General features: G+C 33.9%; 189 protein-coding genes and 5 tRNA genes (1 of these 194 cut by a window edge). 75 read left to right on the top strand and 119 right to left on the bottom strand.

All coding sequences use genetic code 11. The features are described 5' to 3' along the window. The 7 genes from AAYQ05_RS00970 to AAYQ05_RS00940 form a co-directional block, all read left to right on the top strand. Positions 1-393 carry the 3' portion of a DUF4136 domain-containing protein gene (locus AAYQ05_RS00970; RefSeq protein ID WP_111422276.1) on the top strand. 186 nt of this gene lie to the left of the window's left edge, so only the last 393 of its 579 coding nucleotides appear in the window; its start codon lies off the left edge, out of view; it ends in the stop codon at positions 391-393. Positions 394-523: 130 nt separating this feature from the next. Beyond that, a complete protein-coding gene (locus AAYQ05_RS00965) occupies positions 524-1,699 on the top strand; it encodes a helix-turn-helix domain-containing protein (RefSeq protein ID WP_343540565.1) in 1,176 nt (391 codons plus the stop codon). A 45-nt stretch (positions 1,700-1,744) separates the two neighbouring features. Next, entirely contained in the window at positions 1,745-2,713 is a 969-nt protein-coding gene (locus tag AAYQ05_RS00960; RefSeq protein ID WP_343540564.1) for a SphA family protein, read from the top strand. Between the two features lie 79 nt (positions 2,714-2,792). Further along, the gene (locus tag AAYQ05_RS00955; RefSeq protein WP_343540562.1) at positions 2,793-3,953 is read left to right on the top strand and encodes a BamA/TamA family outer membrane protein; all 1,161 of its coding nucleotides are present in this window, start codon (positions 2,793-2,795) and stop codon (positions 3,951-3,953) included. A gap of 221 nt (positions 3,954-4,174) precedes the next feature. Then, positions 4,175-5,371 (top strand): C1 family peptidase, encoded by a 1,197-nt coding sequence (locus tag AAYQ05_RS00950; protein ID WP_343540561.1) that lies wholly within the window; start codon positions 4,175-4,177, stop codon positions 5,369-5,371. A 317-nt stretch (positions 5,372-5,688) separates the two neighbouring features. Next, the gene (locus tag AAYQ05_RS00945; RefSeq protein ID WP_343540559.1) at positions 5,689-6,231 is read left to right on the top strand and encodes a type II toxin-antitoxin system antitoxin SocA domain-containing protein; all 543 of its coding nucleotides are present in this window, start codon (positions 5,689-5,691) and stop codon (positions 6,229-6,231) included. A 9-nt stretch (positions 6,232-6,240) separates the two neighbouring features. Further along, on the top strand, positions 6,241-8,226 hold the full coding sequence (locus AAYQ05_RS00940; RefSeq protein ID WP_343540558.1) for a hypothetical protein: 1,986 nt from the start codon (positions 6,241-6,243) through the stop codon (positions 8,224-8,226). Between the two features lie 54 nt (positions 8,227-8,280). On the opposite strand, the gene AAYQ05_RS00935 is transcribed toward AAYQ05_RS00940, so the two are convergent. Next, entirely contained in the window at positions 8,281-8,679 is a 399-nt protein-coding gene (locus AAYQ05_RS00935; protein WP_343540557.1) for a helix-turn-helix domain-containing protein, read from the bottom strand. A 175-nt stretch (positions 8,680-8,854) separates the two neighbouring features. Here AAYQ05_RS00935 and AAYQ05_RS00930 point away from each other — a divergent pair, with 175 nt between their 5' ends. Continuing rightward, positions 8,855-9,133, top strand: coding sequence for a hypothetical protein (locus AAYQ05_RS00930; protein ID WP_343540556.1), 279 nt, complete (start codon positions 8,855-8,857; stop codon positions 9,131-9,133). 119 nt (positions 9,134-9,252) lie between these two features. Then, complete coding sequence (locus tag AAYQ05_RS00925) at positions 9,253-9,933, top strand: hypothetical protein (RefSeq protein WP_343540555.1); 681 nt, start codon at positions 9,253-9,255, stop codon at positions 9,931-9,933. 684 nt (positions 9,934-10,617) lie between these two features. On the opposite strand, the gene AAYQ05_RS00920 is transcribed toward AAYQ05_RS00925, so the two are convergent. From AAYQ05_RS00920 to rseP, 4 genes are all read right to left on the bottom strand, one after another. Further along, on the bottom strand, positions 10,618-10,902 hold the full coding sequence (locus AAYQ05_RS00920; protein ID WP_343540554.1) for a GIY-YIG nuclease family protein: 285 nt from the start codon (positions 10,900-10,902) through the stop codon (positions 10,618-10,620). A gap of 52 nt (positions 10,903-10,954) precedes the next feature. Next, positions 10,955-11,028: transfer RNA gene (locus tag AAYQ05_RS00915), tRNA-Asn, on the bottom strand. A gap of 39 nt (positions 11,029-11,067) precedes the next feature. Then, positions 11,068-11,141: transfer RNA gene (locus AAYQ05_RS00910), tRNA-Asn, on the bottom strand. 83 nt (positions 11,142-11,224) lie between these two features. Beyond that, positions 11,225-12,568, bottom strand: coding sequence for an RIP metalloprotease RseP (rseP, locus tag AAYQ05_RS00905; protein WP_343540552.1), 1,344 nt, complete (start codon positions 12,566-12,568; stop codon positions 11,225-11,227). 735 nt (positions 12,569-13,303) lie between these two features. Between rseP and AAYQ05_RS00900 the strand changes: the two genes are divergently transcribed. From AAYQ05_RS00900 to hflX, 7 genes are all read left to right on the top strand, one after another. Next, a complete protein-coding gene (locus tag AAYQ05_RS00900; protein ID WP_343540550.1) occupies positions 13,304-14,374 on the top strand; it encodes an NADH:flavin oxidoreductase/NADH oxidase in 1,071 nt (356 codons plus the stop codon). Between the two features lie 128 nt (positions 14,375-14,502). After that, positions 14,503-15,546 (top strand): Gfo/Idh/MocA family oxidoreductase, encoded by a 1,044-nt coding sequence (locus tag AAYQ05_RS00895; protein WP_281634472.1) that lies wholly within the window; start codon positions 14,503-14,505, stop codon positions 15,544-15,546. Positions 15,547-16,157: 611 nt separating this feature from the next. After that, positions 16,158-17,378, top strand: coding sequence for an MFS transporter (locus AAYQ05_RS00890; RefSeq protein WP_177211378.1), 1,221 nt, complete (start codon positions 16,158-16,160; stop codon positions 17,376-17,378). Positions 17,379-17,594: 216 nt separating this feature from the next. Then, the gene (locus tag AAYQ05_RS00885; RefSeq protein WP_343540548.1) at positions 17,595-20,414 is read left to right on the top strand and encodes a carboxypeptidase-like regulatory domain-containing protein; all 2,820 of its coding nucleotides are present in this window, start codon (positions 17,595-17,597) and stop codon (positions 20,412-20,414) included. 17 nt (positions 20,415-20,431) lie between these two features. Further along, positions 20,432-21,766 (top strand): DUF5689 domain-containing protein, encoded by a 1,335-nt coding sequence (locus AAYQ05_RS00880; protein ID WP_343540547.1) that lies wholly within the window; start codon positions 20,432-20,434, stop codon positions 21,764-21,766. Between the two features lie 137 nt (positions 21,767-21,903). After that, on the top strand, positions 21,904-22,761 hold the full coding sequence (locus AAYQ05_RS00875; RefSeq protein ID WP_343540546.1) for a hypothetical protein: 858 nt from the start codon (positions 21,904-21,906) through the stop codon (positions 22,759-22,761). Positions 22,762-22,926: 165 nt separating this feature from the next. Next, positions 22,927-24,159 carry a GTPase HflX gene (gene hflX, locus AAYQ05_RS00870; protein ID WP_343540544.1) on the top strand — a complete coding sequence of 411 codons (1,233 nt, stop codon included), beginning with the start codon at positions 22,927-22,929 and terminating at the stop codon, positions 24,157-24,159. Between the two features lie 142 nt (positions 24,160-24,301). Here hflX and AAYQ05_RS00865 read toward each other — a convergent pair whose 3' ends face one another. From AAYQ05_RS00865 to AAYQ05_RS00835, 7 genes are all read right to left on the bottom strand, one after another. Next, positions 24,302-25,252, bottom strand: coding sequence for a DUF3078 domain-containing protein (locus AAYQ05_RS00865; RefSeq protein ID WP_281634476.1), 951 nt, complete (start codon positions 25,250-25,252; stop codon positions 24,302-24,304). A 78-nt stretch (positions 25,253-25,330) separates the two neighbouring features. Next, on the bottom strand, positions 25,331-25,840 hold the full coding sequence (locus AAYQ05_RS00860; RefSeq protein WP_343540542.1) for a DUF2480 family protein: 510 nt from the start codon (positions 25,838-25,840) through the stop codon (positions 25,331-25,333). Between the two features lie 79 nt (positions 25,841-25,919). Continuing rightward, complete coding sequence (locus AAYQ05_RS00855) at positions 25,920-26,243, bottom strand: SUF system Fe-S cluster assembly protein (protein WP_017494560.1); 324 nt, start codon at positions 26,241-26,243, stop codon at positions 25,920-25,922. A gap of 83 nt (positions 26,244-26,326) precedes the next feature. Continuing rightward, complete coding sequence (locus AAYQ05_RS00850; RefSeq protein ID WP_343540540.1) at positions 26,327-26,737, bottom strand: GxxExxY protein; 411 nt, start codon at positions 26,735-26,737, stop codon at positions 26,327-26,329. 181 nt (positions 26,738-26,918) lie between these two features. After that, complete coding sequence (locus AAYQ05_RS00845; protein ID WP_281634477.1) at positions 26,919-27,344, bottom strand: SufE family protein; 426 nt, start codon at positions 27,342-27,344, stop codon at positions 26,919-26,921. Positions 27,345-27,346: 2 nt separating this feature from the next. Beyond that, positions 27,347-27,772, bottom strand: a complete 426-nt coding sequence (locus AAYQ05_RS00840) for a hypothetical protein (RefSeq protein ID WP_343540539.1) — start codon at positions 27,770-27,772, stop codon at positions 27,347-27,349. 12 nt (positions 27,773-27,784) lie between these two features. Further along, a complete protein-coding gene (locus AAYQ05_RS00835; protein WP_343540538.1) occupies positions 27,785-28,999 on the bottom strand; it encodes an aminotransferase class V-fold PLP-dependent enzyme in 1,215 nt (404 codons plus the stop codon). A 220-nt stretch (positions 29,000-29,219) separates the two neighbouring features. On the opposite strand from AAYQ05_RS00835, the gene AAYQ05_RS00830 reads away from it, so the two are divergent. After that, entirely contained in the window at positions 29,220-30,569 is a 1,350-nt protein-coding gene (locus AAYQ05_RS00830; RefSeq protein WP_343540537.1) for a serine hydrolase domain-containing protein, read from the top strand. A gap of 289 nt (positions 30,570-30,858) precedes the next feature. Here the strand turns inward: AAYQ05_RS00830 and sufD are convergent, their stop codons facing one another. The 5 genes from sufD to AAYQ05_RS00805 form a co-directional block, all read right to left on the bottom strand. Then, on the bottom strand, positions 30,859-32,175 hold the full coding sequence (gene sufD, locus AAYQ05_RS00825) for a Fe-S cluster assembly protein SufD (RefSeq protein ID WP_111368792.1): 1,317 nt from the start codon (positions 32,173-32,175) through the stop codon (positions 30,859-30,861). A gap of 47 nt (positions 32,176-32,222) precedes the next feature. Next, complete coding sequence (locus AAYQ05_RS00820; RefSeq protein WP_343540534.1) at positions 32,223-32,612, bottom strand: four helix bundle protein; 390 nt, start codon at positions 32,610-32,612, stop codon at positions 32,223-32,225. An 83-nt stretch (positions 32,613-32,695) separates the two neighbouring features. Beyond that, complete coding sequence (gene sufC, locus AAYQ05_RS00815) at positions 32,696-33,442, bottom strand: Fe-S cluster assembly ATPase SufC (RefSeq protein ID WP_008466070.1); 747 nt, start codon at positions 33,440-33,442, stop codon at positions 32,696-32,698. A gap of 158 nt (positions 33,443-33,600) precedes the next feature. After that, positions 33,601-35,049: a Fe-S cluster assembly protein SufB gene (gene sufB / locus AAYQ05_RS00810; protein ID WP_177211367.1), complete on the bottom strand. Its 1,449-nt coding sequence runs from the start codon at positions 35,047-35,049 to the stop codon at positions 33,601-33,603. An 85-nt stretch (positions 35,050-35,134) separates the two neighbouring features. Next, on the bottom strand, positions 35,135-35,464 hold the full coding sequence (locus AAYQ05_RS00805) for a HesB/IscA family protein (protein WP_012023267.1): 330 nt from the start codon (positions 35,462-35,464) through the stop codon (positions 35,135-35,137). Positions 35,465-35,784: 320 nt separating this feature from the next. Between AAYQ05_RS00805 and AAYQ05_RS00800 the strand changes: the two genes are divergently transcribed. Continuing rightward, on the top strand, positions 35,785-36,705 hold the full coding sequence (locus AAYQ05_RS00800; protein WP_343540533.1) for a DUF8428 domain-containing protein: 921 nt from the start codon (positions 35,785-35,787) through the stop codon (positions 36,703-36,705). 81 nt (positions 36,706-36,786) lie between these two features. Then, complete coding sequence (locus AAYQ05_RS00795; RefSeq protein ID WP_343540532.1) at positions 36,787-37,644, top strand: MBL fold metallo-hydrolase; 858 nt, start codon at positions 36,787-36,789, stop codon at positions 37,642-37,644. Positions 37,645-37,728: 84 nt separating this feature from the next. Here AAYQ05_RS00795 and AAYQ05_RS00790 read toward each other — a convergent pair whose 3' ends face one another. Both AAYQ05_RS00790 and AAYQ05_RS00785 read right to left on the bottom strand, forming a co-directional pair. Continuing rightward, positions 37,729-38,430: a fibronectin type III domain-containing protein gene (locus tag AAYQ05_RS00790; RefSeq protein WP_343540531.1), complete on the bottom strand. Its 702-nt coding sequence runs from the start codon at positions 38,428-38,430 to the stop codon at positions 37,729-37,731. Between the two features lie 3 nt (positions 38,431-38,433). Further along, positions 38,434-42,966 (bottom strand): T9SS type A sorting domain-containing protein, encoded by a 4,533-nt coding sequence (locus AAYQ05_RS00785; RefSeq protein ID WP_343540529.1) that lies wholly within the window; start codon positions 42,964-42,966, stop codon positions 38,434-38,436. Positions 42,967-43,260: 294 nt separating this feature from the next. Between AAYQ05_RS00785 and AAYQ05_RS00780 the strand changes: the two genes are divergently transcribed. The 4 genes from AAYQ05_RS00780 (at position 43,261) to AAYQ05_RS00765 (ending at position 48,712) form a co-directional block, all read left to right on the top strand. Beyond that, positions 43,261-44,895 (top strand): S8 family peptidase, encoded by a 1,635-nt coding sequence (locus tag AAYQ05_RS00780; RefSeq protein ID WP_343540528.1) that lies wholly within the window; start codon positions 43,261-43,263, stop codon positions 44,893-44,895. 64 nt (positions 44,896-44,959) lie between these two features. After that, the gene (locus AAYQ05_RS00775; RefSeq protein ID WP_343540527.1) at positions 44,960-46,840 is read left to right on the top strand and encodes a M1 family metallopeptidase; all 1,881 of its coding nucleotides are present in this window, start codon (positions 44,960-44,962) and stop codon (positions 46,838-46,840) included. A 134-nt stretch (positions 46,841-46,974) separates the two neighbouring features. Continuing rightward, on the top strand, positions 46,975-47,559 hold the full coding sequence (locus AAYQ05_RS00770) for a Crp/Fnr family transcriptional regulator (RefSeq protein WP_343540526.1): 585 nt from the start codon (positions 46,975-46,977) through the stop codon (positions 47,557-47,559). Between the two features lie 94 nt (positions 47,560-47,653). Next, positions 47,654-48,712 (top strand): SDR family oxidoreductase, encoded by a 1,059-nt coding sequence (locus tag AAYQ05_RS00765; RefSeq protein ID WP_343540525.1) that lies wholly within the window; start codon positions 47,654-47,656, stop codon positions 48,710-48,712. A gap of 266 nt (positions 48,713-48,978) precedes the next feature. Here AAYQ05_RS00765 and AAYQ05_RS00760 read toward each other — a convergent pair whose 3' ends face one another. Further along, the gene (locus AAYQ05_RS00760) at positions 48,979-49,917 is read right to left on the bottom strand and encodes an L-threonine 3-dehydrogenase (RefSeq protein ID WP_343540524.1); all 939 of its coding nucleotides are present in this window, start codon (positions 49,915-49,917) and stop codon (positions 48,979-48,981) included. 323 nt (positions 49,918-50,240) lie between these two features. Here AAYQ05_RS00760 and AAYQ05_RS00755 point away from each other — a divergent pair, with 323 nt between their 5' ends. Then, entirely contained in the window at positions 50,241-50,849 is a 609-nt protein-coding gene (locus AAYQ05_RS00755) for a hypothetical protein (RefSeq protein WP_281634491.1), read from the top strand. After that, complete coding sequence (gene mfd / locus AAYQ05_RS00750; protein WP_343540523.1) at positions 50,842-54,207, top strand: transcription-repair coupling factor; 3,366 nt, start codon at positions 50,842-50,844, stop codon at positions 54,205-54,207. Before AAYQ05_RS00755 ends, mfd begins: the two co-directional genes overlap by 8 nt. 158 nt (positions 54,208-54,365) lie before the next feature. Here the strand turns inward: mfd and AAYQ05_RS00745 are convergent, their stop codons facing one another. Together AAYQ05_RS00745 and AAYQ05_RS00740 are read right to left on the bottom strand one after the other, a co-directional pair. Continuing rightward, a complete protein-coding gene (locus AAYQ05_RS00745) occupies positions 54,366-54,872 on the bottom strand; it encodes a DUF6169 family protein (protein WP_343540522.1) in 507 nt (168 codons plus the stop codon). Beyond that, on the bottom strand, positions 54,856-55,005 hold the full coding sequence (locus AAYQ05_RS00740) for a hypothetical protein (protein ID WP_343540521.1): 150 nt from the start codon (positions 55,003-55,005) through the stop codon (positions 54,856-54,858). The genes AAYQ05_RS00745 and AAYQ05_RS00740 overlap by 17 nt, the downstream gene beginning before the upstream one ends. Before the next feature lie 181 nt (positions 55,006-55,186). Between AAYQ05_RS00740 and AAYQ05_RS00735 the strand changes: the two genes are divergently transcribed. Beyond that, complete coding sequence (locus AAYQ05_RS00735) at positions 55,187-55,741, top strand: DUF5683 domain-containing protein (protein ID WP_343540520.1); 555 nt, start codon at positions 55,187-55,189, stop codon at positions 55,739-55,741. 215 nt (positions 55,742-55,956) lie between these two features. Here the strand turns inward: AAYQ05_RS00735 and AAYQ05_RS00730 are convergent, their stop codons facing one another. From AAYQ05_RS00730 to AAYQ05_RS00675, 12 genes are all read right to left on the bottom strand, one after another. Beyond that, a complete protein-coding gene (locus AAYQ05_RS00730) occupies positions 55,957-59,073 on the bottom strand; it encodes an Ig-like domain-containing protein (RefSeq protein ID WP_343540519.1) in 3,117 nt (1,038 codons plus the stop codon). A gap of 279 nt (positions 59,074-59,352) precedes the next feature. Further along, the gene (locus AAYQ05_RS00725) at positions 59,353-61,533 is read right to left on the bottom strand and encodes a glycoside hydrolase family 97 protein (protein WP_343540518.1); all 2,181 of its coding nucleotides are present in this window, start codon (positions 61,531-61,533) and stop codon (positions 59,353-59,355) included. A gap of 39 nt (positions 61,534-61,572) precedes the next feature. After that, positions 61,573-62,970 (bottom strand): alpha-amylase family glycosyl hydrolase, encoded by a 1,398-nt coding sequence (locus AAYQ05_RS00720; protein ID WP_343540517.1) that lies wholly within the window; start codon positions 62,968-62,970, stop codon positions 61,573-61,575. 119 nt (positions 62,971-63,089) lie between these two features. Next, positions 63,090-64,169 (bottom strand): SusE domain-containing protein, encoded by a 1,080-nt coding sequence (locus tag AAYQ05_RS00715; RefSeq protein WP_343540516.1) that lies wholly within the window; start codon positions 64,167-64,169, stop codon positions 63,090-63,092. Positions 64,170-64,268: 99 nt separating this feature from the next. Beyond that, positions 64,269-65,762: a RagB/SusD family nutrient uptake outer membrane protein gene (locus tag AAYQ05_RS00710; RefSeq protein ID WP_343540515.1), complete on the bottom strand. Its 1,494-nt coding sequence runs from the start codon at positions 65,760-65,762 to the stop codon at positions 64,269-64,271. A gap of 8 nt (positions 65,763-65,770) precedes the next feature. Next, positions 65,771-68,992 carry a TonB-dependent receptor gene (locus AAYQ05_RS00705; RefSeq protein WP_343540514.1) on the bottom strand — a complete coding sequence of 1,074 codons (3,222 nt, stop codon included), beginning with the start codon at positions 68,990-68,992 and terminating at the stop codon, positions 65,771-65,773. A 190-nt stretch (positions 68,993-69,182) separates the two neighbouring features. Further along, the gene (locus AAYQ05_RS00700) at positions 69,183-70,361 is read right to left on the bottom strand and encodes a FecR family protein (RefSeq protein WP_343540512.1); all 1,179 of its coding nucleotides are present in this window, start codon (positions 70,359-70,361) and stop codon (positions 69,183-69,185) included. Between the two features lie 427 nt (positions 70,362-70,788). After that, positions 70,789-71,352, bottom strand: a complete 564-nt coding sequence (locus AAYQ05_RS00695) for an RNA polymerase sigma factor (protein ID WP_343540511.1) — start codon at positions 71,350-71,352, stop codon at positions 70,789-70,791. A 378-nt stretch (positions 71,353-71,730) separates the two neighbouring features. Then, the gene (locus AAYQ05_RS00690; RefSeq protein ID WP_008466087.1) at positions 71,731-72,387 is read right to left on the bottom strand and encodes a hypothetical protein; all 657 of its coding nucleotides are present in this window, start codon (positions 72,385-72,387) and stop codon (positions 71,731-71,733) included. Between the two features lie 121 nt (positions 72,388-72,508). Next, complete coding sequence (locus AAYQ05_RS00685; protein WP_278019855.1) at positions 72,509-72,880, bottom strand: YraN family protein; 372 nt, start codon at positions 72,878-72,880, stop codon at positions 72,509-72,511. A gap of 182 nt (positions 72,881-73,062) precedes the next feature. Beyond that, on the bottom strand, positions 73,063-73,962 hold the full coding sequence (locus AAYQ05_RS00680) for a S66 peptidase family protein (RefSeq protein ID WP_343540510.1): 900 nt from the start codon (positions 73,960-73,962) through the stop codon (positions 73,063-73,065). Between the two features lie 154 nt (positions 73,963-74,116). Next, entirely contained in the window at positions 74,117-75,190 is a 1,074-nt protein-coding gene (locus AAYQ05_RS00675) for a serine hydrolase domain-containing protein (protein ID WP_343540509.1), read from the bottom strand. Between the two features lie 129 nt (positions 75,191-75,319). Here AAYQ05_RS00675 and AAYQ05_RS00670 point away from each other — a divergent pair, with 129 nt between their 5' ends. Both AAYQ05_RS00670 and AAYQ05_RS00665 read left to right on the top strand, forming a co-directional pair. After that, positions 75,320-76,420: an endonuclease/exonuclease/phosphatase family protein gene (locus AAYQ05_RS00670; RefSeq protein WP_343540507.1), complete on the top strand. Its 1,101-nt coding sequence runs from the start codon at positions 75,320-75,322 to the stop codon at positions 76,418-76,420. A 114-nt stretch (positions 76,421-76,534) separates the two neighbouring features. Then, the gene (locus AAYQ05_RS00665; protein ID WP_286971470.1) at positions 76,535-77,074 is read left to right on the top strand and encodes a 3-hydroxyanthranilate 3,4-dioxygenase; all 540 of its coding nucleotides are present in this window, start codon (positions 76,535-76,537) and stop codon (positions 77,072-77,074) included. Positions 77,075-77,205: 131 nt separating this feature from the next. On the opposite strand, the gene AAYQ05_RS00660 is transcribed toward AAYQ05_RS00665, so the two are convergent. After that, complete coding sequence (locus AAYQ05_RS00660) at positions 77,206-78,162, bottom strand: MBL fold metallo-hydrolase (RefSeq protein WP_343540506.1); 957 nt, start codon at positions 78,160-78,162, stop codon at positions 77,206-77,208. Between the two features lie 180 nt (positions 78,163-78,342). On the opposite strand from AAYQ05_RS00660, the gene amaB reads away from it, so the two are divergent. Next, positions 78,343-79,896 carry an L-piperidine-6-carboxylate dehydrogenase gene (gene amaB / locus AAYQ05_RS00655; RefSeq protein ID WP_343540505.1) on the top strand — a complete coding sequence of 518 codons (1,554 nt, stop codon included), beginning with the start codon at positions 78,343-78,345 and terminating at the stop codon, positions 79,894-79,896. Between the two features lie 64 nt (positions 79,897-79,960). On the opposite strand, the gene AAYQ05_RS00650 is transcribed toward amaB, so the two are convergent. From AAYQ05_RS00650 to aspS, 18 genes are all read right to left on the bottom strand, one after another. Continuing rightward, entirely contained in the window at positions 79,961-82,813 is a 2,853-nt protein-coding gene (locus tag AAYQ05_RS00650; protein WP_343540504.1) for a pectate lyase family protein, read from the bottom strand. A gap of 478 nt (positions 82,814-83,291) precedes the next feature. Further along, positions 83,292-84,062, bottom strand: a complete 771-nt coding sequence (locus AAYQ05_RS00645) for a Bax inhibitor-1/YccA family protein (RefSeq protein ID WP_343540503.1) — start codon at positions 84,060-84,062, stop codon at positions 83,292-83,294. 161 nt (positions 84,063-84,223) lie between these two features. Continuing rightward, a complete protein-coding gene (locus tag AAYQ05_RS00640) occupies positions 84,224-85,615 on the bottom strand; it encodes an NADH-quinone oxidoreductase subunit N (protein WP_343540502.1) in 1,392 nt (463 codons plus the stop codon). A 66-nt stretch (positions 85,616-85,681) separates the two neighbouring features. Further along, entirely contained in the window at positions 85,682-87,121 is a 1,440-nt protein-coding gene (locus AAYQ05_RS00635) for a complex I subunit 4 family protein (RefSeq protein ID WP_281634510.1), read from the bottom strand. Positions 87,122-87,131: 10 nt separating this feature from the next. After that, positions 87,132-89,015 carry an NADH-quinone oxidoreductase subunit L gene (nuoL, locus tag AAYQ05_RS00630; protein WP_343540501.1) on the bottom strand — a complete coding sequence of 628 codons (1,884 nt, stop codon included), beginning with the start codon at positions 89,013-89,015 and terminating at the stop codon, positions 87,132-87,134. A gap of 6 nt (positions 89,016-89,021) precedes the next feature. Continuing rightward, a complete protein-coding gene (nuoK, locus tag AAYQ05_RS00625; protein ID WP_008466103.1) occupies positions 89,022-89,342 on the bottom strand; it encodes an NADH-quinone oxidoreductase subunit NuoK in 321 nt (106 codons plus the stop codon). Further along, complete coding sequence (locus AAYQ05_RS00620; protein ID WP_177211333.1) at positions 89,342-89,881, bottom strand: NADH-quinone oxidoreductase subunit J family protein; 540 nt, start codon at positions 89,879-89,881, stop codon at positions 89,342-89,344. The genes nuoK and AAYQ05_RS00620 overlap by 1 nt, the downstream gene beginning before the upstream one ends. Next, positions 89,882-90,427, bottom strand: a complete 546-nt coding sequence (locus AAYQ05_RS00615; protein WP_177211332.1) for a NuoI/complex I 23 kDa subunit family protein — start codon at positions 90,425-90,427, stop codon at positions 89,882-89,884. It abuts the gene before it with no gap. Between the two features lie 87 nt (positions 90,428-90,514). Further along, positions 90,515-91,567, bottom strand: coding sequence for an NADH-quinone oxidoreductase subunit NuoH (nuoH, locus tag AAYQ05_RS00610; protein WP_343540500.1), 1,053 nt, complete (start codon positions 91,565-91,567; stop codon positions 90,515-90,517). Positions 91,568-91,570: 3 nt separating this feature from the next. Further along, positions 91,571-92,602: an NADH-quinone oxidoreductase subunit G gene (locus AAYQ05_RS00605; protein WP_111378915.1), complete on the bottom strand. Its 1,032-nt coding sequence runs from the start codon at positions 92,600-92,602 to the stop codon at positions 91,571-91,573. Positions 92,603-92,695: 93 nt separating this feature from the next. Continuing rightward, positions 92,696-94,066 carry an NADH-quinone oxidoreductase subunit NuoF gene (nuoF, locus tag AAYQ05_RS00600; protein WP_343540499.1) on the bottom strand — a complete coding sequence of 457 codons (1,371 nt, stop codon included), beginning with the start codon at positions 94,064-94,066 and terminating at the stop codon, positions 92,696-92,698. Between the two features lies 1 nt (position 94,067). Next, complete coding sequence (locus AAYQ05_RS00595) at positions 94,068-94,598, bottom strand: complex I 24 kDa subunit family protein (RefSeq protein WP_057115709.1); 531 nt, start codon at positions 94,596-94,598, stop codon at positions 94,068-94,070. A gap of 56 nt (positions 94,599-94,654) precedes the next feature. Beyond that, positions 94,655-95,893 (bottom strand): NADH-quinone oxidoreductase subunit D, encoded by a 1,239-nt coding sequence (locus AAYQ05_RS00590; RefSeq protein ID WP_343540498.1) that lies wholly within the window; start codon positions 95,891-95,893, stop codon positions 94,655-94,657. Positions 95,894-95,914: 21 nt separating this feature from the next. Next, the gene (locus tag AAYQ05_RS00585; RefSeq protein ID WP_177211328.1) at positions 95,915-96,436 is read right to left on the bottom strand and encodes an NADH-quinone oxidoreductase subunit C; all 522 of its coding nucleotides are present in this window, start codon (positions 96,434-96,436) and stop codon (positions 95,915-95,917) included. 1 nt (position 96,437) lies between these two features. Then, positions 96,438-96,986 carry an NADH-quinone oxidoreductase subunit B gene (locus AAYQ05_RS00580; RefSeq protein ID WP_129745954.1) on the bottom strand — a complete coding sequence of 183 codons (549 nt, stop codon included), beginning with the start codon at positions 96,984-96,986 and terminating at the stop codon, positions 96,438-96,440. 158 nt (positions 96,987-97,144) lie between these two features. Further along, positions 97,145-97,510, bottom strand: coding sequence for an NADH-quinone oxidoreductase subunit A (locus AAYQ05_RS00575; RefSeq protein ID WP_008466117.1), 366 nt, complete (start codon positions 97,508-97,510; stop codon positions 97,145-97,147). A gap of 243 nt (positions 97,511-97,753) precedes the next feature. After that, on the bottom strand, positions 97,754-97,948 hold the full coding sequence (locus AAYQ05_RS00570; protein WP_007137066.1) for a cold-shock protein: 195 nt from the start codon (positions 97,946-97,948) through the stop codon (positions 97,754-97,756). A gap of 309 nt (positions 97,949-98,257) precedes the next feature. Continuing rightward, entirely contained in the window at positions 98,258-100,009 is a 1,752-nt protein-coding gene (gene aspS, locus AAYQ05_RS00565) for an aspartate--tRNA ligase (RefSeq protein WP_343540495.1), read from the bottom strand. Between the two features lie 158 nt (positions 100,010-100,167). On the opposite strand from aspS, the gene AAYQ05_RS00560 reads away from it, so the two are divergent. Beyond that, a complete protein-coding gene (locus AAYQ05_RS00560; RefSeq protein WP_343540494.1) occupies positions 100,168-101,160 on the top strand; it encodes a TlpA family protein disulfide reductase in 993 nt (330 codons plus the stop codon). A gap of 211 nt (positions 101,161-101,371) precedes the next feature. Then, complete coding sequence (locus AAYQ05_RS00555) at positions 101,372-101,719, top strand: toxin-antitoxin system YwqK family antitoxin (protein WP_281634514.1); 348 nt, start codon at positions 101,372-101,374, stop codon at positions 101,717-101,719. Positions 101,720-101,775: 56 nt separating this feature from the next. On the opposite strand, the gene AAYQ05_RS00550 is transcribed toward AAYQ05_RS00555, so the two are convergent. From AAYQ05_RS00550 to AAYQ05_RS00515, 8 genes are all read right to left on the bottom strand, one after another. Then, positions 101,776-102,888 (bottom strand): PepSY-associated TM helix domain-containing protein, encoded by a 1,113-nt coding sequence (locus AAYQ05_RS00550; RefSeq protein WP_343540493.1) that lies wholly within the window; start codon positions 102,886-102,888, stop codon positions 101,776-101,778. A 14-nt stretch (positions 102,889-102,902) separates the two neighbouring features. Continuing rightward, on the bottom strand, positions 102,903-105,356 hold the full coding sequence (locus AAYQ05_RS00545; RefSeq protein ID WP_343540492.1) for a TonB-dependent siderophore receptor: 2,454 nt from the start codon (positions 105,354-105,356) through the stop codon (positions 102,903-102,905). A 112-nt stretch (positions 105,357-105,468) separates the two neighbouring features. Continuing rightward, positions 105,469-107,016, bottom strand: coding sequence for a PepSY-associated TM helix domain-containing protein (locus AAYQ05_RS00540; protein WP_343540491.1), 1,548 nt, complete (start codon positions 107,014-107,016; stop codon positions 105,469-105,471). 5 nt (positions 107,017-107,021) lie between these two features. After that, entirely contained in the window at positions 107,022-107,324 is a 303-nt protein-coding gene (locus tag AAYQ05_RS00535) for a hypothetical protein (RefSeq protein WP_177211321.1), read from the bottom strand. 19 nt (positions 107,325-107,343) lie between these two features. Next, positions 107,344-107,676: a hypothetical protein gene (locus tag AAYQ05_RS00530; protein ID WP_281634519.1), complete on the bottom strand. Its 333-nt coding sequence runs from the start codon at positions 107,674-107,676 to the stop codon at positions 107,344-107,346. A 56-nt stretch (positions 107,677-107,732) separates the two neighbouring features. Then, on the bottom strand, positions 107,733-110,228 hold the full coding sequence (locus AAYQ05_RS00525) for a TonB-dependent siderophore receptor (protein WP_343540490.1): 2,496 nt from the start codon (positions 110,226-110,228) through the stop codon (positions 107,733-107,735). Between the two features lie 217 nt (positions 110,229-110,445). Further along, entirely contained in the window at positions 110,446-111,690 is a 1,245-nt protein-coding gene (gene odhB, locus AAYQ05_RS00520; protein ID WP_281634521.1) for a 2-oxoglutarate dehydrogenase complex dihydrolipoyllysine-residue succinyltransferase, read from the bottom strand. Positions 111,691-111,780: 90 nt separating this feature from the next. Further along, positions 111,781-114,555, bottom strand: a complete 2,775-nt coding sequence (locus tag AAYQ05_RS00515) for a 2-oxoglutarate dehydrogenase E1 component (protein ID WP_177211317.1) — start codon at positions 114,553-114,555, stop codon at positions 111,781-111,783. A 117-nt stretch (positions 114,556-114,672) separates the two neighbouring features. On the opposite strand from AAYQ05_RS00515, the gene AAYQ05_RS00510 reads away from it, so the two are divergent. Both AAYQ05_RS00510 and AAYQ05_RS00505 read left to right on the top strand, forming a co-directional pair. Continuing rightward, the gene (locus tag AAYQ05_RS00510; protein ID WP_343540489.1) at positions 114,673-115,239 is read left to right on the top strand and encodes a hypothetical protein; all 567 of its coding nucleotides are present in this window, start codon (positions 114,673-114,675) and stop codon (positions 115,237-115,239) included. A gap of 59 nt (positions 115,240-115,298) precedes the next feature. Next, entirely contained in the window at positions 115,299-115,970 is a 672-nt protein-coding gene (locus tag AAYQ05_RS00505; protein WP_343540488.1) for a hypothetical protein, read from the top strand. A gap of 342 nt (positions 115,971-116,312) precedes the next feature. Here AAYQ05_RS00505 and AAYQ05_RS00500 read toward each other — a convergent pair whose 3' ends face one another. From AAYQ05_RS00500 to AAYQ05_RS00490, 3 genes are all read right to left on the bottom strand, one after another. Next, positions 116,313-117,944, bottom strand: a complete 1,632-nt coding sequence (locus AAYQ05_RS00500) for a phosphoethanolamine transferase (RefSeq protein WP_343540487.1) — start codon at positions 117,942-117,944, stop codon at positions 116,313-116,315. Between the two features lie 344 nt (positions 117,945-118,288). Beyond that, on the bottom strand, positions 118,289-118,642 hold the full coding sequence (locus AAYQ05_RS00495; RefSeq protein WP_343540486.1) for a hypothetical protein: 354 nt from the start codon (positions 118,640-118,642) through the stop codon (positions 118,289-118,291). 54 nt (positions 118,643-118,696) lie between these two features. Beyond that, positions 118,697-119,671 (bottom strand): polyprenyl synthetase family protein, encoded by a 975-nt coding sequence (locus tag AAYQ05_RS00490; protein ID WP_343540485.1) that lies wholly within the window; start codon positions 119,669-119,671, stop codon positions 118,697-118,699. A 266-nt stretch (positions 119,672-119,937) separates the two neighbouring features. On the opposite strand from AAYQ05_RS00490, the gene AAYQ05_RS00485 reads away from it, so the two are divergent. The 6 genes from AAYQ05_RS00485 (at position 119,938) to AAYQ05_RS00460 (ending at position 128,474) form a co-directional block, all read left to right on the top strand. Further along, a complete protein-coding gene (locus AAYQ05_RS00485) occupies positions 119,938-120,459 on the top strand; it encodes a YceI family protein (RefSeq protein WP_281634525.1) in 522 nt (173 codons plus the stop codon). A gap of 107 nt (positions 120,460-120,566) precedes the next feature. Further along, a complete protein-coding gene (locus AAYQ05_RS00480) occupies positions 120,567-121,166 on the top strand; it encodes a TetR/AcrR family transcriptional regulator (protein WP_281634526.1) in 600 nt (199 codons plus the stop codon). 93 nt (positions 121,167-121,259) lie between these two features. Further along, positions 121,260-122,591 (top strand): TolC family protein, encoded by a 1,332-nt coding sequence (locus AAYQ05_RS00475; RefSeq protein ID WP_343540484.1) that lies wholly within the window; start codon positions 121,260-121,262, stop codon positions 122,589-122,591. Positions 122,592-122,603: 12 nt separating this feature from the next. Beyond that, positions 122,604-123,671 carry an efflux RND transporter periplasmic adaptor subunit gene (locus tag AAYQ05_RS00470; RefSeq protein ID WP_281634528.1) on the top strand — a complete coding sequence of 356 codons (1,068 nt, stop codon included), beginning with the start codon at positions 122,604-122,606 and terminating at the stop codon, positions 123,669-123,671. A gap of 92 nt (positions 123,672-123,763) precedes the next feature. Then, on the top strand, positions 123,764-126,940 hold the full coding sequence (locus AAYQ05_RS00465; protein WP_343540482.1) for an efflux RND transporter permease subunit: 3,177 nt from the start codon (positions 123,764-123,766) through the stop codon (positions 126,938-126,940). A gap of 274 nt (positions 126,941-127,214) precedes the next feature. After that, entirely contained in the window at positions 127,215-128,474 is a 1,260-nt protein-coding gene (locus AAYQ05_RS00460; protein ID WP_343540481.1) for a TCR/Tet family MFS transporter, read from the top strand. A gap of 70 nt (positions 128,475-128,544) precedes the next feature. Here the strand turns inward: AAYQ05_RS00460 and AAYQ05_RS00455 are convergent, their stop codons facing one another. From AAYQ05_RS00455 to AAYQ05_RS00430, 6 genes are all read right to left on the bottom strand, one after another. Beyond that, entirely contained in the window at positions 128,545-130,527 is a 1,983-nt protein-coding gene (locus tag AAYQ05_RS00455; protein WP_343540480.1) for a T9SS type A sorting domain-containing protein, read from the bottom strand. A gap of 53 nt (positions 130,528-130,580) precedes the next feature. Continuing rightward, positions 130,581-131,018, bottom strand: a complete 438-nt coding sequence (locus AAYQ05_RS00450) for a retropepsin-like aspartic protease (protein ID WP_343540479.1) — start codon at positions 131,016-131,018, stop codon at positions 130,581-130,583. After that, positions 130,978-133,605, bottom strand: coding sequence for a CHAT domain-containing protein (locus AAYQ05_RS00445; RefSeq protein ID WP_343540478.1), 2,628 nt, complete (start codon positions 133,603-133,605; stop codon positions 130,978-130,980). The genes AAYQ05_RS00450 and AAYQ05_RS00445 overlap by 41 nt, the downstream gene beginning before the upstream one ends. Positions 133,606-133,698: 93 nt before the next feature. After that, a complete protein-coding gene (locus AAYQ05_RS00440; RefSeq protein WP_343540477.1) occupies positions 133,699-135,651 on the bottom strand; it encodes a PKD domain-containing protein in 1,953 nt (650 codons plus the stop codon). Between the two features lie 112 nt (positions 135,652-135,763). Continuing rightward, complete coding sequence (locus tag AAYQ05_RS00435; protein WP_343540476.1) at positions 135,764-136,747, bottom strand: hypothetical protein; 984 nt, start codon at positions 136,745-136,747, stop codon at positions 135,764-135,766. 185 nt (positions 136,748-136,932) lie between these two features. Beyond that, a complete protein-coding gene (locus AAYQ05_RS00430) occupies positions 136,933-137,232 on the bottom strand; it encodes a hypothetical protein (protein WP_343540475.1) in 300 nt (99 codons plus the stop codon). Between the two features lie 130 nt (positions 137,233-137,362). On the opposite strand from AAYQ05_RS00430, the gene AAYQ05_RS00425 reads away from it, so the two are divergent. From AAYQ05_RS00425 to AAYQ05_RS00400, 6 genes are all read left to right on the top strand, one after another. Continuing rightward, a complete protein-coding gene (locus AAYQ05_RS00425) occupies positions 137,363-137,947 on the top strand; it encodes an RNA polymerase sigma factor (protein WP_177211300.1) in 585 nt (194 codons plus the stop codon). 2 nt (positions 137,948-137,949) lie between these two features. Continuing rightward, positions 137,950-138,675: a CDC27 family protein gene (locus AAYQ05_RS00420; RefSeq protein ID WP_343540473.1), complete on the top strand. Its 726-nt coding sequence runs from the start codon at positions 137,950-137,952 to the stop codon at positions 138,673-138,675. Positions 138,676-138,804: 129 nt separating this feature from the next. After that, positions 138,805-140,457, top strand: a complete 1,653-nt coding sequence (locus tag AAYQ05_RS00415; protein WP_343540471.1) for a S41 family peptidase — start codon at positions 138,805-138,807, stop codon at positions 140,455-140,457. A 303-nt stretch (positions 140,458-140,760) separates the two neighbouring features. Beyond that, a complete protein-coding gene (locus tag AAYQ05_RS00410; RefSeq protein ID WP_343540469.1) occupies positions 140,761-141,540 on the top strand; it encodes a TatD family hydrolase in 780 nt (259 codons plus the stop codon). A 63-nt stretch (positions 141,541-141,603) separates the two neighbouring features. Beyond that, positions 141,604-142,740 carry a 1-acyl-sn-glycerol-3-phosphate acyltransferase gene (locus tag AAYQ05_RS00405; RefSeq protein WP_343540468.1) on the top strand — a complete coding sequence of 379 codons (1,137 nt, stop codon included), beginning with the start codon at positions 141,604-141,606 and terminating at the stop codon, positions 142,738-142,740. After that, on the top strand, positions 142,730-143,761 hold the full coding sequence (locus AAYQ05_RS00400; RefSeq protein ID WP_343540467.1) for an asparaginase: 1,032 nt from the start codon (positions 142,730-142,732) through the stop codon (positions 143,759-143,761). Before AAYQ05_RS00405 ends, AAYQ05_RS00400 begins: the two co-directional genes overlap by 11 nt. 235 nt (positions 143,762-143,996) lie before the next feature. Here the strand turns inward: AAYQ05_RS00400 and AAYQ05_RS00395 are convergent, their stop codons facing one another. After that, the gene (locus AAYQ05_RS00395; RefSeq protein WP_343540466.1) at positions 143,997-145,241 is read right to left on the bottom strand and encodes an MFS transporter; all 1,245 of its coding nucleotides are present in this window, start codon (positions 145,239-145,241) and stop codon (positions 143,997-143,999) included. Positions 145,242-145,331: 90 nt separating this feature from the next. Here AAYQ05_RS00395 and AAYQ05_RS00390 point away from each other — a divergent pair, with 90 nt between their 5' ends. The 3 genes from AAYQ05_RS00390 (at position 145,332) to AAYQ05_RS00380 (ending at position 147,171) form a co-directional block, all read left to right on the top strand. Further along, the gene (locus AAYQ05_RS00390) at positions 145,332-146,213 is read left to right on the top strand and encodes a LysR substrate-binding domain-containing protein (protein ID WP_343540464.1); all 882 of its coding nucleotides are present in this window, start codon (positions 145,332-145,334) and stop codon (positions 146,211-146,213) included. Between the two features lie 48 nt (positions 146,214-146,261). After that, positions 146,262-146,348, top strand: a tRNA-Ser gene (locus tag AAYQ05_RS00385). A gap of 139 nt (positions 146,349-146,487) precedes the next feature. Further along, positions 146,488-147,171, top strand: a complete 684-nt coding sequence (locus AAYQ05_RS00380; protein ID WP_445709707.1) for a KilA-N domain-containing protein — start codon at positions 146,488-146,490, stop codon at positions 147,169-147,171. A gap of 152 nt (positions 147,172-147,323) precedes the next feature. Here the strand turns inward: AAYQ05_RS00380 and AAYQ05_RS00375 are convergent, their stop codons facing one another. The 8 genes from AAYQ05_RS00375 to AAYQ05_RS00340 form a co-directional block, all read right to left on the bottom strand. Next, positions 147,324-147,707 (bottom strand): helix-turn-helix domain-containing protein, encoded by a 384-nt coding sequence (locus AAYQ05_RS00375; protein WP_343540463.1) that lies wholly within the window; start codon positions 147,705-147,707, stop codon positions 147,324-147,326. Between the two features lie 122 nt (positions 147,708-147,829). Continuing rightward, positions 147,830-148,336 carry a GNAT family N-acetyltransferase gene (locus tag AAYQ05_RS00370; RefSeq protein ID WP_343540461.1) on the bottom strand — a complete coding sequence of 169 codons (507 nt, stop codon included), beginning with the start codon at positions 148,334-148,336 and terminating at the stop codon, positions 147,830-147,832. Between the two features lie 73 nt (positions 148,337-148,409). Further along, positions 148,410-149,375, bottom strand: a complete 966-nt coding sequence (locus tag AAYQ05_RS00365; protein ID WP_343540459.1) for a nitrilase family protein — start codon at positions 149,373-149,375, stop codon at positions 148,410-148,412. Positions 149,376-149,446: 71 nt separating this feature from the next. Beyond that, the gene (locus AAYQ05_RS00360) at positions 149,447-150,271 is read right to left on the bottom strand and encodes a DUF6597 domain-containing transcriptional factor (RefSeq protein ID WP_343540458.1); all 825 of its coding nucleotides are present in this window, start codon (positions 150,269-150,271) and stop codon (positions 149,447-149,449) included. Positions 150,272-150,348: 77 nt separating this feature from the next. Further along, positions 150,349-150,777 (bottom strand): hypothetical protein, encoded by a 429-nt coding sequence (locus tag AAYQ05_RS00355; RefSeq protein ID WP_343540456.1) that lies wholly within the window; start codon positions 150,775-150,777, stop codon positions 150,349-150,351. Positions 150,778-150,844: 67 nt separating this feature from the next. Continuing rightward, positions 150,845-151,618 (bottom strand): AraC family transcriptional regulator, encoded by a 774-nt coding sequence (locus AAYQ05_RS00350; RefSeq protein ID WP_343540454.1) that lies wholly within the window; start codon positions 151,616-151,618, stop codon positions 150,845-150,847. 111 nt (positions 151,619-151,729) lie between these two features. Continuing rightward, on the bottom strand, positions 151,730-152,512 hold the full coding sequence (locus tag AAYQ05_RS00345; protein WP_343540452.1) for a DUF3050 domain-containing protein: 783 nt from the start codon (positions 152,510-152,512) through the stop codon (positions 151,730-151,732). A gap of 91 nt (positions 152,513-152,603) precedes the next feature. Continuing rightward, on the bottom strand, positions 152,604-153,782 hold the full coding sequence (locus AAYQ05_RS00340) for an acyl-CoA dehydrogenase family protein (protein WP_281634545.1): 1,179 nt from the start codon (positions 153,780-153,782) through the stop codon (positions 152,604-152,606). Between the two features lie 286 nt (positions 153,783-154,068). Here AAYQ05_RS00340 and AAYQ05_RS00335 point away from each other — a divergent pair, with 286 nt between their 5' ends. After that, positions 154,069-155,733 carry a helix-turn-helix domain-containing protein gene (locus tag AAYQ05_RS00335; RefSeq protein WP_343540449.1) on the top strand — a complete coding sequence of 555 codons (1,665 nt, stop codon included), beginning with the start codon at positions 154,069-154,071 and terminating at the stop codon, positions 155,731-155,733. A 10-nt stretch (positions 155,734-155,743) separates the two neighbouring features. Here AAYQ05_RS00335 and AAYQ05_RS00330 read toward each other — a convergent pair whose 3' ends face one another. The 5 genes from AAYQ05_RS00330 to AAYQ05_RS00310 are packed head-to-tail and all read right to left on the bottom strand — an operon-like array spanning position 155,744 to position 156,694. After that, on the bottom strand, positions 155,744-155,893 hold the full coding sequence (locus tag AAYQ05_RS00330) for a hypothetical protein (protein WP_343540447.1): 150 nt from the start codon (positions 155,891-155,893) through the stop codon (positions 155,744-155,746). 49 nt (positions 155,894-155,942) lie between these two features. Continuing rightward, positions 155,943-156,092 (bottom strand): hypothetical protein, encoded by a 150-nt coding sequence (locus tag AAYQ05_RS00325; RefSeq protein ID WP_343540446.1) that lies wholly within the window; start codon positions 156,090-156,092, stop codon positions 155,943-155,945. Between the two features lie 47 nt (positions 156,093-156,139). Next, positions 156,140-156,289 (bottom strand): hypothetical protein, encoded by a 150-nt coding sequence (locus AAYQ05_RS00320; protein WP_343540445.1) that lies wholly within the window; start codon positions 156,287-156,289, stop codon positions 156,140-156,142. 47 nt (positions 156,290-156,336) lie between these two features. Further along, the gene (locus AAYQ05_RS00315) at positions 156,337-156,486 is read right to left on the bottom strand and encodes a hypothetical protein (protein ID WP_343540444.1); all 150 of its coding nucleotides are present in this window, start codon (positions 156,484-156,486) and stop codon (positions 156,337-156,339) included. Between the two features lie 58 nt (positions 156,487-156,544). Then, positions 156,545-156,694: a hypothetical protein gene (locus AAYQ05_RS00310; RefSeq protein ID WP_343540443.1), complete on the bottom strand. Its 150-nt coding sequence runs from the start codon at positions 156,692-156,694 to the stop codon at positions 156,545-156,547. 576 nt (positions 156,695-157,270) lie between these two features. Between AAYQ05_RS00310 and AAYQ05_RS00305 the strand changes: the two genes are divergently transcribed. The 7 genes from AAYQ05_RS00305 (at position 157,271) to AAYQ05_RS00275 (ending at position 165,789) form a co-directional block, all read left to right on the top strand. Continuing rightward, the gene (locus tag AAYQ05_RS00305; RefSeq protein ID WP_343540442.1) at positions 157,271-158,827 is read left to right on the top strand and encodes a vitamin K epoxide reductase family protein; all 1,557 of its coding nucleotides are present in this window, start codon (positions 157,271-157,273) and stop codon (positions 158,825-158,827) included. Between the two features lie 63 nt (positions 158,828-158,890). After that, a complete protein-coding gene (locus tag AAYQ05_RS00300) occupies positions 158,891-159,073 on the top strand; it encodes a hypothetical protein (protein WP_281634549.1) in 183 nt (60 codons plus the stop codon). Positions 159,074-159,887: 814 nt separating this feature from the next. After that, positions 159,888-160,052, top strand: coding sequence for a hypothetical protein (locus AAYQ05_RS00295; RefSeq protein WP_343540441.1), 165 nt, complete (start codon positions 159,888-159,890; stop codon positions 160,050-160,052). Between the two features lie 140 nt (positions 160,053-160,192). Then, the gene (locus AAYQ05_RS00290) at positions 160,193-162,385 is read left to right on the top strand and encodes a peptidase domain-containing ABC transporter (protein WP_343540439.1); all 2,193 of its coding nucleotides are present in this window, start codon (positions 160,193-160,195) and stop codon (positions 162,383-162,385) included. Between the two features lie 2 nt (positions 162,386-162,387). Beyond that, positions 162,388-163,683, top strand: a complete 1,296-nt coding sequence (locus AAYQ05_RS00285) for an HlyD family secretion protein (RefSeq protein WP_343540438.1) — start codon at positions 162,388-162,390, stop codon at positions 163,681-163,683. Positions 163,684-163,721: 38 nt separating this feature from the next. Continuing rightward, positions 163,722-165,365 carry a S41 family peptidase gene (locus tag AAYQ05_RS00280; RefSeq protein WP_343540437.1) on the top strand — a complete coding sequence of 548 codons (1,644 nt, stop codon included), beginning with the start codon at positions 163,722-163,724 and terminating at the stop codon, positions 165,363-165,365. A gap of 40 nt (positions 165,366-165,405) precedes the next feature. After that, positions 165,406-165,789 carry a hypothetical protein gene (locus tag AAYQ05_RS00275; RefSeq protein WP_343540435.1) on the top strand — a complete coding sequence of 128 codons (384 nt, stop codon included), beginning with the start codon at positions 165,406-165,408 and terminating at the stop codon, positions 165,787-165,789. 18 nt (positions 165,790-165,807) lie between these two features. On the opposite strand, the gene AAYQ05_RS00270 is transcribed toward AAYQ05_RS00275, so the two are convergent. From AAYQ05_RS00270 to AAYQ05_RS00260, 3 genes are all read right to left on the bottom strand, one after another. Beyond that, positions 165,808-166,515 (bottom strand): tRNA1(Val) (adenine(37)-N6)-methyltransferase, encoded by a 708-nt coding sequence (locus AAYQ05_RS00270; RefSeq protein WP_343540433.1) that lies wholly within the window; start codon positions 166,513-166,515, stop codon positions 165,808-165,810. A gap of 78 nt (positions 166,516-166,593) precedes the next feature. Continuing rightward, the gene (rimM, locus tag AAYQ05_RS00265; protein WP_281634556.1) at positions 166,594-167,118 is read right to left on the bottom strand and encodes a ribosome maturation factor RimM; all 525 of its coding nucleotides are present in this window, start codon (positions 167,116-167,118) and stop codon (positions 166,594-166,596) included. A 16-nt stretch (positions 167,119-167,134) separates the two neighbouring features. Beyond that, positions 167,135-167,698, bottom strand: coding sequence for a 30S ribosomal protein S16 (locus AAYQ05_RS00260; RefSeq protein WP_281634557.1), 564 nt, complete (start codon positions 167,696-167,698; stop codon positions 167,135-167,137). 190 nt (positions 167,699-167,888) lie between these two features. Between AAYQ05_RS00260 and AAYQ05_RS00255 the strand changes: the two genes are divergently transcribed. Then, the gene (locus AAYQ05_RS00255) at positions 167,889-168,386 is read left to right on the top strand and encodes a DUF6252 domain-containing protein (RefSeq protein WP_343540431.1); all 498 of its coding nucleotides are present in this window, start codon (positions 167,889-167,891) and stop codon (positions 168,384-168,386) included. Between the two features lie 113 nt (positions 168,387-168,499). After that, on the top strand, positions 168,500-168,847 hold the full coding sequence (gene rbp, locus AAYQ05_RS00250) for an RNA-binding regulator (protein ID WP_177211265.1): 348 nt from the start codon (positions 168,500-168,502) through the stop codon (positions 168,845-168,847). A 142-nt stretch (positions 168,848-168,989) separates the two neighbouring features. Here the strand turns inward: rbp and leuB are convergent, their stop codons facing one another. From leuB to AAYQ05_RS00220, 6 genes are all read right to left on the bottom strand, one after another. Then, the gene (gene leuB, locus AAYQ05_RS00245; protein ID WP_343540429.1) at positions 168,990-170,045 is read right to left on the bottom strand and encodes a 3-isopropylmalate dehydrogenase; all 1,056 of its coding nucleotides are present in this window, start codon (positions 170,043-170,045) and stop codon (positions 168,990-168,992) included. 153 nt (positions 170,046-170,198) lie between these two features. Beyond that, the gene (locus AAYQ05_RS00240) at positions 170,199-171,719 is read right to left on the bottom strand and encodes a hydroxymethylglutaryl-CoA lyase-like TIM-barrel protein (protein ID WP_343540427.1); all 1,521 of its coding nucleotides are present in this window, start codon (positions 171,717-171,719) and stop codon (positions 170,199-170,201) included. 42 nt (positions 171,720-171,761) lie between these two features. Continuing rightward, positions 171,762-172,334, bottom strand: a complete 573-nt coding sequence (locus tag AAYQ05_RS00235) for an O-methyltransferase (RefSeq protein ID WP_343540425.1) — start codon at positions 172,332-172,334, stop codon at positions 171,762-171,764. Positions 172,335-172,419: 85 nt separating this feature from the next. Continuing rightward, positions 172,420-173,016: a 3-isopropylmalate dehydratase small subunit gene (gene leuD, locus AAYQ05_RS00230; RefSeq protein WP_012023386.1), complete on the bottom strand. Its 597-nt coding sequence runs from the start codon at positions 173,014-173,016 to the stop codon at positions 172,420-172,422. A 152-nt stretch (positions 173,017-173,168) separates the two neighbouring features. Next, positions 173,169-174,563, bottom strand: coding sequence for a 3-isopropylmalate dehydratase large subunit (leuC, locus tag AAYQ05_RS00225; RefSeq protein WP_121362563.1), 1,395 nt, complete (start codon positions 174,561-174,563; stop codon positions 173,169-173,171). Positions 174,564-175,103: 540 nt separating this feature from the next. Continuing rightward, on the bottom strand, positions 175,104-178,334 hold the full coding sequence (locus tag AAYQ05_RS00220) for a T9SS type B sorting domain-containing protein (protein WP_343540421.1): 3,231 nt from the start codon (positions 178,332-178,334) through the stop codon (positions 175,104-175,106). 267 nt (positions 178,335-178,601) lie between these two features. Here AAYQ05_RS00220 and dnaE point away from each other — a divergent pair, with 267 nt between their 5' ends. After that, positions 178,602-183,134 (top strand): DNA polymerase III subunit alpha, encoded by a 4,533-nt coding sequence (gene dnaE, locus AAYQ05_RS00215; RefSeq protein WP_343540419.1) that lies wholly within the window; start codon positions 178,602-178,604, stop codon positions 183,132-183,134. Positions 183,135-183,311: 177 nt separating this feature from the next. After that, positions 183,312-184,280, top strand: a complete 969-nt coding sequence (locus tag AAYQ05_RS00210) for an outer membrane beta-barrel protein (RefSeq protein WP_343540418.1) — start codon at positions 183,312-183,314, stop codon at positions 184,278-184,280. An 85-nt stretch (positions 184,281-184,365) separates the two neighbouring features. Here AAYQ05_RS00210 and AAYQ05_RS00205 read toward each other — a convergent pair whose 3' ends face one another. The 4 genes from AAYQ05_RS00205 to AAYQ05_RS00190 form a co-directional block, all read right to left on the bottom strand. Beyond that, complete coding sequence (locus tag AAYQ05_RS00205; protein ID WP_343540417.1) at positions 184,366-185,361, bottom strand: Gfo/Idh/MocA family protein; 996 nt, start codon at positions 185,359-185,361, stop codon at positions 184,366-184,368. A 298-nt stretch (positions 185,362-185,659) separates the two neighbouring features. Next, entirely contained in the window at positions 185,660-187,768 is a 2,109-nt protein-coding gene (locus AAYQ05_RS00200; RefSeq protein ID WP_343540416.1) for a prolyl oligopeptidase family serine peptidase, read from the bottom strand. 140 nt (positions 187,769-187,908) lie between these two features. After that, positions 187,909-190,116 (bottom strand): TonB-dependent receptor, encoded by a 2,208-nt coding sequence (locus AAYQ05_RS00195; RefSeq protein ID WP_343540415.1) that lies wholly within the window; start codon positions 190,114-190,116, stop codon positions 187,909-187,911. Positions 190,117-190,278: 162 nt separating this feature from the next. Further along, on the bottom strand, positions 190,279-190,632 hold the full coding sequence (locus tag AAYQ05_RS00190) for a hypothetical protein (RefSeq protein ID WP_343540414.1): 354 nt from the start codon (positions 190,630-190,632) through the stop codon (positions 190,279-190,281). Positions 190,633-190,857: 225 nt separating this feature from the next. Here AAYQ05_RS00190 and AAYQ05_RS00185 point away from each other — a divergent pair, with 225 nt between their 5' ends. Next, positions 190,858-191,562, top strand: coding sequence for a porin family protein (locus tag AAYQ05_RS00185; protein WP_343540413.1), 705 nt, complete (start codon positions 190,858-190,860; stop codon positions 191,560-191,562). Here AAYQ05_RS00185 and AAYQ05_RS00180 read toward each other — a convergent pair. After that, on the bottom strand, positions 191,557-192,162 hold the full coding sequence (locus AAYQ05_RS00180; RefSeq protein WP_343540412.1) for a hypothetical protein: 606 nt from the start codon (positions 192,160-192,162) through the stop codon (positions 191,557-191,559). The two genes, AAYQ05_RS00185 and AAYQ05_RS00180, sit on opposite strands and share 6 nt — an antisense overlap. 470 nt (positions 192,163-192,632) lie before the next feature. On the opposite strand from AAYQ05_RS00180, the gene AAYQ05_RS00175 reads away from it, so the two are divergent. The 4 genes from AAYQ05_RS00175 (at position 192,633) to AAYQ05_RS00160 (ending at position 197,344) form a co-directional block, all read left to right on the top strand. Further along, positions 192,633-195,104 (top strand): bifunctional UDP-N-acetylmuramoyl-tripeptide:D-alanyl-D-alanine ligase/alanine racemase, encoded by a 2,472-nt coding sequence (locus AAYQ05_RS00175; RefSeq protein WP_343540411.1) that lies wholly within the window; start codon positions 192,633-192,635, stop codon positions 195,102-195,104. A gap of 68 nt (positions 195,105-195,172) precedes the next feature. Beyond that, a complete protein-coding gene (gene mscL, locus AAYQ05_RS00170) occupies positions 195,173-195,550 on the top strand; it encodes a large conductance mechanosensitive channel protein MscL (RefSeq protein WP_111376040.1) in 378 nt (125 codons plus the stop codon). 175 nt (positions 195,551-195,725) lie between these two features. Next, positions 195,726-196,715: an aspartate-semialdehyde dehydrogenase gene (locus AAYQ05_RS00165; RefSeq protein ID WP_177211250.1), complete on the top strand. Its 990-nt coding sequence runs from the start codon at positions 195,726-195,728 to the stop codon at positions 196,713-196,715. 119 nt (positions 196,716-196,834) lie between these two features. After that, on the top strand, positions 196,835-197,344 hold the full coding sequence (locus tag AAYQ05_RS00160; RefSeq protein ID WP_343540408.1) for an SMI1/KNR4 family protein: 510 nt from the start codon (positions 196,835-196,837) through the stop codon (positions 197,342-197,344). Positions 197,345-197,416: 72 nt separating this feature from the next. Here the strand turns inward: AAYQ05_RS00160 and AAYQ05_RS00155 are convergent, their stop codons facing one another. The 4 genes from AAYQ05_RS00155 to AAYQ05_RS00140 all read right to left on the bottom strand — a co-directional run bounded on the left by AAYQ05_RS00155 (position 197,417) and on the right by AAYQ05_RS00140 (position 199,969). Beyond that, on the bottom strand, positions 197,417-197,734 hold the full coding sequence (locus AAYQ05_RS00155; protein WP_095929730.1) for a 2Fe-2S iron-sulfur cluster-binding family protein: 318 nt from the start codon (positions 197,732-197,734) through the stop codon (positions 197,417-197,419). A 58-nt stretch (positions 197,735-197,792) separates the two neighbouring features. After that, positions 197,793-198,272: a hypothetical protein gene (locus AAYQ05_RS00150; protein WP_177211246.1), complete on the bottom strand. Its 480-nt coding sequence runs from the start codon at positions 198,270-198,272 to the stop codon at positions 197,793-197,795. Between the two features lie 215 nt (positions 198,273-198,487). Next, the gene (locus AAYQ05_RS00145) at positions 198,488-198,727 is read right to left on the bottom strand and encodes a NifU family protein (RefSeq protein ID WP_095929732.1); all 240 of its coding nucleotides are present in this window, start codon (positions 198,725-198,727) and stop codon (positions 198,488-198,490) included. Between the two features lie 114 nt (positions 198,728-198,841). Next, positions 198,842-199,969, bottom strand: coding sequence for an Mrp/NBP35 family ATP-binding protein (locus AAYQ05_RS00140; protein ID WP_281634574.1), 1,128 nt, complete (start codon positions 199,967-199,969; stop codon positions 198,842-198,844). Positions 199,970-200,385: 416 nt separating this feature from the next. On the opposite strand from AAYQ05_RS00140, the gene AAYQ05_RS00135 reads away from it, so the two are divergent. Continuing rightward, positions 200,386-201,987 carry a L,D-transpeptidase family protein gene (locus AAYQ05_RS00135; RefSeq protein WP_343540406.1) on the top strand — a complete coding sequence of 534 codons (1,602 nt, stop codon included), beginning with the start codon at positions 200,386-200,388 and terminating at the stop codon, positions 201,985-201,987. Between the two features lie 65 nt (positions 201,988-202,052). Here AAYQ05_RS00135 and AAYQ05_RS00130 read toward each other — a convergent pair whose 3' ends face one another. The 3 genes from AAYQ05_RS00130 to AAYQ05_RS00120 form a co-directional block, all read right to left on the bottom strand. Continuing rightward, complete coding sequence (locus AAYQ05_RS00130; protein WP_343540405.1) at positions 202,053-204,482, bottom strand: ABC transporter permease; 2,430 nt, start codon at positions 204,480-204,482, stop codon at positions 202,053-202,055. A 133-nt stretch (positions 204,483-204,615) separates the two neighbouring features. Then, complete coding sequence (locus AAYQ05_RS00125; RefSeq protein ID WP_111376033.1) at positions 204,616-205,323, bottom strand: ABC transporter ATP-binding protein; 708 nt, start codon at positions 205,321-205,323, stop codon at positions 204,616-204,618. A 106-nt stretch (positions 205,324-205,429) separates the two neighbouring features. Then, entirely contained in the window at positions 205,430-206,680 is a 1,251-nt protein-coding gene (locus AAYQ05_RS00120) for an efflux RND transporter periplasmic adaptor subunit (RefSeq protein ID WP_343540403.1), read from the bottom strand. A 160-nt stretch (positions 206,681-206,840) separates the two neighbouring features. On the opposite strand from AAYQ05_RS00120, the gene AAYQ05_RS00115 reads away from it, so the two are divergent. Together AAYQ05_RS00115 and AAYQ05_RS00110 are read left to right on the top strand one after the other, a co-directional pair. Further along, positions 206,841-208,193 carry a sigma-54-dependent transcriptional regulator gene (locus AAYQ05_RS00115; RefSeq protein WP_343540402.1) on the top strand — a complete coding sequence of 451 codons (1,353 nt, stop codon included), beginning with the start codon at positions 206,841-206,843 and terminating at the stop codon, positions 208,191-208,193. 146 nt (positions 208,194-208,339) lie between these two features. Further along, positions 208,340-209,665 carry a sensor histidine kinase gene (locus tag AAYQ05_RS00110; protein WP_343540400.1) on the top strand — a complete coding sequence of 442 codons (1,326 nt, stop codon included), beginning with the start codon at positions 208,340-208,342 and terminating at the stop codon, positions 209,663-209,665. 181 nt (positions 209,666-209,846) lie between these two features. Here AAYQ05_RS00110 and AAYQ05_RS00105 read toward each other — a convergent pair whose 3' ends face one another. The 5 genes from AAYQ05_RS00105 to AAYQ05_RS00085 all read right to left on the bottom strand — a co-directional run bounded on the left by AAYQ05_RS00105 (position 209,847) and on the right by AAYQ05_RS00085 (position 213,884). Continuing rightward, complete coding sequence (locus tag AAYQ05_RS00105; protein ID WP_111286436.1) at positions 209,847-210,173, bottom strand: MGMT family protein; 327 nt, start codon at positions 210,171-210,173, stop codon at positions 209,847-209,849. Positions 210,174-210,256: 83 nt separating this feature from the next. After that, positions 210,257-210,895 (bottom strand): LysE family transporter, encoded by a 639-nt coding sequence (locus tag AAYQ05_RS00100; RefSeq protein ID WP_111286085.1) that lies wholly within the window; start codon positions 210,893-210,895, stop codon positions 210,257-210,259. Between the two features lie 42 nt (positions 210,896-210,937). Continuing rightward, a complete protein-coding gene (trmB, locus tag AAYQ05_RS00095) occupies positions 210,938-211,615 on the bottom strand; it encodes a tRNA (guanosine(46)-N7)-methyltransferase TrmB (protein ID WP_073408106.1) in 678 nt (225 codons plus the stop codon). Between the two features lie 134 nt (positions 211,616-211,749). Continuing rightward, positions 211,750-213,132: an ammonium transporter gene (locus tag AAYQ05_RS00090; RefSeq protein WP_343540397.1), complete on the bottom strand. Its 1,383-nt coding sequence runs from the start codon at positions 213,130-213,132 to the stop codon at positions 211,750-211,752. A gap of 263 nt (positions 213,133-213,395) precedes the next feature. Continuing rightward, positions 213,396-213,884, bottom strand: a complete 489-nt coding sequence (locus tag AAYQ05_RS00085; RefSeq protein WP_343540395.1) for a nuclear transport factor 2 family protein — start codon at positions 213,882-213,884, stop codon at positions 213,396-213,398. A 234-nt stretch (positions 213,885-214,118) separates the two neighbouring features. On the opposite strand from AAYQ05_RS00085, the gene AAYQ05_RS00080 reads away from it, so the two are divergent. Continuing rightward, positions 214,119-214,778: a hypothetical protein gene (locus AAYQ05_RS00080; RefSeq protein ID WP_343540394.1), complete on the top strand. Its 660-nt coding sequence runs from the start codon at positions 214,119-214,121 to the stop codon at positions 214,776-214,778. Between the two features lie 153 nt (positions 214,779-214,931). On the opposite strand, the gene AAYQ05_RS00075 is transcribed toward AAYQ05_RS00080, so the two are convergent. Continuing rightward, a complete protein-coding gene (locus tag AAYQ05_RS00075) occupies positions 214,932-215,246 on the bottom strand; it encodes an HPF/RaiA family ribosome-associated protein (RefSeq protein WP_111425972.1) in 315 nt (104 codons plus the stop codon). 345 nt (positions 215,247-215,591) lie between these two features. Here AAYQ05_RS00075 and AAYQ05_RS00070 point away from each other — a divergent pair, with 345 nt between their 5' ends. Then, positions 215,592-215,825: a hypothetical protein gene (locus AAYQ05_RS00070; RefSeq protein ID WP_111367542.1), complete on the top strand. Its 234-nt coding sequence runs from the start codon at positions 215,592-215,594 to the stop codon at positions 215,823-215,825. 50 nt (positions 215,826-215,875) lie between these two features. Here AAYQ05_RS00070 and AAYQ05_RS00065 read toward each other — a convergent pair whose 3' ends face one another. The 3 genes from AAYQ05_RS00065 to AAYQ05_RS00055 form a co-directional block, all read right to left on the bottom strand. Next, complete coding sequence (locus AAYQ05_RS00065; protein ID WP_343540390.1) at positions 215,876-216,649, bottom strand: HNH endonuclease; 774 nt, start codon at positions 216,647-216,649, stop codon at positions 215,876-215,878. A 189-nt stretch (positions 216,650-216,838) separates the two neighbouring features. Continuing rightward, a complete protein-coding gene (locus tag AAYQ05_RS00060; protein WP_343540388.1) occupies positions 216,839-217,306 on the bottom strand; it encodes a hypothetical protein in 468 nt (155 codons plus the stop codon). Between the two features lie 98 nt (positions 217,307-217,404). Then, on the bottom strand, positions 217,405-219,876 hold the full coding sequence (locus AAYQ05_RS00055) for an AsmA family protein (protein ID WP_343540387.1): 2,472 nt from the start codon (positions 219,874-219,876) through the stop codon (positions 217,405-217,407). A 230-nt stretch (positions 219,877-220,106) separates the two neighbouring features. Between AAYQ05_RS00055 and trxA the strand changes: the two genes are divergently transcribed. Then, a complete protein-coding gene (gene trxA, locus AAYQ05_RS00050) occupies positions 220,107-220,424 on the top strand; it encodes a thioredoxin (protein WP_068844792.1) in 318 nt (105 codons plus the stop codon). Positions 220,425-220,658: 234 nt separating this feature from the next. Here the strand turns inward: trxA and AAYQ05_RS00045 are convergent, their stop codons facing one another. The 5 genes from AAYQ05_RS00045 to AAYQ05_RS00025 all read right to left on the bottom strand — a co-directional run bounded on the left by AAYQ05_RS00045 (position 220,659) and on the right by AAYQ05_RS00025 (position 225,897). Beyond that, positions 220,659-221,882, bottom strand: a complete 1,224-nt coding sequence (locus AAYQ05_RS00045; RefSeq protein WP_343540382.1) for a hypothetical protein — start codon at positions 221,880-221,882, stop codon at positions 220,659-220,661. 50 nt (positions 221,883-221,932) lie between these two features. Further along, positions 221,933-224,140, bottom strand: coding sequence for a TonB-dependent receptor (locus AAYQ05_RS00040; RefSeq protein ID WP_343540380.1), 2,208 nt, complete (start codon positions 224,138-224,140; stop codon positions 221,933-221,935). Between the two features lie 10 nt (positions 224,141-224,150). Further along, the gene (locus tag AAYQ05_RS00035; protein WP_343540378.1) at positions 224,151-224,621 is read right to left on the bottom strand and encodes a DUF4625 domain-containing protein; all 471 of its coding nucleotides are present in this window, start codon (positions 224,619-224,621) and stop codon (positions 224,151-224,153) included. Between the two features lie 4 nt (positions 224,622-224,625). Continuing rightward, positions 224,626-225,048 carry a DUF4625 domain-containing protein gene (locus tag AAYQ05_RS00030; protein WP_343540376.1) on the bottom strand — a complete coding sequence of 141 codons (423 nt, stop codon included), beginning with the start codon at positions 225,046-225,048 and terminating at the stop codon, positions 224,626-224,628. Between the two features lie 498 nt (positions 225,049-225,546). Next, positions 225,547-225,897 carry a hypothetical protein gene (locus tag AAYQ05_RS00025; RefSeq protein WP_343540374.1) on the bottom strand — a complete coding sequence of 117 codons (351 nt, stop codon included), beginning with the start codon at positions 225,895-225,897 and terminating at the stop codon, positions 225,547-225,549. A 157-nt stretch (positions 225,898-226,054) separates the two neighbouring features. Here AAYQ05_RS00025 and AAYQ05_RS00020 point away from each other — a divergent pair, with 157 nt between their 5' ends. From AAYQ05_RS00020 to AAYQ05_RS00005, 4 genes are all read left to right on the top strand, one after another. Continuing rightward, complete coding sequence (locus AAYQ05_RS00020) at positions 226,055-228,622, top strand: M1 family aminopeptidase (protein ID WP_343540372.1); 2,568 nt, start codon at positions 226,055-226,057, stop codon at positions 228,620-228,622. After that, on the top strand, positions 228,619-229,545 hold the full coding sequence (locus AAYQ05_RS00015; protein WP_343540370.1) for a DUF58 domain-containing protein: 927 nt from the start codon (positions 228,619-228,621) through the stop codon (positions 229,543-229,545). Before AAYQ05_RS00020 ends, AAYQ05_RS00015 begins: the two co-directional genes overlap by 4 nt. Before the next feature lie 86 nt (positions 229,546-229,631). Next, positions 229,632-229,705: transfer RNA gene (locus tag AAYQ05_RS00010), tRNA-Asp, on the top strand. Positions 229,706-230,486: 781 nt separating this feature from the next. After that, a tRNA-Asp gene (locus tag AAYQ05_RS00005) sits at positions 230,487-230,560 on the top strand. Positions 230,561-230,686 lie beyond the last annotated feature (126 nt).

The raw sequence follows: 230,686 nt of genomic DNA, 5'->3' as shown, positions 1-230,686 counted from the left end.
CGTGTTGCAAAAGCAATTCGAAACGAAATGCTGGCAAAAGGATTTACAGAATCTAGTAATCCTGACTTAAAAGTGAATGCCGTTTCTATCCTAAAAAACAAAACATCGGTTAGTGCTAACACAGACTTTTACGGTTATGGCGGAATGTATCGTCCATACGGATATTGGGGAGGCGGCGCTATGATGGGCGGTGCCAATACAACATTTAATACTTACGATTATGTTGATGGTTCCTTGGTTATAGATATCGTATCTACAAAAACAGACAAGCTGGTTTGGCAAGGAATCGGAAATGCCGAGATTGACAGCAGACCAGATAATCCCGAACAATTTATAAACGACGCAATCAAAAAAATATTAACTGGTTTCCCTCCAGGAGCAGTTAAGAAATAATTGCAATAAAACATTTGTACTTGCCATACTTTGGCAAGTACAGTGTTTCTCTTCCTACATACGCCCCCATCGTATTCTATTTTTAAGATTTTAAGAAAAATAATTATTTACTCAAATTAAGCTTAAAAAAATGATCGATATTTTACTTTCCCTTTTCTTTTTTATAGCCACAATTGCTGGCCTTGCTACTGCAATTATGGTTTTATTTTCCAAAAAAAATTACTCAAAAAGTTTCTTTTTAGGAATGTTTCTGCTGAGTCTGGCGGTAGTGAGTATCTACAATTTTTATTTATCGGCCAATATCTTCAAAGAATTTCCAGATTTATTTATTATTACAAAATCCTTTATTTTTCTGGCAGCACCTTGTTCTTTTTTATATGTTCGAAATATTTTAACGTTAGACAAAAGTTTCAGAAAATACGACTGGATGCATTTTATTCCTTTTACAGTATACTTCACCTTAACGCTTTTTGTATACATTGGAAGTTTTACTAATCTAAAAATCGTCGATTTTATAGCAGCAAAAATCAGAAATCCGTTTTCTATTTTAACCTTGACCATTTGGCTTTCCTATGTCTTTTTTCAAACCATGTTGATTTTAAACTATGATCTGAAAAAATTTAAAGGCAACCAATTTCATCGAGCCAAAGTAATCAACTGGATTAGGGTTTATAACCTTATGATTTTGTTTCTTTTCTCGGCACTTTTTGTGCATCATTTTTTATCAAGAAAAGTTGGAGTTGTAGACCTTTCTTGTTATTTCTTGATTTCATCGGTATTGTTTTTTACTGTTGGATGGCTTTATTTCAGACCTCAGATTTTTCACGACGAAGAAGAAACATTCGATTTTGTGGTAGACAATACTGTAGTGGTAAAAACAAAAGAGACCAAAAATACACTTCCAATAACAAACGAATTAACGTTAGAAAAACGAGAAGAATACCTTTTAAAACTGGATTATGTTTTAAACTCTAAAAATCTGTTTTTAAAGAAAGATTTTGTAATCAGAGATTTGGCAGACGAAACAGGAATATCGGTACACCATTTATCCAATTTGATTAATTCTGAATTCGGACTTCATTTTCAGGATTATGTAAACCTTAAAAGGATTGAATATTTTAAAGATAAAATAAACGATCCAGAATGGAAAGATTTATCTTTAGAAGGCATGGCTTGGGGTTCTGGTTTTAAATCCCGAACAACTTGTTTTAGAGCATTTATAAAGCATACTGGGAAATCTCCTTCCGAATATTTTAAAACCATCAGAATAAATCCGGATCGTACAGGATCATATTACTTCAAGTAAAATTAGTAAAGGCTATTGCATCATCTTAATTTAAAATATTCTGCCATGAAATTAGAAATTGATAATTCGGGAAGAAAAGTGCAGTCAGTTTTTGCGGTAATAATGGTATTGATTTCTGTTTATTGTAATGCACAATTAAAAGGAGGACATATTCTTGGTGCTATGGGATTGCAATCGGGAACTCAGGCTCCAGAGAAAACCTTGAGCGTCTATATTCCAGGTTATATTTATGCCGCATCTTCTTTGCGAAATGGCAACGGAGACAATATTGGAAATCCCGATCTTACTATGTTCATAACAGGTGTTGGAGCTAATTATGTAACCGATTTTAAAATTTTGGGCGCCAATTACGGAGCCACAATTTTGCTGGCGGGTGCGTCTAACACTATTCAAGGAAGTTATGTTGATTCTAAAAGCGATTTTGCTTTTACAGATATGTACATACAGCCCGTTCAGTTAGGCTGGCACAATAAAAGAGCCGACTTTGTTTTCGGTTATCAATTGTATCTTCCAACAGGAAAATATGAATTGGGAGCTAGTAATAATAGTGGTTTAGGAATGTTTATGAATGAATTTTCGGCAGGAACAACTTTATATTTTAATGACAAGAAAACATTCCATTTTTCAGCTTTGGCTGCTTATGAAATCAACGGAAGAAAGAAAGATACCGATATTAAAACAGGAGATATCTTAAGCATTGAAGGCGGTTTAGGAAAAACATTTTATTGCATGAATGCCGAAAAAACCGCGCCAAAAGGCATATTCAATGCGGGTTTGATTTATTACCTGCAATATAAAGTGTCAAACGACAGAATTCCTGTAGGAAGTATTTTGGTTATTGAACCAGACAAAGATAAAGTGGGCGGACTGGGAGCTGAGGTTAATTATTTGCACATAGGCAGTATGACTTCGGCTGGTTTTAGATGGATTGGAGAAGTAAATGCAGTAAACAGATTTCAGGGAAATACCTTTTTTATAACGTTGGCACACGTTTTCAACTTTAATAAAAAATAATTTCTGAATTGTATTTCAGTAGATTTCAAGATTTTTTTGCGATGAAATAAAAATTTAAATCTAAAACGATAAATAGTCTATGAAAAACAAAAAAACAACAAATAAAAGCGTTCTGTTTTTGCTTTGCATGATTGTATCGTTTAATTTTTTAAATGCACAAAAGCATCAAACTGTTTTAAAAGATTCTTTAGACGGAGCTTTCGATTTAAGTGATTTTCTTATTTATGCCAACGGATTCATAGTCGTGCCAACCATTATTACAGAACCAGCCGTAGGAGGATTTGGAGGTGCAGTTGCCCCAATTTTTCTAAAAAAACGCGCTCCCGTAATCGAAGCAGACGGAAGAAAACGATTTGTAAATCCTGATATAACAGGAGGAATCGGAATGTATACGGCCAACAAAAGCTGGCTTGCAGGAGCTTTTCGTTCTGCAACACTTGTAAAACCTAAAATTCTCTATCGTGCTTTTGCGGCTTATGGCGATATGAATTTATCCTTTTATGCCAATAATCTGCCCAACCAGAAAGACGAAGAATTTAAGCTCAATTTTAAATCGACTATTTTTTATACGCAATGGCTCAAACAATTTAATAATGCCAAATGGAGCGCAGGACCGCAGTATTTATTTTTAAATTCTAAAATAAACCTGCCCGATTTAGATCTTCCGCCACCATTTGTAAATCCTAAAGATATTAAAAGTACCATAAGTCAGCTTGGAGCCGCGGTTCAGTTTGACGGACGTGACAATATATTTACGCCAGATAAAGGAATAAGGCTTCAGACCGATTTTTTCTGGTCAGACAAGGCGCTGGGAAGCGATTATCAGGCATGGCGTATCAATTTATCGGCAATTGGATATTATCCGTTGGCGAAAACTCTAATTGGCGGACTAAGGATTGAAGGAGAGCAGGCGTTGGGGAGTCCGCCTTTTTATTTACAGCCTGGAATTAACATGCGAGGAATTCCTGCTGCCCGTTATATGGGAAAAACAAGCATTGTATCTGAACTCGAATTTAGATGGGATTTGTACCGAAGATGGAGCCTCATGGGATTTGGAGGTCTCGCAAGCGCCTTTAACGATTGGGATCAAGCCTTTGCAAAACCCGTTGTTTACAGCTACGGAACTGGTTTTAGATACCTCATTGCCAGAAAATTCAAACTTCGTATGGGAGTCGATGTGGCCAAAGGAAATGAAGAATGGGCGTACTATATCGTTTTTGGAAGTAACTGGATGCGATAGCCAGAAAAGCAAAAAACTTGTAAGAAGTTAATTTATAAATAATAAACCTAAAAAGCCTTAATAACGTGTTATTGAGGCTTTTTTGTGTTAAATACCTTAATAATTTATGCCGTTAAGAAAATATTAACAATTAAACATTACACAAATTGTATAATATTTAATTGTTTTGTAACAAATTGGAAACATTGGAGACTAATTTTGTTAAATCTTAAACATAACTTATGAATACATTTTCATTCAAATCAGTGTTTGCCGCTTCAATCTTTTTGGCTGGAACTGCAGGCTGTTTTGCGCAAGACGTCTTAGTAAATTCACTTAAACTAAATGCAAGCGACAAAAGTAAAGAGAACTTCAAATTTACAGAAGTAATCAACCTAGGAACAACATCGGTAAAATCTCAAGGATCATCTGGAACTTGCTGGAGCTACTCAACAAACTCATTCTTAGAGTCAGAAATGATTCGTTTAGGAAAACAGCCTGTTGAGCTATCTCAAATTTATTCTGCAAGAAACGTGTATGTAGAAAAAGGGATCAACTATGTTCGTATGCACGGAGCAATTACACTTGGAGACGGAGGAGCTTTACACGATGTAATTAACATGTACAAAAAATACGGAACTGTGCCTAGAGAAGTTTACACAGGATTAAACTACGGAACAGACAAAAACAAATTTGCTGAAATGGGCGCTCTTATAGAAGGTGTTCTTGCCGCAGTGGTTAAAAACCCGAACGGAGAATTGACTCCAAACTGGCAAAAAGCATATTCAGCTGTTATTGATTCTTATTTAGGAAAAGTGCCAGATAACTTTACATACAAAGGAAAAAACTATACTCCACAATCTTTTGCTAAAGAAGTAGTAGGAATTAACCCAGACGAGTATGTAGAAATGTCATCTTTTACAAATGCTCCATACTACCAGAAAACAACTATGATGGTGCCAGACAACTGGTCATTGGATCAAGTTTACAACGTAAAATTGAACGATATGACAGACGTTATCGACAATGCACTTAAAAAAGGATATACTGTAGCTTGGGCAACAGATGTTAGCGAGAAAAGCTTTAGCTGGAAAAACGGTGTAGCTTATGTAGCGTCTAAAAAATTCGACGACATGACGGCTGAAGAAAAAGCAGACATGTTTAACGGACCAAAAGCAGAGCCAGAAATTACTCCAGAAATGCGTCAGGCTGCGTTTGATAACTACACTACAACAGACGACCACGGAATGCACATTATTGGTCTTGCAAAAGATCAAACTGGAAAAGAATATTATATTGTAAAAAATTCTTGGGGAGAAACAAACGACTACAAAGGTTTCTTGTTTGTAACTAAGAACTTCGTAAAATATAAAACTACTGCATTACTAGTAAACAAAGGAGGAATTCCTGCTGAAATTGCTAAGAAATTAGGGGTTTAATTGACCTGAGAGTTTTTAAAGAAAATAGAAAAGCGCCGTAATCTTTAGATTGCGGCGCTTTTTTAATATGTAAATTGATTGAAAACGATTATACTTTAAAATAGCATTTGACAATTTTAAGGCAAGAGTGAAACATGTGTTATTTTTCGTATATTTATAAAAATAATTTAAGTTGAATTACAAAACCTATATTAATTGTTTTTAACTGAATCTGCTGAAGATTACTGTGTTGAGTTTTTTAGGATAAGTGAAAAATAGTTATATTTACTCAACTTAAATTTTCTACATTTGCACACCTTTAAAAATATTAAAAAATAATGGCACAAGCTGAAGTTAAAAGACAGGCTTTTGAATATTTACTATACAAGTTAGTTGAATGGTATAAAAGCGCTTATGCTATATCTAATGATGATAATGATATTAGTGTGCTAAAAGCTTTGAAGCTTCTTTTTTTTGTTTCTGCAGTTAATGCTACGAAGGATTCTAATGACACTTTATTAGATGACGTTTTTCAAAATTTTGTAGCCATGCCTTATGGTCATGTAGAAAGTGAAGTGTATTCTATTATTAAAAAAGGAGATCTTCAAAACATTATCATCAATAACTATAGGACAGAAATAAGAGATTTCGATCCAGAAACTGTCGATGCTAAATTAAGACAAAGAATAGATGATTCAGTAACTAAATTAAAAAATACTAATTTTAATTTGATAAAATATTCTTCGTTCAATTTGGTTGATCTTAGCCATAGTTGGTATTCATGGCAATATTTTTACAATAAAGCTTTAAAATCATTCAATAAAAGTTTTCCAATAGATAAAGAGTGTATTAAATCTGAAGAAAAAATTTATAGTTTATAACTGTCTTTATTGGAAAATCATAGAATTAATAAAATACTGCAGGCATTAACTGAAAAGTTTCCAGAGAATTGGGCGGATACATATATCAGTGAAGTTGAAAATACTTTGCCCGAGACTATTGTTCCTGAAGGAGAAGGTGTTATTGGGAATGTTGTTCAACAAGTGGATAAGGATCGTTTAAAAGAAGCTGTTAATGATTCGATAGACTTCTTTTTTGATTCACTTATAATTTCCGTATTAAGTGGTGAATATATTTCAAATAATGAATTTGGTTCTGAGCTTCAGAAATTAGATGATTTCATAAATAGAAATTTCAGTTATTTTGGAGATGAAACAATTCAAGCCGTTTTCGATTCTGAAATTAAAAATAATTTAGTTGGCTCAACTAAAATAGCAATTAATCTTTATAAAACATTTTATAAACTTTTAGAAACTCTTTCTAAATATCCCAATATTGATATTATATCAGTTTCAAATCCTACAGTATCTAAGCTAATCAATGATACAAATCTAGAAATAACAATAAAGGAGAAGCTTGAATTTTTTAATTTGACTATTGGTTTAACAAGATACGATCATTTTTTGAGGGATGATATTGGTTTTTATCAAGATTTGATTGAAATCGAACTTCATATCAAAAATGCAACTCTACCTCCATCAACTCCAAATCAATTTTCAGTAGTACTTAGAGAAAAGGTGCAGTATTTGAAATATAAATGGGAGATTAGACAAAGAACATTGTATGGTAAAAAAAACCATATATATATGAAAAGCTATTTAACTGATGGGGAATTAACTTTTATTGATAAAAATGCAATAAATAGAAGTCAAGAAACTACACTGTCAAAATGGCAAGAATATCTGGAATCACATTATGAACTAGGAGAGTGGAAATCTAAAATAGAAACAGATATAAATAATATAAATAGAGTTAACCTTTCTGAGGTTTCTATTCTTGATATTCATAAGCTGATTAAATATTATAAAGATGTAAATCCTAATTACGTAAATCTTTCAGAAATTGTAAGTGAGGTAGAAAAGCGTATGTTAACTGTGACATTGGAGACGCATACCTACAATAAAATTTATGCTTATGCATTAAACAATCAATTTTCATCACTCTTAATTCAAGATGATGTTGATGAAAATGATATAATTAATTTGAAAAAGAAAATTGATTCGTTTCAGAGTAAAACAAAAATAGATAATTTTTTTGTAGAATATAAATACATTGATTTTCTACTTCGTAAGATTGAATTGAGCTATAATACTAGAGAAGGTTTAGATAGTATTACTTCAACGAATTTATTAATTGAGAAAGTTGAAACGGTAATTCAGGCATATAGCAAAAATTTAAATTGGTCAAAAAATCATTATCATTGTGTGTTTCAATTGCCCTATACTGAAAGCTTGGTAGATTGCATAATACCTGAGTTGCCAAAGGTTTACTATTCTTCGTCTTTTGTTTTGCCTTTGTCAAGAGTGGAAAGCCAAGATAACTTTGATGATTTAATTATGAAATACAATAAGTTGTCAACCTCAATTAAGGTTATTACATCTTTAACAAAAGAGTTCTCAATAATTAAAACAACGACAGATTCATTAAAAGATAATGATTTTAAATCTATAGAGGTAATAGGTGTTTTCTCTGCTATAATAACCTTTATTATGGCATCAATTCCTGCACTTGCATTTATTGATAATATATGGAAAGCATTGCTCTTTTTTATATCGATTGCAGGCTCGTTAGGTATGTTTTTGTTGATTATTTTTTCAATTAGAAAAGGAGTAAGTGAGTTTAGGAAAAATACTATTTATATTTTTTCTTTTTTTGCTTTACTTTTAATTATACTGTCTTGTATATACGCTATTAATAGTCAAAAAACAAGCAAAACCGAAACTGTAAAAAACGATAAAAGTAAATCTGTAAATAATAAGGATAATCAAATTACTCATCCTAAAAAAAATGAGAAAGCTTTGTTTCCAAAAAAATGAATAGATTATGGGATGATAATTTTTAAGTTTTATACCGTTGATAAGATTTATGAATCATTTCCCTTTCATCAACCTCTCCAAATACTCCACTTTATCCTTTTCAGCTTGAACCAAACGCTCATAAAGTTCCACAATTTTATCAATCGGGTTGAAAGTGCATTCTAGGGCATTTGCATTAACAATACTATCAGTGATATCGTTGTCATATACATTATTAAAATAATTAACGACACCTTCATCTGAGAAGCTTTTTATTGAATCAACGGAAACTCCTAAAGCTTCTGCAATGACATTTAGTTTTTCGTCGTCTATTGTTTCGCTTCCTTCAATATTAGAAATCGTCTGTTGGCTCATGCCAATAGCAATGGCAAGTGCTTCTTGTTTCATTCCTCTAAGCTCACGAATGCGGCTTATGTTTCTCCCGATATGTTTTGGTTTTGTTGCTGTGCTCATACTTCAAAGATATTAAAAATCCTTAAAAATTAGGATATTGGTGAAAGACTATCTTTTTTGGTGAATTACCAAATCAGATGTTTTGTTAGAATGTATTCTATCGTTTATTTAGCCGAAACAAAAATACAATTTTTCGTACAATAATTATTTGTAACCAAAACCATAAATAAACGCCATGAAAACAGAAAGCGAAAGTAATGCAAACCAAAAGAGAGTGATAAGATCAGTATCTAAATTGGTATCAGATATTTGTTTCGACGGAGAATTTAGAAAACATCCAGAATACTTAACCGAAATTTTCGAATACCTTCTAGAAACAGAACAAGGAAACGATCTCTCGTTAAGAATAAAGATGTTAAGTTGTATTAGAATAAGTGTTATGCTGGCAAAAGCTTTGCATCCATTTTCAGACGAAGAAATACAAAAAGCCTGCGTTAAAATGATAAATGGATAAAAAGAAGTATTTTATCGGTTTTCTACGTAATTCATGGTTAGAACAAAAGCTAACTAAAAGAAAAACAGTAACTTTAGGCTGAGTTTTTTAATTGGGGCATCTAATTTTATTTAAAAATCATGAAAAAGTATGAAGCAATTTTATGTACACTTGCGTTCGTATTTTCTCTCGGCTGTTTTGCTCAGCGCACCAACCATGCCTCCGCTTCTCCAGCAACAGGAAAAACGACACTATTGACGGATAGTCTTTCTACGGGTGATTATGTCATACAATCTTATTATGTCGAAGAAAGAATAAATAAGCTTTTTGGAGGTAGAATTATTACCTACCAAGTTTCAAAGCTGGACATGGTCGATACTTACGATCTTGGGCCAAATAATACAAGAACGGTAATTCCGAATTACGTAAAAAGAAAACCTAAAGTAGCTCCAAATAAAATTGAAGCCAAAGCGCTTGTTGCAAGTTCGTCTGCTTCTCTAGAACCAGTTAAGGTAGAAGTTACGGCTCCTTCAACTATATCCTCAAAATTTGTAAGCGTTAATGTAGTTGACACCTACGAAAAAGTGATTGATAAAGGGTATAAATCTATCGATATGCTTAAAAAAGTGGCAGACCGCTTTTATTTTGAAGGCAATCTTAGTGCTGCAGCGGGCTATTACACGCAATTATTTGACGAAGCCAAAGATTTAGAGGTTATTTACTATTATAGATATGCTCAGTCCTTAAAAGCAATAAATGAAAATGAAAAAGCAAATACTTTAATGAAAAGGTTCAAGAGCGAAACTTTGACAATGAAATAAGGTTTTTTCTGTGTGTGTTTTTTTTAACCGCAAAGAGCGCAAAGATTTAACGCAAAGTTCGCTAAGATTATTTTTTGAGTTAAATCTAAAGATTAAGTTCGCAAAGCTTTGTGTTTATAAAGTTTTGCGAATTTTTTTTGTTTTGCCTACAGTTTGTCTTTCTTTATTATGTGAAGTTTTTTTACCGCAGAGAGCGCTAAGGTTTTATGGAAAGTTTTTCTAACCGCAATCCCGATAGCTATCGGGCGCTAAGGTTTACGCAAAGAACGCTAAGATTATTTTGAGGTAAATCTAAAGATTAAGTTCGCAAACTTTTATGTGTATAAAGTTTTGCGAATTTTTTTGTTTTACCTACAGTTTGTCATCCTGAGGAACGAAGGATCACACTCGCGTATCGACAAAGATTGGCAGACTTTGCGATCTCTTTTATAGATTCCTATTAAGTCTCGGATAAAAAACTCTTAGAGCCCTCTGCGTTAAATCTTTGCTCCCGATAGCTATCGGGATTGCGTAAACCTTAGCGCTCTTTGCGGTTAAATAAACACTCCTATTATTGGAATTTGGAATTTTTAAACTTTGGAATTTGAACAAAAAAAAGACGATCAAATTTGATCGTCTTTTTTTTAAGCTCCCCTTCTTGGGCTCGAACCAACCCCGATGGCTATCGGGGCTCTGATTAACAGGTTATTTGTATTTTTCTTTCAGTTTTAAAATAATATCGGGATACTTGATTAAGTTTTCAATATAAGTTTTGCTCTTCATTTTTTTGATATGCTTTTCTATTGAAAGTGCTTGGGTTTTGTTGGTACAGTTAAAACTAAGAAACAAAGTCCAGTCATTTGCATTTGCTGTAAATTTGTTGGAAGGTGAATTTTTGTGAAATTCTAATCTTAAGTCAAAATTAGTTGTATAGCCAATATAATAGCGATTAAGCTTTAGGGAGTGTAGAATATATACAATATGATTCATGGTATAGGGATAAAAAAAATACCACTTACATTTGTAAGTGGTATTTCTTAAGCTCCCCCTCTTGGGCTCGAACCAAGGACCCTCTGATTAACAGTCAGATGCTCTAACCAACTGAGCTAAGGAGGAATCACCTTAAAAGGTTAATATGTTTGCTAAAAAAAGTTGCTCCCCCTCTTGGGCTCGAACCAAGGACCCTCTGATTAACAGTCAGATGCTCTAACCAACTGAGCTAAGGAGGAAAGTGTTGCTCTTTTTAGCGAGTGCAAATATAAAACTATTTTTAGTTTCTCAAAAACATTTTCACTCTTTTTTTGACTTTTTTTTACTTGCCTACAATGGCTTTGTAAATGTCGTTACCATTAGCAAATAGTAGTAGTGAAATAAGTAAAACAAAACCAACCATTTGCGCATTCTCTAGGAATTTATCGCTCGGTTTTTTGCCACTTACAATTTCATACAATAAAAACATTACGTGACCACCATCAAGTGCCGGAATTGGCAATAAATTCATAACTCCAAGCATAATTGACAATAAAGCTGTGATTGACCAAAATACTTCCCAGCTCCAAGAACTTGGAAAAATGTTATAAATCGCCGCAAAACCACCCACTTGTTTGTAAGCTTTTGTTTCTGGATTAAAAATCATTTTCAATTGTTTTCCGTAACCTACCAATTGATCTTTTCCTTTTTGAAGACCAACCGGAATAGATTCGAAGAAACCGTATTCTTTTGTGCTTATTTTATAGTATCCTAGTTTTTCTAAAGATTTCATGTCTAAACCGCCTGCAAAAACACCAAGAGTTCCTTCTGGAGATACTTTTACAGTAAGAGGCATTTCTTTCAAATCACGTAAAACAACTGCAGGAATTTCTTTTCCTTTATTAGCAGCTAAGATTGCTTTTGCCTCGTCAAAGTATTTAACTTTTTGCCCGTTAAGAGAAAGAATCAAATCTTTTGCTTTTAAATTTTGGTTAGCAGATTCCTCGCCAACTTTTCCAATTGCAAAAGGTCTGCGGATATCAATAAGCATTCCTTTTTCTGTTTTAGAAAGCTGATCAACAAAATCTGTCGGCATAGTAATCGTTTGCTGTTGCCCGTTTCTTTCAATCAAAACGTGTTTTGCCATGATTACATTCATGTTCATATCGCTGTCAAAATTTTCTACAGCTTTACCATCAATAGAAATAATTTTATCTCCAGTTTTAAAACCCGCTTTAAGCATTGCAGGATTTTCAATTGCAACACCATCTTTTAAATCAGCATTAGCAATATAAGTATCTCCGTAAGCAAACGCCATTCCGATATAGATAATAAAAGCCAAGATAAAGTTTACAGTAACACCACCAAGCATAATAATTAAACGCTGCCAAGCTGGTTTAGTACGAAATTCCCAAGGCTGAGGCGGAAGCGCCATTTGCTCTTTGTCCATACTTTCGTCAATCATTCCAGAAATTTTCACATAACCACCAAGAGGAAGCCATCCGATACCGTATTCTGTTTCTCCGATTTTCTTTTTGAAAAGTGAATATTTAACATCAAAAAATAAATAAAATTTTTCGACTCTAGTTTTAAACAATTTAGCAGGGATAAAATGCCCTAATTCATGAAGAATAATAAGTAAAGATAAACTCAATAGAAATTGAGAGAGTTTGATAACTATATCCATTTTTTGTTTTTAATTCGTATTTAACGCACAAAAGTAGCGTTTTCTATTTTAATATAAGAGTGCAAGATAGTGTTTAAGGTTTTAAATGTTTGTTAATAATTAAGGTAAGTTTTTACAAATCAATTAAACGTTATTTTATTAGTAGCCTATTTGAAGATTATGTTACAAACATAATGCCCTACTATATAATAGTGTTGATTTTACAAAAAAAAATGGAATTTTAAATTAATGTTTCAAAATTAAATTTGTAAGATATTTTCTTATATTTGATTTACAAACAATAAAAAAAATGATTATGGAAGATATTTTTGAAAAAACGCCAACAGCATTAAAGGTTATGTATACTGCTTTTATTTTGATAGCTGCAGCCTATTTTGCGGGTTACATTTTTGGAAAATTCTTTTCTGCTTAAAATAGATAGAACCTTTGATGAGGTTAATAAAAATCATGAATTTTAAAAAATTATAATATGAAGTTTTTCAAAAGCAACTCGTTTTATGTTTTGGTCTTAGCCTTTATAGTTATGGTATTAATGGCTTATGCATTTGATAAAGGAGAAATTCTTGGCATTGCAATGGCTAAATAATTTCATTGATTAAAATGAATGAGATGTGATTTAAATGTTTGTTAATTAATAAACATTTCGATTTCTCGTTTTAACAAGATGCCGTAACTTTACTTTTCGAACACTGCCTTACTCATTGGCAGTATAAACTCATTAAAAGTTACAAGTATATGGCAACGAAATTATTTTCTCCGCTTACTATAAAAAATATCACTTTAAAAAATAGAATTGCAATCTCGCCCATGTGCCAGTATTCTGCAGTTGACGGATTTGCAAACGATTGGCATTTGGTTCATTTAGGAAGCCGTGCCAGCGGTGGCGCCGGACTTATTATTCAGGAAGCAACAGCAGTTTCTCCAGAAGCCAGAATTTCTCCTGCCGATTTAGGAATTTGGAAAGACGAACACATGGAAAAATTACAGCAGATTAATGCTTTTATAGTTTCTCAGAATTCGATTCCAGGAATTCAATTAGCACATGCAGGAAGAAAAGCGAGTGTTTCGGCTCCGTGGTTTGGAAATAAAAAATTAGATTTCGCTCAAGGCGGATGGCAAACCGTGGCGCCAAGTGCGATTCCGTATCATGACAACGAACCATTTCTTCCAGAGGCTTTAGACAGAAACGGAATCCAGAAAGTGATCTCGGATTTTAAAACAGCAACCAAAAGAGTAGTCGAAGCAGGGTATCAGGTTGTAGAAATCCATGCGGCTCATGGCTATTTATTGCATCAGTTTTTATCGCCTTTAACAAACGTAAGAACAGATGAATATGGCGGAAGTTTTGAGAACAGAATCCGTTTTACGTTGGAAGTTGTAGAAGCGGTTCAGTCAGAATGGCCATCAGATTTGCCTTTGTTTGTTAGAATTTCGGCAACTGATTGGGCAGAAAACGGATGGAACCCAGAAGAATCTGTACAGCTTTCTAAAATATTAAAAGAAAAAGGAGTAGATTTAATCGATGTTTCGTCTGGCGGATTAGTTTCACATCAGAAAATTACATTAGGTCCAGGTTATCAAGTTCCTTTTGCAGAAAAAGTGAAAAAAGAAGCGGAAATTTCAACAGGTGCAGTTGGTTTAATTACAGAAGCCAAACAAGCTGAAGAAATTTTAAATAACGGTCAAGCCGATTTAATTTTGTTCGCAAGAGAATCTTTAAGAAACCCAAATCTTCCTTTGGATTTTACCGCTGCATTAAACGACGATATTCAATGGCCAAAACAATACGAGAGAGCTAAACTTTAAAATTTTATAGCCACAGATTGCACAGATTAAAATGATTTTTTTAAATATTTTTTGCTATCGCTCGGGTCGTGGCAACTAAAAAAAATCTGTGAGAATCAATTTAATCTGTGGCAAAAAAACATAACAATATGCAGAAAATAAAAACAGCACTATTATCATACGGAATGTCGGGAAAAGTTTTCCATGCTCCGTTTTTAGATATTCATGAAGGATTTGAATTATTAGGTTCTTGGGAAAGAAGCAAAAAGTTAATTCAAGAAGATTATCCATACGTAAAAAGTTACGCATCTCTTGACGAACTTTTAGCCGACGATGTAGATTTAGTAATCGTAAATACACCAGTTGGAACACATTACGAATATGCTAAAAAAGTGCTTTTGGCAGGAAAACATGCCGTTGTAGAAAAAGCATTTACAACAACTGCAGCCGAAGCAAAAGAATTGGCAAAAATTGCAAAAGAAAAAGGTTTGAAATTGGCTGTTTTCCAAAACAGAAGATGGGACAGTGATTTTAAAACCGTTAAAAAAGTAATTGATGATGGCGTTTTAGGAGATTTGGTAGAAGCCGAATTTCATTTTGACCGATACAATCCGTTATTGAGCCCAAAAGCACATAAAGAAACCGCCAATGATGGTGCAGGAGTTCTAAAAGATTTAGGCCCGCATATCATAGATCAGGCAGTAAGTTTGTTTGGTTGCCCAAAAGCAGTTTTTGGAGATATTCGAGTAACTAGAGAAAATTCAGTGGTAGACGACTGGATCGATTTAACTTTGTTTTATTCTAATTTCAGAGTTCGTCTAAAAGCAGGATTTTTTGTGAGAGAAGCCAATCCGGCATATACTCTTCACGGAAAAAAAGGCTCTTTCTTAAAGCCTCGAGGAGATGTTCAGGAAGATGAATTGAAAGTTGGTAAAAAGCCAAATCTAGATTCTTGGGGAACAGAAGATGAAAGCTTGCAAGGACTTTTGCACACCGAAATAAACGGTAAAATTGTACGAGAAAAAATCCCGACGCTTCAAGGTAATTATTTTAGTTTCTTCGATGGTGTTTACGACTCGATTGCAAACGATAAAAAAGAACCTGTTACTGCAGATGAGGGTGTAAAAGTAATGCAGGTTATAGAAGCTGCAATTGCGAGTAATGCACAGCAAAAAGTAATAGGTATATCATAACACATTCCGTAGGAATGTCTCGTCGGTAGTAACGCAGGTTATAGAAGCCGCAATTGCGAGTAATGCGCAGCAAAAAGTAATAGGCATATCATAACACATTCCATAGGAATGTCTCGTCGGTAGTAATGCAGGTTATAGAAGCCGCAATTGCGAGTAATGCACAGCAAAAAGTAATAGGCATATCATAACACATTCCGTAGGAATGTCTCATTGGTAGAAAATAATAATATTCATCCGCATTTACGTTCCGTAGGAACGTTTGATTTTGCGCATTATTTTTTAATAATCTAATGTCTCAAACGTTCCTACGGAACGTAAAATATTGACAACGATATTTTTTTTCTACCGATGAAATGTTCCTACGGAACAATGAAATATAAATAAAAAGGGATTATCTCAAAAATTGAGATAATCCCTTTTTATTTTCTTAAAAAAATCAAACAAATTATAATTCTAGTAAACCCGAAAAATCGTAATTTTAATAAGCCAAATTCAATTAAAAACCTTTGAATTTATAAACAATAACGTTGTATATTGTGGATAACCTTAGGCTTTATGCACTTTGACGAGCGTTTTTAGTATTTTTGACAACATTCCAATAAAAATTCAATATGCTGATAAACATTAATCCATTATCGCTTTTTCAGACCAAAGCCAAAATCAAAAAAGTATTTAGAGAAGCCAAAGCGTCTTATTTAAATCGAATTCGTTTTGCTGTCGGAATGTTCTATTTCGGAATGGGTTTAAGTTTTGCCACTTGGGCAAGCAGAATTCCAGATATTAAAACCGCTTTGCATTTAACTGAAGGCGATTTGGGTTCAATACTTTTTGCGCTTCCGGTAGGGCAATTGATTATTATGCCTTTTTCGGGTAAAATGGTTACCAAATTTGGAAGCCATCGTATTCTAATTTTTTCTTTAATAATGTATGTTTTGTGCTTAATCAATTTAGGATTGGCGACAACATCTTTACAATTATCATTAGGATTATTTTTGTTTGGTGTGTTCGGAAATCTTGCCAATATTGCCGTAAACACACAAGGCGTTTATACCGAAGTTTTGTTTAAAAAAACAATTATGTCCTCTTTTCACGGAATGTGGAGTTTTGCAGGATTTACCGGTGCGCTGGTAGGTTTAGGAATGCTGGCTTTAAAATTAAGTCCGTTGCATCACTTTATTATTGTAGCCGGAATTGTTTTATTGATGGTCGCTTTTAATTTCAAATTTTTGGTTAGAGCCAAAGAAAAAAAGAAACCGAAAGAAGAAGGCAAAAAACTATTTGTAAAACCTGATACAGCTTTGCTTTGGCTTGGGGTTATCGGATTCTGTAGCATGGCCAGCGAAGGCGTTATGTTTGACTGGAGCGGGGTTTATTTTAAAGATATTGTAAAAGCACCTGGACCTTTGGTAGTTCTAGGTTATACTTCTTTTATGATTATGATGGCAAGCGGAAGATTTCTAGGCGACGGATTAATCAATAAATTTGGACGCGAACGCGTTATGCAGATTAGCGGTGTTATGATTTCGGCTGGACTTTTTACAGCTGTTTTTCTTCCTTATATTATTCCATGTACCATAGCCTTTATGTTTGTAGGTTTGGGCGTTGCCACAATTGTACCAACTGTTTATAGTATTGCAGGTAAAAACCCGACCGTTCCTGCGGGAGAAGCTTTAACTATTGTTTCGAGTGTAAGCTTCCTTGGTTTCTTAATGGGGCCTCCAGTAATTGGGCACATTGCACAAAGTTTCGGGCTTCAGTTTTCTTTTGCCTTTATCGGAATTTTTGGTGTTCTAATCGCTTTTATGGTTTCTAAAATTAGAACAGAACAATAATAATTGACCTTTGTAAAAATGCCTTATTTTGACCATTCTTTCATTATATCAAAATAAATTTGAAAGAATTTACTTATAATTAAATATTTTATTTATTTTTGAATTTCAAACTCCAAGCACTGAGATTTGAAATTTTCTTTTTTCCAAAAACCAATTTTATCTTTTGAATTAAGGATTCTAATCCTAGAATATATTCAAAGTTAATAATAGGTTTTAATGATAAAAAATTACGCTGTCTTCTTTATTTTATGGTTCTTTAATTTTGCTTTTTCGCAGAAAGAAATAACAGTAACAGGAATTGTTATTGATGCCCGAACACAGAATCCATTGGAAAGTGTAGTGGTGACAATACAGAATACGGCTGTAATGCAGCTTACGTCAAAAACAGGGAAATTTGAACTTCATATATTTCCCAAAAAAGAGCAGCTGCTTTTGCTCAGAAGTCAGGGATACAAAGATTTTCTTTTAAAAGTACAGTCTAATTTAGAGCAGAATATCAATCTAGGCATTTTACAATTAGAAGATACTTATTCAGATGAAGTGCCAGCAGCATTGATTACACTCTCGGATAATGATTTTTCAGATGATAACAGTTCGTCAGAAATGACATCCGGACTGTTGCAATCGTCAAGAGATGCTTTTATGCAGGCATCGGCATTCAATTGGGGGCAGGCTCGGTTTCGTATGCGTGGTTTAGACAGCGAAAATGCAATTACGATGCTTAACGGAATGCCAATGAATAAAATCTACGATGGCAGGCCACAATGGGGAAATTGGGGAGGTTTAAACAATGTGCTTCGAAATCAGGAATTCTCAGTCGGAACAGCAGCTTCCAATTATACATTTGGCGGAATTTTAGGCACACAACAGATTTTTACTCGAGCTTCTTTGTATAGAAAAGGAACATCACTAACGTTTTCTGGAAGTAATACCACTTATTTATGGCGGGCAATTGGAACATATGCTTCGGGAATGAGTGCTTCTGGTTGGGCTTTTGTGGTTTCGGCAGGAAAACGCTGGGCAGATGAAGGCTATTTTGAAGGTACAAATTTTGACGCAGCGTCATTTTTTCTTAGTGTCGAAAAGAAACTAAACAGCAGAAATTCAATCAATTTTACAGGGTTTTATACGCCTAATTTTCGAGGGAAGAATTCTTCTAATACAGCTGAGGTTACCGATTTAATGGGCGAAAAATACAATTCGTACTGGGGATTTCAGAATGGTGAAAAGAGAAATGCAAGAGTGAAAAATGTAGAAGAGCCACTCTTTATCCTGAATCACTATTTTAAAATTGATGATAAAACCAATCTGAATTCTGCAATTATGTATCAATTTGGAAAAGTCGGAAACAGCAATATTGATTACCAAAATGCAGACAGTCCAGATCCTGTTTATTACAGGAAAATGCCAAGTTATTTTAGTTCGCTTTATGCTAAAGATCGTGGAGAATTTTCAGGTGAATTTACTCCAGATTATGAAAATGTAGAAAAAAACAAAATAGCTTTTTTGGAACATCCACAAATCAATTGGGACGAAATGTATTTTGCTAATCAAAAAATAGAACAGAATGGTTATGAGCCGGCTAAAAGTCATTATGTGCTTTATGAAGACAGAACAGATGATCAGACATTAGCCGTAAACTCAAATCTGAATACACAGATAACTCCTAATATTTCTTTTGATGGCGGATTTACTTTTAAGAAATTAAAATCGCATAATTTTCAGTATTTATTAGATCTTCTTGGCGGAGCATACTTCGAAGATATCGATTCGTTTTACAAAGGAAGCCTATCTCAATCTGACTTACAGCATCCAGATCGTCAAGTTGTAAAAGGAGATATTTACGGATATAACTATAATTTACTGGCCAATACTTTAGATGTTTTTGCACAATTTAAATTTAGTTATAACAAAACAGAATTCTTCTTGGCACAATCGTATTCTATGTCAGATTATCAAAGAGAAGGATTATATCAAAACGGATTATATCCAACAAATTCGTTAGGTAAAAGTGAGAAAGTAAATTTTGAGAATTTTGGTTTCAAAGGAGGTTTCACCTATAAAATATCAGGAAGACAATTGTTGTTTTTTAATGCGGCACATTTTACTAGAGCACCTTCGCTTCGAAATACATTTTCAAATTCACGTTTAAATAATACTGTCGTTGACGGAATCGAAAGTGAAAATATTAGCAGCGCTGAGGTTAATTACGTATACCGATTGGCGAAGCTTAAATTGCGTTTAACTGCTTATTATGCTGCCATTAAAAATACTTCGAAAACTTCATATTTCTATGCCGAAGGAATTTTTGATAACGGTTCTGGTTATGATGCTACAAATGCATTTGTAAGTCAGACCCTAACCAATTTGGATAAGAAAAATGCTGGAGCAGAATTGAGTTTTGAGTATCAGGTTTGGCCAACTTTAAAAACAATTTTATCTGCAGCATTTGGAAATTACATTTATAATAGTAATCCGAATGTGATGATTACAAACGATGCCAATAGAGAAAAGGATGGGGTGCAAACCACTTTTGATTTTGGATCTGCTTATTTAAAGAACTACAAACAGCCAGGAACTCCACAGCAAGCCTATTCATTTGGATTAGAATATCGCAATCCGAAGTTTTGGTGGATTGGGGGGAATATTAATTATTTGGCAGAAAGTTATATAGATGTTTCTCCAATTTCGAGAACATCTCAATTTTACATCAATCCAATCAATGGTTTTCCTTTTCCTGAAGCAACTTCAGAAAGAGGGAATGAACTATTAAAACAAGAAAAATTTAAGCCTATTACATTGCTGAATTTAAGTGGAGGTAAATCTTGGCGTATGCATAAAATGTATGTGGGACTTTTTGCCAGTGTAAATAATGTCTTGGATTTAATATATAAAACAGGTGGTTTCGAACAGGCAAGAAATGCCAATTTTAGAGCGTTAAATCAAGATGCTTCAAGTGGAACACCATCTTTTGGTCCGAGATATTATTATGGCTATGGCCGAACTTATTTTCTAAATCTCACAATCGGTTTATAAACTGAAAGCTATTTCTCATGAAAAAATTAATTTTATTTTTTGCATTATCCTTAATCAGTTGCAGTAAAGATGTTGAAACTCCAGAATTAACCTGCACTCAACCAAACCTTACTGTAAATAAAAGCGTAGAAAAAGTCTATGAGCTTTCGGGTACAACAGCGAAGCAATATTTGTACGATGATATTATAGAAGCTTATATAGTTTCAAGTGATGAGGGAGGCAATTTTTTTAAAACGATTTCATTGCAGACAAGAGAAACTGATGGAATCCCTGCGATTGGTTTTAGTGTTCCAGTTGATGCAACAAATACTTACATTGATTATCGTTTGGGAAATAAAGTGTTTGTAAAACTTAAAAACCAATTTACAGATTTATATTATGGAGGATTAAGGATAGGAAGTTTGTATGTAAGCAATGCCGGTGATCCAACAATTGGAAGAATTTCGCAAAATGACTACAAAAATGTATTAAACGCTTCATGTACAAATATTGATGAGAATCAGTTGGTTAAATCACTTTCTGTAGAAGAGGCGCTTTCAGATTCTAAGTTAAATACTTTGATAGAGTTAAATGATGTAGAGTTTACTGAAGCAGCATTAGGACGCCATTATTTTGAAGAATCCAATAATGTTGGTGGTTCGACGAACTGGTATTTGAGAGATAAAACAGGAAATCAGATTATTTTTAGAACCAGTAGTTATGCAAAATTTGCAGATCATGCTGTGCCAGAAGGAAGCGGAAAAGTCAAAGGAATTCTAACAAAATTTGGGACGGATTATCAATTTATGGTTCGTTACGAAAGTGATATTATAATGAACGGAAAAAGAAATACCCCATTTTTTGCAGAAGATTTTCAATCGGTTAAAAACAATGTCAATTTTGTGCTTCCAGGTTGGAGTAATATTGTTGAGAAAGCAACAAAGCTATGGAAAAGCATCGTCTATGGAGGAAATGGATATGCCGAATTTAATACTACAAGTACAACCGCAGCCGAGAATGTGGCTTGGCTTGTTTCTCCTAAAATAAATCTAACAGGGTATAAAAACGCAGTGCTTTCTTTTAGAAGCGCGCAACACGATTTAAAAATCGATTCTCCGCTAAATAGACTCGAAGTTTACATTTCAACCAATTTTGATGGTGCAAGCGTGACCAAAGCGAAATGGACAAAATTGCAAGCAAAAGTTCCAACGCTTTCAACACCTTCTCGTGAGTTTATCAGTTCTGGAGGAATTGATCTTTCTTCCTATTCTGGAAATATAAATATTGCTTTTAAATACATCGGTTCGGGAAAAGACAAAACATTAAATGGTGCTTTTATGGTAGATGACATTAAGATTTTTGGAGAGAAATAAAAAATAATTTAAAAGAACGAGAATAAACTATTGATTTTTAATGTGTTATTGAAAAGTTTGTAGTTTTTGTATTTCAAATTGTTAAAATCTAATTGAATTTCGTACTTTGGTCATCCCAAATCAAATACAAATACCACATGAAAACCTACTTTATTGCCATCTTAATGATGGTGTTTCCTTTCTTGATGCACAGTCAAGACAACGTTAGACTAAAGCAGATTAACATTGTAAAAACAAATTACCAAAACTCTAAAGACGGCGAAATTGTTAACAAAACAATGGCCTTTAAAGATGGTAAACTTCAAACGATTACCACTTCAGATGTTGTACAGCATTTCTACTATAACAAAAATGGCTTGCTGGATATGTCTGTAAAAGATAAAGTGGGAAGCGACTGGAAAGAAGTAATAAATTATACTTATGACGCTGATAACAACATTACCAAATTTGTAAAAAAATATCAGGAAGGGCCTAATTATATTACAAAAGTAGTATCATTTGTATACGAAGGAGCGAGGGTAAAAGTAACAACGAAAAAGAGCACTAATCATCAGAATTTAGTAGATGATATTGAATATCTTGTTGAAAACGGAATTATTGTAAGACGTACTTCTCGTGATAGAAACAAGGCAATTATTGGAAAATTAGAATATGTTTATGTAAACGATAACGTGTCAAGACACAAAGGTTTGGTTGGAGACAAAATCTCAAAATCATATACTTACGATGATAAAAAATCGGTTGATCAGTTAATCGTTCAAAATCTTTTTGGAGATAATTACAAAGTAATTGTTCCGATGATTTCGTATCATGAAGAAGAATTTGAGTTTGAATCGATTTCTTATAATAATGAAATGAATTTTAGTCCATCCTCAACAGCTTTAGTTGCGGTGAGCAGAAAATACAAATACAATAAATTAAATTACCCAATTTCTTGCTCTCAAATAGAAGAAAACGGAATTGTGAAAACGGAAAAAACTTTTATTTACGAATAAAAGTTTTAAACTTAGACCATTTATTGATTAAGTGGAACCTTGTTGAGTTTATCTTGACAGGTTCCATTTTTTTTTGGAGTCTATTCTCTTAATATAAATGTAAAAACAAAATTGTATAATTGATTGTAGCAGACAAATGATTAAATTTGCACCTTATTCAAGACTATGTTAGAAAAAGAAGTTATAAATTTTGAGAGAACAGTAATTGTAGGTATCGTTACTCAGAATCAAAGTGAAGAAAAGCTAAATGAATATTTAGACGAATTGGAGTTTTTAACTTTTACCGCAGGAGGTGAAGTTATAAAACGCTTTTCGCAGAAAATGGAACGTCCTAACCCTAAGACTTTCGTAGGGACGGGAAAAATTGATGACATCAATCTTTTTGTAAAAGAAAACAAAATATCGACTGTAATTTTTGATGATGAACTAACGCCATCACAGCAAAAAAATATCTCAAGAATTATTGACTGCAAAATTCTAGACAGAACCAACTTAATTCTAGACATTTTTGCGCAGAGAGCCGAAACTTCATACGCTAGAACGCAGGTAGAATTGGCGCAATGCCAATATTTGCTTCCGAGACTTTCTGGTTTATGGACACACCTTGAGCGTCAAAAAGGAGGTATTGGTATGCGTGGACCTGGAGAAACAGAGATTGAAACCGATAGACGTATTGTGCGTGACCGAATTTCATTATTGAAAGATAAAATCAAAACGATCGACAAGCAAATGAGCATTCAACGAAGCAATCGAGGTGCAATGGTTCGAGTTGCTTTGGTTGGATATACCAATGTTGGGAAATCGACTTTGATGAATGCAATTGGTAAAAGCGATGTTTTTGTAGAGAATAAATTGTTTGCAACTTTAGATACTACAGTTAGAAAAGTGGTGATTAAAAACCTTCCTTTTTTACTTTCTGATACGGTTGGATTTATTCGAAAACTGCCAACACAATTGGTAGATTCGTTTAAAAGTACCTTAGATGAGGTTCGTGAAGCCGATTTATTGCTGCATGTAGTAGATATTTCGCATCCGGATTTTGAAGATCATATTGAATCTGTAAACAAGACTTTACAGGAAATAAAAAGCAACGACAAACCAACAATTATGGTTTTTAATAAAATCGATGCTTACAAACATCTTACTATCGATGAAGATGATTTGATTACTGAAAGAACGAGAAGGCACTGGACGCTTGATGAATGGAAACAAACTTGGATGAGCAACGTTGGTCAAGATAAAGCATTGTTTATTTCGGCTAGAAACAAAGAAAATTTCGAAGAATTCAGAGAAACAGTTTATGAAGCTGTTCGCCAGATTCATATAACACGTTTTCCTTATAATAATTTCTTGTATCCTGACTATAAGGATGCAATTGAAAAAGATGACGAAGAATAAAATGAAGAAAAGCTTTTGATAAATTCAAAAGCTTTTTTGTTTTGCCACAGATTAAGGGATTATTTAGATTGAAAAATCCTTTTAAATCTTTTAATCTGTGGCATTAATAATTTTATATGCCGGAATCTAGTACGATGGATAATTAAAATCCAAAATTAACTCCTAAGCCAAATACTTCTCTTGTTTGAAGTCCTGCAAATGCATTATCATCATAAATAGCCTGAAACGATAAATTAGCAGATAAAAATTTGTTGATTTTCATTATAATATTTAGCGAATAATTGATATCGACATTTTGAGGATCTTCCAAATAATTTGAATAAAGATTAAGCGTGTTTTCGGCAGTCACGTTTGTCATGATTGCTAATTTGTAATAAACAGAAGCATAAAAACCAAGCTCGTAACGGATACTTTTGCCTTCGTCAACACCAAAATAACTGCCATCTACATATGGTAGTCCAGTAAATCTATCAATTCCAGTTGTATAAGCACTGTCTACAAAAGTAAATTTTGAAGTTAGCGGTGCAAAATTTATTTTAAGATTGTCATCTTTTGTCCAGTAAATACCAGGACCTGTGGTAAGATATCCAGGAGACATAAATTTGGTTTGTTCAGTCCTGATTTGCTTTCCATTGTCATCTTGACCATAAATATAACCGGTTGAAAATTGTGTTCTAAAATTTAGGAAGTAGGAGTAGTACCATTCTCCAAAAGCTTTTTTTCCAACTATGGAATTGAACTCTAAGCGGTCATCTGTTTTTTTTGTGAAGTCATCGTTTTTAGTTTGAAGAAGACCGTACGATGCTAAAATTTTGTTGTCCCAAGTTAAGCCATCTTTTTTGTAATTGAAATCGTAATTGATTCCTAATGTTCCAGAAAAGCTATCTTCACCTCCTGCAATCCAATTATTAAAACTCGATTGATTCAGTAAAAGCGAAACAGTTCCTTTTGTTTTCCAGCCTTCGCCTTCGATAGTATCGTTAATTTTTTTTACTGCCTTTTCAGTATTCTGAATTAACTCTTTTTCTGAATTTTGGGCTTGTACAAACGTGAAGTTTACTAAAATGAAAAGTAATAGAGTTAGCTTTCTCATGGTTTTTAGTTTAGAGTGTATAATCAAATATACTAAAAACCAATGGAAAGTTAAAGATTACTATACTGTTAATGCAGGTTATTTCTTAGATTCTTTGTATAATGGCACTGCAGAACATGCTTCGCCGTACATAATACTGCGGGCAAATGGCTGTAAATAGTTTGTAGCTAAAATATACGCACGCATAGGAACGGGTTTTCTAGAACAGCCTTTTACAATTACGGGTTTGTTTTGGTAAACAGAATAATCAATTTTGCTTAAAATTTCTTCATAAAGGCTTGCGTCAAGATCTTCAATAGTTCCGTTGACTACTTTTTTTGCAAAAGGCGCTAAATGAACGCTAACCAAAATTAATGCCCAAACGGGAATTATAGCATCTGTACTGCAGTGTACAGCAACATATTGATCCTGATATTGTGACCAATCGTGATTTTTAAGATGCTCTCTAAAGTCTTTTTCTTTCAATAAAAATCCTTCCAAAAGCCATTGCGAAATGTCAATTTGCACACGCATTCCTTTTGGATAATAATCCTCAAGATCAAAAACTTCTAAAGCACTATTGGCAACTTTATTGATGATTTCTTCCATATGAAAAATGGTTTCAAGTTTAAAGTTTCAGGTTCCACGTTATGCAAAACTTGAAACTTTAAACCTGAAACAAATATTTTTAAAGCATTCCTAATTCTAATTTCGCTTCTTCGCTCATTAAATCTTTGCTCCAAGGCGGGTCAAAAGTAATTTCAACATCAACATCTTTGATGTTTTCGATTGTTTTTACTTTCTCTTCTACTTCTCTTGGCAAGCTTTCCGCAACTGGGCAGTTTGGAGATGTAAGTGTCATCAGGATTTTTACTTCGTAATCTGTGTTTACCATTACATCGTAAATTAATCCTAACTCATAAATATCAACTGGAATCTCAGGGTCGTAAATTCCTTTTAAAACTTTTACGATTGATTCTCCTAATTCGTTTGTGTCTATTTCTTGTTCCATTTTGTTATTTTTTCCACCATATAAGTTATATAAGTTCATTTAAAACTAAACTTAAAAATTAATGATGATGTTTGTTTTTATGTTTAATCTTCTAGCCAACGATATAACTCGTTAATATATGTTTTTTGTCCTTCGTGATAGATATTTGTCACATTGAAGTTTATCATTAAACCTATTGGTGACTTTAAAAGTTTCATATAAGACATCAGTTTTGCAACATGAACAGGTACAATTTGATCAACAGATTTTAATTCAAGAACTAAACAATTTTTGATGAATAGATCACATCTTAGATTTGACTCTAGTTCTAAACCTTTATATTCAATAGGAATTACCAATTCGGATTTAAAATTGATTCCTCTTAATGATAATTCTTTGATCATGCATTGATGATAAATACTTTCTAAAAGTCCTGCTCCAATACTTTTATGAACTTCAATTGCGGCTCCATTAACCTGATAAATTAAATCAGTCAAATATTTCTTTGTAATCATTGCTTTTTTAGCAATTATAAGAAATAAAAAAGAAAGATAAAACTTACTTTATTTGTTTTTTGCTATATAAGAAATGCAAGTTCATTCAAATGTTTTACATAAATTTCTTACATTTTACTGTATGAATAATTTAAGCTCAAAACTTAAATTTTCTTATATCACTTATATGGTTAATTAAAATTTAATTTTTGTTTTTAGCATCAAAAGCCAAAGCGTACATTTTGATGTTTTTAATCATCGAAACCAAACCGTTGGCGCGTGTTGCGGATAAATGTTCTTTTAAGCCAATTTCGTCTATAAAATCAGTATCAGCTTCTAAGATATCTTTTGCTTTTTGATTGGAGAAAGCACGAATTAAAATCGCAATAATTCCCTTAGTCAAAATAGCATCACTATCTGCCGTAAAAACAATTTTATCATCTTGCTGTTCACCTTGCAGCCAAACTTTAGACTGACAGCCTTTGATTAAATTATCATCGGTTTTGTATTCTTCTTTAATTAACGGAAGACTTTTTCCTAGTTCGATGATGTACTCATAACGCTGCATCCAATCATCAAACATTGAAAATTCGTCTATTATTTCGTTTTGTATTTCTTTTATCGTCATAATTATTCTTTAGAAAAATCAACTAATAAATTAACTAGTTTTTCGATTTCTTTTGGCGGAAAGCCATTGTCAAAACCTGCTGTTTCGTAGGTTTTTCCGTCTTTAGTTATTTTTAAATTTCCGATAGCGGCGCCATCATAAGTGCGTTTGTCTGTCGGTGCTTTTAAGGTAGAAAGATTGTCTAAATTAACTTTTGAATATGCTGAAACAATCTCGTTCCATTTTGCATCATTAATATTGCTTTTAATAGCTTCAGTATTACGTTCCTTAACAACCGATACCGTTTTGTTTTCAACGGTGATCACTTTATAATAACCTCTAGAAAGCGCAGAATATTCAATTTGAGTCGATTTCATGTTGGCTTTTTTTTGACTGCAGCATCCCGTAGTAATAAAAAGTGTCAAGAGCAATAATGATACTATTCGCATATAATTTGTTTTTTAGCTTAACATGGTCTGTGCTTTCTTAACAGCATCAACCATGGCATCAATTTCTTCTTTTGTATTGTAAAATGAGAAAGAAGCACGAATCGTTCCCGGAATACAGAAGAAATTCATAATTGGTTGGGCACAGTGATGTCCTGTTCTAACCGCAATTCCCAATTTATCTATAATAGAACCAACATCATACGGATGAATTCCGTCAATATTAAACGAAATTACAGATGCTTTATTTTTGGTGTTTCCGTAAATTCGGATACCTTCAATTTCGTTAAGACGTTTTGTAGCGTGTTCTAACAATTCATTTTCATATTCATGAATTTTATCAAAACCGATCTCGTTTAAATAATCAATAGCAGTTCCTAAAACAATTCCGCCCGCGATGTTCGGAGTTCCGGCTTCAAATTTATGAGGAAGATCGGCGTAAGTTGTTTTTTCGAAAGTCACTTCTTTGATCATTTCACCTCCGCCTTGATAAGGAGGAAGTTTGTTTAACCAAGCTTCTTTTCCATAAAGAATTCCAGTTCCGGTTGGACCGCACATTTTATGACCCGAAAAAGCATAAAAATCACAATCTAATTCTTGAACATCTGGTTTTAAATGCGGAACTGCTTGAGCACCGTCAATTAAAACTGCAGCGCCAACTGAATGTGCTTTATCAATAATATATTTGATTGGATTGATCACACCCAATGCGTTTGAAATATGATTTACAGTAACGATTTTCGTTTTATCTGAAAGCAGTTTATCAAATTCCTCAATGATTAATTCTCCATTGTCATTGATTGGAATAACTTTTAAAACAGCACCTGTTTTTTCGCATAACATTTGCCAAGGCACAATGTTACTGTGATGTTCTAATGAAGAAACAACTACTTCGTCACCAGGTTTTAAAATTGAAGCAAATCCGTTTGCAACTAAATTAATTCCGTGCGTTGTTCCCGAAGTAAAAAGCACTTCGTGCGCATGTTTGGCATTGATGTGATCTTTTACTTTTCCACGAGAAATCTCGTAAGCATCAGTTGCTAACTGGCTTAAAGTGTGAACGCCACGGTGAATATTGGCGTTGATTTCCTGATAATATTTTACTTCAGCATCAATTACAACTTGTGGTTTTTGCGAAGTAGCTCCGTTGTCGAAATATACTAATGGCTTTCCGTTTACAGTTTGAGAAAGTATCGGGAAATCAGCTCTTATTTTTTGAATATCTAGCATGTCTTATTTAGAAAAAATCTATTTACAAAAGTACTAAAACTAAATTTGTTTATACATTAATTCTATAATTTCCTTTTATGGCGCCATTGCTACAAGGTGCAAATGCTGATTCTTTAAAAATCAATTCGATTTCCTGCATTATTCCAATCAGATTTGTTATTTGAGTTCTAAAATCGTGAACATAAATTATTTATATTGCAATAAAAATAACTAACATATCATGAAAAAATTTCTCAAAGTACTTTTGCTTGTTGTAGTTCTTGCCTTTTTGTATTTCGGATTTACAACTTATCCGAAACTTGATTTGATTTCCGGTTTTTCTGCCAAAAGTGTCGCTTCTGGACATTTTATAGATAATCGCCCTTTGGATTTAATTCAGAAAACCGACAATGATATCGATATGATTGATTTGGCGAAAAACTCCATTGATGATGCGGGAAAATATGCCATTTCATCTGTTTATGGCTTGAAAGAAAGAAAAGCGATTTATAGAGAAGGTTTAGGTGCTTTATTAATTAATGATGATTATGATGTTTCAAAGCCGTATTTGCTTCCAAAAAGAACAAAATTGGTTAATAACCTTCCTTTTCCATACGGGAATAACGAGCCAAAAGATACCGCTTTCGCGAATGTGGATTACGCGAAATTGAAAAAGGCAATTGACGATTCATTCGATAAAAATGGCGGAAAAACAAAACGCACGCGTGCCGTTGTAGTTTTATACAAAGATAAATTAATTGGAGAAAAATACGATACTGGTTTTAATAAAGACAGTAAAATTTTAGGCTGGTCGATGACAAAAAGTATCACAAGTTCGGCTTTTGGAGTTTTGGCTAAGCAAGGAAAAATTGACATTAATAAACCAGCGCCTATCAAAGAATGGCAAAATGACGAACGTAAAAATATTACGATTAACGATTTGCTTCACATGAATTCTGGTTTAGAATGGGAAGAAAATTACAGTACAATTTGCGATGCAACACAAATGCTTTTTCAGTCTGCAGATATGGGGAAAGTACAAATGGACAAACCTGCGAAATATAAACCAAACACGCATTGGTATTATTCATCAGGAACGACAAACTTATTATCGAGAATTTTAAGAAGCCAATTTAAAACACAACAAGAATATCTTGATTTTTGGTACAGTGCCGTAATTGACAAAATCGGAATGAACTCGATGATTGTGGAACAAGATATGTCAGGAACTTTTGTAGGTTCATCTTACGGATGGGCAACACCAAGAGACTGGTCAAAATTCGGATTGTTATATCTTCATAAAGGAAACTGGAACGGCGAACAAATCCTTGACGAAAGCTGGGTAAAATACACAGCAACTCCAACGAATACTTCTGAAGGGAAATACGGAGCACAATTTTGGTTAAATGCAGGAGGGAAATTCCCGGATGTTCCTCGTGATATGTTTTATTGCAGTGGTTATCAAGGTCAAATGGTAGCGATTATTCCGTCTTTAGATATGGTAATTGTTAGAATGGGAGTGAAGGAAGAAGAACCTGGATTTGATTTTAATGGGTTTTTGAAGGAGGTTATTTCTTCTGTGAAAAAGTAATTTAGGGCAGTTATGAAAGTAAAATTAAATGAAGAACTTAGATTTTTGTATTGTTTAGTTAGTACAATAATTTTTATTGGGAGTCTTGGGTTTTTAATATATAGTATATGGATTAATGAAATTACTGCTATTGTTTTTTGCAGTATTTTTTCATTGTTTGTATTCTTTTTTAAGAGAAGATTTAAAAAAGTAGAAGAATAAAATTGTTTTAAAAACGCAAAGTTCGCAAAGTTTTGTAATAAACTTTGCGAACTTTGCGTAACCTTTGTGTCTTTGCGGTAAAACCTGACTACAGATCAAATCCTAAATTCACACCTAATTTCGTAGCAATGATTTTAGTAATTCTTTGTTTTAATTCTGGTATTTTGATGCTTTCGATAACAGCATTTGAGAATGCGTACATCAATAAAGCTTTTGCTTCTTTTTTCGGGATTCCGCGTGACTGCATGTAGAACATGGCTGTCTCATCAAGCTGTCCAACAGTACAACCGTGAGAACATTTTACGTCATCTGCAAAAATCTCTAATTGTGGTTTTGCATTGATTGTAGCTTTGTCACTCAATAAAATATTGTTGCTTTTTTGAAAAGCATTTGTTTTTTGAGCTTCTTTTTCTACCAAAACTTTTCCGTTGAAAACTCCTGTTGAGCGATCAGAGAAAATTCCTTTATAATCCTGGAAACTCTCGCAGTTAGGTTGTGCGTGGTTTACCAAAGTATAATGGTCAACGTGTTGTTTGTCGTTTAAGATCGAAATTCCGTTAAGCGTACTTGTCAATCTTTCGCCAAAATGGTAAAAGTTTAAGTTGTTACGAGTTAAATTTCCACCAAAAGAGAAAGTATGCACATAAGCGTGGCTTTCTTGTTGTTGAGAAACATAAGTGTTGTCAATTAAATTCGCTTCGCTATTATCGTTTTGAATTTTATAATAATCAACAATCGCACGTTTTTGAGCAAAAATCTCAGTAACAGAGTTTGTTAAAACTGGATTTTCGTTCAAACTTTGGTGACGCTCAATAATTTGAACATGTGAATTTTCACCCACAATAACCAAATTTCTTGGCTGTACCATTAAGGCCGCTTCGTTTCCAGTTGAGAAATACATGATCTCAATTGGTTTATCGGCTACTTTTTTCTTTGGGATATTGATAAAAGCACCTTCAATTGCAAAAGCCGTATTCAATGAAGTCAAGCTGTCATCTTTACTTGCAATTTGATTAAAGTACGTATCAATAACCATTTTATATTTTGGTTTGGTCAATGCCGATGACATCAAGCAAACATCGATTCCGTCATGCGTTGTTGAAGACAAATGCGAACTGAAAACGCCATCAATAAATACTAATTTGTACGTATCAATTTCGTGTAAAAAGTATTTTTTTACTTGGTTGAATTCGATTGCATTTTCTTGCTTTGGAAAAACCGTAAAGTCATTTTTTAAGATGGCATTTAGCGATGTATATTTCCAAGCTTCTTCTTTTTTGGTTGGGAAACCTTTATTTTCGAAGTTTTTTAAAGCATTTGTGCGTATGTCATGTAAATCTGAATGTACATCGACACGCTCTTCAAAAGCCATAAAAGACGATACTAATTTTTCTTTTAAATCCATTGTTCTTTTGTTTCCTTCGGTGTTTCAGGTTTCAAGTTTCATGTTGCCTATTGAAACTTATTCCCCTTGAAATCTTTTTTATTTAGGTAAATGATAAAGTTTTTTATTTTACCACTTAAATTTTCATAATCTTTTTTTAAAGCTTCGAATTTTTCTTCTGAAATATATTCAAAATCAAAAACCCGATATAACTGAGATCTTGTTTCTCCGGCTGAACCTTTTGCGATAGATAAAAATTGTCGAAATTCTAAATTTCCATCCCTTTCAAAACCTTCAGCAATGTTATCCATAACCGAACCCGAAGAACTTTTTATTTGATTTTTAAATCTGAGGTCAGATCTTAACTCTGTTTCAACTGAAATAAAATGTATTTCTTTTGCTAACCGTCTCGCCTCTTTCCAGATTTCTAAATCTTCAAACCTCGTAATTGTTGCCATTTCTATTTTAATAAATTTAAGTTTAAACTTACAAAATGTAATTCAACTTGAAACTAAAAAAACATGAAACTTGAAACAAAAATTTAGTTCTCTGCTTTGATCCAGTCGTATCCTTTTTCTTCTAATTCGTAAGCCAATTCTTTTCCGCCAGATTTTACGATTCTTCCGTTGTAAAGAACGTGAACGAAATCAGGAACGATATAATCTAATAATCGTTGGTAGTGCGTGATTACGATAATAGCGTTTTTGTCGCTTTTCAATTTGTTCACCCCGTTTGCAACGATTCTTAAAGCATCGATATCAAGACCAGAATCGGTTTCGTCAAGGATAGCTAATTTTGGCTCTAACATTGCCATTTGGAAGATTTCGTTTCTTTTTTTCTCTCCTCCAGAAAACCCTTCATTAAGAGAACGAGAAAGAAATTTACGATCGATTTCTAACAATTCAGATTTCTCACGAATTACTTTCAGCATTTCGTTTGCTGGCATTTCTTCCTGACCGTTTGCTTTACGAGTTTCGTTGATAGCAGTTTTCATGAAGTTAGTAACGCTAACTCCAGGAATTTCTACCGGATATTGAAAAGAAAGGAAAACACCTTTATGTGCTCTTTCTTCTGGAGCTAAATCAGCAAGATCTTCTCCGTCAAGAATTACTTCTCCATCTGTAACTTCGTAGTTTTCGTTTCCTGCGATAACGGCAGAAAGTGTACTTTTTCCAGAACCGTTTGGTCCCATGATAGCGTGAACTTCTCCAGCTTTAACTTCTATATTAATTCCTTTAAGGATTTCTTTATCACCAATTGCGGCGTGAAGGTTTTTTATTGATAACATCTTTTTTTTGTTTAAAGTTTCAAGTTTCAAGTTCTCAGTTGTGCTGAAAAGCGAAACTTTGAAAAATCTTTTATTTTAATATGATATAAAATTCTTTTTTAATGGTTGCAAAAGTAAGTTTCGGATCAAAAACTTGAAACCTGAAACATGGAACTTTTTTAACCTACAGATCCTTCTAAAGAAATCTCTAATAATTTTTGAGCTTCAACAGCAAATTCCATTGGAAGTTTATTCAACACATCTTTACTGAAACCGTTTACAATTAAGGCAATCGCTTTTTCAGTCGGAATTCCTCTTTGGTTACAGTAGAAAACTTGATCTTCTCCAATTTTACTTGTAGTTGCTTCGTGCTCGATTTTTGCTGTTGGATTTTTACTTTCGATATAAGGGAAAGTATGTGCACCACAATTATTACCCATTAACAATGAATCACATTGTGAAAAGTTTCTTGCGTTCTCAGCTCTTGGCGAGATTTGCACTAAACCACGGTAGCTATTTTGTGATTTTCCAGCCGAGATACCTTTAGAAATAATAGTCGATTTAGTATTTTTTCCTAAATGGATCATTTTAGTTCCGGTATCAGCTTGTTGGAAATTATTAGTAACAGCAATAGAATAAAATTCTCCTACCGAATTATCTCCTTTTAATACACAAGAAGGATATTTCCAAGTTACAGCAGAACCAGTTTCAACCTGCGTCCAAGAAATTTTAGCGTTTGTTTCGCATAAACCTCTTTTAGTTACGAAGTTGTAAACTCCACCTTTTCCTTCTTTGTTTCCTGGGAACCAGTTTTGAACTGTAGAATATTTAATTTCAGCATCATCCAAAGCGATTAATTCAACCACAGCAGCGTGTAATTGGTTTTCGTCACGGCTTGGAGCAGTACATCCTTCAAGGTAAGAAACGTAGCTTCCTTCATCAGCAATAACTAAAGTTCTTTCGAATTGCCCAGTTCCTGCTTGATTGATTCTGAAATACGTTGAAAGTTCCATTGGACATTTTACGCCTTTTGGAATATAACAGAAACTTCCATCAGAGAAAACTGCTGAGTTTAATGCTGCATAGAAGTTGTCTTTTTGAGGTACAACAGTTCCTAAATATTTTTTTACTAATTCAGGGTGTTCTTTAATTGCTTCAGAAATCGGACAGAAAATGATTCCTTTTTCTGCCAAAGTTTTCTTGAAAGTCGTAGCTACCGAAACAGAATCGACCACAATATCCATCGCGACATTGTTCATCTTTTTTTGCTCGTCGATAGAAATTCCTAACTTTTTGTACATCTCTAATAATTCTGGATCAACATCGTCCAGCGTTTTGTTAGGATCTACTTGTTTTGGAGCTGAATAATATGAAATAGCCTGAAAATCTGGTTTTTCGTAATGTACGTTTGCCCATTCTGGCTCGATCATTTCTTTCCAAGCACGGAAAGCCTCGATGCGCCATTCGGTCATCCACTCAGGTTCTTCTTTTTTAAGAGAAATAGCTCTTACAATTTCTTCGTTTAAGCCAATAGGGAAAGTCTCAGATTCTATATCGGTATAAAATCCGTACTCATATTCTTTAGTTTCCAGTTCGATCTTTAAATCGTCTTCGGTGTATTTGCTCATTATTTTTGTTATTGTCTAAAGTTTTGGAGTCTAAAGTTCGAAAGTCAATTGAAGTCTTTATGACTTTACAACTTTCAGCTTTTGACTAAAGAGAGAATGATTCTCCGCATCCGCAAGTTCTACTTGCATTTGGGTTATTGAAAACAAATCCTTTTCCGTTTAATCCGCCAGAGAACTCTAAAATTGTTCCGGCTAGGTATAAGAATGATTTTTTTTCTACAGCAATTTGTATGTCGTTGTCAACGAATATTTTGTCGTCTTCTCCTTTGGTTTTGTCAAATTTTAAATCATAAGACAAACCAGAGCATCCACCGCTTTTTACACCTACTCTAACGTAGTCGCTTGCGGCGTCAAAACCATCATCAGTCATCAGGTCGATGATTTTCTTTTTGGCAGTATCTGAAACTTTTATCATTGTTCTTAGATGTTTGTTTTTAAAGAGCATTTTTTCTCTGTAATGAATTTAGTACAGATTTAAAACGCTAATTTTCAATGTTAAATAGAAATTATCGGCAAAGATACGACTTAAAAACCTTTTTCCATAACGGTTCACATTATTATAACAAATGTAAAAATAGATATTACTTATTTTGATAAAATTGGTCTTGAAATGGCCAAATGGATCTCTATTTTAGAAATAGCTGCAAATATCGCTCCTAAATGTTAAAAAACAAGTATTTCTACTGATAATAGCCATTTTTTATTCAATATTTTTGCAGAAAATTAGGAGTAATTATGAAAAAACAAAATGAAATAAAGTGGTTTAAACCTTTGTTTGCTATAATTTTTGTTTTAGGATTAGGTGCTGTAGTCTTGGTTTTTAGCAGTGAACCTGATAAGAATAATAGTGAAGCTAAAAAGGAAAGCATTACCAATATAATGCCATTTGAAAGTAAAGAAGCAAGTGAGCAAAAGAATATTTTGGATTCTTTAAATACATTAAAAAACGCATATGATCAGGCTATTTTAGAAAAAACAGCTTTGTCTAAAGAATTAGAGTTAGAGCGTAAAAATGTTGAGAATTTAGTGGCTATTATTAAAGCTTCTAATAATCCATCAGCGGAGCAAATTAGAATTTATCGAAATCAGCTTTCAGATTTGAATTCGTCATTAGTAGGAAGAATTCAGGAAATTAGAAAACTGAAATCTCAGAATAAAAATTTATTGACAGAAATAGAAAGCCAGAATGTTGTCATGTACAATCAAAAAGTAGAAAATGACACTTTGGTTTCTAAACAGAAAAAATTAGAATCGACTTTAAAAGATGCTTCAAAATTGTATTTAAGCAATTTTAAAGCTATTGCACTTCGTGAAAAAAATTCTGGTGCTGAATTGGAAACGACAAAAGCAAAGAATACAAAAAAACTTAAAATTAGTTTTACGGTTAACGGAAATGCTGTTGCAAAAACAGGAAAGCGAGTTTTTTATGTTCAGGTTTTAGATCAGAAAAATACGGTTCTGGGAGATAATAAACTGATTGAATTTGGTAATGATAAAGCGCTTGTTTATAGTTTTATAGTAAGTACAGATTTTCAAGGCAAGTCGGTAAATGTTTATGGAATTTTGAATGCTGACCAGTTTAAGAAAGGCACTTATTTTGTGAATTATTTTGATAAGCAGGAAATAATGGGAAGCACTTCGATTACATTAGAATAATCAGAAAATTTGTTTTTAGCTTTAAATTTTAGCAAAAGGGATTTGAATTTTCTAGCTTTGTTCTTTTAGAAAATTATTCTCATGAAACTTTACCCAATAGAATCCGGAAATTTTAAATTAGACGGAGGCGCAATGTTTGGCGTTGTTCCCAAGACAATCTGGAACAAGACAAATCCTGCGGATGCTAATAACTTAATTGATATTGCTGCTCGATGTTTATTGATCGAAGACGGAAATCGTCTTATTTTAATTGATACCGGAATGGGCGATAAGCAATCAGAAAAGTTTTTTGGATATTATTCGCTTTGGGGATCACATTCTTTAGATAATTCTCTAGCGAAATATGGTTTTAATCGAGACGATATTACAGATGTTTTTATGACACATCTTCATTTTGACCATTGCGGAGGAAGCGTTCGATGGAATGCCGACAAAACGGGTTATGAGCCAGCTTTTAAAAATGCCAAATTTTGGACAAACGAAAACCATTGGGAATGGGCAACAAAACCCAATGCTCGAGAAAAAGCTTCTTTCTTGTCTGAAAATATCCTGCCAATGCAAGAAAGCGGTCAGCTGAATTTTATTGAAAGACCAGAATCTGATTTTGGATTTGCAAAAGAACTTGGTTTTGATATTTATTATGTTGACGGGCATACCGAAAAACAGATGATTCCGTATATAAAATACCAAGATAAAACGATTGTTTTTTGTGCCGATTTATTAGCAACAGCGGGGCATATTCCGCTTCCGTATGTGATGGGTTATGACACAAGACCTTTGTTGACAATGCCGGAGAAATCAAAATTTTTGAATTTGGCAGCAGATAATAATCATTATTTGTTTTTAGAACACGATGCACACAATCAAATTATTACTGTTGAGCATACCGAAAAAGGTGTTCGATTGAAAGATGTTTTTACTTGCGAAGAGATTCTTTAAACAGAATAAATTAGACATAAAAAAACCGTTTTCACAATTGTGAAAACGGTTTTTTTTAATTTAACTAATTGTAATTTTCTAAGCTTAGTTTGTCTTAAATTTCCAAACCTGGCCTACGGTCTCACCACCTTTATTGTCTTTAGCAACAATTCTCCAGTAATACTGTGTTGTTGGCTGAAGCGTAACCTCAAATGATTTTGAACCTGTATTTTCGCTTACTTTCGCAGTTGGAGGATTTGCTGTTCCAAAATAAACATCATAGGTAAGAATATCAGAAGTGTCAACATCAGAAGCATTCCACGTTAAAGTTGCAGATGAAGTGCTAAGAGCTGCATTTATTGCAGGAGCAATCAATTCTGGAGCAAACGGTAAATGATTCACTACAGCTGTCCCTGCAGTATAAAACTTAAATGTTGAAGAATAAGCGCTAGCTAGACCTTTGCTATCAGTTGCTTTAACTCTCCAATAGTAAGCTGTATTTTTCTCTAGTGCTAATGCACTTGTAGAAAGAGATGAATTGTCAAGGGTATTCACGATTTGAGTAAAACCGTTATCTTTTGCAATTTGAATCTGATAAACGATTGCATCTTTTTGTTCATCAGTTGAAGCATTCCATTGAAAAGAAACATTGTTGTCTAAACATAATTTATTGTCTGCAGGTATACTCAACACAGGTACAGTTGGAGCTGTGTTTGCTGCTGGTGGAGTAACGGGATCATCTCCGCCCCCGCTTCCGCAGGCTGCAAATACTAAACAGATTATTGATAAATATATAGAATTCTTCATTTCTTAATTTTTTATGATTTTAATGTATTCTGGAGTTTCTAAATTGATTTTAGCAGCATAAATTCCTGAAGGCAATTTTTCAAGATTTAAAAGCGCTCTTCCGCTTTCAGTGTTATAAGTTCCATGAGAAACTAACTGACCGCTAAAATTGTATAAATCAATAACAATTTCAGTTTTTGAGCTAGGAATTTCGATTTCAATACTGCCAGAAGTAGGATTTGGATAAGCCGAAAGCATTGTTCCTAATTCATAAGAAGTAACTTTTTTGGCAAAAACACCTTCGCAAGCTTTTGCGGTTGCGACTTCAATTAATCCGGCTTTATCTAGAGAAACTGTAAAATTATTGTCTGTTGTCTGGAATTGCTCTGCACCATTAACAAATACGGTGAAAGGAGCGGTTCCTTCAGTAATTTCAACATTTACTGTTTTAGCGCTTACATCAGATCTTCCTGTCGTAGTTGCAGCTTTTTGAATAGTAAAATTGAAATTTTGTTCAAAGTTTTCTTCAGCAATGGTAACAGAAACGGTATAAGTGCCAGGAGCTAAATTTGCTATTTTCACGCTGTTGTTGGAGAATGAATATGCTTTTCCAGCTATAGTTGCTACATAGGCATAAGATCCTTTTGCAGTAATGCTAATTTCTCCATTGTTTTCACCTTGGCAAGATTCTCCTTTTGTTTCAACGGTAAAGTTGTCACTTGGCAATACAAGAGCAGTCCCACAATTAGTATTATAAGAAGCTGTTGCATCTTTTTTGTTTGCCATTTTTGTATTAGCAACAGTTACATCGTCAACCTGAATACAAGTTAAATTAGGATTGTTCGTAAAGTTTAGGTAAAAATCACTTTCATAGTATTGGCTGAAAGCTGCATTATTACCATTCTTAATATTTAAGGAAACTAAATTATTTGAACTACAATTTACCGCTGCAAGTTTTTTGTTTTTTGAAAGATTTAAAGTCGTCAATTTATTCTCAGGACAATATAATGTCCATAAATTGGTGTTATTAGATAAATCTAAAGCAGTTAGTTGATTTTTACTACATGTAAACTGTGATAAGTTTGTGTTTGCAGACAGATTTAGAGTTGTCAATAGATTGTTGTCGCATCCAAACTGTATTACAGAAGTCACTTTAGAAATATCTAAAGTCTTTAATCGGTTATTAGCAAGGAAAAGATAATTGATATACTTGTTGTTTGACAAATCTATGCTTTCCAATGAATTGTTGACACAATTTAGATAATTTAAATTTGGATTTGCTGTTAGATTTACACTGGTAAGTTTATTGCTATCAGCATATAAATAATTAAATTTTGGGTTTTTAGAAAAATCTAAAGAAGTCAATCTGTTGCCTTGACAGTTGACAGTTGTAAGCTCAGGATTTTTAGAAAAATCGATTTGAGCCAATACATCATTGTATCCGCAATCAAATTTTGATAATAAAGCATTTTTAGAAATATCAATTGAACGCAGACGGTTTCCTCCACAATTTACCTCTGTCAAAGCGGTATTTTTAGAAAGATCTAATACCGTTAAATAATTATATCCAACAGATAGTTTTTCAAGTGCTTTAAAGTCTTGTATTCCTGTTAAATCTTGTATTGGAGTAGTTTGTACATTTGTAGACTCATTAAGATTTAATTCTTTTACAGAAGAAATACTAGATGTTAAAACAGCTCCGTTAACACCATCTTTATCTATACCAAGTGCAATTAATTTAGTTTCAAAATTAGCATCAGGTAACATTGTAAAATTATTTGCATCACAAACTGTTGAGTAAGAAGTGGCGATCTCTTTTGCATTTGCCCAATTAGAGTCAGCAAAAGCTTTGTCGTCAACCTGAATACAAGATAGATTAGGATTGCTTTTAAAGTTTCCTGCAGTAACATTTTGCATTTTTGAATTGTTTCCATTCTTCAGGTTTAAGCTGAACAAATTATTTGAAGAACAATCCACTTCTGTTAATGCCGTATTTTTTGAAAGATCTAAATTTAATAATTGATTTGATTTAGCATTTAATGCTGTAATTGCAATATTTTTTGTTAAATCGATCGTTTTTAAATTATTAGAAGAAATGTTCAACTGTTTTAAAGCAACAAATCCTTCAATTCCGGCAAGATTTGAGATCGAACTTCCAGATACGTCTAAAGTTGAAATTGAAGAAACGCTAGAAGTTAATACTTTTCCGTTTTTTCCATCAGTATCAATTCCTAATGCAATTAACTTATTTTCGAAATTAGAATCTGGAATTGCAACAAAAGAGTTACAAAGCGTATTATAGTTTGCTGTAGCATCTTTTAAAGCAACCCAGTTTGTGTTGGCATAATTTTCATCATCTACTTGAATACACTTTAAAGAAGTATTGTTTAAAAATGAAGAAGTCGTTTTGTTAAGCAATGTATTTTTGCCATTTTTCAAATCTAAACTTACGAGCTTATTGTTTGAAGCATTTACAGAAGTTAAAGAAACGTTTTTAGATAAGTCTAAGAATAATAATTGGTTGTCTTGGCAATTTAATGTTTCTAAACTGCCAAAATCCTGAATTCCGGTTAAGTCAGAAATACTGCTTCCAGAAACATCAAGAGTTTTTATTTGAGCAATACTTGAAGTTAAAACCTGTCCATTTTTACCATCAATATCAATTTTTAAGGCAATTAACTTATCTTCAAAATTTGAATCAGGAATAGAGGTGTATGGTCTGCAGTCTTCAGAGAATTTGGCCCAACTGTCTTTTTTTGTGCCCCATTTTAGATCAGCATTAGCTTTGTTGTCAATTAAAATACAAGTTAGACTTAGATTTTTTAATAAGGAAACATCCAAAGCTGCATTGTTGCCATTTTTAAGATTAAGATCATAAAGCAACTTGTTAGACGTAATGCTCGCGTATGTCAATTTTGTATTTTTAGATAAATCTAAGCTCTCAATCTTACTTTCTCCAAAGTACAAAGAAGTTAAGGCAGTATTTTTAGAAAGATCAAGGCTCTTTAGCGGAACATTTCTAGAAACAAATAATTGAAGCTTTGGGTTATTGCTAAGATCAATTTCTGTTATTTGATTAGAGTCAATCGTTAACTGTTCAAGCAATAAATTTTTAGTTACATCCAGTTTGGTTAAACTATTATAATGAACCTCCAATCTGGTTAATTTTGCGTTTTGCGTTACATCTATAGCAGTAATTTTATTCAAAAGACAATCTATAGCAACAAGTTCTTTATTGTTGGAAAGATTTAGTTCTTTTAATTCATTTCTAGAACAAGATATGCCAGTTAGTAAAGTGTTTTTTGATAAATCTAAACTAGTTAATTTATTTTCATAACATTCTAGCGTTTTTAAATTTGGCTGATTGGTAACGTCTAAAGTCGTTAAACTATTAGTGTATACTCTAATAAGTTCCAATAAAGTATTTTTAGAAATATTTAATTCTGTCAGTTTAGAACCTTGACCGCTTAAATTCTTTAAAAGCGTATTTTTAGATAAATCTATTGATGTAATTGTGTTGTATGCGAAGTTTAGATCTGTAAGAAGAGGGTTTTGAGATAAATCTAAACTGGTAATTTTATTGCCGTAACAATTAAAATCAACAAGCTCTTTGTTATTTGAAACAGAAATAGAGGTTAGCTGATTAGATTCAAATTTTAATGTTTTTAGTTTAGTGTTTTTAGCAACATCTATTGCTGTTAACTTATTGCTTCCAAAATTTAAACTCTCCAACTCAAGATTATTAGAAACATCTAAAGCTGTTAATAGATTTGAACTAACATCTAAATTTTTAAGCTTTAAGTTTTTAGAAACATTCAAGGTAGAAATTTTACCAGCATTTCCTTTAAAAACTAAACTTTCAAGAGCGGCAAAATCTTCAATTCCAGTTAAATCTTTGATGTTCCATGTTTTGAATGAAACATCCAAAGTTTTTATTGATGAAATGTTGCTTGTAACTACTTTTCCGTTTATTCCATCTTTGTCAGCTCCAATATAACTCAAATAACTTTCGAACTCTGGATCAGGAATTTTAGTGTATTGCTGCTCATTAATATCAACCATAGAAACATTATCAACCAAAATTTCAGAGTTGAGACTTCCATAAGTCCAAATATCAACTTCGACATTTTCAGAAACAGTTGGAGTATATTCAAATTCTATTTTTCTCCACTCAGTAGCAGAAAAAGTAACATCCGATTTTTTAATAATTTCCTCCTTAAAAGTACCAGGTTTATGTTGCAAACTAAAATCTATAGAAGAAAACGTTCCTTTTGCAAGTTTGTGATATAATGTAACTCTATACGTTTTACCAGCAATTACCGGAAAATAGTCCGTGTTAATGAAGTTAAATGTTCCGCTGGCAACCATCATGTTAATACTTGATGAACCATTTTGAGCGACAGTACTTTTCGAGATATAACCGCTAAAATATTGAAACCAGTTATCGGGTTTTGAAGATACAGACCAAGTTTCGAAATTTCCATTCGGAACTAAGTTGGTTTGCGCATAATTAGAAAAACTTGCCAGTAACAGCAATAAGAGTAGTTTTGTCTTCATAGAATAAATTTAGGATTAGGTCGCGCAAGTATACTCGATTTAAATGGCCAAACCTTACGGAATGACGTAAAGGCTATATTATTTGTTGATTTTTTACCATTCAAAGTCATTATAAGTATATTTTTGAATGAATAGAATTACATTTATAATGATTTGAATGATAAATATTTGAGAGTATTATAGTTTTGATTATTTTTCGTCAAAATTTCATAACACATTGTTAACAGTTAGTTTTTTGTAACAAAAAAGCATAATTTAGACCCATCTTTTAACTTTACTTATATTTATACATACATGAGTCATATAAAACCTCTTAAATTATCTGCTTTTGCATTGCTTGTTTTAGCAGGTTGCAGCGCTACAGTTCAGGCGCAGGTTTCCACTTCAAAAGAGTTTATTAAAGCACCAGCGGCAGTTGTAAAAAAAGCACCTCTTAACGAAAATGAATTAAAAAGATGGAGCCATCTTGATTTAATAAAAGACTCAATTCCAGGAATGAGTGTTGATAGAGCTTATGCTGAATTACTGCAAGGTAAAAAAGGGCAGAAAGTAATTGTAGGAATTGTAGATTCTGGTGTCGATATCGAGCACGAAGATCTACAGGGAATGATCTGGACAAATAAAAAAGAAATTCCAGGAAACGGAATCGACGATGACAAAAACGGATTTATAGACGATGTTCACGGATGGAATTTCCTTGGAGATGCTGTTCACGAAAATCTAGAATTGACACGTATCGTTAAAAAAGCCGATGATGGTTCTGCAGAATACAAAGCAGCTTTGGCAGAATATACTAAAAAGTATGAAGAGGCTCTTCAAGATAAACAGCAAGCAGATTTTTTACTTGATGTTCATAACACAATTAAAAAAGAACTTAATAAATCAGACTATAAACTCGAAGATTTAAGCGCAATTACTTCAACAGATCCAAAAGTGGCAAGAAGTAAAGCAATTATGAATCAGATTTTTACCAATGCCGGGCCAACTTTTAATCCAGAATCTGAATTGACAGAGTATAGTGAGCAAGTTGAAGATCAGTTAAAATACAATTTAAACAAAGAATACGACGGAAGAAAAATCGTAGGAGATAATCCAGAAGATATTAAAAACAGCCATTATGGTAATAATGTTGTTTTTGGTCCAGACAAAGAAAAAGCACTTCACGGAACTCACGTTGCGGGAATTATTGCCCAAGTTAGAGGAAATAATTTAGGAGGAGACGGTGTAGCAAATAACGTTGAAATTTTGACAGTTAGAGCTGTGCCTGACGGAGATGAGTACGATAAAGATATTGCTTTGGCAATTCGTTATGCGGTAGACAATGGAGCAAAAGTAATCAATGGAAGTTTTGGAAAAAGCTTCTCTCCACACAAACAATGGGTTTATGATGCCATTGCTTATGCAGCTAAAAAAGACGTTTTAATTGTTCATGCGGCTGGTAACGATGGTTACAATATCGATGAAATAAAAAACATCAATTATCCAAACGATTCTAAAGACAACGTAAAAGAATTTGCAGATAATTTAATTACAATTGGAGCTATTAATAAATCATACGGAGAAAATGTTGTGGCTTCATTTTCAAACTTTGGGAAAATAAACGTAGACGTTTTTGCCCCAGGTGAAGAAATTTATGCAACGGTTCCAAACAATAAATACAAGTATTTGCAAGGAACATCAATGGCATCTCCAAATGCAGCTGGTGTTGCGGCTTTAATTCGTTCGTACTATCCAAAATTAAAGGCGGCTCAAGTTAAAAAGATTTTGATGGACTCTGGAGTAGCGCTTCCTTCAATGGTTGTTTTAGGAAAAGGTGAAAATCCTGGAGAAAAACCAGCAGCTGTTTCTTCTGCAGAATCATCAAAAACAGCTAAGATGGTAAATGCTTACAACGCTTTATTAATGGCAGAAAAAATGTCTAAAAAATAAACTATAGTACACTATTAATCCAATGGAAGGGCGAGAGCCCTTCCATTTTCTATTACATATTAACATGCGAAAAATTATTTTACTTTCTTTCCTAAGCTTAGGTTTTAACTCGGCTTTTGCACAAAGCGCCCCATATTGGCAGCAGCACGCTGACTATAAAATGGAGGTTTCGATGGATGTAAAAAACTATCAGTACAAAGGAAAACAAGAATTGGTTTATACCAACAACTCTTCTGATACTCTTAAAAAAGTATTCTATCATTTATATCCAAACGCTTTTCAGCCAGGAAGCGAAATGGATGCACGTCTCCATTTTATTAAAGACCCAGACGGAAGAATGGTAAACAAAGTAAAACAAGCTGACGGAAAAGAAATAAAACAAAGCCGTATTGAAACTTTAAAGCCAAACGAAGTTGGGTACTTAAAAATCGCAAACTTCAAACAAGATGGCGTTACGGCTCAAACAAGAGTTTCAGGAACGATCTTAGAAGTGACTTTGGCAAAACCAATCCTTCCAAATTCGAAAACAACTTTCACTTTAGATTTTGACGGACAGGTGCCAGTTCAGATTCGTCGTTCAGGAAGAAACAATTCTGAAGGAGTTGAGCTTTCGATGTCGCAATGGTATCCAAAATTAGCCGAATTTGATTTTGAAGGATGGCATGCAGATCCTTACATCGCGAGAGAATTTCATGGTGTTTGGGGTAATTTTGATGTAAAAATTACAATTGACAAAGATTACACAATTGGTGGTTCTGGATATTTACAAGATAAAAATTCAATCGGTCACGGTTACCAAGATGCAGGTGTAACAGTTACATATCCTAAAAAAGCTAAAACGTTGACTTGGCATTTTATTGCGCCAAATGTTCACGATTTTACATGGGCTGCCGATAAAGAATATACACACGATATTGTAAAAGGACCAAACGATGTTGATTTGCATTTCTTCTACAAAAACAACGAAAAAACAACCGCAAACTGGAAACAGTTAGAGCCGTTAATGGTTAAAGTAATGGATTATTACAACCAGAGAGTAGGAGCTTATCCATACAAACAATATTCATTTATTCAAGGTGGAGACGGCGGAATGGAGTATGCAATGTGTACTTTAATGTTAGGTAACGGAACTCTAGAAGGAATTCTTGGAACAGCAACGCACGAATTAGGGCACTCTTGGTTCCAGCATATTTTAGCTTCAAACGAATCAAAACACCCTTGGATGGACGAAGGTTTTACAACGTATATCGAAGACAGTGCTTTGAATGAATTAAAAGGAGATAAAAAAGAAGCAAACCCTTTTGCTGGGAATTATAAGGCATATTACAGTTTAGTAAATTCTGGTAAAGAACAGCCTCAGACAACTCATGGAGATCGTTACGATGAGAACCGTCCATACAGTATTTCTTCTTATGTTAAAGGAAGTCTTTTCCTTTCTCAGTTAGAATACGTAATCGGAAAAGAGAATGTTGATGCAACTTTAAAAAGATATTTTAACGATTTTAAATTCAAACACCCAACTCCGAACGATATTAAAAGAACAGCTGAAAGAGTTTCTGGAGCTGAGTTAGATTGGTATTTGGTTGATTGGACACAAACTACAAATACGATCGATTACGGAATTAAAGACGTAGCAGATAATGCAGGAAAAACAACCGTTTCTTTAGAAAGAATTGGAAGAATGCCAATGCCAATCGATTTAAAAGTAGATTACACTGACGGAACAGCTGAAACATTCTATATTCCGTTAAGAATGATGAACTTCATTAAACCAAATCCAAACCCGAACGAAAAAAGAACAGTATTAGAAGATTGGGCTTGGGCACAGCAAAACTATAGTTTTACAATTGATAAAAACAAAACGTCAATCAAAAAAATCACGATCGATCCAAGCGGATTAATGGCTGATGTAAAACAAACTAATAATGTTTTTGAAGTGAAGTAAGATTCAAAAATGTTAAATAAAAAAATCCAAAGCTAGTTTCTGGCTTTGGATTTTTTTTTGCTTAATAAATTTAAAAGAATTGTAATTTTGATACAATAGTAATCTTGTAGATTGAAATTTTAAATCCAAAAAGAATGGCACAATACGAATCTTTAATAAAACATTTGCAAGACCGGATAGAGCTTTCTGAGGAAGAAACGAATCAATTTGTTTCTAATTTTAAAATAAAAAAGATAAAGAAACGCCAGTTTATAGTGCAGCCAGATTTTGTGGCTAATCATAGAAACTATGTAGTAGAAGGTGCTTTAAGAGCGTATGTTGTAAATGATGAAGGTCAGGAACACACGATTGCCTTTGCTATTGAAGATTGGTGGATTTCTGACTATAATAGCTATATTTATCAGCAGCCAGCCACGATGTTTGTTATGGCTTTAGAAGATGCAGTTTTGCTGCAAATAGATTTCGAAACGGAAGCGAAATTAAAACTGGCTAATCCAAAATTTGAAACTTTTTTTCGTATTACAGCAGAACGTACCGCAGCATTTTTTCAACGAAGAATTATTACAAATCTCACCTCTTCGGCAGAAGAACGTTATGATAAATTTACAAACCAATTTCCTTTAATCGCAAATCGAGTACCTCAATATGCATTGGCTTCTTATTTAGGGATGACAACAGAATTTCTTTCGAAAATAAAAAACAATAAATTGAAAAAATAAACTTGAACTAGTTCAACCTTATTTCATAATCCACTTCATTTTATAGCTCTTCAGCTTGTCTGAACTTTGTAAAACAATTTTAAATACAAAGAAAATGACAGCAAATAAAAACACAGCACTGGTTGTTGGCGCAAATGGCGTTATTGGTGCAAATCTTATAGAATATCTTTTGTCTACTAATAACTGGAATATTATCGGATTATCCAGAAAAGGAGGTACAAATGCTCCTAATCTGAAATACATTTCAGTTGATTTATTGGATACTGAAAACAGTAAAAAGCAGTTATCTGATCTCACAAATACTACGCATATATTTTACACCGCTTATCAAGATCGTCCATCATGGTCTGAGCTTGTTGAGCCGAATCTTAATATGCTCAAGAATGTAGTTGAGATAATTGAACCGATAGCTAAAGACTTACAGCATATTGGTCTGATGCAGGGATACAAAGTTTATGGAGCTCATTTAGGACCTTTTAAAACTCCAGCTAAAGAAACAGATGCGGGTCATATGCCTCCAGAATTTAACATTGACCAGCAGCAATATTTAGAAAAAAAGAAAGAAGGAAAAAAGTGGAATTGGAGTGCTATTAGACCTTCTGTTGTAGGTGGTACTGCTATAGGAAACCCAATGAATCTGGCACTTTTGATAGCTGTTTATGCATCAATTTCTAAAGAATTAAATCTACCGCTTCGATTTCCGGGAAAAGCAGGAGCTTACGATAAACTTATGGAAATGACCGATGCAGGACTCTTGGCTAAAGCAACTGTTTGGGCAGCAACAAATCCGCAATGCGCAAATCAGGCTTTTAATATTACAAATGGAGATCTGTTTCGATGGACAGAACTTTGGCCTAAAATAGCTTCTTATTTTGATATTCCTGTTGCGCCTCCACTTCAAATGGAATTAAAAACAGTAATGGCCGACAAAAAGGTTTTATGGGAAAATATTCAGGAAAAATACAATTTAGAAAAACATGATTATGAAAAATTGGCCAGTTGGAACTTTGGAGATTTTGTTTTTTCTTGGGATTATGATTTTTTTGCTGATGGAACCAAAGCAAGACGTTTAGGTTTTTATGAGTTTATAGATACAGAAGAAATGTTTTTTAGTCTTTTTGATCAATTGCGCCAAGAAAGAATTATACCATAAATAAGAATGGTTTTTTGAAATAAATAGGAAAGAAAAAGCACTATATAAGTTGATAAACGGGACTTTTTCTTTTAAAGCGTAACGTTTTTTTGAATAGCCTTCAGCTTTAGCAGGAGGAACAAAAATGAGAATAAAAAAGGCTTTAGCCAAACCATAAAAGTCTGGCTAAAGCCTTTTATTTTTATAACAAAAAACCTCCAACTTTAGTTGGAGGCAATTGATTATTTGCCTTTTAATGATAGTAAACAAATTGTGCTGAGAAGAATTTAACTCAAATGCTCAATCATATCTTTTGTCATAGTTTCAAGATCAAATTTATGATTCCATCCCCAGTCTTTTCTAGCAGAAGAATCGTCTATGCTAGCTGGCCAGCTGTCTGCAATTTTCTGACGGAAATCTGGATTATAAGTAATCTCAAATTCAGGAATATGCTTTTTAATTTCTGCAGCAATTTCAGTTGGAGTAAAACTCATCGCAGCCAAATTGTATGAAGAATGTATTTTGATTTCTTCAACTGGCGCCTTCATGATATTAATTGTCGCGTCAATCGCATCATCCATATACATCATTGGCATTTTGGTTTCAGAAGATAAAAAGCATTCGTATTTTTTATCGGCAATAGCTTTATAGAAAATATCAACTGCATAATCTGTAGTTCCGCCGCCTGGAGGAGTAGACCAACTGATTAAGCCTGGATAACGAATACTGCGAACATCAACACCATAAATATTATGATAATATTCGCACCATCTTTCGCCCGCTTGTTTACTGATTCCGTAAACAGTTGAAGGCTCCATTACCGTATATTGTGGCGTGTTTTCTTTTGGAGTTGTTGGGCCGAAAACTGCAATACTCGAAGGCCAGAAAATCTTTTGAATCTTTTTTGCTTTTGCTAAATTCAAAACATGAAAAAGAGAATTCATATTCAAATCCCAAGCAAAAGCTGGATTTTTTTCAGCAGTTGCAGATAAAAGTGCTGCCATCAGATATATATCGGTAATCTTATGCACTTCGACCAAATGTTCGATCTGATTAAAATCTAAAGCATTGACCACTTCAAAAGGTCCCGAATTAACAACATCAGTATTTAATTTTCTAATATCAGAAGCGATAACATTCTCGGTTCCGTATAATTTACGCAGTTTTTGAGTCAGCTCTGTTCCAATCTGACCGCATGCGCCAATGATCAATATTTTAGGGTTCATTTCTTGATGATTTTTAGAGAATACAAATATAACGTTTTCGCAATTACTTGCGCTTTTTTGGATGGTAAATTATAAATTCAATAATTAAAAAGTTTGTTTGTTATATTATTCTCTTTTAAAAGTGTGTCTTTGTGCCTTTTTTGAAAACCGATGAAAAAGCGCCATTTTATTGCTATACTAATCAAATAAAAATTGTTATAATTGATTCTCTGATAGTAATAAAAAGACAAAAAAATAACCTTGATTTATAGAATCTTTAGCAAAAAACAGAATTCATAATTGTAAATTTACTTCGTAACTTTGCAGCCTAACTGTTTTAATCAATGAAATACCAAATATCTCTTTTTCTGCTTTTGACAACTGTATTATTTTCTTGCCAAAATGAAAATGAAAAACGCCTTGCAGAAAATGCAAAAGAAGCGAAAAAGAAAGAAGCTATTTTTAACAATATAAATAAAGGCTGGACTTTTCTAGACGAACCCATTAATGAGATTTCAGAATCACAATTGAATTCTTGGACAGAATGGCGTGAATTTATAAAAGAAATAGGGGAAAAGCCTAGAAAGACCATTGGTGCGTTTCAGAAAAAATCTGCAGCTATTTCCAAAAAAGCGATGGCTCTTAATAATAATATACCTGCTCAGTTTAATCAGCCTCAGATCAAGAGCCGTATTTCTATTTTGATTACTAAAATTAAAATGCTGGATTTGTTTATTCATTTGAGCAACATTCCAGATGATAAAGTGGTTTTTTTAATTCAGGAAATCAATAAGGAACTGATTTCTTTGGAAAGACAAATGGATAAAATTGTCGAAAAAGCCAAGATTCCTAAAGAACAAGGAGAAGAAGATTTCCTTAGAATGTTAGATACAACACGTGCGATTCCGAGTTCGGCACCGCCATTAGATAAAAATATACCAAGAGTTGAGTAAAAACGCCTTATATACTACATACGATAATCTGCCAAAAGCCGAGCAGATTGCTAAAAGTTTACTGGAAGGAAATCAGGTAAAAATGAACATCAGCGGATTGTTGGGATCTGCTGTTTCTTTTATAATACGTTCTGTTTTCAGGAAAACCGAACTGCCTTTTCTGATTGTTTTAGATAACAAAGAAGAAGCGGCATACTATCTAAACGATTTAGAACAAATGATTGGAGAACAAGATGTATTGTTTTATCCAGCTTCATTTCGCCGTCCGTACCAGATTGATGAAACTGACAACGCCAATGTTCTGCTTCGCGCGGAGGTTTTAAACCGAATTAATTCGAGAAAAAAACCAGCTGTAATTGTTACCTATCCTGAAGCACTTTTTGAAAAAGTAGTAACAAGAAGAGAACTAGATAAAAATACGCTAAAAGTGGCGCTGAACGATAAAATTTCGATTGATTTTATCAACGAAGTTTTGTTCGAATACGAATTTAAAAGAGTAGATTTTATTACAGAACCTGGAGAATTTTCGGTTCGTGGTGGAATTGTCGATGTTTTCTCTTTTTCGAACGATCATCCGTACCGAATTGAGTTTTTCGGAAATGAAGTCGATAGCATCAGAACTTTTGATGTTGAAACACAGCTTTCAGTAGAAACGCATAAAAAAATCACGATTATCCCGAATGTCGAAAACAAACTTTTTCAGGAAAATCGTGAAAGCTTCTTAGATTATATTGCAGAAAAAACAGTTCTTATCATTCAGAATACTGAAGGACTTTTTAGTCAGTTAGACAAACAATTTGCAAGAGCAGAAGAAGCTTTTGAGAAATTGTCGAAAGAAATAAAACATGCTACGCCAGAACAATTGTTTTTAAATCAGGCGTCATTTATAAAAAGATCTTTAGATTTTTCGGTTGTAGAATTGGCCTCAAGACCAGTTTATAAAACCACTAAAAAGTTCGAATTTCATATTCAGCCGCAGCCATCTTTCAATAAACAATTTGATTTATTGCTGAATAATCTAAGCGAAAATCATTTTAACGGATATGTGAATTATCTGTTTTGTTCGAATGATACACAAGCAAAACGTTTTCATGATATTTTTGAATCTTTAGATGAAGCTAATTCAGAGAATATCCGTAAACATTATAATACTATTGTATTGCCTTTATATCAAGGTTTTATTGATGAAGAAAATCAGATAACGGCTTATACTGATCATCAGATTTTTGAGCGTTATCATAAATTCAACATTAAAAACGGATATTCGAAAAAGCAGAATATCACGTTAAAAGAATTAACAGCACTTTCGGTTGGCGATTATGTAACGCACATCGATCACGGAATTGGTAAGTTTGGCGGACTACAGAAAATTCAGGTTGAGGGTAAAACACAAGAAGCCATAAAATTGGTTTATGCCGATAATGATATCGTGTATGTTAGTATTCACTCGCTTCATAAAATCTCCAAATACAACGGAAAAGACGGAACGCCTCCGAAAATCTATAAACTTGGTTCGAATGCTTGGAAGGTTTTAAAACAAAAAACCAAAGCACGTGTCAAACATATTGCGTTCAATTTGATTCAGCTTTATGCAAAACGTCGTTTAGAAAAAGGGTTTCAGTTTGCGCCTGACAGTTATCTTCAGAACGAATTGGAAAGTTCGTTTATTTACGAAGATACGCCAGACCAAATGAAATCGACGGCAGAAGTAAAAGCCGATATGGAAAGTGATCGCCCAATGGATCGTTTGGTTTGTGGTGATGTTGGTTTTGGAAAAACGGAAGTTGCGATTCGTGCAGCTTTTAAAGCGGTTGATAATAGCAAACAAGTAGCCGTTTTAGTTCCGACAACAATTTTGGCTTACCAACATTACAGAACTTTTTCGGAACGTTTGAAAGATATGCCTGTTACAATTGGCTACTTAAACCGATTTAGAACGGCAAAACAAAAAACACAGACTTTAAAAGATTTAGCCGAAGGAAAGCTAGATATTGTTATTGGAACACATCAATTGGTAAATAAAAATGTGGTTTTTAAAGACTTAGGTTTATTGATTGTTGATGAGGAGCAAAAGTTTGGAGTAAACGTAAAAGATAAATTGAAAACTATTGCGGCAAATGTCGATACGCTGACTTTGACTGCAACGCCAATTCCGAGAACGCTTCAGTTTTCGTTGATGGCAGCTCGAGATTTATCGGTAATTACAACGCCACCACCAAACAGATATCCGATTGAAACGAATGTTGTTGGTTTTAATGAAGAAATTATTCGGGATGCAATTTCGTATGAAATTCAGCGAAACGGACAGGTTTTCTTTATCAATAACCGAATTGAAAATATAAAAGAAGTGGCAGGAATGATTCAACGTTTGGTTCCAAATGCAAGAGTCGGAATTGGTCACGGACAAATGGATGGTGCCAAACTTGAAGAATTGATGTTAGGTTTCATGAACGGAGATTTTGATGTTTTGGTGGCAACCACAATTATAGAAAGTGGTTTGGACGTTCCAAATGCCAATACGATTTTCATCAACAATGCTAACAATTTCGGATTATCAGATTTGCACCAAATGCGCGGGCGCGTCGGTCGAAGCAATAAAAAAGCATTCTGTTATTTCATCTGTCCGCCATATTCGTCGATGACCGAAGATGCGAGAAAACGTATTCAGGCGTTGGAACAATTCAGCGAACTCGGAAGCGGTTTCAACATTGCGATGAAAGATCTTGAGATTCGTGGAGCAGGAGATTTATTAGGTGGTGAACAAAGCGGTTTCATTAACGAAATTGGTTTTGATACGTATCAAAAAATCATGAACGAAGCGATTGAAGAATTGAAGGAAAACGAATTCAAAGATTTGTATCCAGAAGAAAATGACATCGATACGAAGGAATATGTAAAAGATATTCAGATCGATGCCGATTTTGAGCTTTTATTTCCAGATGAATACATCAATAATGTTTCAGAACGTTTGGTTTTATATAACGAATTAGGTGCAATAAAAGACGAAGCCGGATTACAGGAATTTGAGAAAAAACTAATTGACCGTTTCGGGCCATTGCCAAAACCTGCTGTTTCTTTATTAAACAGTATCAGAATTAAATGGATTGCAACTAAAGTAGGAATCGAAAAATTAGTTCTGAAGCAAGGAAAAATGATTGGTTATTTCGTATCCGATCAGCAATCAGATTATTATCAATCTGTGAAGTTCAGAAACGTTTTAAACTTTGTTCAAAAGCATAGTAATCTTTGCAAAATGAAAGAAAAACAAACCGTAAACGGATTACGTTTATTGTTGACTTTTGAAAATGTGAAGTCGATAAAACGTGCGCTGGAGTTGATGGAATTGTTTGAGGAGTAAAATAAAGTTTGATATGAATTGCACGAATTCACACGATTTTTTTTGCCACAGATTAAAAAGATTATGAAGATTAAAAAAATCATTTAAATCCTTTTAATCTGTGGCAAAATGAAATAGAAATGGCGTATGAAAACCTCATGCGCCATTTCTATTTTAAATTATGGTTTTTCTCCATTTAAAGTATTACTGATATTATTAAATGCATCTTCAATATTTTTAATATTGACATTTTTTTTATGAAACATTAAAGAGGTATAAAGTTTTATGGTTTCATTATCAGAATTAAATTCGATGATATTATTAAGTTTTTTGATATAATCAGTCATAGAACTTTTAGTATACCATCTGTCAAAAGCAGAAAATCTTTGAAAGGCTTTTTTGTCATTATCATCGCAAACATAAATCAGTGCATCTTGAATACTTTCAAAAAAAGCGATTATAATGTTCTTGATTGTTTCTGAAACCAATACGTCAAATGGTGCAGGCTGACTGCTAATTTTATCTATAGTGATTTGATAAACATTTCCCAATTCTGTATCTTCATTAATGCAAGATGCTAAAGTGAAATCTTCATAAAAAGCAACTCTGTATTCAATTTGCCTTTTAGTGAAAAAACTGTAATACCCAGAATCAGAATTAAAAGTATAATTATATTGTTTTAACAAGTTTGATACCTTTAGAAGTTAAGGTTTCGGCAGAAGTTTTTCCTTGTAAAAAAGAGCGTACAGCAACCTTATCTTCTCTCATTTTGATAATTGCTTTTTTAATAACCTCTTTATTTACTGATGTAATTTTCATATTGCAAAGTAACAGATTTAAGTTGAATATTGCAATTTTTGTAGTATTATTTTTATTTTATAAGTGTATCGTGTTGAGTGTTAGTATGGTTTGAAAAATTAAGTTTTCTTTATCTTTTAATTAAGAAAAATCTTAGAATTAAAAAGTTTTCTTTGAGTCAAATTTTCAAAGATAACTTTATATGCAGAACCAATTTATTCTTCTTTTTCTATTCTTAGGATTAACTACAATCTTCGCTCAGGGAAAAAATAAAAATATTTTACAAGATTCTCTAAAATCGGAAACCATTGACCCGCTTCGTCCTGCAAAGGCTGCATTTTATTCGGCTGTTTTGCCTGGTTTAGGTCAGATCTACAATAAAAAATATTGGAAACTTCCTTTATTTTATGGCGGAATTGGTACAAGTGCATATTTGTATATTGATAATCAGAAAAACTATAATTTGTACAGAGATGAATATAAAAGCAGATTGGAAGGAAAAAAAAGTGATTCGGAATTTTTGGCTGGTTTAAGCGAAAGCCAATTAATTACGGCTCAAAAAGGCTATCAGAGAAACAGAGATTTATCTGCTTTATTTATGGTGGGTTTTTATATTTTAAATATAATCGATGCCAATGTTGATGCTGCTTTGTCTCAATTTAATGTAGATGAAAGATTAGCGTTTAAACCTGCAATCATAAAAAATGATATCAATTTAAAGAATGATTTTGGAGTTGCTCTGAATTATTCGTTTTAAAAAAAGATTCGCCACGAATTCCACAAATTTTCACGAATTCTTTTTTTGCCAAAGATTTAAATGATTTGAAGATTAAAAAATCATTTAAATCCTTTTAATCTGTGGCAATATAGTTTTAAATAAATTCGTGCCAATTCTTGCAATTTGTGGCAAAATAAAATAAAAAAAGGCGTATGAAATTTTCATACGCCTTTGATTTTTCAGATAAAATCAGCTTATTTAACAATCAGTTTTTTGGTCACATTAAAATCTTTAGAAATAATATTTACAATATAAACTCCAGAAGATAAATGATGATTTACTTGCCCTGAAGAAGAAAGTCTTTCAGTTAGTAGAGTTCTTCCGTTTAAATCAGAAACGAAAATTTCTGCAGTATCTCCACTTGCTAATTCTGGCATTAAAATATTAAATACATTGTTTGTCGCTGGATTTGGGTAAATACCAATTAACGGTTCTGTTGTAGAAACTTCTTCAACATTTAAAGCCATTTTTGATGTTCCAACTGTTGTTGGCTCCAATTGCCATTGCGCGCTGTACCAGCCGTCTTGTGAATTTCCGTATTGTGCAGCTCCTGTTTGGTTTTCTATATGAATAATATTTCCTGTCTGCCATCTGTTTCTTAAACGAACCCAAGTTCCATCAATGTAATCGCTAGACCATTGTGCGCTCCAGAAAGTAGTATCGGTAATATTACATTGAACCGTTCCAGTTTGGCCTTCAATATTCATCAATTCGCCAGTTGCTACATTTTTAAGAACGAAATAAGTGGCATCAATTGCTATTTTTTGCCATTTATAGTTGTTGCCAGAAACGGTTGTTCCGTAACCTGTATTTGTTCCTGCGTCAGATAAATAAGTGCCAGTCCATCTATTTTTGATCGTGTAATAATTTCCTCCTCCAGAAGCGGTTGTAACCGATACCAGACATGTACTAGTTTTGTTTCCGTCGACAGTTGCAACAGTAATTGTCGCTGTTCCATTCGCTACAGCGGTAATTAAACCAGAAGCATTTACAGTTGCTACAGCCGTATTGTTTGAACTATAAGTTACCGATTTATTAGTTGCATTTGCAGGAAGAATTGTTGGGGTTAATTGCTGTGTTCCGCCAACATTTAATGAGGCTGTGTTTGGACTTAAACTAACACTAGTAACCGCAACACCAGTTCCTGGATTAGAATCGTACCAAGCGCTGTTCATGTACCATCCGTTTTTATCTCTGCTTAAATCGGCTGTTTGGTTTGTTCCATCATTGAAAATTAAATTGGTCGAAGTTACATTGGTAAAAGTATAGCTGTACCAGCCATTTCCAGCATCGGTCATGTTTACTCCTGGCCAGTTTACAGTTGCCAATACTCCTGTTGGTAAAGCATTCCAATAGTAGATTTTAATTCCAGTTCCCCAATTTGATGGTTTGTAGAAATAAACAGTAAAATTGGTATTCGGATTAACCGTAATTGTAGCCGAAGCTGTTTTGTTTCCGTCTTGTGTCGTTGCCGTAATCGTTGCAGTTCCTGCAGAAACTGCTGTTACAAGTCCGCTTGAATTTACCGTTGCAATTGCGGTATTGCTTGAACTCCACGTTACATTTTTGTTTGTTGCATTTGCAGGCGAGATTGTCGCTGTAAGCTGTTGTGTATTTCCTGCATACAAACTTGCTGAGGTAGGAGATACTGCTACAGAAGAAACTGGAATTGCAGCAACAGTTATAGCCGAAGTTGCTGTTTTATTTCCGTCAACTGTTTTAACTGTAATCGTTGCTGTTCCCGCTGTAACTGCGGTCACTAAACCGGAAGCGTTTACGGTTGCAACAGCTGTATTGCTAGAGGTCCAAGTTACATTTTGGTTTGTTGCGTTTGCTGGAGCAATCGTTGCATTTAGCTGCTGTGTTGATCCTAAACCAACTGTTACTGTTGTCGGACTAACAGAAACTCCCGTTACCGCAACAACAGGTGCATTTGTATTGGTTAAAACTAAATATTCGTAGGCAGCAAAATTACGCGTAGAACCTGCGGTTAAAGTTACAGAAGCATTATTGTTATAAGGATTAACATAAGTTCCTGCCAAAGCTGCTGGAATAACATACGACTTTGCAGCATTTCTCAAATTCGACATTACGATTACTTTTTCTGAACCTAATGTTTTTGTAAAAATACTAATGTCATCATTTGCATAAGTTGTTAAATCACCTCGTCTGATTGCTGCACTTGTAGTTCTAAAGTTTAAGATTTTGGCAAAATCTGCAGCAGCCGTTGGATTTTGTGACCAGTTGAATTTAAAGTTTGTCCACGGCCAGTCGGTTTTTGGTTCGTAATCTATTTCCTGTCCGCTCATTAAAAAAGGAACTCCTCTCATATAAGCTGAAACTAAGAAATTGGCAACAATTCCGTTGTGATTTTTAAATACAACAAACGGTCTTCTTACGCCATCATCATTGGTGTAAGTATCATGGTTACCAGTGTATCTCACGATTTGCTGATTTCCGGTCGCTTTAGCATATTCATAAGTAGTCTGATCTTGGATTCTTTGAGAAACAGGACCTCCATTAGCAATATCATATAAACCACTATGAAACCATCTGTCTCCATAATTCATATCGAAACCAACCTGAAAGTTCTCTTGACGGTCACCTTCTGCTAACATCAATAAATTGTGAGAAGTTATGCTTCGAAGATTTGAATTCACTTCTGACCAGAAATCTAAAGGCGGATTGTTGGCATAATCGCAACGGTAACCATCAATATTGGCGGCAAAAATCCAGTAACGCATGGCATCTTTGATAGCTGCTCGTGTAGCAGAGCTATTAAGATCAAGCGCCGCAATATCGGAGAAGTTTCCTAATTGCTGAATTGTTGTGCCAGTTCTCTTGTAATATTCAGGATGTGAAGCAATCCAGACATTGTCCCAAGAAGTTCCATTGATGGCAATATCTAGAATTACAGCCATTCCGCGGCTGTGAGCGCCATCAACCAAAGTCCTTAAATCGGCTAAAGATCCATATTCTGATCCAACGGCTTTAAAATCTTTGATACAATAAGGTGAAGCCGAACTTCGGGAATCGGTGCCATGTGGGAAAATCGGCATTAGATAAATAACATTAGTGCCCAGTGCTTTTATATTGTCTAATCGGGCGGTTACTCCGGCTAAATCTCCGTTGGCACTAAACGGACGAATATGCACTTGATACATGTTGATATCTCTCGTGTCAGGAACACCAGCGAAAGGTGTCCCGTATTGTGCAGGATCTTGTGCATAAACTGAACCTGCAAATAATAGTAGAAAGCAAACTAATGCTTTGGTAATATGAAATAATCTAGGGGTATTGTTTATTTTCATAATAATAGTTTTTGCATGCTTGTCGGCATTTCTTAACTAAAATTCATTTTCACTCGCATTGTTTTTAAATTCGACAAACATTTGTGGTTAATAGTTTTCAAAATAGTAAGTTTTTTTTTTTGCTCAAAAATGAGCATAGTTTTTCTGCCACGAATTGCACTAATTTTCACTAATTTTTTAAATAGTATTAATTCGTGTAATTGCTTCGCCTGTTCGCTATCGCTCGAGTCGTAGCAAAAAGCTTAGAAACTTAGTGGCTCAGAACCTTAGAATCTTAAGTTATAATTTTTTCAATCCTTTTAATTCTGCAGCAGTTCCTTCTTTAATGCTTATGGCAACACCTCCGCCTGGAGCTAAATACTGTTTTAATTTTGTTTTTGAGTTTACGATAAATTTAGTAACCCTATATTTTTGTGGATTCTGATTCCAATTGGCCTCTTTAGCATCGGCATAAATAGTGGCAACGAAATTTTTTCCTGCAGGTAAATAATCAAATGAAATGTTTGCTGTTCTTGCATTTTCATCTGTAATTCCGCCAATAAACCATTCATTTTTGCCTTTTGCTTTTCGGGCAATTGTGATATAATCTCCCGGTTCAGCTTCCAGAATATAACTGTTGTCCCAATCAACAGCAACGTCTTTAATAAACTGAAATGCATCTGGAAAACGTTCGTAATTCCCCGGAATATCAGCCGCCATTTGCAATGGACTGTACATCGTTACGTAATAAGCCAACTGTTTTACCAAAGTTGTATTTACGCGTTGTGTACTTCCTGTTCCATAATACGAAAGATCGGTCTGAAAAATTCCCGGAGTGTAATCCATCGGTCCACCCATTAATCTTGTAAAAGGTAAAATGGTTGTGTGATCTGGAGCCAATCCTCCCATAGATTCAAATTCCGTTCCTCGTGCCGATTCCTGAGCAATCCAGTTTGGATAAGTTCTGTTTAATCCTGTAGGGCGAACGGCTTCGTGGCTGTCAATCATGATTTTATAATCGGCGGCACGTTTGGCAACATTGATGTAATGATTCACCATCCATTGTCCGTCGTGATGTTCTCCACGCGGAATAATTTTTCCAACATAACCCGTTTTAACAGCATCATAACCATTATCATTCATAAACTGAAAAGCACGATCCAAACGACGTTCGTAATTGGTTGCCGATCCAGAAGTTTCGTGATGCATGATAATTTTTACGCCTTTTGAAGCTGCATATTCATGAACTGCTTTTACATCAAAATCAGGATAAGCTGTTACAAAATCAAAAACTTCTTCTTTCCAGTTGTTAATCCAGTCTTCCCAGCCAATATTCCATCCTTCGATAAGAATTGCATCGAAACCATTTTTAGCCGCAAAATCAATGTATTCTTTTGCACGTTCTGTTGTGGCTCCATGTTTTCCGTTTGGAGTAAGTTTGGTAAAATCATCGGTTAATTTTACATTGGTTTCTTTTCCAAAAGCCCAAGTACTTCTTCCTGCAACAAAATATTCCCACCAAATTCCGATAAACTTTACAGGTTTAATCCATGAAACGTCTTTGTAATTTGTTGGTTCGTTTAAATTCAAGATTAATTTTGAAGCTAAAATATCTGTTGCTTTATCACTTACCACAATAGTTCTCCAAGGCGATTGTGCGTCGGTTTGCATATAACCTTTTGCACCAACAGCATCTGGCGCCAAATGACTAATCATTTTATTGTTTACAGGATCAACTTCAAGATACATTGCTGGATAATTAATCAATGCGGCTTCGTGAATGTTGATGTACAAACCATCATCAGACTTCATCATTGACGGCGTTTGTACCGATAATGCTGCAATTGGCCACTGCGAATTGATTTCGATTGTGGCTTTTTTCATCAGCGAAGGAATCTCTGAAATCTTTGAAGTAGTATAAGCATATTCGTTAGTATCATAATCCCCTGGGATCCAGAAAATTTTATGATTTCCAGCTAAGTTAAATTGCGAACGTTCTTCTTTAATTACAAAATAGCTCAGGTCATTTTGTTTTGGGAATTCGTATCTAAATCCTAATCCATCATTGAATAAACGGAAACGAATTCTAATAAATCTGTTATTGTTTTTTGCTTGCGCTAAAGTGACAACCAATTCGTTATAATGATTTCGAATTGTTTTTTCTTCACCTAAAACCGGATTCCAACTTTCATCAACAGAAGATTGTGCTGTATTTGTAACGGTAAAACCATCCAAAAACGAAGGCATATTTTGAAGTTCTAAACCTAAAGAACTAGGTTTAATAACCGGTTTTTGTTTGTATGATAATTGATAAGACGGAATTCCACCTTCTTTCAATTCAAATTTTAAGGAAAGATTTTTGTCTGGCGAAGTTATTTCTTGTGCGTTAACCGCTAAAGAGCAGAGGCAGAGGAAAAATAAAAGCGCAGTTTTCCTGTCCAAACGAATTTGGAACAGTATTTTTTGGGATTGAAAATTCATGTTTTTTTAGTTTTTACAAATCTATTTGTATCAGAAGCGTTATTGTTTTTTAAGGATTAAATATTGATAAGCTTCTAAATTGATTTCTGTTCCAATTGCTATTTGATTTCCAGTCAATGCATCTGTCCAATTGGTGTTGGCCAAAGCAGTAGGAGCAGTATATTTTACATTTTTATTTTTGATATTAGCAACAATTAAAACCTTATCAGCTGTAGTTTCCATGGTAAAAGCACTCACATCATTACTGCTGTAACCAGTCAGTTTTCCTTTTCGAAGCGCTTCACTTGAATTTCTAAAAGCAATTATTTTTTGATATTCCAAAAGCATGTCATTATCTGCAGTAGACCAATCGATTGGCACATTGTCGAAATAATCAATACGTTTGTTGTATCCAATTTCTTGACCGTTATAAATCATAGGAACAGATTTCATACTCGATGCAATTACAAAAGCTGCAAGAGATCCTTTCTTGCCTCCAAAAAGTTCAAGCGGAGTTCCGTCAGAAAGATTAACATCGTGGTTTGTAGTATAGCGCACAATTCGTTTTGAAGCATCTAACTGCCCATATTCTTTAGAACTTTCTGTTTGAAGATAACTTGCTGGCTGTGCTTCTGAGAATACTTTTTCTAAAGCGCCGAAATAAGCAAAACCAAAAGTATAATCGAATCCAGCATCATAATGATTGGCTCTTGAGCCTTCGGCCATTAAAATCAGTCTTTGGTTTTTGATTTTACGAATTTTAGTTATTGCTTCTGACCAGAAAGTTACAGGAACAAAATCGGCAGCATCACATCTAAAACCATCAATATTGGCATTGTAAACCCAATATGACATGGCATCGATCATGGCTTTTTTCATTTCAACATTGGTATAATTTAACTGTGCAACATCTTGCCAGTTTGTTCCTGGCGGAATGATAATGTTGCCGCTACCGTCTTTCTGATACCAGTCTGGATGAGCTGTTATCCATTGATTATCCCAAGAAGTATGATTGGCAACCCAGTCTAAAATCACCGCCATATTTTTGCTATGTGCTTCTGTTACTAAAGCTCGAAGATCTTCTAATGTTCCGTAATCGGTATTAACGGCTTTGTAGTCTTTAATAGAATACGGTGAACCTAATTTTCCAGCCATTTTTACTTTTCCAACAGGATAAATCGGCATGAGATAAATGACATTTGCACCTAGTTTCTGAATATCTCCAAGTCGTTTCTGAACACCTTTTAAGTTTCCTTCCGGACTGAAAGAGCGCACATTTACCTGATAAATTACGGCATCTTCATTGGCTGCAACTTTATCAAATGGTGATCCATACTGCTGATATTCGTTTCCAGGCTGTGGATTTGGCTCGGGTTTCGGATTTTCTTCAGAAGAACTGCACGATACAAAAGCTATTGAAAGCAGTAAAGCAAGAAAAATGTTGGAGTTAGACTTCATAATTTTAAAAATTAAATTAAATAGGTTTTGAGCAGGAGTTTTATTTTTAGATAACCTGCCTTTTGCTCAGAAAGGCAGGTATCACTCAAAACTAATCTAACAAGTATGAATGTGCTAGATTATTTTTTAACTATACTGCAAGTTGCTGTTGCAGGATAGCCATTTGTATTTGGATCTGTTTCTTCAATAGTGAACGTAACTTCATAAGTTCCCGCTTCAGTAATGGTATAAGAACCTTGATCGTCACGATTGATAGTATTTGTTGTAGCATCTTTTGGTCCGTAATTAACGTCCCACTTGTTGTTCAATCTGAATTTCAATGCTCCAGGAACTAAATCTGCTGTTACTTTCCACGTTTTAGTCTGATGATTGTAACTCATAGGAGTACTATTGTCCCATCCTCCGGTTTGAGCTGTTCCAACAATTCCCCATGCATAAGGAGTTGCAGACCATTTTAGCGTGTTCAAATTTACTTTAATTTGGTATGAACCTGCACTTGGAAGAAATAAATTATCATCATCCATTCTAACTAGATCTTCATTAGTAGCACCTGCACCATAAAATTCGGCCCATGTTCTGGCAGTATTTAATTTGAATGCTAATGCAGTACCTTCAGCAGTCATGTATCCTTGGTAGATACCTTTTTCTATTGCTGTTAAAGCAGAAGCAGTTTCAACTGCCCAACCTTGATAATCTCCAGGCATAAAAATCTCACCAAAAACAACTGCTTTTTCGTAAGGAGTAACCGTTAACTCAACATTTTTAGAAAACACTTTTCTGTCCATTAAAGCTTCAACTCGTACAATAAGTTTGTTGGCTTTATCTACTGGAAGACCTAAATCTGTTGCAATTTTATTGAAATCTCTTACTGTAAAAGTTTTCGTTAAAACATCTTGTCCTACTTCTATACGTGTGGCATGCAGCCAAGCATTTGAACCTGTAATATCTGAGGGAACATCAAACTGCACTGCATAAGTTACAGGCGCTTCAACAGGAAAAGTAACTTTATCCCAAGAAATGGTAATAGCATCTGTATCTGCATTGTCTTCCAGAAGCACAAAAGTTGTACTTGGAGCAATTTTTATATCTGATGGAAACTGAACATCTTTTAGATAGGTCAATTCGGCATCATTTTCACAAGCAGCTCCAACAATAAGCAAGGCTGTAAGTGCAAATAATCTATTTATATATTTTTTCATATGTAGTTATTATTTGTTTTTAAAGTACCATGATACTGCCGTACTTCATGTATTAAACTTGTTTTTGAAGAACGGCGATTTCACATAAAATACTTTTAATTAGTAACCTGGATTTTGTTTAAGACCTGGATTTGCGTTTAAAGCCGAAGTTGGAATAGGATAGATTTTTCTATATTCTTCTGAACTGTCCATGAATTGTTTTGCTGCTAAGAAAGTTCCAAAACGGATCATATCTTGTCTTCTGTGACCTTCCCAGTTTAGCTCAAGACCTCTTTCGTTATAAATATCTGTTAGAGTCGGAACATTATCCAAAGCGCCTAAACCAGCACGCTGTTTAACAGCATCGATAAATGGTTTTGCTGCAGCAGGATTATTTAGACGAACATTACATTCAGCCATCATTAAAAGAACGTCTGCATATCTGTAAATAGGGAAGTCGTTTGATGCACCTCCGCCATTTCTAGGAGTTACAGGATAGAATTTAACGTTACGAACTCCTTCTTGTGCACCAGCTCCAGGATTGTCTAATGAACTGATATCAAGTGTGTAATTTGTTCCGCCTGGCTGTTCTCCAATTAAAAACTGTTTTTTACGAATGTCACTATCAGTATATTTTTGATAGAAATCTTTTGGAACAATTGTACCATTCCATCCGCTGTACCCAAAAAGAGCTTGGCAATGTGGTCCGTATAAACTTCTTACACTAAGAATGTTTCTAGAAACAACATCTACAGTAGTATAAATTGAAAGAATAGTTTCATCAGCTGGAAGTACATCTCCGAACAACTCATAATAAGTGTTTCCAAGCGGACTTGCAGCATTGTTTGAAGCTGGGTGAAGACTAAAATTTCCTTCAGAAACTTTCTGGCAAGCAGCAAGACATTCTGCCCATTTCGCTTGGCCTATGTATACTTCTGCATTCAAATATACTTTTGCTAATAATGTATAACCAGCCCATTTATTGAATCTTCCATAATAATTTCCTCCTTTTTCTCCAGAAAGCAATTCAACATTTTCAGTCAATTCTTTTATCACAAAATCATAAACTTGCTGACGGCTTGCTTGTGGAATTTTATCAACGGTAATGTTATTGTCTGTATAGAATGGAATATTTCCGTAATCATCCATTAATAAATAATAGAAAAACGCACGTAATACTTTTGCTTCTGCAATTTTAGACTTTTCTGCATTGGCAGTTTCTAACTGAGAAACGGCTAAATTGGCACTAAAAATTGATTTGTAAAGCCAGTTCCAAGTATTGTTTACCATCAAATCTGTTGGAAGCCATTTGTGTGTGTAAACACGAGCAAAGTCCAACTGCCAGTCGCCAGTATTTCTGTGCGGAATTACTTGTTCGTCTGCAGCCATACTGTTCAAATCGTACCAGCCATTATCTGCACCAGCGTATCCTACACCATCCCAGTTTCCGCCTACTTGTGCATATACACTAGCAAGGGCAACATCTGCACCAGCTGGAGTTCCGTAGAAATCTTCGGCAGGATATTTATCATAAATATTTTCATCTACATTGGTACAGCCAACAAGAGATAGGAAACATACACTTCCTAATACTAATATATTTTTAAGTTTCATTTCTTTTACTATTTAAATTTTACATTCAAACCGATAGCGATACTTCTGGTACGAGGATAAATTCCTCTATCTGAACCAAAGTTGTCTTCAGGTTTTCCACTTCCGCTCAAAGTTACTTCAGGGTCTATACCAGAGTAATTTGTGATAAGTAAAAGGTTGTTTCCTGTAAGTGAGATTCTAACAGATTCGATGTATTTAACATCAGTGAAACGAAAATTATATCCAGCAGTAACATTTTCTAGACGCAAAAATGAACCATCTTCTAAGTACATATCAGATGCGTAAGGAGAAGTATAAATGCCTTCATCTACAGCACTTGCCAGAATGTTAGATTTACCAATATTTTCCAGTTTGCTTATGTTAGCACGTACTTGGTTGTAGATTTTGTTTCCTCCTGAACCTCTCCATAACATTGATGCGTCAAAGTTTTTGTGCGTAAAGGTTGGGTTGAAAGCATAAGTATATTTTGGTAAAGCAGATCCTCTAATAACTCTGTCTGCACTTCTGTCACCTTGATCAATAGTGCCATTTCCGTCACGATCTTCTACTGTTTCAACTCCGGCGGCATCTACACCTGTATGATGTAAAATATTGTACGTGCCAATTGGCTGTCCTTTTATTAAGTAAGAACTTGAACCTGCACCTCCCCAAGCAACATAATCTGTATTTAAAGGAACTCCATTAATACTGCCACTTAAGTTAAGCACTTCGTTTTTCATTAAAGAAACATTTCCAGCAAGTGTAAAAGTGGTGTTTTCGTTTCTGATTACGTCATATCCAAGAGAAATCTCAAGACCTTTGTTTGAAATGCTACCTACGTTTGCCTTAATTTTATTGAAAGGATATGGAGGCTGAGGTACGGTATAATCAAATAATAAGTTATCTGTTGTTGAAGTATAAACATCAATTGTTCCTCTTAATCTGTTGTCTAGCATAGCAAAATCAAGACCTATATTGGTTTGTTTTTTAGTTTCCCATTTTAAATCAGGATTTGCATTTTGAGCAATATTGAAATTATTAATTTGAGAACCACCAAAATAAGTACTTCCACTACTACCAACTAAAAGCTGTGTTTTATTAGGCTCTAATCCTTGCTGATTACCAGTTTCACCATAACCAATTCTTAATTTTAAGTCATTAACCAAAGTTTGTTTAGACATAAAATTTTCTTTTGAAATATTCCACGCAACAGATGCAGATGGAAAATAGCCCCATTTATTGTTAGCGCCAAATACAGATGCACCATCTTTTCTAATACTACCTGTAAATAAATAACGATCTAAATAAGAGTAGTTAATACGATTTAAGAAAGAAACAACTGTTCTGTCATTTTTGTACGATTTCATATCTCCAGGAAGTACTTTCGAAATGTCTCCCAATTCTAGATTATTGTACGTTGTCATATCATCAACAAAACCTCTTATTTGAGCATAATTTCCTTGATACAATTGATTTTGCCACTCATACAATGCCAAAACATTAATGCTGTGTGCTCCAAAAGTCTTTTTATAATTAAGACTGATGTCCATTAATCTTTCGTTTTGTCTGTCATTTTTAATGTTAGCAAAACCTTTCTGATCGATTGCATGAGAATCTGTAGATGATGAGGGATTATAAAAACCAATCGTTTTGTTTGTTTTTCTCCAGCTTCCGAACCAGCTAGCTGTTAATCCGTCAAATAAATCCAAATCAGCTTTTAAACTTCCAAACAAATTATCAGCTTGAGATTCATTTGTAATTTCCTGCTGTGCAGCGTAAGGATTTAAGTATTGAAAAACGTTTGGATCTGTAAAATACGTTCCGTCTGTATTGAAAACAGGATCAGTCGGACGCATTAAATAAGCATTTGTAATTAAGTTAGAAACATAATTTACACGTCCGATAGATTGAATACTTGAGGTGGTATAATCTGTTCCGTTGTTTAAATTATAAGTCAGTCTCAATTTTCCGTCCAAAGCTGTTTGCGATGCCTGAACACGTGCAATATATTTTTTATTGTTTGAATTGATTACAACTCCATCTTGCAAAATTGCACTGATCGAAGCTCTATAGTTGAATTTTTCTGCTCCTCCTCCAAAAGATAATGTATGGTTTTGTGTAACTCCAGTTTTAGTCAAAATTCCGTACCAGTCTGTATCAGAACCGTGGTTTGCAGATGCAGGAACGCCAACATTTTGAGCCGCTGTCCACCATTCATCAGCACTTAGCATATCTAATTTTTTTGGAATAAAATCTACAGATGCAGAGCCAATATATTCAATTGTAGTTTTTCCTGCTTTATTCTTTTTTGTAGTAACAATGATAACTCCAGGCGCACCGCGAGAACCATAAATAGCTGTCGCCGATGCATCTTTTAAGATGTCAATATTCTCGATTTCTGTTGGTGGAATCTGATTTAATAAATCTAAGTTTCCCTGAATTCCATCTACCACAACCAACGGATCGTTTCCACCGATAAGAGAAGAAATACCTCTAATACGCACACTTGGAGCACCTCCTGGTTCGCTACCAATCTGGTTGATATTAACACCAGCCGCTTTTCCAGAAATCAATTGCAACGGATTTACAAGTGCTCCTTGATTCATGTCTTTTGCATTGATTGTAGATACAGCTCCAGTAACGTCTTTTTTAGACAAAGAACCGTAACCCACCAAAACAACTTCTTGCAAGTTGGTAGCATCTGGCTCCAATTGAATATTTAAAACGCCATTTCCAGCAGGAACTTTTTTTGTTTTATAACCCACAAAACTTACCACAATTATAGAAGAACTGCTTTCGACAGTAAATTTAAATTTACCATCAAAATCGGTTACAACACTGTTTTTTGTGCCTTCTTCGATAATAGAAGCTCCAGGAAGCGGAGCACCATTTTCGTCGGTAACAATTCCAGAAATTGTTTCTTTTTCGTCGCCAATATTTTGCGTTTTTAAATCAGGTTTTTTTAGGATAATCTGTGTGTCGCGAATTTTAAATTCGGTCGGAGTTCCTTTAAAAATTCTGTCCAAAACCACATATATCGATTGTTCTTTTACAGAAATGGAAACCGTTCGATCTAAATCGACGTCATTCATTTTGTAGATAAATCTGAAATCTGTTTTTTGTTCAATGGTCTCAATAACCTTTTCGATTGTTGAATTGTTTAATTCAAGGGTAACTTTTGTCTTTTGCGCATAAGTACTCGCTTTGATATTAAACATGGCGACCAAAATAAGTAGAGTAGTTAATTTCAATTTTAGGTCATTTTGGAACAATGAGTATAGAAACCCATTATTCTTAGATTTTTTTTTCATAATTTTGTTAATTGATTGTAGTTAATTCGTTATATTCAATCACTTAGTTAATCGGAAATTGTTCGCAGCTCTTTCCGATTTTTTTATTCCCGTAATGTTATCTCATCATATATTGTATTGGTTTTAGTGGTTATTTAATTAGTATTTGATTGTTTTTTATAGTGTAATTAATGCCATGAATATCGTTAAAATAGCTCATCACATTCTCTATTGATTCTTCTTTAAAGCTGGCATTGAATTTCTCGTTAGCCAGTTTTTCATTTTTATTAATAATGGTTACGTTGTAGCGTCTTTCCAGTTTGGTAATGATGTTTTTGAAAGTCATGTTTCTAAAAGTCAGTCCGCCATCAATCCAAGAAGTATAGATTTCTGTAATTACAGGCTTTGTAAAAATCGAAGCATTTTCTTTGTTGAAACTTCCTTTATAACCCGGTTTTAAAATGGTATTTTTAGAAGCGTCAAATTCTTCGTTTGAACGATACATTCCAACAGAACCTTCAACCAAAACTACATCGGTAACGGCATCTTCAGGATAATTAGAAACATTAAAATGAGTTCCTAAAACGCGTACATTCAGTGCATCTGCATTTACAATAAAAGGATGTTTTTTATCTTTTGCCACATCAAAAAAAGCTTCTCCGTCTAGATAAACCTGACGATTTTCTCCAGCGATAAATTTTACAGGATATTTTAAAGTAGTTCCAGAGTTTAAATGAACCATCGTTCCATCAGACAATTGCAGACGGAATTTTTTGCCAAATGGAATTTTAAGGGTGTTATATGCTAATTTATCAGAATCAGCTTGATTTTCGTAAACTAATTTATCTCCATCTTGATTTCCAACAACATTCCCTTTTTCATCATGAACCTGAACTTTTCCATTTTCAGAAATAACCTGAACACTTCTATCTTCCATTTGCAAGACAATGTCAGAACTTTTAAAATCGAATGGAACTTCTGTACTTTTAGTAAAGAAACCTTGTTTGTAAGCAAAACCAACTCCCAAAAGAACCAAGACAGAAGCTGCAATAGAAATGTATTTTCTATAATTTGATTTTCTTGGCTGTAATTCTATAACCGTTTCTTGCTCTTTTGCTGCAGCTAGAATATTGTCGAAAATAGAATCAGCTTTTTGCTCATCCATTTTCGGCATTTCATCCAAAAGATTTTTCACTTCTTCAACCGTTGGAAAATCATCGGTAAGAGTATTATTGCGGCAATAGGCAATAACCTGTTCTGTTTCTTCGGCAGTACATTGATTTAAAATAAATTTCTCTAAAAGCGTTTTTATTTCAGAATTTGAATTCATTAAGAATGTTTTTAGGTTCTGTGTTTCTATAATACAGTTGAGATGCAATTGAGTACTACTCAAACGTTATAAATTTTTAAATTTTAACACTTTTAATTATTTAACGTGTTGATTTTTAATGAAATAATAAAGTTCGTTTTTTGAAGAAATAATGATTAAATGCATTTTGTAATCCTTTGCTGTCTTGTTTTTTTTCAATTGCCTCCAGTTTTAACTGGAGGTTATAAAATTCAGTCTCAAATTAGGCTTTAGCCAAAATTATTTAGAGGCAATTGATTTTTTTAGCCACAGATTAATAGATTAAAAAGATTTCAATCTGTTGGTTTTAAAAAAAAAATCTGTAAAATCCTTTAAATCTGTGGCTAGAAAAAAATCAAAAAAAAATCACTCCGAAGAGTGATTTTAAGGGCAATATTTGTGGTTTTGGTTAGATAATTTCATCGTGAAGTTGAAAAAAACCGCGCATCGATTCGAGCGCTTTACTCATTTGGTTCCGGACTGTGTTTATCGAGATTCCGAGTTCCTCGCTTATTTCTTCGTAGCTCATTCCTTTTTTCCGCGACATTTTAAAAATCTGCCGTCGTTTGGGTGGGAGCTGTTTTATAGCTTGTTTTCGAAGTTTTTTGCAATCGGCTTCCCGAATAGCATAATCTCCGTATTCATGTGATTTCTGACTTTCGTAGAAAACGGCTTCTTTTAATAAAATTTCATTCGCAGCCTTATTCAAAACATTAAAAGCCTGATTTCTTGCAATGGTAAAAATGTAGGCTTTAAAAGATTGATCTACATTTAAACTTTCGCGATTGAGCCAGACTTTCATAAAAACATCCTGAACATTTTCCTCAGCAGCTTCTTTTGATTTTAGAAGACTAATGCTATATCCATAAATATCTTGGCGGTATAAATCAAAAAGCTGGCGAAAGGCTTTTTCGTTTCCTTTTTTGAGTTCACTTACCAATAACTTTTCACTATGGTTGGCAGCTTCTAACAATTTAAATTGCGTTTATTTAATTCCAGTGGTATTAAACTATCAAAATGCGAGGTCTGATGTCTGACTTCTTCGCAAATATATAAAAATATTATTCGCAACAAATTATATATAAAAAAACTTAATTCGGATTTTTTGTTAGTTTTTTAAAGAAAGAAATAAAAACTCTTGTTAAGTCGCAGTCGCACTAGTAAGTGTTATTTTGACGCTATTGATAAATAAAATTTAATTGTGAATTTGGCTTTTGAGAATATTCTTATTTAAGAAATATAGAATTGAGGGGCTTATTTCGATTTATTTCAAAAGAAAAATCCTTTCATCTTAAGAAAAGACGAAAGGATTTTGTTATTTATAAACTTTAATTTGAATCTATTTTCTAAATTAGTTTTTCAAGTCTTTAATTACTTTAAAGGCAACGTCTACTTGATCTTCTCCAACTAAAATAGTAAATTCATTTGATGTCGAAATTACCTCGTTGATGATGATTCCTTCCCAAGCCAAACGCTGGAAGATGAAGTAATAAATACCAGGAACAACAATATTTTCTTTTGGTAATTTTACAGTAATAGAAGCCAAATTATCCAATTTCTGGATTAATTTTTCTCTCATGAAATGTTTCTCAACTAAGTGATTTACACTACTGCTGACAACGATATTAGTTTCGTTTACACCACGAGATGAGGTATAAAAAATATCAGACAAAGCATTAATATCAGAGATCAAATCTGCTTGTTTGTTTAAAACAGTTTCAGATGCTGCAAAAGTGTAATCTGTAAGTTCAGAGCGAACCGTGATTTCACCAATGTTTTTAATTACTTTATTGATTTTGTGATTTAGTTTAAAATCTAGTTCTTCCGTCAGTCGTTTTAAAGACATTACAACAGCGCCTTGTTTTACTTCTTTGCCAAACTCACTTTCTAATTCGGTCATAATATTTCGCGAAAGTGAAGTTAGGTTGATAATTCCGAGTGACAGGGCATTTAATAAAAATGGTTTTGTTTTAATGTAGTTTTCTACAATAGAAGAAACAGTTTTCATAATTCTTTTTTTTTTTTGGTAACAGTTGAGTTGGTAGTTAATTTAACATTGCGATGTTATAATTCTTTGCAAATATAAAGAAAAAAACAAATTGTTACAATTATAACAATAAAAAATTATGTTAAAAGTGATAAAAAGCGTCAGTAAGATGTTCAATTGCAAATGATTCCCCATTTTTATGGATGGCAACGATGTCAAAACGGATTTCTAAATCTTCCTGAAAATCCTTTTCCCTATCGTTTATGTAGGCATTTACTGCTTTTATGAGTAATTGAATCTTTTTTTGCTTCACAAAATCTTGCGGAGAACCAAAATCTAAACTCGAACGAGTTTTAACTTCAACAATTGCCAAAACATTATCTTTTTGTGCAATTATATCTATTTCTGCTTTTTGGATAACAAAGTTTCGTTCTAGAATTGAATATCCATTTTCTTCCAAATAATCCGTTGCGAGATCTTCACCTAATTTTCCTAAATCGTTATGTTCTGCCATTATTGTAGTATTCAGTCTCAGCCACAGTTTTCACTGTGAATCTTTGAGTTTATTTTTACTAAATGAAATTATTGCACGAAAAAACGCAAAATCACAAAGCATTTTAAAACTTGGCGATCTTGCGTCTTTGCGAGATTTTATGTGGTATTGTTGGACTTGCTTATATCATAAGCAATGCGATATTACTTTTTGAAAGTAACCGTACTTCCAGAAGCAGTAACTTCTATAGAAACGGTATTTCCCATAATTAAGGCTCTATTATCTCTAATATGGCCGGCTGGGAAATTAAAAATTACTGGAATATTGTATTTTTTGGTTACGTCATCTATAATTTCTAAAGCATTTTTCCCCCAAGGCACTTCATTGTCTTTCATACTTGTCATTCCGCCAATGATAATTCCTTTTAAATTTTCGATGCATCCGTTACGTCTTAGATTCATCATCATACGGTCGATGTGATACAGATATTCATCCAAATCTTCGATAAATAAAATTTTATCCTTGCAGTCAATTGCAGACGGAGATCCTAATAAACTATATAAAATAGATAAGTTACCTCCAACCAATTCTCCTGTTGCACTTCCCAAACGATTCATCGGACTTGGGCTGATAGAATAGGAAATAGGTTCGTTAAATAAAGCTGCTTTTAATGAACTTACTGCATCTGGCGTCGCTCTAGGGACTGTTACTGGCATAATACCATGAATAGATTTATAGCCCATCGTATTCAAATGATTATGAAGAACCGTTACATCACTAAAACCGATAACCCATTTTGGATGCTGTTTAAATTTCGTAAAATCTAGTAAATCTAACATTCTAACAGTACCATATCCGCCGCGAACGCACCAGATCGCTTTAATATTTGGATTGTCCATTTGTTTCTGAAAATCGGAAGCTCTCTGTTCATCTGTTCCAGCCAATTGATTATAATCTAAACCAATTGTTGACCCGATTACGGCTTCTAAACCCCAACTGTGCAACAAATCTATTGTTGGTTTTAAATTGTCGTCGATGTTTTTTCTTGCTGTTGCCAAAAGTGCCACAGTATCTCCTTTTTGTAAATAAGGCGGTGTTATCATGTTTTGTTGAGATTGACAGTTGAATGATTGTAAAGCAAAAATAAGAAATGCGAGTTTACAAAAGACAAAGTGTCTCTTTATATAGTGAAAGCAGTTTTTATTCATTTTTTTCTTTTGCTTAAAATTATAAAATTAATTTTTAAGGTTTAATAATTTAACCTCCATATTGTTTTTGCAATTCGGCAAGAAGCAACATTAAACCTTTGTCAGCTTCTTCAGATTGCACATTTGCAAATAGTATAAAAGCCTTATCGATATCTTTGCAAATATACACTTTGGTTAAAAATGTTCCTGGATTTCCGTAGTGAAAAGAATATTTTAGACCTGATTTTTCATTTATTTCAGAATACCATCCAAAAGAAAATTCTGGGAAACCAAAATGCATTTTATTAAATTCTTCTTCAGACAATACTTTTGATTTTCCTAACAAACCTTGTAATTGCATCTGCGTAAATTTGCAAAAATCAGGAAGATTTACATTGACATTTCCTGCTGACGAAAGCCAATTTAATTTATAATTTACAAATGGTTTTTCAGGCTCTAAATTTTCATCATGTCCCCAAGGTTGGTTCATATCAGTAACGTTTGGCTGTCCAAAACCGAAGTTAATGCTTAACTTTTTACCCAATTCTTGTACTAAAGTTTCATAACTTTTTCCAGTTGCTTTTTCTAGCATTAAACCTGCCGCAACAAAACTTGGATTTGAGAAATAGATTTCTTGTTTTTCAGGAATTGTATTTTGCTGAAAAAACCAAGCAATAAATTGATAACGTTGTTCTTGGCTATTTCCTTGTATTTCTTTCTGCGTTGGAGTTTCATTTCCATAAGACCAAGTTGGAATTGGGGCTCGAAATGCCAAGAAATCTTGCAAAGTTACATTGTAAATTTCCGGATTACTTGCTGCTTTTAACTCAGGATATAAATCAAAAAATTTAGTATTCCATTCTATTTTTCCTTCTTTAACTAACGTCGCTGCTATATAGCTTGTGATCGTTTTTGTGATAGATCCTAAACGAAATATATCATTAATTTTTGCTTTATGAGAAGATTTGTAACGTTGAAATCCTAAAGCCTCAATTTTAAGTATAGAATCTGATGAAACTACGGCATAAGCCAATTCTGGAATTTTATATTGTTTTCTGATTTCTTCTGCTCTGAAACTGTTTTTTTGCCCATAAAATGTATTTAGAAAGCTTAAGAAAAAAGCAAAAAACAGTATTTTTTTCATGTTATAAATTATCAGAGTTTTTGTGCAAGGTACAAGACTTTTATTAGAAACGAAATGTAATATTTTTAAATTTTATTCAGGCAAAAATCTTACAAAATAATTAAATTTGACTTTTTAAAAATCTTCTATATGCCATTGAAATCTAAATTCTGTTTGATTTTTCTTTTTTCGTTGACTATTCTGTTTAGCCAACCCAAAAAATACAAAATACACACCGTAGCCTTTTACAATTTCGAAAATCTTTACGACACTGTAGATGATGAATTTACAAATGATGATGAATGGACGCCAAATGGAGCGCAGCATTGGACAATAGAGAAATACCAGCAGAAATTAAAAAATTTGGCTAGAGTGATAGCTGAAATTGGTACACCCGAAAATTCAAACGCTCCAACTTTAATTGGAGGAGCTGAAATCGAAAATCGTAACGTTTTAGAAGATTTAATCAAAGAACCAGCATTGCAAGCTTTGGATTTTGGAATCATTCATTTTGATTCACCAGACAAACGAGGTATCGATGTCGCTTTGCTTTATCAGAAAAAATATTTCAGACCAACTTCTTTTTCTAATATTCCATTAATCATTTATAAAAAAGAAATTGCAAAAAAAGAGGAACAATTAGAAGTTTTAGATGATGAAGTTGAAATTAAAAAAGAAAATAAAAACCGGGTTTTTACCAGAGATCAGCTTTTGGTTTCAGGATTTTTAGAGAATGAAGAAATACATATTATTGTAAATCATTGGCCTTCGAGATCTGGTGGAGAAAAAGCAACAACAATGTTTCGCGAAGCTGCAGGAAAATTAAACCGAAAAATTATCGATTCATTACAGCAAATAAATCCACAAGCAAAAGTATTGACAATGGGAGATTTTAACGATGGACCATTTAATAAAAGCATAAAAGAAGGATTAGGAGCAAAGGGTGCAAAAGCTGAAGTTGTTGAATTTGATGTTTTTAATCCGTTTGAAGAGCTTGCCAGTAAAGGTTTAGGAACCATTGCTTATCGTGATTCTTGGAACATATTTGATCAAATTATCATGACAGCTTCTCTAGTTAAATCGGATTTTTCGACTTTTAATTTTTGGAAATCAGGTATTTTCAACAGACCATATCTTATTCAAAATTCTGGAGCTTATAAAGGCTATCCGTTGCGAAACACACTTAACGAAGCAGGTTTTAGTGATCATCTTCCAGTTTATGTTTATTTGATAAAAGAGGTTTTAAGGTAGAGACGCACTGCAGTGCGTCTAACGTTTTTCAGAAATTAAAATACAAACCCATAGACGCACTGCGGTGCGTCTCTACAATTTCACTACCTTAGCTTTTCATAAATTTTGAATAAAATGGCTATAGCAAAACCTTTTAACTTGACGCAATGGATTGACGAAAACCGTCATTTACTTAAACCGCCTGTTGGAAATAAAAACTTATATGTTGATTCTGGAGATTATATTGTAATGATTGTTGCGGGACCAAATGCACGAAAAGATTACCATTATAACGAAACAGAAGAACTTTTTTATCAATTAGAAGGAAGCATTAAGGTTGTCATTCAAGAAGATGGACAGCGTAAAGAAATGGAATTAAATGCGGGCGATATGTATCTGCATCCTGCAAAAGTGCCTCATTCTCCTGTTCGTTCAGAAGGTTCTATCGGACTTGTAATAGAACGTAAACGTGCTGGGCAAGGTTTTACAGATGGTTTGCTTTGGCATTGTGATAATTGCAATCATAAATTGTATGAAGTGTATTTTGAACTTCATAATATCGAAAAAGATTTTCTTCCTCATTTTGAACACTTCTACAATTCAGAAGAATTAAGAACTTGTGATAATTGCGGAACTGTAATGGAAACTGATCCGAGGTTTACGGCTAAGAAATAATATTTATAGAAATAGAAAACCCGACAGGCTTTTAAAAACCTGTCGGGTTTAATTATGTTTTGTATTTAGAAATTAAAATAAATCCTTTTAATCCTTTTATCCCGATAGCTATCGGGAGTGGCAAAATAAAACTACAATTCAAACTTTTTCCCCTGTTCAGGATAAATAATCTTCAATCCTAAATCGTTTTGAGTTTTTAATTGCTCTTTAATTTTTGCAATATTCTTTGCAGGCGGTTTCAAATGTGTGATGATAATTTTAAAGTTTTCAAGAGAACCTTTTCCAGCTAAATCCTCTAGAATATGAAGTTCTTTCATTAAATAATTTGGAGTTAAGTGACCAAACAAAAATTTATCTGGCTGTTCATTTGGAAACGAAACTTCAATAAAGATTCCTTTTAATTGTTTGGCTTTAACCAATGGAGCAATTGCGGTCCATAAATCGCGAAGATTGTTGCTTTTTTCTACTTCATCTGGTCCTGTATCTCCTAAATATAACGCATAATTATTGTCGTTTTTAATTAAGAAAGCGGTACTTTCAAACGGATTAACATGACTAAGAGAAAAAGCTTTAACTGTCATTTTGGTATTCGTCAAAGAAATTTCTTCTCCCAAATTTAAAGTCTGAAAATGGTATTTTTTTAGAGGAAACCCCGGCCCTGCGTCTCCAAAATTAGCCCAAGTTTGATCGTTGAAATAATGGTTTTCCATCATTTCCATGCATTTATTTGTAGCATAAACTGTTTTAGAAGAATCGGCAGGAGAATTAATAATCAAACCCGAAACATGATCTAAATGCGCGTGTGAAATCAAATATCCTTTGATGTATTTTCGTAAAACTTCACTTGTAGAAACTTTAAAAGTTTTCTTCTCAATAGCTTTTTCGATTCCTGCGTTTACAGTTCCAGCGTCAAGGCAGATATAATCAGTTGTGTTGGCCGGAGCGATTAAATAAGCCGAAAGATTTTTTTCGTCAATACCACCCATTACGCCTAAAGGAACAACAGAAAAAGAACCTTTTTCTTTTTGAGAAAATATATTTGTTGAGACTAAAAGAAAACAAAGCAGAAGCCTACAATAATGTATCATATTTTTAATTTTAAGTACTGCAAATTTCATTAAATAAATTCAATATTGAGGTTTCGTTTCTGTTAATACTATAAAATAAGCTTAAATTTACGTTCATTTATGAATTAACTTCAATCAAAGATTAATTCTAAAACAATATCTTTACATAAAAATATAACAATTTTAACCAAAAAAGTTACAATGACAACAATAGCATCGCAATTTGGAATGAAGGAAGCTCTTGATAAATTGGGCATCAAGACAATAAATGAAGGAACATCGACAGGAATTAATAATTTTTCTTCTGGAGAAATTTTAGAAAGTTATTCACCAGTTGATGGAAAATTAATTGCTTCGGTAAAAATGTCAACGGCAGCAGATTACGAAAAAGCAATTCAAACCGCAGTAGAAGCTTTTAAAACCTTTAGATTAATTCCTGCGCCACAGCGTGGTGAAATTGTGCGTCAGTTTGGAGAAAAATTGAGACAAAATAAGGAGGCTCTAGGTAAGTTGGTTTCTTATGAAATGGGGAAATCATTGCAAGAAGGATATGGTGAAGTTCAGGAAATGATAGATATCTGTGATTTTGCAGTTGGTTTATCACGCCAACTTCACGGATTAACAATGCATTCTGAAAGACCAGGGCATAGAATGTACGAACAATATCATCCGTTAGGAATTGTTGGGATTATTTCGGCATTTAATTTTCCAGTTGCGGTTTGGTCTTGGAACACAGCTTTAGCGTGGATTTCTGGTGATGTCTGTGTTTGGAAGCCTTCTGAGAAAACACCTCTTTGCGGTATTGCTTGCCAAAATATAATTGCTCAAGTTATAAAAGAAAACAATCTTCCAGAAGGAATTTCGTGTTTAATAAACGGAGATTATAAAATAGGAGAGTTGTTGACTGCAGATACTCGTATTCCGCTTATTTCGGCAACAGGATCAACTAGAATGGGAAAAATTGTAGCGCAAACTGTTGCTGGAAGATTAGGGAAATCATTGTTAGAGTTAGGAGGAAATAATGCCATTATTGTTACTCCAGATGCAGATATTAAAATGACTGTTATTGGTGCTGTTTTTGGTGCTGTCGGAACTGCTGGACAACGTTGTACTTCTACTAGAAGACTAATTATTCACGAAAGTATTTATGATAAAGTAAAAGATGCCTTGGTTGCGGCTTACAAACAATTAAGAATCGGAAATCCGCTTGACGAAAAGAATCATGTTGGACCGCTAATTGATACTCATGCTGTAGAAATGTACGCGACAGCATTAAATAAAGTAGTTGCCGAAGGTGGAAAAATCCTTGTGGAAGGAGGAGTATTGTCTGGTGAAGGTTATGAAAGCGGCTGTTATGTTAAACCAGCAATTGCCGAAGCTGAAAATTCATTTGAAATTGTACAGCATGAAACTTTTGCTCCAGTTTTATATTTAATTAAATATTCTGGTGATGTAGAAAATGCGATAGAAATTCAAAATGGTGTTGCACAAGGATTATCTTCTGCAATTATGACGAATAACTTACGTGAAGCCGAAAGATTTTTATCTGCAACAGGTTCTGATTGTGGAATTGCAAACGTAAATATTGGAACTTCTGGAGCTGAAATTGGAGGTGCTTTTGGAGGTGAAAAAGAAACCGGAGGAGGGCGTGAGTCAGGATCTGATGCCTGGAAAATATATATGCGACGTCAAACGAATACAATCAACTATACAACAAATCTTCCGTTGGCACAGGGGATTAAATTTGATTTGTAATTCATAATATTTGAAATTAAAAAAGGCTTCCAATTTTGGAAGCCTTTTTAAGTTAAGTTAGTTTTTATTTTTTAATTAGTGTTTGGTTAAATGATCCATCGACAGTATAAATTTTGGCTAGGTAAGTGCCAGGAATTAAGCTGCTTGTATCAATGCTTTGAGAATTTCCAGAATTAATCACAAGATTTCCAGATATATTATAGATAAGTACTTTTTGCACTTTTTGTTCAGGATCTGATAAGTATAAAGTGTTTGAAACAGGATTAGGGTATAAAACTATTTTTGTTGATTCAGTAGTTATTGCTGAATCTGCAACTGCAGCCGTTTTTAGTGTGCCTCCACCATAAACTGTGCTTATATAGAATAGATTGGCAACAGAATTTTTAGTGATAGAGTGAGAACCTGCGGCAACAGAAACTGTTACAATACCAGCAGATGCAGTATAAGAAACATTGTCTACTTTAATGCTTCCTGTAAAAGTAGAATCAAAAACCAAAGTCAAAGTTGATGCACTTGCTGTTGTATACGTTATGGATGTGCTTGATTCGATTTTTAGACGCTCAGTAAGTGTTAGTCCATTGTAGGTTACAGAACCTGGAGTTGAATTCATATTTCCTGTAATAGAGTAGAATGTACTTGTTTTACCCGATGTAGTAAAATTATGTAATTCAGATCCGCCATCTGAACCTGTAGTAACTGTTATCGTTCCTGATGCAGATACTGGTGTTCCAGCTGTTCCTGAAGTGGTTACAGTATAAGAAACATTTGCAGTTGGAGTTCCGGTGATAGTTATAGTTTTTGCAGTTGTATTTTTTACAAAAGACAATCCAGAAGCTGGTAATCCAGTTACAGATGCATCTGTAGCATTTCCGCCCCAAGTAAATACAATCGAAGCAATAGCAGTTCCAGAAGCAACAGTTTGGCTGTTATTGCCAGATGAAGTTAATGTTTGCGTTCCAGCTGGAGTTACTGTTACAGTTCCAGAACCAGTAGCTGGGGAACCACTAGTTCCAGAAGTTGCAATGGAGTACGAAACTGTTGCAGTTGGCGTACCTGAAATAGTTATTGTTTTAGCTGTAGTATTTTTTACAAAAGTTAATCCAGAAGCAGGCAATCCAGTTACAGTTGCATCAGTTGCATCTCCTCCCCATGTAAATACAATTGAAGAAATTGCTGTTCCGCTTACAACCGTTTGATTGTTGTTTGAAGCAGAAGTTAAAGTTAAAGTCTGTGTTCCAGCAGGCGGATTCCCTTCTCCTTGTACGGCAACTAAAGTTCCAGTATAATTTGTAAGTGCTGTTTTTAATGCTGTAATAACTAAAGAAGAAGTATCATCTGTTGCATTATTAAACGTCCATTTTAAATCTCCTCCAGAAACACGTCCTGCATATTGAGTCGTTTTTGTTTTTGCCGCTGCCGGAGTATCGATTGTTAAATTTTTTACATACAAATTTGCATCTGTATCGAAGTTGTTATAGACATTAGCACCAGATTTAGATTTTACAGAACTGCTTACCACTTCTCCTCTTGTTGCTGCAACATAAGCATCAAAATCGGTTGTAGAGCTTATTTTTCCAGAGATATTATACAACGGATTTGGATCATTATAGGCTACAAAACGCATATTGTTTGTTCCGTTTGAGGCATCAAAAGTATTATTGAATGCTTTAATGCTTCCTCCAGCTTCACCAGAGAAAGTTCCCATAGTTCCCGCGTTATTCACTTGGTTGGCTTCGTCCCAAATATCAGAACCTTGAAGAGATGTTAACATAGGATGTTTACTATTTCTATAATAGTTTCCTTCAACAAAAAGTGAAGATCCCATAGTTGAACCTGCTCCATATTTTGAAACTCCGTCATAGTAGTTGTTGTAAATGTGAGCTGAATAATAGCGCACACGAGGATGACGAGAATCTGAGTGATCGAACCAGTTATGATGATAAGTTACATATAAACCTGAAGTTGTCCCTTCGCTTAATCCAAGAAGACTCGCTTTTCCATTATCCCAAAAGTGGTTGTAAGACATCGTAATGTAAGTCGAAGTTTTATTGTCTAATGCTCCGTCACCTTTTATTTGATCAGCATCACTTCCTGCATTTCCGTAGAACAAGTCGCAGTTGTGAACCCAAACGTGGTCATTATCCTGTTGCATTCCTACGTTATCGCCTGCCGTACTATCGCAGTTCATAAATCCAAGATTGCTGACTTCGATGTTTGAAGCCGATTTTAATCGAACTCCCCATCCATTTGCAACAGCGTCGTCTCCAACACCTTCAATGGTAACATAACTCGAAGCATTATTTGAATTTTCAATAACAACATCACCACCTTCCATAACGGTCATATCCGTAATATTTCCAATTAAACGAATAATAAACGGACGCGTATCTTTCCCTTTCTTGATAGCATAAAGAATATTTTGTAGGCCAATACAAGGATTTGCACTTGCACCTGTAATATTCATTGAAATGGTGTTTTTCGTGTTTTGGGTAATGTACAGAATTACGGCATTGTCTTTCGGAGTTCCGTCTGCTTTGTATCCTCCAGGAACACGACCGCCTTCAAAAGCAAATCCATTTCTGTCTTGTGCGCTTACGGTTAGAGTGCCAGTTGTGGCTCCCGTTCCTTCTGTGCCATTCACTACAGGTTTTACCTTTACGGTGTATGTTCCGGCTTTAAGGCCAGGAATGTCGGCGCGATAGTAAGATCCGTAACTTCTAATAAGCTGGTCGTCTATTTTTTTGTCTGTAAATCCATTACCAGTATAATAGACATTGTACGTTTGGGCACCGCTGACAGGCTGCCATTTTACAAAAGCGGATTCCAGCCAGCCAGAAGCTTCGTTAATTTGGATAGTTTGGGCCCATAATTGAACTGTCATGAGGAAGACAGCCATGAAAAGTAGGTTTTTTTTCATAAGGTTTGTTTAAGATAGTTAATAAAAAAAGTAAGTGGTTTTACTTTCGATTCCAAGTGGTTTAATTGTAATCGATTACACAAAATTATATATTAATTTTTAATACTATAATTTTTTTGCTAAAAAAAAGAATATACTTAAAATATTTTGCTTTTAAAATAATAAAAATGTAATAAATTGCATTAATTGTAATTTATTGCACATCGCATGTCGAGTACGGAAAGCCGTATTTTTCTTGCTTTTTTAAATTTTAAAGCGTTAAACAAAAAGAATAAAAAGGGACTGTAATTTTTTTTTATTACATAAATTACATTTTACTTTTTTGTAGGAAATAGACTATTTTTGTGTTTTGATTAACAGATTATTCTTAGAAGATTTAATTAGAATATCGATTTGGTATTCAAAATTTAATCTACAGCAATAAAAAAGCCCTTTTGATTTTACTCAAAAGGGCTCTTATGTTATTTAAAAAAACGTGTTAGTCTCTACTAGAAATTTTTGTTAAAAGTCTTAGAAATTCGATATACAACCAAACTAATGTAATCATTAATCCCATTGCTCCATACCATTCCATAAATTTTGGCATTTTTTCTCTCGCTCCTTTTTCAATTAAATCAAAATCTAAGAAAAGGTTAAGCGCAGCAATAATAATAACAAAAACGCTGATACCAATACTCATCATAGAATTTCCGTAATGAACAGGTGTCCAGCTTGAAAACATTGACACAACCCAAGAAATTAAATAATAAGTCGCAATTGCCAATGTTGCAGCCACTACAACAGATTTGAACTGTTCAGTAACTTTAACAATTTTAAATTTATATAAACCAAGGCAGACTAAGAAAGTAACAAGAGTTGCTCCAACTGCGTTAATTACGATTCCAGGAAATTTTAATTCAAATATTGCAGAAATACCTCCTATAAATAATCCTTCAAATAAAGCATATCCTGGTGCTAGATAAGGTGATAACTGTGGTTTGAATGAAGAAACTAATACTAAAATGAAACCAACAATTGCTCCCCCAATTGTAGGCAGCATAGGGTTTATTCCGTTAAAAGTCATCCACCATGTCACCATAGCAGCACCGCATAAAATAAGAAATAAGATTGCTGTTTTGTTGATTGTTCCAGACACCGTCATTTCTTGATTGTAATCAATAATCTGGGCGTGGTGTACTTCTGTTCTTGGCTCAGCATTTGATGAAAAACGCTTACTGTTTAAAAATGGATTTTTTGAATTAAAGTTCATATTTTAATACATTTAATTGAACTCAAATATATGGAGATTTTTTGAAGTGCAATTATTGGATGGAATTTTTTAACATGAATTTCTGTTCTTAATTTAGAGCATAAAAAAAATCCATCAAATATGTTTTTTGATGGATTTTGTATTTTAGGTAAAGGATTATATTATTTCAATAAATCTAAAACTAATGATGGGAATAAACCTAATGCAATGTTTAGAACAATTGATATTACAGCCGTTGCATAAATAAGGAATGGTCTGCCTGTTCTTTCCTCGTTTGGTTCTTTTGAATACATAGCGATGATTAGTTTGAAATAATATCCAACACTAATAATAGAGTTAATCACGGCAACAATTACTAAACCGATATATCCTGCTTGAATAGTTTGATTGAATAAGAATAACTTAGCGAAGAATCCAGAGAAAATAGGAATTCCGGCCATTGATAATAATGAAGCGGTAAGGATTGCTGCCAATAACGGATTTGTTTTTCCTAAACCTTGGAAATTTGTAATGTCTTCGTTATCGCGATCTCTGCAAACGTATAAAATAACACTGAAAGCTGCGATTCCAGCTAATGCATAAGCAGTAGTGTAATATAATAAAACTCCAGCTGAAGCAGAAACAGTTAATAACGTCATTAGCATGAAACCTGCGTGAGAAATTCCAGAGAAAGCAAGCATACGTTTTACGTTTACTTGTCTTAACGCCATAATATTACCAACAGACATTGAAGCAATTGAAATTATAACAACGATCACTTCAAAAGTATGCAATAGGTCTTGATTATCTAGTGAAGAAATGAAATTCATACCAGCAATCAGTTTAAATAAAGTTGCAATTGCTACAACTTTTGCCAATGTGCTCATTAAAGCAGTTGTTAAAGCTGGAGAACCTTCGTATACATCTGGAGCCCAGAAATGAAAAGGTACTGCCGCTACTTTAAATAGCATTCCAATAACCATTAAAATCATTCCGATTGGAAACCAGATTGGCAATTCTGCAGATAAAGCACTTTCGTGAATTTCATTAATGTCAAAACTTCCCATTGCACCGTAAATCAAACAGATTCCGAATAGGATAATTCCTGAAGCAAATGATCCCATTAAGAAGTATTTCATACCAGCTTCGTTACTTTTGATATTCAAACGATCACTAGCAGCAAGTACATATAAAGCAATAGATAAAATTTCAATTCCTAAAAAGAACATCGCTAAGTTTCCAAAAGAAACCATTGCAACAGCTCCAGCTAGTAAAAATATTTTAATCGCAACGTAATCTGAAATTTTTGCTTGATGATTTTGATAGAAATTATGACTTAATGCTACAAGGAAAATCGTCAAAACGATAAACAATGATGAAAAAGCTGTAGAAAACTTGCTTACTGCTATCATATTGTTGTAATAACTTTGTTCTGTTCCAAATTCGCAATAATTAAGTGCCAATACACCTAATAAACCTAAAATGGTAATAGGAATAATGGCCTTTCTTAAATTAAGAATTTCAAACAATAGGCAGAAAATACCCAATCCTGTTATAGCTATTAATGTATTCATTTTTATCTTTTTGATTTAGGATTTCAATTTTTAAATGCAATCCTAATTTATTTTTTGTTTAAAATATTAGTTCTTATTGATAACTTGTAAAATGTTTTCCAAGCTTGGTGTAATCAAATCTGTAATTGGTTTTGGATAGAAACCAAAGAATAATAAAACAGCGATAATTACAGCAAATGAAATTCCTTCGTTAAGTGTAACATCAGCAAAAGTTTTTGCATTTGTTTCTCCTAACATTACATGCTGGAACATTCTTAACATATAGTAAGCTCCTAAAATGATTGTTGTTCCACCAAGGATCGCGAACCAGATATTGATTTGAGACAAACTGTATAATACTGTAAACTCTCCAACAAAGTTAAATGTACTTGGTAAAGCAACAGAAGCCAATACTAAGATTAAAAACATTGAAGTGAATTTTGGAGACTGTGTACGGATACCGCCCATTTCTGAAATTTCTCTAGTTTCGAATCTTCTGAAAATTACTTCAGCAGCAAAGAATAATCCCACTACAACAAAACCGTGAGCAATCATTTGCATAACAGCACCTCTAAAACCATCTAGAGTCAAAGTGTATGATCCTGCCGCGATTAATCCAACGTGGGCAAGAGAAGAATAAGCTAATAATTTCTTTAAATCTTTTTGTCTCAATGCAACGATTGAACCATAGATTACACCTGCAATTCCTAAACCAATAAAGATATACATGTATTCTTTAGCGGCGATTGGTGCAAGTGGCAATTGCCAACGAAGAACACTGTACAATCCCATTTTTAACATGATACCAGATAAAAGCATTGTTCCAACAGTTGGTGCTTTTTGGTACACATTTGCCTGCCAAGTGTGGAAAGGAATAATTGGAATTTTGATTGCATAAGCTAAGAAGAAAGCCAAGAAAATCCAGAATTGCTCGCAAGCAGATAAGTTTACTTTGTATAAATCTTCGATTAAGAAAGAACCTGCTTTTTGGTATAAATAAATAAACGCAGTTAACATAAATAACGAACCTGCCAGTGTATAAATAAAGAATTTAACCACCGCTTTTCTTCGCTCTTCAGCATCACCATTACCCCAGATCAAAGCAATAAAGTAGATTGGAATAAGTGCTAACTCCCAGAAAATATAATATAAAAGACCATCAGCAGCTAAGAAAGTTCCGGTCATAGCAAAAGCCATAAACAAGATTAGAGCATAGAAGCCTTTTGCATTTTTATATTCATTTCCGAAAGAAGAAAATATGATTATCGGAGTTAAAGCTGCGGTCAATAAAACCATTGCAAGTCCAAGTCCATCACCGTTTAAAGCGAATGAAATTTTTGGTTGATTAATCCAGCTGTTGATTACGCTGATATTTTCACCTGCATTATAATTATTCAATAATACAATTGAACATCCTAAAGCGGCTAAACTGAAAAGTAAAGCAACTTTTGAAGCTAGTTTGTCACCAGAAAAATAAGTGGCAAATGCACCAATTAAAAGTATAATTAATATAGTAGAAACGTTCATAGTAATAATATTATTGAGCTAAAAATATATAGGAAACAATTGCACAAAGTCCTAAAACAAATACAAATAGATATAATCCTATACTTCCGGTTTGTAATTTTTTTCCTTGGAAAGCAATCTCGTTTGCTATTTTACCTAATCCGAAAACAAGAGCAGACAATCCTGTCTCGATATAATCTCTAAAGAATTTAGATAAACTATTAACTGGTGCTACAAATACAGCGTCGTAAACTTCGTCTACATAGTATTTGTTGTATAACACTTTGCTGAATCCAGTAATATTTTCGTCAGATTCTGGAACATTATCCTGTTTAAAGTATTTTACGTAAGCAATTAAAATTCCTAATAATCCACCTAGAACGGCAACACCCATTAAAGTATATTCAGTTGTGCCTAAATGATGTTCTTCTCCAGCCACTTTTGTGAAAAGAGGAGCAAGGTAACCATTTAACCAGCTGTTCCCAGGTAAGCTAATTAATCCACCAAAAGTTGCTAAAATAGCTAAGATGATAAGCGGAATAGTAATTAATGAACCACTTTCGTGTAAATGGTGTTTTTGCTCTTCAGTTCCTCTAAATTCTTTGAAGAAAGTTAAGAACATTAAACGGAACATATAGAAAGCTGTCATGATAGAAGCAATCGATCCAACAACGTATAATGGAATGCTGTGGTGAAAAGCAGTCAATAAAATTTCGTCTTTCGAGAAGAATCCAGAGAAGAATGGAACTCCAGAAATTGCTAATGAAGAAATTAACATTGTCCAGAATGTGATTGGCATTGCTTTACGCAAACCTCCCATATTACGCATATCTTGCTCTCCGTGTAATCCGTGAATTACAGATCCAGATCCTAAGAATAAACAAGCTTTAAAGAAAGCGTGAGTGATTACGTGGAAAACCGCTACTTCATAAGCTCCAAATCCTAATGCCAAGAACATTAAACCTAATTGAGAAACTGTAGAGTAGGCTAATACTTTTTTGATATCGTTTTGAACTAATCCAATTGTAGCCGCAACTAATGAAGTGATTGCTCCAATAATTGCAATTACAGATTGAACGTCTGTTGCAAGGTCAAAAACAAAGTTCAATCTTGTTACCATAAAAATACCAGCAGTAACCATTGTAGCCGCGTGGATTAAAGCAGAAACTGGAGTTGGTCCAGCCATCGCATCAGGTAACCAAGTGTATAATGGAATTTGAGCAGATTTACCACAAGCTCCAATAAATAAGCATAAAGCAGCTAAAGAAAGTAAAGGTAAATTTAAGTTTGAAGCTCCAGCAATTGCTGTTTTCAAAGTTGCATAATCTAATGTAGAAAACATTGATCCAATGATGAACATTCCGATTAATAAACCTAAATCTCCAATTCTGTTCATGATGAAAGCTTTTTTTGCAGCATCATTGTAATCTTGGTTTTTATGCCAGAATCCAATTAATAGGTAAGAACAAAGTCCAACACCTTCCCATCCGATGAAAAGAACTAATAAGTTACTTCCAATTACAAGTGTAATCATAAAGAATACGAATAGATTTAAATAAGCAAAAAACTTATGCATATTCTCATCATCATGCATGTAACTGATAGAGTATAAGTGAATCAAAGAACCAATTCCCGTTACGAAAAGTAACCAAAGAACAGATAATTGATCTAATAAAAATCCAAGATTGATTTTTAAGTTGCTAATTTGAATCCAATCAAATAAAGTAACTTCGATTCCTTTTCCGGTTGAAGTTATTTGATTAAAAAGTAAAAGAGAAACAACAAAAGAAATTGCTACGGCAATAGTTCCGATTGCACCAGAAACTGTTTTGCCTAAGCTTTTTCCAAAAAAGACATTTACTAGAAAACCTAGTAAAGGAGTTAAAACTAAAATTAAAGCTAAATTGGTATCCATTTCTGATTATCCTTTTAAATTTTTTAAATTATCGATACTGATTGATCCGATATTTCTAAAGATAGAAACTAAAATGGCCAATCCTACCGCAACTTCGGCTGCAGCAACCGCCATCGAGAAGAACACAAAAACTTGTCCTTGTGCATCTTGATGATAAGTTGAAAAAGCAACAAATAAAAGGTTTACCGCATTCAACATAATTTCGATAGACATGAAAACGATAATAGCATTTCGTCTGTACAATACACCAAAAATTCCAATACAGAAAAGTACAACACTCAAAAAGATGTAATTTTCAATACCTATTTGATTTAATATATTACCCATTATTTATTTAATTTTTCTTTTTTAGACAATAGAACTGTTCCAATCATAGCAACCAAAAGTAAGATTGAAGCAAATTCGAACGGAACCATATATTCGTTCAATAATATTTTACCTAAAACTTTAATTGATTGGAAATCTTCTCCAGTAGAATCGTATTCACCCACAATTGGTTTTGAGTTGATAAAGATTGTAATTAAAACAATCAATATTAAACAGAAAGAAACAATAGCACCTAAACGTGTAATTCTAGGACGGTGAACTTCTCGCTGTTCGTTCAGGTTCATCAACATGATGGTAAACAGGAACAGAATCATAATAGCTCCGGAGTAGACTATTACATGTACAACAGCTAAGAACTGAGAATTTAATAGTAAATAATGACCAGCAATAGAAAAGAAACAAATTACCAAATAGATGGCACTATGAATCGGGTTTCTGCTGAAAATAGTCAAGAAAGCAGTAATAACGGTAATGAACGCTAAAAAGCAAAAGATAACTTGAATAGTTGTTGCGTGTGCAAAATCTGGAATATGTATCATTTAGTTAGCGTTTTTAAGTTGAGCATTTTTCATAGCCATTTCTAAAGGCATCACTAATTTATCTTTCCCAAAAATGAAATCTTCTCTATTGTAATTAGCAGGAACCAATACTTTAGATTCTGTTAAATAAATAGCATCTTTTGGACAAGCTTCTTCACATAAACCGCAGAAAATACAACGAAGCATATTGATTTCATAGATTTCAGCGTATTTCTCTTCTCTATATAAATGTTTTTCATCAGGCTTACGTTCTGCAGCTTTCATAGTGATTGCTTCAGCTGGGCATGATAAAGCACATAATCCACAAGCAGTACAGTTTTCTCTACCTTGTTCGTCGCGTTTTAGCATATGCTGACCACGATAAACTGGGCTCATTTCACGAACTTGCTCAGGATAATGAATCGTAACTTTTTTTCTAAAAAGGTGTTTTACAGTAATAACTAGACCTTTTATAATCGCCACAAGATACAATCGTTCAACAAAAGACATGTCCTTATTTGACACCACCTTTTTTCTACCCGATAATGATATAGTTTCTATTGACATTTTTACTATTATAGTTTATGATTTATAATTTGAAATGAATCAAACTCAAAATCTATTTTGTTTTTTATTTGAAGCTTGATGTGATTCTTAGAATCCTAAAGTTGCTAAGATTTCGTGTCTTAAAATAACAACACCCGTAATCATGATATTAATGATCGAAAGCGGAATTAAAATTCTCCAGCCTAAATGCATTAATTGGTCATATCTAAATCTTGGAATCGTCCAACGCACCCACATGTAAAAGAATATGAAAAAACATATTTTTACAAATAATACCGCAATTCCTAATAAGTTAGCTGTATTTACACCTACATTTTCTACCATCCATTGCATTCCTGGGTAGTTGTAGCCACCAAAGAACAATACAGAAATAATGGTAGACGATATAAACATACTTGCATATTCAGCAAATAGATAAAATCCCATTTTCATTGATGAATATTCTGTGTGGTAACCTCCAATTAACTCGTTTTCACATTCTGCTAAATCGAAAGGAGTTCTATTTGTTTCTGCAAATGAACAGATTAAGAAAATTAAGAATGATAATGGTTGATAGAAAACATTCCAATTCATTCCAGCTTGCTGTTCAGAAATTACTTTTAAACTCATTGTTCCAGTCATCATCAATAAAGCGATTATTGATAATCCCATTGCAACCTCGTAAGAAACCATTTGAGAAGCAGCACGGATAGCTCCCATCAAAGAGAATTTATTGTTAGAAGCCCATCCACCAATCATGATGCCGTAAACTCCAACAGAAAGAACTCCAAAAATGTATAATATAGCTATGTTAACATCTGTAGCTTGAAGAATGATGTCTCTTCCAAAAAGGTGTAAACGATCTCCCCAAGGAATAACAGCACTTGTCATCAAAGCGGTACTCATTGCAATCGCTGGACCTACGAAGAATAAAAATCTATTAGGAGTGTTAGGTTCGAATTCTTCTTTCGAGAATAATTTCATACCATCTGCAAGAGGCTGTAATAAACCTCCCCATCCTGCACGGTTTGGTCCAACACGGTCTTGCAAGAAAGCAGCAACTTTACGTTCTGCCCAAGTAGAATACATTGCCATGATCATTGTTACCGCAAAAACGACAACAATTACAACACTCTTTTCTATAATAAATGCACTTTCCATTTCTTAAACTTTTTTATCATTATCAGTTAATGGAATCGCTGCCATACTAATTTTTTTACGGTCAATATCTCTACCTAAAAGGATATTTTTCTCAGTATCGATTTCAACTTTCTCTAATTTCTGAGTGTAGTTGTTTTGATTGATAACAGAATCTTTTTCAAATTCTCTTGGTCCTTCAATTACCCAGTCATTTACGTTTTTATGATCAAAACGACAGCTGTTGCAGATGAATTCTTCTACTTCATGGTATTCATCTTTACGACCAGTTACACGCTGGATTTCTCCACCAAACATCCAAACTGTAGTTTTACCGCAACATCCCGGAGTTGTACATTCTCTGTGTGCGTTATAGGGTTTATTAAACCAAACTCTTGATTTAAAACGGAAAGTTTTATCAGTTAAAGCTCCAACCGGACAAACGTCAATCATATTTCCAGAGAACTCATTGTCGATTGCTTTAGAAATACCAGTAGAAATATTAGCGTGATCACCACGATCTAATACTCCATGAACTCTATTGTCTGTCAATTGATCTGCAACTTGTACGCATCTTTGACATAAAATACAACGGTTCATATGAAGTTGAATATTTGGACCAATATCTTCTGGTTCAAATGTTCTTTTCTCTTCAATGTAACGTGATTTTGGATTTCCGTGCTCGAAACTTAAATTTTGTAAATCACATTCACCAGCTTGATCACAAATAGGACAATCTAAAGGGTGATTGATTAATAAAAATTCTGTTACAGATTTACGGGCTTCAGTTACTCTTGCAGACGATTTACTGTTTACTTCCATACCATCCATACATCCTGTTACACAAGATGCCATTAATTTTGGCATTGGTCGTGGGTCAGCTTCACTTCCTTTAGAAACTTCAACTAAACAACAACGACATTTACCGCCGCTGCCTTTTAATTTTGAGTAATAGCACATGGCTGGCGGTACTAAATCCCCTCCAATCATACGTGCAGCCTGCAGGATTGTTGTTCCTGGTTCTACGTCTATACTTTGACCGTCTATGGTTACTTTCATCTCTTTATGATTTGAATGTTGAAAGTCGAAATATTGAAAAGAATTGCTGTCCTTTTTAACATTATGAACTTTATAACTTTCTGCTTTTTATATTTATACGATTACTTTACCGCCAACTAAATGCTTAACTTGTGAGAAAGGCTCGGCAACAAAGTGATCTCTATTTTTGATTTTTTCTGGGAAACGAACGTGATACTCAAATTCATCTCTAAAGTGACGAATTGCTGCAGCTACTGGCCAAGAAGCAGCGTCACCAAGCGGACAGATTGTGTTTCCTTCAATTTTACTTTGAATGCTCCACAATAATTCGATATCTTCTTCACGGCCTTGACCGTTTTCGATTCTCCATAAGATTTTTTCTAACCATCCTGTTCCTTCACGGCAAGGTGTACATTGTCCGCAAGATTCGTGGTGATAGAAACGAGCAAAGTTCCAAGTGTTTCTAACCACACAAGCAGTGTCGTTATAAACAATAAATCCTCCAGAACCTAACATTGATCCAGTAGCAAAACCACCATCACTTAAAGATTCGTAAGTCATTAAACGATCTTCGCCATTTGCTGTTTTGAAAATCAAGTCAGCAGGTAGGATTGGCACAGAAGAACCTCCTGGGACAAATGCTTTTAATGGACGATCAGAAGACATTCCTCCTAAATATTCGTCAGAATTCATGAATTCGTCAACACTTAAGCCTAATTCAATTTCGTAAACCCCAGGATTTTTGATGTGTCCTGAAGCAGAAATTAATTTAGTTCCAGTAGAACGTCCAATTCCAATTTTTGCATAATCATCACCAGAATTGTTTACAATCCACGGCACAGTCGCAATTGTTTCAACATTATTTACCACAGTTGGATTTGCCCAAAGACCAGAAACCGCTGGGAAAGGTGGTTTAATACGAGGATTTCCTCTTTTACCTTCCAATGACTCGATTAATGCTGTTTCTTCTCCACAGATATAAGCTCCAGCTCCACAGTGAACGTGAAGTTCAAGATCAAAGCCTGTACCTAATATATTTTTTCCTAACCATCCAGCAGCTTTTGCTTCGGCGATTGCTCTTTCTAAAATTTTGAAAACCCACATATATTCTCCACGAATGTAGATATAAGACAGGTTAGCGCCCAAAGCGTAGCTTGAAGTAATCATTCCTTCAATCAATAAGTGAGGAATATACTCCATCAAGAATCGATCTTTGAATGTTCCAGGCTCAGATTCGTCGGCATTACAAACTAAGTGTCTTGGTCTTCCTGATTTTTTGTCAATAAAGCTCCATTTCATTCCTGCAGGGAAACCTGCACCACCACGACCACGTAATCCTGATTTTTTTACTTCTTCAGTAACTTCGTCTGGAGTAAGTGTTTTTAAAGCTTTTTCTACAGAAGCATAACCACCATTTTGGCGATATACTTCGTAGGTTTTAATTCCAGGAATATTGATTTTATCTAATAATATTTTTTGTGACATCTTATTTATCGTGTAATATTATTTTATCATCTCTACAATCAGCAATGATCTGATCGATTTTTTCTTCTGTCAGTTTTTCTTTGTAGAAATCTCCCAACTGCATCATCGGAGCGTATCCGCAAGCGCCTAAACATTCTACACCAGCAATGGTAAACATTCCGTCTGGAGTTGTTTCTCCCATTTTAATGCCTAGTTTTTCAGAAGTATAATCCATTAAATCTTCGGCACCTCTTAAGCAGCAACAAGAAGTCTGGCAGAATTCAAACATGTACTTTCCAATCGGCTTTTGGTTGAACATCGTATAGAAAGTAACCACTTCATAAACCTCAATTGGTTTGATCTGAAGAATTTCGGCAACTTTATCTTGCAATTCAATACTAAGCCAGTTGTTGTGTGCATCCTGAACTTCATGCAAAACAGGCAATAAAGCCGATTTTTGTTTGCCTTCAGGATAATGACTGATTAATTCATTGATGCGATTCATCAATGCCTCAGTCATATTTATTTCTTGTTTGTAATGTTTTCTTTCCATTTTATTCTTGTTTTGCCACAAGGGCACAAAGGCACAATTTTTTTAATCTAAATTGTTTAGGCGTCTAATTCTCCTGCAATTACGTTCAAACTTGAAAGAATGATAATTGCATCAGAAAGCATAGCGCCTTTAATCATTTCTGGGAATGCTTGATAATAAATAAAGCATGGTCTTCTGAAATGTAATCTATATGGAGTTCTACTTCCGTCAGTCACTAAATAAAAACCGATTTCTCCGTTTCCTCCTTCGACAGGGTGATATATCTCTGCAACTGGTACAGGAACTTCTCCCATTACAATCTTAAAGTGATAGATTAAAGATTCCATAGAAGTGTAAACATCTTCTTTTGGAGGAAGGTAGTAATCTGGAACTTCAGCGTGATATTCGTTTCCTGGAGGCATTTTTTCTAATGCCTGACGAATAATGCTTAAACTTTCCCAAACTTCGGCATTACGAACACAGAAACGATCGTAAGTATCTCCTGATTTTCCAACAGGAACAATAAAATCGAAATCTTCGTAAGAGGAGTATGGTTGTGCTACACGTACATCGTAATCAACTCCGGCAGCACGTAAGTTTGGACCTGTAAATCCGTAAGCCATTGCTTTTTCGGCAGTGATACCACCAACGTTTACAGTTCTATCAAGGAAAATTCTATTTCTTTCGAATAAGTTTTGGAATTCCTGCCAAACTGGAGGAAATTCCTCTAGGAATTTATCTAGTTTTTTGAAAACTTCTGGAGACCAGTCTCTTTCAAAACCACCAATTCTTCCCATATTTGTAGTCAAACGAGCTCCACAAATTTCTTCATAGATTTCGTAGATTTTTTCTCTAAATTGAAATACGTATAAGAAACCAGTATACGCACCAGTATCTACACCTAAAATTCCGTTACAGATAATGTGGTCTGTAATACGAGCCAATTCCATCACGATAACTCTTAAATATTGAGCTCTTTTTGGAACTTCAATACCCAATAGTTTTTCTACTGTCATCCACCATCCCATATTGTTAATAGGAGAGGAGCAATAGTTCATACGGTCTGTAAGAGGTGTAATTTGATAAAAAGGACGATTTTCGGCAATTTTTTCGAATGCTCTATGGATGTAACCAATAGTTGGCTCAGCCTCAAGAATTTTTTCACCATCCATCAATAAGATATTTTGGAAAATACCGTGTGTTGCAGGGTGAGTCGGACCTAAATTCAGTACAGAAAGTTCGCTTCCGTCGTCGTTTAGTCTCTCCTTAATTATTTTAGCATAGCGATGCTCTGGTGGTAATAATAGTTCTGACATTTTATAATGTTGAATTATTTTTTAGCAATTTGTTGTTGTTCTTCCAAAGAACCTGTCATCCTTATCAGTTCTTCCGCTATCTTCCAATGGGAATTCTTTTCTCATTGGGTGAGATTGCATTTCGTCCATATTTAAAATACGTTTCAATTGAGGATGTCCTATAAAGTTAACTCCAAAGAAATCGTAAGTTTCTCTTTCCATCCAATTGGAAGACAAGAAAATATTTGAAACCGATTTAATTTCTGGTTTTTCTCCGTTTAAGAAAACTTTGATTTTTAATCTTTTGTTTTCGTACCAATTATGCAAATGATACACAATTGCAAACTGACGTTCTGTTTCGTTATCTGGATAGTGAATGCCGCACAAATCTGTTAAGAAATGAAAACGTAATTCTGGATCGTTTTTAAGGAATAGAATCAGCGGTGTAATTTTATCAGCCGAAGCTTCCAAAGAAAAAATATCTCTTTCTTGCTGAAAGTTAAAAACATCGTTGTTAAATGTTTCTACAAGTTTGTCTTGAATCAGGGTATTTTCTAAGGCCATCTTATGAGATATTATATGAAGCTAATAATTCTTGGTATTCTGGTGAGCTTCTGCGTCTCACAGATTCGCTTTTCACCAATTCCTGAAGTCTCATAACTCCATCAACAATTTGTTCTGGTCTTGGTGGGCATCCTGGTACATAAACATCAACAGGAATTACTTTGTCAATTCCTTGAAGAACTGAATAGGTGTCAAATACTCCTCCTGACGAAGCACATGCTCCAACAGCAATTACCCAGCGAGGCTCGGCCATTTGTTCGTACACTTGTCTTAAGATTGGAGCCATTTTTTTAGAAATAGTTCCCATTACAAGCAACATGTCTGCTTGACGAGGAGAGAAACTCACACGCTCAGAACCAAATCGAGCTAAATCGTAGTGAGATGCCATTGTTGCCATGAATTCGATACCACAGCATGAAGTCGCGAAAGGAAGTGGCCATAATGAGTTGGCTCTTGCTAAACCAACAACATCACTAAGTTTTGTAGCGAAGAAACCTTCACCAGTAACTCCTTCTGGCGGTGCAACCATATTTACTTTTGAATCGCTCATTTTATTTTAGATTTCTGATTTTAGATTTTAGATTCATTGAAATCGTAAAAAGTAAAATCAATTTTTTAAATCAATTTTTTATTTGAGGATTAAATTTTAAATCTTAATTCTAAATCGGTTAATCTAAAATCAGAAATCTAAAATCTAAAATCTCTAAATTATTCCCACTCTAATGCTTTCTTTTTGATGATATAAAAGAAACCAACCAAAAGCAAAGACATGAAAACTAACATTTTTAACATTCCTTCAATTCCTAAATCTTTGAAGTTTACTGCCCATGGATAAAGGAAGATAACCTCTACGTCGAACAATACAAACAAAATGGCAACTAAGAAGTATTTTACAGAAAAAGGAATACGGGCGTTACCAACAGATTCGATACCGCATTCGAAGTTTTGATCTTTAACTTCAGAGGATCTTTTTGGTCCTAATTTCCCAGAAATGATGATTGTTCCTACCACAAAACCAACAGCTAAAATAAACTGCATTAAAATAGGAATGTAACTGTATTGATCAGATTGCATAAACTTAGGTTTTATACTTAAAAAATGAGCCACAAAGATAACTTGGAAGTCTGTAAAACACAAGTTAAAAAAGGATTTAAGTAGGGAGAGAAACCGTGTTTGTGTCTAATTTTTATTCATTATAAATAACATTGCGTTATTTTAATATTTTTTTAAGAAAAGGTCAAAAAAAAACGTCCCGAATACTTCGGGACATCTTCTTAGACCATTCAGAGGCAAAAAAAATAAATTGCTATATTTTTCTTAGATTACTGCTACTTTAGCAGCAACTTTCCCTTTTCTTCCTTCTTCTTCTTCATAGCTTACACGGTCACCTTCGCGTAATTCTTCCGCGTTAATTCCTGAAGCGTGAACGAAGATGTCTTTTCCTGTTTCTTCGTCTGTAATGAATCCATAACCTTTAGATTCATTGAAAAATTTTACTGTACCTGTACGCATTGTAATTGTAATAATAATTTATAATAAAACAAATGTAATATATAAAATCATACAAAAGACAAATACGTGTTAATTTTTTGTAAAAATTATTGATTTACAGTCTTTTTACGTGCTTTATTGCATCAATTTGCTTATGGAATACCTTAATTTGCGAATCATTAATTGTAGGAATATGAAAATGTTTCAATTGTAAGAATATGATAATTCAAAAAAAATACCACTTAAGATTTTTCTTAACAATTCATTAAAATAGAAAAGCCGCTGAATTTTCAACGGCTTTTCTGTTTTTTTATGACTAATTTACTGCAATTATGCTATATCGACTTTAATTCGAAGTTCTTTTAATTGCGCATCATCAATTGCAGCTGGCGCATCGATCATAACATCGCGTCCTGAATTGTTTTTTGGGAAGGCGATAAAATCTCTAATCGTTTCCTGACCTCCCAAGATAGCGACTAATCTGTCAAGACCAAAAGCTAATCCTCCGTGTGGTGGTGCTCCAAATTGGAAAGCATCCATCAAGAAGCCGAATTGTGCTTTTGCTTCTTCTTCAGTAAATCCTAAATATTTGAACATTAATTGTTGCGTAGCTTTATCGTGAATACGAATTGAGCCACCGCCAATTTCGTTTCCGTTTAAAACCATATCGTATGCATTTGCGCGAACTTTTCCTGGTTCTGTTTCCAATAAAGCCATGTCTTCTGGTTTTGGAGAAGTAAAAGGATGGTGCATTGCATGATAACGTCCGCTTTCTTCGTCAAGTTCCAATAATGGGAAATCTACAACCCATAATGGGGCAAATTCTTCAGGATTACGTAATCCTAAACGATTTGCCAATTCCATACGAAGTGCAGACAATTGCGCACGAGTTTTATTAGCAGGACCAGAAAGTACAAAAATCATATCTCCAGGATTTGCTTCTGTTGCTTTTGCCCAGTTTGCTAAATCATCATTATCGTAGAATTTATCTACAGATGATTTGTATGTTCCGTCTTCGTTACATTTTACGTAAACCATTCCAGATGCGCCAACTTGCGGACGTTTTACCCAGTCAATTAATCCGTCGATTTCTTTACGAGTGTAATTTCCTGCGCCAGGAACTGCGATTCCGACAACTAACTCTGCAGCATTAAATACAGGGAATTCTTTGTGTTGTGCAAATTCATTTAACTCACCAAATTTCATCCCAAAACGAATATCTGGTTTGTCATTTCCATATGTTTTCATAGCATAATCGTAAGTAATTCTTGGGAATTTCTCTACTTCAATGCCTTTAATTTCTTTTAATAAATGTCTTGTCAAACCTTCAAAAACATTCAAAATATCTTCTTGTTCAACAAATGCCATTTCGCAGTCAATCTGAGTAAATTCAGGCTGACGGTCTGCACGCAAATCTTCGTCACGGAAACATTTCACGATTTGGAAATATTTATCCATTCCGCCCACCATCAATAATTGTTTGAAAGTTTGTGGAGATTGTGGCAATGCATAAAACTGCCCTTCGTTCATACGGCTTGGTACAACGAAATCTCTTGCTCCTTCTGGAGTTGACTTGATTAAGTAAGGCGTTTCAACTTCGCAGAAATCTAAATCAGATAGATATTTACGAACTTCCATTGCTACTTTATGACGGAATAATAAACTATTTTTTACAGGGTTTCTTCTGATATCCAAATAACGATATTTCATTCTAATGTCTTCTCCACCGTCAGTTTCATCTTCAATTGTAAATGGAGGAGTTAATGCAGAATTTAAAATCGTTAATTCAGAAACTAAAATTTCGATTTCACCAGTTGGAATGTTTTTGTTTTTGGCTTCACGCTCAATAACAGTTCCTTTAACCTGAATTACAAATTCGCGTCCAAGAGTTTTGGCCAATTCAAAAACGGTTTTATCAGTACGACTTTCGTCGAAAATAAGTTGTGTAATTCCATAACGGTCGCGTAAATCGACCCAATTCATAAATCCTTTATCACGTGATTTTTGAACCCAGCCCGCAAGTGTAACTTCGGTATTAATATTTGAAGCGTTTAATTCGCCACAATTATGACTTCTATACATAATCAAAATTTTAGATTGCAAAAGTAAATACAAAATTCAAGATAATATAGTAAAGTGATAAGTTGATTCAGAATAATTTCAAATAAATTGTTAATTGTGAAAATCAGAAGCTTAAATTTCTTTAGTTTTGATTCTCTAAAAAACTAATCATAATACCTATGAAAAAACTTTTTGTTGCAGGTTTAGTGCTTTTTAATGCTTTAAATGTCATTGGTCAAAGCAAAAATTCAGTAAAGTTTACAGCTAAAATCGCCAATAGAAATAGCGATACTTTGGTTATTAAAGGAAGAGATAATTTCAGGCAAGTAATTCCAATTGATAAAAAAGAAATTTTTGCTGCAACTTTTGATGCGCCTCAGGGATTTTATGTGTTTTCTGACGGGACAGAGTCTTCTAATCTATATTTAAAACCAAATTCTGAAGTTAATCTAACATTGGATGCAAAAGAATTTGATGAAACTATTGTATACAAAGGAAAAGGTGTTGATGAAAGTAATTTTATGGCGCAACAATCTTTAAGAAATGAAAAACTTGAAGAAGCTTTTTCTAAAGAACCAGCGGAGTTCGCTAAAATATTGGAAGCTAAAGAAAAAGCAGACAATGAAAGTTTGAGTAAAGGAACTTTTGATCCGCAATTTGTAACCGCAATGCAAAGTAATTTTAAAAATTTTCATGAATTTTCGCTTAGAGATTATGAAAGCGCCTATAAGGCAAGTAAAATGGTTGGGAAAGCTTCTCCAGATTTTGACTATGAGAATTTTAAAGGAGGAAAAACAAAACTGGTAGATTTAAAAGGGAAATATGTTTATATTGATCTTTGGGCAACATGGTGCGCACCTTGTAGAGCTGAGATTCCTTATCTGCAAAAGATCGAAGAAAAATATCACGGAAAAAATATTGAATTTGTGAGTATTTCTATTGATAGAGCAAAAGACAATGAAAAATGGAAAAAGTTTGTAACGGATAAAAAATTAGGAGGTGTTCAATTATTTGCAGATAAAGACTGGGAATCTGAGTTTGTTGTTAACTATGGTGTAACAGGAATTCCGAGATTTATCCTTCTAGACCCAAAGGGTAATATTGTAAAATCGGATGCACCTAGACCTTCTGATCCTGAGTTGGATAAACAGTTAAGCGCATTATTGAACTAATTTCTTTACGAAATTTACATCGTTATCGTAAAATTCTAATTTTTCAAAAATACCAGTAAAACCAGTGCTTGAGCGCTGGTTTTTTTGTTTTATCTACTTTTCTAATGTTAAGTTTTCACTCAATGTTACCAAATTGTTAAGCAAAAGTTTTTTTAATGTAAACTATTAGCTATATTTGATAAAGATTTCTTAACATTAAATACCTAAAGATATGAAAAAGAGTGTAATTTTAGCTGCAATATTGTTCTCCGGAATTGTAGTTGCACAAGAAGGAAAGCCTGAATTAGAAGCTGCTGGAAACAAGGTAAAAGCAACCTATTACTATGAAAATGGTAAAGTGCAGCAAGAAGGCTTTTTTAAAGACGGTAAATTAGACGGTGTTTGGGTATCTTATGACGAAAAAGGAAATAAAAAAGCCGTTGGAGAATACGCAGACGGAGTTAAAACTGGAAATTGGATTTTCTTTAATGAAAACAGTTTAAGCGAAGTTGCTTATGTAGATAACAAAGTAAGCTCGGTTAAAAATTTACAGAAAAACGCTTTAGCAAACAGAAATTAATTATAATTTCAAAACTAACTATAAAAAAACCGTTCCGATACTTCGGGACGGTTTTTTTATGCTTTTGCTTTTTTTGATTTTCGGTTTCTTCCAAACCAAATTATAAATCCGCTTACAGGAAGTGCGGCGGCAATTAGACTTACTATAAAAGCTATAATTTTCCCTGGAAGGTCTAAAACTTGTCCTGTATGTATTCCGTAATTCATTTCGACAACTTGCAGTCCTAGGCTTTTTTTATCAAAAGGCTGGCTCTGGAGTAATTTTCCGCTTGACGGATGAAAATAATAATTACTTTGCTGATCGTACCGCAATGCATGCGGATAAGCTCCCGCACTAACAATAGTGCCTTTTTGCTGCGGAATCATTACAAAGAACATTTCTGCTTTTGGCTGTAATTTAAGAGTTTGAGCAAACGCTTTGTCAATTGCTGAAATCGAATTTATTTTGAATGCGGTGGTATCAATCACAGGTGTTTTTGTCTCGGCTGCTTTGTCTCCGCCCAAATTGAAAGATTTATAGATTCCGTCACCAACCCATTCATATGTAAAAGTAAGTCCGGTTATGGCTAGAATTAAAGCTATTATAGAAATGTAAAAACCGGTTGTGTTATGCCAGTCGTAATTGACACGGCGCCATTTCGCATTCCATTTAATGGTGAAACTCCTTTTGATATCGCTTTTTCGTTTTGGCCACCATTGTATAATTCCAGAAATCAGTAAAAGAATAAAAATTATGGTTGCTCCGCCAATAATGTGTTTTCCGATATAATCGGGCAGAAGAAGATATAAATGGATATATTCAACAATAATGAAAAAATCAGTTTTTGGATTTTCTGATTTTAAATATTGGCCTGTGTATGGATTAAAATAGAGATATAAATTTTCGGTATCGGAATACGTATAAACAATTGCGGATCTATTTTTTCCATAATAAGCAACCATACTGGCCTTGTTTTCTGGAACAGCTTCTTTTGCTTTTTCCTGCAATTGAGATGGTAATAGAAAAGGTTTATTTTGAGGTTCTACAAAACGCCATTCTTTTCTTGTTATGTCTTTTATTTCATCATGAAAACAGAAAATACATCCCGTAATACAGACAATAAAAACAATAAGCCCAGAAATTAATCCGAGCCATTTATGCAGAAAACGTATTTTCGTTTTGAATCCCATTTTTATAGTGAAACTTAAAATTTGTAAGTTATACTTCCCATAAAAGTTCTTGGCGCTTGCACATTTACAGTGGTGTAACCATTAAAATAAAGTTCGTCTGTAAGGTTGTCTACTTTTAAAGAGAGTCTGTATTTTGGCTGATCATAATATAATGTAGCGTTTACGATAGAATATGATGGTAAGACAAAAGTTTCAACATCGGCAGGATTTCCTGAACGGGTTGGGTTTCTATTGTAAACAAAAGTTTCGCTACCGTAATTTCCTCCAATACCAAAACCTAATCCTCTTAATTTAGAAGTCTGAAGGCTGTAGCTAACCCAGTAGTTAATTAGATTTTCGGGACCAGCCGTTTCAGGTCTTAAACCATTGACATCTGCATTTGCATTGTTTAGCTTGCTATCGTTGTTAGCATATCCAAAAATAAAGTTTAAACCAGAAAATGGGTTTGCAGTAACTTCAACTTCAAAACCTTTGCTTGTCTGGTTTCCGTCTTGAACATTTGTGTTAACCACTTGTCCAGCACGAACAATATTTTTTACGTCAATATTGTAATAACTTAAATTGGCACTTAATTTATCTTGTATGATATTTAATTTCAAACCAGCTTCAAACTGATTTGCTTTTTCAGGATCAAATTGCTTTAATTCTGGATTTCCGTTTACGTTTGCAAATAAGTAGCCAATGTTTTTAAAGCTATTCTGGTAGTTTCCAAAAACAGAAACTTTATCTTTTATAATTTGGTAAACAAGTCCCAATTTTGGTGAAAAGGCATTTTGCGAAAACGCACCCGAATTAATATTGGTTGAAGGATCGTAAGTTCCGTTATTCTTATAATGATCGAAACGCAAAGCAGCCGATAGAATTAACTGGTCTGTAATATTGATAACATCTGCAGCATATAAGCTGTACGTTGTCAAAGAAGTAATGGTTCTGTATTGATAACCGTTTACAAATAATGGCTCAATATTGTTTGGGTTGAAATTGTAATAATTAGAATTTGCTGCAGAATAATCTACAATATCATAATCTGTTTTGAACGGATTATTTGGGTCTCCGCCAAGATATCCAAGACTGCTGTTGGTTTCAGATCTCAAAATATCGCCACCAAAAAGCAATTGATGTTTCATTCCAAAAAGCTCAGTTTGGCCATTAAAGTTTTGTTGAAATTCAACAATATTGTCTTTTCCAACCATATTCCAGGCATTTCTTGACATTTTGTTGTTTCCTAATAAATAAAACCAAGCTTGAGGTCCGTCTGATTGATTGGCGCTTGAACTGAAAATAGTTTGAGATTTCCAGTTTTCATTGATTTGATAATGCGCTTGCGCAAAAACATTCGCAGTTTTAGTATTCATCATGAATTCGCCACCAGTAAAAGATCTTTTCCAGTCTCTGGCAATGTCTTTGGCATTGTATAAATTGATGCTTTTTGGAGTTTGTCCGTACGGAATATAAGTAAATGCTGGTGACGATGAATTAACTGTTGACAATTCTGCATCAATAGAAATATTCAGTTTGTCATTTATTTTATATAAAAAAGAAGGAGCAAAAAAGTAGCTTCTGTTTTTTCCGTAGTCTTGAAAAGTATTTGCATCGTTGTAAGCTGCATTTATTCGTAGTAGCGCCGTTTTGTCATCATTTAATGGAGTATTAAAATCTGCCGATAATCGGTTTAGTCCATAACTTCCAGATTGATAGCTAATATCACCTCTAAAAGTTTCTGTAGGTTTTTTGGTAACTCGATTAATTAATCCACCATAAGAAGTTAAGATGCTTCCAAAAAGTGTTGCTGAAGGTCCTTTTATGCTTTCAATTCTTTCTAGATTGGCAGCATCAACACTGTTTGTGATTTTTCCGGCGATTCCGTCTCTTAGCAAACTTTGAGTTACAAATCCGCGCGACGCAAAATATGAACCTCCGTCGCCAACTTTTCCTGTTGCAGCCCAAAGCTGATATAATCCCGGTACATTTTTTAAAGCATCGTCTTGGTTAATCACCAATTGATCCCTCATTAAACTTTTTGGAACAACACTATAAACCTGTGAGTTTTCGAGATTTTTAATCTGCATTTTTGAGACAAAAGGACTCTCAGATTTGTTGTATTTATTGATGTTTCCTTTTATGAAAACCTCTTCAAGCTCTTCAGTATTAGTAGAGATAGTAAAGTTTTCTATAATTTCGGGTTCACTGCTAACAATAATTTTCTTTTCTTTTGAGGTATGGCCAAGTGCCGAAATGCGCAGCGTGTAGCTTCCTTCGCTAATATTTTTTATTTCGTATAAACCTTGACTATCTGTAAGAGCGCCAATTTTAGTTCCTCTTAATTGTACTGAAACATTTTCTAAAGGCTCATTATTTACAGATGTAATAGTTCCTTTAATAACTGTTTTTTGTTGCGCTAAAACCGATGTTTGTGCAAATAATATAAAGCAAAGACCAATTAATGCTATTGCAAATTTCCCTCTCATTTTATTTAGAATAAATATTGATTGGGCAAAAGTAAGACTTATAGTTTATATGACCAATTGCAATATGTATTACTAGAAAGAAATTTATAATAGCCAATAAAGTGCTTATGTGCTAATTTATTTTCTTAGGTTTTAAATGATAAGCGGTATATAATGAAATTGCTGCCAGGAAAATCCAGAAAACATCGATAAAGAAAATCTGAAATTTATTTTGCATAAACGAGTTCCAAAACCAATCTCCAGAAACGATTCCGTTGGTAACTGGAATTAAGAATCCTAAAATACTTCCCGAAATCAAAGAGAATTTGTTGGTAAACGAATCGTTCTTTTTAATGATAAAGAATATGGTAAGTACCAGCCATCCTCCAAAATAAAGCGCATACAAATTAGACTGACTTAAAGGGTAGAAAATTTTGCTTCCGATAAAAGCCATTGCTGTAATTGGATACATGCTTAAGCAAATCGCTAGATAAATGCGAACAACAGCATTATTGAAGCGTCTTTTCTTTTCTGGCATATTGTTTTTTTGTCGGGCAACAAGCCAAATCATAACTCCAGAAATAATGACAAAACAAGTTATAATTCCTAAAATGAAACTTACAATTTTCAATGCATATCCGCCATAATCGCCAAAATGTATTCGGTACAAAACATTTTTTACAATATCTAGATAACTGGTATGTAAAACAGGATCTTTTTTCGCAATTTCTTTTCCGTCAGCAATTCGGTAAACTATTTTTCCTATTCCAGTAAATTTTTTATGACTCAAAAGCTCACCTTCTACCAAAATATGCATATTGGCATCTCCATAATTTTGGATAAAAACACGAGTGATTTCAAAATCAGCCCAGTTTTTTTTGGTTTTAGCGACTAGTTCATTAATATTAAATGGATTTGCCAGTTTTTTATTTTCAAATTTATAATCTGGATCAGTATATTCTAGTTCCTTATATAATTTATCTTGATCTCCATTGTACAAAGCCATTACAGCTGGTGCTACAATTAAAAGCTTAATCATAAAAAATGCTCCTGTAACCGCATATACAAATTGGAAAGGCAAACCAATCATTCCTAAAGCAGTGTGTGCATCTGTCCAAAGCGTTTTTAATTTTTCTTTTGGACGGAACATGTAAAAGTTAGAAACGATTTTGTTCCAATGCAATAAAACTCCTGTCACGATTGCAAACAGAAAAAACAAAGCTGTAAATCCTGCCAAATAATATCCTGCAGGATAAGGAATCTGCGCCAAGAAATGTAAACGATATAAAAGCTCACCTAACGAATAGGATTCTTCATAAGTATAGGCTTTATAGTTTTTATTGTCTAAATAAAAAAACTCTCCCGCCTGTTGTTTTTTTGGAGCCAATGTGTCTTTGGTTCCTTCCATATAAACAGCAACTCGATTTTCTACTGAAGGTTTAGAAATGGTAATATTTCTTCCGTGCAAAACGTATTTTTTGTCCAAATACTGTAGTGCGTTATTATAATCTAATTGAATTTCTCTTGTGATTGCTGTAGATTCACTTCTTTCCCAATTGATGATTTCATCTCTAAAAAAAGAAAAAGACCCAGCAAAGAAAATTACAAAAAGAACTACACTGATAACGATGCCGCTGACAGTATGTGTATGAAAATAGATATTGTAATGACGGTTATTCATAAATATTATTGTGCCGTATGGTTATAGGTTTGACCCAAATAAATGAAAAGACAAAAAAGTAATGACAATAGAATATAAACTCCCCAAATTTTCCAGCCACTTTTGGCTAAGAAAGCAATAATCATTAAGGCTACCCATAGAATAAAACCAGTGAAAGCCATTGTGATTAATACATCTTTACGGCTAAACCAAGCGGCTAAAGCCAAATGAAAAGTAACAGAAACAAAGTATCCGCCTAAAATTGCAGCAGTAATTTTGGAAAAACGAGGCCAAAAAGAAGGATTTAGATATTTTGAATTTGCTGGCATGGTATAGTTAAAGTAGATTTTAGTTATAATAAAATTCAGTTACGGCAATAAAAATTAATAGAGCCAAAAGTAACTTACTGTTTATTTTTTTTAAAGGCGTAAGAATAATGATTAAGCTTCCAACGGTCATGAGCTGTATAAAAAACATCAAAGTTCCGCAACCCAATGATTGTGTAAAAAGCCACATTGCATAAGCAGTAAGCAAGAGCATTAATCCGATGATTTTAGTTTGCTTTGGATTTTTCTGCATCCATTTTTCAAAGCCTAAATCGTACGATAACACTGCTCTTTTCGAAGTATAATACAGTGTGTAAAAAGCTAAGAAAACGATAAGGCTGGCAATTGTAATCATAATCAATTAGAATTTAAAAAACACCTTCCGGTGAAGGAAGGTGTTTTTGTTATTTATTAGAATCTATATGAAAAGTTTGCAGATAAGCTTCTCATATTTTTTGGATGAATTGTTGACCAACCATCGTAAGTGTCAACATTAGCAATATTGTCTAATTTTAATGTCAATGTAAATTTCTCTGTTCCGTAGAAAATAGAAGAATTTAAAACAGTGTAAGATGGAATTGTAAACTGTCCAACAACATTCCTGTTCATGATTAAGTTCTTGTCAGCATAGTTTCCACCAAAGCCTAAACCAAATCCTTGTAAATCTCCTTCAGAGAATTTGTAACTTGCCCAAAAGTTTGCTGTATTTCTTGGCCCTGAACTCTCAGGTCTGTTTCCTACGAACGAAGGATCTCCAGCATTTAAGATAGCGTCTACATAGCTATAACCAGCAACAATGTTTAAACCAGTAACTGGATTTGCAACGATTTCTGCTTCAAAACCTTTGTTTCTTTGTTCTCCATTTTGGTAAGAAGTTTGAGTTGGTACTCCTTCAGGTGTAGAACCATAAACAGTATAAACCTGATCTGTTACTTTGATGTCATAATAGCTAAATGTTGCGTAAACTTTATCTTTAAGAACATTTAATTTAGTTCCAATTTCAAATTGGTTAGCGTGTTCTGGTTTGAAAGTTCTTGGAATACCTACGCCACCAAAACCAGTATCAGTTGTTGGAGCTGTATTCGTAAAACCATCCATATAGTTGGCAAAAATCGAAACTTTGTCAATAATTGGCTGATAAACTAGACCAAATTTTGGTGAAAAAGAAGTTTGATTAAAATCATCAGCATTTGTAGTAACGTCGCCAGCAGTCATAAAACGGTCTACACGTAAACTTGCCATTGCAGATAATGCAGGAGTAATATTGATTACATCTGAGGCATAAGCACTAATAACTTCTTGTTTTGTTTTGTTATTGTTTGCACTAGCCGCTGCTAAAAGTTTGTCAGAACCAGCTTTTGTTAGTACACCACTGTCACCATTTGTAATATATTTTGCAGGATCTGTTATATTAAATACGTATTGGTTTACAGTTGCTACATCTAAGTTTCCGATATAAACTCTTCCATTTGATACGTATCCAGAACCATTATCAACTTGACCTCTATTAAAGTAATCTAAACCAACAACAATTCTGTTTCTTAAGTTTCCGATTTTAAAATCGCCAATAAAGTTTTGTTGAATATCTGTTGTTAAAGTTGTTGTATCTTGGTAATTCATTGAACGTCCCAAAACAATCCCTTGATTTACCTCTGCAGGTGCATATTGTGTTCCTTCATACAAATAAGTATAATAGCCTTCAGATTTAGATGACCCTCTAGATAAAACTGTTTGAGAAGTCCATTGGTCAGAGATTTTGTAATTCATTTGCCCTTGAAGAGAGTATGAAGGAGTTTCAATTGCAAGTTCGTTACTTGTATAAGAACGTTTGTTATCATAACCCAATTCATCCATATTATGAACTCTTAGTGGGGCACCTCTGTCTAAAAACAACATAGTAGGATTGGTCTGTTTGTTGTTCATGAATTCAGTATTAATAAAGAACGAAAGTCTGTCGCTCACTTGGTAAGATAAAGATGGAGCAAAGAAAAATGATTTTCTGAAACCAGCATCTTGAAAGCTGTTTTCTGTATGGTAAGCAGTATTAACTCTAAAATTAATTTTGTGCTCTTCGTCTACAGGAGTGTTAATGTCTGCGGTTACACGGTTTAACCCGTAGCTTCCTGCTGTATAGCTCACCTCTCCGCCAAAGTGGTCGTAAGGCTTTTTAGTAGTTAAGTTGATTAAACCTCCGTAAGAAATTAAACTACTTCCAAATAAGGTTCCAGAAGGTCCTTTAATAACTTCAATTTTGTCAATATTTGCAGGATCGATACTTCCGTTATTCAAAGCTGGTAATCCATTTGTCATTGTTGGTTGCACGGCAAATCCTCTTAGGGAGAAATATCCTGCACCGTCGCCGCCACGTCCAGTAGAAGCCCAAAGAGGAGATAATCCAGGTGCATTTTTAAGTGCATCATCAATATTCGTCACTACTTGCTCTTTTAAAAGCTCACCAGTAATTGTAGTATAAACTTGTGGGTTTTCAAGATTTTTAAGCGGTAATCTTGATACTTGTTGATTTTCTTTACGAGCTAACGGGTTTTTTCTGCCGTTTCCGTTAATTACAATTTCGCTTAACTGCTCAGAGTTTGAGGTAATACTGAAATTTTCAATTAATTCGTCTCCACTATTAAGCGTAATGCTTTTTTCTTTAGATGTAAATCCAACTGCCGAGACTCTAATGATATAAGTTCCAGGTTTAAGGTTCTTTATTTCGTAGTTACCTTTGTTGTCTGTGTTTGTTCCAATTTTTGTTCCTTTTAAAGCAACAGATATATTATCTGCAGTTCCGCTATCTGAACTAATCTGACCTTTTATTGTCGCTTTCTCCTGTGCCCAAACAGATGTTCCTGTAAGAAGAACAAAGCATAAAGTTAAGAGCGAAATCGTAAATTTTAATTTCATTTTTATTTAGAATTAATTTTGATAACGCAAATTTAATTGCTGATTCGCAACTAAGCAAATTGTTTTTATTTATTCTAAATAAAATATTTTTTAAGGGTTAAAATTTTCATTAATTCAAAAAATTAACATCTTAAGCTAATCTTAAGCTAATATTAAGCAAAAAAAAGCCTGTTCTATTGAAAGAACAGGCTTTTTATATTGTAGAAAATTCTTAAAATTATAACTCTAAAGCGCGTTTAGCGTCGCCATTCATCAATAATTCTACTGGATTTTCTAAAGCTTCTTTAACAGCAACTAAGAAACCAACTGACTCACGTCCGTCGATGATTCTGTGGTCATAAGAAAGAGCAACATACATCATTGGGTGAATTTCAACTTTCCCGTTTACAGCGATTGGACGCTCGATGATGTTGTGCATTCCTAAAATTCCTGATTGAGGAGGGTTGATGATTGGAGTAGATAACATACTTCCGAAAACACCACCATTTGTGATTGTGAAAGTTCCTCCAGTCATATCGTCAACTGTAATTTGACCATCACGAGCTCTTAAAGCTAATCTTTTGATTTCAGCTTCAATTCCACGGAAAGTTAATAATTCAGCATTACGAACAACAGGAACCATTAAACCTTTTGGTCCAGAAACTGCGATTGAGATGTCAGCAAAATCATAAGCGATTTTGTAGTCACCATCCATCATTGAGTTAACATCTGGATATAATTGTAAAGCTCTTGTAACTGCTTTTGTAAAGAATGACATGAAACCTAAACCTAAACCACCATGTTTAGCTTTGAAAGCATCTTTGTATTCATTACGAATTTGGTTGATTGGCGTCATGTTTACTTCGTTGAAAGTAGTAAGCATAGCTGTTTCGTTTTTAGCCGAAACTAATCTTTCTGCTACTTTACGACGCAACATTGATAATTTTGTACGCTCAGTTCCACGGCTTCCTCCAGTTGGAGTTCCCATAGAAGGCACAGCATTTACAGCATCATCTTTAGTAATTCTTCCTCCTTTACCAGTTCCTGAAACTGTTGCTGGAGCAATATTTTTTTCATCTAATATTTTTCTTGCTGCTGGAGATGGAGTTCCTGCTGCATAGCTTGTAGCAGCTGGAGCTTGAGCTGGAGCAGCTTTTGGTGCTTCTGCTTTTACTTCTGCCTTTGGAGCCTCAGCTTTCGGAGCTTCTGCTGCTGGAGCTGCAGACTCGCCTCCTGCTGGTTTTGCAGCATCTGTATCAATTAAACAAACTACAGCGCCTACTGCAACTGTATCACCTTCTTCAGCTTTTAGTGTAATCACACCGCTCATTTCAGCAGGCAATTCAAGAGTAGCTTTATCTGAATCAACTTCAGCAATAGCCTGATCTTTCTCTACATAATCTCCGTCTTTTACTAACCAAGTTGCAATTTCAACTTCTTTTATTGACTCCCCTGGTGATGGGACTTTCATTTCTAAAATCATCTTATTTCTTTGTTTAAAGTTTAGTTAGTTTCAAGTTTCAGTCCCGATAGCTATTGGGATTGAAACATGAAACATGAAACAATTTTTTTATTATCTAAATAAATTTTTATCGAATACCATTCTAATTGCATCTGCATGACGACGTTTTGCACGCGTGTAACTTCCAGATGCTGGCGCAGCGTATGCTTTTAATGAAGCCAATCTCCATTTTACAAGATCAAAGTTCATTAACATAAAGCTGTAAGCTCCCATGTTTTTAGGTTCTTCTTGTGCCCAAACATAATCGTCTGCATTTGGATATTTTGCAATGATTTCTTTAATCTGCTCAACTGGGAAAGGGAATAATTGTTCGATACGAACAACCGCAACGTCATTTCTTCCGTTATTTTCTCTTTCTGCAACAATATCATAATAGAATTTACCAGTAACAAAAACTAACGTTTTTACTTTCTTTTTATCTACTGTATTGTCATCAATTGTTTCTTGGAAACTTCCATTTGCTAACTCATCGACTGTAGATACACATCTTGGGTCACGCAATAAACTTTTTGGAGAGAAAACTACCAAAGGTTTACGGAAATTTGTTTTCATTTGTCTTCTTAACAAGTGGAAGAAGTTTGCTGGCGTTGTACAATCTGCAACATACATATTGTGTCTTGCGCAAAGTTGTAAATAACGTTCCATTCTTGCAGAAGAGTGTTCAGCACCTTGGCCTTCATATCCGTGAGGCAATAACATCACAATACCATTTTGGTTGTTCCATTTGTCTTCTCCACAAGAAATATATTGGTCAATCATAATTTGAGCTCCATTAGAGAAATCTCCAAATTGTGCTTCCCAAATCGTTAAGGCTTTTGGATTTGCTAATGCATATCCATAATCAAAACCTAAAACGCCATATTCAGATAAAAGAGAGTTGAATACTCCAAACTTTCCTTTTTTGTTTTCAATAGCATCTAAAAGAATTACTTCTTCTTCAGAATCTTCCACTTTAACTACAGCATGACGGTGAGAGAAAGTTCCACGCTCTACGTCTTGACCAGAAATACGAACATCAAATCCTTCTGTTAAAAGAGATCCGTAAGCAAGTGCTTCTGCAGTTCCCCAATCCAGAGTGTTGTTGTCGTATCCAGCTTTTCTATCGGTAACAATTTTAGTTATCTTATTGATAAACTTCTTGTCAGATGGTAAAGTTGAGATGGTGTTGATGATAGAATCTAATCCTTTTTTATCAAAAGTAGTATCTACTTTTTGAAGCATTTGTGTATCAGTTACCTGAACAAATCCTTCCCATTCATTTTTCATGAATGGAGTAATGATCGTCAAATCTTTTTTACGAGAAGCTTCTAAGTTTTCTTCTAATTGAGATTTGTATTCTTTTTCTAAAGCATTTACATAAGATGCATCGATTACGCCATCAGACAATAATTTCTCTGCATAGATGTCTCTTGGGTTTTTATGTTTTGCGATGATTTTGTATAATACAGGTTGTGTGAAACGAGGTTCATCACCTTCGTTGTGTCCATATTTTCTGTATCCCAATAAATCGATAAATACATCACGTCCAAATTGCATTCTGTAGTCTAATGCAAAAGATACAGCGTGTACAACAGCTTCTGCATCATCAGCATTTACGTGTAATACTGGAGAAAGCGTTACTTTGGCAACGTCTGTACAATATGTAGAAGAACGAGCATCTAAGTAATTCGTTGTAAAACCAACCTGATTGTTGATTACAATATGAATTGTACCGCCTGTTTTGTATCCGTCAAGTAAAGACATTTGAATGATTTCATACAAAATACCCTGACCCGCGATTGCAGCATCTCCGTGTACTGCAATTGGCAATACTTTAGAGAAATCGTCATTGTAATATTTATCTTGTTTTGCTCTCGTGATACCTTCAATTACAGCTCCAACAGTTTCTAAGTGAGAAGGGTTTGGTGCTAAATTGATGTTGATGCTTTTTCCAGATCTTGTTTTTTTGTCAGCAGTAAGACCTAGGTGGTATTTTACGTCACCGTCAAAATATTCTTGATCGTAATCTTTACCGTCAAACTCACCAAAAATATCCTGAGTAGATTTTCCGAAGATGTTTGCCAATACGTTCAAACGACCACGGTGTGCCATTCCCATTACGAATTGTTCAACACCTTTTTCAGCAGCTTGTTCGATCAAAGCATCAAGAGCAGGGATAATAGATTCCCCGCCTTCTAAAGAGAAACGTTTTTGTCCAACATATTTAGTATGAAGGAAGTTCTCAAAAGAAACGGCTTGATTTAATTTATTTAAGATTGTTTTCTTTTCTTCTGTAGAGAAAGTTGGCTGATTAACATTTACAGCTAATTTATCTTGAATCCATTTTACAACGCCAGGATTTCTGATATACATATACTCAATACCGATATGCTGGCAGTAAATTGCTTTTAAACGGTTTACAATATCCTGTAAAGAAGAAGGTGCCATTCCGATTGTCTGCGCAGCATCAAAAACAGTTGAAAGATCTGCTGTAGATAATCCGAAGTTCTCGATATCCAAAGTTGGAGATGAAGTTCTACGGTCACGAACAGGATTTGTTTTCGTGAATAAATGCCCGCGCGTACGGTATCCGTCAATTAATTTAAGAACGTTGAATTCTTTCTTTAGTTTTTCAGAAATCTGACTGTAATCTGTGTTATCGCTAGTCACGTACTCAACGATTGTTTGCACTGGATTTTCGTCATTATAAACAGTCTGTCCAAAGTCAAAACCTTGAAAGAAACTTCTCCAGCTAGGCTCAACGCTGTCTGGATTTACTAAATATTGATCGTATAATTGTGCAAAAAACTCTGTATGCGCTGCGTTTAAAAATGAAAACCTATCCATAATATGAGTGAATATACTTTTTTGTTATATAGAAAGGCAAAAGTACAACAATCGCATTTATTTAAATCTTTTTTTTACGTACTTTTACGTAAAAATTTGTTAAAATAAACGTTAACTATGAATAAAATTCAATTTTCAATCGATTGCAGATATTTTTTTGTGATTTTGGCCGTCTTATTTTCAAGTTACAGTATTGCTCAGCAAAAATATGTTATTGACAATAGCAATCATTTTTGGGAGAAAGTCCAATTTGGTGGAGGACTCGGATTGGGTTTTGGATCTGGTTACACCAATATTTCAGTTATGCCGAGTGCAATTTATAATGTCAACGAAATTGTTGCCGTTGGTGCTGGTCTTCAATTTGGCTATTTATATCAAAAAAATTATTACGAATCTTTCGTTTGGGGAGGAAGTCTTATTGGTTTAGTAAATCCAATTCCAGAAATCCAGTTATCAGCTGAATTAGAACAAGTAAGGGTCGATAGTCAATATGAAGGAGGATATGATATTTATGGTAATTATTATCGTCCATATTCAGATAGTTATTGGAATACCGCTTTATATTTAGGAGCAGGTTACAGAACAGGAAGTGTCACTATCGGTGCCCGTTACGACGTTTTGTATAACCCTAACAAAAGTCTTTACGGCTCTGGATTTATGCCTTTTGTGAGGGTATATTTTTAATCTAAGTTGCTAAGATTCTGAGACGCTAAGATTCTAAGGTTTTTTTAAATAGTTAAGAAATGAATTGTAAAATCCGTTACAACTCTGATGAAATTTTGAAAATATTCAAAGAACAGCATCGACTTTGTAGCCCTCTTGACATTGAAGTAGATGAATCTTTTGTTTTAACTACAAAAACAGTTATTCGAGATTGGAGAAGAGCACTGGATTTAGTGAAGTGGAATGAACTTGCAGTGTTTTTAAACAAAGAATTCAAAATTAATGAACCTTTAGAAAAATGGAATTCAATTTTAAATCCTGAAGATAAAAGAACATTAGGAGAATTATGTGATTTTATAGCTAAAGTTGCTGAAAAAGAGATTATAAATCCAATTAAGATTTTAGGCGATGAGTGTTTGTCTGCAGCAGTTTTTATTACTTTAAAAAATAACTTAAGAAATAAAGGTGTTGACGTTGGAGATTTAGGGCCTTCAACAAAAATCAAAGATTTTCTGGATGTATATGAAAATTTTTCTCCTCTTATTGAAGAAGTTACTTTAACAGGGGTTAGGGTTTTCGATAAATTAGAATATGAAAAACTAGAGCGTCAAAGACGATATAAATATTGGATAGGCAAAATATTACCAAGTTATATTTGCACAGAAGGAAGCGTTACAGCGGGAAAAGTTGAAACATTTCGAGATTTGATTCAAAAAATAATTGAAAATAAAAAATTAGGAGAGCAAATCTAAAAACCTTAGCGTCTAAGTGCCTCATAATCTTACTTAATAATAATTCCTAAGCCAAACTTTCATTTTTTAATAAATCTACATTTCTTAATCCTGTAAGAATTTCAATAGATATTAAAAAGGCAGAATTTGTAATTCTCAGCTTTATTCCAATTTTATAATTAATGAAATTATTGCACTCAATATATACGGTTGTTATGTTTAGTCTCCGATGTTTATAATTTCTATTTCTTAAATCAAGATTTTAAATTTAAGAAATAAAACTTGTAAAACAGATGCTTTCTTTTGCTGAAGAAATATCAGAGAGTATTTGATTAAAATAATGTGTTGTAAGGGAAGTTTTTATTAATTTCGATAATTGTATCTTAAAAAAGATCCATTCATGTAAACCGAAATAAATTCATTCTCTTTGAATTTATTATTGCAAAAACTTTTATTTGCTAAAAAACCTTTATACGTTATGTTCGACAAATCTGAAAGTGTATAAAAAAGATTATTATTAACCGTTCTTTTAGTTTGATTAGCTTTTAATTGTTCTATTTTATCCTTGTATATGTTGTAATAATTTGTTGAACCCCAAAAAAACATTGGAATATTTAATTCATATTTTGTAGGATTAGAGGAGCCGTAGCCAAACAAAGCTTCATTTTTAGTATCATATAAATTAACGCCGTGATCTGCTGTAAACATAAGAAAAGCTTTTTGATCCTTTAAATCAATACATTTTATTATTTGTGACAACACGTAGTCTTGTAGTAAAATTTTGTTGTCATACTGATTAATTAGTGCGTTTTTACTTTTAATTCCTTCTATAGCATTAGCTTCATTTGGCTTAAATAATTTAAACGATTTAGGAACCGTTCCATGGTTTCCAATTAAGTTAATGAGGATAAACTTCTTTTTCTTTGACTTTTGTGCCACTACACTATTTAGTACAGGCAAAACATCTAAATCAGTATGTGATTTTTTTTCAAATATTTTAAAAATATGATCAGGTTCATTCTCATTTTCTAAATAGAAGATATTTTGACTTGAAATCCAATTCGTCTCATATCCTGCTTCTTTATAAAGGGATATGATTGATTTTTCTGAAAAAGATAAATTAGGGTTTTCAGGAGTTGCTTCTGTGATGATTAAAGGAATGGAAGCTGAAGTAGAATTGCCATTCGAAAAATGATTTTTATATGATATTAAATTCTTAATTTTATTTAATTCCGGACTCGTCATTCTGTAATATCCATTTAAATTCCATTGAACGCTTCTCATTCCTTCACTAATAACAAAGACAACAATGTCAGGGCTTTCTGTTTTTGAATTAGATTTTGTTACTTGGAAGCTAAATTTATGGCGTTTTTCCTTTAAGCTATCTGTTTTTCTCTTATAATAGATAACCTCATAGGTTCTATAATATAGGTTGAATGGATGTTCTTTAAGAATGTATTGTTTAAAAGAATATTTTAACAGATTTTTTCCGGAATCAAATTGTTCAGAGTTTTTTAATCTAATAAAAACACATATCAGTAAAACAAAGAAGCATATTCCTAAAATTTTAAAGTTTTTCGAAATTTCAAATTTCAAATTTAGTCGCTTACTTTCTTTGATGAGATAGATCATAAAACATAAAAAAAGCAATAAGCTAAAAAATATCAATTTAAAATTACTTACAAATTCGAGAGATTCATTTGCGTTTGTGTAAACTAAAGCCTTCAAATTGTCCATCGTCAAATAATGTTTTAGCACAACAATATTTGTTATTTCTCCAAGCATTGAAAGCAGATACAAAGAACCGACTATTATAGATGCACGATAATAAGATTTTGTTAAAAATGAGATAAGCGCTAGTAGTATTAAGAATATTGTGATTTTTGACAATATGATAACGAGTGCGTTAAAAAAACTATCATTTATGTAGTTATATAATAAATCAGGAATTAAAAATAAGAAGATAGCTAATACTAAAAAGGCCTTTTTTTTCATTTCGATCTTAATTTTTCTGTTTTGTTCAAAAGTAGGAAACAAAGAATGTAAAATTATTAGTTTGTGTAAAAGATGTTTTTTTTACTCTCTTTTTATTCATAAAGCCTTCAATATATTTTGCAATTTTACTCAGTCTAAATATTAAATTTCAATTATAATCTACTCAAATTAACTAAATATTTGAAATGCTTTTTTTCTAAAAAGCCGCCAACTTTGTTTATACTATTTAGGCCTTTTTTTGAGATGTTTTTTATGAGAATTACTATCAAATGAAAGTGTAAAAAAGACACTAAAAGCGGCATCAAATAAAATATTCAATAAATACTTTATTTATAAAGGATTTGTTATTTATAATAATTGCGAAACCAAACCTTCTGCCATTCTCTTTTTAAAATCAAGAAAGCAACTTGTTCAGCCAAAATAACCAAATCTGAACCATCCAATTGTTTGATTTCGTTTTCGGGAACATCAATGATGTATAACAAATTTAAATATTCAGCAAATTTGTACTGAATCATTCTGTAGACTTTTTCGTGAAGCTGAATCTTTAATTCATTTGGCAAAATGCTCAACGGAAAATCGATTCCTTCATTGGCCAGATTAAAATCTTTATTAATCTGTTCGATAAGATTCAGATATAAGGTCTCTGCTTGCGCTTGCGCTAATAATGATTCGGTATTTATTGGTGCTACAAACATGTGATTTTTAGATTTTAGATTGCTGATTTATGATTGTAGATTTTTTCCTGAATACTAAACTTTACGTCCCATTAAATTCTCGCCAAATGTTCTTAGAATATCCTTTTTTTCAGAATTAATATCCAATTTTTCTAAGGTTTCAAAGGCTTTTAAAGTATACATTTCAATAGCTTCTTGTGTAGCTTTTGAAGCTCCTGATTCGTTAAAAATCGTTTTGACTGTTTCTATTTTTTCTGAATTATCATCTAATTGCAAGGTGAATAATTTTTCTAATTCTGAGGCTTTTTCATCAGAAGAAAACTCTAAGGCTTTTAGATATAAATAGGTTTTTTTGTTTTCTATAATATCGCCGCCAACTTGTTTTCCAAAAGTTTCAGGATCTCCAAAGGCATCTAAATAATCATCTTGAAGCTGGAAAGCCAATCCTAAATTTAGTCCGAAATCATAAATTAAATCGGCTTCTTTTTCAGAAGTTTTAGCTACAATTGCACCCATTTTCATGGCAGCGGCAACCAAAACAGCTGTTTTATATTCAATCATTTTAAGATATTGCGGAATCGTAACATCTTTACGGACTTCAAAATCTACATCCCATTGCTGTCCTTCACAAACTTCAAGTGCAGTTTTGCTGAATAATTTGGCAAGGTTTCTAAAAACAATCGGCTCGTATTGTTCAAAATATTGATACGCCAAAATAAGCATGGCATCGCCAGAAAGAATCCCAGTGTTCAAATCCCATTTTTCATGTACCGTTACTTGTCCTCTTCTTAAAGGAGCATCGTCCATAATATCATCATGCACCAGCGAAAAGTTATGAAAAACTTCAACCGCCATCGCCGCTGGAAGTGCAATCGAATAATCAGTATCAAAAACTTCAGCCGCCATTAACGTTAAAACAGGACGAATGCGTTTTCCTCCAATTCCTAAAATATATTCAATAGGTTCGTAAAGATTTGTTGGTTCTTTATGTATGTTTTGACTCTCTAGATAATTGATAAAAAAATCTTGGTACTGACTTATATCGTGCATAATGAATTCTGATTTCGAGGCTCAAAGATACAATTCAAATATGAATTTTTAGGGATGAAATGTTAAAAGCGTATCAATCATTTAAAATGCACTTTTAATGCATCTCATTTTTAATGTGTTAAAATTTTTTCCAAAAAACTTGGAAACTTTTTTGGTATTCAGAGTTTCCTGTCTATATTTGCAGCGTTAATATGGAAACTAAGAACACTGTAAAAGTTTCCATGAAGAGTTTTAATGATTTGTAAAATCAATTAAATCAGTTATTTATGAAGACAAAATGGACTTTAGATTCAAGCCAATCAGATGTTTTATTAGAAATGAGAAGATCTAGAACTTCTTATTTGGGAGGTGATACAAACAAATTTGGGGGTTATGTAAATATTGAAGACAATGAGATTGAAGATGCTTCTGTCGAATTTTCTTTGGATATCAATAACAAAAAAGAGAGTTTTCAATCTATAGACGCTTATTTACAGCTTCAAGATTTTTTTGAAGAAGATGAGCATCCGATTATCAGTTTCAAATCGACTTCATTTCAAAAAGTAAATCAGAATATCAATTTTTTCAAAGGAGATCTAACGATAAAAGATATCACAAGAGTAGTTGAATTGGATGCTGAATTTCTTGGAGAGAATATTTATAACGGAGAGAAGAAAGTCGCTTTTGAAATTAAAGGAAATATCAAACGCGAGGACTTTGGTTTGGATTACAATTCTTTCAATCATACTTCAGGTGCTGCCTTAGGGAAAGACATAAAACTTATAGCAAATTTAGAATTTAGCATATAAATCTTACTAAATCAATAAATTGATGTAAAATTATTACAAATAAATAGGAAACTATTTTTTTAATTTTAGTTTCCAAAGTATATTTGTGATGCAATCGAGAATTTAAAATGAAAGAGAAGATTATAGCAAAAGCAAGCGAGTTATTTTTAAAGCTTGGTTTTAAGAGTGTTACAATGGACGATATTGCGGGCGAAATGTGTATTTCTAAAAAAACGATTTACAAGTATTTCTGTAATAAAGAAGTTTTAATTGAAGAGAGCACTTCGCTGGTTCATGGCCAGGTACATGAAATCATGGATACTATTATAGCAAAGAATTTTAATGCTATTCATGAAAATTTTGAAATCAGAGAAATGTTCCGTGACATGTTTAAAAACAACATTGACACGTCTCCAATTTATCAGTTAAAGAAACATTACCCTGAAATCTATCAAAACATTCTTTCATTCGAAATTGATCAATGCACTCAGCTTTTTAGAGAAAACATTGAAAAGGGAATTCGTGAAGGTCTTTACAGAAGTGATTTAAATGTAGAAGTGTATGTGAAGTTTTATTACACACTGGTTTTTCATATAAATGAAAATACTGTTTCTGAAAGCGAAGCACAAAGAATTGAGCTGGAAGCATTAGAATATCATACTCGCGCAATGGCTACTCAAAAAGGAGTTGAAGAATTAGAGAAGCAGCTAAAGAGAATAAATAATTAATTCATCCAAATATATTCAGTCGTCATTATTCTGAGAGAGGATGGAAGATGACGATACTATCTCAAAATTTAAAAAATAAATATTTAACTACTTATGAAAAGAATCCTTCTTATATTTTTGTGCACCATTGGCTTGTCTGCCAACGCACAAACCACTTTAACCCTGAAAGATGCTGTCAATTATGCGCTTCAAAATAAAGCCGATGCGAAAAAAGCAAAACTACAGGTAGAAAATAGTGAGTATCAGATTCAGGAAATACGTTCGAGAGCTTTACCGCAAATTAGTGCAAACGGAAGTTTAACGTATAATCCGGTAATTCAGACTACAGTTATCGATGGTGCAGGTTTTGGGCAGCCAGGAACTACAATTCAGGCAGCATTTGGACAGAAATGGACTTCAACTGCAGGGCTTTCTTTAACTCAGGCATTATTTGATCAATCTGTTTTTACAGGTTTAAGAGCTGCAAAAACGACTCGTGAGTTTTATCAAATAAATGATCAATTAACAGAAGAACAAGTTATTGAAAGAGTTGCAAATAACTATTATTCAGTTTATGTACAAAAAGAAAGGCTTATTTTATTAGACAGTAACTACGTAAATACGCAAAAGGTTCGTGATATTGTTCAAGGACAGTTTAATAACGGTTTGGCTAAAAAAATTGACTTAGATCGTATTATCGTAAAAATGTCTAACATCGATACAGATCGTCAGCAGGTTAAAAATCAGATTGAATTACAGGAAAATGCATTAAAGTTTTACATGGGTATGCCTATCGAAACTCAAATCGTTATGCCTAAAGAAGAATTTCAAGTTGTGCCAGCTGCTTTAACACAAGAGCCAAATATTGAAAACAGAACAGAATATTTGCTTTTGAAAAAACAAGAAGAACTTTTAGTATTTAATAAAAAGGCAGTTGAAGCAGGTTATTATCCTACGCTTTCATTATCTGCAGGATATAATTATATCGGACAAGGACCTGAAATGCCTTGGTTTGCAAAACCAGAAAAAGGAGTGTATTGGTCAGATTTCTCAGCAGTTGCATTAAACTTACACGTACCAATCTTTACAGGTTTCGGAACTCGTGCAAAAGTTAGACAGGCAGATGTTCAAATCAGAGAACTTCAAGAAGACATCAAAGACACTAAATTATCTCTTGATTTAGATTATAAAAATGCAATGGCACAGATTAATAATAACCTTGTGACTATTGAGAATCAGAGAGAAAATATGCGTTTAGCGCTAGATATTTTAAGCAATACTAAAAACAATTATCTTCAAGGATTAGCATCTTTAACCGATTTGCTAGATGCAGAAAATGCATCGCTTGAAGCTCAAAATAACTTTACAAGAGCAGTTTTAAATTATAAAATTGCCGAAATATCTCTAATCAAATCGAAAGGCGAACTTAAATCTCTTACTAAATAACAAATTATTACAATGAAGAAAATAATTATAACAGTCGTAATCATAGTCGTGGCTTTTGTCGGGATTAACTACATTCTAAATAAGAACAAGGCAGAAAATGAAGCGAAAACTGCAATTGTAGCAGAAAAAAACGCAGCAGTTTCTGTAAAAGTGGCTACAGTAAAAACAGAAGATGTTAACTTAGGTTTTACCGCTAATGGAAACTTCGCACCAATTCAGGAATTGACTTTCTCTGCCGAAAAATCTGGAAAAGTAATTAGTGTTTTAGTAAAAGAAGGTGACTATGTAAGAGTAGGCCAAACTCTTTTAACAGTAAGAGGTGACGTTATAAATGTAAACGCTCAAGCAGCTGAAGCAGCATATCAAAACGCAAAATCTGATTATGCTAGATATGAAAATGCTTTCAAAACAGGTGGTGTTACAAAACAGCAATTAGATCAAGCAAAATTAGCTTTAACTAATGCTCAATCTAACTATACTCAAGCTAAAATTAATGTTGGAGATACAAGAGTAAAAGCTCCAATTAACGGATACATCAATAAAAAATATATCGAGCCAGGTTCTATTTTAGCAGGAATGCCTGCAACTGCTTTATTTGATATTGTAAATGTTTCTAAATTAAAATTGACTGTTACAGTAAACGAAACTCAAGTTGCTAGTTTAAAATTAGGACAAACTGTAGACATTACAGCAAGTGTTTATCCTGATAAATCATTTAGCGGAAAAATTACTTTCATTGCTGCAAAAGCAGATGCTTCTTTAAATTTCCCTGTAGAAATTGAAATTACAAACAATGCTAATAATGACTTAAAAGCAGGTATGTACGGAACGGCAAACTTTGGTGCGAAGAGTCAAAAACAAAACTTGAAAGTGGTTCCTAGAAATGCTTTTGTTGGAAGTGTGAGCAGTAACGAAATTTTTGTTGTAGAAAACGGTGTTGCTAAATTAAGAAAAGTAGTAGCAGGAAGAATTTTAGGAGATAAAGTTGAAATCATTAATGGTTTAAATGACGGAGAAACTGTAATTGTTACTGGTCAAATCAACCTACAAGACGGAAATACAGTAGAAATTATTAAATAATTGTACCGCTTTAAGCCGTAAGCCATAAGCTTTAAGCCTTTCAAAAAAGCCTAAAGCCTACAGCGTATAGCCTACAGCCTAAAACAAAATATATGAAATTAGCCGAAATATCCATAAAACGTCCGTCGTTGGTAATTGTATTGTTTACAATTCTGACACTAGGTGGATTGTTCAGTTACAGCCAATTAGGCTACGAGCTGATCCCAAAATTCGAAACCAACGTTATTACGGTTTCAACTGTATATCCTGGAGCTTCTCCGAGTGAGGTTGAAAATACAGTAACAAAGAAAATCGAGGATGCGATTGCATCTCTGGAAAATATCAAGAAAATCGATTCGAAATCTTATGAGAGTCTTTCGATTGTGTCAATTACATTGACTTCAAATGCGAATGTTGATATTTCGATGAATGATGCACAGCGTAAAATTAATGCGATTTTGAGTGATCTTCCAGATGATGCAGATCCTCCGTCATTGACTAAATTCTCTTTGAGTGATTTACCAATTATGACGCTTGGTGCGAATGGTAAAATGGACGAAGCAGCTTTCTACGATTTGATCGATAAAAAGATTGCGCCAGTTTTATCTCGTGTACAAGGGGTTGCTCAGGTAAACATTATTGGTGGTCAAGAGCGTGAGATTCAGGTAAACCTTGATGCAGTAAAAATGCAGGGTTACGGACTTTCAGTTCCGCAAGTACAGCAGACTATCTTGAGTTCAAACTTGGATTTCCCTACAGGTAACATCCAGACTCGTAACCAAAAAATCTTAATCCGTTTAGCGGGTAAATATAAAAATGTTGACGAATTAAGAAACTTAGTAGTTTCTTCTCAAAACGGAATTCAAATTCGTTTAGGAGATATCGCCGACGTTCAGGATACACAAAAAATTGCAGAGAAAATTGCACGTGTAGATCAAAAAAGTGCAATTGTACTTCAAATTGTAAAACAATCAGATGCCAATGCCGTTGCGGTAAGTGAGCAATTGATTAAGACAATTAAAACTTTAGAGAGCGATTACAAATCGGCTCAATTGAAATTAGAGGTTGCAAAAGACAGTACAGTCTTTACTCTTGAAGCAGCAGATTCTGTTGTACATGACTTGTTAATTGCGGTTATTCTGGTAGCATTTGTAATGTTGTTCTTCTTGCACAGTATTAGAAACTCGTTGATCGTAATGGTCTCTATTCCTGCATCTTTGATTGCAACGTTTATCGGAATTTATTTATTAGGTTATACACTTAACTTAATGTCTTTACTTGGTTTATCTCTTGTTGTAGGTATTCTTGTGGATGACGCGATTGTGGTACTGGAGAATATTTACCGACATATGGAGATGGGTAAAAGCCGAATTCGTGCGGCTTATGACGGAACTGCCGAAATTGGCGCAACCGTAACTTCGATTACATTAGTAATTGTGGTGGTGTTCTTGCCAATTGCAATGAGTACGGGATTAGTATCAAACATTATTACACAGTTCTGTGTTACGGTAATTATCTCTACAATGTTCTCGTTATTGGCTTCGTTTACAATTATTCCATGGTTATCTTCTCGTTTTGGAAAACTAGAGCATATTGAAGGTAAAAACCTTTTCGGAAAAATTATCCTTGGTTTCGAAAGCTATTTGACTCGTTTTACAAACTGGGTATCAAACTTGCTTAACTGGTGTTTAGATCACTATATCAAAACAATAGTTGCAGTTGTAGTAATGTTTTTTGGAACGATCTTCTGGTTAATGGGAGGTGGATATATTGGAGGAGAGTTCTTCGCATCATCTGATAGTGGTGAGTTCTTAGTACAGATTGAGATGCCAAAAGATGCTTCGTTAGAGCAAACTAACTTTATGACGCAAAAAGCAGAAGCTTTCTTAAAAGGAGAGAAATATGTTTTCAGCCAGATTACAACAGTTGGTCAAACCAGTGAAGGTTTAGGAGCTGCTCAGGCAACTGCATACAAAGCAGAGATTGACGTTAAAATGATTGATCAAAAAGATCGTACAGATGACGCCAACGTATACGCTGCAAAAGTAAAACGTAAACTAGAAAAAGTTTTAGTTGGAGCAAAAGTAAAAACAGTTCCAGTAGGTATTTTAGGTACTGCTGAGGATGCAACTTTAGGTTTGATCGTAACAGGTCCGAACGTAGAAAGTGCAATGAAATTTGCTAAAATGGCTGAAGCTGAATTACGTACAATTCCTGGAACAACTGAGATTAAATTAACAGTTGAAGACGGAAACCCTGAGATCAACGTTCAGGTTGATAGAGATAAAATGGCCGCCTTAGGATTAACACTTCAAACAGTCGGTTTAACTATGCAAACTGCTTATAGTGGTAATACAGATGGTAAATTTAGAGCTGGTGAATACGAATATGACATCAACATTAAATACAACGAATTTGATAGAAAAAATATCACAGACGTTAGTAACTTAATTTTCATCAACAATGCAGGTCAGCAAATTAAATTAAACCAATTTGCTACAATTACTGAAGGTTCTGGACCAAGTAAATTAGAACGTAGAGATAAAACAGCTTCTGTAACCGTACAAGGTCAGAACGTTGGGGTGCCAGCAGGAACAATTGTTCAGCAATGGCAGGCGAAATTAGATAAATTGCAAAAACCTACAGGAGTTAATTACATCTGGGGTGGTGACCAAGAGAATCAGTCAGAAGGATTTGGTACTTTAGGAATCGCATTATTGGCCGCTATTATTTTGGTTTATCTTGTAATGGTTGGGTTATATGACAGTTTCGTTCACCCGTTTGTCGTATTGTTTGCAATTCCACTTTCGTTTATTGGAGTTTTATTTGCATTGGCATTAACAAACAATACCTTAAATATCTTTACGATCTTAGGGGTAATCATGTTGATTGGTCTGGTGTGTAAAAATGCGATCATGCTTGTCGATTATACGAATCAGCGAAGAGCAGCCGGAGAATCAATTAGAAATGCTCTAATCCAAGCAAACCACGCTCGTTTACGTCCGATCTTGATGACGACAATTGCGATGGTGTTTGGTATGTTCCCAATTGCATTAGCATCTGGAGCAGGAGCAGAGTGGAAAAACGGATTGGCATGGGTAATTATTGGAGGTTTGATTTCTTCATTATTCCTTACGCTGATTGTGGTTCCTGTAATCTATGATATTATGGAGAAAATTATCCGTAAGTTCTCTAAAGGAGAAAAAATCGACTACGAAGCTGAAATGCATGCCGATTATGTGCATACTGAATTAAGCGAAGACGGTTTTAATCCGAAACATACCCATTAATAGTTTTAATTTTTGATAGTGAAATTCCGAGCCCGAATTCGGAATTTCACAATGAAAAATCCCAAGTTCCTTTAAATTGGAATTTGGGATTTTTTTATTGATTCTTTAAAATTATTTCACGCAGATTTTAGCAGATCAGATTAAAAATCTGCATTTATCTGCTTAAATCCTTTTTGAATCTGCGGGAAAAAAAATATAAGTTTTATAATTCAATGCTAAGTTTTCCAAATTGGGATTTAGGATTTTTTTATTGTTAATCGAAAAATCTGTTTATTTGCATCACCTTACAAAAACAACTATGCTACAAAAAGACAAGTCAGCAGCTATTGGTTTTATTTTTATAACCATGTTAATAGATATTACAGGATGGGGAATTATTATTCCTGTAATACCAAAATTAATCGAAGAATTGATTCACGGAGACATTAGTGAAGCCGCAAAAATTGGCGGCTGGTTAACTTTCGCGTATGCGATAACTCAGTTTGTATTTGCTCCCGTTATTGGAAATTTAAGTGATAAATTCGGAAGAAGACCAATTATCTTGATTTCCCTTTTCGGATTTTCTTTAGATTACCTTTTATTAGCATTTTCGCCAACAATTATCTGGCTTTTCATCGGAAGAATTATCGCTGGAGTTACCGGTGCCAGTATTACAACCGCTTCCGCTTATATTGCCGATGTTAGTACGCCTGAAAACAGAGCTAAAAACTTTGGGTTAGTAGGTGCAGCTTTCGGATTAGGTTTTATCATCGGACCAGTTATTGGTGGACTTTTGGGACAATATGGATCTCGAGTGCCTTTTTATGCAGCAGCAGTTTTATGTATGCTGAATTTCCTTTACGGATTTTTCATTCTGCCAGAATCGCTTAAAAAAGAAAACCGCAGACCTTTTGATTGGAAACGTGCCAACCCAATTGGAGCTATTTTAGGATTAAGAAAACACCCAACTTTAATTGGTTTAATTGTCGCAATATTTCTTCTGTATGTTGGCTCGCATGCTGTGCAAAGCAACTGGAGTTTCTTCACCATTTATCAATTCAATTGGGACGAAAGAATGATCGGAATTTCATTAGGGATAATTGGTTTATTGGTCGGAGTGGTACAAGGAGGATTAGTTCGATACATCAATCCGAAAATAGGAAATGAGAAAAGCATTTACATTGGTTTAGCTTTATATACCATCGGAATGCTATTGTTTGCTTTTGCAACAGAAAGCTGGATGATGTTTGTCTTTCTAATTCCGTATTGCCTTGGCGGAATCGCAGGACCAGCATTGCAATCTGTTGTAGCCAGTAAAGTTGAACCAAGCGAGCAAGGAGAAATTCAAGGAACTTTGACCAGTTTAATGAGTGCTTCTTCGATTATTGGCCCACCAATGATGGCCAATACATTTTATTTCTTCACACATGATGATGCGCCGTTTAAATTTGCAGGAGCACCTTTTATTTTAGGAGGAGTTTTAATGTTATTGAGTACAGTTGTTGCTTATTTTTCATTGAAAAAACATGCAGTTCCGAAAACAGAAATGGAATAATAAACAGAAATGTTTTAAAATAAAAAAAGCCTTCATATTTAAATTATGAAGGCTTTTTTGTAGAGAAGTTTTATTCTTTAATAAATTTCAAAGCTTTTTCTTTTCCGTCAGATTTTATATTTAAAATATACAACCCTTTAACAAGATTTGACAAATCGATTTCAGAATTTGTTTTATTTATTTTTTTTGATAAAACAGATTGTCCTGAAACAGAGAAAATCTGAATGTCTTCAATTATTGATTTGTTTTTAATCGTTAAAATATGTTTCACAGGATTAGGGTAAAACTGAAAGTCAGTCAAATCAAAATCTGGAGTAGAAAGCGAGCCATTTAGTTTGGCTGTTACAGCAAGACGTTCTTTACTCTCGATTCCGTTTATTGTTTGCGAGGCATAATACGTTACACCATCAACCAAAACTGTAGACAATGGTAAAGAGGGTTCTATAGCAACTTTACTTGTTTTTCCGGTTGGAGAAGTTCCTGGTCTACTGTACCATTTAATGTTTTGACCTTCAATAATAAGATCACCCAAAGTTTGTCCAGATTTGAATTCTAAGACCATTTCTTTTTTGCCATCTATTAAAGGTGCTGGCGGATTAACCGTTATATAAAGCGATGTGGTACATCCTTTTTCATCAATGACCATGACTTCATGATTTCCATAGCTTACGTTTGTAAACACATTATTAGATTTTCGATCAAAAAAATCCATCTGATATAAATAATTACCATTTCCTCCAGTAGCATTTACCGTTACAGTTTGATTTTCAACACTTACTGTTACATCTAATGAAGAAGGCTGACTAATATGAATCATCGACGCTTTTATACTGCAATTAGCACCATCGGTAACATCAACAGTATAATCGCCGGCACGTAAATATTCAAAAATATTAGACGATTGTTGGTTTGTTAGTGCAGTGCCAGCAGCATTTCTAAGTAAATATTTGTACGGTAAAATACCGCCTGTTACATTTACTTGAATTGATCCTTCAGGTGAGTAAGGACAAATTGCATCTTTTGTGATGACATCTAGCGCTAATGGCTGATATTCGTTAACGATACAAATTAAATTACTAGTGCAGTTTGCATCATCTCTTGTTGTTATAGAATAAGAGCCTGGTTCTATGTTGGCTAAAGTATAGCTAGATGCTTGACTAGCTATATAAGGAGCACCGTTTATAGAATACTGATATGGCGGTTTTCCGCCTTCGGTAACAATTTTAATTGAACCTTTGTTATTACAAGTAGGATTGGTTATAATATAAACCGAAGATAAAGTAGATTTATACTGATTGACTGTAGCTTTTGTTGAGGCAATACAGCCATTTTGATCTTTTACATATACAGTATACTCACCCGCTTTTAATTCGCTTGAAGTATTTGAATTGGAATAATTAATGCCGTCAAAAGAGTAAGTATAAACAGATGTTCCTCCAGTTCCTGTAATTGTAACAATATCTTTATCACCACATTTAACGCCTTCTGTAACCGTTGCGGTAGCAGTTAAATTGAAATTTTCTACTTCAATATGTAAAGGATAATTGGTAGGCTGGCAATTTTGGCTGTCTCTAATCAAAACAGTGTAGTTTCCGGGATCTAAATAGAAATAATTCGTAGAGACATAATTCATACCATAATCTATAGAATAATAGTAAGGAGCTTTGCCTCCAGTTGCTACTATCGTAATTTGTGATTTTGGCTGAAAACAAGTGACACTAGTTTTAGCATAATGAATCTCATAAGGTGCAAAGAAACTTAGCTCAAAAAAGTTAGTGCTAATTGTACCATTATTATTTATTCTGGCATATATAGTTCGTGGACCAGAACTATATCTTACGGGATTTGATATTGCATTTACATTATTGTTAGCATCTTCGAGACTTAAATGGTAGGTTACAATAGTTTGTAAAGGATTTAAATTTCCAATTAACTCTGCATTTTTAGTTGTCAGATCAAATTCGGGATAATTTTGACAGGCTTCAAGCTTGCTAATCTGTGCAAAAAATAAAGTAGGCAGTAAAAAAAGAAAACAAAGTAGAGTTTTTTTCATAAGGATAGATTTGTTAAAATGGCGAAACAAATATATCAAAAAAACAAATTATACTACTTTAAATATAAATAATGGTTAAAATAATCAATAATCGCTTTTCCCTCCAATAAAACATCAGCGCCAATAATGCCATGAACAGCTTTGGCCTTAAAAGATTCTAAAGCTTCATTAACATGCGAAAGATCAAAAATCACGATACTAAAATTTTTGCTTTTCCAGCTTCCTAACTGCAATTTATTTTGAGACGAAATCTGCGTTGTCATTCCGGTTCCTCCCGCTCCAGAAGCTTTTGTTTTAGAGTTTTTTGCAGAGAGTTCAAAACGCTCAATAGATTCAAAACCCACGCAAGTGTTGGATGCGCCTGTATCTAAAATGAAATTGCCAGAAATGCCATTAATTTTGGCTTTTATCTGCAAATGCTGTGTTTTAGTGATTTTGAATTTTATTTTTTTATAATTCGCTTTTTTGAGAATTTCGTGAAGATTTTCCATTCCTGTAATGATTGAAACCCAAAAATAAGCCAATTAGAGCCAAAAAACTAATGATATAGAAGATATAATTGGTTTGCGTTTCAGGTTTTTCAAGAGTGCCGTAATAGACAAAAGCACTCCAGTAATAAGGAGACTTTTTTGCATTGGGAATATTTTCATCTTTTAAAAACTTCCTTTTTGCATTTGCAGCTGCATGTGCAAAAGAAGAATTATGTTTAAGATCTTTATAAAAATAATCCATGAAAACAGAAGTAGTATAATCGTTTACGTTCCAAAGAGAAAATAATAGATTTTGTGCTCCTGCAAACTGAAAACCTCTTGCAATGCTCATGGCTCCTTCGCCTTTATAGAGTTTTCCAATTCCTGTTTCGCAGGCGCTCAGAACTACCAAATCTGGACTGAGCTGTAAATTGTATAATTCAGAAAACAGGATTTCTTGATCGTAAAATTTAATGCTTGCCGGAATTTCAAAATCGCCCGAAGAGGCGTGTGTGCTGAGATGAATAATTGATTTTCCCGTAACATTATTTTTAAAGTTTGAAAAAGTGGCATTTTCATTTTCAAAAAACTGTCCGTCAAAATTGTGTTTTATAGATTGCAATTCATTTTTTGAAAAAGGAAGTTCATAATTGGTTTTTCCGAAAACAGGAAAAAGACCTAGAATATTTCTTTTGCCACTTGAAAGCGTATTCGAATTCAAATACAATTCTGCAGAATTATTATACGAAATATCAAAATCATTCAGTAAATAATGCATTTTGGCAAAATTTGTCGTTTTAGATTCCTTTGTTATTAAAGCTTCAAAAGGTAAGAAGTTTAACAGCCCATCAGGAATAATAATGAGATTTTTAGAATCCGATTTTAGAGGTAAAAGAAGTTTTTTATGAGTAAAAAATGCTGTTTTTTGGTAGTTTCCAACATTGCTGACAATATTCTCAGGATTATCAAAAAAACTTATAAATCTTATTATCGGTTCACTGCATATATGGCCAATACAAATTGATTTTAATTGGATTTTGTTGTTTTGAACGACAAATAGATGAATTGCTTTATAACCCATAAAATATTCGTACAGTACAGCATCATCTTTATCAAGTTTGGCGTAAAGCTTTTGCAAGTCGAACGAAGTTTGATTTTTTTTGTTATTTTTTTCTTCATTTGATTTTAGCAGTAACATTAATTTATTCTGTTTCTGGATGGCTTCATTTATTTTTGAAATATCTGCAAGATCTTGTTTTTGCTGTTCTTTCAAAATAATGGTGTTCCAGTTTTGCATCTGCTGCAAAATCAATTTTTCTTCTCTAGAAATTAATTCAACGTTTTTCAAATGATCTTTTAAAACTACAGATTTTGTCTTTTCTGCAAGTTTAAAAGCATCTTCAATATAACTTTGTTTTTTTTCGCTGTCAAAAAGAGATTTATAAATATCAAGACACTTTTCTGTTCGGTTTCGATTTCTAATTTGAGTTATAATTTTAGAGTCTTCGTAGATTAGAAGTGACTGAAATAATTCTTCAATATAGAAAGAAAGAGCATAGCTTTTTAATGCATTTTTGGGTTCATTTTGAGATAGATAAAGTTCTGCCTGCAAATCTAAAGCATCGAGTAAAACAGTTTCGGCATAAAGAGAACTTTCATTAGGAAGGATATTTTTCTGGCTTTGATAATTTGGCAATAATGTTTTATAAACAGTCGTAAGTTCATTTTGTGCCTCTTCCAAACTATTTTGTTTCAATAATAGAAAGGCTTTTTCTAGATAAAATTGTGCTTTTTTTCTAGGTTCCTGTTGAGGTAATTTTTCAAAAATGGCTTGTGCTTTTACAAAATATAAAGTAGCATCTTTTAAATTAAAGTCGAGTTTTATTTTATAAAGATTAATGTAAGTATTATATAAATTTTCTGAAAGTGCCTTATCTTTTTTTAATAATGGAATCGCTCTCAAAAAAGCATTTTCAGCCTCAATAAAATCTTCATTAATATTTCTTAAAAGATAATTTGCGCCTAGATTGTTTAATAAAAGCCCTTTTTGAGAAGAGGTTATTTTTTCTGAACGAAGCGTTTTTTCAATTATTTTAATAGCCTCATGGCCTTTTCCTGAATTTTGATAAACGTTTGATAAATTAAGGATGGCCGCAATTTTCTGCTTTTCATTCTTTTCTTCGTTGGCAATAAAATAATATTGTTTAATAGTATTTTCGGCATTTTTATAATCGCCTAAAATCGTGTACAAATTACCTAGAGGCTTCAGGCAGAATTCGGTAATATCGTAGTTTTTTAATTTGTTTTTCTGGTAAATCATCCATGCTTTTTCATAGCTTTTTATAGCATCTAAAGTCTGCCCAAACTGATTTTCATAATACGCTTTGTTGCAATTTAAAATTACAATTGCCAGTAATTCTTCTTTGGTTTTAGGTTTGGCACTTTTCCAAAAATCAGTTTCAATACTTCTTAAATTTTGTAACGCTTCCGCGGAAGGATTTGCGGTAAAACGATCCACAGCATTATATATTTGATCTTCCTGACTTTGTCCTAAAATATTTAGACTCAGGAAAAAGAAAATAAAACCATATAAGTGATGTAAGTTCATATTAAGCTTTTTTTATTTCGCAGAGATGCACGAAGATTTTTTCGCAGAGATTCGCAAAATAAAAAGACTTTGTGTCTCTCTGTGGTATAATCTTTAAAACTTCCAAATTCCATAAACCTGAAAATAATTAAAATTCTGTTCAAAATTAATCACATAACGCGCACCTAAACTTGGTCCGATTCTAGCAAAACCAGCTGTTAGATCAAATAAAAGTCCTGCTTTAACATCTGTAAAATTATTTTTTATGGTATTTGAATTTGTTGTCGAACTGGTTAAAGAATTTCCCTTATCGCCTTCGTAAGTATCGACTGTGATCGTTTGATTTTGTTCTGAATATACGTTGACATTTGCCTGAATTCCTGCTCCAACTCCGATATAATTATTGATGTTGTAGCGAATTAAAACTGGAATTTCCCAATTAATATTTTTATTTTCGGTTGCAGTTGTGGTGCGTACCAATTGCCTTGTTCCGTTGGCATTTGTAGTAAACTCTTCGGAGACATTTACAGCACTATTGTATTTGTTTAAAGCATTTTCCCATTCTACCTGCCAATAAAAGCGATACGATTTAAAAGGCGAAAGTGTCGCGCCCACAAAATAACTGGTCGATTTATCTAAATCGGGATAAAAATTATAACCCGCTTTTGCGCCAATCGAAATTCCGGGCAAGAATCGGGTAGTAGCGTAATTGGTGATTATAGGTTCGTTTTTATCAAATATAATCGCAGTTCGGCTCTTGGTTTTTACTTTATGAAAATCTTCGCCAAACTTCATAGAGTATTTCACAAAACCTTTTGTCGAATCTTTTTCCTGTACATTTTTCTGTTCGCTTCCAGGCAGATAAATATTTTTGAAGGTAAAAATAATTTGTTTTTGTTTGATGATCGTATCGAGACAGCTAACAGTTGGTTCTTCACCTTTTGGGCAAATTGGACATTCTGGATACATGCTTTCAATCTGAAAAGTTTTTTTGTCGAACATCTCCGGAACATCGGTTTCCAAATGAATTTTCCTTGCAGGACCTTCACCATTATTCTGAAAACGCGTTTTAAAATTTACTCTTTTAAAACGCACTAATCTGTAATTCATAAAACTTCCGTTAGAACCCATTTTATTAGGATCGTGAGAAGTCACAATTTCCATTTCCAGATTTTTTACTTTGTGGTTTTTATAACTTCTATTCGGCACAAAAATACCTCGCATCGTAACTGTTGCACTGGTATCCTTTATCATTTCGGGAGTAGTTTTGAAAGTATAAAAAACATTTCGGGTTTCTCCAGGATTCGCATCATCAAATTCTAAAATCGAAACATTATGATACGTTTTATTGGCGTCTAAAAGAGAAGCGTCTAAATCTTCTTCGGTTGTGGTATTTCGGTATTTTTTGGTTTTAGAATTCCCTTCGGCGGAAGCCAGAAAATTATTCGAATCATTTAAATCATCAACCGCAGCGACCAAGTTTTCTTTTACTTCACGTTCGCCCGCATAAGTTCTGAAATCGCTTAATTCGAAATTATTGTGTTTAAATTGCTTTTCATTATAAAACAAATAAAGCTTTCCGCTAGAAACATAATTCTCCAGATTTTGATAACTCACAACGACTACCATTTCCTGTTCTGGAATAGGATCACAGTTTTTAATAATCGCAAAACCATTCTGATCGGCAATAGAAGCAATGTCTTTATAATTCGTATCTGTAATGTCGTTTACGGCCACTTTTTTAGGGCGAGTTGCTGGAGGTTTTCCGTTATCGTAATTATTGGTTACAGCAAGTCTTGTGGTGTAAGTGCCCTTGTTTTTATAAACATGTTTAGGTTCGGCTTCTTTACTGTAATGCCCGTCTCCCAATTCCCATAAATAAGAATAACTTGGTTTTGGCGCACCTGCAATTGGAATCAAAGGCGGTGTTTCGGGTTTAAAAGAAACCTGATTTCCGTTTTGTATAAAACCTATATTGGCTCTTCGGGTTATGGTGTCTTTCACTTTGGTTTGTCCTATTGAGAGAATAGAAAATAAAATAAAGAAAATAGACAGTTGTGGTTTCATAACTAGATAGTTTTGAGGTTTAAAAATTTCTGAATGAAATCTCAAACAAGATTAAATGTAAAAAAAAGTGATGAGCAAATCATCACTTTTTCTCAAAAAAAGCATTTGTAAGCTACTGTATGGCATTAATTGCTGCAATAAGTTGAGCTTCGGTACCGACTGTTGTTTCGGATAAATTAAATTCGTAAACCGCATTAGCAGAAATTGTCACTCCTTTTATCGCATAACGCCAGTTACCATTATCTTCAGTAGCAAAAATGATGTGGCATGCTAATCCGATCGGAATTTGTCCATAATGTTCGCTAAACAAACCTTCAGCAGTAAAAGTATCCAGTTTGGCTAGAGCGTTTGTGCCTTCTCCATCATAAGAAAGATAAACAGCACTGTTTGTATTATTGTATCCATCTGGTACATCTACCAAAAGAGTTGTTTTTGGTCTTGGATCACTGTAAAAACGGTCTACGTTTGTCCATCCAAAGTTTCCAAAAGTTACATAATAATTGTTTCCTTCGCCTTGTACGCCACCTTTTCCGCCGGTTCCGTCAGCATTTGCTTTTGCTTCTCTCCAGGCCAATTCGCCATCTTCATCAATAACTCCAGTCCATAAAGTCATTAAATTATCAAAACCATTTGTTAATGCAGTAGGAACAATCATGTTCATGCTGCATGAGGTTTGTAATTCGACTCCCCCCTGAGTTGCTTTGATGAAGAATTCTCCTCCAGAAATCAAAAGATTTTTCTTTCCGTCTGCCGTAAGTCCCATAGTTGGTTTGTTGGTTACCAGCATATTTCCTTTGTCAAAAAGTTCAATGTATTCTATATCGACTTGTCCCGTTACCGGATTTCCATTTTTGGTTAAACAGTCTCCATTAATGTTAAGTTTTACACCTTTAGCCGAAGTTAAAGTGACAACACCATTTCCTGCGGTCATAGTAAAATTTTGCGTGTTTCTTTTTACTCCTTTTTCGCTAATGCTTTTAAATGCTGCCGAAGTTGGTGGAGAAAGTTTAATATCGTCTCCGTCAGTATTGTCGCAGCTTGTAAAAGCTGTCATAGCTAGTATTAAAAGTCCGATTTTTTTTAAATTTGTTTTCATAATTTCTAGTTTTTTATAAATCTGTTCTGAATCTTTTCAGAGGATTTTCAGATTTGGTTAATTAATTTTTAGTTAAATCAATTCGGGTTTGATTTTGTTACCCTTCTTTTCTAAAAATATTTTTAAGAGGCTTGTATATCGCTATATCAAGGGAGTATAAAATTTGTTACCCCTGATTTTTTGTTTTAAGCAGAAATGCATTTGTCTTCAAATAGATTTCCGTCTTCGTCTATGGCAACCAAAATGTTTTTTTTGCGAGAGAATTTCAGAATAAGATAAATCCAGACAATGGCCCAAAAACCGAAAGTGATGATGCTAAGAAATAAATGAAAAGCATGATTTATGGTTTTCTTTTCTTTAGACAAAACCACATAAGGCAGTTTCTCATTTTGTTCTGTAATTACAAAACCATTGCGTGTTTTGGCGGCGATTATTTCGTAAAACCGATCTAGATTTTTTTCGTCTATAAACTGATAACTTTCCATTTCTTTTAATTTTTTAAAGGTTTTTAAAAGACTTTTGTTTCGTTATATACAATTGATTGTATTATTGTTACCTCTTATTTTAAAAGTTTTTAGGATTCTTTTTTTTAAATTAGCTGTAAAATGTCTTTTTATGGATCAAAATAAAATTCATCCTGATCAAAAATATATCGACGGACTTGCTGCAAACGATTCAGTGATTATCGAGATGATATATAAAAAATTTGCGCCCAAAGTCGTGCAGTTTATCACCAATAACTCTGGAGATAAAGATCAGGCGCAGGACGTAGTTCAGGAAATCATGATTCTGCTTTTTAATCAGGCGAAAGCCGGTAAACTTTTTTTAACCTGTCCTTTTGATGCTTATTTTTTCTTATTGTGTAAAAGGCGATGGCTGAACGAATTGAAAAATTCTGCTAATAAAGGGGTAACAATTTATGAGAATGTAGTATCTATCAATGAATCTGCTCACGAATTGGTTGCACAAGCCGAAGAATTTGATGAAAAACAGAAACTTTTCGAAACTATGTTTCAGAAACTAGGAGAGAAATGCCAAGAAGTTTTGAAACTTAGTTTTTCTTTAAAATCAATGGAAGAAGTGGCCGAGAAACTCAATGTGACTTATGGTTATGTGCGTAAAAAGAAATCTTTATGCGTGGGCCAGCTGACGCAGTGGATTCAAGAAGCGAAAAATTTTAACTCTTTAAAAAACAATTAATCATGAACGAAGAACGCTATATATTATTTGATCAATATCTTCAAGGCGAACTGACCGTTGATGAAAAACACAATTTGGAGAAACAACTATCTGAAGATCCAGAATTGGCTTCAGAATTTGAAAGTTTCAAAGAAATGCATTTTCAATTGGAAAATAAATTTGGACAAGAAGAAGAGAGAGAAGTCTTTAAAGAAAACCTCACTAAAATTTCGGATAAATATTTCCATAAGAAACAAAACAAAGTGGTTTCGCTTAAACCGTGGTATTTTGCGGCGGCAGCATCTGTGATTATTATGTTCGGATTGTTTTTCTTTGATTATAAACATTATCCTAATTTTGAAGATTACAATCATCCGGAAAGCGCTTATTTTACAGAAAGAGGTGTGTCTGAGGCTATTTTAAAACAAGCAGAGAATAATTTCAACGGAAAAAGATATGAAACCGCGATTCCGATTTTTGAAATGATTTTGAAAGAAAACAATTCAGACGAAATTAAATATTTCTATGCAGTATCCTTATTGCAGGTTGACAAATATGTAAAGGCAGAAACTATTTTTAAAGAATTGGAAGCAGGAAATTCTGTTTATAAAGAAAAAGCAAAATGGAATCTGGCTCTATCTAAGCTAAAACAAGGAAAATATAAAGAATGTAAAGACATTTTGCAGACAATTTCTCAGGATTATGAAGACTATGATCAAGTAGAACAGCTTTCGGAAGAATTGGACTAAAATACAATTATTAAGAAAAATTTTATCCGTTTACGGAAAACCTCAATCGAATTTGGAATTTTAGTTCTAAATTCGATTTTCTTTTTAAAGGAATTCGCCCAAAACATTTAACCTAAACCTACCCTTTTAATGAAGAAGTTTACATTGTTGCTTTTTATTGTTTTTTCTCATAGCATTTTTAGCGCTACTAAAATTACAGAGACCGAAAAGCTTTATGCAACCTGTAAAGTCTGGGGGTTTTTAAAATATTATCACCCCAAAGTTGCTGGTGGAGAATTGAATTGGGATAATGAGCTTTTGGAAAAATTGCCTAAAATAGAGAAAGCACAAACCAAAGAAGAGTTTTCATTAATTCTGGAAAATTGGATCGATGATTTGGGGCCTGTAAAAGAAATAGCGCCAATTGCAATACCAAAAGACGTAAAGTTCTTTGATAAAAATTTTGATTTAAGTTGGATTAACAGCGACAAACTGTTTTCAAAAAAGCTTTCAAAGAAATTAAAATTTATTGAAGAAAATAGATTTCAAAATAATGAAGAATTTGGGCCAAGTTTTGACGGTTTTAAAAATTTAAAAAACTATTTTAATCTTGATTACACTAATAAAAATTCAAAGCTTTTAATGTTTTATGCATATTGGAATGTGGTAGAATATTATTATCCGTACAAATACATAATGGATCAGAAATGGGATAAAACTTTAAATGAGTTATTGCCTTCTGTTGTTGAGTCCAAAACGCCAGAAGATTTTTATAAAGTATTGAGAAAAGCAGCAGCAAAACTCAATGATACTCATGTTGAGTTTCATATATATCCATCTTTAGAAACAGCAAAAAAGAGTTATTATTATTTTCCTGCAACAGGTAAAGTAATAGATGAAAAATTAGTAATTACCGAGATTTTAGGAGATAGTCTTGCAGAGGTCGACAATATTAAAATTGGGACTGTAATTACTAAAATAAATGATAAGAGCATTAAAGAAATTATTGAAGAGAAAAGAGATATTGTTTCTGCTTCAAACGACGTTGCTTTTCTGGATAAAGTTTTGCGCACAATTTTAATGAGCGAATCTGAAAAGGTAAACGTAGAATTCTTAAAAGATGGAAAATACGAAACAAAGTCAATGACTTGGTTTAACTATCACGATTCACATCGAAATGAGTTTAAAAAAGGAGCTCAAAAAAAGAAAGATAAATTTAAACTGCTCGACAATAATATTGGCTATGTTAATATGGGAGTGATAAAACCCAAAAACATTCCAGATATGGTTGAAGCTTTAAAAAATACAAAGGCAATTGTTTTTGATATAAGAAATTATCCGCAAGGTACTTATGCAGAAATTTCGAATTTTTTAAATGCTAAGGAAGAGAAATTTGTGATTTATACTTATCCCTATTTAAATTATCCAGGCAAGTACTATTGGACGGATGGAAGAAATGCAGGATTTGAAAACAAAGACCATTATAAAGGAAAAGTGATTGTATTGCTTAATGAAGATTCTATAAGCCAGTCAGAATGGACGGCGATGTGTTTTCAAACAGCAGGAAATACCACAATTATTGGCAGTCAGACCGCTGGAGCAGACGGAAATGTTTTTGAATTTGATTTTAGTGGTTATCACACTAATTTTTCTGGTATTGGCGTTTACTACCCAGACAGAAGAGAAACCCAACGTGTAGGAATTGTACCTGATATTGAAATAAAACCAACAATTTTAGGCATTCAACAAGGCAAAGATGAAGTTTTGGAACGGGCTTTGCTATATATAGAAACAGGAAAATAACTCCAATTATCGTTCTGAAGAACGAGGGATCGCACTAGCTGATCGAGAGAAAAAATGGGGGTTTTCTCCTCGAAGCTTCTTGTGAGATCCTTCGTTCCTCAGCATGATAAAAAATTGGTTATTATTATTCAGACCTTTGTCAAAGTTTAAACTTTGACAAAGGTTTTTCTTTTTAATCAAATACAGAAAATCCATTTTTATAAGTGTTTTCATGAAGTGAATCCCTTTTCATCTGCGTACCAATCGTGCGGAATTGCTATTCTTTTAATATTGTCGTAATTTTGCTACTTTAAAATTATAGACTTGAATTCAACACCCGTTATTACCGATACCCATACCCATTTGTATTCTGAAGAATTTGATCAGGATCGTGACGAAATGATTCAGCGCGCTATTGATGCCGGAATTACCCGTTTTTTTATTCCTGCAATCGATGCTGCCGCGACTCAATCTATGTACGATTTGGAGAAAAATTATCCTGAAAATATATTCTTAATGATGGGTTTGCATCCCACTTACGTGAAAGATAATTATCTGGAAGAATTGGCGCATGTTGAAAACGAACTGTCCAAAAGAAAATTCTATGCAGTTGGTGAAATCGGGATCGATTTATATTGGGATAAAACGCATTTAAAAGAACAGCAAATTGCGTTTAAAAAACAAATTCAGCTGGCAAAACAGTACAAATTGCCAATCGTAATTCATTGCAGAGAAGCATTTGATGAAATCTTTGAAGTCTTAGAGGAAGAAAAATGTGAAGATTTATTTGGGATTTTTCATTGTTTTTCCGGAACTTTAGAACAAGCAGAGCGTGCGATTTCTTACAATATGAAATTAGGAATTGGCGGTGTTGTTACTTTCAAGAACGGAAAAATAGACCAGTTTTTAAATCAAATCGATTTAAAACACATCGTTTTAGAAACAGATTCGCCGTATTTAGCACCGATTCCTTACAGAGGAAAAAGAAATGAAAGCAGCTATTTAGTCAATGTTATTGCCAAATTAAGCGAAATTTATAGTGTTTCTGCCGAAGAAATTGCAACAATTACAACTCAAAATTCAAAGGACGTTTTTGGTATTTAACTTAAGCCTTACAAAACTTTAATTTTTTTTTTGTTCTTTTGCCCACTTAAACCCAAATAAATAATGCAGAGATTTGATGCCATTCGACCGTTTTATGATTCCGAAATAAATGAAGCACTTCATGGTGTGGTAAATCATCCTATGATGAAAACCATGATGAACTTTACTTTTCCGGATGTGGAAGATGAGGTTTGGAAGGAACAATTAAAGAAAACACATTCTATTCGTGATTTTCAATGCAATTTTATTTACAATACAATCCAGAAAGTTTTAGAAAAAAGCTCTGAAGGTCTTACAACTTCAGGTTTTGAAAAACTGGAACCTAATACTTCTTATCTGTTTATCTCAAATCATAGAGATATTCTTCTAGATACAACCTTATTGAACGTTTGTTTATTCGAACATGGTTTGGTTATGACTGCTTCGGCAATTGGTGATAATTTAGTGAAGAAAGCTTTCTTGGCAACTTTAGCAAAATTAAACAGAAACTTTTTGGTTTTAAGAGGATTAACGCCTCGAGAAATGCTGCAAAGTTCCAAGTTATTGTCTGAATATATGGGACAATTATTGCTTCGCGAAAATCGTTCGGTTTGGATTGCACAAAGAGAAGGAAGAACAAAAGACGGAAATGACGAAACCAATCCAGGTGTTTTAAAAATGATTGGAATGGGTTCTGACGAAGAAAACTTAATGGATTATTTCAAGAAATTAAAAATTGTTCCAGTTTCTATTTCTTATGAATATGATCCTACCGATGTTTTGAAAATGCCACAATTAATGGCAGAAGCGAACAACGAAGTTTACGTAAAAGACAAAAACGAAGATTTCATGACCATTATAAGTGGTATCATGGGAACTAAGAAAAGAATACATATTTCTGTTGGCGATGTTCTAGATACAGAAATCGATCAGATTGTGGCTGAAAATGACAATGCAAACAAGCAAGTTCAGGCTTTGGCACAAACTATTGATGATGTTATTTTGAAAAACTACCAATTATGGCCAACAAACTTTATTGCTTACGATATTTTAAACGAAACAGACAAGTTTGCTCACAAATATAAAGAAAGCGAAAAACAGCTTTTTGAGCGTCGTTTAGAAATGAGAATCGGAAGCGATAATCCTGTGACAAGACAAGGATTTTTGGCTATGTACGCTAATCCTGTTGTCAATAAATTGAAATACCAAGATGTCATCTAAAGCAAGAATACTATTAGTTTATACCGGAGGAACCATCGGTATGAGCAAAGATTTTGAAACTGGAGCGTTGAAAGCCTTCAATTTTGGTAAATTAATTCAGAAAATCCCGGAAATTAAACAATTGGACTGTGAAATCGAATCGATTTCGTTTGAAGATCCAATTGATTCTTCGAATATGAATCCCGAAATGTGGACAAGAATTGCCACCATTATCGAGGAAAATTACAACGCTTACGACGGATTTGTTGTCCTTCACGGATCAGATACCATGTCGTATTCGGCTTCGGCATTGAGTTTTATGCTGGAAAATTTAGCAAAACCAGTTGTGTTTACAGGTTCGCAATTGCCAATTGGAGATTTGCGTACCGATGCAAAAGAAAACCTGATTACAGCAATACAAATTGCTTCACTTTTAGAAGACGGAAAGCCTGTTATTAATGAAGTTTGTTTGTATTTTGAATACAAATTATATCGCGGAAACCGAACTTCTAAAGTAAATGCTGAACATTTTAGGGCTTTTACAGCGCCAAATTATCCTGAATTGGTAGAATCTGGTGTTCATTTAAAACTAAACAGACATTTATTTCTTCCTGTAAATAAAGACGCAAAACTGATCGTTCATAAGAATTTGGACAATCATGTTGCCATCATCAAAATGTTTCCTGGAATGAGCGAAGTAGTTCTGGCTTCGATCCTTTCTACTAAAGGATTACGAGGAATTATTTTAGAAACTTATGGTTCTGGAAACGCTCCAACCGAAGATTGGTTTTTAAATCTAATAGAAAAAGCCATTAAATCTGGAATGCATATCGTAAACGTAACCCAATGTTCTGGAGGAAGTGTCAATATGGGACAATATGAAACGAGTACTGCTTTAAAATCGCTAGGGGTTATTTCTGGAAAAGACATCACGACAGAAGCAGCAATTACTAAATTAATGTATTTGTTGGGACATGATATTCCGCAAAACGAGTTTAAAGATATTTTTGAGACTGCACTTCGAGGGGAAATCTCTCTTTAAATAAAAATTCCAATATTGTTAAATCCCAAATTCCAAAATCTAAAGTTGGAATTTGGGATTTTTCTTTTTTAGTAAATTAACCTGCTAAGTTTGTCATTTCGACGAAGGAGAAATCTCCACAAGTAACTCCGTTCCAATAAGCCAACCTTTGTCGAGTTTCTCGCGAAGATTTCTCCTTCGTCGAAATGACAAGATTATGTGCAATTGGAATTTGGAACTTCTTTTTTTAGAACCTTTAAAACTTGGAATTTCTATACTCAACCGGACAAGTCTCCAAATCCTCCTCTGAAGCTTTTTGTTTCTTGTAATACACATAAACAATAACAGAAAGAATACAAATAATTCCCTGAATGGCAACGGTAGTTCTTACGCCAAGCGAATGAGAAACATAACCGATAATTAAACTTCCAACAGGAATCATTCCCTGATATGCCATCATATAATAACTAATACTTCTAGAACGCATACTAACAATACTATGAGTCTGAATATAAATGTTAATCGATGAGGTTTGTCCCATCATTCCGATACCGCTTAAAGTCATACAGATCAATGCAATTGTAATACTACTTGAAACTGCTAGAATAATAATACTGAAACCTAACAATAAGCTGGCAGCAATCATTAGTTTTCCCATATTTTCAGACGATTTTAAATTGGCCAAATAAATTGCTGATATAACAGAACCAATTCCGGCAGCGCTCTCAAACCAACTGAAAGTTTCGGCATTTCCGCTAAAAATATCTTTGGCGAAAACGGGCATTAAGGTGTTAAAAGAAATTACAAACAAACTGCTGCAAGTCAGCATCAAAAGCATTCTTGCCATTTCGCTTTCTTTTTTCACATAATCAAGGCCTTCTATAAGATCGTCCAGCATATTTAATTTGTTTTCGGCTTTAATGTGTGGTGTGATTTTCATCATCATCAACGAAATTAAGACGGGCACATAACTAATAAAGTTTCCGATAAAACAAATATCTTCTCCATATTGATGCAGAATAATTCCCGCAAGTGCCGGTCCAGCGATTCTAGCAAAATTGTTTAAAGTGGAGTTAAGCGCCACAGCATTTGGAAGATCTTCTTTATTATCGACAATATCAATCATCATGGTTTGACGGCACGTCATATCAAAAGCATTAATAATTCCTTGAATTAAACTCAATGCTAAAATAAAATTGATATTGTAAATTTTAAGATAAATGAGCAAAGCCAAAGCTCCGGCTTGAAGCATCGCCAAAGATTGCAAAACCATCATGGCACGGTGTCTATCGTAACGGCCAATAATGCTTCCCGCAAGAGGTGCCAGAAATAAAGACGGAATCATGCTTAAAAAAGTCGCTAATCCCAGTAGAAAAACAGATCCAGTTATGCTGTAAACCATCCAGCTTACGGCGGTTTTCTGCATCCAGGTTCCAATTACTGAAACAGATTGTCCATAAAAGAACAACTTGAAATTTTTTGATTTTAACGCTTTAAACATAGTCCTAAATATTTAATACAAAGGTCGGGATTATGATTTCATTAGAAAAATTAATAATTTTACTGATAATAAGTAGTAAAACTTATCAATATGGAAATCTATCAACTGCAATATTTTATTAAAACCGCTGAGGTTTTGCATTTTACCAAAGCAGCTGAATTGTGTTTTGTAACGCAATCTGGGCTTTCGCAGCAAATTAAAAAACTCGAAGAAGAATTGGGAATGCCATTGTTTAAGCGAATTGGAAAAAAAGTACAATTGACAGAAGCTGGAGCAGTTTTCTTGATTCATGCTAAAAAAGTGGTTGAAAACGTCGAAAACGGAAAACAGGCGATTGAAGATTTAAACGAAATGATTGGTGGAGAACTCCGAATAGGTGTAACCTATATTTTCGGATTATTGATTCTGCCTGTTGTAAATGCATTTGCCAAACGATATCTGAATTTAAGAATTGTTGTAGAATATGGCACAACAGAAGCTTTAGAACAAAAACTGATTAATAATGAATTGGATTTGGTTCTGGTAATTTCATCGCATGAGATTGGACCTCCAATTCAGAAAGTGCCTTTGTTTACCTCAAACATGGTGATGGCGGTTTCAAAATCGAACTCTTTGGCGGAACTAGAAAAAATACCATTTAAGAAATTAGATGAAGTGCCATTAATTCTTCCAGGAAAAGGTTCCAATTCGCGAGAATATGTTGAATTGCTGTTTGCAAAACACAATATGAATCCGAAAATTTCGATCGAGTTAAATTCGATTCATGCGCTATTGCAAATGGTAGAAAACAGTGATTGGGCAACCATTGTGGCCGAAAAAGCTTTGAAAGGTTGGGAGCATAGTCTTAAAGCGATTCAGATTACAGGCGTAGTAACCAAGCGAGATTCGTTTATGCTGACAATTGGCAGTTATCAAAAGAAAGCGGTAAAATTGTTTATGGAAGAATTTCGAAAAAGTATAAACGAATCTTGATTTTACTTTTTAAACTCGATTTTTTTTGTGTTATTTGCAGACCAAAATAGAAAGGTGTCCGAGTGGTTTAAGGAGCTAGCCTGGAAAGCTAGTATATGGGTAACTGTATCGAGGGTTCGAATCCCTTCCTTTCTGCGAGTTTTTAACTAAAAATAATACCAAACCTCGAAATGTATATTTCGAGGTTTTTTTTATTAACTTTCTATAATGTGTTAAATCTATTAAGTTGTAATTATTAAGCTTGGAGGAGTATAAATGATTTTATTAAAAAAGAATGGCAAAAGGAAAAAGTATTAATGTTGAAGGAACTCAAATTACTATCTTATCAAAAAAAGGAGGAGAAGAATATATTTCTTTAACCGATATGGCACGTAGTCAATTACAAGAAGTTGTAATTATAAAATGGCTGAGCCTTAAAAGTACAATTGAATATCTTGGAGAATGGGAAGCATTGTACAATCCAGATTTTAATTATACCGAATTCGGTATAATTAAAAATGAAGCAGGTAGTAATAATTTTGTGCTTTCAGTAAAACATTGGATAGAAAGTACAGGTGCAATAGGACTTACTGCAACTGCTGGGCGATATGGAGGGACTTACGGACACAAAGACATAGCTTTTCATTTTGGGATGTGGATTAGTCCTAGGTTTCAACTATTGTTAGTAAAAGAATTTCAAAGACTTAAAGAAGAAGAAAATGAAAGACTAAATCTAACATGGAATTTACAGCGAACTTTAGCAAAAGTAAATTATAAGATACATACTGATGCTATAAAAGAGAATTTGATCCCTCAATTGCTTACTAAAGAAAAAATAAATTTTATATATGCAGATGAAGCAGACTTGTTAAATGTAGCATTGTTTGGAAAAACAGCAAAACAATGGCGTATTGAGAACCCAAATAGCACAGGCAATATAAGGGATGAGGCAACAATTGAACAACTAGTTGTAACTTAGTAACATTGAAAGTATTAATGCTGTTTTAATAAATAAAGGGATGATACAAAGTCAACGTCTAGAACAATTGAATGCTATTGCTATAACACAAATAAAATCATTATTAGGTAATATAAACCTAGACAAGTTAAAATAATGTATTGTAAAAGCTTTTATTTCTTATTCAACAACTTCTCCAAATACTCATTTTTATCCTTTTCAGCCTGAACCAAACGCTCATAAAGTTCAATAACTTTGTCTAAAGGATTGAAATTGCAATAATTACCAGTGTTGAAAACTCCTTGATCATAAATATTATTAAAGTAATTAATTACAGCTTCTTCCGAAAAGTTTTTAATTGCTTCAACGGTCATTCCAAGTGCTTTTGCAACTTCTTTTAGTTTTTCTTCGTCTATGGTTTCACTATTTTCCATGGTAGAAACACTTTGTTGACTCATTCCTAAAGCTTGTGCCAAAGCTTCTTGCTTCATGTCTTTCAGCTCGCGAATTCGGCTGATCTTGCGTCCTATATGACTTGGTTTTGTTGTTGTGCTCATAAATCAAAGATATTTAAAATCTTAAATAAAAATAATATTTTGGTAAAAAACAGGCGTTTTTTGTAAGATACAGCTTTCAATATATATGCAAAAATACAGTTTTTCAGACAATTAATTAAACACTAAAGCTTAATCTCAAACAAACTAAAAGAACCTTCTTTATAATGTTCTGGTAATTCGTTTGTCCATTCGATGGTGCTTATTCCTTTGTATTCGAAACCACAGCTGGTGTAATATTTATTGATTCTTTCGTTACCGCTGTGCGTATCAAGTCTAATATATTCTTTATTATTTTCTTTAGCATATTGCTTAACCCAATCAATAATTTTTTTGACATAAGATTGCCCTCTAAACTTCGGGTTTGTAGCAATACGATGTAAATAAACTGCAGGATCTTTACTGGCTTCTTTCCAGATAATTAAATCATCAAAAGTAAGTACAAATGTACAGGCAATTTCGTTTCCTTCTTTGATTACAAAATGACGATTTTCGGCAATTTCTTTTTCTATTAATGCTCTTTCAAAACCTCTCCAACTTTTATTGTTTACTGTTTTTTGATACGATGTAGCTTGATTGTAAATATCGAAAACAGCATCGATATCTTCGTTTGTAGTTTTAAAAAATTCCATTATTAAGCTTTATTCTGTCGATTAATGAATCTTCAAAGGTAAATCTTTCAATAGCTTTAGAGAGGAGAAATGTTTAATTTATGCTTTTTTTATCAGAGTTCAACCAAACAACATTTTGTTCCGATTCATGATTTTGACCAATAATAGCTCTATACAATTCTGGTCTTCTAGCTTTTATATAGCGACTTCCTCCTGCAAGATTACATTTTTCGGGAGTAATTAGTGCCGTTGCAAAAGAATCATCAAAAGTGCGACATTCGGCTAGAATATCTCCAAAAGGATCAATAATCATAGAACAGCCGTTTTTTAATTGATCGTCATCCATGCCAATTGGGTTCGAAAAGATGGCATAAATCGCATTGTCATAAGCCCTTGCTGGAAGCCATTTCATTAACCAGTCACGACCTTTCATTCCGTCAAACTCTAATCGTAACGAAGTTGGATCGGCTTCGCGATTTTCCCAAAGCTGAGGTGCCACAAAACCAGCGCCAGGTCGGGTCGAAGGTGTGCACATCGTTACGTGAGGCATAAATATAATGTCAGCGCCTAGAAGTTTTGTAGCGCGTACATTCTCGATAATATTATTGTCATAACAAATTAAAATACCGCATTTCCAGCCTTCAATTTCAAAAATACAATAATGATCTCCAGGTGTTAAATACGGGTTTATAAACGGATGCAGTTTTCTATATTTAGCAACTAAACCATTTTTATCTACACAAACATAGGCTTTGAATAGATTGTCGTTTTCGTCTTTTTCGAATAACCCCGCCAATATTACAATGTTGTTGTTTTTGGCAATTTCAATCAATTTTAAAATGCTTTCGCCACTCGGGATCAATTCTGCCAAATCCAGCATTTGTTCTTTTGATAAGTTTCTTGCAAATGTATATCCGGTTATAGAGCATTCATGAAAAGAAATTACATCACAGCCTTCGTGAGAAGCTTTTTGAGAAAGTTTTTCAATTACAGATAAATTATAGTTTTTGTCGCCACTTTTATTTTCGAACTGAGCGGTGGCGATTTTTAGATTTTTCATATTGTAAGCTATTAATTATTCGATCAAAAATAGCTTTATCAATACGTCATGAATTGTACAAAACCGACATTTTAGAATGTTGAAGCAGGAAATCTTTTGATAAGATTATTGGCTAATTTTCCGGTGTTATAAACATATTCTGTTGGAGTAATTCCGGTATGTTTTTTAAACTCTTTTATTAAATGAGATTGATCTGAAAATCCAGCGTCGTAACAAATTCCAGTTAGATTGATATCGTCGGGTTTGTTTTTCAATAGTTTCAAAAAATAATGCAGTCGTACAACGTTGCCAAATTTCTTAGGATTAAGCCCAATGCATTCTTTGAATTTTCTTTCGAGGTGTCTTTCAGTATAACCCGTGTATTCTACCAATTGTTTTATAGAAAAAAGACCTTTCTTGTCAATTATAAAATTTAAAGAGTGATTTACTATTAACTGATTTGAAGAAGGTTTTGAAGTAATTGCTGATTTGAAAAATTGATTTAACAGCTCAATACGAGTCTGATTGTTTTCTTCTGATAGTTGTTCCTGTAGCTCAATAATCTTTTGGTCAAACACATCTTCTACCGGAATAATAGAATCGTGAAATTCACTGGCAGGAATTCCTAATAATTGATGCATTCCGTTGGGTTGAAATACGACAATGATTAGAGTTATTTCATTCTCAGAATAAAGATCTTTAAAGCCATTAAGTTGTCCGTATAAAAACGAAACAGGCAAATAATTTTTTATTTGCTGTTTGTTAATTCCAGAAATAAGTTTGCTTTTTACAGAAAATACAATTCCAGTATTGCCATCAGAAAACAAACGAAATTTTTGAATTGCAGTTTCTGCATTATCTAAAAATAGATAATGTTTGATATAAGGTGATAATTCTTTTGGTGGAGAAACTTGCATGATCTTTTTTTTAATTTGCTTTTTTAAGTTTAAATCATCAAGAATTAACTTCGTACAAAATTAGATATATTTTTCGATTATAGTTTTTCTGATTCCTTGTAGATGTTTCTCTCCATAGTGATGTGAAGTCTTTCGAACATTTCAGAAATATTGAACCCTTCTTTTTTATAATGAGCTTGTACCGCTTCTTTTGCTTTTTTTAAGACGGTTTCATTTTCCCAAACTGCAATTGTGATGTAAATTAAATTGCCATTTTCATCGGTACGTTCGTAAGCATTGTCATTTACAAATCCGTTTAAATGTTTTATGAAGTTTCGGTTGATTCGTACTCGTTCTAAAAATTCTTGCTTTGATTTCTCGGGAACGATAAATTTATCAATAAAAATTTGCTGCATGGTTTCTGATTTTTTAGGTTTAATTTCTGAATTGATAGTTGTTGATTGAGCATTTGTTTTATAAGCTAGCAATGTCAAAAAGGCAATTCCGATTAAAAGATTTGTTTTCATAATTCCTGTTTTTATTGATGTAAAATTCAGAATTGTGAAAACCAAATCATTGTAAAAAATCATTGATTTACCAAAAAGAAGGAAATTTGAAAAACTCAGTTGGAGTTTGTCCTGTGAACAATTTGAAGTCTTTATTAAAATGAGGCTGGTCAAAATAACCTGCGTCAAAAGCTAGATCTATGAGGTTTTGATTTTGTTGTTTAAGATCAATAATAGATTTTATGCGAATCACATAACAGAATTGTTTTGGAGAGGAACCAATTGTTTTCCTGAATCTTTTTTCAAATGCGTCTTGGCTGATATAGAGTGAGTCGGCAAGTTCTTTTATTTTAACGATACCTTTTTTAGATTGTATGATAGTAATGGCAGCAGAGATTAAATCGTCGGGTTTATAATTGTATAGCCTTGACAGAAGAAACTGTTCGATAACAGCAATCCTTTGATTATTGGTTTTTGCTTCAGCTAAAAGTTCTTCGACAATAGCAATTTTTTGTGGCGGAATAAAGTTGTCAAGCGAAACACTTTCTTCAAATAATTCATGAAGTGGTTCTTTAAAAAAAGCTTTAGCACCAGCTTCTTTAAACTGAACGACAAGAGTTGTGGTTTCTTTTTCGTAATTAATTAAACGAACCGATCTGCGAATACCCGAAATTGTAGAAATTGGCAATTTGTCGAATTGATTTTCTTTAATATAACTGACAGTACCCTTGCAACGAAAAGCAATTGTTAGAGAAGTGTTGGGCAAAACCCTATTTATCAATTCGTCTTTGCTTTCGATAATTCTGTACGTCTTAATAAAAGGCCTTAACTGTTCTGTTGGAATGAAATCGATAATTTTCATTTGAAAGTATTTTCAACAGGTTGAGCGTCAAAGGTATGAAAAACAAAATTCCAATAGCTTAATTGTTTCGACATTAAGCTATTGGAATTTTTTTAAGAACTTATTTTATTTTTAAACCATTTCAGTTTTCATTACAATTTCTTCTTCAATAGCATTCCAAAGTCCGATACGTTTTTCTAAGGCAAGAATTGAAACCTCTTCAACTTCTTTCCATTTTTGAGCATCTTCTTCACATAATTCAGTAATCATTGTCATTGCCATTGGTCCGTGTTCGTCGGCATCTAGTTCGATATGTCTTTCAAAGTAATATAACAGTTTTGCTAAATCGCTCTCTGGTAGATTTTTTTGAAAGTTCTTTAGGATTTCGGTAAACATACTCGGAATCAAATCTTCTCTTCCAAAAGTAAATGCAGCGGCAATTTCGTGTGGTTTTCCTTCTTCAATAACTCTAAAAGTAAAATCTAAAAAGGCTTTTACATTTGGATGTAAATTACTTTGCTTGATAGCAACAAATATATTATGAAGAGAATTTACCTCTGATAAGAAGTTTAAAACTCCTGTTGTATCTGCACCGCAGGCTTCCATAGCTTCAAGATACATTTCGTAGTGACTTTGTCTTTTTCCGTCAATACTTAAATCTGTTTCTTCTGCAAGAACAATTTCATTAATTAAATATCTAGTTTCTGGATTTTTTGTAGCAAACCAAGGAGTTGTTGTACAGGTAAGTTTGGCTTGTAAAGCTTTTAATAATGACATAAAATCCCAAACAGCAAAAACGTGAGTTTCAAGAAAACTGTGCAGGTCGTCTATATTTTGAATCTTATTGTATAAAGAATGATTTAATAGTTGGTCTTTTTGTGGTTGTATGCTTTTGTTTATCGTTTCGATATTCATTTTTGAAAAAATTTTGGTGCAAAGATAAAAAGCTTCTCCGTGAAGAAGAAGCTTTTTAGATTGATTTTGTATATATTTTAATAATTATCAATTATTTAAATGCTGGAATTCCGGTTACATCCATTCCAGTTATCAATAAATGTATATCGTGAGTTCCTTCATAAGTAATCACACTTTCAAGGTTCATCATATGACGCATAATTGAGTACTCGCCCGTGATTCCCATACCTCCAAGCATTTGTCTGGCCTCGCGTGCAATAGTAATGGCCATATTTACATTATTACGTTTTGCCATAGAAATCTGTGCAGTAGTTGCTCTACCTTCATTTCTTAAAACTCCTAAACGCCAAGTTAATAATTGGGCTTTTGTGATTTCGGTAATCATTTCTGCCAGTTTTTTCTGTTGTAACTGTGTTCCTCCAATTGGTTTTCCAAACTGAATTCTTTCTTTTGAATATCTTAAAGCGGTATCATAACAATCCATTGCAGCACCAATTGCTCCCCATGCAATTCCATAACGAGCAGAATCTAAACATCCGAGAGGAGCGCCAAGCCCAGATTTATTTGGCAAAAGGTTTTCTTTTGGAACTTTTACATTATCAAAAATTAATTCTCCAGTTGCAGATGCACGAAGCGACCATTTGTTATGCGTCTCTGGAGTTGTAAATCCTTTCATACCACGCTCAACAATTAAGCCATGAATTCTCCCTTCTTCGTTTTTCGCCCAAACAATAGCAATATCAGCAAATGGGGCATTCGAAATCCACATTTTAGCACCATTTAAAAGATAATGATCGCCCATATCTTTAAAATTGGTAATCATACTTCCAGGATCAGACCCATGATCTGGTTCGGTTAAACCAAAACAGCCTATATATTCTCCCGTAGCAAGTTTTGGAAGGTATTTCATTCTTTGTTCTTCGTTTCCATATTTCCAAATCGGATACATTACCAAAGAAGATTGTACAGATGAGGTAGATCTTACACCAGAATCGCCTCTTTCTATTTCCTGCATAATTAAACCATAAGAAATTTGGTCTAATCCCGCACCGCCATATTCTACAGGGATATAAGGTCCAAAACCGCCAATTTCGCCAAGACCTTTAATAATTTGTTTAGGAAATTCTGCTTTTTGGGCATATTCTTCAATGATAGGAGAAACTTCTTTTTTAACCCAGGCACGAGCAGATTCGCGAACCAATTTATGTTCGTCTGATAATAAATCGTCTAGGTTAAAATAATCTGGAGATTGAAATAGGTCTGGTTTCATGTTTTTTAATTTTTAGCAAAGCAAATTTACATAATAAAAATATAACAAATACTGGTTAAATTGTTATATTTTTTCGTAGTAAAAATAAAATTAATAGGAATTTGGCAAATTAATTGTAGTTTTTTGATAATTTATAGACTATTTTTGAATACCAAAAACTAACTTAATGAGGCTGATCATCTCTTTATTTTTTTTACTATTGATATTTTCCAGTGGGACTGCTCAAATCAAAGAGGAGTTCACGGAACAAAGGTACTTAGAATTACAGGATAAAATTCGTTTCAGCATGAATGGTAACTTCGACCAGGGTCTTGAGTATGCAGAAGAATTAAAGAAATCCAACAACAATGAACACATAGCATTTGCTTATGGTGCAGGATCATATCTTTATCAATTAAAAAATAATAGAGCTAAAAGTGATGAGTGGTTTACCAAGGCATTAGCTTATTATAATAAACTTCCAGAATCTGTTCAAAAAATAAATCTTAGAGCTTATCTATATAATTATAGAGGATTGATAGAATGGAAGAGACGAAACTTTAGTAATGCTCTTACTAATTATCAGGAAGGAATTAAACTCTCTATCAAAACTAATGATGTTATACAGATTGTAAAGTTTAAAAGTAACATCGCCTTGGTTAATGAAGCTGTGGGTAATTATGAACTTGCCGTTAAAAATCTTAGACAAAACAGTGATTTTTTAGATAAGAACGAAAGTCTTTATGATAAAGACCAATTTCAGAATAGTAGAAGTAACATTTATACCAATCTAGGGAATGTCTACGAAGGTTATTATATGAAGAATCGAAGTAAAGCCTTTTTACTTGATTCGGCCGAATACTTTTATAAAAGGGCGATAACCTATTCTCAAAACTATATGGATAACAAAATGACGGCTACTTTAAGTCTAGGAAATATCTATTTGTTGAAAAAAGATTTTAAAAATGCCGAAAGGTCTTATTTTGATATTGCAATGTATGCGAAACAAAATAATGACGAGGACTATTATAAGACTGCAAATTATAATTTGGGAGATCTTTATTATGCTCAAAAGAAATACGATAAAGCCCTGATATTCCTGAAAAAAGTTGATTCGCTTTATCTTAAGGAGAAGAAAATAGATGTGAGCTATTTTCAATCCAATTATGTCCAGGCCAAAATTTATAATATTCTAAACGAGCCTGAATTGGCTTTTAAGCATTCTAAAATTTATTTAGATTCTTATGAAAAATATGAGGGGCAACTGCGGGAAGAAGCTTTAGAAGTTAATTATAAATTGGGCACTGCAAATCTGAGTGATGAGATGTTGAGCATTCAAGAGAAGTATAAATATGAAGTTTTATGGAATAAAGCCCTAAAAGTCTTCTATGTTATTTTGGTTGTTGGGATTGTATTTTTCTTGATTAAAAATATTAGAGATAAGAATAGAGCGCAGAAAAAAATGAACGCTTTAATTGAAGAGTTTAAAGCTAATCTTGAGAAAAAAGAATCTGAAAAAGCAGAAATCGAAAAAGCAGCATTAGAGAAAAACATAGTTTTGGAAGAGTCTCTAGAACTAGAAGAAGATACACAGCTTAAAAAAGAAAATGCAAATCTTAGTATTGATGAGGCTAAAGAAAATAAAATTGTAGAAAAATTATTGGCGCTAGAAGAGAAACTGGAATATCTAAATGCAGATTTTACGCTTTCGTATGTTGCTAAAAAAATTAAAACCAATACAACTTATTTATCTTATGTTGTCAACAAAAGATTCGGAAAATCTTTTGGAGAATATTCAAATGAGTTAAAGATTAATTATGTTATTAATCAGATGATTACAAATCATTTGTATCGTAAATATTCGACTCAGGCAATTGCAGAAAGTGTTGGTTTTAAAAATGCCGTTTCATTTGCAAAATCGTTTCGCAAAAGAACTGGAGTGTCTCCAGCTCAATTTGCGAACAATATTTAAGCTTGAATTATTAACCATTTCCTCCACCATTGGTTTTTATAGGATAGCTTACAACAGGAGGGTCAATAGATTCGTTTTCACCTCCTCTAATAATTCTTTGAGTTTTTTTGTCTATTTTTTCTAGTTCAAAATCTTTGAATGTCACTATTTTAGTTTTCATGGTTTAAATTTTTTTAGTTGTTTTTTATACTACATATTTGAAAATAAGATCAGCCGTTTCCTCCACCATTGGTTTTTATAGGATAACTTACAACAGGCGGGTCAACAGTGTCGCTACCGCCTCCTCGAATAATTCGTTGCGTTTTTGTATCTATTTTTTCTAATTCGAAATCTTTGAATGTCAATATTTTAGTTTTCATGTCTTAATTTTTAGTTATTTTTTATAATTGAAATCTGTAAATGCAAATCAGCCGTTTCCTCCGCCATTAGTTTTTATAGGATAACTTACAACAGGCGGGTCAATGGATTCGCTTTCACCTCCTCTAATAATTCTTTGAGTTTTTTTGTCTATTTTTTCTAGTTCAAAATCTTTGAATGTCAGTGTTTTAATTTTCATGTCTTGAATTTTTTAGTTTTTTATACTATAATATTATGTATTAAGAATCAGCCGTTTCCTCCGCCATTGGTTTTTATAGGATAGCTTACAACAGGCGGATCAATAGGTTCGTCATCACCTCCTCTAATAATTCTTTGAGTTTTCTTGTCTATTTTTTCTGTCTCGAAATCTTTGAATGTCAATATTTTATTTTTCATATCTTTTTTTTTTGGATTACTTTTTTTTTTGGAATTTTCGCTATTTTTAAGATGCCTATCAGCCGTTTCCTCCACCATTGGTTTTTATAGGATAGCTTACAACAGGCGGGTCAATTGATTCGTTTTCACCTCCTCTAATAATTCTTTGAGTTTTCTTGTCTATTTTTTCTACTTCGAAATCTGCTAATGTGAATGTTTTACTTTTCATGTTTTGGAATTTTATATTATGTACTATTAATCTTTCATATTTGTTTTTTCGCAACTTTGCAAATGCGGCAAAAAGCGCTAAAAAAATTTGGTTTATGTTAAAAGTTTTTTTGAGTATTATAGATCAGAAGCAGTAAAAACTTGGGTTTTGTTTGTGAGATAAAACTTCCAAATTAAGATGCTTCTTTTTGCTTTTTGGAGAGTTTTTCACTTCCGATTTGAGGCTCTTTTTTACGATTAAAATTGTTTTTTTAGAGCTCCTCATTACGTTTTTCTTTCTTGAAATTCGTATGATTTTTTTGCCCTTATTTTCATGTTTTTCGATGTTTAGATTATTACTTATCCAAAACTAGATAAAAAGCAAAACCGTTAATCGAAAATGGGCTTTCTGAGCTTTTTGTTAAAAAAACAACAGCATAACTATTTGATAATAAATTATTTACGCGTTGTACTATACTTGGTATAATTTATAAATTGTATGTGGTATAATTAATAAAATGTATGTGTTTATGTGATTTTTATCAATAAAAACCCCAATCTTTGCAGTGTAATTATGATTTAAAAACAATCAAAAACGATGTTAAAACTCGTCCAAAAATTTCTACAAATCAATCGATACTCAGACATCAAAAATGAGTTCAAGGACCTGTTTTTGTCTCATCCAAATTATCCGAGTTTGTTTGCCATTACAGACTCGTTTGATTTGCTTTCGGTAGAGAATGCAGCTGTAAGAGTTTCGAAAGAGCAGATTGAAGATTTGCCTTCAAACTTTTTGGCGTATTTTAAAGATGAATTGATATTGGTTGAAAAGATTAAAAGTGGAGTTAGAATCACAACCACAAAAAAAGGAAGCCAAAAATTATCTTATGATAAATTTCTTTTAGACTGGAACGGTGTAATTGTTGCCATTGAACCTAACAATGTAGTAGCAAGAGACAATTTAAAGTTCGAATATAATTGGCTCAAATATTTTTTGCCTTTTGTACTTGTAGCAGGGTTGTCTTTTTATTATAATGGTTTTAACTGGTTTAGTGCATCATTCTTGGTAACATCAGTTCTTGGTTTAATTGTAAGCATATTTATTGTTCAAGAAAAATGGGGAGTTAAAAACACCGTAATTTCAAAATTCTGTAATTTAAGTTCTAATTCTTCTTGTCACTCAGTAATAAGTTTCAACGATGATATTGCAAACAGATGGTTAAGTTTCTCAGATTTGCCATTACTTTTTTTTAGTGCAAGCATCATCGCAATATTAGTTCAGCCTTTAAGCTCTGCGATTTTTGTTGGACTTTTAAGTTTGTTGGCTATTCCAATAATAGTTTGTTCGATTTGGATTCAAAAATTTGAAATTCAAAAATGGTGTGTAATGTGTTTAGCAATATCATTTTTAATATTGGCTCAAAGCATTATTTGGTTTTCATCAGATCTTTTTACATTGAGTTTTAGTTTTAATGAAGTTTTTCCGTATGTATTCTCTTTATTGCTTTTAATGCCAATTTGGGCGACAGTTAAAGTAATGATTAGAAAAATGCTTGATAACGAGAACTCTCTTAAAGAACTTAAGAAATTTAAAAGAAATTACGCTCTATTGAATTTCTTGTCTAAAAAAGTAAAATACACAAAAGGATTTGAAGATTTAAGAGGCTTGACATTTGGTAATAAAAATGCGGGAGTAAGACTTTCTGTAATTCTTAGTCCAAGCTGTGGACATTGTTACAAAACTTTTCAAGAAGCTTTTGATTTGGTGCTGAAGTTTCCAGATAAAATATATTTGAATGTTCTTTTTAATATTAATCCAGAAAACAACGACAATCCTTATAAAGCAGTTGTTGAAAGACTTTTAACTATTAATAGAACAACACCTGGAAAAACGGTAGAAGCGATTTCAGATTGGTACATCAAAAGAATGTTGCACAAGAAATGGCTTAAAAAATGGAATGTTGATTCTGTAAGTATGATGATAAATCAGGAAATTCAGAAACAATATGATTGGTGCTCTATGAACAATTTTAATTACACACCTATTAAAATTGTAAACGAAAGGCTATTTCCAAATGAATATGAATTGAATGAGTTGAAATATTTCTTAAATGATTATGTAGATGAAGTTCAAGTTTTAGAGAAAATAGCATAAGATACAGAAGCTTCAACTGTTGAAATAGAAGAGAATAACCCCCGATTAAAAAAACCTGCAGTTATGTTAAAGAACATTTTGAAGTTGAAAAGTGCAGTAGAATTGACTGCGAATGAGCTGAAAACAATAAATGGAGATCATGCTCCTATTTGTGAAGATGGATTTAAAGCTAAAAGATGTACAGAATTTGGAACAGTGCCAGCTTACTGGAACTGCATACCAAATAGTTATGTTGGAAGCTGTTAAAGAAGATTTTTTGAGCATCAAGTTATTTAAGATTTGAGGCTTAAACCAAAAAATGTAAATAGCCAGTTATGTTAGAAAAGATTTTAAAAAGTAAAGAAACAAGAAAGCTGACAAAAAAGGAACAGAAAAACATTTTGGGAAGTGAGTATCTACAAGAACTCAATTGCCATGATAATGCTGTTGAGAAATACGCTACTTGCTAATTTATAATGGTATATAGCAATTTTAAAAAACTATTGCTATATCAAAAGGAATTAATTATGCTAAAGAAGATTTTAAACCTAGAAGGTGCTCATTACATAAATAAAAATGAACAGAAAACCATGAAAGGAGGAATTCCAGAATGTTGGGTTTATGCTTTAGAGGCTGGATGTTTTTTAATACCGCTAGGCGAAACATGCCCTTTAAATACGTCATCGGGCATATGTGACACAAGCCGTCTTTGTTGTTAAGTCAAAAATTATTAACTAATTATAATAATGTAAAATAAAGCCTTTTTAAAATTTAGTCATGTTTTTTTTAATTCGTAGGCGCTCGATCGTGGAACATTGAGCAAATTATCCCAACATTGATGATTGGTGTCGGGATTCTCAGGATAATTGGCCACCTGATTAGTTTTATTTGGTTAGGGCTAATCAAGTGCCATATTCCTAGAGGAAATTAAATTACGAATATTTATCGTATTTAAAGTATTAGGGAAGTGAATTTATTTCTCCTTGTTTACAAGAGCTGATAGTTTATCTATAGAGACAGACAGAAACTTCAAATGTCTTAAAATGATTGGAGTGCAAACAAACTAAAAAACAAAAAAAGCATGTTAAAGAAAATTTTAAAATTAGAAGGAGCTCAAGAGCTAACTAGAGAACAACAAAGATCTATTAAAGGCGGAATTGCTTGTGGTGGTGAACACCCTCCATGTAAAAGTGGTTTTCACTGCGTGATTCCAGATGTAGGTGAGGGATATTGTAAAAGCAATTAATTGTTATAGTAACTAGGATATAAAAATATCAAAAAAAGCTTTGTTGTTAAAACAAAGCTTTTTTTGATAAAAATAGTTCTGTATAAATATTTTTTTAAGAATTTTTGTATAATATTGCCAAAATTAACCTAAATATAAGATTGAAAAAATTCCCTCATTATAAGCAGGCAGATTTTAAAGACTGTGGCCCCACATGTCTAAAAATTATAGCCAAACATTACGGTAAGACAATCCATATTCAGGATCTTAGAGACTTTAGCGAGACGACCCGCGAGGGAAGCAATCTCCTGTTTCTGAGTGATGCCGCCGAGAAAATCGGTTTTCGGACTTTGGGGGTGAAACTGAGCTTGGAAAGGCTGGAAGAAGCTCCTCTGCCGTGCATTCTGCATTGGAATAAAAACCATTACGTTGTGCTTTATAGAATTAAAAAAGGGACTTACTATGTTTCTGATCCTGCATTTGGGCTGATTGAATACAATAAGGAAGATTTTTTAAAATTGTGGATTGGCAGCAATGCCGGCAATGAGACGAAGGAGGGAATTGCGCTGCTGATCGAAGCAACACCTAAATTTTTTCAATCTGATTTTGATAAAGAAGATCGTAAAGGATTAGGTTTTGGAATCTTGTCCCAATACGTGATCCGATACAAATCGTATCTTTTTCAACTAAGCATTGGGTTGCTAGCCGGGAGTTTGCTGCAGCTGATATTTCCTTTTTTGACCCAGAGCATTGTCGATGTCGGAATCCAGAACCAGAATATCCATTTTATTTATCTAATTCTCTTTGCCCAACTGTTTCTCTTTGCTGGAAGAACAGGTCTAGAGCTCATAAGAAGCTGGATACTGCTTCATCTCTCCACGCGTATTAATATTTCACTGATTTCAGATTTCTTTATCAAGCTAATGAATCTTCCGATTTCTTTTTTTGATGTGCGAATGACAGGTGACATCATGCAGCGTATAAATGACCATCACAGAATTGAAAAAATACTGACCACATCGTCTTTAAATGTGCTTTTTTCTATTATCAACATGTTTGTGCTGGGAGGAGTTCTGGCTTATTTCAATGTAAAGATATTCTTGGTGTTTTTTGCTGGAAGTCTTCTTTATTTTGGCTGGATAAGCATGTTTTTAAAACGGAGGGAGGTTTTAGACTACAAACGTTTTGCGGAAGTTTCCAATGAGCAGGGGAAAGTTATGGAGCTTATTAACGGAATGCAAGAAATTAAGCTTCATAATGCCGAAAAACAGAAGCGATGGGGTTGGGAATATGTCCAAGCGAGGCTCTTTAGGGTTTCGATAAAAGGACTGGTTTTAGAACAATCGCAAACCATCGGGTCGTCGGTAATAAATGAATTAAAGAATATCTTCATTACTTTTTTATCTGCAAAACTAGTTATCGACGGTTCCATCACGCTGGGGATGATGCTAGCAATTAGTTCGATTGTAGGCAGCTTAAACGGCCCAATCGCGCAGCTTATCCAATTTGTGAGAGAGCTTCAGGATGCTAAAATTTCATTGGCAAGGTTGTCTGAGATTCACGAAAAAGAAGATGAAACGCAGCAGGAAGAGCATCAGTCTCATGATGTACCTTATGATTCAGATATCGAATTAAAAAATGTCTCCTACAGATATCTAGGTTCAGATATTCCGGTTCTAGATAGTTTAACCTTAAAAATTCCAGCCAATAAGGTAACGGCAATTGTCGGAACCAGCGGAAGCGGAAAAACAACGCTCATGAAGCTGCTTCTTAAATTCTATGAACCCGAAAAAGGAGAGATTCTAATTGGAAATTCACAACTTAAAAACATATCGCAGCATGCCTGGAGATCAAGCATTGGGGCTGTAATGCAGGAAGGATTTATTTTTAGCGACACCATAGCCAATAATATTGCCTTTGGAGTAGATAAAATTGATAAGGAGCGACTGGTTTATGCTGCAGATGTGGCAAATATCAAACAGTATATAAGCGAATTACCATTGGGCTATAATACCAAAATCGGCGCAGAAGGGGTAGGAATGAGCACCGGACAGAAACAGAGGATGCTGATTGCTAGGGCAGTGTATAAAAACCCTGAAATTCTGTTTTTTGATGAGGCAACGTCAGCTTTGGATGCCAACAATGAAAAAGAAATTATGCAGAAGCTTGATATCTTCTTTAAGGACAAAACCGTGATTGTAATTGCGCACCGATTAAGTACTGTAATGAATGCGGATCAGATTGTGGTTTTGGATAAAGGCAGAATTATTGAAATCGGAAATCATGCTGAGCTGGTTGGACAGAGAGGCAGTTATTTTGAGCTGGTTAGAAATCAGCTGCAGTTAGGGAATTAATTATGGCAGAAAACAACGATACATTTGAATTAAGAAGCGAAGAGGTTCAGGATATCCTGACCAGAGTGCCACATTGGATGATACGATGGGGAACTGTTTTAATATTTGCCATTATTATCATGCTGTTTTTTGTTTCCTGGTTTGTCAAATATCCGGATGTCGTGAAAACCGAAATCGTAATTACAACCAATATCCCGCCGGAAAAAATAGTGTCAAAATCTTCTGGGCGCATTGAAGCAATTCTGGTCACGAATAAAATGCTGGTTGAAAAAAACAGCACTTTGGCCATTATTGAAAATACAGCCAATTATAAAGATGTTTTCCTGCTGAAAAAGATTGTTGACGGTTATGATATAAACGGCTCAAAGAAAGAATTTCCTTTTGGACTGTTAAAAAACACACAGTTAGGCGAAATAGAAAGCGCATTTGCGGCATTCCAGAAGGATTATCAGGCTCAGGAACTAAATAAAGACCTGCATCCTTTTCAGGTGGAAAGCAGAGCGCAGCAGTCTGAGAAAATCCAGATAAGCGAAAGGATAGAAATTCTGCAGCAGCAGAAAGTGATAAATGAAAGGGAGCTGGATCTCCAGAAAAATGAAGTGGCCCGATTTGAAACTTTATTCAATAAAGGAATTATATCTGCTCAGGAAATGGAAGCGAAAAAATTAGGTTTTCTTCAAGCGCAGAAGAATTACAGAAGCCTGCTGTCATCAATTTCTCAGCTGAAATCTTCTCTTATTGACAATACAAAATCGAGCCAGAATCTGCAGATAAACAGCACCAAAGAAGAAGTTAATCTCGGACGCAGCGTGTCACAATCTTTCTATCAATTGAAAAAAGTGATAAGGGACTGGGAGCTGGCTTATGCGCTAAAATCTTCCATCAGCGGTAAGGTGACTTTTCTGCAGGTCTGGAATGAAAATCAGACTATCAATGTTGGAGATAATGTGTTTTCAATAATTCCGGATGCTAAAAACAGTTTTATAGGAAAAGTAAAAGCGCCGGCTTTAAATTCAGGAAAAATTAAAGTGGGGCAGCGCGTCAATATCCGTCTGGCCAATTTCCCTGACAGAGAGTTTGGGGTTTTAAAAGGCGAAATCAGAAACATTTCACTGGTTCCCGATAAAGATGGAAACCTGCTTATAGACGTGGCTCTTCCAGATGGACTGAAAACATCCTACAATAAACAGATTGCCTTTCAGCAGGAAATGAAAGGAAGCGCAGAAATTGTAACCGAAGATCTGCGTTTAATCGAAAGAATTTTGTATCAATTTAAGAACATTTTTGAACAAGTTTAATACCAATTTTAACTAACCTAAACCACCCCAAGTTATCAATGAAAAAAACAGTACTCATTACATTTTTACTCTTATTTCAATACTCCTTTTCAAAACCAATTACAGAAACTCAAAAGTTAGCCGCAACCTGCAAAGTTTGGGGGTTTCTAAAATATTATCATCCAAATGTTACCGATGGAAGTAAAAATTGGGATGAACAGCTATTTCAAATTTTGCCAAAAATCGAGGAAGCTCAGACCTCTGAAGCATTTTCTTCAGTTCTAGAAAATTGGATTGTTTCTTTGGGAGAAATTAAAAAACAAGAAATTCTAAAACCCGATGTAAAAAAAGAATATTTTGACAAAAACTTCGACTTGTCGTGGTTTAATAATAAGGAGCTGTTCTCGAAATCACTTTCAAAAAAATTAAAGTTTATTGAAGAAAACAGGAATAAGAATCAACAATTCTATTACACTTCTAATCCCTATATAGAAGTAATAAACGAGGTTAAGTACAAGGAATTTAAATGGACGGATAAGAATCTGCGTCTTTTGGCTCTCTTTCGTTATTGGAATCAAATGGAATACTTTTTTCCGTATAAATATAAAATGGACCAAAGTTGGGATTCTGTTTTAATAGAAATGATGCCTCGATTCAGTAATCCAGAATCTGAAATGGATTTTGCATTAGCGATGCGTGAAATTTCAATAAAACTAAACGATACGCACGCTTCGACTCAAATGAGGCAGATGTATGATTATTTTGGAGATAAATTTATTACTGCTGATGTAGCTTTTATAGATAATAAAGCGGTTGTTGTTGCTTTAAAAAATGATTCACTAGCTAAAATTGATGATTTTAGAATAGGAGATGTGGTTACAAAAGTTGATGGAAAAGCAGTAGGAGATTTAATCAAGGAAAATTTGAAGTATGCAGAGGGCTCTAATTTGCCTGCAATTTTAAAAAATATTTATTGGGCTGTTTTCAATGGAAAAACAGAATCAATCGAAATCGAATTTATTCGTGACAACACCACTTCTGTTAAAAAAGTTAAACGTTACACCTATTCAAAACTAAGAATCACAAATGCTAAAAATGCAGAGAAATGGAAATTATTAGATGATAGCATTGGGTACGTTGATGTTGAGAGAATAAAAGCAGATGAGCTTCCTAGTGTAATGAAGCAATTTGAAAATACAAGAGCAATTGTTTTTGACGCCAGAAAATACCCCCAAGAACCAAATATTGAAGAAGACATAGCACAATATTTATATCCAGGAGAAAAAGCATTTGCAAAATTTATAGATGCAGACTTGACATATCCGGGGAGATATGTTTGGAGAGAAGATCAAAAAACGGGAAAAACAAATGCTGATTATTATAAAGGCAAAGTGATTATTTTGCAAAATGAAAAAACGCAAAGCCATGGGGAGCATTTAGTAATGTGTCTGCAAGCAGCTCCAAATGCCACAATCATTGGTAGTCAGACTTCGGGTGCAGATGGTGGAACATGCAGATTTGAAATTATAAAAGGTTATTCAACCATATTTACAGGTTTTGGAATTTTTTATCCAAACGGAAAAGAAACACAAAGAATTGGTATTGTTCCAGATATCGAAGTTAAACCAACAATTTTAGGTATTCAGCAAGGTAAGGACGAAGTTCTTGAAAGAGCAATTCTTTTTGCTAAAAATGGTAAATAATTAAAAAATAACAGTAAAAAAATAACAGTAAAAAAATATCATGAAAAAAATCATCGTTTTTTGTTTAATATTATTGGGAACTGCTGCTTATTCTCAAAAATTAGATTGCATTAGATTTAAGAATGGAAAGTTTGGGGCTCCAGCTTTTCCAGATGAATACGCTATTCGAAAAGATTCTATTGAAGAGTGTTATTTTGATAGTAAATTGCAAACCGTTTGGAGTGTCAAATGGCTTAGTGATTGCAAACTTGAAAGGGTTTGTATTAAAAATTTTGGAGCTGAGAATGTTAAAATTGGGGATAAAAGTGTAGCAGAAATAATTTATACAGACGATGAATGCGTTACTTATAATATAGTATATTTTAATGAAGAATACCCGAATGGAATAGATTTTCAAAGAGGAGTGTGTCTGCAAAAAGAATAATTTATTTAAAGATATTTTTTACATCTTTAAATAAAAATCTTTAGTAAATTCAATATATTCAGGAGTATAAACGTGTCTGTCGATTTCGACAATAAGTTCGTCGATTTCAATTTCAGGAACTTCATTACGGCTAAAAGCTAATAAACTACGCTTAATTTCCGATTTTGGAGTTCCTTTAACTCTCGTGATTTTTATTGGATAGAGTTCTGATTCTTTTGCTAGGGCAATAAATTTTTCTTCTTCTTTAAAGGGAATAATTAAAGCAAATATTCCGTTTTCTGAAAGTAATAAATCGGCAGCTTCAACCAATTCTTCAAATGGCATTGCGTCTTGAAAACGAGCTAAATCGCGTTGTTCGTTTTCAGTTTTATAGTCTTCAGCATAAAAAGGCGGATTCGAAACAATTAAATCATATTCATCTTCCGGTTCTTCAATAAATTCATCTAAACCAGCATGAAAGCAGAATAAGCGATCGGCCCAAGGAGAACTTTCAAAATTTTCTACCGCTTGTTCGTAAGCGTCTTCATCAATTTCAAGCGCATCAATTTGTTCAGCATGAGTTCGTTGAGCGAGCATTAAGGCAATAATTCCAGTTCCAGCGCCAACATCTAAAATACTAAACGGATTATGATGAATAGGAGCCCAAGCGCCAAGTAAAACACCATCTGTGCCTACTTTCATAGCGGTTTTGTCTTGTTTAACAGAAAATTGCTTAAACTGAAACATAGTAAATTCTAATTTATTATTTAAGATTTTGAATTCAGATAAGAAACTGAACACTTAAAACTGAGACTGAACACTAAATTAAAGATACATCTCCACAAGACCTTCAGGAAGATCCATGATTACTTTTTTGTTTTCGCGATCAATTTTAACCAAGAAATGGTCAATCATTGGAATTAGCATTTCAACTTCGCCATTTAAAACTTCGAAAAGTGGCTGAGCAGTAGAATCATTTATCGAAGTTATTTTGCCAAAAATACCAAGACGTTTGTCTTCAATTTCGAAACCAATAACTTCATGATAGTAGAATTTGTTGCCAGTAAGTTTTGGCAACATAGATAAAGGAAGGAAAACACCGTTTCCGATTAAAGCGTCTGCATCTTCTTCGGTATTAACATCTTCAAAACTAACTCTTAAAAAGTCGTTTTTATGTAAAGAGCTTTTTTCAATAAAAAAAGGAACCAAGTGTTTGTTGTGTTCAACAAACACTGATTCCAGATTTTCGTATAACTCAGGTTCATCTGTGTCTAAATAGACTAAGACTTCACCTTTGAAACTAAATTTTTTAGCGATTTTACCTAAATAAAAACAATCTTCTTTACGCATTATCGCCAAGTAAAAATTATGCTTCAGTTGTTTCGTTATTCTCTTCAGCAGCAGGAGCTTCTTCAGCTTCAACTTCAGCAACTTCTTCAGTAGCCTCAGCAGCTTGTTCAGCGGCAGCAGCTTCAGCTTGTGCAGCAGCAGCATCAGCAACACGTTTAGCGTTGATTTCTTGCTCAGCTTTTAAAGCTTTTGCTTTAGCATCAGCTTTTGCTTTAGATAAACCATCTTTTTTAGCATCAACTTTTCCAGCTTTTGATTCTAACCAAGCAGTTAATTTAGCATCTGCTTGCTCTTGTGTTAAAGCACCTTTACGAACTCCTCCATCTAGGTGGTGTTTCAATAAAGCACCTTTGTAAGAAAGGATAGCTCTTGCAGTATCAGTTGGTTGAGCACCGTTGTGTAACCATTTAACTGCGCTGTCAAGGTTTAACTCAACAGTTGCTGGGTTAGTGTTTGGATTGTAAGTACCGATTTTCTCTAAGTATCTACCATCTCTTTTTGAGCGTGCATCTGCAGCTACTACCCAGTAAAAAGGTTTTCCTTTTTTACCGTGTCTTTGTAATCTAATTTTTACTGACATAATCTAGTGATTAAATTTTGAGGTACTCGACCTCTGTTAATTAAGGGCGCAAAGATATAATTTTTTTATGAAAAACACGTTTTAAAAGGCAATAAATATACTGGAGTCGTTTTTTTAGCATTTTTTTGACTTTTTAAATTTTAGGGTTTAGCTCTTAATACGATACTTTTGCAGCAAATTCATTTTAAATATGAAAAAATACTTTTGTTTTTTATCACTTTTACTACTAGTTGTATCCTGCACATCAGAGGATGTGACGTCTAATAATAAAGCTTTTCAAGCCTTAAAAGATAATGTTTTTTGGAGAGCACAAGTTTTTCAAGCTGGTATAGAGACCGATGGGTTTTTTACTATTGAAGGTTCTTTAGATTCCGATCAGATAAGATTTCAGATTCCTGAACCAGCTAAGAAAACGTATTTTTTAGGTGTAGATGATGATACGAAAGTTGTTTATAAGAAAACATATAAAGGACAAGAAGCAGAATTTAGTACTGGAACTGGCAAAGGAAATGGAGAAATTATCATTACAGAATATAATGCAATCGATAATACCATTTCGGGCACGTTTAAATTTACGGCGGTTAATGCTGATGCTGATGCTGAAAAACAAACAATTCATTTTTCAGAAGGTGTTTTCTATAAAATTCCTGTAACACCAGAACATAGCATTGTTGCTGCGAATAATTAAGTTCTGATCGAAGTATTTCTGGTTAAATCAAAATAAAAACTTAAATAAACTCATAACATAGTGGATTAGATAGAAATAAGATTACATTTGCTTATTATTATAAATAAATATCTATGAATATTTTTGTTGGAAGCCTTCCATTCAGTATTGAGGAAGCAGATTTAAGAGAGTCTTTTGAGGCTTATGGAACAGTTGACTCTGTTAAAATTATTACTGATAAATTTACTGGAAGAAGTAAAGGCTTTGGTTTTGTTGAAATGCCAAATGATAATGAGGCTCAAAAAGCTATCGACGAATTGAACGGTGCTGTTGTTGCAGGACGTACAATCGTTGTGAACAAATCTGAGCCAAAACCAGAAGGCGAAAGAAGAAGTTTTAATAACAATCGTGGTGGAAATGACCGCGGTGGTTACGGAAACAACCGTGGTGGAAACGACCGCGGAAACAGAGGAGGATATTAATATTTTTTTTCTAAAATATAAAAGGGATCAACGAAAGTTGATCCCTTTTTTTATGTAAAAATTTGTTTCAGGTTTCAGATTTTATTTGTTTCACGTTCCAACAACCTGAAACTTGAAACAAAATAAAAACCTGAAACAAAAATTATACATTAGCAGCTAACCAGTCACCAACTTCTTTAGTGCCGTATGCTTTTCCGCCATTAGCTAAATCTTCTGTAACTACTCCAGCTTCTAAAGCTTTGTTCACAGCATCTCTCATCGCTTTTCCTTCTTCCATCAATCCGAAATTTTCGAACATCATGGCAGCAGATAAAATAGTAGCCATTGGGTTAGCAATGTTCAATCCGGTAGCTTGTGGATAAGATCCGTGAATAGGTTCAAATAAAGATACTTCAGCTCCCATAGATGCAGAAGGCATTAATCCCATTGAACCTGAAATTACAGAAGCTTCGTCTGTTAAGATGTCTCCAAATAAGTTTTCAGTAATTAATACGTCATAAGAATTTGGCCATTGAACTAAACGCATAGCAACCGCATCAACAAACTCGTAGCTAACTTCAACCTCTGGATAATCTTTTTCCATTGCCTGAACAGTTTCTCTCCACAAACGTGAAGTTTCCAAAACGTTTGCTTTATCAACGCAGCATAATTTTTTAGAACGTGTCATGGCTAATTCAAAACCTTTTTTAGCTAAACGCTGTACTTCAGCTCTAGTGTAAACGCAGTTATCGTATGCTGTATCTCCGTTATCTTTTCTTCCTTTTTCGCCAAAGTAAATTCCGCCTGTTAATTCTCTTAAGAAAACTAAGTCAGTTCCTTCGATTCTTTCTCTTTTTAGTGGCGATTTATCTAATAAAGATGGGAAAGTAAAAGTTGGTCTTACGTTTGCAAACAAACCTAATGCTTTACGCATTTTTAATAAACCTTGCTCTGGTCGTACTGATGCAGAAGGATCGTTATCGTATTTTGGGTGTCCGATTGCTCCAAAAAGAACGGCATCGGCATTTTTACAAACTTCATGTGTTGAATCTGGATAAGGTTCACCTACTGCATCAATTGCAGCAGCTCCAGTTAAAGCGGGTTTCCATGTAATTTCGTGTCCGAACTTTTTTGCAACAGCATCAGATACTTTTACTGCTTCATTTATTACTTCTGGTCCGATTCCGTCTCCGGCTAATAGGGCTATGTTTAATTTCATTCTATATTTTTTAAAAGGTTCTAAGGTTCTGAGTTGCTAAGCTTCTAAGTTTTTCTTCTTAGTGGCTTAGTTTTTTTTTAAAGGTTCTAAAGTTCTGAGTCGCTAAGGTTCTAAGGTCAAAGAAAAATCTTAGAACCTTAGTGGCTTAGCGCCTTAAGTAATTATATTGAGCATTTTTTGCGTTGCAATAATCGCTGCAACAGTTTGATCTGAATCTAATCCGCGGGTTTTGAATTCTTTTCCGTTATTTGTCCATGTAATAATGGTTTCGCACAACGCATCAGAACTACTTCCCGGCGGGATTCTTACGGCATAATCGATTAATTTTGGAAGCGTTAGTTTTTTGCTTTTGTAAATCTTCGATAAAGCATTCATAAAAGCATCAAACTGACCGTCTCCTTGTGCGTTTTCTTCGATTATTTCTCCGTTTAAATTTAAAGATAAAGTCGTAGATGGGCGCATTCCCTTTGAATGAACCAGCATATAAGAATTTATAGTGATTTTTTCTTCGTAAGTATGACTGTCCAAAACATCAGAAATAATGTATGGAAGATCTTCCTTAGTTACGGTTTCTTTTTTGTCGCCTAGTTCGATAATTCTTTGGGTAACCAATTTCAAATCTTCGTTGTTTAGTTTTAAACCTAATTCCTGAAGATTTTTTTCAATATTGGCTTTTCCAGAAGTTTTTCCGAGAGCATATTTTCTTTTTCTTCCAAAACGTTCTGGAAGAAGATCGTTGAAATAAAGATTGTTTTTGTTGTCTCCATCGGCATGAATTCCGGCTGTCTGTGTAAAAACGTTGTCGCCTACAATTGGTTTATTTGCAGGAATTCTGTAGCCTGTAAAAGTTTCAACTAACTTGCTTACAGAATACAATGAAGTTTCTTTTACATTGATATTTACTTGCGGTAAATAATCGTTGATTACAGCAACAGTACTTTCAAGAGGCGCGTTTCCAGCACGTTCTCCCATTCCGTTTACCGTTACGTGAAGTCCGTTGATTCCCGCTTTTATGGCTTCCATGACATTAGCAATGCTTAAGTCGTAGTCATTGTGTGCATGGAAATCAAAGTGAATATTTGGATATTTTGCTCTGATTTTCGAAATAAATTCAAAAGTCAGAGACGGAATTAAAACGCCTAAAGTGTCAGGAAGTAAAACTCTTTTGATTGGCTGAGTTGCTAAGAAATCCAAAAATTGAAATACATAATCTGGAGAATTTCGCATTCCGTTGCTCCAGTCTTCCAGATAAACATTGGTTTCAATATAATTTTCTTTTGCTAAAGCAATGATTTGAGTAATTTCAGAAAAATGTTGTTCAGGAGTCTTTTTCAATTGATGCGTTAAGTGATTCATTGAACCTTTGGTCAATAAATTTTGAACTTTAGCGCCAGCTTTTTTCATCCAGTCAATTGAAACGCCTCCGTCAACAAATGTCAGAACTTCGATTCTGTCAATGTAACCACGTTCTTCAGCCCATGAAGTAATACCTTTTACGGCCTGAAATTCTCCTTCGCTTACGCGGGCAGAAGCAATTTCGATTCTATCAATATTTAATTCCTCCAACAATAATTGCGCAATGGTTAGTTTTTCTGCAGCAGAAAAAGATACTCCTGAGGTTTGTTCACCATCACGAAGCGTCGTATCCATTATTTCAATTTTTCTTTTTTCCATTATTATATTGTTAGCTTTTGCAATAAGACAATGCTTACTATTTTATTTTTTTGTTATCAGAATTAGACCAGTTGACCAGCACATTTTTGTCAACTGAATGTCTGTTCTGTTTTCTAAATCCTGAATAAGTCTTTCGACATTTTTATCATGATTTAGCGGCCAGTTTGGTTGAGGAAGCATATCATCAATTAAATAAATTCCGCCAGATTTCAATAAGTTTAGAGTTTCATCAAAAACCACATATTTTCCTGGCCATGCGTCGGCAAAAATCAAATCGAACTTTGAATTGTCGTAATTTAAAATCCAATTTTCGGCATCTTCACAAACGAATGAAACGTTTGGATTCTGAATATGTTTTTTTGCAATTCTTTGATATTCTGATGAGTTGTCAATTGTAATTAATGTTGAGTTTTTACTCATTCCTTCAATCATCCATGCAAGTGACAATCCTGTTCCAGTTCCTAATTCTAAAAAGTGGCCATCTTTTTTTGTAGCAACCAATGTCCTAAGAAAACTCCCTGTGTGCAGATCAGAAGGCATTGAAAACGAAATTTTTTCCGAGTCGGTTTTGATCTCTGAATACGATTTTGGCAATTCAATGTTGGTGTCGATCATTTTTTGTGGAAGTGTTTTATTTAACTTATAAAGACCCGACAGGTTTCAAAAACCTGTCGGGTCTCAAAGGACTGAACCTGATTTTTTAGTACGGAAGTTTATCGGCGAAAGCCTTAATATCTTCCTTCATGTTTTGTAAATAATCAATATCGTCAAAACCATTAATCATGTTATTTTTTTTGTAACCGTTAATAGCGAATGATTCTTGCTCACCAGTTGACAATAAAGTAATTGTTTGGTTTGGAAGGTTGATTTCTAATTCTGTATTTGGATCAGCTTCGATAGCTTCGAAAATGTTTGCCAAAAACTCAGGGCTGATTTGTACTGGCAAAACACCAATATTTAAACAGTTTCCTTTGAAGATGTCAGCAAAGAAACTAGAAACTACAGCACGGAATCCGTAATCGTAAACTGCCCAAGCGGCATGCTCTCTAGAAGATCCAGAACCGAAGTTTTTTCCTCCAACTAAGATTTTTCCGCTGTAAGTTGGGTTATTTAAAACGAAATCAGCTTTTGGAGTATCGTCTCCATTATATCTCCAGTCTCTAAAAAGGTTGTCTCCAAAACCTTCACGTTTTGTAGCTTTTAAGAAACGAGCTGGGATGATTTGATCTGTATCTACGTTCTCAATTGGCAGTGGCACTGCACTGCTGGTAAGTATATTAAATTTATCGTATGCCATTTTTTTTGTTGCTTTAGGCTGTAGGCTGTAAGTTTTAGGCTTTTCCTACAGTGTATTATTTTTTTTGCTTTAGGCAATAAGCTATAAGCTGTAAGCCTTTTCAGGTTGCTGTAAAAAGCTTAAAGCCTATTGCTTAAAGCTTACAGCGAGAATTAGAATAATTCTCTCGGGTCTGTTAGTTTTCCTGTAACAGCAGCTGCAGCAGCCATAATTGGACTAGCTAAAAGCGTTCTTGAACCAGGACCTTGACGACCTTCAAAGTTTCTGTTTGAAGTACTTACTGCATATTTTCCAGCAGGAACTTTATCATCGTTCATTGCTAAACAAGCAGAACAACCCGGCTGACGTAATACGAAACCAGCTTCAGTCAAGATATCTAAAATACCTTCTTCTTTAATCTGAGCTTCAACAACGTGAGAACCCGGAACTAACCAAGCGGTAACATTATCTGCTTTTTTTCTTCCTTTTACGATTTCAGCAAAAGCTCTAAAATCTTCAATACGTCCGTTTGTACAACTTCCTAAGAAAACGTAATCGATTTGTTTTCCAATCATTACATCATCTTCGTTAAAGCCCATGTAAGCCAAAGATTTTTTGTAAGTTTCCTCGCCGCCTTCAACTTCTTTTGCACTTGGGATATGTTTTGTGATACCAATTCCCATACCTGGGTTTGTACCATAAGTAATCATTGGTTCAATGTCTTCAGCTTTGATGTTTAATTCAGCATCAAATACAGCATCAGCATCAGTTTTTAGCGTTTTCCAATATTCAACCGCTTTTGTCCAAGCTTCTCCTTTTGGAGCGTAAAGTCTTCCTTCTAAGAAATCAAAAGTTGTTTGGTCAGGAGCAATCATTCCTCCACGAGCACCCATTTCGATACTTAAGTTACAAACTGTCATACGGCCTTCCATAGTCATGTTTTCGAAAACATCACCAGCATATTCAACAAAATATCCTGTTCCTCCAGAAGTGGTCAATTGAGCAATTATATAAAGTGCAACGTCTTTTGGACCAACACCTTTGCTTAATTTACCGTTTACGTTGATACGCATTTTCTTTGGTTTTGGCTGCATAATACATTGAGTAGAAAGCACCATTTCAACCTCAGATGTTCCGATACCAAAAGCGATAGCTCCAAAAGCACCGTGAGTAGACGTATGTGAATCTCCACATACAATAGTTGCGCCTGGCAAAGTAATTCCGTTTTCAGGACCTACTACGTGTACAATTCCATTTTTTTGGTGTCCTAATCCCCAGTGCGAAATTCCGTACTCGTTAGCATTATCTTCAAGAGCCTGAAGCTGGTTAGCTGAAAGCGGATCTTGAACTGGTAAATGTTGGTTTATGGTTGGTGTATTGTGGTCGGCAGTTGCAAAAGTACGTTCCGGATATAATACGTTAACGCCTCTTGATTTTAATCCTAAAAAAGCAACAGGACTCGTAACTTCATGAATGAAATGGCGGTCAATAAAAAACACATCTGGTCCATCTTCAATTTTACGCACAACATGTGAATCCCATACTTTGTCAAATAATGTCTTACTCATTTTTTATTTTTTTTAATTGTAATTTCTATAACCACAGCAATTTCCTGTTCATTATAATAGCAAAACAAAAGTAAAAAAAGATAAAAAAGCGTCAATTTCAATATTTCATTATATACGATACCCAAACTAATTTACAAATTGCCAAATGGCTTTTGCAAACTAAAATTTGAAAGAAAAATGATTAAGAAACTGATTTAGCTATTCTTTTTCGGCTTTAATTTTTCTTGTTTGTTTTTTGTTTTAATAGTTTGCAAATTTATCTCAAAATCAATACAAAATATAAGAATTTGTTTGAAAAAATCTAACAAAATGAATGAAAATAGTAATAATTGTTAGTTTTGATTTCTGTGTAAAAAGTGTGGTTTTTGGGTTTTTTAAAGCTTTTAAAGGAGTTTTTCGGATGTTATTTAGATTGAATAAAGCACCAAAATACTACGACATCCAAGAGGTGTATTTTTATGAAATTTTATGATTATATGAGATAATAAATGTTGTAAAATTTTATCGGAACTAATCTCATAAGTTATCACGAGAAAAAAATTATCTCTTTAAAGCAAAGTGCCCTTTTTGAATTTTGCCATCACTAAATTTTATTTGAAACCAATAATCATCAGATGGTTGAGGGATATTATTGTAAGTACCATCCCATGAAGTATTGTTTTGAGTTAATTCTTTTAGCAGCTTGCCATATCTATTAAATATAGTTATTGAGTATTTTTTATTTGTTGAACCCTTTAGTTCCCAATTATCATTGTATCCGTCTCCGTTTGGAGTGAAAAAAGCAGGATAGTCTAATAATGTAACTTTTTCTTCTAGAAATCCGCAACCCTTTACTTCTCTCGCAAAGATTGTATAATCGCCGCCTGAAAGATTACTAAAAACATTTTCTTTCTGATAATAATTGCCATCTAAAGAATATTCATACTCTAGTCCTGTATTGATTACAATTTCTAAACTGTTTTTATCGCTAAAATCATTTGTTTTTATAAAGTAATTGGGGATTTCTGAAATTGTTTTTTTCGTAACCGTTATTTCGGCTTTATCAATTCCGCAAATACCATTGTCGACTGTATAGGTATAGGTTCCTGAATTATCAAATAAGGGATTAAATAATCCATTTCCGTTTGATAAATTTGGGCTCCATGATCCACCTTCATCTGGATTGCCTTTTAAGAAGTTAAATAGATTAACAGGGTCATTGTTAATGCATATTGATAATGAGTTGTTCTCTCCGGCATTTGGTAATTTCAAAACATTGACAGCGACTTCGGAAATGCTATTTTCGCAAGAACTATTTAATATAGTGTATTTGTAAATTCTTGACGGGTCTTTTTTGGGATCAAATACTCCACTTCCGCTTGCCAATGCCGGACTCCATGTTCCGCCTGTGTTAGGTGAACCATTTAAGCTGTTAAATAAATCTGTAGGATTGTCGTTGTAGCAAATGTTTAAATGTCCATTTTGACCAGCACTTTGATAGGGGTCGACTTTAACTTCGACTTCAGTGTAGATAGTACCGCAATATTGATTTGAGATAGTGTACTTATATATTCCTGGAGGATCCAATTTAGGATTAAATATTCCGTTAGGATTTGTTAGGGCAGGAGTCCAAGAGCCTCCTTTTTCTGGAGTTCCTTTTAAAATTGAAAAAAGATCTATTGGATTTTCGTTTACGCAAAGAGATATATTGCTATTTTCCCCAGTATTTGGTAGTTCTTGAATATCGACTAATATTTCGGCTGTGTCGCTTAAACAAGATCCGTTTGTAATGGTATATTTATAAAGACCTTTAGCATCAACTTTAGGATTGAAGATTCCAGTTCCACTTGATAAATTGGGTGTCCATGTTCCGCCTTTGTCTGGAGTTCCTTTCAAAATAGTATACAAATCTACCTTTTCACCAGATCTGCAAATGGTTAAAGTATTGTTTTCTCCAGCATTTGGCAATAAATCTTTTAGAACAGTTACTTGAGCACTTTTAGTCCCACATTTGCCATTTGAAATAGTATAGGTATAAACTCCAGAAGGATCAATTGAAGGATTAAATATTCCAGTCCCACTTGCCAAATTTGGATTCCATATACCTCCTCGGTCGGGATTTTCGGTTAAATAATTAAAAAGATCAAGAGGTGTTTGATTTGTACATATTCTTAGACTTCCATTTTTTCCTGCACTCAAAACATTTGAGGTTTGAAAATCAAAGATGCCATCATTATTACTATCCAATGGAGTAGTATAGCCATTTGATGCAGAAATCACCAAGCCATTTGCATCAACAATGCAAGGCGAATTCCCTAAGAATCCGTCACCATCATTATCATCAAATCCAGCTTCGATTACGTCATAACATCCATCATTATCGCTATCTAAATCTCGAGAATCGGGAAAACCGTCTCCATCAGTATCCCTGTTTGGAATCCCGTTTTCTTCTACAATATCCAGAATTCCGTCGTTATCATCATCTAGATCGACATCATCTAAAATTCCGTCTTTATCAAAATCAGGAATGCATTCTTGTTTTACTTCGCTTTCATTGCTGCATTTTGATGGGTTTCCTATAATTTCTGTTAGACCATTTTTTAAGGGAGAGGAAAGTAAGTTACAAATTGCAGAACAGTCGGTAAGAGAAGAGTTGTAATATATTGCAAGTGTTTTATAACTGGCACCTGTATCAGCTAATTGTGTTAAAGATTGAAGGCCGTCTAAACTTTTTAAAGATGGGTTGTAATTAATATCCAGACTACCTCCAATTTTATTTAGATTTTTAAGTCCCTTTAAGCTTTCAAGTTTGGTATTGGCTAAAATTTGTACAACACCCGCAACTGATTGAAGATTGTTAAATCCATCAACTGATTCCAATAATTTAGTACTTGCAATTATAATCCATCCTGTTGGTGGCGTAACACTTCCAATTGATTTTAAATTTTTAAATCCTGATAATGAAGTTAGGCCTGAACCATAAAGCGTAAATCCAGAACCAATAATTTCTAAGCTTTCAAAAGCAGGAATGGTTTTTAAGGATGTAGAACCAGTGCCAAAAAAATCCATTTGAAAAAAACGCTCTATTCTTTTTAAATTTTTAAAACCCTGCACAGAAACTAACGAATGTGCATTTAAGTTAAAATCATGCCCAATAAATTCTAATGCATTAAAGCCGTCAATTTCTTTTAGAACACTTGGGACATTGCTAGTGGTGATAGAAAGATCGCCACCAATTATTTTTAATGAATTAAATTTTGGAATTTGTGTCAATCTGCTATTATCACTTATTCTTAAGTGATTGGTAACTTCAACTAATTTTTCAAAACCAGTAATTGTTTTTAATGATAGTTCATAGAATTGTAAATTACCTTTTATAGTTTCTAGATTTTTAAATCCGTCAATTGTTTCATTGAGATAGTTTTCGTAAATGTTTAAATTGCCGTTTATAGTTCTTAAATTATTAAAGCCAACCAAGTTTTTAAGTTGTGTGCCTCTTATTAATAATTCACCTCCTACATATTCCAAATTATAGAAATTAGAGACATCTGATATTTTAGAATATTCGATTTTCAAATTACCTTCTACTCTTTTTATTGAAGTTAATTTCGAAAAATTATAAGCGTCTCCACCGATAGATAAATTTCCATTAATAACTTCACAATTAGGGTATGAAGCTACAAAATTATCAACATCTGTCTGTTTGTATAGTACAACATCGCTCGGCGGACACTGGGCAAAAAGAAAGTTAAAAAATAAGAAAAAGAATAAATATATTAATTTTTTCAGCATATAAACTCTACTTGGATGGAAGCCAAATGTAGTTTAATTTTTTAAAATTTAACACAAATATATTGCTTTAAAAGTTTTTCTTTTTCTTAGAAAACACATTTGAAATTGATAATTATGTTTAACAATTTAGAGCTTTATTTTCTCTAAAAAAGACGTAAATTTGAATCCTCTCCATGATTTAGAAAGCAATTTTTCACACGCCATATAATCAAGTGTTTATATTGGAAAAGCCTTGGATTTGGAGCTTAATTTTTGTATTTTCACTCTATGTATTTAATATTCGATACCGAAACAACCGGATTACCAAAACGCTGGGATGCCCCAATCACCGATTCTGATAACTGGCCTCGCTGTATACAAATTGCTTGGCAGCTTCATGACGAAATGGGACAGCTTATTGAGCATCAGGATTATTTGGTAAAACCAGAAGGATTTAACATTCCATATGATGCCGAGCGTATTCACGGAATTTCAACTGAATTGGCTGAAGCCGATGGAATCTCGCTGGCCGAAGTTTTGGAGAAATTCAATATTGCCTTAAGCAAAACCAAATTTATCGTTGGTCAGAATTTAGGTTTCGACGTTAATATTATGGGAGCCGAATTTCATAGAATGGGAGTTGAATCTCAAATGAGTTCAATGCCTGTTTTGGACACTTGTACCGAAGTAACTGCTTCGTTATTGCAGCTTCCTGGAGGTCGTGGAGGAAAGTTCAAACTTCCAACTTTGACCGAATTACACAGCTATCTTTTCGATCAGCCTTTCGCGGAAGCGCACAACGCAACTGCCGACGTTGAAGCAACTACGCGTTGTTTCCTTGAATTGGTTAGAAGAGAGGTTTTTACAAAAGAAGAATTAGATGTTCCGAAGGAATATTTCAAAGAATTTCAGGAAAGAAATGCGGAGCCATTTAAGTTAATTGGTTTAAAACATATCAATTTAAAAGCAGCTTCTGATAAAATTAGAGAGCAGCTTAAAGCTTTAGCTGGAGAAGGACAGCAAAATGTTGTTTCAGAAGAAGATAAAGCCGATTTTAAAGCAGCGAAATTTGCGCATTTGCACAATCATACGCAGTTTTCAGTACTTCAATCGACTATCGGAATTGGAAACATTGTAGCTGCTGCAGCCAAAAATGGAATGCCTGCCGTTGCCATGACGGATACTGGAAACATGATGGGAGCTTTCCATTTTGTGAGCGCTGTAATGAACCACAACAAAGCGACATCTGGAAAAAATAAAGCTCTAGTTGAAGCTGGAGAAGAGCCAACTGAAACGGAGGTAAAGCCAATTGTAGGCTGTGAATTTAATATCTGCGAAAATCACCTAGATAAAAGCAAAAAAGACAACGGTTATCAAGTTGTTTTAATGGCTAAAAATAAAGCGGGTTATCACAATTTGGCCAAAATGGCTTCGATCGCTTACACGGACGGATTTTATTATGTTCCGAGAATTGACCGCAGGATTGTGGAACAATACAAAGGAGATATCATGGTTTTGTCTGGGAATTTATACGGAGAAATTCCGAGTAAAATCTTGAACATTGGTGAAAACCAAGCCGAAGAAGCTTTAATTTGGTGGAAAGAACAATTTGGCGAAGATTTCTATCTCGAAGTTATGCGCCACAATCAGGAAGATGAAAATCGTGTCAACAAAACCCTGATTGAGTTTTCACAAAAACACAATGTCAAATTAATTGCGACTAACAATACTTATTATTTAAATAAAGAAGATGCCAATGCGCACGATATTTTACTTTGTGTAAAAGACGGTGAAAAGCAGGCAACACCTATTGGACGTGGACGTGGTTATCGCTACGGACTTCCAAATCAGGAATATTATTTCAAGTCGCAAGACGAGATGAAAAAACTTTTTGCTGATTTGCCAGAAGCGATTATCAATATTCAGGAAATTATTGATAAGGTTGAAGGATATTCATTGTATCGAGATGTATTACTTCCGAAATTCGAAATTCCCGATGAGTTTATGGTTCCTGAAGATGAAGAAGATGGTGGTGTAAGAGGGGAAAATAAATATTTGCGACATCTTACGATGGAAGGTGCCAAAAGACGCTATGGCGAAATTACCGAATCGATTCAGGAACGTTTGGATTTTGAGTTAATGACGATTTCGAACTCCGGATATCCGGGTTACTTTTTGATTGTACAGGATTTCATCGCCGAAGCTAGAAAAATGGATGTATCGGTAGGACCAGGACGTGGATCTGCAGCGGGTTCAGCTGTTGCATACTGTCTTGGAATTACAAACATTGACCCGATTAAATATGACTTACTTTTTGAGCGTTTCCTAAATCCTGACCGTGTATCGATGCCCGATATTGATATCGATTTTGATGACGAGGGTCGTGGTCGTGTAATGGAATATGTAATCAACAAATACGGTCAAAAACAGGTGGCGCAGATTATCACGTATGGTAAAATGGCAACCAAATCGGCAATTCGTGATACGGCACGTGTACTGGATTTACCATTATTCGAAGCTGATAGAATTGCAAAATTGATTCCGGGAATGATGCCGTCAAAATGGAATTTGGCGCGTTTTATTTCGGAGAGTGAAGAAGAAGTTAAAAAAGCGCTTCGTTCAGACGAATTTGATAATGTAAAAGAATTAATCGCGATTGCCAATGAAGATGATTTGGCAGGAGAAACCATTCAGCAAGCAAAAATTCTGGAAGGGTCGATGCGTAATACCGGAATTCACGCTTGTGGGGTAATTATTACGCCATCAGATATTACGAATTACGTTCCCGTAACAACAGCAAAAGATTCCGATTTATATGTAACACAGTTCGACAACTCGGTTGCAGAAAGTGCCGGATTGCTGAAAATGGACTTCTTGGGTCTGAAGACCCTTACGCTGATAAAAGATACCGTAAAACTGGTAAAATATAGAACCAATATTGATCTGGATCCCGATACTTTCCCAATCGATGATGAAGAAACGTATGCGCTTTTCCAAAGAGGTGAAACCGTTGGAATCTTCCAATATGAGTCACCTGGGATGCAGAAATACATGAAAGATCTGAAGCCAACCGTTTTTGGAGATTTAATTGCCATGAACGCATTATATCGTCCGGGACCTTTGGAGTATATTCCGTCTTTCGTTCGAAGAAAAAATGGTGACGAAGAAATCAAATACGATTTAGATGCTTGTGCAGAATATCTTTCTGAAACCTATGGAATTACAGTTTACCAAGAGCAGGTAATGCTTTTGTCTCAGTCTTTGGCAGGATTTACAAAGGGTGAGGCCGACGTCTTGCGTAAAGCGATGGGTAAGAAACAAAAAGACGTACTAGACAAAATGAAGCCGAAGTTTGTTGAACAAGCTGCTGCAAAAGGTCACGATGCCAAGATTCTGGAGAAAATCTGGAAAGACTGGGAAGCCTTCGCGAGTTACGCCTTCAACAAATCGCACTCGACTTGTTATGCTTGGATTGCGTACCAAACGGCTTATTTGAAAGCGCATTATCCTGCCGAATATATGGCAGCAGTACTTTCGAATAACATGAACGATATCAAACAAGTTTCGTTCTTCATGGAAGAATGTAAACGTATGGGATTGCAGGTTCTTGGGCCAGACGTAAACGAATCGTACTATAAATTTACGGTAAACGATGACTACGCAGTTCGTTTCGGAATGGGGGCGATTAAAGGCGTTGGTTCTGGAGCAGTAGAAACCATTGTTGAAAACAGAAAAGACGGAAGATATAAATCGATTTTTGATTTGGCGAAGCGAATTGACTTGCGTGCAGCTAATAAAAAAGCGATTGAGAATTTAGCGCTTGCAGGAGGTTTCGATTCATTTGAAGGAACAACCAGAGCACAATATTTCCATGATGATGGTGATGGAATTACTTTCTACGAAAAAGCAATGCGTTATGGATCGAAGTTTCAGGAAAATGAAAACTCATCTCAAGTAAGTTTATTTGGAGAAACCAGCGAAGTGCAAATTGCAGAACCGGTTGTACCGCCATGTGAAGATTGGAGTACAATGGAGAAACTGGCAAAAGAAAAAGAGGTTGTTGGAATCTATATTTCTGGCCATCCGCTTGACGATTTTAGATTTGAGATGAAATATTTCTGTAATTCTCGTTTAGAATCGCTGAAAAGCATGAATGAATATGTTGGGAAAAATCTAATGTTTGCTGGGATCATTAATAACGTACAACATCGTGTAGCAAAGAATGGAAAAGGTTGGGCCGCTTTCAACTTAGAAGGTTATGACGAAAGTTATGAGTTTAAGATTTTTGGAGAAGAATATTTGAAATTCCGCCATTTCTTGATTCAGAACAATTTCGCCTTTCTGAAAATTATGATAAAAGACGGATGGGTCAATCACGATACGGGTAAAAAATCGGATCCTAGGATGCAGTTTGTTGAGATTCGACAATTGCAGGATATTCTGGAAGCTTTCGCTAAAAAATTGATTGTACTGTTGAATATTAAAGATCTTCACCCAGAGTTTATTCATAAACTAAGTCATTTGTTTGCTGAAAACAAAGGAGAGAATTCTGTGACTTTTGAAATCATGGAATTGGAAAAAATAAAACGCTTGGTTGAGGTAGAAACCCCAACAGATTTTGAAGCTGATGATGCTGTTTTTGAAGATGAAAATGAAAATGAAGAAGGGGAAGGAAATGCAAAGATTCAAGAAGTAAATGAGGTTGAAGAAATAAAAGTGGTAACCAAATTAACGATGCCTAGCCGCCGTCTGAAGGTTAAAATTTCAGCAGAATTATTGCAGGAATTGGAGAAAATGCAGATTAATTTTAAACTCAACTAAAAATTTAACAGTTAAAATTTGAACAGATGTTAATTTTTTATGTTAAAAATATGCGCGCATAATACTTTTTTAGTAATATTGCCCAAAATTACAACGTTTTCGTTCCAAGTCTAACTTTGCAAACCGTAAGAATATGTTAAAATATTCTATGTTTGTACTAATCAATAAATCAAAATTATGAAAAAGAACCTATTTTTATTAGGATTATTAGTTTGCTCTATGGCCACAATGGCGCAAACAGAAAAAGCGGAAAAACCAGAAAGCTGGTATTTTAAATTAGGAGGATCATATTTCAACCAAACTGCTTCAACTGAGTTTCCAGAAGTAGGAGGCCAAGCACCAAACAGAGATGTGTATTCAGGTACTTTAGCTAATAATAAATTAGTTTCAAGAGAAAGTGTAACAGGTTCTTTTGGACAAGGTTTTAGAAGTGGTATTACTGCTGGTTACCGTTTTTCTACTCGTTTAGGAGTTGAGATGTCTGCGAATTACTATATCAGTAATAGTAAAACAATGGCTCAAACAACAGATAGACTTATTTCATATAATCCTGCTGCTAGCCCTGCAGCTACATATGTAAGTTTTACTGCGGAAGGACAAATTAAAGCTTTTGATTTAGCTCCATCACTTGTAATGTTTTTAGGAGAAGCTCATGGTTTTGAGCCTTATACTAAAGTTGGAGTAATTGTTCCAATTCACGGTACTTTAGATATTAAAACAAATAGAGAGTATACAACATTTGTAGGTGCTAACCAAGTTGCAAAAACTGATGCTTACTCTAAAGATGTAGTTAAGCCAAATGCAACAATTGGATTTATGGCTGCTATTGGTACTTCTTACAAATTAGGGAAACATATTTCTGCTTTTGCAGAATTAGAGTACCGTAACTTTACTGTTCACGGAAAAACAAAAGAAACTACTGATTATACTGAAAACGGTGTAGATAAATTAAATACTACAACTTCATTTAGAGCTGCTTCATATTCAGCTAATCATACTAACTACCACAGCAAAATCGATGCTAATTCTAATAGTATGGTTACAAATGCAGCAGGTTTCGATAATACAAAAGCAACAGACGATTTAAGTTCTTATGTTGGAATTTCTGGATTAGGATTAACATTAGGTATCAAATACAGCCTATAATTTTTCCAATTTTTTATAGTTTATAGTTTGAAAAAAGAGGATATTCGAAAGAATATCCTCTTTTTTATGCTCATTTTTTTATCATTTATTTCGAAGTTTCTCTAAACCCCTTCAAAACTTGATCAATAACCCAAGTGGTTCTTGAGCCAGAAGTTCCTTTAGATGGAGAAGCGCCTTCTTTTCCTAATAATTCAGCAATAACAGTTTCAATAAACGGTTGCTGAATATGTAATGGATTTTCAATTGTAATACTTTCTTTTTCTCCATTTGCATATTGAATATGAATTGGATCGTTTCCGAAAGTAGAAAAAGAGATTTTTCCTTTATCGCCTACAATTTCAGTGTTATCATAACGTTCAAAACTTGCAAAATTCCAAATTCCTGAACCATGAATTCCGTTTTCGAATAAAAAGGACATTGAAACTGCGTCTTCTGCCGGATATGCTTTTAATTGAGAAGTTGCATGTCCGCGAACTGATTTTATCGGACCTAAAACAAAATCAAGGAAATCTAAAGTATGGCAAGCCAAATCCACAAAGATTCCGCCTCCTGAAATATGAGGTAAAACAGTCCAAGGAAGATTGATTTCGTCATCGTAACGTGCTTCAAAAGGATGGTACAAAACACAATTGACGTGCCTGATTGTTCCTAATTTTCCCTGATCGATTATTTCTTTTATTTTTAAAAAACGAGGTAAAGCTCTTCTATAATAAGCAACAAACAAAGGAACATTATGTTCTTTGCAGACGCTGATCATTTCGTTGCATTCTTCAAATGTCAAAGCCATTGGTTTCTCCACATAAACTGGTTTTCCTGCTTTGGCGCATAAAATGGTGTATTCTTTATGAGAAGATGGAGGAGTAGCGATATAAACGGCGTCGACTTCGGGATCATTTATTAAATCTTCCGCGTTAGAATACCATTTCGGAACATTATGGCGTTTGGCGTAATCTTCGGCAAGAGCCGCATCTCTTCTCATAACTGCAACTAAAGCCGAATTTGGAGCTTTCTGAAAAGCTGGCCCGCTTTTTACTTCGGTTACATTTCCGCACCCAATAATTCCCCATTTTATAATTTCCATTGATTAAGTTTTTAGTTTCTCAAATTTAAAAAAGGTTTGCCACGAATTGCACTAATTTCCACGAATTATTTTTTTGATGTTTGCCGCAGATTAATGGATTTTCACAGATTACTAAAGTAAACGCATAGATATTTAAATCATTTTAATTCTTTTAATCTGTGGCAAAAAAAATATATAAATGAGATTTTCCTCAATTTAAATTAGTGGAAATTAGAGTAATTCGTGGCAAAATAAAAAGCCACAAATTCACAAAAATAATTCGTGAATTCGTGGCTAATAAAAAATTTAGCTTAAAGTTTTATTTTTTAGGTAAAGCTTTAAAACCCATATTGTAAAGCGTAAAAGCTTGAATGTCTACGTTCTCTTGAATCGTAGCCGCAACAGATTTTCCTGCTCCGTGACCTGCTTTAACGTCAATTCTAATCAAAACCGGATTTTCTCCAGTTTGTTTTTCTTGTAACTCAGAAGCAAATTTGAAACTGTGCGCAGGAACTACACGATCGTCATGATCTCCAGTCGTTACCATTGTTGCAGGATAATGAGTCCCTTGTTTAACGTTATGAACAGGAGAATATCCTTTTAAATATTCAAACATTTCTTTGCTGTCTTGAGCAGTTCCGTAATCAAAAGCCCATCCTGCTCCTGCTGTAAAAGCATTATAACGAAGCATATCCATAACTCCAACCGCTGGCAATGCTACTTTCATTAGGTCAGGGCGCTGAGTCATAGTTGCACCAACTAATAATCCTCCATTAGATCCTCCGCGAATAGCTAAATAATCAGAAGAAGTATATTTTTGAGCAATTAAGTATTCTGCAGCAGCAATAAAATCATCAAACACATTTTGTTTTTGCATTTTAGTTCCTGCATCGTGCCATTTTTTTCCGTATTCACCGCCACCTCTAAGGTTAGCCACTGCGTAAACTCCGCCATTTTCCAACCAAACCGCATTAGCAATACTAAAACTTGGTGTTAAACTAATATTGAATCCACCGTAACCGTAAAGAATAGTTGGGTTTTTACCGTCTAATTTTGTTCCTTTTTTATACGTAATAATCATCGGAACTTTTGTACCATCTTTTGAAGTATAGAAAACTTGTTTAGACTCATAATCTTCACTCTTGAAATCAACTTTTGGTTTTGCATATACTTCAGATTTGCCAGATTTTGGTTCAAAAGAATAGATACTTCCCGGAGTTGTATAATTTGTAAAACTGTAGTACAAGATTTTATCTTCTTTTTTACCGCTAAATCCACCAGCAGTTCCAACAGCTGGAAGTTTAATTTCACGAATTAATTTTCCGTTATAATCATATTGCTGTACAAACGAAACGGCATCTTTAGTATAGTTGGCAAAGAAATAACCAGCACCAGTTGATGGCGATAATATATCTTTGGTTTCTTTAATAAAATCTTTCCAGTTTTCAGGCTTCGGATTTGCTGCATCAACCGTTACAACACGTTTGTTTGGTGCGTTATAATCTGTTTCAATAAACAATTTGCTTCCTTCGTTTTCAATTACGTTGCTATCGCTATTAAAGTTGTCTACGATAGTAACAATCGGGCTGTTCGGTTTTGTAAGATCTTTAATGTATAATTCGTTTCCGTAAGTCGAATTAGCGGCCGTAATTACCAAATAATGATTGTCTTCAGTAACATATCCGCCCACATATCTTCTTTTTTGATCAGCTCCAAAAATTACTTTATCATCTTTTTGAGAAGTTCCTAGTTTATGGAAATACAATTTGTGCTGATCTGTTTTAGCAGATAATTCACTTCCCTTTGGTTTGTCATAGCTAGAATAGTAGAACCCTTCATTTTTATACCATGAAACACCGCTGAATTTTACATCAACCAAAGTATCTTCTACAATTTTCTTAGAAAGTGCGTCTATGATAATTACTTTTCTCCAATCGCTTCCTCCTTCAGAGATTGCATAAGCTGCTTTGCTTCCGTCTTCAGAAAAATCAAGTCCGCCTAGAGAAGTTGTTCCGTCTTTAGAAAAAGTGTTTGGATCTAAGAAAACTTCTTCTTTGCCATTTTCATCTTTTCTGTAAACAACAGATTGATTCTGAAGTCCGTTGTTTTTAGAGTAATAAGCAAATTTTCCTTCTTTGGATGGAGCTCCAATTTTTTCGTAGTTCCAAAGTTTTTCCATTCGCTTTTTAAGTTCTTCGCGAAACGGAATTTTATCTAAATAAGCATAAGTAACTTCGTTTTCGGCTTTTACCCAAGCACCAGTTTCGGCAGATTTATCATCTTCTAACCAGCGGTAAGGATCGCTTACTTTGGTGTCAAAATAAACATCAACAGTTTCTCCTTTTTTTGTTTGCGGATATTGTATTTTGCCTTGTCCAAATGATATTCCTGCAGTTGTAATTGCCATTAATAAAAATGTTTTTTTCATAGTTAGTTTTTATCTGTTATAACAAAAATAGCACTTTTTGTTGTGAAAATTGAAATGAAAAATTAAACCATATAAGTAATGTAAGTTCATTTAAACGGTTTGCTTAATTTTACTTATGTGACTTATATGGTTTAAAATTGTTACAGATTAAAGTTAACCCCCAAAACGATATTTCTTCCAATATTCGGAATGCCATCTGTCTTTAATCTAGAAAGATGTGCAATATATTTTTTGTCGAATAAATTGTTTCCGTTTAAATTAATATCGAAAGCCGTTTTTCCTAGTTTAACAGTTCCTCCAAAACCTAAATTTACTAGAGTATAACCTTTAGAAGCTGTTTCGAAACCGCTTACATTATCTTGATTAAAAGTCGAAGAAATGTTCAATGAAGCAAAACCTTCGCTCAGCCAGTTTTTGATGTTAAATTCAGTTCTAAGTGTATTATTCCAATTGTTTGCTGGAATCAAAGGCAGATAATCTTTGTTTTCTTTTTTACCTGTAACCGTTTCAAAGCTAGTTTCAAAATGCAACCAGTCTAAAGGGTGAGGATGAAAATGCAAACCAACTTCACCACCATACAATTGTGCATTATCTTGAACATAAGCAAAAACATCATTATCATCTCGAACTTCCCCAGTTGGCGAAGTATAGATATAATTGTTTACATGATTGTAAAATCCGTTTACGAAAAATTCAAAGTGTGTGTTTTTGTATTCTAAGTTCAAATCGGTCTGAACGTTTTGCTCTGTTTTCAAATTAGCATTCCCAATTTCATAACGATTTGTTCCTTCATGAACACCATTTGAAGTCAATTCAGCCAAGTTTGGAGCTCTAAATCCTGTGGCAACATTCAAACGAAGCGTTAAAGGTTCTGCCAGTTTTGTTTTATAACCTAAAGAAGCATTAAAGCTATCAAAAGATCGGTCTAAGGCCTGAAAATAACCTTCTTCACCTTCAGTTCCGTGTGCTATTGAAGTAATATTTCGGTTGTCAAAACGCAATCCGGCTTGAATAACGCTATTGTCCCATTCGTAATTGGCTGTTCCGAAAATTCCAAAATCATTAGTTGTGGCATCAGGAATTAAATATTCTTCTCCAGAATTTTTATTGGTTTGATGCATTCCCTGAACACCTAAAATAGTTTCGATTTTTCCGAATTTTGGAAAATGATATTTCGCATTGTAATTGAAAGTGTTCAATTTCATGTGAAGAGAAGCTTCATTGCTGTCTTCAAATTCACTTCTGTCATTGGAAATATATCCTAAATCAACATCCAGTTTAGAGTTTTCAAAAAAGATAACATTATTCAAACTCAATAAATGATTGAAAATTCCCTGTCTCGGAAATTGAGTGTCTTTGCTTGAAGATTGTGCTGCAATTCCGTCTTCTGGAATCCCGATATCCAATTTGTTATAGTTGTATCTTAAAACACTTGAAAAAGTCGAATTGCTGTAGCCAATTCCAGTTTTAAAGTCCGTTTCGTTGTAACGCGAATTTGTCACACGATCACCACCAGAAATTTTGTAATCAGAATGCGTATTGTAGCTTCCTCGTGCTAAGAATTTCCAGTTATCTGTAGACGTTTTTAATCCGATAGAAGAGTTGCTTCCTTGTGTATTCGTAAAATATTTTTGACTGAAATTAGCTTTAAAATCACCAGCATCAGCAAATTTTTCTGGATTGAAATATAAAACACCTCCCAAAGCATCAGATCCATATAATAACGAAGCAGGGCCTTTGATTACTTCAACACTTTCAATTCCGGCATCATTTAAACCTAAACCATGCTCATCTCCAAATTGCTGATTTTCGATACGAACTCCCTGAGAATAAACCAAAACTCGATTACCGCTAAGTCCGCGAATTACTGGTTTTCCGATAGAAGTTCCTGTTGAAATCTGAGAAACTCCTGGAATTGTTGCTAAACCTTCAATCAAAGTTGAGGTTCCTTTTTGCTGTAATGTTTTGATGCTTTCGTGCTCAATCTTCATTACGTTTTGCGATTGCAGTTTATTGAAAGGTGTAGAAACTACTACTTCATCCATTTCTAAAATAGATTCTTCAAGAGTAATATCTAGCGTATTTTGCTTAAGCAATTTTGCGATAGTTTTATTTTGATTTGCATATCCAACATACGTGAAAGCAATGCGTAGGCTTCCGTTTGGAAGATTATTCAGTTCATATTTTCCGTTTGCGTCTGTTGTAGTTCCTTTATGTAATTCGGGAGCATAAACAGAAACTCCGGGCAATGGCTGATTTTGATTATCGGTCACTGTTCCCGAAACCGAATTTTGAGCAGTAAGTATGCTCGAAAACCCTAAAATAAGGGCTATTATATATTTTTTCATTTGAAAATGATGCTATAGTTAAATTGAATTTTTCTTCAAATAAAAACCAAACGCGACATTAAAGCATTCTGATCCCAATTTAGAAGATTAGGATTAGGAAACTCAATGTTGTTTTGAATTTAAATGAAAAGAAATGTGATTTTTTTTCGAAAAATCGATAACCTAAGAAACTATAAATGCAGGAGGTCCGCGTAAGAAATACGAAGGAGATAAAATAGAGAAAATTTTCTCTGTAACGGGTAAGAAATAAGCAAATTCTTTTTCAAAAGAATGAAATTGAAATTGAAAAGTTTCTGGAACAATGTAACTTCCGAAGGCGAAATTACAAACAAAACAAACTTCATAATCATGATGCTGATGCGTTATTTCTCCGCTCGGATCATTGTAATTGTGATGGCACTGTTTTTCTGAAAGCTGCTTTATAATATGCTCATAACTGTGTATCGACTGAAACAATATCGAAAACAATATTGTTACAGCAAACGATAAACTTAATATGAGTTGCTTTTTCTTCATACACTGCAAAGGTATAAAAGATAAAAACAAAATTGATTAATTTTTTCTTTCAGCGAGTTGATTTATTGAAAATAATGCAGCAATTAATTTTATTAGGAGTCAAAATGAGAATATTTTTACTTCTTATCGTTTCTGCAGAAAGCATTATATTATATTTGTATGTGAAATAAATGGACATCGAAAAACGTTTATTTATAATTACCTCTTTAAAATCAAAAACACGATATGCGAATTATTTTTAGCTGCTTATTTTTACTCACTTTTTTAAATTCTTTTGCGCAAGAAGACGTTAAGCCTGAGATAAAACCAGTTGTAAAAATAGATTCTTTATATCGAGAAGATCAGTTTTATTTTTCGGTTACCTATAATATGTTTACGGATATTCCAATCGATTTCAAACAGAATAAATTTTCTCTTGGACTTTCAGGAGGTTTTTTGCGCGATATGCCGGTGAATAAATCAAGAACCGTTGCTATTGCTGCTGGATTAGGGTTGAGTTATCAGAATTATTATCAGAATCTGACTATTTCTGAAGATGGTTCGGGATCAATAATATATGGAGTTAACGATTATGGGCAATTTGTATCCAATCGTTACAGACAATATTCTGTAGATCTTCCAATAGAATTCAGATGGCGTAATTCGACGTATGAAAGTACTAAATTCTGGCGTATCTATGGTGGAGTTAAACTGAGTTATGTTTTCTCAAGCGCCTCTACTCTTGACGATGGCGAAAAAACGTATAAAATCAAAAACAACGGAGATATCAATAAATTTCAGTACGGACCATATCTGGCCGCAGGATATAATACCTGGAACGTTTATATATATTACGGCTTAAATCCGTTATTTAAGTCGGCAACAACTTTGAATGGAGAAAAAATCAATATGAAAACCTTAAATGCAGGACTGATTTTTTATATTTTATAACCACAAGTATAAAAATAAAAGTTGTGGCATTATTCCAACAAACAATCCAATTAAGATTTCTCTAGAAGTATGCGCATTCATTTCTAAGCGAGATGAAGCTACAATTCCTGATAATAAAATAAGTAAAGCTGGCCAATAAGGATTATGCAGCTGAAGATGAATATTTAATCCGATAACAAAAATCGTTAAACCTGAGATTGCGACCATATGCAAGCTTGCTTTTGTCTTGAACAGCACACATACCAATGCTAAAATAGTACTGAACAATGCGGCAAGAAAAAAGAAGTGAAGCTCTGGATAACGTGTAATTACAATGCTTCTTTTTACTAATAAAATATATAAAAAACACTGTAAAATAAGAGGAATAGTTCGTTCTGATGTCTGACTTAGCATTATTGATTTTACGTGTCCAGTCGATCTTAATAATAGATAAAATAAGATCGGAACAATGATGTTAATGACCAAAATCTGAATTAAGACAAAATACTTTTCGTTTGTGCTGAAAACATCATCTTTGTAAAATAAGTAAAACAAAGTTGCGTATAACGATATAAAAATCGGATGTAAGATATAGGAGAATAGTGGAAGTACTTTTTTCAAAACTTGCAAATTTGTGGTCTAAAAACAAATATAATCAATAAATGTTTTCTGCCACGAATTACACGAATTCACACGATTTATTTTTTTTCCACTCCCGATAGCTATCGGGATAACCGGATTTAAAAGGATTATAATTAGTGATACTTTTTTTAATCTGGGGAAGAAATTTTTCACGCAGATTTGCTTCGCCTGTTCGCTATCGCTCGGGTAGCAGATCTCGCAGATTTTTTTAAAATTAATTTGCGGAATGGGTGGCTGGTTTTTTAGAAATCAGTGATAATCTTTGTAATCTGTGGCTAAAAATTTTCACGCAGATTTAGCAGATTATAAAAAAAAATTAATTCGTGTGAATTCGTGTAATTCGTGGCAAATCTACTTTTTCTACACTTTCATATAAATGGAATAATTAGTGAAAATTTAGGAGTTTCGTGGCAAACCTTTTTTTAAATTTGAAAAAAAGAAATTCCGAAATGAGTCTAAATTTAAAAAGCCTGGTTTCAGTACTTAACGCCAAATGGATTGGTACAAATGCTGATGTTTTAATCGATCATATTTCAATTGACAGCCGTTCACTTCAAAACGGATCACAGACTTTATTTTTTGCTCTGGCCGGTGTTAACAACGATGCTCATTTGTTTATTCCAGATTTAATAGAAAACGGAGTTCAGAATTTTGTAGTTCAATATATTCCAGATGGTTATATAGACAAAGCTAATTTTTTAGTTGTTGATAATGCACTTCTAGCGCTTCAGGAATTTGCGGCTTATTATAGAAATCTTTTCCATTTTCCAGTTATCGGATTAACAGGTAGCAATGGCAAAACAATCGTAAAAGAATGGCTTAATTTCTTGTTGAGCCCTGATTATAATATTATTAGAAGCCCAAAAAGCTACAACTCTCAAGTTGGAGTTCCGCTTTCGGTAATTGGTATTAACGAAAAACATAATTTAGGCATTTTCGAAGCTGGAATTTCGACAGTTAACGAAATGATTCATCTTGAAAAAATAATTAAACCTACAATTGGTGTGCTCACTAATATTGGAAGTGCACACGATGAAGGGTTTTTAAATTTAGTGCAGAAGATTGATGAAAAACTACTTTTGTTTAAAGATTGCCCGATAATTATCTATCAAAAAACAGAAGTCGTAGAATCATGTCTGACTCAGTTTGCGGCAGAATATATGATTCATCCGAGAAAGCTTTTTTCTTGGAGTTTTACAGATAAAAAAGCAGACGTTTTTATTGAAAAAAGAGAATGTAAAAACGATCATACTTTTATTCAATATCAATACAAAAATGAAATTTTCAATTTAGAAATTCCGTTTAACGATTCGGCTTCTATAGAAAATGCTATTTCCTGTTTATTGGTTTTGCTGCATTTTAATTACGATCAAGAAACTATTCAAAGTCGAATTGAGATGCTTTATCCTGTTCGAATGCGACTTGAAGTAAAAAACGGAATCAACAATTGCAGTATTATTGATGATAGTTACAGTTCCGATTTTCAATCGCTTAAAATTGCTTTGGATTTCTTAGAAAGCCAAAAGAAAAAAGGCGCTTCAAAAACTGTTATTTTATCTGATATTTTCCAAAGCGGATTTGCAAATGAAGAATTGTATTCTAAAGTTGCCCAGTTAATTTCAGACAATAAAATAAACCGCATCATTGGTATTGGCGCAACGATTTCTTCTTTTGCAGCTAAATTTCCAAACAGTACAATGTTTCAAAACACTGCTGATTTTATAGTTGACATCGATAATCTGAATTTTAATAATGAAACGATTCTGATAAAGGGAGCTAGATCTTTTCAGTTTGAAGAGATTGTTTCGCTTCTTGAAGAGAAAACACACGAAACAGTTCTTGAAATTAATCTCGATGCTATTAGCCATAACTTTAATTATTACAAGTCAAAATTGGCACCAAATGTCAAAATGATGGTTATGGTAAAAGCATTTGGTTACGGAAACGGCGGTTTAGAAATTGCCAAACTTTTAGAACATCATAAAGTAGATTATTTGGGAGTGGCTTTTGCCGATGAAGGAATAACGTTGAAAAATGGAGGGATAAAAGTTCCCATTATGGTTTTGAATCCAGAATCGACTAGTTTTCCATCTATGATTCAATATCAGTTAGAACCTGAAATATATAGCTTAAAAGGATTAAATGCCTTTTTGAAAATTGCACGCGAAAAGAACTTAAAAGATTATCCAATTCATATCAAAATGGATACAGGAATGCATCGTTTAGGTTTTGAAAACAATACAATCGATGAACTGATTGCGACTTTAAAAGGAAATTCAACTGTTCGTGTTCAAAGTATTTTATCTCATTTGGCAACAAGTGATGATCCGAAACATTTTGATTTTGTGCGACAGCAGATTGCCTTATTCGAAAATCTGTCTTCAAAATTAATGGCAGCATTAAATATCAATCCAATTCGTCATACATTAAATACTTCTGGAATCAGTAATTTTCCAGACGCGCAATACAGTATGGTGCGTTTGGGCATTGGGTTGTATGGAGTTTCAAACGATGCTGCAGAACAGAAATATCTGGAAAATGTGGGAACGTTAAAATCCATAATTTCTCAAATTCGAACCATTCCAGCTGGTGACAGCGTAGGTTACGGACGCCGTTTTATGGCCGATCGAGAAACAAAAATTGCTACAATTCCAATTGGTTATGCAGACGGAATTTCGAGGTTATGGGGTAATGAAATAGGCTATGTAACAATCAAAAACCAGAAAGCAAAAATTGTTGGAAGTGTCTGTATGGATATGCTGATGGTTAATGTCAGCCATATCGATTGCAAAGAAGGCGACTCAGTAATTATTTTCGGCGAAAGCCCGACTGTGATAGAGATGGCTGTAGCATTAAAAACGATTCCGTATGAGATAATGACGAGTATTTCACAACGTGTTAAGAGGGTATTTTTTAGATAATATTAAGAATTTCCAATAAAATTGCGTATTTTCGATATTACTTAATTATAAATATAAACAGATACGATATGGGATTTTTTTCTGAATTTAAGGAATTTGCAATGAAAGGCAACGTGGTTGACCTGGCTGTCGGGGTGATCATTGGAGCTGCTTTTGGTAAAATTGTCAGCTCATTTATTGAAGATGTAATTACGCCATTGCTGTTGAAACCAGCTTTAGATGCTGCGCATTTATCGACTATTGAACAATTGACTGCTTTTGGAGGTGTAAAGTATGGAGTCTTTATATCGGCAGTAATTAACTTTATAATTGTGGCTTTTGTTTTATTCTTGATAATTAAGGGAATGAATCATGCTAAAAAGAAAGATGTTGCACCACCGCCTCCAGCTGGACCAACTCAAGAAGAATTATTGACACAGATTAGAGATTTATTGAAAAATAAATAAAAATATAATACCGCTACACTAAGTCTAATTTAACCGCCTTCTAAAGAGGCGGTTTTTTTACAAAATGTTTGTTTTATAACAATTTGTTATTTTTTGTGAATCAGCTTGCCATAACTTTTATTATACTTACTTTTGCGATACAAATTAGATTAATTGATTATTTAAAAATATAAAAATGAGAATTGCAGTTGTAGGCGCTACTGGAATGGTAGGCGAAGTAATGCTTAAAGTATTAGCAGAAAGAAATTTTCCTGTTACAGAATTAATTCCTGTTGCATCAGAAAGATCAGTAGGAAAAGAAATTGAATACAAAGGAACTAAATATAAAGTAGTAGGATTACAGACAGCTGTTGATATGAAAGCTGATATTGCTGTTTTCTCTGCTGGAGGAGATACTTCATTAGAATGGGCTCCAAAATTTGCTGCTGCTGGAACAACTGTTATCGATAACTCGTCTGCATGGAGAATGGATCCTACTAAAAAATTGGTAGTTCCAGAAATCAATGCTGATGTTTTAACTAAAGAAGATAAAATTATTGCAAATCCAAACTGTTCTACTATTCAAATGGTAATGACTTTGGCTCCTTTGCACAAAAAATATAACATTAAAAGAATCATTGTTTCTACTTACCAATCTATCACAGGAACTGGTGTAAAAGCGGTGAAACAATTAGAAAACGAGTACGCTGGAGTTCAAGGTGAGATGGCTTACAAATATCCAATTCACAGAAATGCGATTCCACACTGTGATAGTTTTGAAGAAAACGGGTACACTAAAGAAGAAATGAAATTAGTTCGCGAAACTCAAAAAATCTTAGGTGATAACACTATCAGAGTTACTGCAACTGCTGTTCGTGTTCCAGTTGTTGGTGGACACAGTGAGGCTGTAAACGTAGAGTTTACAAATGATTTTGATGTAAATGAAGTTCGCGAAATCCTTCATAATACAGACGGAGTAACGGTACAAGATAATTTGGATACCTTTACGTATCCAATGCCATTATATGCAGAAGGTAAAAATGATGTTTTTGTTGGAAGAATCCGTCGCGACGAAAGCCAGCCAAATACATTAAACATGTGGATTGTTGCTGATAACTTAAGAAAAGGAGCTGCAACAAACACAATTCAAATCGCTGAATATTTAATTAAAGCTGGTTTGGTATAATCGAGAGATTAAATAAAATTGTTATAAAGAGAAAACCGTAATTGCAGTAATGTAATTACGGTTTTTTTGTGAGAAATATTTTTAATAAATAGTAACTTAGCAATTAAAAATTAAGCGTTATGAATTTCGATAACTACAAGATTATTCCAAATTACAATACACAAAAAACGGATCTATTTATAGCCGACGAAGAGGATATTCTGGCGTGCGAGAAGACATTAAATATAACTTTTGATGACGATTACAAAGAATATGTTCAAAATTACGGAAGCGGGATTTTAGGAGGAACTTATGTAAGAGTTTATCTTCCTGAAACAATAATTCTTACTTTAGAAGAATGGAAAAACCGTATTACTGAATATTGGTTTTGGGACGAAGGAAGAGAAGTTTTAACGAAAGAAGAAGTGCTAAAATCGATTAGAGTTGGAGATACTTTTGATGGAGATGAAATCATTCTTTTAAACAGCCAATATTATATTCTGCCACGATATAGCGAAATGATTTATAAAGCAGGAAATACACTTGAAGAAACAATTTCGTGGCTTTGTTCGTCTGGTATTTTGACAGAAGCGTTTTCTGAAAGAGAATTTGAACCTTTTGATCCAAGCGGTTTTTTAAATTCCAATTAAAAAAAAATCCAAATTCCAAGTGCACAAAATGCATTTTGGAATTTGGAATTTTAAAATTTTGGAATCTATTTTCTAGTATTCAGGAGCTAATTCCAGCTCTAAACCTTCTAACTCTTCGGTAATTGGAATCTGGCAGCCTAAACGACTATTAGACTTCACATAAAATGCTTCCGAAAGCATAGCTTCTTCATCATCTCCCATTTCTGGTAATGCAACATCATTAAGAACATAACACTGGCAAGAAGCGCACATGGCCATTCCTCCGCAGGTTCCTTCAACAGGAAGTTCGTATGCTTTGCATAACTCCATTATGTTCATTGCCATATCGGTTGGAGCTTGTAATTCGTGTATAACTCCTTCTCGATCTTTAATTTTAATTAATACATCCATTTTTAATTATTGGAATTTACTGTAGAATTTGAAAACGTGTTCAAACTCTTTATTAATTTTAACTTTTCTCTTTTAAGCTAAAAGCGTATTCTTTTCTATTACCATCTTTAAGGCGCATTTTTACACCAATAATATTACCTCCTTTTTCTAGTATTGTAACTAGAGAAATAACAGAGTAATAATCTTTGTCTGCTTGGAAAATTAAGGTCCCTTCGTATGTAGAGTTTAAAATTCCTTGTTTGTCTGTTTGCGCGCTAAGCTTTCGCGGATGCGAAAAATCGGCGGAGCTATAGGTTGCTTTATTTGAAAACTTTGCTTTTCCGTCGCAAAGATCATATAAGAAATCATAGTTTCCAATTCTTAAAGCGCCTTCTTCAGTTTTGCCATTTGTAGAAAAAATGATTTGTCCTGAATATTGGAAATCTGACCATTCCTCTGATTCATTTACCCAAGCTTTTTCAGCAAATAGTGTTTGGCCCTGTTGTGCATTTACAGCGCTTATAAAAAATAATAAAAAAAGAGCGTAAAAGTTTCTCATAAGTTTAAGATTTAAGGGTTATGTTGACAAATTTAAGTTAAAAATGTAACAATTCCTTAACAGAAACTCTTAAAACTTTGCATTGTTTTTTATGAATGTGGCAAAAAGAGCCTTTTTTTTGGTGTTATTTTATTGTTTTTTCAATTAAATAATAAAACACCTATTATTCTTGTTAAACCACGAGTGTTTAATTTTGAAGAAAAAGGAACTATTTGTTACATTACATTTACCACAGTTTCAATTTGTGGAGCATATTTTTTTATTGTTGTTTCAACACCTGCTTTTAGTGTCATTTGATTAACACTGCAGCTAATGCAAGCACCTTCCAAACGAACTTTTACATGTTTGTCATCTTCGATAGAGATTAATGAAATATCTCCGCCGTCAGATTTTAAGAATGGTCTTATCTCATCTAAGGCCAATAAAACATTACTTGTTAATTCTTCTGTTGTCATAATTTTATCAATTAGAAAATGTGTCAATTAGATAATTAGAAAATTCACTTTGAGCAAAATGATCTAATTGTCTAATTTTCAAATTATCTCATTAGTTTTATCTCAATTATCTAATTATTTTTTAACTGCCGAGCAACCTGCCATTGTTGTAATTTTGATGGCTTCTGTTGCTGGTAAGCTTTCGTTTCTGTTTACTGTTTCTTGTACAACGTTTCTAGTAATTTCTTCAAAAACTGTTTCTATTGGAGAACCAGTCTGCAATGCTGCCGGACGACCGTAATCTCCTGCTTCGCGAATAGATTGTACAATTGGAACTTCTCCTAAAAATGGAACTCCTAAATCTTCAGCAAGGTTTTTAGCACCTTCTTGGCCAAAGATATAATATTTGTTTTCTGGCAATTCTTCTGGTGTAAAATACGCCATATTTTCTATAATTCCTAAAACAGGAACGTTGATATTGTCTTGCATAAACATTGCCACCCCTTTTTTAGCATCTGCAAGTGCCACAGCTTGTGGAGTACTTACTACAACAGCTCCAGTAATTGGAAGCGACTGCATGATAGAAAGGTGGATATCTCCAGTTCCAGGAGGCAAATCTAGAAGCATGAAATCTAATTCTCCCCAATCTGCATCAAAAATCATTTGATTTAATGCTTTTGCAGCCATTGGACCTCTCCAGATTACGGCTTGGCTTGGTGCGGTAAAAAATCCTATTGAAAGCATTTTGATTTCGTAGCTTTCAATTGGCTTCATTTTAGATTTTCCGTCAACAGCTATAGAAACAGGTTTTTCGTTTTCAACGTCAAACATGATTGGCATAGAAGGTCCGTAGATATCGGCATCTAAAACACCAACTTTAAAACCCATTTTTGCAAGTGTAACAGCTAAGTTTGCAGTTACAGTAGATTTTCCTACTCCTCCTTTACCAGAAGCAACGGCAATAATATTTTTAATTCCAGGAATAGCACGGCCTTTAATTTCCGGTTTCTCTGCAGCTTCTACTTTAATGTTTACTTTTACTTTTGCATCTGGCGATATTAGATCATGAATTGTTTTTTTAATATCATCTTCTGCTCTTTTTTTGATGTGCATAGCAGGTGTATGCAATACAAGGTCTACAACAGCTTCATCTCCAAATGTAATGACATTGGTTACAGCGCCGCTTTCAACCATATTTTTTCCTTCTCCAGCAATAGTGATTGTCTCTAAGGCTTTTAGAATTTCTTTTCTATCTAGTTTCATTGTAATGGGCTATTTTTTTATTGTCCAAAATCAATCTTATAAGATTATATTTATTTAAACTGATTTCAGGGTGCAAAGATAACAGATTAAGTTCGGAAATTAAGCGTTTTTGAATTGTAATTATTGATATTGAGATTATTCAAAATTATGCTGTATTCATTTTTACCAGAAATCATAATTTGAGTAAGATCGATCGTTTTAATAAAGGCCGAAAAGTTTTTTCGTTTTAAACGAATTATTTTCCATAAGTTTTCTTTCAAATAAATAAAATTCTCACAAAACTTCGTTATATTTGATTACCCAAATCGATGATTACCAGACATAAAAAAAATATGTGAAAACTAAGGTTTTTTGAGTAATTTATTGGGTTTTCGGTATTTTTTTTAAAGTTATTTACCATTTAAAACTTTAAAAATATGCGAAATTTTACTTCTTCTTTAATTATTGTTACAGTCAGTTTTTTTGCATTTTCATTTAATTCGTTTTCCAACAATGCTAAAAGCAAGGCTGATTTGACAAATCGAAAAGCTGTTGCGGTCATTACTCTTGACGCGGCTTCTATTAATGCCTTTTTTAAAAAATACCCTAAGCTTAAAAAATACCAGAAAGATGTTGAAGGTATTTATAAGGCCAAAGCGTACAAATCTATTTGGTATGATGACAAAAGTATAACCGAATTTGGATCTTTATTGTACCAAAAAGTAAATGTTTTGAAAGATCAGGGAATTGAAGAAAAAATGCCCTATAAAGAACAAATTGATGAGGCTTTTAACGAAAGCTCTTCAAACAAACCATCTCAGCTCGATACCGAATTACTATTGACGAGTATGTATGTATTTTATGCCAGCAATGTATATTCTGGTGTTGATCCCGCAACATTGAAAAAAATAGGATGGTATCTGCCCGCAAAATCTATTTCATACACTCACATTCTAGATTCATTAATGGTAGATTCTGATCGATTGGATAAAGATGATAATCTTTTGTTTAGCCAATACTACAGATTGAAAGACGCGCTAAAAAAATATCGTAAAATAGAAACCGATAATCTATGGCAGAAAATTTCGATTGACAGTGCTAATTTTAAAGATCTAAGACCAGACGATACAGCTATTGCCATAAAGCAAATTAGAAATCGCTTGTATATTGTAGGAGATTTAAAAAAAGATTCAGGAAGTGATATTTATGATGAAGAATTGATGGCGGGAGTTTTAAATTATAAAAAAAGATATAATCTAAAGATAAATTATGCCCTTACTAGAGATATTGTCAATCAGATGAATGAGCCGATTAGTAAGAGAATCAGAACCATTATGCTGAATATGGAAAGATGCAGATGGATTCCAACCAAGCTGGCAAAAGCAGAAGAATATGTTATGGTTAATATTCCTTCATTCAGGCTGTTTTATGTTAAGGACGGAAAATATGATCTAGTTTCGGACATTTTTGTTGGTAACAGACTTAGTGAAACGGTGATTTTTAGCGGAAATATGGATCGAATTGTTTTTAGTCCGTATTGGTACGTGCCAAACAGCATTATTCAAAATGAACTAAAACTTCAGATTGCAAATGATAAAAACTATCTGGAAGAACATAATATGGAATGGAATGGAGGTAAAGTAAGGCAAAAACCTGGGCCAAAAAATTCTCTTGGATTAGTAAAATTTATGTTCCCAAATCCGAACGATATTTATATGCATGATACACCAGCAAAAAGTTTGTTTGATTTTGAAAACCGTACTTTCAGTCACGGTTGTATAAATGTAAAAGAAGCCAAACAGCTTGCATTGCATATTTTAAAAGATGATCCAGATTGGCCAGCAGACAAAATTGAGAGTGCTATGAATGGCGGAAAAGAAACAACTTGTATGCTTAAACGTAAAATTCCGGTTTATATAGGTTATTTTACATGCTGGGTTCAGGACAATGGAGAAGTTAATTTTTTCCCAGATGTATACGATCGTGACCAAAGTCTGGACAAGCTGATCTACAATGATTCTGTAACAATGAAAGACTAAAAACAGAAGCCCGACGGATTTTACTGAAATCTGTCGGGCTTCTTTAAAAAAAATGGTCTACAAGCTTATTCGTATTTTAGATACTTTAATACATCTATTCTAGTTACCTGAAATGCTTTTGTTAAAACAATCACTAAAGTTAGGAACAAAAGTGAAATCAGGGCAATTACAAACGGAATGGTCGATATTCCAATTCTAAAAGCGAAATCCTCAAGCCATTTCTGTAATAATATATAAGCAGGAACAATTCCGATTGCAAATCCTATAAAACAGAAAACAATATATTGTTTCGATAATTCTTTTAAGAGTATATCTGTTTCAGCTCCTAATGTTTTTCGAATGGCGATTTCTTTCAATCTTCTCTCCATCGAAAATGATGCCAAAGCAAACAATCCGAACACAGCAATTATAATTACAACCAAATTTAGAATAAAAAATAGGTTTTTTTGCTTCACTTGCTGCTCATAAGTCTTTGCAAATCCTTTGTTAACAAATTCGTAATCAAATGGATAGTCTGGGTTTACATTTTTCTCCCAATATAATTTCAATTTATCTAACGTTTCTGTTAAATTATTTGGAGAAACCTTAACAAGCACACTACCAAAGTTATTCCATTTTAAAGTTTTAAGATTTATAAAAACCATTGGTGGAACTTTATTTTGTAATCCCGTCAAATTGAAATCTTTCACTACTCCAACAATTTTAAACTTTAAATTGTCGCCATTGTTGATGCTCCATCCCGAAGTTACAACGGTATTAATCGGATCTTTCAAGTTTAACATTTTAACCAACGTTTCATTCATAAGCATGCCGCTTATAGTGTCTGAAGCGTATTGAGGAGATAAATCGCGACCTTTAACTATTTTTATTTTCATCATATCTAGGAAACCAAAATCCATTTCAATGTTTTTTGGCTGTACGAAAATCCCATTGTGCTTAAATCCTGAACTTGAACCTGAATTACCTCCAAAGGCTCCTGCAAATGTAGTAACATCAACAACGCCCGGAATTTTTTTAATTTCTTGTTTTGAAACTAAATAATCGTCAGTTCTTTTGAGTCTGTCTACAGTATTATAAGGAATAGAAATGACTTGATCGCCACTAAAGCCCAAATCTTTCTCCATCATATATTTTACCTGAGAATTAACAATTAGCGCTCCAATGATAAAGAATGCCGCGATTCCGAATTGAAAAATAAGCATCGAATTACGAATCCAGATACCACTTTTGCTGCGAGAGAAATTGCCTTTTAAAACTTTTAGAGTTTCAAAGTTTGAGATATAAATGGCAGGGAAAATACCTGCAAGAACGATAACTAATCCAAAAATAAAAATGAGCTGCAGGTAGAATTCACTGCCATTCATAGTCAGTGTTTTGTTTAAAAAATTGTTGTAATACGGTAATGAAAGTTCTACAATTGCCAAAGCAAACAAAATAGATAATGTTACAATTATTGCGGTTTCAAAAATAAACTGAATAATAATCTGGTTTTTTGAAGCACCTACAATTTTGCGTACTCCAACTTCTTTTGCACGTTTTATAGCCGATGCTGTTGCTAAATTGATGTAGTTAACCAATGATAAAACTAAAATCAAAACAGATAAGCCAGCCATAATGTAAAGCAATTTTAAATTTCCTACACCTTCAGGGTAATTTTGTCCCGCAGAGCTTTTTGTTCCGTGTAATCGAGATGTTTTTAATTGATCTAAAATGACTTTTATTTCACCGTTTTCTTTTACGTACTGAGCCACAGTCATACCGCTTTCTTTGGCATCTTTTACAGTTCTATTTACAAAATAAACATTTTGCATTTTCTTTAAAACAGTAGAAATGTCTGCATTTTTCTTTGTTTTAATAAGCAAACCATAATTAAAATTTCCCCATGCATCTAGGTCGCCTTCTCTCTTTACATCACTAAAAACAAAAGAAGGTTCTACAGATGACGGCCTAATGATGCGGTATACCGATTTTATCGTATAGTTTTTATTGCCATAAGAAATAGATTTTCCAATAGGATCTTCATTTTTAAAGATTAATAATGCTTGTTCTTCAGAAATTGCAACACTATTTTTTTCTTTTAAAATATTGCTTTTAGCACCTTTAATAATTTCAAAAGGGAAAAAATCAAAGAAATTTTCATCACTAGAAAGGATGTCTTTTGTCATCAGTTTTTGATTCTGATATTTGATTATGTCTTCATCGTACCATGTATGAAAGAAGCACACATTTTCTATCTCAGGAATAGAAGCTTTGCAAGTCTCGCCAAACGGAATAGAATTGGAGCCCCATGTATCTCCATTGCTAAGTCTATTAAGGACCATATAAGTATTCTCCTTTTCAGGATTCCATTGATCGTAAGAATGCTCATTGTTCCAATATAAAATGGCAAAGATTACGCCCGCAATTCCGATGCTTAATCCTAAAACATTTAAAAACGAAAACAGTTTGCTTTGCTTTAAATGATATATAAATATTTTAAACCAGTTAAAAATCATTTTGAAGTATATTTTTTATAGTTGATATGGTTGTTTTTGGATAACCTTTCGGTTTTAAATCATAGTAAATATTTTGCACACCAGTTCTACCAGAACTACTAGTGCAGTAACAATAATTTTAATCATCACTTTGTTATTTAGCGTCCATAAAAACATCAACATTTCGTTGATTTAACTTTTCAGAAAATATAACTCCGTCTTTCATGTGAATGGTTCTTTGCGAAAAAGAAGCATCATAATCAGAGTGGGTAACCATCAAAATAGTAGCGCCTTTAGCATGCAAATCGGTTAAAAGTTCCATTACTTCATTACCATTTTTACTATCTAAGTTTCCTGTTGGCTCATCGGCCAAAATAATTTTAGGGTCATTTACCAAAGCTCTTGCAACCGCAACCCTTTGTTGCTGTCCTCCAGAAAGTTGTTGTGGGAAATGTTTCAAACGGTGCGAAATGTTAAGCTTTTCTGCAATCGCTTCAATTTTCTGTTTTCTTTCAGAAGCTTTTACGTTGTTGTAAAGCAAAGGCAATTCGATATTATCGTAAACAGAAAGCTCATCGATTAAGTTGAAATTCTGAAAAATAAAACCAATGTTTTCTTTACGCACTTGTGCTCTTCCTTTTTCTTTTAGACCAATCATTTCCTGATCTAATAATTTGTAGCTTCCGCCATCTGCGCTGTCCAAAAGCCCGATTATATTTAACAAAGTCGATTTTCCACAGCCCGAAGGCCCCATGATAGTTAAAAAATCTCCTTTTTTTATTTCTACGTTGATACCGCTCAAAGCAGCAGTTTCTATTTCTTCTGTTCTAAAAACTTTGGTTAAATTCTGAATTGTGATCATAATTTTTAAGGTTTTGAAATGTTATTAAATACGTTTTTTGATTGATGATTGATTTTTTATAATTGTAAAATGTAAAATGTAAACTGTGAATGAAAACTGCGACCCTCTACTGCGACTGCGACTCAAGAGAAAGCTCTTCAATATCTTTATAATCGGTGTAAGAAGAAGTAACTACAGATTCGCCTTCTTTTAAACCTTCTAAAACTTCATAATACGAAGGATTTTCACGTCCTAATTTGATGTTTCTTCTTATCGCTTTGTTTCCGTTTACAACAAAAATCCATTTTCCTGCAGCTTCTTGGTTAAACGCTCCTCTTGGAATCACTAAGGTTCTATTCTTTTCAGACAAAATCAATTTTACGCCAAAGCTAAGTCCGTCCTGCAAAACAATATTTTCTTTACTTACAAAAGCAAGTTCTACAGTAAATCGTCCGCCTTTAACTTCCGGAATTACTTTGGTCACGATAACTTCAAGGTTTTTACCTTTAAATTCTACCTGTCCTTTTAATCCTTCTCTAAGTTTTTCTAGATAAAACTCGTCTACTTCGGCAATAAGTTTGTATCCTTTGTTAGAATCAATTCTTCCGATGCTTGCGCCTGCTTGAAAAGTTTTTCCTAAAACAGGTTCAAAAGAAGTTAATCGTCCTGTTTCTGGAGCTGTAATTAAGAAGTTCTTTTTATTGTTTCTCAGAATATCCAAACTCTTTTCCATTGTTTGGATCGAACGGTTTATTTGAGAAATCTGAACCTGATTGCTTTGTTTTTCTTTTTGAATGCTTTGCTGAATTGTTCTTTTGCGTTCTTCCTGAAAACGTAGGCTTTCTTTAAAAGTATTCCAGTCATTTTTAGAAATTACATCTTTCTCATACAGTTTTGCATTCATATCATACAATCTCTTTGCATCGTTGTAGTCGTGTTCAATTAAAACTAAATCTTTGTTTAAGTTCAATTCCTGATTTCTAATGTTTAATTTTCCAGTATTCAAATTGTTGATTTGCTCAATAATAGCCGTTTCTTGAGTAAGATAATTTAATTCTGTGTTCGGATTGTATAAACGAGCCAGCGATTGTCCTTTGGTAACCATTGCGCCATTTTCTACAAAGATTTCTTTTACAGAACCTCCCTCGGTAACATTCACAAGCATAACATTCAAAGGTTCTACTTTTGCTTGAAAAACTACAAAATCTTCAAAAAAGGCTTTTTCTGCTTTTTGAATTACCAGTTCGTCTGCTTTTACATTTAAAGTTCTTTTGGTATTAAATGCGAAAACACTAATGGTTAGCAAAACTAAAAAAACAGCAATTGCTATTGCGAGATACCTAAATTTTCTATTTTTACGAGGAATTATCGTGTCCATTTTTTAAATTATTTTACTGATAGTCAATAGGTAAATACTGTGCCATAAAATTTATTATTTGTAAAGTGTTGAATTTAAAGGAGCTTTAGAAAACACGTTAAAAAAGCAGTGTCCGATAATGAACAGTTGACCGTTCGGAAGCGGACAGAAAAAAGACCACATGAGAAAAAAACTAGCCCAAATATTAGTTGTTGACGATCAGGAAGAAATTCTTTTTTCTGCAAAAATGATTCTTAAAAAACATTTCGAGACCATTTTTACAACTAATAGTCCAAAAAAAATCATTTCAATCTTAAGCGAAAATGACATAAATGTGGTTTTGTTGGATATGAATTACCGAATTGGTTTTGAAGACGGCCGAGAAGGAATTCATTGGCTGAAGGAAATTAAAACGCTTTCTCCGAATACAATTGTGATTTTAATGACCGCTTTTGGTAAAATTGAAACTGCTGTAGAAGGTATTAAAATTGGAGCTTTTGATTATGTTTTAAAACCTTGGAATAACGAAAAGCTGTTGGAAGTTATTGATAAAGCAGTTGCAGAAAGCAGAAAAAACAGCAAAAAAACAATTTCAGAAAAAACAGAGGAGACCGAAAAGAAATATTTTGTCGGTACTTCGGCTAAAATAAAACAAGCATATTCTATTGCCGAAAAAGTGGCTAGAACAGATGCCAATGTTCTGATTTTGGGTGAAAACGGAACAGGAAAATATGTTTTTGCCGAATATATTCATCAGCATTCAGAAAGAAAAAATCAGCCTTTTGTGCATGTGGATTTGGGTTCTCTAAGCGATAATTTATTCGAAAGCGAACTTTTTGGTTACGCCAAAGGTGCTTTTACCGATGCTAAAATTGATACTCCAGGACGTTTTGAAAATGCCTCAAACGGAACTATTTTTTTAGATGAAATTGGAAATATTCCGCTTCATCTTCAGGCTAAATTGCTTCATGTTTTACAGACTAAAACCGTAACACGTTTAGGCGAAAGTAAACCACGACCGCTTAATGTTCGCGTTATTGCAGCCACAAACAGTGATATAAAAGCTGAGGTAAAAAATAAAACCTTCCGTGAAGATTTGCTGTACCGAATTAATACAATGGAAATTAATTTGCCTTCTTTGAGAGAAAGAAAAGATGATATTGTGCCGATGGCCAATTTTATTCTAGAGCAGATTGCCGAAAAATATAATCAGGAAAATTGGCATTTTGAAGATAATGTTGCCTTATATCTAGAAAAATATCCGTGGAAAGGAAATGTGCGCGAAATGGAAAACAAGATCGAACGCGCTTTGATTTTGGCTGAAAATAACATCATTTCGGTAATGGATCTGGATATTTTGGATTTTGAAGAAATTCAGGAAAATGATGAAAATCCGTTATCGGAAATGGAGAAAGGCGCAATTGAAAAAGCACTTTTCAAGCACAACGGAAACATCAGCAAAACTGCCGAAGAATTAGGTTTGTCGCGCGCTGCGTTGTACAGAAGAATAGAGAAATACGATTTGAAGAATTAAAGAGGAAGAAGCAAGAGGCAAGAATCAAGATTTTTGCTTTGTCTTTAGTCTCATGCAGATTTTGCAAATTTAACAGATAAAAAAATCTCTATAATCTTTTTAATCTGTGGCAAGAAAAAAAACAATCCGTGGTAAACAAAAAAATAATGAAGAATTGGAAATTTTATAATGCCTTGTTCGTGAGAGTCCTATTTGTAATGGTGCTCTTCCTTGCCAGTGCATTATTATTCTATAAAGGATTTCAATACAACGCTTTATTGGTTGGCGTTTTCGTTTTGATTTTCCTATTCGAAATGTATTTTTTTGTCAAAAACCAATTGCTGTTTTATGACAAAACGATAAACTCGATTCTACACGACGACTTTTCTGCCCATTTTCCAGAAGGACATAAAAAAGACAACTTCAATAGTCTGTATCTTTTGTATGATACTTTAAAGGTTCAGAAACAAGAGCAGATTTCCAAAGAATTGATTTATCGTTCGATTTTGAACAGTATCGATACGGCCGCTTTAATCTTAGAAAAAGAAAATGAGGATTGGTCCATTTTTATAATGAATGACTGTTTTTCTAAGCTTTTTAAAGTGCCAAAAGTAAGTCATTGGAAATACCTGAAAAACTATCTGCCGAGTTTGTGCGGAGAAATTGAAAAGGTTGATTTTACTGAATTAAAAACCGCTATTTCTATCAAAATTGAAGATCAGGATTTGCAGACATTTATGTTGCAGACTTCGTATACGCAAACCTACGATAAAGAGTATTTTATCATTTTATTAGACAGTATTCAGCGCGTTATTGAGAAGAAAGAAAAAGAAGCGTGGATTAATTTAATGAAGATCATTTCGCATGAATTAATGAATTCTTTAACGCCTATTCGTGCGCTTTCGCAGAATTTGCTTCATATTGTAGATCAGGAAGAGTTGGAAGAAGATGATTTTGAAGACATCAAAAGCAGTATTTCGACAATCATAAATAGAAGTGATCATTTGCAGTTTTTTGTGGAGAATTACCGAAAACTGGCAATGCTGCCAACGCCAAACAAACAAATGACGCCAATCAATGCTTTGTTTGAAGATTGTCTTCGAATTATGAGTCCGATTTTAAAAGAAGAAGGAATACAATTGGTGAACGAAATACACAGTTCGCGTTCTATTATGATTGATAAAAATCAGATGGAGCAGGTAATTATCAATTTGATTACCAATAGTATTCATGCATTAAAAGAAAAAACAGAAAAGAAATTAATTATTTCCAGTTATACAGAAAATAATCGCTTTTTCATTGTGATTTCAGACAACGGAAAAGGAGTAGATGCAGAAATTAGAGATAAAGTTTTCTTGCCATTTTTTACCACCAGAAAAGATGGAGCAGGAATTGGTTTGACGCTTTCCAAAAATATTATAGAAGCGCATGGAGGTTATCTAAGTTACCAAACGGATGAGGATAAAACGAGTTTTGTGATTTGCTTGATTTAGTAGGTTTTGCCACAAAGGCGCTAAGTCGCAAAGATTTTTTCCCGCAGATTTTGTAGATTCGGCAGATTTTGAATTAAAAAAAAGAAAATCGGCTAGATCTGCAAAATCTGCGAGAGAAAATAAAAATATAAATTCTTTCTGCTAAAATGAACTTATATCACTTATATGGTGAAAATGAATTTTATGATTCAACTTCCGGTTTCCAGAAATGTTTCTCAAAATCTACAATCTGATTGTTTACGACTTTAATCCCTTCGTTCTCTAAAAGCTGCTGCATTAAATTAGTTCCATCAAAATGATGTTTTCCTGTTAGTAGCCCTTTTTGGTTTACTACTCTATGTGCGGGAACATCATCCATATTATGGCACGCATTCATTGCCCAACCGACCATTCGTGCAGAACGTGCTGTGCCCAAAGCTTTCGCAATAGCGCCATAAGAAGTAACTTTTCCAAACGGAATTTGTCTGGCGATTACATAAACTCTTTCAAAAAAATTCTCTTCTGCCATTTTAGAATATTTTTACCATTAAGATATGAAGTTAATAAAGATAAAAACTTAATTTTTCTTGATCTCTTAATGGTTAATTTTATTTATCCGAAGTAGTAATTTAGGATATTAAAAAGTGTTGCTACAGCGACTAATCCAGTAATGGTTCCGATAATGGTATTCATGTTACGCATGAAGTAATCGGTTTTCTTTTCTATTCTTCCGAAAAAAGCAATATAACTGTATAAAATTCCAAAAGCGCCAAGAACAGAACCTAATACGAATGTTAGAATAATTGGGTTTTGAAATGTAAAAAGATTGTATGAAGCCAGTGTAACACTTACGACAACATAATACGGAATCGGAAAGAAGTTTAATCCCGAAAGCAGCATTCCGAGAAAGAAACTACTTTTTTTACTGCTCTTTTTTATTTTGGTTTTTTTCTTTGCTATTGGATCTTTCGCAAAAAATAAAAAGTAAATAGTTAAGATCGAAAAAATAACAAAACCAACTTCACGCAATAAGGTTACAACATCTGGGCGATTGTCTATAACACGTGCAAATAATACTGCGACATAAGCCTGAAAGAAAATAACGATAACAGCGCCGATTACAAATGACAATGCATTCTTTTTTCCCTCTTTCATTTTTATTTTGGCTGCTGTCATATTGAGCAATCCTGGCGGAATTGTCCCAATGGCTGCTGCGATAAAACCTGAAAGTAAAGGGGTAAGGTAGGTCATTTAGTTATTAAAATCGGTTAGATAAAGGTTTCAAAATTAAAGTTAGTCTTTAATTTTGAAACGAATATACGTAATTGCCTTATTAATTTCTAGATATTGTTTTTCGTAAAAAGTCTGGATAGAAGTTACAACTTCAGGGCTTCCTTCGTTTTTATATACGTTATGATTCGCATATAAAACTTCGTGACCTTCACCATGAAGCAATCCAAGAGTATAACCGTGCATAAATTCGCTATCGGTTTTAAGGTTTACGACACCGTCTTTTTTCAGGATTTTTTTGTACAATTTCAAGAACTCAGAATTCGTCATTCTGTGTTTCGTTCTTTTGTATTTGATCTGCGGATCTGGGAAAGTAATCCAGATTTCGTCAACTTCGCCTTCAGCAAAAATATGATTGATTAATTCGATTTGAGTACGAACGAAAGCAACATTATGAAGTCCGTTTTCAACAGCCGTTTTAGCACCACGCCAGAAACGCGCACCTTTAATATCAATTCCGATAAAATTTTTGTTTGGGTATTTTTCTGCTAATCCAACAGAATATTCTCCCTTTCCGCATCCTAACTCTAAAACTAATGGATTATCATTTTTAAAGAAATCAGAATTCCATTTTCCTTTTAAAGGCATTAAATCGCCTACAACTTCTTCTCTAGTTGGTTGAAAAACGTTTTGAAATGTTTCGTTTTCTCTGAATCTCTTAAGTTTATTTTTACTTCCCACTTTTACAAAAATTTTCGGCAAAATTAAGGAATATAAACGAATGAAATGGCGTAAGTGGGTTTAAATGTTTTTTTCTGCCACGAATTCACGAATTATTTTAAAAATAAAATTTGTGAATTCGTGGCGAAAAAAAATTATCCATAATGAGGCTCAGTAATGGGTTGTGCTTTTGGGTCAAGAGATTCATCGTGTTGAGATAAATCCAATCCGATGTGTTCTGACTCTTCTGAAACTCTTAATGGAATAATGAAATTGGTTACTTTAAATAAGAAATAAGCTCCGAAGAAAGTAAAGATCGAAACCAGAACCAGCGCCATCATGTGATGTCCGAAAACATTCCATCCGCCATGTAGTAAACTTGCATCTTCGCCGTGAGCGAAAATAGCCGTTAGAATCATTCCCATAATTCCTCCAACACCGTGACAAGCAAAAACGTCAAGCGTATCGTCAAATCTTTTAGAGTATTTACAGTTTACAGCCGTATTAGAAACCAAAGCCGTAATGAAACCGAAGAACATACTTTCTGGCACAGAAACAAATCCTGCAGCTGGTGTAATGGCAACAAGTCCTACAACAGCACCAATGCAAGCGCCTAAAGCAGAAACTTTTCTTCCGTTCATTCTATCAAAGAAAATCCAAGTTAACATCGCTGCAGCCGATGAAGTTGTCGTTGTAGCAAAAGCCATCGCAGCAGTTCCGTTGGCAGCAAGAGCAGATCCAGCGTTGAATCCAAACCAGCCAAACCAAAGCATTCCTGTTCCTAATAATACAAACGGAATATTAGTTGGAATATGTTGGCTGTTTTTTCTTTTTCCTAAAACAATAACTCCAGCCAAAGCAGCAAAACCAGAACTCATGTGCACCACAGTTCCTCCGGCAAAATCTTTAACACCAAAATAACTTCCTAAAACACCCGTCGGATACCAAACCGCGTGACATAAAGGAGCATATATAAAAATGGTAAATAAACTAATGAAAACTAAATAAGAGATAAAACGAACGCGCTCTGCAAACGAACCCGTAATAATAGCAGGACAAATGATAGCAAATTTCATTTGAAACAAAGCAAAAAGCATAAACGGAATCGTATTGGCCAATTGTTTATGAGGCAGAACGCCAACATAATCCATAAAAGCAAAAGTGGTCGGATTTCCGAAAAAGCTGTAAAAATGATCTCCAGAACCAAATCCAACTGGTTCTCCAAAAGCCAAACTAAAAGCAACAACAACCCATAAAAGCGTTACAACTCCTAAACAGATAAAACTTTGAAGCATGGTCGAAATAACGTTTTTCTTTCCTACCATTCCGCCATAAAAGAAAGACAATCCTGGTGTCATAATTAAAACCAGACAGCTCGAAGTAAGCATCCAGGCAACATCGGCAGGAACGATATGATCTGTAGTTCCGAATTCTGATAAAACATAATTATTTTCGGTCACTGTTGGCCAAAATGCCCCTATCGTACATACGACGCTAATCATAATAAAGGAAATAATCCAGCGTTTTTCTATTTTCATTTTTAAAATACTTTGTTTAACCCTATTTTTTTTGGGGTCAAAGTTAGAAAAAAATAAAGATTCTTGTTTTTAAGGCTGTTAAAATAGAGGTCTAAGTTCTATTTTGATGAAATTTGTAAAATACAGGTTCTTTTTTTGACAGTATCTTATTCTAAAGTTATAAAAAAGCACTGTTTTTGCCGAATTAATTAAAAATAATCGACGAACAGTGCTTCTAAAGTGCTCAAAAAGTTACGTTTATAATAAGAAAACCGTAAAATGTTTTATTTTTTCTGAAGTTTTGCAATCAAAGCGTCTTCAATTGGTGCTTTAATTTTAGTTACGGCATCAACTTCGTCATTCGGAATCGTCATTGACAGCACATAATGCTGAATTTTCCATTCGTTCCCCACTTTTATTAAAACTCCAGAACCGCGACAGATTTTCATTTGGGTGTCTAATAATTCATCAAACCAAGCAATTTTTCCTGATTTATCAAAAAAGATATGACGTTCTAAAGCTTTAAAATTCCAAGTCGTTCCTTTATCGAAAAATGGTTTTGCCCAAATAGCAAATTCCTTTTTAGTCCAATTTTCGGTTGCATCAGTTCCAATGTAAATGGCATCGTCTGCCAAGACATTAAAGTAGGCATCATATTTTACTTCGGCAGCCGCTTTATGCCAAGCGTCTAATGTATGATTGATTTTGATTTTGTCTGTTTGTGCATTGGCAAAAGAAGCAACAAATAAAAGGAGTAAAAATGTTTTTTTCATGAGATATGTTATTTGAGTTTAAAGGTATAATTTTTTTTAAACGATGTAAGTGATATAAGAAAACTAAAGAAAACGAATTATTGCCACAAAGGCACGAGGGCGCAAAGTTTTATTTTAAAGATTCTTAGTGCCTTTGTGGCAAGTGTAAGTAAAGCTTAAATTATCTTACATTACTTATATGGCGTAATATCTCAAAAACCACTATATTTGATTTTCAATAAAAATACCCCAGTCATGAAGGCAAAAATACTTCTAAGCTCAATAGCTGTTACTTCTTTACTTTTTGTTTCTTGTAAAAAGGAATTAGAGCCGCAAGAAAGTACAGCAACCTCAGAATTAGTAAGATTAGGACTTGCAAAAGATACAACTAAACCTGCAGCGCCAGTAGCGCAAACTCCTGCTGCAAACCCAAATACGGTTTTAAGCGATACAAAAGGAATTAATCCTGCTCACGGACAGCCGGGACACCGTTGCGATATTGCGGTTGGAGCACCTTTAAACTCTGCACCTCCGCAACAAGGACAGGTTACATCACAAGCAGGACAAACTGTACAGGTAAGTCAGCCTCAAGTTGTAACTACCACTACGACAACACCAGTTAAAGTGGCAAAAGGAATGAATCCGCCACACGGACAGCCGGGGCATAGATGTGATATTCCTGTTGGAGCGCCATTAAATTCGCCTAAAGCAACAACAACTGCAACAACGACAAATACAGCTCAAAGTGGAACGGTTACGCAAAACTTTAGCGTTACTCCTCCAGCATCAAACCCAGTTCCTGCTTTGTTAAGCACAGAAGATACTGAAGCGACAGTAGCTGATGGAATGAATCCGCCACACGGAAAACCAGGTCACCGTTGCGATATTGCAGTTGGCGCACCATTGCCTAAATAAAGTAAACTACATAAGTGATATAAGTTAATTTAAGATTATCACTTGTTGTTATCCATAAAAAAAGCGAAGCATTGTAGGCTTCGCTTTTTTTGTGATATAAGTTTTCAATAAACTCTAAAAATAACTTACATCACTTATATGGTTTAAAAAAAATTAATGTTCTTTTATCTTCTCGAAAGTGCTCGTCAATGTTTTTTTAGCTTTGGCCAATGCACCGCTAAAAGCTTTTTCTAAAGTGTCTGCGTGTTCTGTAACCGTAATTGGCTGTAGTTTTACAGGACGAACTTCAATCACACATTTTTTGTCATGCAAGCTGAATTTTTCTCCATTTTCATCTCCAAAATGAATTTCTACGCGAGTAATTTTATCTTGAAAACGGTCTAAGCTTTTTTCTACTTCTCCAGAAAAATAACTTTCTAATCTTGCACTTCCTTCAATGTTTTTGTCGGTGTTGATTTGTACTTTCATAACAAATAAAATTTAATGATTCATTCTCAAACTTATCGATTTTAAAGATAAAAGACAAGTAGGTTAAGGAAATATTATGAAATTTTAAATTGATTTATTTTTCAATTTTGTAATTTCGATTTGGAGAAAATATACTTAGAGTATTTTAATTCTTAAATAAAGAAAAAACTTACAATTTGTTTTTGTTTTTCATATATTTGGAGTTCCTAAAACTTCAAATAATGAACACAAAAAAAATTTTTGCCCGTACGGCATGCTGGCGGTATTGGAAACAACTGCAACGCGTATTTGAAGGCGTAGGACAGCTAACCCGTGCGGGTTTTATTTTCCCTAAACTTCAAATTTATGAGTACCAACGCCCTTTCCAAAGAAACCGAATTGAGGTTAACAGAATTCTTCAACAATTCAATCGATTCTAAAAGTATGGCAAAAACCATTAGGCAAGTAAATTTCCTAATTGCATTAAACGCAATACGAGAAGATGGATTTATGAAAACCGAAACCGTAAATATTGAAGATGGTTTCTTTTGGTTAAATGAATTAGCCGAAATTCTTGATCCTTATTTGGGGATTGAGTAAGAGATGAGAAAAAGCCACTTGGTAGAGTGGCTTTTTTGTTTTCATAAATCTTATTTATTGAAAATTGTATCTAAATGATGTTCTAAAAATTCTTTTCTTGGTAAATATTTTTTTGCTTTAAGTATTTCTTGATTTTCTATTGACGCAAAATACTTTTCAAAGTATTCAGTTTTCTTTTTCTTTTTTAAAGTTTCAGAAAATATGATTTTGAGATCTGTATTAATGCCAATTAATCCTTTATCAAAAGCTTTATCATAAAGTGCTGAAAAACAAATTCCATTTTCAGGACTTAAACGATGCTCTTCACTTGTTGACCAAGGAATTATATGGCTGGCATGTAATAATTCAGGAATATCAATACCTGTAATTGCACATTTATAGGAGTAATTGGTTAAAACTATTTTTCTAAAAACACATTGATTTACTCTGGTTTTTACTTCACGAAGAACAGTTTCACCCTTTAAATCTTTTAAATCCTCGAGAATATCTTTGTATTTGCTTCGAAGAGAAGTATTTTCTTTTTGAGCTAAGATTTCTTCACTTTGAAACAATAATCCTTCTTTATTTTCGAAAAATTCATCCCAAATCGGTTGAACTTGTCTCTTTCCATGATCTAGACCTTTTACACCTCTTTGTTGATGAAAAGGGTCTATACTTGCAAAATTTCCTAGTCTTCTTGATATTGCGCCAGGGGTTCTTCCTATAATTTCTGCCAATCTTTTTACATCAGGATTTCTAGAATGACTCTTTCCAAACTCAATTGTAAGATACAGGTTAAAGGCAACGATTAATTCTTCTCGTGTCCAGAGGTTTTTTGGTGGCATTCTTGGATAAATTTGTCTTTAGTAAATATAGGTAATAAATACTAAAGTCTAATTTTTCATAAAACCTTAAAGTAAAAAAAATATAGAACTATTTTTTTGGTGGATAAATTAAGAGAAATTCATAAGTAAAAGTTTAATAGAATATAAAAGTCAATTTTGTATGTCTCTTTTATGATTATCTTTAATTAATTATTTTTCGGGATACATGATGGTAAAGTAATTTTCAAAAGCTTTGCATAGCAATTCCTTATCAATTTCTAATAATTCGTTCCTAACATCCCAATCTCTTATATATTCCACATCTTCTTGGGAAATCTCTTCACCATCAAGTTTTTTTGTTAAAATTTCGCTAAGCAAAACACTATTGCATTGATAATATTTAGGATAAAATTTTTGTATAAAACTCCAATAGTCAAATTGATCTTCTTCTTTTTTCTCTATTACGATTTGGTCATTCTCTTCAAATTCTTTTACAACTTCAAATTCCAACCAACCAATAGTTTCAGACATTCCTTTATAGAAAGCATTTCTTTGTGCTTGAGTTTCAAATGTGTATTTTTTAAAATTTACTGTTTTTTCAAAGTCATTAAATGCTTCATTGTTATTGTATTTTCTAATTTGATCTTTCCCAAAAATTATTTCTACTGAATATCTCATTTCTTAATTATGTGTTGTATTAAATATCTTACGTAAAAATATGAGATTTTAAGTGTTTTTTGCTGCAGTAAAATGTTTTTAACTTTTTTAAACGAAAATTACCCTTTATCCTTCTTCCCCCACTTAACCTTCATTTTTCCTTCATTATCATAAGCGATCAAATGCAGGACAATACCGCGTTCGCGAACGGCTTTTCGTTCTTCTTTGGTGGCTAGTTTGGCGTCGTTTTTAGAGTTTCTTAGCGGAATGGTGAGGGCGAGATTGGTGCCTCGGCCAAAAGAGTAAATTCCGACAATGTCAAAGTTTAAGACGCTGGAACTTATGGTAAGTTTATTGACATCGACTTGTTCTCCGCGCAGATTAAGTGAACCCGACAAATCGCTGAAAGTAATATTCTCTACATCGCGAAACGGAAAAGCAAATTTGCCGACTTTCATAATCGGCTCAAAATTGAGTAATGCGCCTTGATTGACGTTAAAATCTAGTTTTCCTTTCATCGAATTAACAATCAGATCGCCTTTACTGCTCATTAAACCCGCAACATTGGCATTGCTGGATAATCGGCCACGAATGTTTTTTGGACTGAAAGATTTGATTCCGAAATTATTAAAAGACCTTAAAAAACTCGCAATATCAACTCGGTTTACCTGCGCATTTGATGTAAAAACATATTGGTTGCGACTTGGCTGCACAGAACCGCTAAACGTTATGCTTCCGCCAGAAGTCTGCAGTGTTCCGTTTTTAAGCAAAATCTTCGAATCTAGCATTTGGATTGTAGCTCGAGTATTGGTTGCCGTAAGCGATCCGTAAGTGATTTTATCGGCTTTGAGGTTAATTACAGCAGCACATTTTTCTATTACCGATCGCAACTGATTTGTAAAATTGACATTCTTTTTAACTGTTTTTTTCTCTGCTACTTTTTGTTTCGGAGAATTTTCTAAAACGCCTATAAACTGTTTCACATCAATATTTGGACAGTAAATATTCCAGTTTACGACCATTTTTTCGGGTGCATCGTAATAGAGATTTAAGAAATTATCGATTTTTCCGTCAATGCGAATAATGTTCTTTTTGTGTTTGTAGGCTATTTTTTTTATGTAAAGTGCTTCTTGTGTAAACGACAATTGTACAGCCGTTTTTTCGGCATGAATCTTTTTCGGAATATAATCGAATGTGGCATCAGCAATATCAACATCTCCTGTAAATTTGGGTTTATTGATGTACAAATCGACAATATCAAACTGAAACTTCAAATTGGCTTTGGCATGACCGCTTTCAAAATGAAGCATTTTCTCGTTCATCATTCCGTTGAGTTTCGAAATGTCAAAGTCAGAATTCACAACTCCTGTAGCAATTGGTTTTTCGAGATTATTAATTACGGCCTGCGCAATTGTCAACGGAATACTTTCGTATTCGGCTTTAAAATTGGTTAAAATAATAGCCGAGTTCGGATCGCTGGATTCCTTTTCGGGTTTAAAAGTGTTAGTAAAAATTCCTTTGAAACTGCAATTGGTAAACAAACCATCTGGAATACTCACTTCGTTATCGCGAATATCTGCCTGCACCACAATTTTTGGATCGCCTTCTACATTCAAATCGCCTTTGATGTCGCAGTTTACTTTAATCGGTTTTTTGATGTCGAATTGGTTGAGTTTAGAACTAATGTTTGCCGATAATAAATTGGAAGCATTTCGCCATAAAATATCCGTCCCGATATTAATTCCGAAAAGCGAATTGTTTTTTCCGATATTAAAATAAGCGATAATGTCAAAAACGTCAGAACCAATTTTAAGCCCTTTGGTTTTAATGTCTATTTTCTGATTGGCTTCGGCATACGAAATATCAAAATTGCCTTCCAGAACTTTTTCCTTAGCAAAACTTCCGTGAACGGTATTAAAGGCTAGACTGTTAATTTTAGTTTTCAAATACAAATTAGTCTGCCAGTTATTGTCGCCATAATTTACTTTAGATTCTAAACTTGCCACATCAAAATCAAACAGTTTATGACCCAGATGATTGTCAATAATGACGTGAACATCGTTGAGGTTTACTTCGTCAATTGTCGTTTCAGGTTTTTCTTTATCGGTTTGAGTTTTCTTCTTTTTGGGTTTAAAAATATTGACGTTAGAATAACCGTTTTCGGCTTTATAAATATAGATATCGGCGTCGTTGATTAAGATTTTATGAATGTTGATTTCGTGCTGCAGCAAACTCAAAATGTTCAAACGCGCTTCGATTTCTTTTGCTCTCAACAAAGTATGTTTATGGCTCTGCCATTGATTGTCTTTTATTTCGACATCATTAAGCGCCAATGTAAAATTGGGGAAACCCGTTAGAAACTTATAATGAAAATCTCTAATATGAAATTTGCCATTTATATTTTCGTTGATTTTAGTATTGACTTTAGCAATAATTTCGGCTTTATTTCGATTAAAATAAATCGACAAACCTCCGCAGGCAAGCAAAAGTAATGCAATTAAGCCCAAGATAAAATATCCAAAACGTTTGGCGTATTTTTTAAAAGAATCAGATTGCAGAAAGGATTTGGTTTTGGATAAAGCTTCTTTCATAGTAGCCGAATTTTGAATGTATTAAAGATACTACAAAAAACATTAACTTTTTATTGGTTTGATTTTCAGGTAAATAAATTGTAATTTTAAAGTTATCTAGCTTATAATTAATGATAATACATTTATAACGAAAACTAATTTAGTAATGGTGTTTGATTTATTTTAAATTTTTAAATTTGTACTGTAGTTTGAAAGTTAATATTTCAAACCTAATTTAATCTTAATATATTATGGCATTAGCAATAACAGATGCTACTTTTGATGAAGTAGTTTTAAAATCAGATAAACCAGTAATGGTAGATTTTTGGGCAGCATGGTGTGGTCCTTGTAGAATGGTTGGTCCAATCATTGACCAATTAAGCGAAGAGTACGCTGGTAAAGTAGTTGTTGGTAAAGTAGATGTAGATGCTAACCAAGAATTTGCTGCAAAATATGGTGTGCGTAACATACCAACCGTTTTGGTGTTTCATAACGGTGAAGTAGTAGGAAAACAAGTAGGAGTAGCTCCGAAACAAACCTACGCAGATAGTTTAGACGCTTTATTGTAATCTTAGATTACGATTGATATAAAAGAGGTCCGACGAAAGTTGGACCTTTTTTATTTTTTAGTGTTGAGTTTTTTAACACATAGAAACATAGATTTTATACTCATAAAAAGAGTTTAGAGAAAACTAGTTTTCACACATAGCTATGTGGTTTTTAAATAAGTGAAACGCCTCTACACTCAAAGATAAGTTATGTTTCTATGTGTTAAAATAATTGCAAGAGTTACTCCAAATCAATTAGTGGCTGTGCGTTTCACTGTTTTCATAACCTAAAATCGTGATCATATAAGGCGTGCTAGAAACCTTAGTCTTTTTGATTGCCAATGTAGAAAGGTTTACTTGTATTAATTCTCCCGTTGTTGGCGAAGTGATATAAGCAAAACGGTCTGTAACTGCTATTTGAGGTTTTAATGTGGCATCTGTAGCGGTTTCTGCAGTCGCTTTAACTTCTTTTGCAACTTGTAAACTGCTAACATCATAAAGTTTAAGTTCTCCAGAATGCAATAAAACGGCCAGTTTCTTACGATCGTAACTCGTTTTGCATTGCATAATGGTTGTGTTGGCAATAATTGGTTTTACAGTATTAGCTACAACATCAATTAAATAAGCACCTTTCGCAGCCGTATAACCAATAAATTTTCCAGCCGAAGCTGTTTCTAAAATACTTCCAAACCAAGCTGTTCCAAAATCTGCTGGATGATCAATTAGTTTTTGATTTCCGTTGCTTTCTATAACCAAAATTCCGCTTGACGAACCAAAAACAGCATAAACACCGTCTGAAGCATTTCCGTGAATTCCTTTTGTCGCAATTTTAGCATCGAAAAGTGTTTTACCGGTATTGTCAATAATTTTTACTTTTTCTGGAAGCGTTCCTGTAACCGAATTATCTTTTACGGTAATCGCATAAGTTCCGTTTGTAAAAGTCGCCATTGCACCGTGATGTGCCAATAAACCTGCGTTTACAGTTTTGAAAGTTGAACCAGCTTTGTTCACATCGGCTTCTTTACCAACCGAAAGCGTTCCGTCTCCGTCGTTAAAAGTCAGGATTTCTCCAATTTTACTTTTAAAATGCGTTGGTTTTAAGGCGCTTGTCGCTAAAATTCCAAATTTCGGAACATCATCAACATCAATGTGATCGCCGTGTAATTCCAATCCGCTGTCGAAAGTTTCTACAAAATTATTGTCTCTGTGAACAATTCCTGCAAAACGTCCAGATTCTGTTGTGTACAAAGAGGCTTTAGCATATTTTGCCGTAAAAGAACTGATTTTATCTTCATGAGGATCAAAAAGCGTTAGCTCCGTAGTTTTTTCGTCAGAAAGTAAAACTCGAACAAATGTATGTTCTTCAGAAGTGTCGTGATCATGATCATGATCGTCGTGGTTGTCATCGTCGTTGCTGCACGAAACCGCAAAAAGCGATACAGCAAATAAAAATAGTAGTTTGTAAAAATTGTTTTTCATTGTAATAAAGGGTTTAAAATTTGTAAATAATTGAGTTTTGAATGGTTTGCTTATCGCGAAATCGAAAACGGAATCTTCATAGAAACAATAATGTTTCGTCCCGCTTCCGGAAGTTCGATAAGTCGGTAAAAGCTGGTGTGATTTAAATATCTGGTATTGAATAAATTCTGGATCTGAATATTGAGGCTGATATCCTGTTTTCCCGCCTTAATTTTTGAGCCAAAAGCCAGATTGAATACATGACTTTCGGGTGTTTTCTTTTCTGGTGGAACGATATTATTCTGCTGTGCCGTAAAGCGATAATCAACAGAAAAGTATGGTTCTTTTAAAAAGGAAATTTGAGGTTCGTAATTCAATTCGAACAAAACAGAAGGCGGGGGAGAAAACGGAAGTGTATAGCCTTTTTTGCTTCCTGATTTTTGTTCAGAATAAAGATATTCGGCTCCAATTTCTGCGCTTAAAGATTTTAGGAAATAATATCTTGTTTGAAATTCTGCACCGTAACGAAAGACTTTGCTTTGGTCATATTCAAAAACCTGATTTCCTGCGCCATAATAAATATCATGCGCTGAGGTTGGATTCAGATAAATGAAATTTGGAAAATAGTTCACAAAAGGCGTCAGTTGAAAAGAGAAGTTTTGTGCTTTCCATTCCATTCCCAAATCCAATTGATACGAACGTTCTGCATCCAGATTCGGATTTCCTTTTTCGAATCGGAAATAATGATAATTTACACCGTTTGAAGCCAGTTCTTTGGCAATTGGCATTCTAAAACTAGAACCCAAATTGGCTTTCAGCGAAAGTTTTCCAGGATTGTAATTTGCACCAATCGACCATGTAAAACTGTCAAAAGTTTTAGTCAAATCTTGAGAACGCTGCAAATATTCCAATTCCGTTTGATTGTTTTCGGAAACCGGACTTTGAAACCAATCGTAATACGATTTCATTTTAATTTTTCCGTAATCGTAACGAACAGCGCCGTTTAAAAACCATTTTTCGTTCAGTTCAATTTTATCATAAGCAAATAAACCAGCATTAAATTGAGTGAAAGCAGGAATTAAAAAACTCCATCCGCCAATTTGATTTTGCTGAAAAACTACATTAGAACCAACCGTAATTTGATGGTTATCAATTCTGAATTCATCTTTAGCAGAAAACGACCAAACATCTTTATTGTATTGGCGTTCCAAATCTTGAGGAGCATACATGTTTTCAGGGTAAATTGGTGGCATATAACCGTGATTGACATAATGGCTATATTCTCTTCTAAAATTATTTTGAAAACCAATCTGCGTCTCAAAAGCATGATTTCCCAACTGAAAAGAAGTCGTATTGCTAACTTTCAAATGATTGACTTGCTGATACGGCATCAAAATATCACGGCTCGATTTGTCGTGTAATTCCAGGTCTACATTTCGAGGTTCTAGTCCATGCGCATTCGCGAAAAATCCGCTTTTGGTATGCACGTTACTGAAATAGAAAACCGATTTAAAATGTTCTCCAGAATAACCTGAACTCAAATGAAAATCAAGTTCACGCCCTGCCGTATTTCGTAAATGATTTTTGTATAATGGAACAGCATAACTATAGACATGAACCACATCGGTTGGAACGCGATAATCGCCGTAATCCATTGTGGTAACTCGAGAATCGAAGAACCAATTTTCGTTTCTTCCAAATAAATTAACAGAACTTCCAAATTGCGCATTGTTGCTTTTTCCCGTAAGATCGACGCTTCCGCCAAAAGTGTTTTGCAACGGAAGAGGCAAAGGTTTAATATTTACCGCACCACCAACAGCATCAGATCCGTAAATAAATGAAGAAGGGCCTTTTATAATTTCTACCCGATTTACAGCATATTGATCGATTTCCAATCCGTGATCTGCACCCCATTGCTGGCCTTCGTGTTTCAAACCGTTCTCAACCACAATAACCTGATTGAAACTCAAGCCACGAATAAGCGGTTTAGAACCTCCAGAACCAATCGAAATAGTTTTAACGCCAGGCAATTTCTGTAAAGACTGCATCAAACTTCCGCCAAGATTGCGCTGAATGAAACTATTGTTTACCGTTTCAATATTTAGCGATTCTTCTTTTTTGCTTTTTTGAGCAGTATTATTGCGGATTAAAACTTCGTCAAGTTCTTCAGTTTCTGGTTTCTTTTCTGAAGGCTGATTTTGAGAAATAGTTTCGGCTGTAATCAATAAACTGGCGAGTAAAAAACAAAATTTCCAATACATGGATAGGGCATTCTTCATTAATCTGATCTTATAAAATTTTAATGCTTAAACCTTTCAGCGTCTGCCAGCCTTCTTTATCCGTCAAGCGAATCATAAAATGATAATCTCCGGGATCAACATCTGCAGGAATGGCGATTTGTGCTGTTGCTTCGTAACTTTTCACACCATTTGGAATAGTATAATTGTTGATGAAAAGCATTGGTTTTACGGGGCTTTTTACGGCTTCCATTTCACAAGTTGTCACTTCTGTACTGTGTGTATGATGATCAAAATTGTGATGAATGTCAAGGCTGTAAGAACCCAAAGCGACATTGTCATTAAAAGTGGCTTTGAAAGTGAAGGTTTTTCCGCGTTCGATCGTGCTGCATTGAATCGGAAAAGCATTTGCTCCAGTGATATCAATTACGGGATATTCGCTGTCGATTTCGGCTTTTTCGCTGGAGCAGGATGAAATAAAAGTAAGAGTCAAAATGCCCATTAAAAGCTTTAATTGTTTCATGTTTTTAATTTATAATGGTTAAGTTTTTCTTCACTTCTAGCTTGCTTCCGTTTTGATCGTTTACGATAATGATGAAGTCGTATTTGCCTTCTGCAGCATCTTCCGGAATATCAAAATGTTTGTGAACTGTCGCGTTTTTTGCACCTGCATATTGTGTCCAAGTAATTTCGTGCGACCAAACTTTCGAGTATGTTTCGGTACTTTTTTGTAGAATTTTTACTTGCACATTTTCGATTTTATCAGCAGCAGTTACTTCTGCATTAAAATGGAAATCTGCGCCAATAGTTGCTGTTTCGCTGTTGCTAAGACCCAGTTCGATTTTGTCAATAGTTGGAGTTGCCTGTTTTTCTTCTGAATCGTCGTTACTGCAGCTTGTGAAGGCCATTGCAGCAAAGAGTGAAGCCAGAATAAGTTTTGTTGTTTTCATTTTTTCTAATTTGATTTTGATCATTTTATAAAGGGTATTTGGGTTATGTAAAAAGCCTATTTCAATGTTTATAAGTCCCAGAGGAACAAAATATTGGTAGCAATAGATTTGTCATTTTGGGTAAATCCCAGCGGGACGAAATATTTATAAATAGATTTGCCTTGATGAGAAAGCCCCAGAGGGGTAAAATATTTATAGAAAATCGATTATCCATTGACGAGAAAGCCCCTGAGGGGTGACATATTCTTTTCTCGTTAAAACAGTACAGCCATAACTAAAACCTGAATTAGGATTTAGTCAGAATGTGTTAATCGATAAAATGTTGAAGTTTTATTGTGCGGAAAAAGCAGAAAACAATATCAATATCAATGAAAATATCAATGAAAATATCAATACTTATTTAATTGCTTAAAATGAATGAAATAGCTTTTTAATGATTCAAGATTTTGAAATCATTAAGTAGCCGAATTGCCAAAACAAAACAGAGCACAAAAAATACTAAAGAGCAAAAGGCGGAGCTCGAAGTGAGAAAAGAGCACCTTTAAAAAATGTAAAATGTGGTTTGCTGTAAAAACTAATATGTTTTACAACAGGATTATTCTTGAAAAACTGAAAAGCATTGAATTCAAATGTGCCAACTGCGCTGAATTTGAAATCGCAAATCGAGCATTTATGAAACGAATGAAGTTTAGCTTTGAATTGTGGTTTTTCGGAAACAGAAAACTCTAATTTCTCTTTGCAATTATGAGTGTCTAAAATATGCTCATACGAATGGACAGCCGGAAAAAGTATTGCGAACAATACAATCAAAGGCATTAAGAGATTTATAAATTTAAGTTTCTTTTTCATTCGTGAAGATTAACTTCTAGATGAGGTTTTTTATGCTGTTTAATGCAATAGTGTTGCAAATATAGAAATCTTATTTTTAAATGCAATATTGTTGCAATAATTGTTTGCGAAAAATCAATGCTTTTGTTAATTTTAGCAAATCTTATATTCCTTAAAAATGAAAATTTTCTACAGCCTTCTTTGTTTTTTTATCTTGATTTTCAATAGTTTTTCTCAGTCAAAAGCAAATGAATTATTTGAAAACGGCGTTTCTGAGCAGCTGGCAAATTTTCGTAAAAAACAGATTTCAGATCTTCAATACACTTTGTTTTTCGAAATTCCCACTCAGAAAGCAGAAAATATAAACTCTCAATTATTTGTAAACTTGAATTTGTCTGATTTAAGTCAGCCTTTGATTTTAGATTTTAAAGAGAAAACTTCCAATATAAAAACGATTGAAGCAAACGGAAAAAAACTTTCTATTGTTCATGAAAACGGACATATTATAATTCCCGTTTCCGATTTGATTTCAGGAAAAAATACCATTTCGATTTCATTCGTTGCAGGAAATCTGTCATTAAATAGAAACGACGATTTCTTATATACTTTATTAGTTCCAGACCGCGCCAGTACATTATTTCCTTGTTTTGATCAGCCAGATTTGAAAGCGACCTATAAACTGAGACTTTCTGTGCCAAAAGATTGGTCGGTTTTGGCTGGAGCCAATGTTGTGGAAAAATTGGATAAAGGTGATTTTACGTATTACACTTTTGGAGAATCAGACAAAATGAGCACCTATTTATTTTCTTTTGTGGCAGGAAAATTTAAAACCGCGACACAAAAGCCAGGTTTAGAAATGACGATGTTGTATCGTGAAAATAGTCCGGAAAAATTTCGCGTCAGCGCTGATACTATTTTCAATTTGCATCAGCAATCTTTAGACTTTTTAGAAAAATATACCAATTTTAAATTTCCGTTTCAGAAATTGGATTTTGCTTCAATTCCTGTTTTTCAATATGGCGGAATGGAACATGTTGGCGCAATTCAATACAGAGAATCAACTTTGTTTTTGGATAACAGTGCAACCGACAGTGAAAAGCTAAACCGTGCAAAACTCATCGCACACGAAACCTCACACATGTGGTTTGGCGATTTGGTAACCATGAAATGGTTTGATGACGTTTGGATGAAAGAGGTTTTTGCCAATTTCATGGCCGATAAAATCATGAATCCAATTTTTCCAAAAGTCAATCATAATCTGCAATTTTTTACGGCGCATTATCCGAGCGCTTTTGCGGAAGATCGATCTTTAGGAACACATCCGATCAAGCAGCATTTGGCGAATTTGAAAGATGCAGGTTCGCTTTACGGCGCGATTATTTACAACAAAGCGCCCATTATGATGCGTCAGTTAGAAGCTTCGATGGGTAAGGAAGCGTTCCAAAAAGGAATTCAAAAATACATTATAAAATACGCCAATGACAATGCCGATTGGAATAATTTGGTAGAACTTCTTGATGCTGAAACTCCGCTTGATATGAAAAAATGGAGCGATGTCTGGGTTAACAAATCGGGGAGGGCCATTTTTACGGATCAAATAGAATATGATGCTAAAAACCGAATCAAAAGTTTTGAAATTCAGCAAAAAGCAGAAGATAAATCGGATAATATATGGCCTCAGGTTTTTCAGATTGGTTTAGTTTATGCTAAAGAGGTAAAAGTTTTATCAATCAATATTAATGACAAAAATACTTTTGTAAAAGAAGCTATAGGACTTGAAAAACCGCTTGCCGTTGTTTACAATTATAATGGTTTTGGATACGGTGTTTTTCCGCTTGACGGGAATAATTTAAATTATATTGTTGATTTAAAAGAGGAAATGGCGAGAGCTTCCAGTTATAGTAATCTTTATGAAAATACTTTGATTGGTAATGTTTCGCCAGAAAAAGCTTTTGAATGTTTTTTAAGAGGAATTCAGACAGAGCGAAATGAATTGGTTTTGCGAATAGCGACAGGAAGTTTAAATACGATCTATTGGAGATTTTTTATCGAAAAACAGCAGAATAAATTGCAGAAAAAACTTGAAGGCGTTTTATACGAGCGTTTGCAGGCTAATTTATCATCTAATATCAAAAAGACATTATTCGGATTGTTCAGTTCGATTGCGTATTCTAATTCGGCGAAAGCCAGTTTATATAAAGTTTGGAATAGAGAAATTTCGATTCCGAATTTGAAGCTAAACGAAGATGATTATACTAATATGGCGATGAATCTGGCAATTTTCAAACATCCAAAAGCTGATGAAATTTTAGAGAAAACCAGAACTTCGTTTACAAATCCAGATAAACAAAAGCGTTTTGAATTCTTGCTTCCGTCTTTATCGAAAGACGAATCGGTTCGAAATGCGTTTATGGAATCTTTAAAAGACGATGCAAACCGAGAAAAAGAATCGTGGGTTTCGGTTGGTTTGGCAAATATTCATCATCCGCTTCGTCAGGAAAGTGCTCAGAAATATATTAGATTTTCACTAGATTTGGTTGACGAAATTCAGCGTACGGGAGATATTTTCTTTCCGAAAGACTGGCTGGATAATACGGTTGGAAAGTATTCGTCGAAATATGCTTTTGATGAAGTGCAAAGATTCTTAAAAGAAAACCCTAATTTTAGTCCGATCTTGAAACGCAAATTGTTTCAGGCAACAGATTTGCTTTATAAAGCGCAAAATATTAAAAAAGAAACCGAATGAAAATCGAATCGGAAATAGAGAAAGTCTCCAGTTTTCAGCATCTTGAAATGCTGGCGAATCAGGTTGTGGAAGGTTTTATATCGGGAATGCACAAAAGTCCGTTTCATGGATTTTCGGCCGAATTTGCTGAACATAAAGTCTATAACGCTGGAGAAAGCACCAAACATATCGACTGGAAATTGTTTGCCAAAACCGATCGTTTGTACACGAAACGTTTTGAGGAAGAAACGAATTTGCGTTGTCATTTGATTGTTGATAATTCGTCATCGATGCATTATCCTGAACTGAAATCGAATCAGCCTTTTTATGAAAAGAAGATTGGTTTTGCGGTTTTGGCTTCGGCAGTTTTGATGAATATTTTAAAGAAACAGCGCGATGCAGTTGGTTTAAGCGTTTTCTCGGATAAATACGAATATTACGCCCCAGAAAAAGGAAGTGATCGTCATCATAGAATGCTTTTGAACAAACTGGAAGAATTATTGGTTCAGCCAAAAGTCAAAAAAACGACTGACACGATTACCTATTTGCATCAGATTGCTGAGAAAATGCATCGCCGTTCGATGATTATTTTGTTTACCGATATGTTTCAGACCGAAGATGACGAGAAATTATTCAATGCATTACAGCATCTAAAACACAACAAACACAAAGTAGTTTTATTTCATGTGGTTGATAATGAAACCGAATTGAAGTTTGATTTTGATAACACGCCAAGAAAGTTTATCGACTTAGAATCAGGAGAAGAGGTTTCTATTTTTGCTGATAATGTAAAAGAGCAATATGAAAAAAGGGTAGAAGCTTATTTTAAAAACTTGGCTTTAACCTGCGCAAAGAACCAAATTAAGTACGTTCCGGTAAATGTTGGCGATAATTTTGAAAAAATATTGACGACATATTTGATTGAAAAACAAAACTTTGGGTAATACTTAAAAAAATAATTTCATTTTTTTTACAAAAACACTTGCAGAAACGAAATTCTGTTATATCTTTGCAACCGCAATAACGCAGAGGTTTGGTAGTTCAGTTGGTTAGAATACATGCCTGTCACGCATGGGGTCGCGGGTTCGAGTCCCGTCCAGACCGCAATATTGGGGAAGCCTTTCTTAACAGAAAGGCTTTTTTGCCCAAATACGGTATCTAAGATTAGTTGTGTTGTTTTGCTACGACTTTGTAACTCGTAGCTGGTTTAGTAGTTAGACCAATGAAAAGCTTTCCACTTTTGTGGATGGCTTTTTTGATTTAAAACCTTTTGTAAAAGGCAAATTCCAATTCCTAAATACTCGTTGAAAATTCCAAATTCCAAAATTGGATTGTGAAGATTTAAAAGCAAAGAGCGCTATCCCGATAGCTATCGGGAACGCAAAGTTCACAAAGATATTTTTTAAAGAATGCAAAGTCGGAAAGTTTAGAATTGATTAAGCTTTGCGATTTTTTTTTTTTTTTGCTTGATTCTGATTTCAACGAACAGTTTGTCATTTCGACGAAGGAGAAATCTTCGCAAGTAATTCTACAAAGATTTTCCATTCATTATATAAAAACATAGCCCATGGTTTCAACCACGGGGACACAATGGATACAAATACGTCTCCCGTGGTTGAAACCACGGGCTATGTTTAAATCAGGTTGAATATTTCTATATGAAAAAACCTTTGTCAAAGTTTTAAACTTTGCGGACTTTGTGTTTCCGATAGCTATCGGGATAGCGTTCTTAGTGGTTAAGTAAAAGAAAATTCCTGCTTTTTGATTAGAACTTGAATTTTTAAAATATTGGAATTTAATTGATTAAAAATTTCTTGAAATTTTATTTGAAAAAACGCTTGCAGAAACGAAAATCTGTTGTATTTTTGCACTCGCAATAACGCAGGGTTTGGTAGTTCAGTTGGTTAGAATACATGCCTGTCACGCATGGGGTCGCGGGTTCGAGTCCCGTCCAGACCGCCTAAGTTGTTAAAAGCCTTTCTTAACGGAAAGGCTTTTTTTTTGTGTATGTCTCGTCCTAAAATAAGTTGACACTAAATTGACTTATTATGAAAAACAAAGTAACAAATGCATCTAAGCGCTCGC

Source organism: Flavobacterium movens, assembly GCF_039581425.1.
Taxonomy (GTDB): Bacteria; Bacteroidota; Bacteroidia; order Flavobacteriales; family Flavobacteriaceae; genus Flavobacterium; species Flavobacterium luteolum.
Note: the sequence above shows the minus strand (reverse complement) of the source record. Positions and strands in the feature narration are given on the sequence as shown.

Excerpts from the sequence above, each read along its gene's own strand:
- AAYQ05_RS00455 (WP_343540480.1), bottom strand. The coding sequence starts at position 130,527 with ATGAAAAAAACTCTACTTTGTTTTCTTTTTTTACTGCCTACTTTATTT.
- AAYQ05_RS00920 (WP_343540554.1), bottom strand. The coding sequence starts at position 10,902 with ATGAATCATATTGTATATATTCTACACTCCCTAAAGCTTAATCGCTAT.
- AAYQ05_RS00685 (WP_278019855.1), bottom strand. The coding sequence starts at position 72,880 with ATGGCAGAACATAACGATTTAGGAAAATTAGGTGAAGATCTCGCAACG.
- AAYQ05_RS00490 (WP_343540485.1), bottom strand. The coding sequence starts at position 119,671 with ATGCACGATATAAGTCAGTACCAAGATTTTTTTATCAATTATCTAGAG.
- AAYQ05_RS00925 (WP_343540555.1), top strand. The coding sequence starts at position 9,253 with ATGAAAAAGTATGAAGCAATTTTATGTACACTTGCGTTCGTATTTTCT.
- AAYQ05_RS00595 (WP_057115709.1), bottom strand. The coding sequence starts at position 94,598 with ATGGAAAGAAAACATTACAAACAAGAAATAAATATGACTGAGGCATTG.
- AAYQ05_RS00830 (WP_343540537.1), top strand. The coding sequence starts at position 29,220 with ATGAAAAAATTTCTCAAAGTACTTTTGCTTGTTGTAGTTCTTGCCTTT.
- AAYQ05_RS00445 (WP_343540478.1), bottom strand. The coding sequence starts at position 133,605 with ATGAACTTACATCACTTATATGGTTTTATTTTCTTTTTCCTGAGTCTA.
- AAYQ05_RS00760 (WP_343540524.1), bottom strand. The coding sequence starts at position 49,917 with ATGAACCCTAAAATATTGATCATTGGCGCATGCGGTCAGATTGGAACA.
- AAYQ05_RS00820 (WP_343540534.1), bottom strand. The coding sequence starts at position 32,612 with ATGGCAACAATTACGAGGTTTGAAGATTTAGAAATCTGGAAAGAGGCG.
- AAYQ05_RS00730 (WP_343540519.1), bottom strand. The coding sequence starts at position 59,073 with ATGAAAATAAACAATACCCCTAGATTATTTCATATTACCAAAGCATTA.
- AAYQ05_RS00075 (WP_111425972.1), bottom strand. The coding sequence starts at position 215,246 with ATGAAAGTACAAATCAACACCGACAAAAACATTGAAGGAAGTGCAAGA.
- AAYQ05_RS00720 (WP_343540517.1), bottom strand. The coding sequence starts at position 62,970 with ATGAAGTCTAACTCCAACATTTTTCTTGCTTTACTGCTTTCAATAGCT.
- AAYQ05_RS00665 (WP_286971470.1), top strand. The coding sequence starts at position 76,535 with ATGGCTATAGCAAAACCTTTTAACTTGACGCAATGGATTGACGAAAAC.
- AAYQ05_RS00210 (WP_343540418.1), top strand. The coding sequence starts at position 183,312 with ATGAAAAAGAACCTATTTTTATTAGGATTATTAGTTTGCTCTATGGCC.
- AAYQ05_RS00145 (WP_095929732.1), bottom strand. The coding sequence starts at position 198,727 with ATGACAACAGAAGAATTAACAAGTAATGTTTTATTGGCCTTAGATGAG.
- AAYQ05_RS00780 (WP_343540528.1), top strand. The coding sequence starts at position 43,261 with ATGAGTCATATAAAACCTCTTAAATTATCTGCTTTTGCATTGCTTGTT.
- AAYQ05_RS00295 (WP_343540441.1), top strand. The coding sequence starts at position 159,888 with ATGTTAAAGAAAATTTTAAAATTAGAAGGAGCTCAAGAGCTAACTAGA.
- AAYQ05_RS00635 (WP_281634510.1), bottom strand. The coding sequence starts at position 87,121 with ATGAACGTTTCTACTATATTAATTATACTTTTAATTGGTGCATTTGCC.
- AAYQ05_RS00955 (WP_343540562.1), top strand. The coding sequence starts at position 2,793 with ATGAAAAACAAAAAAACAACAAATAAAAGCGTTCTGTTTTTGCTTTGC.
- nuoH (WP_343540500.1), bottom strand. The coding sequence starts at position 91,567 with ATGGAAAGTGCATTTATTATAGAAAAGAGTGTTGTAATTGTTGTCGTT.
- AAYQ05_RS00555 (WP_281634514.1), top strand. The coding sequence starts at position 101,372 with ATGAAAAAGAGTGTAATTTTAGCTGCAATATTGTTCTCCGGAATTGTA.
- AAYQ05_RS00015 (WP_343540370.1), top strand. The coding sequence starts at position 228,619 with ATGAAAATCGAATCGGAAATAGAGAAAGTCTCCAGTTTTCAGCATCTT.
- AAYQ05_RS00510 (WP_343540489.1), top strand. The coding sequence starts at position 114,673 with ATGAATAAAATTCAATTTTCAATCGATTGCAGATATTTTTTTGTGATT.
- AAYQ05_RS00080 (WP_343540394.1), top strand. The coding sequence starts at position 214,119 with ATGAAGGCAAAAATACTTCTAAGCTCAATAGCTGTTACTTCTTTACTT.
- AAYQ05_RS00105 (WP_111286436.1), bottom strand. The coding sequence starts at position 210,173 with ATGGCAGAAGAGAATTTTTTTGAAAGAGTTTATGTAATCGCCAGACAA.
- AAYQ05_RS00895 (WP_281634472.1), top strand. The coding sequence starts at position 14,503 with ATGCAGAAAATAAAAACAGCACTATTATCATACGGAATGTCGGGAAAA.
- AAYQ05_RS00860 (WP_343540542.1), bottom strand. The coding sequence starts at position 25,840 with ATGGAAGAAATCATCAATAAAGTTGCCAATAGTGCTTTAGAAGTTTTT.
- AAYQ05_RS00535 (WP_177211321.1), bottom strand. The coding sequence starts at position 107,324 with ATGCCAGCAAATTCAAAATATCTAAATCCTTCTTTTTGGCCTCGTTTT.
- AAYQ05_RS00285 (WP_343540438.1), top strand. The coding sequence starts at position 162,388 with ATGGCAGAAAACAACGATACATTTGAATTAAGAAGCGAAGAGGTTCAG.
- rimM (WP_281634556.1), bottom strand. The coding sequence starts at position 167,118 with ATGCGTAAAGAAGATTGTTTTTATTTAGGTAAAATCGCTAAAAAATTT.
- AAYQ05_RS00575 (WP_008466117.1), bottom strand. The coding sequence starts at position 97,510 with ATGCAATCTGATCAATACAGTTACATTCCTATTTTAATGCAGTTTATT.
- AAYQ05_RS00255 (WP_343540431.1), top strand. The coding sequence starts at position 167,889 with ATGAAAAAATACTTTTGTTTTTTATCACTTTTACTACTAGTTGTATCC.
- AAYQ05_RS00935 (WP_343540557.1), bottom strand. The coding sequence starts at position 8,679 with ATGAGCACAGCAACAAAACCAAAACATATCGGGAGAAACATAAGCCGC.
- AAYQ05_RS00725 (WP_343540518.1), bottom strand. The coding sequence starts at position 61,533 with ATGAATTTTCAATCCCAAAAAATACTGTTCCAAATTCGTTTGGACAGG.
- AAYQ05_RS00465 (WP_343540482.1), top strand. The coding sequence starts at position 123,764 with ATGAAATTAGCCGAAATATCCATAAAACGTCCGTCGTTGGTAATTGTA.
- AAYQ05_RS00590 (WP_343540498.1), bottom strand. The coding sequence starts at position 95,893 with ATGTCAGAACTATTATTACCACCAGAGCATCGCTATGCTAAAATAATT.
- AAYQ05_RS00500 (WP_343540487.1), bottom strand. The coding sequence starts at position 117,944 with ATGAAAAAAAAGGCCTTTTTAGTATTAGCTATCTTCTTATTTTTAATT.
- AAYQ05_RS00470 (WP_281634528.1), top strand. The coding sequence starts at position 122,604 with ATGAAGAAAATAATTATAACAGTCGTAATCATAGTCGTGGCTTTTGTC.
- AAYQ05_RS00795 (WP_343540532.1), top strand. The coding sequence starts at position 36,787 with ATGAAACTTTACCCAATAGAATCCGGAAATTTTAAATTAGACGGAGGC.
- leuC (WP_121362563.1), bottom strand. The coding sequence starts at position 174,563 with ATGAGTAAGACATTATTTGACAAAGTATGGGATTCACATGTTGTGCGT.
- AAYQ05_RS00775 (WP_343540527.1), top strand. The coding sequence starts at position 44,960 with ATGCGAAAAATTATTTTACTTTCTTTCCTAAGCTTAGGTTTTAACTCG.
- AAYQ05_RS00700 (WP_343540512.1), bottom strand. The coding sequence starts at position 70,361 with ATGAATTCAAATTCTGAAATAAAAACGCTTTTAGAGAAATTTATTTTA.
- AAYQ05_RS00550 (WP_343540493.1), bottom strand. The coding sequence starts at position 102,888 with ATGGGATTCAAAACGAAAATACGTTTTCTGCATAAATGGCTCGGATTA.
- AAYQ05_RS00690 (WP_008466087.1), bottom strand. The coding sequence starts at position 72,387 with ATGAAAACTGTTTCTTCTATTGTAGAAAACTACATTAAAACAAAACCA.
- AAYQ05_RS00650 (WP_343540504.1), bottom strand. The coding sequence starts at position 82,813 with ATGAAAAAAAACCTACTTTTCATGGCTGTCTTCCTCATGACAGTTCAA.
- AAYQ05_RS00965 (WP_343540565.1), top strand. The coding sequence starts at position 524 with ATGATCGATATTTTACTTTCCCTTTTCTTTTTTATAGCCACAATTGCT.
- AAYQ05_RS00040 (WP_343540380.1), bottom strand. The coding sequence starts at position 224,140 with ATGAAGAATGCCCTATCCATGTATTGGAAATTTTGTTTTTTACTCGCC.
- AAYQ05_RS00115 (WP_343540402.1), top strand. The coding sequence starts at position 206,841 with ATGAGAAAAAAACTAGCCCAAATATTAGTTGTTGACGATCAGGAAGAA.
- AAYQ05_RS00200 (WP_343540416.1), bottom strand. The coding sequence starts at position 187,768 with ATGAAAAAAACATTTTTATTAATGGCAATTACAACTGCAGGAATATCA.
- AAYQ05_RS00850 (WP_343540540.1), bottom strand. The coding sequence starts at position 26,737 with ATGATTACAAAGAAATATTTGACTGATTTAATTTATCAGGTTAATGGA.
- AAYQ05_RS00420 (WP_343540473.1), top strand. The coding sequence starts at position 137,950 with ATGAACGAAGAACGCTATATATTATTTGATCAATATCTTCAAGGCGAA.
- AAYQ05_RS00670 (WP_343540507.1), top strand. The coding sequence starts at position 75,320 with ATGCCATTGAAATCTAAATTCTGTTTGATTTTTCTTTTTTCGTTGACT.
- AAYQ05_RS00890 (WP_177211378.1), top strand. The coding sequence starts at position 16,158 with ATGCTGATAAACATTAATCCATTATCGCTTTTTCAGACCAAAGCCAAA.
- AAYQ05_RS00945 (WP_343540559.1), top strand. The coding sequence starts at position 5,689 with ATGGCACAAGCTGAAGTTAAAAGACAGGCTTTTGAATATTTACTATAC.
- AAYQ05_RS00360 (WP_343540458.1), bottom strand. The coding sequence starts at position 150,271 with ATGCAAGTTTCTCCACCAAAAGAATTATCACCTTATATCAAACATTAT.
- amaB (WP_343540505.1), top strand. The coding sequence starts at position 78,343 with ATGACAACAATAGCATCGCAATTTGGAATGAAGGAAGCTCTTGATAAA.
- AAYQ05_RS00300 (WP_281634549.1), top strand. The coding sequence starts at position 158,891 with ATGTTAAAGAACATTTTGAAGTTGAAAAGTGCAGTAGAATTGACTGCG.
- leuB (WP_343540429.1), bottom strand. The coding sequence starts at position 170,045 with ATGAAATTAAACATAGCCCTATTAGCCGGAGACGGAATCGGACCAGAA.
- AAYQ05_RS00660 (WP_343540506.1), bottom strand. The coding sequence starts at position 78,162 with ATGATACATTATTGTAGGCTTCTGCTTTGTTTTCTTTTAGTCTCAACA.
- AAYQ05_RS00140 (WP_281634574.1), bottom strand. The coding sequence starts at position 199,969 with ATGAAACTAGATAGAAAAGAAATTCTAAAAGCCTTAGAGACAATCACT.
- rseP (WP_343540552.1), bottom strand. The coding sequence starts at position 12,568 with ATGGATATAGTTATCAAACTCTCTCAATTTCTATTGAGTTTATCTTTA.
- AAYQ05_RS00585 (WP_177211328.1), bottom strand. The coding sequence starts at position 96,436 with ATGGCCTTAGAAAATACCCTGATTCAAGACAAACTTGTAGAAACATTT.
- AAYQ05_RS00345 (WP_343540452.1), bottom strand. The coding sequence starts at position 152,512 with ATGAATATCGAAACGATAAACAAAAGCATACAACCACAAAAAGACCAA.
- AAYQ05_RS00120 (WP_343540403.1), bottom strand. The coding sequence starts at position 206,680 with ATGGACACGATAATTCCTCGTAAAAATAGAAAATTTAGGTATCTCGCA.
- AAYQ05_RS00370 (WP_343540461.1), bottom strand. The coding sequence starts at position 148,336 with ATGGAATTTTTTAAAACTACAAACGAAGATATCGATGCTGTTTTCGAT.
- sufD (WP_111368792.1), bottom strand. The coding sequence starts at position 32,175 with ATGGATTTAAAAGAAAAATTAGTATCGTCTTTTATGGCTTTTGAAGAG.
- nuoK (WP_008466103.1), bottom strand. The coding sequence starts at position 89,342 with ATGGGTAATATATTAAATCAAATAGGTATTGAAAATTACATCTTTTTG.
- AAYQ05_RS00100 (WP_111286085.1), bottom strand. The coding sequence starts at position 210,895 with ATGACCTACCTTACCCCTTTACTTTCAGGTTTTATCGCAGCAGCCATT.
- AAYQ05_RS00270 (WP_343540433.1), bottom strand. The coding sequence starts at position 166,515 with ATGTTTCAGTTTAAGCAATTTTCTGTTAAACAAGACAAAACCGCTATG.
- AAYQ05_RS00415 (WP_343540471.1), top strand. The coding sequence starts at position 138,805 with ATGAAGAAGTTTACATTGTTGCTTTTTATTGTTTTTTCTCATAGCATT.
- AAYQ05_RS00355 (WP_343540456.1), bottom strand. The coding sequence starts at position 150,777 with ATGAAAACAAATCTTTTAATCGGAATTGCCTTTTTGACATTGCTAGCT.
- AAYQ05_RS00365 (WP_343540459.1), bottom strand. The coding sequence starts at position 149,375 with ATGAAAAATCTAAAAATCGCCACCGCTCAGTTCGAAAATAAAAGTGGC.
- AAYQ05_RS00190 (WP_343540414.1), bottom strand. The coding sequence starts at position 190,632 with ATGAAGAAAAAGCAACTCATATTAAGTTTATCGTTTGCTGTAACAATA.
- AAYQ05_RS00335 (WP_343540449.1), top strand. The coding sequence starts at position 154,069 with ATGAATGGTAACTTCGACCAGGGTCTTGAGTATGCAGAAGAATTAAAG.
- AAYQ05_RS00060 (WP_343540388.1), bottom strand. The coding sequence starts at position 217,306 with ATGAGATATTCAGTAGAAATAATTTTTGGGAAAGATCAAATTAGAAAA.
- AAYQ05_RS00880 (WP_343540547.1), top strand. The coding sequence starts at position 20,432 with ATGAAAAAATTAATTTTATTTTTTGCATTATCCTTAATCAGTTGCAGT.
- AAYQ05_RS00035 (WP_343540378.1), bottom strand. The coding sequence starts at position 224,621 with ATGAAACAATTAAAGCTTTTAATGGGCATTTTGACTCTTACTTTTATT.
- AAYQ05_RS00440 (WP_343540477.1), bottom strand. The coding sequence starts at position 135,651 with ATGAAACCACAACTGTCTATTTTCTTTATTTTATTTTCTATTCTCTCA.
- AAYQ05_RS00175 (WP_343540411.1), top strand. The coding sequence starts at position 192,633 with ATGAGTCTAAATTTAAAAAGCCTGGTTTCAGTACTTAACGCCAAATGG.
- AAYQ05_RS00375 (WP_343540463.1), bottom strand. The coding sequence starts at position 147,707 with ATGAGCACAACAACAAAACCAAGTCATATAGGACGCAAGATCAGCCGA.
- AAYQ05_RS00615 (WP_177211332.1), bottom strand. The coding sequence starts at position 90,427 with ATGTCAATAGAAACTATATCATTATCGGGTAGAAAAAAGGTGGTGTCA.
- AAYQ05_RS00785 (WP_343540529.1), bottom strand. The coding sequence starts at position 42,966 with ATGAAGACAAAACTACTCTTATTGCTGTTACTGGCAAGTTTTTCTAAT.
- AAYQ05_RS00030 (WP_343540376.1), bottom strand. The coding sequence starts at position 225,048 with ATGAAAACAACAAAACTTATTCTGGCTTCACTCTTTGCTGCAATGGCC.
- AAYQ05_RS00450 (WP_343540479.1), bottom strand. The coding sequence starts at position 131,018 with ATGGAAAATCTTCACGAAATTCTCAAAAAAGCGAATTATAAAAAAATA.
- AAYQ05_RS00085 (WP_343540395.1), bottom strand. The coding sequence starts at position 213,884 with ATGAAAAAAACATTTTTACTCCTTTTATTTGTTGCTTCTTTTGCCAAT.
- AAYQ05_RS00530 (WP_281634519.1), bottom strand. The coding sequence starts at position 107,676 with ATGATTACAATTGCCAGCCTTATCGTTTTCTTAGCTTTTTACACACTG.
- AAYQ05_RS00885 (WP_343540548.1), top strand. The coding sequence starts at position 17,595 with ATGATAAAAAATTACGCTGTCTTCTTTATTTTATGGTTCTTTAATTTT.
- AAYQ05_RS00125 (WP_111376033.1), bottom strand. The coding sequence starts at position 205,323 with ATGATCACAATTCAGAATTTAACCAAAGTTTTTAGAACAGAAGAAATA.
- AAYQ05_RS00800 (WP_343540533.1), top strand. The coding sequence starts at position 35,785 with ATGAAAAAACAAAATGAAATAAAGTGGTTTAAACCTTTGTTTGCTATA.
- AAYQ05_RS00620 (WP_177211333.1), bottom strand. The coding sequence starts at position 89,881 with ATGATACATATTCCAGATTTTGCACACGCAACAACTATTCAAGTTATC.
- AAYQ05_RS00770 (WP_343540526.1), top strand. The coding sequence starts at position 46,975 with ATGGCACAATACGAATCTTTAATAAAACATTTGCAAGACCGGATAGAG.
- AAYQ05_RS00240 (WP_343540427.1), bottom strand. The coding sequence starts at position 171,719 with ATGGAAAAAAGAAAAATTGAAATAATGGATACGACGCTTCGTGATGGT.
- AAYQ05_RS00835 (WP_343540538.1), bottom strand. The coding sequence starts at position 28,999 with ATGCTAGATATTCAAAAAATAAGAGCTGATTTCCCGATACTTTCTCAA.
- AAYQ05_RS00640 (WP_343540502.1), bottom strand. The coding sequence starts at position 85,615 with ATGAATACATTAATAGCTATAACAGGATTGGGTATTTTCTGCCTATTG.
- AAYQ05_RS00545 (WP_343540492.1), bottom strand. The coding sequence starts at position 105,356 with ATGAGAGGGAAATTTGCAATAGCATTAATTGGTCTTTGCTTTATATTA.
- AAYQ05_RS00525 (WP_343540490.1), bottom strand. The coding sequence starts at position 110,228 with ATGAAATTAAAATTTACGATTTCGCTCTTAACTTTATGCTTTGTTCTT.
- AAYQ05_RS00675 (WP_343540509.1), bottom strand. The coding sequence starts at position 75,190 with ATGAAAAAAATACTGTTTTTTGCTTTTTTCTTAAGCTTTCTAAATACA.
- AAYQ05_RS00845 (WP_281634477.1), bottom strand. The coding sequence starts at position 27,344 with ATGACGATAAAAGAAATACAAAACGAAATAATAGACGAATTTTCAATG.
- nuoL (WP_343540501.1), bottom strand. The coding sequence starts at position 89,015 with ATGGATACCAATTTAGCTTTAATTTTAGTTTTAACTCCTTTACTAGGT.
- AAYQ05_RS00130 (WP_343540405.1), bottom strand. The coding sequence starts at position 204,482 with ATGATTTTTAACTGGTTTAAAATATTTATATATCATTTAAAGCAAAGC.
- AAYQ05_RS00280 (WP_343540437.1), top strand. The coding sequence starts at position 163,722 with ATGAAAAAAACAGTACTCATTACATTTTTACTCTTATTTCAATACTCC.
- AAYQ05_RS00480 (WP_281634526.1), top strand. The coding sequence starts at position 120,567 with ATGAAAGAGAAGATTATAGCAAAAGCAAGCGAGTTATTTTTAAAGCTT.
- AAYQ05_RS00840 (WP_343540539.1), bottom strand. The coding sequence starts at position 27,772 with ATGCGAATAGTATCATTATTGCTCTTGACACTTTTTATTACTACGGGA.
- AAYQ05_RS00315 (WP_343540444.1), bottom strand. The coding sequence starts at position 156,486 with ATGAAAAATAAAATATTGACATTCAAAGATTTCGAGACAGAAAAAATA.
- AAYQ05_RS00110 (WP_343540400.1), top strand. The coding sequence starts at position 208,340 with ATGAAGAATTGGAAATTTTATAATGCCTTGTTCGTGAGAGTCCTATTT.
- AAYQ05_RS00430 (WP_343540475.1), bottom strand. The coding sequence starts at position 137,232 with ATGGAAAGTTATCAGTTTATAGACGAAAAAAATCTAGATCGGTTTTAC.
- AAYQ05_RS00875 (WP_343540546.1), top strand. The coding sequence starts at position 21,904 with ATGAAAACCTACTTTATTGCCATCTTAATGATGGTGTTTCCTTTCTTG.
- AAYQ05_RS00570 (WP_007137066.1), bottom strand. The coding sequence starts at position 97,948 with ATGCGTACAGGTACAGTAAAATTTTTCAATGAATCTAAAGGTTATGGA.
- AAYQ05_RS00855 (WP_017494560.1), bottom strand. The coding sequence starts at position 26,243 with ATGGAACAAGAAATAGACACAAACGAATTAGGAGAATCAATCGTAAAA.
- sufC (WP_008466070.1), bottom strand. The coding sequence starts at position 33,442 with ATGTTATCAATAAAAAACCTTCACGCCGCAATTGGTGATAAAGAAATC.
- AAYQ05_RS00275 (WP_343540435.1), top strand. The coding sequence starts at position 165,406 with ATGAAAAAAATCATCGTTTTTTGTTTAATATTATTGGGAACTGCTGCT.
- AAYQ05_RS00325 (WP_343540446.1), bottom strand. The coding sequence starts at position 156,092 with ATGAAAACTAAAATATTGACATTCAAAGATTTCGAATTAGAAAAAATA.
- AAYQ05_RS00305 (WP_343540442.1), top strand. The coding sequence starts at position 157,271 with ATGTTAAAACTCGTCCAAAAATTTCTACAAATCAATCGATACTCAGAC.
- AAYQ05_RS00605 (WP_111378915.1), bottom strand. The coding sequence starts at position 92,602 with ATGAAAGTAACCATAGACGGTCAAAGTATAGACGTAGAACCAGGAACA.
- AAYQ05_RS00405 (WP_343540468.1), top strand. The coding sequence starts at position 141,604 with ATGCAGAGATTTGATGCCATTCGACCGTTTTATGATTCCGAAATAAAT.
- AAYQ05_RS00865 (WP_281634476.1), bottom strand. The coding sequence starts at position 25,252 with ATGAGAAAGCTAACTCTATTACTTTTCATTTTAGTAAACTTCACGTTT.
- AAYQ05_RS00790 (WP_343540531.1), bottom strand. The coding sequence starts at position 38,430 with ATGAAGAATTCTATATATTTATCAATAATCTGTTTAGTATTTGCAGCC.
- AAYQ05_RS00645 (WP_343540503.1), bottom strand. The coding sequence starts at position 84,062 with ATGAACTTTAATTCAAAAAATCCATTTTTAAACAGTAAGCGTTTTTCA.
- AAYQ05_RS00020 (WP_343540372.1), top strand. The coding sequence starts at position 226,055 with ATGAAAATTTTCTACAGCCTTCTTTGTTTTTTTATCTTGATTTTCAAT.
- AAYQ05_RS00680 (WP_343540510.1), bottom strand. The coding sequence starts at position 73,962 with ATGATAACACCGCCTTATTTACAAAAAGGAGATACTGTGGCACTTTTG.
- AAYQ05_RS00805 (WP_012023267.1), bottom strand. The coding sequence starts at position 35,464 with ATGATAAAAGTTTCAGATACTGCCAAAAAGAAAATCATCGACCTGATG.
- AAYQ05_RS00515 (WP_177211317.1), bottom strand. The coding sequence starts at position 114,555 with ATGGATAGGTTTTCATTTTTAAACGCAGCGCATACAGAGTTTTTTGCA.
- AAYQ05_RS00135 (WP_343540406.1), top strand. The coding sequence starts at position 200,386 with ATGCGAAATTTTACTTCTTCTTTAATTATTGTTACAGTCAGTTTTTTT.
- AAYQ05_RS00055 (WP_343540387.1), bottom strand. The coding sequence starts at position 219,876 with ATGAAAGAAGCTTTATCCAAAACCAAATCCTTTCTGCAATCTGATTCT.
- AAYQ05_RS00025 (WP_343540374.1), bottom strand. The coding sequence starts at position 225,897 with ATGAAAAAGAAACTTAAATTTATAAATCTCTTAATGCCTTTGATTGTA.
- AAYQ05_RS00340 (WP_281634545.1), bottom strand. The coding sequence starts at position 153,782 with ATGAAACCAGACCTATTTCAATCTCCAGATTATTTTAACCTAGACGAT.
- AAYQ05_RS00380 (WP_445709707.1), top strand. The coding sequence starts at position 146,488 with ATGGCAAAAGGAAAAAGTATTAATGTTGAAGGAACTCAAATTACTATC.
- AAYQ05_RS00260 (WP_281634557.1), bottom strand. The coding sequence starts at position 167,698 with ATGTCAGTAAAAATTAGATTACAAAGACACGGTAAAAAAGGAAAACCT.
- AAYQ05_RS00435 (WP_343540476.1), bottom strand. The coding sequence starts at position 136,747 with ATGAAAACAAATTTAAAAAAAATCGGACTTTTAATACTAGCTATGACA.
- AAYQ05_RS00540 (WP_343540491.1), bottom strand. The coding sequence starts at position 107,016 with ATGAATAACCGTCATTACAATATCTATTTTCATACACATACTGTCAGC.
- rbp (WP_177211265.1), top strand. The coding sequence starts at position 168,500 with ATGAATATTTTTGTTGGAAGCCTTCCATTCAGTATTGAGGAAGCAGAT.
- AAYQ05_RS00045 (WP_343540382.1), bottom strand. The coding sequence starts at position 221,882 with ATGAAAAACAATTTTTACAAACTACTATTTTTATTTGCTGTATCGCTT.
- AAYQ05_RS00070 (WP_111367542.1), top strand. The coding sequence starts at position 215,592 with ATGAGTACCAACGCCCTTTCCAAAGAAACCGAATTGAGGTTAACAGAA.
- AAYQ05_RS00735 (WP_343540520.1), top strand. The coding sequence starts at position 55,187 with ATGCAGAACCAATTTATTCTTCTTTTTCTATTCTTAGGATTAACTACA.
- AAYQ05_RS00495 (WP_343540486.1), bottom strand. The coding sequence starts at position 118,642 with ATGTTTGTAGCACCAATAAATACCGAATCATTATTAGCGCAAGCGCAA.
- sufB (WP_177211367.1), bottom strand. The coding sequence starts at position 35,049 with ATGAGCAAATACACCGAAGACGATTTAAAGATCGAACTGGAAACTAAA.
- AAYQ05_RS00185 (WP_343540413.1), top strand. The coding sequence starts at position 190,858 with ATGCGAATTATTTTTAGCTGCTTATTTTTACTCACTTTTTTAAATTCT.
- AAYQ05_RS00900 (WP_343540550.1), top strand. The coding sequence starts at position 13,304 with ATGGCAACGAAATTATTTTCTCCGCTTACTATAAAAAATATCACTTTA.
- hflX (WP_343540544.1), top strand. The coding sequence starts at position 22,927 with ATGTTAGAAAAAGAAGTTATAAATTTTGAGAGAACAGTAATTGTAGGT.
- AAYQ05_RS00310 (WP_343540443.1), bottom strand. The coding sequence starts at position 156,694 with ATGAAAAGTAAAACATTCACATTAGCAGATTTCGAAGTAGAAAAAATA.
- nuoF (WP_343540499.1), bottom strand. The coding sequence starts at position 94,066 with ATGTCACAAAAAATATTATTAGATAAAATCAATATTCCTGGAATTAAA.
- AAYQ05_RS00505 (WP_343540488.1), top strand. The coding sequence starts at position 115,299 with ATGAATTGTAAAATCCGTTACAACTCTGATGAAATTTTGAAAATATTC.
- AAYQ05_RS00205 (WP_343540417.1), bottom strand. The coding sequence starts at position 185,361 with ATGGAAATTATAAAATGGGGAATTATTGGGTGCGGAAATGTAACCGAA.
- AAYQ05_RS00930 (WP_343540556.1), top strand. The coding sequence starts at position 8,855 with ATGAAAACAGAAAGCGAAAGTAATGCAAACCAAAAGAGAGTGATAAGA.
- AAYQ05_RS00195 (WP_343540415.1), bottom strand. The coding sequence starts at position 190,116 with ATGAAAAAATATATAATAGCCCTTATTTTAGGGTTTTCGAGCATACTT.
- AAYQ05_RS00155 (WP_095929730.1), bottom strand. The coding sequence starts at position 197,734 with ATGGATGTATTAATTAAAATTAAAGATCGAGAAGGAGTTATACACGAA.
- aspS (WP_343540495.1), bottom strand. The coding sequence starts at position 100,009 with ATGTATAGAAGTCATAATTGTGGCGAATTAAACGCTTCAAATATTAAT.
- leuD (WP_012023386.1), bottom strand. The coding sequence starts at position 173,016 with ATGGCATACGATAAATTTAATATACTTACCAGCAGTGCAGTGCCACTG.
- AAYQ05_RS00560 (WP_343540494.1), top strand. The coding sequence starts at position 100,168 with ATGAAAAAACTTTTTGTTGCAGGTTTAGTGCTTTTTAATGCTTTAAAT.
- trxA (WP_068844792.1), top strand. The coding sequence starts at position 220,107 with ATGGCATTAGCAATAACAGATGCTACTTTTGATGAAGTAGTTTTAAAA.
- AAYQ05_RS00715 (WP_343540516.1), bottom strand. The coding sequence starts at position 64,169 with ATGAAAAAATATATAAATAGATTATTTGCACTTACAGCCTTGCTTATT.
- AAYQ05_RS00425 (WP_177211300.1), top strand. The coding sequence starts at position 137,363 with ATGGATCAAAATAAAATTCATCCTGATCAAAAATATATCGACGGACTT.
- odhB (WP_281634521.1), bottom strand. The coding sequence starts at position 111,690 with ATGATTTTAGAAATGAAAGTCCCATCACCAGGGGAGTCAATAAAAGAA.
- AAYQ05_RS00400 (WP_343540467.1), top strand. The coding sequence starts at position 142,730 with ATGTCATCTAAAGCAAGAATACTATTAGTTTATACCGGAGGAACCATC.
- AAYQ05_RS00475 (WP_343540484.1), top strand. The coding sequence starts at position 121,260 with ATGAAAAGAATCCTTCTTATATTTTTGTGCACCATTGGCTTGTCTGCC.
- AAYQ05_RS00765 (WP_343540525.1), top strand. The coding sequence starts at position 47,654 with ATGACAGCAAATAAAAACACAGCACTGGTTGTTGGCGCAAATGGCGTT.
- AAYQ05_RS00160 (WP_343540408.1), top strand. The coding sequence starts at position 196,835 with ATGAATTTCGATAACTACAAGATTATTCCAAATTACAATACACAAAAA.
- AAYQ05_RS00320 (WP_343540445.1), bottom strand. The coding sequence starts at position 156,289 with ATGAAAATTAAAACACTGACATTCAAAGATTTTGAACTAGAAAAAATA.
- AAYQ05_RS00755 (WP_281634491.1), top strand. The coding sequence starts at position 50,241 with ATGAAATACCAAATATCTCTTTTTCTGCTTTTGACAACTGTATTATTT.
- AAYQ05_RS00165 (WP_177211250.1), top strand. The coding sequence starts at position 195,726 with ATGAGAATTGCAGTTGTAGGCGCTACTGGAATGGTAGGCGAAGTAATG.
- AAYQ05_RS00330 (WP_343540447.1), bottom strand. The coding sequence starts at position 155,893 with ATGAAAACTAAAATAGTGACATTCAAAGATTTTGAACTAGAAAAAATA.
- AAYQ05_RS00235 (WP_343540425.1), bottom strand. The coding sequence starts at position 172,334 with ATGATCGACACCAACATTGAATTGCCAAAATCGTATTCAGAGATCAAA.
- AAYQ05_RS00390 (WP_343540464.1), top strand. The coding sequence starts at position 145,332 with ATGGAAATCTATCAACTGCAATATTTTATTAAAACCGCTGAGGTTTTG.
- AAYQ05_RS00350 (WP_343540454.1), bottom strand. The coding sequence starts at position 151,618 with ATGAAAATTATCGATTTCATTCCAACAGAACAGTTAAGGCCTTTTATT.
- AAYQ05_RS00580 (WP_129745954.1), bottom strand. The coding sequence starts at position 96,986 with ATGAGCGATTCAAAAGTAAATATGGTTGCACCGCCAGAAGGAGTTACT.
- AAYQ05_RS00150 (WP_177211246.1), bottom strand. The coding sequence starts at position 198,272 with ATGAGAAACTTTTACGCTCTTTTTTTATTATTTTTTATAAGCGCTGTA.
- AAYQ05_RS00065 (WP_343540390.1), bottom strand. The coding sequence starts at position 216,649 with ATGCCACCAAAAAACCTCTGGACACGAGAAGAATTAATCGTTGCCTTT.
- AAYQ05_RS00090 (WP_343540397.1), bottom strand. The coding sequence starts at position 213,132 with ATGAAAATAGAAAAACGCTGGATTATTTCCTTTATTATGATTAGCGTC.
- AAYQ05_RS00485 (WP_281634525.1), top strand. The coding sequence starts at position 119,938 with ATGAAGACAAAATGGACTTTAGATTCAAGCCAATCAGATGTTTTATTA.
- mscL (WP_111376040.1), top strand. The coding sequence starts at position 195,173 with ATGGGATTTTTTTCTGAATTTAAGGAATTTGCAATGAAAGGCAACGTG.
- AAYQ05_RS00960 (WP_343540564.1), top strand. The coding sequence starts at position 1,745 with ATGAAATTAGAAATTGATAATTCGGGAAGAAAAGTGCAGTCAGTTTTT.
- AAYQ05_RS00395 (WP_343540466.1), bottom strand. The coding sequence starts at position 145,241 with ATGTTTAAAGCGTTAAAATCAAAAAATTTCAAGTTGTTCTTTTATGGA.
- AAYQ05_RS00950 (WP_343540561.1), top strand. The coding sequence starts at position 4,175 with ATGAATACATTTTCATTCAAATCAGTGTTTGCCGCTTCAATCTTTTTG.
- AAYQ05_RS00710 (WP_343540515.1), bottom strand. The coding sequence starts at position 65,762 with ATGAAACTTAAAAATATATTAGTATTAGGAAGTGTATGTTTCCTATCT.
- AAYQ05_RS00220 (WP_343540421.1), bottom strand. The coding sequence starts at position 178,334 with ATGCTGAAAAAATTAATATATTTATTCTTTTTCTTATTTTTTAACTTT.
- dnaE (WP_343540419.1), top strand. The coding sequence starts at position 178,602 with ATGTATTTAATATTCGATACCGAAACAACCGGATTACCAAAACGCTGG.
- AAYQ05_RS00740 (WP_343540521.1), bottom strand. The coding sequence starts at position 55,005 with ATGAAAATTACATCAGTAAATAAAGAGGTTATTAAAAAAGCAATTATC.